The organism is Pseudomonas abieticivorans, assembly GCF_023509015.1.
In the GTDB taxonomy this organism is placed as follows: domain Bacteria; phylum Pseudomonadota; class Gammaproteobacteria; order Pseudomonadales; family Pseudomonadaceae; genus Aquipseudomonas; species Aquipseudomonas abieticivorans.
The window spans coordinates 3559235-3789920 of the sequence record NZ_CP094975.1 but is presented as its reverse complement, the minus strand read 5'-3'; the positions used below and the strand labels follow the sequence as shown (position 1 = coordinate 3789920).

Sequence of the window (230686 nt, the reverse complement as noted above, 5' to 3'; positions counted from 1 at the left end):
GGCCTGCCGGGCCTGAGCTTCATGAGCCGCTACATCAGCGGCGACAACGTCGAACTGGCCAACGGCAGCACCGGCAAGGAATGGGAGCGCAACAGCGAAATCAAATACGTGGTGCAAAGCGGCGCCCTGAAAAACGTCGCGGTACGCTTGCGTAATGCCACCTACCGCTCAAACTTCGCACGCGATGCGGATGAAGTGCGGCTGTTGGTCAGCTACAGCGTGGCTCTTTGGTAATCCCCCATAACAATAATTTCGGAGACTGACCCATGACCCCTACCCTGCGTACGTTGTTCATCGCTGCCGGCTGCCTGCTGTTGGCCGCGCCCTTGTTCGCCGCCGACGAGCCCAAGCGCCCCGAATGCATCGCCCCGGCCTCACCCGGCGGCGGTTTCGACCTGACCTGCAAGCTGGTACAAAGCGCGCTGATCAACGAAAAAATCCTCACCAAACCCATGCGCGTCACCTACATGCCTGGCGGCGTGGGCGCAGTGGCCTACAACGCCGTGGTTGCCCAGCGCCCGGCCGATGCCGGCACCTTGGTGGCCTGGTCCAGTGGCTCGCTGCTCAACCTGGCCCAAGGCAAGTTCGGCCGCTTCGACGAGAACGCCGTACGCTGGCTGGCCGCGGTCGGCACCAGCTACGGCGCCATCGCGGTCAAGAGTGACTCGCCCTACAAGAACCTCGACGACCTGGTACAGGCGCTGAAAAAAGACCCGAGCAAAGTGGTGATCGGCTCGGGCGGCACCGTTGGCAGCCAGGACTGGATGCAAACCGCCTTGATCGCCAAGGCCGCCGGCATCAACCCGCGTGACCTGCGCTACGTGGCCCTGGAAGGTGGTGGCGAAATCGCCACGGCATTGCTCGGCGGGCACATCCAGGTGGGCAGCACCGACATTTCCGACTCCATGCCGCACATCCAGAGCGGCGACATGCGCCTGCTGGCGGTGTTCGCCGACAAGCGCATCGACGAGCCGGAAATGAAAGACATCCCCACCGCCAAGGAACAGGGCTACGACATCGTCTGGCCGGTAGTGCGCGGCTTCTACGTGGGGCCGAAAGTGACCGACGAGGAATACAACTGGTGGAAGGCCGCCTTCGACAAAATGCTGGCCTCCGAGGACTTCGACAAGCTGCGTGACCAGCGCGAGTTGTTCCCCTTCGCCATGACTGGCCCGGAGCTGGACACCTACGTGAAGAAACAGGTGGCGGACTACAAGGTACTGGCCAAGGAATTCGGCCTGATCCAGTAAGCCCCATTTTGCGGAGAGCTTCCCCATGATCCTGCAACGACTGTTTGCCGGCGCCCTGCTGCTGGCCTGTGCCTGCCTCGCGGCCATGGCCTGGCCCTACCAGGCGGCGTTTTCCTACGAACCGGTGGGCCCGCGCGCCTATCCACTGCTGATGCTTGGGCTGATGAGCCTGGCGCTGCTGTACATGGTCTTTCGCCCGGCCCCCATCGTGCACAGCGACGACGAGCCGCCGCTGGACCGCGAAACCCTGACCAAGATCGGCATCTGCGTGGCGCTGCTGCTGGTGTTCGCCGGGCTGTTCGAGCCGCTGGGCTTCGTGCTCAGCAGCATCCTGATCGGCATTCCCATGGCCCGCCTGTACGGCGGCCGCTGGCTGCCCAGCATTGTGATCATCAGCCTGATGAGCGTCGGCCTTTATCTGCTGTTCGACAAGGTCATGGACGTTCCACTGCCCCTGGGCCTGCTCGACGTTCTGGAGAATTGAGATGGATACTTTAGGCTATCTGGGCCAGGGCTTCGGCGTCGCGCTGAGCCCCTACAACCTGGTCACCGCGCTGTGCGGCACCTTGATCGGCACCGTGGTCGGCCTGCTGCCGGGCCTGGGCCCGATCAACGGCGTGGCGCTGCTGATCCCCATCGCCTTCGCCCTGGGCCTGCCACCGGAGTCGGCACTGATCCTGCTGGCGGCGGTGTACCTGGGCTGCGAATACGGCGGGCGCATCAGTTCGATCCTGCTGAACATCCCGGGCGAGGCCTCCACCGTGATGACCACCCTGGACGGCTACCCCATGGCCCGCCAGGGCATGGCCGGCGTGGCGCTGTCGTTGTCGGCGTGGAGCTCGTTCATCGGCGCGTTCATCGCCACCTGCGGCATGGTGCTGTTTGCGCCGCTACTGGCCAAATGGGCGATCGCTTTCGGCCCGGCGGAATACTTCGTGTTGATGGTGTTCGCCATCGTCTGCCTGGGTGGCATGGCCGGCAACCGGCCGCTGAAAACCTTCGTGGCGGCGCTGATCGGGCTGTTTCTATCCAGCGTCGGCATCGACGCCAACAGCGGCGTGTACCGATTTACCGGTGACAGCATCCACATGGCCGACGGCATCCAGTTCGTGGTGCTGGTGCTGGGGCTGTTCTCCATCAGCGAAATCCTGCTGTTGCTGGAAAAAACCCATCGTGGCCAGGAGGCGGTAAAAGCCACCGGGCGCATGATGTTCAACTTCAAGGAAGCGGCCTCGGTGTTCGCGGTCAACATCCGCTGTGGGCTATTGGGCTTTATCATGGGCGTGTTGCCGGGTGCCGGCGCCACCCTGGCCAGCGCCGTGGCCTACATGACCGAAAAACGCATGGCGGGCGCCAGCGGCACTTTCGGCCAGGGCGACAAGCGCGGCCTGGCGGCGCCTGAAACGGCTATCGGCGCTTCGGCCTGCGGCGCCCTGGTGCCGATGCTGACCCTGGGCGTCCCCGGCTCCGGCACCACGGCGGTGATGATCGGCGCGCTGTCGCTGTACAACATCACCCCCGGCCCCCTGCTGTTTCAACAGCAACCGGACATCGTCTGGGGCCTGATCGCCTCGCTGTTCATCGCCAACATCATGCTGGTGATCCTTAACATCCCGATGATCCGCATCTTCACCCGTATCCTCGCCGTGCCGAACTGGGCGCTGGTGCCGGTGATCGCGATCATCACCGCGATCGGCGTTTACGCGGTGCACGCCACCACCTTCGACCTGTTCCTGATGATCGGCATCGGCATCTTCGGCTACATCCTGCGCAAGCTGGACTTCCCGCTGTCGCCGGTGTTGCTGGGGTTCATCCTGGGCGGGCTGATGGAACAGAACCTGCGCCGGGCGCTGTCGATTTCCAACGGCGAGTTGCAGATCCTCTGGTCCAGCCCGATCACCTTCGGGGTATGGGTGTTGACGGCGATCATGCTGCTGCTGCCGCTGGTTCGCATCTGGCGCAAGCGCGTGCTGGCGCGGCGAGTGGTGGCTGACGCGGTTTAAGCGCCCGCGCCTGGTTCGCAAATAAATCCGCCCCACCCTGTAGGGGCGGATTTATCCGCGAAAGCCTCAAATCAATCCATCGGCCTTGAGCAAGGTCTCCAGGCAATGCTCGTTGATGGCATAGAACGCCTTCAACGCCTCGATCTTCTCCAACAGCGGGGCCGGGTTCACCGGCCCCGCACGTTTCACCGCCAAAATCATTTTGTTCTTGTTGGTGTGTTCCAACGAGATGAACTCGAACACCTTGGTCTCGTAGCCACAGGCTTCCAGGTACAGCGCACGCAAGCTGTCGGTGACCATCTCGGCCTGCTGGCCCAAGTGCAGGCCGTATTGCAGCATCGGTTTGAGCAGGCCCGGGCTCTGGATCTGCAGGCGGATCTGCTTGTGGCAGCATGGCGAGCACATGATGATCGCAGCGCCCGTGCGAATGCCGGTATGGATGGCGTAGTCAGTGGCAATGTCGCAGGCATGCAAGGCAATCATCACGTCGATGGCGCTGGGCACCACCGTACGCACGTCGCCATGCTCGAACACCAGGCCCGGGTGCTCCAGATGCGCAGCGGCGTTGTTGCACAGGGTGACCATGTCTTCGCGCAGCTCCACGCCCTTGACCTGGGCTTCACGCTGCAGGCTGTTACTCAAGTAATCGTGGATGGCAAACGTCAGGTAGCCCTTGCCCGAACCAAAGTCAGCCACGCGCACCGCCTGGTCGGCCGGGATGGCTGCGCTGGCGAAGGCGTGGGAAAACACCTCGATGAACTTGTTGATCTGCTTCCATTTGCGCGACATGGCCGGGATCAGCTCATGCTGGGCATTGGTCACGCCCAGGTCCTTGAGGAACGGCCGGCTGAGTTCCAGGTAGCGCTTCTTCTCGCGGTCATGCCCGGCGGCCTGCACTTCGCGTACCTGCTGGGCCTTGTTACGGTGCAGCATGGGCTTGTTCTTTTTGCTGAACTCCAACTGCACCTCGTCGGTGAGGGTCAGCAGGTGAGCATTCTTGAACGAGCCCGGCAGCCACTCGGCGATTAGCGCCTGGGCCTCGGCCAGCGGAAAATTCTTGGTGATGTCGCGGGTTTTATAGCGGTAAACGAAGGTCAGGCACGGCTGATCCTTGACCAGCAACGGCTTGATGGTGACCCGCTGCAGGTCTGCCTCGCTGCCCACGTAACGCGCCAGCACCAACTTGACCACGGCGTTCTGCTGAAGGCCGGTGTCGAGCAGCGCGAGAAAATCGGCGTGGTGATCCGGTGCGGTTTGGCTGGCAAGGGTGGAGGCAGACATGACAAATGATCCTGGGGCGTGCCCAGTGGCACAGCAGTAAAAAAGTGATTGCGCACATTTTACGGATGAAGGCCGGCCGGGCACAGGGATATTTGAGGGGTTATTGCACCTGCTCGATATGGCGCTCCGAGTAAAAGAAGCTGTTCTTGTCACTGCCGGTCGTCAGGAAGAAGCCATAGTCCTGCAGGTACACGTAATGCCCCAACTGCTTGTACTTGTCCTCGCGGCTCATGCAATCCAACGTCTTGGCCCCGCCACTCAAGGCCGGGTTCAGTTCATTGGCTGCGCGCTCGCCGGTCACCTTACAGTCGGTCACCATTGGCTTATCGCCGTAACTGCCGACGATGCTGTTCAAGGTGGAGCCCTGGCGGGTGTAGGTCAGCTGCGAACCCACCGGCATGTTCCGCCAATCACCTTCCAGGCTCAATTGGGTCACGCTGGAGGTTTCCGACATGCTGGTGCCATAGCGGGTCGCTTCACTCAGCGACACCAGGCCGCGCCAGCTGATGCGGTTACCCTCATACCCCTTGCCACGCAGGGTGGTCGCCAACTGCCCGGTCGTTGCGTCGCGAGTGATGAACAACTCTTCGACCAATGGCGTGGTGCTGCCACGGCTGGTGGAGGTCCCCCCCATGCGCAGGTAGCTCAGCGTCTTGGCCGGCGCTGGCAGGCCAGACCTGGCGATGCTATCGAGCACCTGCGGGCTGACCGGGCGCAGGGCCATCGGCGCCGACACCTTGGGCCGAGGCGTATAGGCCGGTAACTGGGCCAATGCACCACGGCCTTCGCACACTTGATTGATCAACACGGCGTAATCAGCCGAGGCCTCATTGAACGGCTTGGCCTGCGGCGCAGCCTCGATTCGCCCGTCGGTCACCTGGTTGCTGGCGTTCACGTCGTAGCCGGCCAGCATGCGCCACTGTTTGCTCGAACAGTTCACTGCATAACGCTCGCGCTTCTGTGCGTAAGGGGCGTTGTAGGGCATGTCTGTGAGGATCTCGGGCTGATCGTACGCGCCCCAGAACTTAACCTCACGGCCATCGTCGGCCAGGCTGTTGCGGTCGATCATCACCCAGTTCTGGTGAGCGTCGGCCTTGACGATGCGCCAGTCAGGCTTGGCTGTCTGGGCGCAGGCCTGGGTAAACGAGGGATTTCGGTAAAGGGCCGCGGCGACATTGGCCTGCAAGCGATGCGGTTCATAGTAACTGCGGCCGTTGCCGCCCAGGTACAGGCGGCGCATGCCGTCCAGGTACATAATGTTGACCGACTGGGCACTGCACGTGGCCTCGAACTGCGCGCTGCGCGGTACCTTGTCGAGCGTGGTATCGCCGACCACGCCGAAGCTCAGGGTGTCGCCATCGCGGTACACGCTGTCCGGGGTCAGCGGTTGCGACAGCAGGCCCTCCAGCAACTGATCGACCTTTTGCGAGGGGGTGGCGCAACCGGCCAGGGTGGCGATCGAAATCGCCAGGATCATACGACGCACAGCAGTCTCCAGAAATCCATTCAGAAACACCTTTCTCGGCCGCAAAGGATTGTTCTTGAGCCCTCGGCCAAAGCGCCCCCGACCGCACCGGCGCGGCTGGATAAGTATTCGCAGGCACCGGCCTTATTTCACCCCCTTACAAATCACCTCTGGCCTGATGCCACTCAATCGGCTAAAAGATGCCAGCACATTACAAAAAATTCGCTTAAACCCTTTTAGGCTGGCCCGTTCCTCCCGTCGGGAACCCTTGCGAGCCACGAGACCATTTCATGAAGAAGCTGTGTTTGCTGGGCCTGCTCGTCGGCCTGGCCTGTCAACCGGTGCTGGCCGCCACACCACCTTCGCCGCTGAAAACCAAGGAAGCCTTCATCGCCGACCTGATGAAGAAGATGACCCTGCAAGAGAAGATCGGCCAACTGCGGCTGATTTCCATCGGGCCGGAAATGACCCACGAGCAGATCCGCAAGGAGATCGCCGCCGGCAACATCGGCGGTACCTTCAACTCGGTGACGCCTGCGGAAAACCGCCCGATGCAGGACGCGGCCATCAATGACAGCCGGCTCAAGATCCCGATGTTCTTCGCCTATGACGTGATCCATGGCCAGCGCACCTTGTTCCCGATCAGCCTGGCCCTGGCCTCGAGCTGGGACATGGACGCCATCGGCCTGAGCGCACGCACCGCGGCCGTCGAGGCCAGCGCCGACAGCATCGACATGACCTACGGGCCGATGGTCGACATCGCCCGCGACCCGCGCTGGGGCCGCACCAGCGAAGGCTTTGGCGAGGATACCTACCTGGTCTCGCGCATCGCCAAGGTGATGGTGCAGGGTTACCAGGGCAAGGACGTCGCGGCGCCCGACAGCATCATGGCCGCAGTCAAGCACTTCGCCCTGTATGGCGCGGTGGAAGGCGGGCGTGACTACAACATCGTCGACATGAGCCCGCAACGCATGTTCCAGGACTACCTGCCGCCCTACCGTGCCGCCGTGGACGCAGGCGCCGGCGGGGTGATGGTGGCACTGAACTCGGTGAACGGCGTGCCGGCCACCGCCAACACCTGGCTGATGCAGGACCTGCTGCGCAAAAGCTGGGGCTTCAAGGGCCTGACCGTCAGCGACCATGGCGCCATTCACGAGCTGATCAAGCACGGCGTGGCCCGCGATGACCGTGAAGCCGCCAAGCTGGCAATCAAGGCCGGCATCGACATGAGCATGAACGATCAGGTGTACGGCAAGGAGCTGCCAGGCTTGCTCAAGGATGGCGAGATCAGCCAGGCCGACATCGACAACGCCGTGCGCGAGGTACTGGCCACCAAGTACGACCTGGGCCTGTTCGCCGACCCATACCGGCGCATCGGCAAGGCCAGCAACGACCCGGCCGACGTAAATGCCGAGAGCCGCCTGCACCGCGACGCCGCCCGTGAAGTGGCGCGCAAGAGCCTGGTATTGCTGGAGAACCACAACAACACCCTGCCCTTGAAAAAACAGGGCACCATCGCCTTGGTCGGCCCCCTGGCCAACTCGCCAATCGACATGATGGGCAGCTGGTCGGCGGCTGGGCGCCCCGAACAGTCCATCACCCTGCTGCAGGGCCTGCGCAATGCCGTGGGCGACAAGGCCAAAATCGTCTACGCCAAGGGCGCGAACATCATCGACAACAAGGAGGCCGTGGCCTTCCTCAATCGGATCATTTTCGACCGCAAGGAAGTCGACATCGACCCACGCCCGGCCGAGCAGATCATTGCCGAAGCGGTGCAGGCCGCGCAGCAGGCCGACGTGATCGTGGCCGCGGTAGGCGAGGCGCGGGGCATGTCCCACGAGTCCGCCAGCCGCACCACCCTGGAAATCCCTGGCACCCAGCGCGACCTGATCAAGGCCCTGAAAGCCACCGGCAAGCCGTTGGTGTTGGTACTGATGAACGGCCGGCCGCTGTCCCTGGTACAAGAACAGCAACAAGCCGACGCCATGCTGGAAACCTGGTTCTCCGGCACCGAAGGCGGCAACGCGATCGCCGACGTGCTGTTCGGCGACTACAACCCGTCGGGCAAGCTGCCCATCAGCTTCCCGCGTTCGGTGGGGCAGATCCCGGTGTACTACAGCCACCTGACCATTGGCCGGCCGTTTACCGAAGGCAAGCCCGGTAACTACACCTCGCAGTATTTCGACGAGGAAACCGGCCCGCTGTATCCGTTTGGCTATGGCCTGAGCTACACCGACTTCAGCCTGTCGGACGTCACCCTGTCGGCGCAGACCATGAAGCGCAATGGCAGCGTGGATGCCAGCATCACCGTGAGCAACACCGGCAAGGTGGCGGGCAGTACCGTGGTGCAGCTCTACCTGCACGACGTGACGGCCTCCATGGCGCGGCCGGTCAAGGAGCTGAAGAACTTCCAGAACGTCACGCTCAAGCCTGGCGAATCGAAGGTGGTGCATTTCAGCATCAAGGAAGACGACCTCAAGTTCTACAACGCCCAGCTCAAGTACGCAGCCGAGGCCGGGGAGTTCGAGGTGCAGATCGGCCTGGACTCGCAGAACGTTAAGCAGCAGAGTTTCACCCTGCTGTAACGCAGGTACCGCAGTAGGAGCGGACTTATCCGCGAAAAACACACCGCGATATTCCAGACACACCGCGCAGTGAGCTTCGCGGATTAATCCGCTCCTACAGGAGGCCTGATGAATCGCCTACGCTGGCCCCTCCTTGCCCTGCTCATCGTCGGCGGCGCAGTGCTGGCAGCGCTTCTGGCCATGCGCCACGCCGAGCGCACGGCCATGATCGAGGAGGCCGCTCGCGCCCGCGAGCCGCTGGGGCTGTACGCCAATTCGCTGCATACCCTGATCGAACGCTTCCGCACCCTGCCGGCCGTGCTGGCCCTGGACCCGGAACTGATCGCTGCCCTGCACGGCCCGGTCAGCCCCGCCACTCAAGAGCGCCTCAACCGCAAGCTGCAGGCCATCAACGGCGCGGCCCGCTCCTCGACTCTCGAGCTTCTGGACCGCAACGGCCTGGCCATCGCCGCCAGCAACTGGCAACTGCCTACCAGCTACGTCGGCCAGAACTACGGCTTTCGGCCCTACTTCCTGCAAACCCGCACCCAGGGCAGCGGGCGCTTCTACGCGGTTGGGGTGACCAGCGGCATTCCGGGTTACTTCCTGTCCAGCGCTGTGACCAACGACCAAGGCGAGTTCCTGGGGGCCATGGTGGTCAAGCTGGAATTCCCGGAGCTGGAGCGCGAATGGCGCCAGGGCTCGGACACCCTGCTGGTCAGCGATGCCCGCGGCATTGTGTTCATTGCCAACCAACCCGGGTGGCGCTACCGCGAACTGCACCCGCTGAGCAACAACGACCGCGCCGAACTGACCTCTACCCGCCAATATGACCAACAGCCACTGACCCCTCTGGAACACCAAAGCCTGCAACGCTTTGACGATGACAGCGACCTGGTGCGCGTCAACACCCCCGACGGCTGGGCCGACTACTTGTGGGAATCCCAAGCCCTGGGCGACGACGGCTGGACCCTGCACCTGCTGCGCCGCCCATTGCTGGCAGCCGAAGACAGCCGCAATGCGGCGTTGGCCGCGGCCGGCCTGTGGTTGAGCGGGGCCCTGCTGTTGCTGTTGCTCAACCAACGCTGGCGCTTGGCCCGACTGCGCCAGCGCAGCCGTGAAGAACTGGAACGACTGGTGCAGGAGCGCACCGCCGAATTGCGCACCGCCCAGGAGGGCCTGGTGCAGTCTGCCAAGCTGGCCGCCCTGGGGCAGATGTCGGCGGCCTTGGCCCACGAAATCAACCAGCCCCTCACCGCCCAGCGCATGCAACTGGCCAGCCTGCGCCTGCTGTTGGACCATGGTCGTGTCGACGATGCCTACCAGGCCTTGGCGCCGTTGGAGCAGATGCTCAGCCGCATGGCAGCCCTCACCAGCCATTTAAAGACCTTCGCGCGCAAAAGCCCCGCTGGGTTACGTGAACGCCTGGACCTGGCATGCGTGGTCGACCAGGCACTGCTTCTACTGGAACCGCGCATCCACGCCGAACGGATCAGCACCGTGCTGCACCTGGCGCGCCCGGCCTGGGTGCGCGGCGACGCCATCCGCCTGGAACAAGTACTGATCAACCTACTGCGCAACGCCCTGGACGCCATGGCCAACCAGCCACTCAAACGCCTCGAGGTGCGCATCGATGCCGACCAAGGCAATTGGCGCTTGTCGGTGATCGACAGCGGTGGCGGCATTGACGACGCCCACCTGGCCGATCTGTTCGAACCGTTTTTCACCACCAAGCCCGTGGGTGACGGTTTAGGGCTGGGGCTTGCGATATCCTATGCCATCGTCACCGAACTGGGCGGGCGCCTGAGCGCCGCCAACCTGGCTGGCGGCGCCCATTTCAGCCTGGCCCTGCCAGCCGACACGGAGACAGCCTTTTGACCCCTGCCCTGAACTCGGTGATTGTGGTTGATGACGAGCCCAGTATCCGCAGCGCCGTCGAGCAGTGGCTGAGCCTGTCGGGCTTCACGGTGCAATTGTTCAGCCGCGCCGAGGACTGCCTGGCCGCCCTGCCCGCTCATTTTCCCGGGGTAATCCTCAGCGACGTGCGCATGCCCGGCATGGGTGGCCTGGAATTGCTGGCCCAACTGCAGGGCCGCGACCCCGACCTGCCGGTGATCCTGCTCACCGGCCACGGCGATGTGCCCATGGCAGTGCAGGCCATGCGCGCCGGTGCCTACGACTTCCTGGAAAAACCCTTCAGCCCCGAAGACTTGCTCGGCAGCATCGGCCGGGCTCTGGAAAAACGCCAGCTGGTGCTGGAAAACATGCGCCTGCACCAACGTGTAGATCTCAAGGACCGCCTCGACGCCAGCCTGCTGGGCGTGTCGCCGGGCATGGTGCAGTTGCGCCGGCAGGTGCTGGACCTGGCCCAACTGCCGGTCAACGTGCTGATCCGCGGCGAAACCGGCAGCGGCAAGGAGCGCGTCGCCCGTTGCCTGCATGACTTTGGCCCGCGAGCCGATCAGCAGTTTGTCGCACTCAATTGCGCGGCGATCCCCGAGCAGCTGTTCGAAGCCGAGCTGTTCGGCCATGAAAGCGGGGCGTTCACCGGTGCTCAAGGCAAGCGCATTGGCAAGCTGGAATATGCCGACGGCGGCACCCTGTTCCTCGATGAGGTCGAAAGCCTGCCGCTGGCCCAACAAGCCAAACTGCTGCGCGTGCTACAGGAACAGAAACTCGAGCGGTTGGGCTCCAACAAAAGCATCTCGGTGGACCTGCGCATCATCGCCGCGACCAAGCCCGACCTGCTGGACGAGGCCCGCGCCGGGCGCTTTCGCGAGGACCTGGCCTACCGCCTGACCGTCGCCCCGCTGCGCCTGCCGCCCTTGCGCGATCGCCGTGAAGACATCCCGCTACTGTTCGCGCATTTCGCCCGCGAGTGCGCCCAACGCCTGGGCCGCAAGGCGCCGCCGACGAGTGCCGGCCAACTGGCCAACTTGCTGACCCACGACTGGCCTGGCAACGTACGCGAACTGATCAACGCTGCCGAGCGCCACGCCTTGGGCCTGGGTGACATCGAGGCGCTGCCCGTCAGCGGCGGCTTGTCACTGGCCGCGCAGCAAGAGGCCTTCGAGGCGCAGTGCCTGCGCGCGGCACTGGCCCGGCACCAGGGTGACATCAAGGCAGTGCTTAACGAGTTGCAACTGCCGCGCCGCACCCTCAACGAGAAGATGCAACGCCACGGCTTGCAGCGCGACGCCTTCATCAAGGATGAGCGCGCATAGATAGGCGGATTTCCGCTTATGCCAACACATGGCTAAGCGAAAATCCGCTCATTTCTCAGAGCAACCCCCTCTAAAACAGGCCTTCAGTGCCTGGCACGGCTCCTGCTATAGCCCTTGCAGGCAGCGCTTGTGCGCGCTTCATAAAAACAATGAAAGGATCCGTCATGGATAACTCTCTTACTGCCGGGGCAGCCACTGCACCGGTCCAGGAAAAAACCACCGGCAGCCGGCTCAAGTCGATCTTCAGCGGCTCGGTCGGCAATATGGTCGAGTGGTACGACTGGTACGTGTACGCCGCGTTCTCGCTGTACTTTGCCCAGGTGTTCTTCCCTAAAAACGACCTGACCGCTCAATTGCTCAATACCGCCGCGATCTTCGCCGTGGGCTTTCTGATGCGCCCCATCGGTGGCTGGCTGATGGGCCTGTACGCCGACCGCAAGGGCCGCAAGGCAGCGCTGATGGCCTCGGTGTTGCTGATGTGCTTTGGCTCGCTGATCATCGCCCTCACCCCAGGTTATGAAACCATCGGCGTCGGCGCACCGATCCTGCTGGTGTTCGCGCGCCTGCTGCAGGGCTTGTCGGTGGGCGGTGAGTACGGCACCTCGGCCACCTACCTGAGCGAGATGGCAACCAAGGACAAACGCGGCTTCTTCTCAAGCTTCCAGTACGTGACGCTCATCTCCGGCCAACTCATCGCCCTGGCCGTGTTGATCGTGCTGCAAAACACCCTGACCGAAGCGCAGCTGCTGAGCTGGGGCTGGCGCGTGCCGTTCGTGATCGGCGCCCTGTGCGCAGTGGTCGCGCTGTACCTGCGCCGCGGCATGGAAGAAACCGAGTCGTTCAGCAAGAAAAAGGAAGCGCCCACGGAAAGCCTGATGCGCACCCTGATGCGCCACCCCAAGGAGCTGCTGACCGTGGTCGGCCTGACCATGGGCGGCACCCTGGCCTTCTACACCTACACCACCTACATGCAAAAATACCTGGTGAACACGGTGGGCATGAGCAAGGGCGATTCCACCACCATCTCCGCCGCCACGTTGTTTTTGTTCATGTGCCTGCAACCGGTGATCGGCGCGCTGTCGGACAAGATCGGCCGCCGCCCGATTTTGATCGCCTTCGGCGTGCTGGGCACGATCTGCACCGTGCCGATCCTCACCACCCTGCACACCATCCAGTCCTGGTGGGGGGCATTCTTCCTGATCATGGCGGCGCTGATCATTGTCAGCGGCTACACCTCGATCAACGCCGTGGTAAAGGCCGAGCTGTTCCCTACCGAGATCCGCGCCCTGGGCGTGGGCCTGCCGTACGCGCTGACCGTGTCGATCTTCGGCGGCACGGCTGAATTCATCGCGCTGTGGTTCAAGAGCATTGGCATGGAGACGGGGTACTACTGGTACGTGACGGCGTGCATTGCCTGTTCGTTGCTGGTGTATGTGTTCATGAAGGACACCCGCACGCATTCGCGCATCGAGACTGACTGAGCCCTTTTCGCGGATAAAACCGCTCCTACAGGTTGAACATGACCAACCGAATCTTCATTGTGTAGGAGCGGATTTATCCGCGAACCAGCCCGGAGTTTCACAATGCCCGACGACACCTATTACTACGAACCCGCCCAGGGCCACGGCCTGCCACACGACCCCTTCAACGCCATCGTCGGCCCACGGCCGATTGGCTGGATCTCGTCCCACGACGAAGCAGGCAAACTGAACCTGGCGCCCTACAGCTTCTTCAACGCCTTCAACTACATCCCGCCCATCATCGGTTTTGCCAGCGTTGGCCGCAAAGACAGCCTGAACAACATCGAGAAAACCGGCGAGTTCGCCTGGAACCTGGCCACCCGGCCCTTGGCCGAGCAGATGAACCAGAGCTGTGCGCCGGTGGCCCCCGAAGTGGACGAGTTTGTGCTGAGCGGCCTGACGCCGGTCGCCTCCAGGGTGATCAGCGTGCCACGGGTGCAGGAAAGCCCGGTGTCGTTCGAATGCAAGGTTACCCAGATCATTCAGCTACAACGCGCCGACCAACAGGTGGTGCCCACCTGGTTGATCCTGGGCGAGGTGGTGGCCGTGCACATCGCCAGGCACCTGCTCAAGGACGGCATCTACGACACCGCTGCCGGCGAGCCGATTTTGCGTGGCGGCGGCCCGGCCGACTACTTCCAGCTGGGCCCCGAGGCGTTGTTCAAGATGCACCGCCCCAAGGCTTGAAGCCTGTACGCCCAGGGTAGGAGCATCCGCGAAAAGAACGACGCGATTTACCAGACCAGCTCGCCGTCTTCGCTCACATCGGCAAGGCGCGCCAGCTCGGCAGTGGCTGCATCATCGGCTTCAAAGGCTTTGGCAAAGGTGGTGCCTTCCAGCACCTTGTGAAAGCGTGGTACGCCGCCAGCGCCCAGGCCTTTTATCGCGATGGCTGCACTGTAGCCGCCCTCGCCCGGCACTACGGCCGATACTGCTTCGTGTTGTGCAAACTCTCTACGTGCCATGTTGCGGTTCCCGGCCCATTGATCAAAGGCCGCCATTGTAAACCTCAACTGACCTTGAGGTGCCACGGTGTCGCGACGCCTTGGGTGGTCGCGTCGTTGAAGGTGTGCACGTCCAGGCTGTTGACCAGCCCCAGCGCCAGCAGGTCATCAAAAACCTGCATCACTGGCGAGGCAAACCACGCAGTCATGGCCTGCTGATCGGCCCAGAAGCCGGAGATCAGCCACAGGTCGGCGTCGCATTGCGAATGCTGCAAGGCAAAATGCAGGCAGCCGGCAGCCGTTCTCGAAGGTTCCAGCAAACGGTTGAGGTGCTCGCCCAACGCGGCGGAGCGACCGGCACGAGCGCGAATGAAGGTTGAATGACTGACCGTTGATGGCTGGGTCATGGTCTGCTCTCCCCTGTAATAGATAGCCCATCGCTACAGGAACAGAGATTACGGCCCAAGCGCAAAATCGGTTAGTCGATTCCTGCCGGGTGCTTGCCTGATCCTGTACACCTGCAGGATCAGGCAAGCACCCGGCAGCATTCGACTAGCGGCTGCGCTTGCCCAAACTTATGCTGTATCAAACCCTACACACCCATTTGGCCAAAGGAACACCCACCATGTCCGAAGCCGAGCCGTTACCCCTGGCCCTGGACCCTGCCCTGCAACTGCAGCAGGCGGACCTGGCCAACCTGATTCGCCGCCACGTGACCGAGCAAGGCACCGTCAGTTGCCCCATCAAGGACCTGCACCTGGTGCGTTACGAACAAAGCACTTTGCGCACGCACTCCTTCCCCACCCTGGTGCAACCGGCCTTATGCATCCAGGCCAATGGCAGCAAGAAGGTGTGCCTGGGTGATGAGGAATACACCTACGATGCCCTGAACTACATGGTGTTGTCGGTGGCCATGCCCATCAGCGGTGGCGTGGTCGAAGCATCGCCTGAGAGCCCAAGCCTGTCATTGCGACTGGACCTGGACCCGGCCGAGATCAACGCGCTGATCGCCGAGGCGGGGCCCATTGGTGTACCCACCCGGCCCACCGGCCGTGGCTTGTACGTGGAACGCATGGACCCGCACCTGCTCGACGCGGTGATCCGCCTGGTACGCTTACTGGACTCGCCAAAAGACATCGCCATGCTCGCGCCACTGGTACGTCGGGAAATTCTGTATCGGTTGTTGCGCAGCAAGCAGGGCCATCGCCTCTACGAAATCGCCGTGTGCAACACCCAGACCCACCGCGTCAGCCAGGCCATCAGTTGGCTCAATCAACATTTCCATCGGCCGCTGCGCATCGAGGACCTGGCCCGGGAAATCAACTTGAGCGCCTCCACCCTGCACCATCGGTTCAAGGCGGTAACGTCAATGAGCCCGTTGCAGTACCAGAAACAACTGCGCCTGCAGGAGGCCCGTCGGTTGATGCTGATCGAAGGGCTGGAAGCCGCCGCAGCCGGCTATCGCGTGGGCTATGAAAGCCCCTCGCAATTCAGCCGCGAATACAGCCGCCAGTTCGGCGCGCCACCGGTGCGGGACTTGGCGCGCCTGCGCATGGCCACGCCTTAAACGGCGCGTACCACGTGCTTGATTTCCTGGAAGGCCTGCAAGCCCCAGGGCCCTAGCTCGCGGCCCAGGCTGCTCTGCTTGTAGCCGCCCCAGGCGGTCTGCGGGAAGATCACCTGAGGCGCGTTGAGCCACACCAGGCCCGCCTGCAGGGCATTGGCCACGCGTTCGCCAGTGGCAGCATCGGCGCTGACCACGCTGGCCACCAGGCCATAGTCGCTGTCGTTAGCCAGCTCGATGGCCTGGGCCTCGTCAATGAAGGCGCGCACGCACAACACCGGGCCAAAGACCTCCTCGCGCCACAAGGCGCTGTCCAGCGGCACGTCGGTAAACACCGTGGGCTGCAGGTAATAGCCGACCGCAAGCTCGGCCGGGCGAGCGCCGCCGCACAGCAACTTGGCCCCCGCAGCCAGGCCCTTTTGCACATGCCCCAGCACACGCTGGTACTGCGCCAGGTTGACCAGCGCCCCCATCTCGGTGCCCGGCTCGAACGGGTCGCCCACCTTGACCGCTTCAGCCCGAGCCTTCAGGCGCTCGACGAAGCGTTCGTACAACGGTGCTGCCACCAACACGCGGCTGGTCGCGGAACACATTTGGCCTGCGTTGAAGTAGCCACCGCCGCACGCCAACTCGACGGCCAGGTCCAGGTCGGCGTCGGCCATCACCAGCAAGGACGACTTGCCGCCCAGCTCCAGGCTGACGCCCTTGATGCTCTCTGCCGCGCGTTGCATCACTTGCACGCCCACCGCATTGCTACCGGTGAATGACACCTTGGCGATGCCCGGGTGGCCCGACAATACCGTGCCGACTTCCACGCCCGTGCCACACACCAGGTTGAACACCCCTGCCGGCAGGCCGCTGCTGGCAATAATCGCGGCCAGCTCCAGCTCGGCCAAGGGCGTGACTTCCGACGGTTTGAGAACCACGCAGCACCCCGCCGCCAGGGCCGGGGCCAGTTTCCAGGCGGTGGTCACCATGGGGAAGTTCCACGGCACGATCAGCCCCACCACGCCGCACGGCTCGCGGCGCACACGGGCGGCAAAATCGGCCGTGGGCAATTCGATCGGCGCATCCTGGCGCGCATCCAGGCCTTCGGCCAGTTGGGCGTAGTAATCGAAGGTGCCGATCACGTCATCCACGTCGATCGCCGCCTCGCTCACCGGCTTGCCGTTGTTTGTCGCCTGCACCTGCACCAGGCGCTCACGCTGGGCTTCGACCCCGCGGGCAATCGCACGCAAGAACACCGCGCGCTCTGCACCGGTGGTGGTCGACCAGCGCGGGAATGCCTGTTGCGCCGCGCTCACGGCACGCTCGGCGGTCACGCCATCGGCGCCGGCCACGTGGGTAAGGACCTGTTCGCTGGCCGGGTTGGTCACGGTCAAGGCCTGCGGGCCGCTGGACCATTGGCTATCGATATAAATGCCTGGCAGGGTTGGGGGAAATTTCAGCATGCTTGCAGCTCACTCATCCAGACGGTTTGGTTGACTTCAATCAGCGTCGGCAACGAACGCCCGCGTGCTTCGCGCAGGGCTGCCTGCAAAGTGGCCGCACCACTGACGGCTTGGGCAAAACAGCCCATGGCCTTGGCGATGCCGATGAAGTCGGGGGTATGTATGTCCACGCCCACCGGCGTGATGTCGCGGTTGACCATGTACTTCTTGATCTCTTCGTAGCCGTGGTTATTCCACAGCAGCACGATCACCGGGATCTGTGCCTCTACGGCGCTGGCCAGTTCCGGCAAGGTGAACTGCAGGCCGCCGTCGCCGATCAGGCACACCACCGGGCCACGCGACTCGCGCTTGGCATGGCCGCCAAGCCAGGCCCCCATGGCCGCAGGCAAGGCATAACCGAGGGTGCCGTAACCGGTGGAGGCGTTGAACCAGCGGCGCGGGTGGTCCAGGTCCAGGGTCAGGTTGCCGCTGTAGACCGGCTGCGTGGAATCGCCCACCAACACGGCCTCGGGCAGCGCCTGCAATACAGTCTTGAGGAACACCGTCTGGCCCAACGTGGCCTCATCCCACTCGCCAGCCAGGGTGTCGCGCAAGGCCTGTGCGCGCCGTGCGCCCCAATCGGCCAGGCGGGGGGCCAGGCTGTGGCGGTCCAGTTCGGCCTCCAGCGCCTGGGCGGCAAGCTGGGCATCGGCCACCAGCGCCACGGCGGGCGCATAGTTGCGCACGGTCTGGTCCGGGTCGATGTCCACCCGCAGCAAGGTACCCGGGATCTGGAAGCCGCCCTTGAAGGTGATGTCGTAGTCGGTTTCGGCCAACTCCGTGCCGATCGCCAGCACCACGTCGGCCTCGCACACCAGTGCGCGGGTGGCGACCAGCGACTGGGTCGAGCCGATCAGCAAGGGGTGGGCCGAGGGCAACATGCCCTTGGCATTGATGGTCAACGCCACCGGCGCCTGCAGCCGTTCGGCCAGGCGCACGAGGCTGGCCGCGGCATCGATGGCACCACCCCCGGCGAGGATCAGCGGGCGTTTCGCCGCCGCCAACAGGCGCACCATGTGCTCCACCGCAGCGGGCGCGGGGCCGGCGCGGTTGACGCTGACGGGCTTGCAGGCCAACAGGTGATCGGCCGGCTCCACCAGCACGTCCAGTGGAATCTCGATGTGCACCGGCCGCGGCCGCGCGCCCTGGAACACCGCGAAGGCGCGGGCCAACACCATCGGCAAATCATCAGCTGACATCAGGGTATGGGAGAAAGCACACACGCCGGCCACCAGGCTGCCCTGGTTTGGCAATTCATGCAGCTTGCCGCGCCCGCCGCCCAACTGGTTGCGGCTTTGCACGCTGGAAATCACCAGCATCGGGATCGAATCGGCATAAGCCTGGCCCATGGCGGTGGTGATATTGGTCATGCCGGGGCCGGTGATGATGAAACACACGCCGGGCTTGCCACGGGTGCGGGCGTAACCGTCAGCCATGAAGCCAGCGCCTTGCTCGTGGCGCGGGGTAACGTGCGCGATGTTGGAGTCGGCCAGGCCGCGGTAGAGCTCCACGGTATGCACGCCAGGAATACCGAAAACTTGGTCTACAGCATAGCCTTCAAGGAGTTTTACCAATACTTCGCCACACGTCGCCATGATCCAATGCCTTTGTAATTCTGGTATCAGGCTGCATTGGAACCGTCGGGCGGTAACCTGCACAAACCAAAAATCGTCATACTAGGCATGTCTTCACGTCATGGCTTAAGCACGATGAAACGTCTCCCTCCCCTGCCCGCCCTGCACACCTTCGTGGTCACGGCCCAGTGCTGCAATTTCACCCGCGCGGCGCAGCAACTGCACATCACCCAAGGCGCCGTGAGCCGGCAGATCGCCGGGTTGGAAAGCCACCTGGGCTACCCGCTGTTCGTGCGCCAGGCGCGCGGCCTGAGCCTGACGCCCCAGGGCCGTGAGTTGTTCCCGAAAATGCAGCAGGTGTTTGCCCTGATCACAGAGGCAGTGGACGACCTGGAACAGGCCAGCGAGGCTATCCAGCTCAAGGCGCCGACCTGCGTGATGCGCTGGCTATGGCCACGCCTGATGCGCTGGCAGGCCGAGCGCCCGGATGTGCCGGTGGAGCTGACCACCACGGTGCAACACGGCGTGGACTTTCGCCGCGAGGACTTTGGCGCGGCGATCATCTACGGCCCACCACCCGGCACCGGGATGGTCGCGCGGCACCTGTTCGACGAGCAACTGACACCGGTGTGCGCACCGCAACTGCTCAAGGGCCCCACCCCGCTCAAATGCGTTGCCGACCTTGAGCACCACATGCTGCTGCATCCCACCCGCGAAGACACCGACTGGGAAACCTGGCTCAAGGCCGCCGGCGGCACCCTGGGCAATGTCAGCAAGGGCCAGCACTTCGAAACCCTGGACCTGGCCATGTCAGTGGCCACCCACGGCACGGGCGTGGCCATCGGTGACTGGGCCCTGATCGCCGAAGACCTGGCCAACGGCCAACTGGCCATGCCGTTCGACCTGAAAGTGCGTACCGGGTTGGGGTACTACCTGGTGTACCCGCAACGGGCCAAGGCGTCGGCGGGGTTGGTTGAGTTGTTTGATTGGTTGTTGGTGCAGGCGGGGGGGCGCTGAGGGGGGGAGGATGGGATGGGATTGGCTGGGCTTTGGATTCAAGTGATGCTGAGACCGGCCGCCCGCGCGGCCTATCGCAAGCAAGCTTGCTCCCACATTGGTTGCAACGTGCCGCATTCTGGTAGGGAGGCGTTGCCGGTTTTGGAGGTATCGCAGGCCCATTTGCGGTGCTTTAAAAGCGCTCAACGCCGCTCCCGCAGACATTGGCACGTTGCAGCCAATGTGGGAGCAAGCTTGCTTGCGAATAGGCCGCGCGGGCGGCCGGTCTCAGCAACAATTGAATCCCAAGCCAAACCCCGCCGCCGCCCCCCCAGCCACGCCCAAATCCCACACAAATGCCAAAGCAAAAAAAAGGGCGAATCTCTCGATTCGCCCTTTTTCATCTCAACGCAAGTTCAACGTGCTCCAGTTCTGACCCGGCATCAACTGCTGCCATTGCAATAGCCGGCTCACCTCCTGCCCCTTGGCCGCCAGTGCCTCGGCCCGTTCCAGTTTGGCGATGATCGATTCGATCACCACGCGGCTGGCGTCATGGTGGAATTGCCAGACCCCGTAGATACGCCCGGCGAACGATGGCTCGCTGCCCAGCAATGGGTCGACGCCCAGGCCCGAGCCCAGGCCGAACAGGTGCAAACCATGCAGGCGCTTGCCGGACAGGTCGCAGGGGCAGCCGGAGGGGTCGGAGTCCAGGCCGCCGGTGACTTTTTTCAAGGTGATCGCGGCGCCGTCGGCAAAGCGCATGGGCGGCAGTACGGCCTGGTAGCCGGTGCACTGGATCACCACGCTCGACTCCGCCAATGCCTGGCTGGCTCCTGCATGCTGCACGGGGTCGGCACCGTCGCTCTGGAACCGCCGGGCGCGCACCTTGGTATCGCCGACAAAACCGCGCTCCAGCACCTCACGACCCACGGCCAGGGCGCGGTAGCGCAGGCCGCCGGAGCGGTTGACCCGGCCGGACACCGGGCACACGTCATTGACCGGGTCGAACGCGTAGCCGTTGGCCATGGCCTGTTCAGCACTCTCATAGAACAACCGGATAGGCGAGCGGTGAATCAGCGTCACTTCATCCAGCCCGACATTCTCCAAGGCCCGCGCGACGTTCTCCAGCATCGAGAACGCGCTGTGGGAGCCGCCGACCACGGTAAATTTGCCACCGGCCTGCAGCGTGTCGGCAAAGTAGGCGCGCAAGGCCTTGGGGCTCATGCGCAGCAAGCGGTCGGCGCTGTGGATGCTATGCGGTGCAGGCAACTGCAAGCCCTGCATGGCCAAGGCATCGAGCAGGTGCTGGGGGTCCTGATGCCCCCCAAGGTTTAGCACCAGGCTTTGGCAATGGATGGCCAGGCGGCTGTTCTCATGTTCGACCCACACTTGGTAACCGTCACCGTCGCTGACCACTTCGGTAATGGTGGTGCTGCTCCACAACTGCACGCCCTTGAGGCGCAGGATGTGCTCGAACACCAGGTTGCTGGCCTCGATCAACAGTTCACCCACCTCACTGAGCAGCGGGGCCTCCTGGGCCTGATTGCGGATGTTCCAGTAGGCCGCCGACGCCTGCAATGGCGCGAACACCTCGGCCATTTCCGGCGAACGCAGGCAGTCGAGAAACACGTCGCCCACCGAGTTCGCGGTAATTTGATAATCGCCCAGGCGCCCCAGGCCCGGGGTTGGGCTGGCGTCCACGATGATCAAGCCGCGGCGGGCCAGGTCATGGATGGCACCGGTCTTCAGGGCATTGAACAGCATGCCCATTCCTGCAGGCCCCGCGCCGCCCAACACACAGCCGCAGGTCGTTTCCAGGCGTTGTTCATACATAAGGTGTTCCCCTGCATAGGTCGAGCGCACGGAGCGTCCGGGTGCATGTGGTGAGAAAAGGCAGGCGGCAGAAGTCGGTCCGATGCGGGTTGGCCAGGAAACACGGCTACCGCACAGACAGGGTCTGGGATTTCAAGGGGTCAAAGCGTTTTTTCGAAAACTGCGCAGTGCACAGTGCTGCAGAAGGGGTGACCGGTAGGGCCATTAGCCACTGGTGGAAGTCACGACCCCATCCTTTCAAAGTCGGGGCCGCGCGTCAAATACTAGTTACAAATTGTTTCAGTAGCTATATTGATAGATAAATAACTGATTTATATAAATAAAATATTAACTGCCAGTCATTTAGCTATATAAAACCGCTATCCAATCAGAAAAAGTTCAGTCCAATCACCACTTCATTTCGCCTTTGGCAACCTTGGCACTCAGTTCCAGCGACGCGGCTTCGCCCAAGCCCGGGAAGCGCTGGTTCATGGCCTTGATCAACGCCTGGCTGTCAGTCGCTTTGGCCGCCTCCTCATCAAATGCCTTGATGTAGGCCTGAGTAAACTGCACGGCTGCCAACGAATGCGCGGCGTCACCCAGATAGTGCCCTGGCACCACCACCGAGGGTTGCAGTTGCTCGATACGTTGCAGGGTTGCCAGCCAGTCACGATGTGATTGCGCGGTTTGGGTATCGGCCATCCAGACGTGAATGTTGTCGGCGACCACCACGCCGCCCACCACGGCCTTCAGGGATGGAATCCACACGAAGCTGCGGTCTGGCTGCGCACCGTCCAACCCCAGCACTTGGAGCTTATGGCCTTCCAAGGTCAGGCTGTTACCTTCCAGCACATTCGGGATGACAGTACGGGTGGGTTTATCAGCGCCCATTTTCGGCCCCCAGAACGCCAGCTTATCGGCGACCGTTGCCTTGATATGGGCGACAGTGGGCTTTGAGGCCAAGACCTTGGCCTGGGGGAACGCCTGGGTCAGGGTTTGCAAGCCGAAATAGTAGTCCGGGTCGCCATGGCTGATGTAAATGGTGGTGAGTTGCTTGCCGCTGGCCTTGATCAGCTCGACCACTGCCTGGGCCTGGCGCTGGCCGAATTGCGCGTCCACCAGAATGGCCTCGTGACGGCCGCTGACTAGCACCGAGCTGACGGGGAACACGGCGGCCGTGCCAGGGTTGTAAACCTGCAGGTGCAGCGGTTCATCAGCGAAGGCCCAGGCATTGCCCAAGCCTGCCGAGACGGCCAGAACCGCCAGCCACCGTTTGAATGTACGCATTGGATATTACCCGTCCTATAGGCCCGCATGGGGCGACAACGGACAGCTTAGTTGCGACTTTCATTACAAAAAATGCGATTATCCAGCATAGTTTGTTTCATATACCGGGCAAATCATGGATCGTTTGAACGCAATGCGGGTGTTTGTGAGCGTGGTGGAGCTGGGCAGCCAATCGGCGGCGGCGGAACACCTGCAACTGTCGCGCCCGGTGGTGTCACGCTACCTGGCCGAACTTGAGGACTGGATCGGCGCACGCCTGATGCACCGCACCACGCGCAAATTGAGCCTGACGGCCGCAGGCCTTGAAACCCTGCCCCGCTGCCAGCAGATGCTCGAGTTGAGTGGCGACCTGCAGGCCATCGGCCGCACACCCCGGGACACGCCCAAGGGCGAGTTGCGCGTCAGTGTCAGCACCTCGTTCGGCCAGGCGCAGTTGATCGATGCATTGACCGATTACATACGGCGCTACCCTGAGGTGAAGATCGACCTGCAGATGCTGGATCGCACGGTCAATCTGGTGGACGAGCGCATCGACCTGGCCATCCGAACCAGCAATGACCTGGACCCCAACCTGATCGCCCGCCAGCTCACGGTGTGCCGTTCGGTGATCTGCGCGGCGCCCGCTTATCTGCAAACCCACGGCACGCCGCTTCAGGTGCAGGACCTGGGCCTGCACAATTGCCTGACGCACGCCTACTTCGGCAAACACCTGTGGCATTTCGAGCAAGCCGATGGCCCCGTGTCAGTGGCGGTGCAGGGCAACCTGAGCGCCAACGACGCGGTGTCATTGCAAAAGGCTGCATTGGCCGGGGCCGGCGTGGCCATGCTGCCGACCTACCTGGCCGGCGCGCCGTTGCGTCGGGGCGAACTGCTTGCCTTGCTACCCCATGCCCGCCCGCGCGAGCTCAACCTGCACGCCGTGTATGCCTCACGCAAACACATGCCGGTGGCCCTGCGCAGCCTGCTGGACTTCCTGGCCGCACGCTTTACACCCGAGCCGTCGTGGGACCAGGGCCTGTTCGATAAGGTCTTATCCACACGCTGAATAACGCCGCGCCGATTGTCTGGTCGGCACTCCATTCGTCGCACAGTGTCCTATGCTTGGAACAGTACCTTTACGCCACAAGCTTGAGGTAAACGCGATGCACACAAAAACAAGAAACAAATGCGTGATCATGCTCGGTATCTTCGCCGTGTCCGCCCTGTACGCCACTGCGGCCTGGCGTGTGGAACAGGCCCGCAACGTGCGCCAGCTCGACGCCAGTTGCAGCACCACCATGTGTATCCCGCACAGCGCGACGCTCAACGCACTGCGTTGATACCGGTGGTTTGCCGGAAGGCCTTGGGGGTGACCCCGGCCAAACGGCGAAAGAAGCGCGAAAAATAGGCCGGGTCGGCAAAACCCAGGCTGTCCGACACCTGATTGATGGTCATGGTGGTGTAGGTGAGGCTGCGCTTGGCTTCCAAGAGCTGGCGCTGATGAATCACCTGCAATGCCGACTGCCCGGCCAGTTCCCGGCAGACGTTATTCAAGTGCGCCACTGAAATACCCACCTCATGAGCCAACTGCTCGACACTCCAGTGTTTGCGAAAGTGCGCTTCCACCAAACCATTGAAGCGGTTCAGGTAGTCGCGACCCCGCTCGGCAGTCTGCCCCGCTGCAGTTCGCCGGGTCATCTGGCGGCTGACCCACACCACGATCAGATTGATCAACGAATGCAGCACCAGGTCTCGGCCAGCGCTGTCGTTGGCGTATTCGCGCTGCAGTGCGCTGACGATGCCATTGAGGTAATCCCGATCCGCGCCAGCGGGGTAACAGGCCGGCGCGGCAAACACCTGGCTGGGCCCACCCAGCAGGTGCTGTAACTCGTTGACCAGGGGTGCCGCCAAGGTAATCACGTAGCCATCGATGTTTTCGGCAAAGCGAAAACCATGCACGAACAGCGCCGGCACCACTTGGATCGCCGAGTCGCTGATGACTCGCCTCTGCCCTTCCACCTCGATCTCGGCTTGGCCTTGATGCACGTATAGCAACTGGCACAGGTCGGCATGGCGGTGGGGTTTGATCTCCCAGTGGTGCAGGCGGCTGCGCTTGGGGATGGTTTCGCAATGCAGCAAGTCTGGCGTGGGCCAATCCTGGCCTTCGCCATACAGTTTGAACACGGGAATGGCGTTGATCGAGGGCTTTGACATGGTCCAAGGCCTACAGGGCTGATACTCGATAATCGCACCGATTGGCGAAAAGTACAGATAAAAGCATCTTTATTGCCTTCTAAACCCTACTTACGAAGCGAAAAATGCAGGCACTCCAATCATAAAAACACATTCACCGCAGGGCCTGGCCCTTCAGTGAAGCTTGCTGGGATAACAACAATGAAGACTCAAGTCGCGATTATCGGCGCCGGCCCCTCCGGCCTCCTGCTTGGCCAACTGTTGCACAAGGCCGGCATCTCCAACGTCATCCTCGAACGCCAAAGCCCTGACTATGTGCTCAGCCGCATCCGTGCCGGCGTGCTGGAGCAAGGTATGGTCGACCTGTTGCGCCAGGCTGGCGTGCATCAACGCATGGACGCCGAAGGCCTGGTGCATACAGGCTTTGAATTGGCGCTCAACGGCCGCCGGGCGCACATCGACCTGAAAACCCTGACCGGCGGCAAGACCGTGATGATCTACGGCCAGACCGAGGTCACTCGCGACTTGATGGCCGCCCGCGAAGCGGCCGGCGCTCAAACTATTTATGAAGCCAGCAACGCCCGCCCCCACGACATGAAGGGCGAGCAGCCCTACGTCACCTACGAGAAGGATGGCGTGGAGCATCGGCTGGACTGCGACTACATCGCAGGTTGCGATGGCTTCCACGGCGTGGCGCGGCAATCGATTCCGGCCGAGACGCTGAAGGTGTTCGAACGGGTGTACCCATTCGGCTGGCTGGGCATCCTCGCCGACACGCCGCCGGTCAACGAAGAACTGGTGTATGCCACCCACGAACGCGGCTTTGCCCTGTGCAGCATGCGCTCCAACACCCGCACCCGCTATTACGTGCAGGTAGGTGCCGAGGAGAAAGTCGAAGACTGGTCCGACGAGCGTTTCTGGAATGAACTGAAGGCCCGCCTGCCCCAGGACTTGGCCGATAAAATGGTCACTGGCCCCTCGATCGAGAAGAGCATCGCCCCCCTGCGCAGCTTCGTGGTGGAGCCCATGCAGTACGGCCGGATGTTCCTGGTCGGCGACGCCGCGCACATCGTTCCGCCCACCGGCGCCAAGGGCTTGAACCTGGCAGCCAGCGACGTGAGCACGCTGTTCAACATCCTGAAAAAAGTCTATGAAGAAGGCCGCACCGACCTGCTGGAGAAATATTCCGAAGTTTGCTTGCGCCGCGTATGGAAGGCCGAACGCTTCAGTTGGTGGATGACTTCGATGCTGCACAAATTCGATGACAACGACGCGTTCAGCCAGCGTATCCAGCAAACTGAACTGGATTATTTCGTGAGCTCCGAAGCTGGGCGCCAGACCATTGCCGAGAACTACGTCGGTCTCCCCTATGAAACAATCGAATAGAATCCATAGCTAGCTATCAAGTACACTGAGGGCACTTTCGACCCGCCTGCGCGGCGGGTCCAACTGCCCCTCAGGCCTGCCGCCGTGACCAATCTGAACGTGCCACAACCCGCCTTGCGCAGCGTACTGACCTGCCTGATGCTGTCGATTTTCCTCGGCGCATTGGACCAGACCATCGTCGCCGTCTCCATGCCCGCTATCTCCGCCCAGTTCAACGACGTCAACCTGCTGGCCTGGGTAATCTCCGGCTACATGGTGGCAATGACCGTGGCTGTGCCCATCTACGGCAAGTTCGGCGACCTGTATGGCCGCCGGCAAATGATTTTGATCGGCCTGGGGCTTTTTACCGGCGCCTCGGTATTCTGCGCCATGGCCCAGAGCATGGAGCAACTGGTGCTGGCGCGCATCCTCCAGGGCATCGGTGCCGGTGGCATGGTTTCGGTCAGCCAGGCGATCATCGGCGACTTCGTGCCACCGCGCGAACGTGGCCGCTACCAGGGCTACTTCAGCAGCATGTACGCGGTGGCCAGCGTTGCCGGGCCGGTGCTGGGCGGCTACATGACCGAATACCTGTCCTGGCGCTGGGTATTTTTGCTGAACATTCCCCTGGGCTTGGGCGCCTGGTTCTACACGCGCAAAACCCTGGCAGGGCTTGCCGTCAACAGGCGCACTCCGGTGATCGACTACCTGGGCACCGTGCTGATGATCCTGGGCCTGAGCTCGTTGCTGATGGGCATCACCCTGATTGGCCAGGGTCATGCCTGGCGCGACAGTTCGGTGTACTCGCTGTTGATCGTCGCGGTGCTGGCACTGACCCTGTTCGTGCTGCACGAGCGGCGCTTTCGCGAACCGCTGCTGCCCATGCACCTGTTTGCCATCCGCCCGGCGATCCTGTGCTGGTGCACGGTGTTCTTTACCAGTTTCCAGGCCATTTCGTTGTCAGTGCTGATCCCGCTGCGCTACCAGACGGTCACCGGCTCCGGCGCCGACAGTGCCGCCCTGCACCTGTTGCCGCTGGCCATCGGCCTGCCGCTGGGCGCGTTTTTTGGCGGGCGTACCACGGCCAGGACCGGGTACTTCAAACCGATCATCCTGACCGGTGCCGCACTTATCCCCCTGGCCATCCTGGGCATCGCCTTCACCCCGCCCCAGGCCTTCGTGTTGAGTTCGCTGTTCATGCTGTTGACCGGCGTCGCCGCAGGCTTGCAGTTCCCCACCTCATTGGTGGGTGCACAGAACTCGGTGCAGCAACGCGACATGGGCGTGGCCACCAGCACCACCAACCTGTTCCGCTCTCTGGGCGGGGCCATGGGGGTGGCGTGCATGTCGGCACTGCTGCTGGCGTTGCTGCAAGGCTTGCACCTGAACGCCGGCATGGGCCCGGAGGGCGCTTCGGGCAACGCCTTGCTCGACAGCCTGAACGCCGCACCCGGCCCCGCCCAGGATGCCTTGCGCGGGGAGCTGTTGCAGACGTTCAAGCACTTGCTGATGGGCAGTGCGCTGGTGTCGTTGCTGGGGTTGGCGGCGGCGTTGGCGATGCCGAACAATGTGTTGCGCGGGCGGTGAGCGAGCCGGCCGCCCGCGCGGCCTATCGCAAGCAAGCTTGCTCCCACATTATTTGTTGCATCGCACTGCATTCTGAAAGATAGGAGTTGCCCGCCTGGTTCCTATCGCAGTTACGCGAATAGGCCACGCGGGGGGCCACCGCTGCCCTCACCGGCTGTAATACCCCACCGCCACCACCCAATGCCCCACCTTGCGCAAGTAAGCGTGCTTGTCCTCGACCTTGCTGGTCACCGGGTTACGCCACCGGTAGGCATACTCCCCCGAATCCTGCTTGGCCATCAGGGCCAGGATCGGCTCGCCCACCGGTTTGCCGTCGGGGTCTTTGATGGTGGTGAAGTCGACATTTACCAGCCGCAGGTTGGTGCCGTGGGCGACATAGCGGTGGGTGTCGAGGTCGACGACGAACACGTACAAGTCGTCCTGCAGGTAACCGCCCTTCAAGCTGTTGATCGCCGTGAGCGTGCCCTTCTCGTCTTTTTGCAGGTCGCTGGCGGCTTTGTCCAGCAGTGCCTTGGCTTGTTCGGCAGACGCGCGCGGCAGGTAGTAGCCCACCGCGAGGATGCGTTCACCCACCCGCTGGAAGTACACGCGCTTGCGTTCGACCTTGCCATCCTTCCAATTCTGCCAGCGGTACTCGGCTTCCTGGATGCCATTGGCTTCAGGGGTTTTCAAGGCTTTTTCGAAAGCTTGGCGCAGGTCCGGCCCGAGTACTTCGGACACGTCGCGGCCAATCAGCGCGGCAGAAGGCCCGCCACTGGCAAGCATCACGCCCTTGGTGTCGACCACGAACACGTAGCGGTCGTCCTGGATGAATTGGCCTTGGCGGCTGAAGGCGGCAAACGCCTTGTCTCCGTTGTCGTGGTAATAAGCCAGGGCTTTTTCCAGCAGCGCCCTGGCCGCCTCGGCGTCCTGATCGTTATCCACCGTAGCGGCCGGGGCCAGTTGCGATACCGTCAGCAACAGCCACACCCACAATACCTTGCTGAACACTTGCCTCATGCGCACACCCTCTTGTTTTTGTTGGTTCACAAGAGCGTAGACGGCTTCAGCGTTTGCGCTGCCCCCAGGCCACGGCCAGGCCGCTGACACAGATGATGGCGATGCCGATCATGGCAATGCCATCCGGGGTGTGGTCGAAAATCAGGTAGCCATAGAGCCCGGCGAACAGGATCTGCCCGTAACTGAACGGCGCCAGCATCGCCGGCGGTGCATGGCGGAAGGCTTGCGTCAGCAGCAGGTGGCCGAGCATGCCGCAGGTGCCCAGGCCGATCATCAGCACGCCGTGACGCCAGTCCACGGCGGTCCAGAAAAACGGCAACAGGGCCGACATGATCAGGGTATTGAAGATGCCAGCGAGAAAGTTACTGGTGGTCGGGCTGTCGATTTCACTGAGCTTGCGGGTAAGCAGTTGATAGCAGCCAAAGCACAGCGCCGAACTGAGCGGCAGCAAAATGGCCGGGGTAAACAGGCTGCCACCGGGGCGCACGATGACCAACACCCCGATGAAACCCGCCGATACTGCCGCCCATTGGCTACGCGTGACGGTTTCCTTGAGCAGCGGCACCGACAACGCGGTCACCAGCAAGGGGGCGAGGAAGTTGACCGCGGTGGCTTCGGCCAAGGGGATGTAGCGCAGGCCCGTGGTGAAGAACAGGCTGGTGCCGATCAAAAACAGCGCCCGTATCAATTGCAGGCCCGGGCGCCGGGTGCGCACCACCGACGAGAGCCCGGCGCGGGGTACGAACACGATCAGCATCAACAGGGTGTGTACCAGGTAGCGCGCCCACACCACGATCACGATCGGGTAGATACCGGAAAGGTACTTGGACAAGGCGTCGTGGCTGGCAAACAGCAGCACCGACAGACAGATCAGCCCGATCCCGGTCAGTGGCTGTTGGGTTGCGTCGAGCAGGGTCTTGGGCGCCGCCATTCATTAATCCGCAACATTAAATGTGTAAACCACTTAGCCGACTAACTATCCAAACCGAAAATGCGGGTAGATAATGGCACGCTGCCTGCGCTGAATGGATTCTCTCTAACGGGGCTTCCAGACACAACTGGATTCACACACTCATTTGCGCAGTGCTGGGCTCAGGCGCAGCATATCGATCATCGCATCGACCCACAGCTCTGCGTCCTGGTGCAAGCCGAAGCTGTCGGGAACCAGCAACCATTGCCCCAGCAACCCATCGATATAGGCATGCAGCGCCACTGCGGCCCGCTGGGTGTCAAGGTTTTCCGGCAACTGGCCGCGTTTGATCGAATTGCGCAGCGTCAATTCGATCCGCACATTGCAATCCAGGCTTTCAGCCTTGCGCTGCTTGCGCAGGTCGCACATTTCATCGGTGAATTCGCATTTATGAAAAAGGATCTCATTGATGCGCCGGGTTTTTGGATCCAGCGAAATACGATGACACAATTCAATCAGCAACCGCCGCATACATCCCAGTGGGTCCAGTTCGTCTTCACTTTCACTGGCGCGGGCCAACTCGTCCAGCGGTTCGTGCAGCGTGTCGAACATCGCCTGCAACAGCTCGGCCTTGTTGCTGAAATGCCAGTAGATGGCGCCGCGGGTGACACCTGCCAATGCAGCAATGTCAGCCAGCGTGGTGCGCGATACGCCGCGCTCATAGAAAGCTTTTTCAGCCGCTTCAAGTATTTGGCTTCGGGTCTCCTGTGCTTCCTCTTTGGTACGACGGACCATGGCAGTAAAACCTCATCTGGGGTGGCACAAGCGGCATGCAGCCGTTGATACCGGTATCGGGGCGACCTTTGTTCTGCCTGCTCCCGCGCTACTGATTCAAGCCTTGGCCGAGGGTAAAGAGTCGGTCAAGGGTGTTTACAAACAACCGTGAATGTAAGTATATTCGTTAGTAAGCTACTTATCCAGTCGAAACATTTTTTTGCCGTTCCACTATTCTTGAGCCTCTTGTGTGCTCCTGACCGAGGATCTTCATGCAATTCAAGCCAGCTGTTACCGCTCTGGTTTCCGCCGTCGCCCTGGCAACCCTGCTCAGTGGCTGTAAAAAGGAAGAAGCGGCCCCGGTCGCACAAACTCCTCAGGTCGGCGTCGTAACCCTGCAACCCCAGGCCTACACCCTGACCACCGAACTGCCCGGCCGCACCACTGCGTACCGTGTGGCTGAAGTGCGTCCTCAAGTGAACGGCATCATCCTCAAGCGCCTGTTCAAGGAAGGCTCGGACGTGAAGGTCGGCGATCAGCTGTACCAGATCGACCCTTCGGTGTACGAAGCGACCTTGGCCAGTGCCCAGGCCAGCCAAGCATCCGCCAAGTCGTTGAGCGATCGCTATAAGCAGTTGGTCAGCGAACAAGCCGTAAGCCGTCAGGAATACGACAACGCACGCTCCACCCAACTGCAGGCCGACGCCACGCTCAAGAGCGCCCAGATCAACCTGCGCTACACCAAGGTACTGGCCCCGATCACCGGCCGCATCGGCCGTTCCGACGTGACCGAAGGCGCCTTGGTAACCAACGGCCAGACCGACGCCATGGCCACCATCCAGCAACTGGACCCGATCTACGTCGACGTGACCCAGTCCTCGGCCGAGATCCTCAAGCTGCGCAAGGAACTGGCCAGCGGTGCCCTGCAGAAGGCCGGCGACAACGCCGCCAAGGTCAAGCTGACGCTGGAAGACGGCAGCACCTATGGTGTGGACGGTAAGCTGGAATTCTCGGAAGTATCGGTCGACCAGACCACCGGTTCCGTGACCCTGCGCGCCGTGTTCCCCAACCCTGACCACACCCTGCTGCCCGGCATGTTCGTACACGCCCAACTGCAGGCCGGTGTAGCGGCCCAGGCCATCCTGGCGCCACAACAGGGCGTGACCCGTGACCTAAAGGGCGCCCCGACTGCACTGATCGTCAACGCCGACAATAAAGTCGAGCTGCGTGAGCTGAAGGCCAACCGCACCGTCGGTAGCCAATGGCTGGTGGAAGACGGCCTGAAGGCCGGTGATCGCGTCATCGTCGAAGGCCTGCAGTACGTCAAGCCCGGTGCCGAGGTCAAGGCAAGCGAATGGTCTGCCGACCAGGCTAAAAACCCTGCTCCGGCCAACCAAGCAGCTGCCGGCGGCAAAGGGGAGTAATCCATGTCAAAGTTCTTTATTGACCGCCCCATTTTCGCCTGGGTAATTGCCCTGGTGATCATGCTGGTCGGCGCTCTATCGATCTTCAGTTTGCCGATCAACCAATACCCGGCGATTGCACCGCCGGCCATTGCGATTTCGGTAACCTACCCAGGTGCGTCCGCACAGACCGTGCAGGACACCGTGGTACAGGTGATCGAACAGCAACTCAACGGTATCGACAACCTGCGTTACGTGGCCTCGGAAAGTAACTCCGACGGCAGCATGACCATCACCGCTACCTTCAACCAGGGGACCAACCCCGATATCGCCCAGGTACAGGTCCAGAACAAGCTGAACCTGGCCACCCCGCTGCTGCCCCAAGAAGTGCAGCAACAGGGTATCCGCGTAACCAAGGCGGTGAAGAACTTCCTGATGGTGGTGGGCCTGGTGTCCACCGACGGCAGCATGACCAAGGACGACCTGAGTAACTACATCGTCTCCAACATGCAGGACCCGATCTCCCGTACCGCCGGTGTGGGTGACTTCCAGGTGTTCGGTGCCCAGTACGCCATGCGCATCTGGCTGGACCCGGCCAAGCTGAACAAGTATCAGTTGACCCCGGGCGATGTCTCCACCGCGATTACCGCGCAGAACGTGCAAGTGTCTTCCGGACAGTTGGGCGGCTTGCCCGCCATCGCCGGCCAGGAGCTGAACGCTACCATCATCGGCAAGACCCGCCTGCAGACCGCCGAGCAATTTCGCGCGATCCTGCTGAAGGTCAACACCGACGGTTCGCAAGTGCGCATCGGCGACGTGGCAGAAGTGGGCCTGGGCGGTGAAAACTATAGCATCAACGCCCAGTTCAACGGTGCTCCGGCCTCGGGCCTGGCGATCAAGCTGGCCACCGGTGCCAACGCACTGGACACCGCAAAAGCCATTCGCCAGACCATTTCCGACCTGCAACCCTTCTTTCCGCCAGGCGTGAAAGCGGTGTTCCCGTATGACACCACGCCGGTGGTGACCACCTCGATCCACAACGTGGTCGAGACCCTGGTCGAAGCGGTGATCCTGGTGTTCCTGGTGATGTACCTGTTCCTGCAGAACTTCCGCGCCACCATCATCACCACGATGACGGTACCGGTGGTATTGCTGGGTACCTTCGGGATCCTCGCCGCCGCAGGCTTCACCATCAACACCTTGACCATGTTCGGCATGGTATTGGCTATCGGCTTGCTGGTAGACGATGCGATCGTGGTGGTGGAAAACGTCGAGCGGGTGATGGCCGAGGAAGGGCTGTCGCCCAAGGAGGCGACGAAAAAGTCCATGGGCCAGATCCAGGGCGCCCTGGTGGGTATCGCCATGGTGCTGTCGGCGGTACTGCTGCCGATGGCTTTCTTCAGCGGCTCCACCGGCGTGATCTATCGGCAGTTCTCGATCACTATCGTGTCGGCCATGGGCCTGTCGGTACTGGTTGCGTTGATCTTCACCCCGGCGCTGTGTTCGACCATGCTGTCGCCGATCAAGAAAGGCGAAGACCACCACAAGAAGGGTCGGTTCTTCAGCTGGTTCAACCGCACCTTCGACAGTGGCGTGCGCAACTACGAAGCCGGTGTTACCCACATCCTGCGTCGCAAGGCGCCGTACCTGCTGGCCTACGTGCTGATCGTGATCGGCATGGCCTGGCTGTTCACCCGCATTCCAACGGCGTTCCTGCCTGAAGAAGACCAGGGCGTGATCTTTGCCCAGGTGCAGACCCCACCCGGCTCCACCGCAGAACGCACGCAGAAAGTCATCGACGAAATGCGCGCCTACCTGCTCAAGGACGAATCGGCGGGCGTGGCCTCGGTGTTTACCGTGAACGGCTTCAACTTCGCCGGCCGCGGCCAAAGCTCGGGCCTGGCGTTCATCATGCTCAAGCCGTGGGACGAGCGTAACGCCGACAACACCGCTGCCGCGCTGGCTGCCCGTGCCCAACAGCACTTCTTCAGCTTCCGCGACGCCATGGTGTTTGCTTTCGTACCGCCTGCGGTGCTGGAGTTGGGTAACGCTACTGGCTTTGACATCTACATCCAGGACCGTGCAGGTCTGGGCCACGACAAGCTGATGGAAGCGCGCAACCAGTTCCTGGGCATGGCCGCGCAAAGCAAGATCCTCACGCAAACCCGGCCTAACGGCCTGAACGACGAGCCGCAGTTCCAACTCGAAATCGACGACGAACGCGCCAGTGCCCAGGGCGTGACCATTGCCAGCATCAACACCACCCTGTCGATTGCCTTGGGTGGCAGCTACGTCAACGACTTCATCGACCGTGGTCGGGTGAAGAAGGTGTACGTGGAAGGTGAAGCCAAGTCGCGCATGACCCCCGAAGACCTGAACAAGTGGTACGTGCGCAATAGCTCAGGGACCATGGTGCCGTTCTCCGCCTTCGCCAGCGGCAAGTGGATCTACGGTTCGCCCAAGCTTGCCCGTTACAACGGCGTGGAAGGCATGGAGATCCTCGGTTCCCCTGCCCCTGGCTACAGTACCGGTGACGCCATGGCCGAAGTCGAGCGCATCGCGGCCAAGCTGCCTAAAGGCGTGGGCATCTCCTGGACCGGCCTGTCGTACGAAGAGCGCCTGTCGGGCTCCCAGGCGCCAGCGCTGTACGCCATTTCGATGCTGATGGTGTTCCTGTGCCTGGCCGCCTTGTATGAAAGCTGGTCGATCCCGATCGCGGTCATGCTGGTGGTGCCGCTGGGTATCATCGGTGCGTTGCTGGCCACCAGCCTGCGCGGGTTGTCCAACGACGTGTACTTCCAGGTGGGCTTGCTGACGACCATCGGGTTGGCGGCGAAAAACGCCATCCTGATCGTCGAGTTCGCCAAGGAGCTGCATGAGCAGGGCCGAACGTATACGGAGGCGGCGATCGAAGCCTGCCGCATGCGTCTGCGCCCGATCATCATGACCTCGCTGGCGTTCATTCTGGGCGTGGTACCTTTGGCTATCTCCACGGGTGCCGGCTCGGGTAGCCAGCACGCCATCGGTACCGGCGTGATCGGCGGTATGCTGACTGCCACCACCCTGGCGATCTTCTGGGTACCGCTGTTCTTCGTGTCGGTGTCGACGCTGTTTGGCGACAAGCGCAAGAAGGACGAAGACCAGGATTCGACTGAAACTCCACGTAACGAGGCTGGGCAATGACCAAGTCCCTAGTGTCTATCGCGGTCGCCGTGGCGGTTCTGAGCGGCTGCTCGATGATCCCCGAGTACAAGCAGCCCGCGGCTCCCGTGGCCGCAGCCTACCCGCAAGGCCCGGCGTATTCGCCGGCCGAGGCGGCCAGCATGGCTGAAGCAGAACAAGGCTGGCGCCAGTTCTTTCATGACCAGGCGCTGCAACAGCTGATCCAGGCCTCCCTGGTGAACAACCGTGACCTCAAGGTCGCGGTGTTGAACATCGAAGCCTACCGCGCTCAGTACCGCATCCAGCGTGCCGACCTGTTCCCGGCGGTCAACGCCAATGCCACCGGCACCCGTTCGCGCACCCCAGCAGACCTGAGCTCTACCGGCCAGGCCCGCGTGGGTGGCGAGTACACCGCCAACCTGGGCGTCAGCTCCTACGAGCTGGACCTGTGGGGGCGCGTGCGCAGCCTCAGCGACCAGGCCCTGGAAACCTACCTGTCCAGTGAAGAAGCGCGTCGCTCCACCCAGATCAGTCTGGTGGCCAGCGTCGCCAATGCCTACTACACCTGGCAGGCCGACCAGGCTCAACTCAAGCTCAGCCAGGACACCCTGGGTGCGTTTGAAGAGAGCTACCGCCTGACCTCGCGCAGCAGCGAAGTGGGTGTGTCCTCGGCCCTGGACCTGGCCCAGTCGCGCACGTCGGTGGAAACCGCCCGTGTCGCCCTGGCCAAGTACCAGCGCCAGGTGGCACAGGATGAAAATGCCCTGGTCCTGCTGCTGGGCGGCCCCCTGCCAGCGAACCTGGCACAGGCCAAGCCACTGGACGCAGAACTGGTGTCCGAGCTACCCGCCGGGCTGCCGTCCGACTTGCTGCAACGTCGCCCGGACATCCTTGAGGCCGAACACGCCCTCAAGGCCTCCAATGCGAACATTGGCGCGGCGCGGGCAGCGTTCTTCCCGACCATCAGCCTGACCGCCAGCGCCGGCAGCGCCAGTTCCGACCTGGGCAACCTGTTCAAGGGTGGCCAGGGCGCCTGGAGCTTCGCGCCGTCGATCAGCCTGCCGATCTTCAATGCCGGCAGCCTGCGCGCCAGCCTGGATTACTCAAAAATCCAGAAAGAAATCAGCGTCGCCAACTACGAGAAGTCGATCCAGACCGCGTTCCAGGAAGTCTCCGACGGCCTTGCCGCGCGCAAGACCTATAAAGACCAATTGCAGGCGCAGAAAGACCTGGTGCAAGCCAACCAGGACTACTACCGCCTGGCAGAGCGCCGTTATCGCATCGGGGTGGACAGCAACCTGACCTTCCTCGACGCACAGCGCTCGCTGTTCAGTGCCCAGCAATCGGCCATTACCGATCGCCTGGCGCAGTTGGCCAGCGAGGTCAATCTGTACAAGGCGCTGGGCGGTGGCTGGGTCGAACAGACCGGCCAAGCTCAGGCCAAGGCTGACCAAGCACAAACGCCTAACGGCTGATGTGACTGCGACGCACGGGAAGCCCACCTTTTTGGTGGGCTTTTTTATGGGCGCGCGAAAAGCATTTTGTATTCGAGCATTGCAGAAAAGTAACGAACTGGTTAGTGTTCGTTTATCGCACAAAATCAAGTGCGACGAATTGATTCACCCCCCCGTGTACACGCACCATCGGCACAACACAGGAACGGCCTGCGCACACGGGCCAGTGTAAAACCAAAAACCAATAACAAAAGGTACCGCCACCATGTCACAACACCCCGCTCTCTCCGGCTGACTTCCTACCCGATGTTGAACCCCCGTTGATGACTGCGATTTTTCGCGGCGCGGTACCCGGCTGTCTTTGAGATTCCAGAGAGAACACAATAAAAATGAACACAAACAACCAACGCTCGCAACGCTTCGTACCCAGCCTTCTGACCCTTGCATTGGCCGGGGTGGCCATGCCTTCTTTCGCCGCCGAGTCGGGCTTTCTGGAAGATGCCAAGGTCAACCTGAACCTGCGCAACTTTTACTTCAACCGTAACTTCACCGACAGTGCCGCACCGCAAAGCACTGCGGCCGAATGGACACAGAGCTTCATCCTGGACGCCAAGTCTGGCTACACCCAAGGCCTGGTCGGTTTCGGCGTGGACGTGCTGGGCACCTTCTCGCAGAAACTCGACGGCGGTGGCGGCACCGGCGGTACTCAGTTGCTGCCGCTGGACAGCGACGGCAACCCGGCCGACAACTTCGGCCGCCTGGGCGTCGCGGCCAAAGCCAAGATCTCCAAAACCGAGCTTAAAATCGGCGAGTGGATGCCGGTGCTGCCGATCCTGCGTTCGGACGATGGCCGTTCGCTGCCGCAAACCTTCCAGGGTGGCCAGGTGACCTCGCAGGAAATCAGCGGCCTGACCCTGTACGGTGGCCAGTTCCGCCAAAACAGCCCGCGTAACGACGGCAGCATGAGCGACATGTCGATGACCGGCAAAGCCGCGTTCCTGTCCGACCGTTTCAACTTTGCAGGTGGCGAGTACACCTTCAACGACAAGCGCACCCTGGTTGGCGTGTGGAGCGCACAACTGGAAGACATCTACCACCAGCAATACGTGCAAGTGCTGCACTCCCAGCCGGTGGGCGCCTGGACCCTGGGTGCCAACCTGGGCTTCTTCCACGGCAGCGAAGACGGCAGCGCCCTGGCCGGCGACATGGAAAACCGGACCTACTCGGCCTTGCTCTCGGCCAAATATGGCGGCGGCACCTTTTTCGTCGGCCTGCAGAAGCTGACCGGCGACAGTGCCTGGATGCGCGTGAACGGCACCAGCGGCGGCACCCTGGCCAACGACAGCTACAACTCCAGCTACGACAACGCCCAGGAACGCTCCTGGCAAGTGCGCTACGACTATAACTTCGTGGCACTCGGGGTTCCCGGCCTGACCCTGATGAACCGCTACATCCATGGTGACAACGTGCACACTGGCGCCGTCACCAACGGTTCGGAATGGGGCCGCGAGTCGGAGCTGGCGTACACCTTCCAGGAAGGCACACTGAAAAACCTCAACCTGCGGTGGAGGAACTCGAGCATGCGTCGTGACTACGGCACCAGCCAGTTCGACGAGAACCGCGTGATCGTCAGCTACCCGATCAGCATCCTGTAAGACCTCGGCACAAAGGCCCATAAAAAAACGGCGATGATCACTCATCGCCGTTTTTCATTCCATCACGCAAACACTTATTCGCGCGACTCGACCCCCAACTCATCCCACACCGACTCTGCCAGGTGGAACGTGGCATTGGCCGCTGGGATGCCGCAGTAGATCGCGCTCTGCATCAGCACTTCCTTGATCTCTGCACGGGTCACGCCGTTGTTGGCGGCGGCACGCAGGTGCAGCTTGAGCTCGTCATTGCGGTTCATGCCGATCAGCATGGCGATGGTGATCAGGCTGCGGGTGTGGCGTGGTAGGCCCGGGCGGGTCCAGATGTCACCCCAGGCATGGCGGGTGATCATTTCCTGGAACTCACCGTTGAACTCGGTGATGTTGGTCAGGCTACGGTCCACGTGGGCATCGCCCAGTACCGCGCGGCGTACTTGCATGCCGGCGTCGTAACGGTCTTTCTCGTCCACAGGGTACTCCTCGAAATCAGTGTTTGCCGGCCAGCAAAAAGTCGATCACACGCTGGCTGAAGGGTGCGCCAACCTGCACGTTGGACAGGTGCGCGGCATGAAATTCGGCGTATTCAGCGCCTTTCACATGGTCACGGATAAAGTGCCCGCCTTCGGGCGGCGTGACCGCGTCTTGGGTGCCGGAAATAACCAGGGTGGGCGCCTTGATCTGCCCCAGTTGCTCACGGAAGTCGGCGTCGCGCACCGCCCCACAGTTCGCCGCATAGCCCTCGGGGGAGGTGGCGGCCAGCATATCGGTGATGCGCTTGGCCACGTCCGGGTGCTCGGCGGCGTACTCGGGGGTGAACCAGCGAGCAATGGAGGCATCACGCAGCGATACCATGGCGGCCTGCCGGTCACGTAGCACCATCTCGATGCGTGGGTTCCAGATTTCTGGCGTACCGATCTTGGCTGCCGTGTTGCACACGATCAGCTTTTGGATGCGATCGCTGGCATTGATGCCCAGCCACTGGCCGATCAGGCCGCCCATCGACAGGCCGCAGAAGTAAGCGCGGTCGATGTGCAACGCGTCCAGCAGCGCCAGCACGTCGCGGCCCAGCTGTTCGATGCTGTAGGGGCCTTCGGTGACCAGCGACTTGCCGTGGCCGCGAGTGTCATAGCGCAGCACTCGAAAGTGCTTGGTGAACGCGGCGATCTGGGTGTCCCACATGTGCAGGTCGGTGCCCAGGGAGTTGGACAGTACCAGCACAGGCGCATCGGCCGGGCCGTCCAGTTGATAATTCAGTTCACCATCGGCGAGTTGTACGAATCCCACAGCAGGTCTCCTTCAGGCACTTAAGCGGTTGTGTTCAGCCACGGCACGCTCGACCCAGGTGTTTGCCTGGCCCAGGTAGTGCGCGGGGTCGAGCAGACGGTCCAGCTCGTCTGCAGAAAGTTCGGCGGTCACCGCCGGGTCGTCGCCCAGCACTGCACGCAGGTGGCGTTTTTCGGCCACGGCGCGCTTGCAGCACTGTTCCAGCAAATGGTGTGCGGTGTCGCGGCCCAGGCGCTGCGCGAGCACGATGCTGACCGCCTCGGCCAACACCAGGCCCTGGGTCAGGTCGAGGTTCTTGAGCATGCGCGCCGCGTCCACTTCCAGGCCTTCGGAGAACAGCAGTGCCTGCTGTAACGCGCCAGACACCAGGCAGCAGATCTCGGGCAGGGTGTCCCATTCGGCATGCCAAAGGCCCAGGCTGCGCTCGTGCTCCTGGGGCATGGCGGCGAACATGGTGGCCACCAGGCCCGGCACGCGGGTCGCGGCGCCGATCAGCACCGCAGCGCCCACCGGGTTGCGCTTGTGCGGCATGGTCGAGGAGCCGCCCTTGCCGGGCGCCGAGGGCTCGAACACCTCGGCAGCTTCGGTCTGCATCAACAGGCTGATGTCGCGGCCCAGCTTGCCCAGGCTGCCGGCGATCAGGCCCAATGCCGAGGCGAACTCCACCAGGCGATCGCGCTGGGTGTGCCACGGCTGGTCAGGCAGGCTCAGGTTCAATTCGTCGGCCAGTGCCTCGGCGATAGGCATGGCCTTGTCGCCCAAGGCTGCCAAGGTGCCGGAGGCTCCGCCGAACTGCAGGCTCAGCAAACGCGGCTTGAGCTCTTGCAGGCGTTGCCGGCTGCGGGTGATCGCGCCCAGCCAACCGGCGATTTTCATGCCCAGGGTGACGGGGGTGGCGTGTTGCAACCAGGTGCGGCCGGCCAGTGGCGTGGTGGCATAGCGGTGTGCCTGGCGCGCCAGCGAATCACCCAGGGTGGCCAGGTCCGCGTCCAGCAGTTGCAGGGCCGCGCGCAGTTGCAGCACCAGGCCTGTGTCCATCACGTCTTGGCTGGTGGCGCCCAGGTGCACGTATCGCTCGGCTTCGGGCGACTGCGCGGCAATCTGCTTGCCGAGCATTTTTACCAAGGGGATGGCCGAGTTGCCGGCCGTGGCAATCGCCACGCCCAGGGCTTGGAAGTCATAGAGTTCAGCCTTGCAGGCCGCCTCGATCGGCGCCACGGCAGTGTGCGGCACCAGCCCAACGCGCGCCTCGGCACGGGCCAGGCCCGCTTCGAAATCGAGCATGCCTTGCACGCGGCCACTGTCGGAAAAGATCTCGCGCATGGCGCTGGAGGTGAAGTAGGCATCGAACAATTGATTGTTCGGTCGATCGCTCATAAGCCGTCCTTAAAGGGCGCGCACCGGGACCGGTGCACGCCATGCAAATCAATGATCGTGATGCAGGTACGCCGCCTGTTTGGGCAGGCGCAGGCTGAACAGGAAGGCAATCGCCATCATCACGGTGACATACCAGTAAAAGGCGTTTTCGTTGCCGCCGGCCTTGAAGGTCAGTGCGACGAACTCAGCCGAGCCGCCAAACAGTGCGTTGGCCACCGCGTAAGCCAGGCCCACGCCCAGTGCCCGCACCTGTGGCGGAAACATCTCGGCCTTCACCAGGCCGCTGATCGAGGTGTAGAAGCTGACGATGGCCAGGGCCAGGGTGATCAGCACAAACGCCAGGAACGGGCTGGTGACGGTTTTCAGCATCAGCAGGATCGGCAAGGTAAACAGCGTGCCCAGCGCGCCGAACCAGAGCATTGAGTTACGCCGGCCGATCTTGTCCGAGAGCATGCCGAACAGCGGCTGCATGCACATGTACAGGAACAGCACGGCGGTCATGACAAAGCTCGCGGTTTTCGCGCTCATGCCGGCGGTGTTCACCAGGTACTTCTGCATGTAGGTGGTAAAGGTGTAGAAAATCAGCGAGCCGCCGGCGGTGTAGCCCAGCACGGTGATGAACGCGGCCTTGTGGTCACGGAACAGCGCGGCGATGCTGCCGGCATCCTTGTCTGCGCGGCTTTCGACGCTGGTGGTTTCTTTCAATGTACGGCGCAGAAACAGCGAAATGATGGCGGCAATGGCGCCCACCACGAACGGGATGCGCCAGCCGTAGGCACGCAGTTCATCTTCGGTCAGCACTTGTTGCAGGATCACCACCACCAGCACGGCCAGCAGTTGGCCGCCGATCAGGGTCACGTATTGGAACGAGGCGAAAAAGCCGCGCTGGCCACGCAGCGCCACTTCGCTCATGTAGGTGGCAGTGGTGCCGTATTCGCCACCCACCGACAGGCCTTGGAACAGCCGCGCCAGCAACAGCAGCGCCGGCGCCCAGAGGCCGATCGAGGCATAGGTGGGCAGGCAGGCGATGACCAGGGAGCCCGCGCACATCATCAGCACCGAGATCATCATGGAGTTCTTGCGGCCATGTTTATCGGCGACCCGGCCAAACAGCCAGCCACCAATGGGTCGCATCAGAAAGCCTGCCGCGAACACTCCGGCGGTGTTGAGCAACTGCACGGTGGAGTCAGCGGACGGGAAGAAAGCAGGCGCAAAGTAGATTGCGCAGAAGGCATACACGTAAAAGTCGAACCATTCGACCAGGTTGCCCGAGGAGGCGCCGACGATGGCAAAAATTCTTTTGCTACGTTCTTCGCCGGTGTAGTGAGTTGTTGTCATGGTTTTATATCACTCGTTGAGGTTTCTACAGTCTAGACATATACCGTAACAACCTCCCTCGACAAAACAATTACCCAAAAGGCTACTGACCTTGCGTGGAGGTCAGCGGCCTTTCGGGCAAATGCCGATTGCTCTGCTTAAACGCGTTCGATCGCCAGCGCCAACCCTTGGCCAACGCCGACGCACATGGTGGCCAGGCCTTTCTTGCCGCCGGTTTTTTCCAACTGGTGCAAGGCGGTCAGGATCAGGCGTGCGCCGCTCATGCCCAACGGGTGGCCCAAGGCAATGGCGCCGCCGTTGGGGTTGACCTGCGGCGCGTCGTCGGCAATGCCAAGGTCACGCAGCACGGCCAGGCCTTGGCTGGCGAAGGCTTCGTTGAGTTCGATCACGTCGAAATCGCTGACGGCAATGCCCAGGCGCTCGGTGAGCTTGCGCACCGCTGGCACCGGGCCAATGCCCATCACGCGCGGCGCCACACCGGCGCTGGCCATGCCCAGTACGCGGGCACGGGCGGTCAGGCCGTGCTTCTTCACGGCTTCGGCCGAGGCCAGGATCAGCGCAGCGGCACCGTCGTTGACGCCCGAGGCGTTGCCTGCGGTAACGGTCTTGTCCGGGCCGTTGACCGGCTTGAGTTTGGCCAGGGCTTCAAGCGTGGTATCGGCACGCGGGTGCTCGTCCTGCTCGACCACTGTCTCGCCTTTCTTGTGGGCGATACGCACTGGTACGATTTCTTCGGCGAAGAAGCCGGCAGCCTGGGCCGCGGCGGTTTTTTGCTGGCTGCGCAGGGCGAAAGCATCCTGGTCGGCGCGCGACACCTTGTAGTCATCGGCAACGTTGTCGGCGGTTTGCGGCATGGCGTCCACGCCGTACTGGGCTTTCATCAGCGGGTTGATGAAACGCCAGCCGATGGTGGTGTCTTCAAGCTTCATGTTGCGCGAAAACGCCGCATCGGCCTTGCCCATCACGAACGGGGCGCGGGACATGGATTCCACGCCGCCGGCGATCGCCAGTTCCATTTCGCCGCTGGCGATGGCGCGGAAGGCAGTGCCCACCGCGTCCATGCCCGATGCGCACAAGCGATTCAAGGTGACGCCGGGGATGCTTTCCGGCAAGCCCGCCAGCAGCAGCGCCATGCGCGCCACGTTGCGGTTGTCTTCGCCGGCCTGGTTGGCGCAGCCGAGGAACACCTCGTCCACCGCCGTCCAGTCCACCGATGGGTTGCGCTCCATCAGGGCCTTGATCGGCGTTGCGGCCAGGTCATCGGCACGCACGGTGGACAGGCCACCGCCAAAACGGCCGATGGGGGTGCGAATCGCGTCGCAGATGAATACATCACGCATCATGCTTCTCCTGGTGCTTGGCCGTGATCGGCGGCGAATCGAATCGCCGGACTCGGAATAAAAAAGGCGCGAGGGACACGCCGGAAGAACAGCAGATTAAGCTGCTAATATTTGTCGCACAATCCGATTATCGACCTTTCGTTCGATTATCGAACTGATACTTGTCTTGCTAACGGTGGGCTGGCCTTCGCGGATGAATCCGCTCCTACAGGGTCTCTGTAGGAGCGGATTCATCCGCGAAAAGGTCACCACGGTGTATCAGGTCGCATCCGCGTGGCTGACCATTCCTTTGATCACAACGGCCGCCGTTGCCAAGCCCGCCGGGATCACCAACGCCGTCAACACTTGCTCGAAGTTCCAGCCCAGCCCCAGCAGGGTCGCGCCCATCCATGCCCCCAGGATCGCGCCGAAACGGCCGATACCGAGCATCCACGACACACCGGTCGCGCGACCTTGGGTAGGGTAGAAACGTGCCGCCAGCGACGGCATCGCCGATTGCGCGCCGTTCACGCACATGCCGGCAATCAGCACCAGAGTGGCAAGCACCGTGATATTGCCCAGGCTCTGCCCTACGGCGTAGGCAAACACCCCGGCCAGCAGGTAAAAGGTACCGATCACCTTGTGCGGGTTAAAGCGGTCCATGGCCCAGCCCACGCCCACGGCGCTGAGCACGCCGCCGAACTGGAACAGCGCGCCGATGAAGGCTGCCTGCTCCATGCTCGCGCCGCTGTCACGCATCAGCGTCGGCAACCAGCTGGTCAGCAGGTAAACGATCACCAGGCCCATGAAATAAGTCAGCCACAGCAGCAAGGTGCCGACGCTGTAGGTACCCGAGAAAATCACCGCGAACACGTTGCGCGCCTTCACGGTTTTCTGTTCCGGCACGCTGAAGCTGCCGGCAGAGGCGACGATGGCCGGATTGATCGGCGCCAGGGTCTTGCGCACCCGGTCGGTGCCGCGGTTGCGCACCACCAAGTAGCGCGCAGACTCGGGCAGCCACACCAACAACACAAAGGCCAGCACCAGCGGCAGCACGCCGCCGATCAGCAGCAGGCTGTGCCAACCGAATGCCGGGATCAGCTTGGCCGAGATAAAGCCACCGCCTGCCATGCCCAGGTTGAAGCCGCAGAACATGCTGGTCACCAGCAACGAGCGAAAGCGCTCCGGGGTGTACTCCGACAGCAGCGTGGTGGCGTTCGGCATACCGGCACCCAAGCCCAGGCCAGTCAGAAAGCGCAGCACCAGCAGTTGGTCGACGTTACCGCTGTAGGCCGAGGCCAGGCTGAACACACCGAACACCAAAACCGCGCCTACCAGCACCATTTTGCGCCCAAACCGGTCGGCCAGCGGGCCGGAGCCCAGGGCGCCGAAGACCATGCCGATCAGTGCGGCACTCATCACCGGGCCCAGGCTTGCACGGTCAATGCCCCAGTCCTGGGACAGCGCCGGGGCGATGAAGCCCATGGCAGCCGTGTCCAGGCCATCAAGGAAAACGATCAGGAAACACAGGATCACCACCCGCCACTGGTAACGCGACAAGGGTTGGGTGTTGATAAAGGACTGCACATCAAGGCAGTTCCCCACAGCAGCATCAGGACGGCTCATTATTTTTATCCACAAAAGATGCGCAGGCGCACAGGTGTCGGCCGCAGCCAGCACTTTTCAAACCATAGGCTTTATTCGGCGATCAGGCGCCGGGGGATCGGGTACAACAGACGTGCGGGGGCACGGAAGGGAATTGGCGCATAAGGGTTGCCTCTCGCTCTTTATTATTGGTGACCTGAGGAAAGCCTAGGTCAATGCGAGCGACATTAGGTTTAGCGACAAAAACCGTCAATTCGATAAACGCGTATCTGTGCGTTTATCGAACAGCAACAGGCGAGCGGCCTCAGGCGAACAGTTGCGCGCTCAAATCACGACTGGCCGCCAGCATGATCGGCAAGATGCGTTGCTCAAGTTCGGTGCGGCTGGCACGGCCGGCATGGGTGCTGACATTGAGCGCGGCCAGCACTTGGCCCGAGGCGTCATACACGGGTACCGCAATGGAACGCAGGCCCTGCTCCAGTTCCTGGTCGACAATGCACCAGCCCTGGCGGCGTACCAGTTGCAGGCATTCGAGCAGGGCGTCACGGGTGACGATGGTACGGCTAGTCTTGGGCTGCAGTTCAACGTGTTCCAGGTAGTCCTGCAAGGTCGCGTCGTCCAGCGCCGCCAGCAAAATCCGCCCCATGGACGTGCAATAGGCTGGCAACCGGCCGCCCACCGACAGGTCCACCGAGATCAGCCGCTGGGTGGTGGCCGAGCGGGCGATGTATAGAATGTCGTCCCCCTCCAGCGTCGCCATGTTGCAGGCCTCGTGCAGTTGCTCGCTCATGCGGTCCAGGTAAGGCTGGGCCGAAACCGCCAGGGGCGTGGACGACAGATAGGCGTGGCCCAGGGTCAGCACCTTGGGCAGCAACGAATAGGTACGCCCGTCCGTGGTGGCATAACCCAGCTTGATCAGGGTGTGCAGGCAGCGGCGCACGGCGGCACGGGGGATTTCGGTGCGATGGCTGATCTGCGCGATGGTCAGGTGACGCTTGCGCTCCTGAAACGCCTGCACCACGGCCAAGCCCCGGGCCAGCGACGTCATGAAGTCCGGATCGCCAGCGAACGCCTGGATGCGCTTGGCCGGCGACGCCACGATCGGCGGTGCCAGCGAGGTGAAAGAGTTGCGCAACTGGTCGTTCATGCCGGGTCCTTTTGGGGGTACATCTTCATTCATGGCAGCCACCGTCAAAATCGAATGAAAAAACTAGCTGGGGCGATTATCGAACCATTGGCCGATAATCGCAATTGACCAAGGCCGCGGATACTAATACCTTTTCACCTGCCACCATGTGGCTTCTTGGAGAGACTGGTCAGGTACCCACCAAAGAAGTCCCAGGCACGGCCTTGCCCCAGGCGAGGCCGTTTTTTTCCTGCTGCCCGACCTGCCCGCTATCGTCGGGAAACTTTCATGCCGTTGACCGTTCAAAGTATAAGAGCCTGACGGTCATTGCAGTAACAGGACACAACTGTCCCGTTGACGATGACCCCAGCCAACGTTGTAGAGTTATGCACAAGTATTGCTATACTGAAAATATCGACGAAGTGTTTGCGCCCAATGGCACGCACGTACATTGTCGAGGGTATGCGCAGGCCTTGCGCCCAGCCCGCCGCCTGTTGGCCCAAGCCTCAGCGTTTTCAAGCCAGCGGGTCCATAAACAAGACTGTTGCTACGACAGCTATGGGTTTCAGTACCGTAGCCGGTTGTGCCGAAGTGTCTGTTCGCCAATCGTTTATTACTGAAACACACTCAACACCATTAGGTAACAATGTGACGAAAGATGAACTGCGCGCGGAACTTGAGCGCCAGGAACAACGTTACAAGGACGTTTACGGCGGGGAAGTCACCACCTACGCCGCCCAGCCTGAACCCGAACGCAAGCCTTGGCGCAAACGTGCCAGCTTGCTCGACCAGGCCTTTCAACAAGAGCTGCAAAAAATCGAAAAGGACCTCCACAGCGAGGATTCCTGACGCGGGCTGCGGCCCGAGCCGGTCAAAACCTGCCTGCAATCCTTTCGGATCGGTCCGTCATAATAAATTTCATGCATCCGTATAAATGTGTGAATCGGCTGGTTTTGCCGGGTTATTTTCCGAGCAAGGCTCGAAAAATCGGCACCTTGGCTGTCAATACCTTGACCCTGGGGTTGCGCTACCACTGTCATCAAATATGTTGAAAAGTGTAACCGACCGGCAGCTAGTGCATCGATTTCCGGGGTTTTCTGGCATAATCGCGCCCCCTTATGACCGGGTCAGAAAACCTTCATGATTGATTTATTCCACGGAGTCGACGCCTGGGTACTGGTGAGCCTGTTTTTCGCGCTTGCCTTTGTCCTGGCCTTCGAGTTCATCAATGGCTTTCATGACACCGCCAACGCGGTGGCCACAGTCATTTACACCAAAGCCATGCCGCCCCACCTGGCCGTGTTTGCATCCGGTGCTTTCAACTTCCTGGGCGTGTTGTTTGGCGGTGTGGGTGTGGCCTATGCCATCGTTCACCTGCTGCCGGTCGAACTGCTGATCAACGTCAACACCGGCCACGGCCTGGCCATGGTGTTCTCGTTGCTGGCGGCTGCCATTGCCTGGAACCTGGGCACGTGGTACTTCGGCATTCCTTCGTCCAGTTCGCACACCCTGATCGGCTCGATCCTGGGCGTGGGCCTGGCCAACGCCATGTTGAACAACATCCCCTTGGGCGATGGCATCAACTGGCAGAAGGCGATCGACATCGGCGCCTCCCTGGTGGTTTCGCCCATCGTCGGTTTCGGCGTGGCAGCCCTGGTGCTGATCGGTCTGAAATGGTGGCGCCCGCAGTCGAACATGCACAAAACCCCCGAGCAGCGCAAAAAGACCGACGACAAGAAGCACCCGCCGTTCTGGAACCGCCTGGTCCTGGTGGTTTCGGCCATGGCCGTGAGCTTCGTGCACGGTTCCAACGATGGTCAAAAGGGTATCGGCCTGATCATGCTGGTGCTGATCGGCATCGTGCCGTCGCAGTTCGTGCTGGACCTGTCCAGCACGACCTACCAGATCGAGCGCACCCGCGATGCAACGCTGCACCTGAGCCAGTTCTACCAGCGCAATGCCGACAGCCTGGGCGAGTACCTGGCGCTGGGCAAGGCCAAGCAAGGCGACCTGCCGGACCAGTTCCGCTGCGAGCCGCAGCAGACCGAACCGACCATCGACGCGCTGCTGCATACCCTCAAGGGCGTGGCGGACTACCATTCGCTGCCACAGGAAAAACGCATCGAAGTGCGCCGCTACCTGCTGTGCCTGGATGACACGGCGCGCAAGGTCAGCAAGTTGCCGGTACTGGATTCGCGCGAAAAGGCGGACCTGGAAAAACTGCGTAAAGACCTGACCACCACCACCGAATACGCTCCGTTCTGGGTGATCTTGGCTGTAGCGTTGGCCTTGGGCCTGGGCACCATGATCGGCTGGAAGCGCGTGGTACTGACCATCGGTGAGAAGATCGGCAAGCAGGGCATGACCTATGCCCAGGGCATGTCGGCGCAAATCACCGCAGCGCTGTCCATTGGCATGGCCAACGTGTTCAGCCTGCCGGTATCCACCACTCACGTGCTGTCCTCCGGCGTGGCCGGCACCATGGTCGCCAACAAAAGCGGCCTGCAAGGCGGCACCATCAAGACCATCTTGCTGGCGTGGGTATTGACCCTGCCGGCATCGATGGCATTGGCGGCCGGGCTGTTCTGGCTCGCGTCCAAGGCCATTGGCTGATGGCCTGGCCGATGTGAAAAAGGCGCCTGCGGGCGCCTTTTTTTATACAGGGGGGCCTGCGGCCCTCAACGTTTCTTAGTGCCGCCCAGCAACGACCCCAACACCCCGCGCACCAACTGCCGGCCAAACTGGTTCGCCGCCTGGCGCATCGCCGACTTCAACGCCTGCCCTGCCGCCCCGCTCAAAAACTCACCGGCCTTGTCGCTGAAGCTCTCCCCCGCCGGCGCAGGGTCGGCCGCGGCCGCAGGGGCCTTGCGTGCCAGGAGCATTTCATAGGCCGATTCGCGATCGATCGGTTTGTCATACCGCCCGGCCAAGGGTGACGTGGCAATCAGTGCCGCCCGCTCGGCCTCGGTCAGTGGCCCGATCCGCGACTGCGGCGGTGCGATCAACACCCGCTGCACCATCGCCGGGGTGCCCTTGTCTTGCAGGGTGCCCACCAAGGCCTCGCCGATTCCCAGTTCTGTCAGCACCTGCAACGCACTGAACGCAGGGTTTGGCCGGAAACCATCGGCCACTGCTTTCAACGACTTCTGCTCCTTGGCCGTGAAAGCGCGCAAGCCATGCTGAATGCGCAACCCCAACTGGGCCAAGACATCGTCAGGCAGGTCGGCCGGCGACTGGGTGACGAAATATACGCCCACGCCTTTGGATCGGATCAGCCGCACCACCTGCTCAAGGCGGTCTTGCAAGGCCTTGGGCGTGCCGGCAAACAGCAGGTGCGCCTCATCGAAAAAGAGTGCAAGCAAGGGTTTGTCGGCGTCGCCGCGTTCGGGCAGTTGCTCGAACAGCTCGGCCAACAACCACAGCAAAAAGGTTGCATAAACCTTGGGCGCCTCGTGCACCAAGCGACTGGCGTCCAGCAGGTGGATGCGACCGCGACCGTCGGCCGTAGGCTGCAGGATGTCCTCGAGCTGCAAGGCTGGCTCGCCAAACAGCGCCTCGGCGCCCTGCTGTTCCAGGCTTGAGAGGCGGCGCAACAAGGCCTGGCTGGAGCCGGTGGTCATCAGCGCACTGTCATCGCCCAGGGCCTGGGGGTTTTCGCGCAAATAGTTGAGCAGGGCCTTGAGGTCTTTCAAGTCCAGCAACAGCAGCCCCTCGCGGTCGGCCACCTTGAAGGCGGCATACAGCGCCGACTGTTGGCTGTCGCTCAGTTCCAGCAGGCTGCCCAGCAACAACGGGCCCATCTCGCTGATGGTGGTGCGAAGGGGGTGGCCGCTTTGGCCGTGAATGTCCCACAGCGTCACCGGGTAAGCCCGCGGCGCATAGTTGAGCCAGGGCATGCCGGCGATCCGCTCGGCGATCTTGCCCTGAGGGTTGCCGGCCGCGCCCAGGCCGCACAGGTCACCCTTGATATCGGCGGCGAACACCGCCACGCCGGCATCGCTGAAGGCTTCGGCCAAGCGCTGCAAGGTCACGGTCTTGCCGGTGCCGGTGGCGCCGGCCACCAGGCCATGGCGGTTGGCCAGGCGCAAATCCTGGCCAATGGGCTGGCCTTGGGCATCGGCGCCAAACAGCAATTGCGCGGTATCAGGCATTTTTTCACCCCTGCTTAAAGCTTTGTGGAGTACGGGTCGATATGGATGTGTAAGGCATATAAAAACAAGCAAATAGATTGGAGAACACCGCTGTTGCCCACCGTTGACTTGCGGTACCTGCCCCCCCTGCTTTCCCCGATCTATAAGACCTTAGCGGATCTCGCCCGTCATGAATAAAAACCTCAAGTTCAGTCACAAAATACTGATCGCCGCGTCACTCATCGTGATGGCCGCCTTCGCCCTGTTTACCCTGTACAACGACTACCTGCAGCGCAATGCCATCCGTAAGGACCTGGAAAGTTACCTGCAGGAAATGGGCGATGTCACCTCCACCAGCATCAGCAACTGGTTCGACGGGCGCATCCTGCTGGTGCAGAACCTGGCGCAGAACATCGCCTTGAACCCCGAGCCAGCCAACATCACCAACCTGCTGGAACAACCGGCACTGCTCAACACCTTCATGGCCATTTACCTGGGCGACACCCAGGGCACCTTTTACAACCGCCCCGTCACCACCATGCCCGCAGGCTATGACCCGCGCGTGCGCCCCTGGTACAAAAGCGCCCAGGCCACCAGCGGGCCGGTGCTGACCGAGCCCTACATCGACATGGCCACCAACAAACTGGTGATTTCCATCGTTGCCGCCGCCAGCCAAGCCGGCAAGAACCTGGGCGTGGTCGGCGGCGACCTGAGCCTGGAGGTGATGGACAAAATAATCAGCTCCATTGACTTGGGCGGCATGGGCTACGCGTTCCTGGTCAACAGTGAAGGCCGGATCCTGGTGCATCCCAACAAGAACCTGGTGATGAAGACCCTGGCCGAAGTCACCCCGGACAATCCGCCGCGCATCGACCGCGCGCTGAGCGAAGTGGTGGTGGACGGCAAGACCCGCATCCTCACCTTTGCCCCGGTCAAGGGCCTGCCCTCGGTAAACTGGTACATCGGCCTGTCGGTGGATAAAGACAAAGCCTTCGCCATGCTCAGCCAGTTCCGCACCTCGGCGGTGATCGCCACGGTGGTGGCGGTGGTCATCATCATTGCCCTGCTGGGCTTGCTGATCGGCCTGTTGCTGGGCCCGCTGAACACCATGACCCGTGCCATGCAGGACATCGCCGACGGTGAAGGCGACCTGACCAAGCGCCTGACCATCCACAGCCAGGACGAATTCGGCATCCTGGGCAATGCCTTCAACCGTTTCGTGGAGCGCGTGCATGGCTCGATTCGCGAAGTGTCCTCGGCCACCGAGCAGGTCAATGAAGTCGCCCTGCGCGTGGTCAGTGCCTCGAACTCCTCGATGCTTAACTCTGACGAGCAGGCCAACCGCACCAACAGTGTCGCCGCCGCGATCAACCAACTGGGTGCCGCCGCCCAGGAAATCGCCCATAACGCGGCGCTGGCCTCGCAACAGGCCAGCAGTGCGCGGGAACTGGCCAGCGAAGGCCAGCAGGTGGTGGAACAGAGCATCCAGGCGATGAACCGCCTGTCCGGCCTGATCAGCACCTCCAGTGGTCACTTGGAGGCGCTTAACAGTAAAACCGTGAACATCGGGCAGATTCTCGAGGTCATCACCAGTATCTCCCAGCAAACCAACTTGCTGGCGCTGAACGCCGCCATCGAAGCGGCCCGTGCCGGTGAGGCCGGGCGCGGCTTCGCGGTCGTGGCCGATGAAGTGCGCAACCTGGCCCACCGCACCCAGGAATCGGCGCAGCAAGTGCAAACCATGATCGAGGAGCTGCAAGTGGGTGCCCGCGCCTCCGTCAGCACCATGGGCGAAAGCCAGCGCCACAGCCAGGACAGTGTGACCATCGCCAACCAGGCCGGGGAGCGCCTGGGCAGCGTTACCCTGCGCATCGGCGAAATCGACGGCATGAACCAGTCGGTGGCCACCGCCACGGAAGAGCAGACCGCCGTGGTCGATGCCATTAACATGGACATCAACGAGATCAACGCCCTCAACCAGGAAGGTATCGAGAACCTCAACGCCACCCTGCGTGCCTGCAGCGACCTGGAGCAACAGGCCGCCCGCCTCAAACAATTGGTAGGCAGCTTCCGTATCTGAAACGATAAAAGCTTTACATGACGCCCTCCCCTGGAGGGCGTTATTCATTGCCCGCCAGCCGCTCTGCGGCGCGCTGAATAACCGATCGAACAACTATCCTGCATGGAGGTCAACCTTATGGATGACGACTCGTGAGGAATGCTGATCGTGCATATCGCTGACATCACCATGTTCTACGCCCCCGCCAGTGGCGGCGTGAGAACCTATCTTGATGCCAAACATCGCCGACTGGGGTTAAACCCCGGCGTACGCCACAGCCTGCTGGTTCCGGGTGCCAACCTGAGCAACGAAAACGGCATCTACCAGGTGCCGGCACCGGCCGTGCCGTTTGGCAACGGCTATCGCTTCCCGCTGCGCCTGGCGCCCTGGCGAAAGGTGCTCAACGACCTGCAACCCGACCTGATCGAAGTGGGCGACCCCTACCTCACCGCCTGGGCCGCGCTGGATGCGCGGCGCCAGTTGGATGTGCCTGTGATCGGTTTCTATCACTCCGACCTGCCGTTGCTGGTGAGCAACCGCATGGGCAACTGGTTCACGCCCAATGTCGAAGCCTATGTCAGCAAACTGTATGGCAATTTCGACCGGGTATTGGCGCCCAGCCAAGTCATGGCGGACAAACTGCGCGGGCTGGGGATTCGCAACGTCCATGTGCAACGCCTGGGGGTGGATTTGAATACCTTCCACCCACAATGGCGTGATCCGGGCCTGCGTGAAGAGCTGGGCATCGCCGACGACACCCGGCTGCTGATATTCGCCGGGCGCGGCTCCAAGGAAAAGAACCTGCCAGTGTTGCTCGAATGCATGAAGCGCCTGGGCAGCAAGTACCATCTGTTGCTGGTGGGTTCGCACATGCCCACCAGCGTGCCGCGCAACGTCACAGTGGTGGACCACTTTTGCCCGGCCACCGAGGTCGCGCGGCTGCTGGCCAGCGCCGATGCGCTGTTGCACGGCGGCGATCAGGAAACCTTCGGCCTGGTCATCCTTGAAGCCATGGCCAGCGGCATTCCGGTGGTGGCGGTCGCCGCAGGCGCCTTCACCGAAATCGTTCACCCCGACTGCGGCCTGCTGTGCCAGCCCAATGACCCGCTGGCCATGGCCCATGCCGTGCGCGAGCTGTTCGGCGCTGATTGCCAGCAAATCGGCCGAACGGCCAGGGCCCATGTAGAGCACCATTACGCCTGGGACAGCGTGGTCAGCGGCCTGTTGGAACATTACCGAGCGGTATTGGGCCATGCGCCAATGCCGATGCGCGCCCATGGCTGAGGTCCTGGTCGTGCTACACGACGTTTCCCCGCAAACCTGGGAAGACTACCAGCCGTTCGTCGAGGCAGTGGACGCCCTGGGCGAAATCCCCATGACCTGGCTGGTGGTGCCCGACTTTCATCACCATAACGATCTGGACAACTTCCCGGCCTTCCGGCGCCTGTTGGCCCGGCGCCTGGAACTGGGCGACGAACTGGCGCTGCACGGCTATTACCATGCCGACGATGGCCCGATGCCCGTGTCGCCCCAGGACTTTTTCATGCGGCGCATTTATACCTGGGAGGGCGAGTTCTACCGGCTCAGTGCAGACCAGGCCCTGGCGCGGCTGGAGGCGGGCCTGGCCATGTTTCAACGGCACGACTGGCCGGTGGACGGCTTCGTCGCCCCCGCCTGGTTGATGAGCGAGGGTACGCGCCACGCGTTGCGGCAGTTGCCCCTGGCCTGGACCAGCGACCCGCAACACCTCTACACCCTACCCGACTTCACCCAGGTGGATGCGCCGGGTTTGGTATGGAGTGCCGGCAGCGCTTGGCGCCGCGGCTTGTCTAAAGTGCTCAGCGACTGGCGCACGCAACACTGGCACCAAGCCCCCTGCATTCGCCTGGGGTTGCACCCGGTGGACATGCGCCACGACTTTTCCCGCAACTATTGGCTCGACACCCTCAAGCAGTTGCTGGAAGAAGGCCGGCAGCCGCTGACCAAATCGGCTTGGCTGGCACGCCAGAAGGCGCACAGGTCGGCCGCGTGAAGCGTTACCTATGGCTGGCAGCTGGGCTGATCGCCGCGGTCAGCATTCCTCTGGTGCTGGGGGGCCGCGACACACTGGCACAACTGCAGCGCTTCCCCCTGCCGCTGTGGCTGTGCCTGTTGGGCATGATTGTGCTGTGCTGGGGCATCAATGCCCTGCGCCAGCGTTTGCTGCTGGGTGAAGACCGCCATCGGCTAAGTTACCGTCACAGCCTGGGCCTGGTCATGGCCAGCGAATTCGCCTATTGCGCCACCCCCGGTGGCAGTGGCGGCCCCTTGACCCTGCTGGCCTTGCTCGGTCGCCAAGGCGTGCGCCCGGCCAAAGCCAGCGCGGTGTTCGCCATGGACCAGCTCAGTGATTTGCTGTTTTTTCTCTGCGCCCTGATCGGTATTCTTTTCTATGCCCTGTTTCATCACCTGAACCGCAATGTGCAGGGCCTGCTGGGCTTCAGCGCCGTACTGCTGGTGGCGGCCTTGCTCGGGGTCATTGGGCTGGCGCGATACCACCGTTCGGTGATCCGCTTCAATGGCGCGGCGTTACGCCGCCTTGGCGTACAAGCACCCCGCAGACGTCGCTGGGCGCGCAAGCTGCTGCATTTTCTGGACGCCTTTGGCGATACCTTCCGGCTGCCTTGGCAACAACTGCTCCAGGTATTCGTGCTGACCTGCCTGCATTGGGGTCTGCGCTACAGCGTGTTGTACCTGGCGCTGCAGGGCCTTGGCGCCGACCTGCAATGGGCCTGGACGTTCCTGATCCAGATGCTCTCGCTGAGCGCCGGGCAGTTCAGCCTGATGCCCGGGGGCGCTGGGACCGCAGAGTTGACCTCGGCCGCCTTGCTGGCACCCATGGTCGGCAAAGGCACCGCTGCGGCCGCGATCCTGATCTGGCGGGCAGTCACCTATTACTTCTACCTGATTGCCGGCGGGCCGGTGTTCCTGATGCTGGTGGGCCGGCCGATGGTCAACCGAATGATGGGGATGCGGTGATAGCCCCTTCGCGGATAAGTCCGCTACAGGGTCGCGCCGTGCAGGAACGGATTCATCCGCAAAAAGAACACCGCGCGGGGTCAGGTGTTCCGAGGTTTTTTTCCAGGCCAACCTGAGTCTGCTCCAACAACTCGGCAGCTGCGGAAAAATCGGCCCCATCCTCTTCACCCAACGCATCGGGGTCGTATCGGCTCAAACAGCCTTCGCCCAGGGTAGGCGGGGCCTTGGAAGTGGCTTTATCGAGTGGATCAGACATAAACACCCCTCAAAAAAACGAGCCTCGACAGAGGCCCGCCTTGTCCATCAGTTGAACACCACCGTGCGGTTGCCGTGCACCAGCACGCGGTCTTCCAAGTGGTACCGCAAGCCGCGCGCCAGCACCATCTTCTCGACGTCACGACCGAAACGCACCATGTCTTCGATGCTGTCGGCGTGGTTAACCCGTACCACGTCCTGTTCGATGATTGGGCCGGCGTCGAGCTCTTCAGTCACGTAGTGACAGGTGGCGCCGATCAACTTCACGCCCCGCAGCGAAGCCTGGTGGTAAGGCTTGGCGCCCACGAACGAGGGCAGGAAGCTGTGGTGAATGTTAATGACCTTTTGCGCATACTCCTGGCACAACTGTGGCGGCAGGATTTGCATGTAGCGAGCCAGCACGACCACGTCGGCTTCGTGGTGGTTGACCAGGCGCGACACTTCGGCGAACGCCGGTTGTTTGTCTTGCGGGTTCACCGGCACGTGGTAATAAGGAATACCGTGCCACTCGACCATGCTGCGCAAGTCATCGTGGTTGGAGATGACACAGGCGATGTCGCAATCGAGTTCATCGCTGTGCCAGCGGTGCAGCAAGTCTGCCAGGCAATGGGACTCGCGGCTGGCCATCAACACCACGCGTTTTTTCTGTTCGGTGTCGGTGATGCGCCAGACCATGGAAAACTCTTCGGCGATCGGCGCGAACGCCTCGCGAAACGCCTCGATGCCGAACGGCAGTGTGTCGGCGCGAATTTCATGGCGCATGAAGAACCAACCACTCTGGTCGTCGGAGTGGTGGCTTGCTTCATTGATCCAGCCGTTATGGGAAGCCAGGAAATTACTGACTTTGGCAACGATGCCAACGCGGTCCGGGCAAGCGATAACCAGCCGAAAGGTGCGCATAGGGGAAACTCCAAGACTTCACAAAGGCCGCTATTCTAGCGGCTGCGCGGCAAAACTGCAGTACTGCGTGTTGCCGCACCTGGCCCCGCCATTCCCGACTGCTGTCACGCAATGACTGCAGCGCAATACCCCTGTACCACGCAAGGCTGTTGCCACCCTTCACGCAGAACTTATTACGCGTAAAAACCTCATGGCTTAAATTTAATCCAGCGCCTTATATTTGATGTTTACTTAAACAACACCTGTGACTATTATTGGACCACTGTTTCCCTGACACCGCATTCATAAGGTCCCTTTATGTCCCTGATCAACGAATACCGCGCCACCGAAGAAGCAATCAAAGAACTGCAAGCTCGCCTGAAAAACCTGTCGCAAGACGACAAACTGCAAACCGAGCTGGAATTCGAAGGCAAACTGCGCACCTTGATGGGCGAGTACTCGAAATCCCTGCGTGACATCATCGCGCTGCTGGATCCTGAAGCCAAACTGAACAAAGCCCCTCGTGGCGGTGCTGTTAAGCCTGCCGGCACCAAACGTGCTCGCAAAGTTAAACAGTACAAAAACCCGCACAACGGCGAAGTCATCGAAACCAAAGGTGGCAACCACAAGACGCTGAAAGAGTGGAAAGCCAAGTGGGGCGGCGACGTGGTTGAAGGCTGGGCAACTCTGCTCGGTTAATTGATCCGGCCCTGCCGATCAAGCCACACCCAAAAACGCCAGCTCGCTGGCGTTTTTTATTGCCTGGTCAATACCGCTATTGCATCCCGAGGCGTTGTGCCAAGTCACTCGCATAACGCTGCCACTGCGCCAGAATGTCGCGCTGCTGCGCCGTCGCGGTGGGCAGCAGCTCGGCAAGCGCCTGCCTGAAGCCGGCCAAGGTGTTCGGCGCGCCGTACTTGGCATCGCTCAAGCGTTGCTTGCAGAACGCCAGCCATTGCGCGTGCTCGGCGGCCGCCAAGGTATCGGGAAAGTTACGTGCACGGTATCGAAATAATAATTCCGGCAAACGTTCATCATCGAACATCCACGGCTCGCTCGCCAATTGCTGCGGGTCCAATGTGCGTACTTGCTCGCATAGCCGCCGGTCCCGGTCACCGATGAAACCGTCGTATAACTGCTGCTCGGGATCTTCGCTCGGGGTGAAGTCTTCCTGGGCATACAGCGCTGCAATCTTATCGGTCCAAAGCGCCTTTGATGCATTGAGCTGCGCTGCCCGTTGCTGACAATTATTCATGTTCAGATTCAGCCGCTGCTGATCTTCGGCACGCAAAACGCCGAGTGGTGCGACTACCGGGCAACGGTTGATGTGAATAATTTTAAGCGCCACGGGTAATTGATCTTCAGCCAACTCTTCGCGACGTGTGTATAACCGCTGGCGCAGTACCTGCGCGCCCTCGTTAATCAGGGGCTGCGGATCAAAATGCAGGTCCCAGACTATCAAAGCATTACGATTACGTGGGTGCCAGGCCAAGGGTAATACCACCCCCAGATAATTGCGTGCCGCCGAGAACCGCCCGCAAATATGCACCACCGGTTGCATCAGGCGAATCTGGTCGAGCACTTTCTGCTTACTGCGCAACTGATACAGCCAGTCATACAGGCGCGGCTGCTTTTCACGCAGCAAACGCGCCAGGGCAATCGTCGCCCGCACGTCGCTGAGCGCATCGTGGGCCTGGCCGTGGTCGATGCCATTGGCGGCCGTGAGCAGCTCAAGCTTCATGCTGACCTTGCCGTCCACCTCGGGCCACTGGATACCCTGCGGGCGCAAGGCATAGGCGGCGCGCACCACGTCAATCAGGTCCCAGCGGCTGTTGCCGCCCTGCCACTCGCGGGCATAGGGGTCGAAAAAGTTGCGGTACAGGCTGTAGCGCGTCACCTCATCATCGAACCGCAGGGTGTTGTAACCGGCACCGCACGTACCTGGCGCGGCCAGTTGGGCATGTACCCGCGTCATGAACTCGGCTTCGCACAGGCCTTTTTCAGCTAGCCTGTCTGGAGTGATGCCGGTGATCATGCTGGCCATGGGGTGCGGCAGGATATCGTCGCTGGGCCGGCAGTACAGGTTGACCGGGGCATCGATCTCGTTGAGTTCGGCATCGGTGCGAATACCGGCGACCTGCAAGGCCCGGTCAGCGCGCGGGTTGATGCCGGTGGTTTCGTAGTCGTACCAGAAAATGCTGGAATTCACGGCGGGGTCCTGTGCATAAAGTCGGCAAAGTCTAGGCCTTGATGTTACCTGCGACCAGCAAAGACTGTGTGCAGTCATTGCCAGGTTGCTTGAACCGCGCAGGGTGTCTAGCATCGGGGTCCGCTGATTCTCTCCATCATCTATAAGCTACGACAGGGAATGCACCATTGCCACCGCCCGTGGACACCCGCCATGCCATCGAAACCCCGGAAGGTATCGACCTGAGCCTGCGCCCGGCCGGCCTGGTGAGCCGCGTGCTGGCGTTCGCCATCGACCTGGGGGTGCGCGGGCTCATCCTGGGCATTCTGTTCATGGGGCTGGTTTACCTTGGCAAGCTGGGCCTGGGCCTGGGCGCGATCCTGTTGTTTCTGGTGAACTGGTGGTACATGGTGCTGTTCGAGGTGCTCAACCAAGGGCGCTCGCCGGGCAAGCAACTGATGGGCCTGGCCGTGGTACAGGATGACGGCACGCCCATCGGCTGGTCGGCCTCGCTGGTCCGCAACCTGCTGCGCTTCGTCGACATGCTGCCGTTGGGCTACTTCCTGGGCGCCATCAGTTGCCTGCAGCACCCGACGTTCAAACGCCTGGGCGACCTGGCCGCGGGTACGCTGGTGATTTACCTCGACCCGCCCCCCGTGCGCCCGCAATTGCCACAGGTCGAGCCGCTGGCCGCACCGGTGGCCCTGACCCTGACCGAACAGCGGGCATTGATGAGCTTTGCCGAGCGCCAGGGCGATCTGTCACCACAACGGGCGCGAGAGCTGGCGAGCATCGTCGCCCAGGCGCTGCAGGTGACGCCCGCCGAAGCGCCCGAACGAATCAACCGCATTGCCCGTGGCCTGTTGGGGCCTGCATGAAACAGAGCCAGTTCGAAAGCCGCTACCAGTTGCAATGGCTGCACTTTACCCAGCAGCTCGAACGGCTGGAGGGCAACCGCGCCGAGCGCGGTGCCTTGTCGACCTTTGCCGAGGATTACCGACGGCTTTGCCATCACTTGGCGCTGGCCCGCGAGCGCGGCTACAGCAGCCACCTGGTGGACAGCTTGCAGCATCTGGCCTTGCGCGGCCATCAGCAACTCTACCGCCGCCGCAGCCACCTGGGCGCCAGCGTGCTGCAGTTTGTATTGGCCGGGTTCCCCCGGTTGGTGCGCCGCGAATGGCGTTTCGTGTTGTGTGCGAGCCTGCTGTTTTTTGTCAGCCTGATCCTGACGGGGCTGTTGGTCTACCGCTTTCCCAACCTGATTTACAGCATCGTCGACCCGCAACAGGTGGCCGAGATGGAGTCGATGTACGACCCCGACCAGAGCCGCCTGGGCCCGGCGGCCGAGCGCCTGGCCGGGCAAGACTGGCTGATGTTCGGCTACTACATCATGAACAACATCGGCATTGCCTTCCAGACCTTCGCCAGCGGCCTGCTGTTCGGCCTGGGCAGCCTGTTTTTCCTACTGTTCAACGGCCTTATGATTGGCGCGGTGGCCGGCCACCTCAGCGAAATCGGCTATGGGCAAACGTTCTGGTCATTCGTGATCGGCCACGGGGCCTTTGAATTGACCGCCATTACCCTGTCGGGCAGCGCCGGCCTGCGCCTGGGCTGGGCGCTGGTGGCCCCGGGCCCGCTGCGGCGCGGCGAAGCACTGCGCCAGGCAGCACGGGCCAGCGTGCAACTGATCTACGGGGTGCTGCTGCTGTTGCTGATCGCGGCCTTCATTGAGGCGTACTGGTCGTCGAAAACCGCGTTCACGCCCCTCACCAAATACACCGTGGGTGGCGTGCTGTGGTTGCTGGTATTGGGTTACCTGGGCTTTGCCGGGAGGGCCCGCCATGCGCCTGACTGATACCACCCTGGCGATCCGCCCACGCTCACCGTGGGAAGCACTGGACCTGGGCGTGCTGCTGGCCCAACGGCACCGGCGCCTGTTGATGCTCAGCTGGGCCATCATCAGCCTGCCGGTTTTCGCGGCACTGAGCCTGGTGTTCTGGGATTCGCCGACGCTGGCCGTGGTGCTGTTCTGGTGGCTGAAGCCGTTGTTCGAGCGCCTGCCGTTGTACATCCTCTCCCAGGCCCTGTTCGAAGCGCCGCCGACCCTGGGCCAGGCGCTGCGCCAGTGGCCGCGCCTGCTCAAGGCGCAATGGTTGCCCAGCCTGCTGTGGCGACGTTTCAGCCTTAGCCGCAGTTTCAGCCTGCCAGTGCAACAGCTGGAGGGCTTGGCCGGCCCCGCACGGCAGCGGCGCCTGGCCATCCTGCGCCAGCGCAATGGCGGTGCCGCGCGTTGGCTGACCCTGGTCGGCTGCCACCTGGAGATGGCCTTGTGGGCCGGGCTGATGAGCCTGCTGTACCTACTGTTGCCGCAACAGATCGAAATCGACTGGAACTGGCACCAATTGATTGCCACCGCCGAAGACGACTGGTTGTGGCTTGGCCACCTGACCAACCTGTTCTATGCCTTGGTGTTAGTGCTGTGGGAACCGATCTACGTGGCGTGCGGCTTTACCCTGTACCTCAATCGCCGCACCCTGCTCGAAGCCTGGGACATTGAACTGGTGCTGCGCAGCCTGCGCGCCCGCCTGGGTGCCAGCGCCGTGTTGCTGCTGGCGCTGGGCCTGGGCTTGGGCGCCCTGCCCCCGCCCGTGCTGGCCGCAGACACCGCCCGCCTGGACAGTCCGCGCCTGCTCAACCAGGCCGTGACCAGCCAGGCCTCGCAACAGGATATCAAGGCGATCCTCGCCAAACCGCCATTCAGCAACCCACAAACCGTGACCCGCTGGCGCCTGGGCGACGAGACGGCGCCGGCCAAGCCCACGCCGGCCTCGGGTTTGCGCGACTGGTTCAACAGCACGCTCCTGAACCGCATCGCCCAAGCATTTGAGTTCCTGTTGTGGGGCGCCTTGATCGGATTAGTGGGGCTGGTGGCGTGGCACTATCGCCAATGGCTGCAGGCCTTCGTCGGCCGCCGCCCATCGCCTGCGAACAAACCAGGCGCCCCGCCCGAGCAACTGTTTGGCCTTGAAGTGCGCCCCGACAGCTTGCCGGCCGACATCGCCGCCAGCGCTGAACAGCTCTGGGCCAGCCAACCGCGCGAAGCCTTGGGCCTGCTGTACCGCGGCCTGCTCAGCCGGTTGTTGCGCGATTACCAGTTGCCGCTTAAAAGTGCCGACACCGAAGGCCAGATCCTGACCCACATCGACAGCCTTCGGCAGCCGCAGCTCAGCGCCTACAGCGCGCGCTTGACCCGCCACTGGCAAGACCTCGCCTATGGCCATCGCCTGCCCGCGCAGCGGCTGCGTGCCGAGCTGTGCCAGGGCTGGCGCGAGCTGTTCGACCCCAAGGCTCAACCATGACCCGGCGCGAACGCGGCCTGCTCGGCCTGTTGATCGCCCTGGCATTGGTGCTGCTGGGGTTGGCGCTTGCGCGCCACCTGCACCGCTACACCGAGACCATCGACCATGGCCAGGCCCCCGAAGCCCGCGCCAACCCCTACCTGGCCGCCCAGCAATACCTGCGCCAGCGCGGTCTTGTCGCAACGTTGGCGCCCAACTACGAAGCTCTGGCGCAATTGCCGTCGAACCACCGCAGCCTATTGCTGCTGGGCGATCGCAGCTACATGACACCCAACCAGGCGGGCCAGTTGCTCAGCTGGGTGCGGCGCGGCGGGCGGTTGCTGTTCGTCGCCGAGGCGCTCTGGGATGAGCACAAGGGCATGAGCGGCGACCTGCTGCTCGATCGCCTGCAATTGCACCAGTTGCTCAGCCGCGACCTGCCCCAGTTGCCCAAGGCTGCGGACGACGACTTCCCGCGCCTGACCAAGCTCTACCTGGAAAACGAGAAGGCCCCGGCCTACTTCGGCTTTGACCCGGCCTTCCACCTCGAAGACCCGACCAACAAGGCCCAGTCCTGGGCTAACAGCGCCAACGCCACGCACCTGATGCAACTGACCCTGGGCGACGGCCTGATCACCGTGGTCACCGACGCCGACCTGTGGACCAACGGCGCGATTGGCCGTTATGACAATGCCTGGTTGCTGTGGTACCTCAACCAGGGCACCGACGTGACCCTACTGTTCAATAGCGACCACGACAGCCTGTGGACCTTGTTGCAGCGCTATTACCCACAGGCCTTGCTGGCGCTGGCCCTGCTGGTAGCCATGGCGTTGTGGCGCCTGGGCCTGCGCGAAGGCCCGATACGCCAGCCTGAACCCTTGGCCCGTCGCCAGTTGCAGGAACACTTGCAGGCCAGCGCCAGCTTTCTGCTGCGCCATGCTGGCCAGGACGCCCTGTTGCGCAGCTTGCAGCAAGACGTGCTGCGCCGCGCGCGACGGCGCCATCCCGGTTTCGAAAAACTGCCGGTGGCCGAGCAGTGGCTGGTGCTGGCGCGCCTCACCCGCCAGCCCACCAGCGCCATTGGCCATGCCTTGCGCCCTCGCCCCCGACAACGCCTCAGTGCTGCCGATTTCAGCCGCCAGGTAGCCCACCTGCAAACCCTCAGGAATGCCCTATGATCCGGAGCGTTGCAGGTGTTAGATTGTTGTGTTAATTAAGTCATAGACCTATCTGAAGGGGGAGTGAAGGGCTGTATCAGCAGCCATCACCCAATCCTTGCAGACAGGAAAACAGCGTCTTTGGTCTATGACAGGGTGGTAAATGGAGCTTGTGTGGGGCACCAAGGAATTCGTGATTGCAGGACATCCTTACCAAGGGTTTCCGATTCTGTTGTGGGACTCGATGGAGAGCTGCACTCAAGCTAATCAGTTCTTTCGTCACTACCTCCTCCGTGGGGATATTGGCTCCAAAGAGTCTTGGCCGAGCACTGGACGAGCGCTGTACGATTTCTTCAGCTTCCTTCAGGCCCATGACCTTGATTGGCGGGACGTAGATCGCGGTGAGGCCAAAAGCCTTGTGGCTGCCTACCGAGACTACTGCCTCGTGACATGTGAGCTTGCAATCAACACCACCCGCCAGCGACTGACGTATATCTGCAAGTTCTACGAGTTCGCCTTGGAGAAAGGTTGGGTCAAACGCCTGCCGTTCAGTCACGAGGAGCGGACTGTCAAGCGCGAAACAAGCTTCCTTCAACATGTCGATGCTAGCGGTGGTAAAGCCCTGGTTAACGATGTGCTGCCTCGCAGGCACAAGTCGCTCCCTAAGTTTCTAAGCATGTCTCAGGCCAAGTCTCTTATGGCAGCAGCCGACAATCCGCATCATCGAATCATGATTCAGCTCGCCCTGCGCACAGGCCTGCGTCGTAACGAACTGGCTACGTTCCCAACGGCGTACGTTTTCGACCCGGATAAAGCCGGACGCACCGAGCGTAACCTGCGAATTCGTCTTGATCCTTTCGACGGCAGCGGGATGGAGACCAAGGGTAACAACGTCCGAAATATCCATATCAGCCGGAAATTCATGTCCGAACTCTACCGCTATGTGACCAAACTGCGCGGTGAGCGGGCGTCTCTGGGCAAAGGTCAAAAGGCTCTCCTCCTGAATCATCGTGGAAAGCCCTATGGAAGCAACGGCAAGAGTTTGAATCGAATCATCGTCGAGACGGGAGAGCGGGTTGGAATTGAAGTCCATGCGCACATGCTGCGTCACACATACGCTACCCACACCCTGGTAAGCCTTCAGCGCAACCCGCAGCAGGGAATTGATCCTTTGGTGTACCTACAACGCGCGCTTGGTCACAGTTCGATTCAAACCACGATGATCTATCTGCACCTAGTCAACGAAATGGCCGATGAGGCCGTGCTGGCATATGACGACGAGCTAAACGAAATGGCAGGAGAGGTCTGATGGGAAAGCGCAAGGTATTTTCCAAAACAGACCTAAGTGTCCCGCAGGTGGAGCACAGCATCGACAAGGTAGGGAATATCGTCATCCTCCCTGAGGCCATGCCACCAAAGAACACCGTGATCAAATTTGGGCGCAACTCTACGACCGCCAGGAATTTCGATTTCGCAAAATGGTACGGCTTGGGCATTGATGCCATCACCTACGTATGTCAGCGCCAGATCGAACGCTTTCTTGCAGGGCAAGATAATACCGTTTCAGCTACTACCGTAGCCTCCTACTGTACCTCTGGGCTGAAATTTTTCCTCGACTACTGCGTACTCCAGGCAATGGCTTATGAACGCGACCTAGCCCCGAACGATCTGAACCGAGATCTTATTGACGGCTTTTTAAGTCACCTCGCTCAAAGGGGTGTAGCGACTCTTACACAGAAAGGCTACTACTCACACACCAAGCCGGTGCTTCTCGCTCTCGGGCAGCGCGGCATCCTGCCGCTGGTTGCCTCTGGCGATGATGCCACCTTTCCACGCAACCCATTCCCGAACTTAGGCCGCAAGGCCAAGGGCGAGACACCTCTATCGAAGCGTGAACGGCAAGAATTTGCTACGGCATTACGGCAGGCAATCAAGCCAATTTGGGCCGATGATCCAGTCGTGACTGGAGAACTGCTGGTCTTCGCCTTTCTCATCATTGCTCTGCACACCGGGCGTAACACTACTCCTTTGCTAGAGATGGGCCGTGACTGCCTGCGACCGCATCCGAAGGACAACACCGTCTTCTTGGTGTTGTGGAAGCGACGTGGCTACAGATCCAGCAAGGTTGCTCTGCGAGCTGATGCGAAAGCAGAGCGGGTACTGGAATCCATGCCAAGCGTGAAATTCAACGTGGAGCGCCTCATTCGTAGAGTTATGGCTTTAACCGAGCCATTGGATTTTGAAGCGCCGGACGACCTAAAAGGTCGGGTGTGGTTGTACCGCAACAGCGCCACGCGCTCACTGGGCAGAGTTCTAGCGTTGCAGCAGAACGCCTTGGATCGAGGATCCAGACGTCTTGTAGCCTTATATGGGTTGAAGAACAGCGATGGAGAGCCTTTGCGGGTCAACATTTCTCGACTGCGCAAGACGTTTGCGAACCGCGTCTTCGAGTTAACAAACGGAGATCTTGCGACCACTGCCTCTGCGCTCGGTAACACGCCGCGAATAGCCGATCAAAACTATCTGGCGCCCGGTGAGGATGCCGCTCGAAACTGGCGATTCATGGGAGAGGTGCTGATTCAGGAATTGCTAACCGCAACCATCGGCGCCACCTATAAAGAAATTCCTCTTGGTCGCTGTGGCGACCCGCTGAATGGTCAGTACGCCCCAAAACGCGACGGCGCGACGTGCATGAATTTCATGAACTGTCTCCGCTGTAAGCACTACGCAGTGACTGCCGAGGATCTGTACAAGCTCTTCAGCTTCTACTTCCGCGTGCTAGCTGAACGCTCCCGCATGGATAAGCGTCGGTGGGCACGTGAATACGGCCACATTCCTCGGCTGATCGATCATTACATAGTCGCCGAAGGCCTACGGCGGAGCATATTCAAAGCGGCAGCAGTGGACGCCGCTCGTGAGCGTGCCCGCACCCAACCACACCCGTTCTGGTCAGTTGATCTAATCCACACCCTAGAGGTTTTCTCATGAGTGAAAACATCTCAGAAGCACTGCTATGGCCGACGATCACAGCTCAGCCTGGCGATGTGCGTGAGCTTTCTGACTCCGCGCGCGACAAGCTGATCGTCAGCGCAATCAAAGTCGATGGACACTGGGTCATTCGTAGTCGCTATGGGGACAGTATCTGGCAACTCGATGGTTTACCCAACAACGTTTCGCGCAGCAACCGAGAGATTGACTTCGACAGCTTGCCATTGACGTTTCGGCCCGTGATGAAGGCAATTCTTTACAGATATATCAGACGTGGTCGTCGTGAATCAGCCCTGCCCAAGGGCGCAATGATTCGCGGGCTAGTAGTCAACGCACGGCCATTCTTACGCCATTTAGAAACGCTGAAGATCGATCACCTTGGTGCAGTAACCCCTATGATCGCTGCGACCTATGTGAGTGCCTGCAGAAATCAAAAGCAGTCTCAGAAATCAGGCAAACCACTTTCTCAATCAACCCTACAGCGCCGCTACTCCACAGTTGAAGCGCTCTATGAACTCAGCCAATACACAGGCGACCGAATAGCACAGCACCCATGGCCTGAAACCTCCGCAAGAGCCATGGCTGGAAGGCTCGGAGACGTAGACGGAGGAAAAACGCCACTCATTCCTGACGCAGCGTTCTGCACTCTGTTCGAAAAGGCCTATCGAGAGCTAGAAGGCGGCAAGCGCTTGCTTGACCTGCGTGATGACCTAGAAGCTATTGCTGCACAGAGCAAAGTCCAAAAAACCTTCGATACGATAAGAAGCAAAAATCAGCACCTAAATCGCATGGGTTGGGAGGGAGGCCTGGGGACATTAAAAAAATCCCTGACAACCCTGCGAACGGCGTGCTACGTCATCCTGGCAAGCACTTCAGGCTGCCGTAATCACGAGCTGGCAAACTTGCAATCGGGAGCGCACCACCGCACCGAAGATGATGAGGGCACAATTTACCACTGGATGCGTTCTACATCCGAAAAGACCGATGAAGGACTTCACGACTGGATGATTCCAGAAGCTGCAGTGCGCGCCCTTCGGATCATGGAGCGCTGGTCTCTACCCTACCAGGCGATGATAACCAAAGAGATTGCCCTGCGACGTCGTCTCAACTCGCAGGATCCCCAAATCGCAGAGGCTTACAAACACCGCCATTCCCTTTTCTTGGGGGCTGAGTCTAAAAAAAACGGAACAGTCCGTACACTTTCCAATACCAGCTGGGGCGGGATCCTCAAAGCTTTCGCCAAAGACTGCGGGTTGGATTGGAAACTCGCCAGCCACCAATTTCGACGCAAATTCGCCAACTATGCCGCGCGTAGCCGCTTTGGCGACCTCCGTTACCTAAAGGAGCATTACGCTCACTGGTCGCTGGACATGACACTTGGTTACGCTATGGACGACAGCTGGGGACAGCATCTCGATCTTGATCTGTATGCGGAGATTCAAGATGAGCTTGAAGATATCAAGCTCGGAGTCGTGGACAACTGGATGGGTAATGAGCCCTTGGCTGGAGGATACGGACGCGCCATTAAGGGGTGGCAACGGGAGCCTGAAAATCTGCTGATTTTCAAAGATCGTGCCTCTATGCTGAAGTCCATCTCTGAGAGCACAGCTATCCGCAGCAATGGCCACGCTTGGTGTACGGCGGACAACGACGGATGCGTTGGTAATACCCTTGAACGAAGCCGCTGCGGTGGCTGTGATCATTCGGTGATCGCACACTCCCACGCTCCTATCTACCAACGACTTTACGATGATCTGAAAGGGTTGCTGTACTGCAAAGACATCGGTGAAGGAGGTCGCCAACGCGTTGAGCGCGACCTAAACCGCTGCCGAGACGTATTGGTACAGCTGGGCATGCCTCCGGAGGCACTGACGGCATGAAGAGCAAAGACAAAACAGCCAACTATAAGCCTGCGGTAGATCGAGAAAAGGATCTCAAACTGGCCATCTACCGTATCGAGAACGGACGCGCTCATAACAAGGAAACCAAAGTAACCATTGCTGCCGTTGCCCGCGAGGCCGGCGTGTCGACGGCGCTGATTCACAACCACTACCCGGCAGTTGCAGAGGCCATCCGGGAGAAGCAGGGTCGATCAAGCCGCGCCATGCGGGATGTCAAACATCAAGATCTGATTGCTGAGCGCCAAAAGTCCACAGGATATCGTCAGGAAATTGAGGAGCTCAAAGCCAAGCTCGCCAGCATTGCATCCATTAATGAGGTGCTGCTGGAGGAGAACAGTGTGCTTAAAGCCAAGCTCAAAGACCGGAGTGTAGTTGAGCTAGTTTCAGCCCAGCCGCGCAGGTAGCTCTCTGGCGCATGGGAGTCCTTCGACCTATGATCAAGGACAGATATGCTCCGGATCTTCGCCGCCTGCTCGACTAGTCGCATCCAACGATAGTGTGGGCGAAGCCAACCAGGCTCGAAAAATCATCTGGCTGTCCCCTGCGTAAGAGGAAGCCGCTGATCCCGACCTGGCGTGGCCCATCTCGATCACACCTCGGCGAGTCACCAATCATCACGACGCGCCCTTGACCACTAAACTCATTGCCAGGCTGCACGCCTAGCAGCCTACAGGTCTCCCGATAAATGATCGGATCGGGCTTCGTAACGCCGGCCTGATAGCTGAAAACGTATGCATCGAGGTCAGGGAGGATCTGTTTTATTGCCATACCGTACGGCATGGCCAAATTGGAACAGATAGCCACACTCAACCCAGCAGCCTGCAATATCGCGATCGCCTCTCGGGCATCTGGATAGGGTCGCATGCTCGCTATTTCTTCCTCCAGCGCTTGCTCAAGGAGATGTAGTTTGGCGGGCGTGAGATTGATACCAAAAACACACGCGGCCTCACCGAGTGAGAGCCCGTTGGTCATGAGCGTTCGAAGATCATCCACTTTAGGCACACGTCCCTGAGACCTACCTTCGCGGAGCAACTGACGATAAGGATGTGTTGGCCGAGTGATGTGAACGGTAGTTCCGAAGGCATCGAATATGGCAGCGGTGATCTTCATCGAATCTCCGTAACAGCAAATACCCACGCGATGGATAGTAAGCAGAGAAACACTATCGCTTAGGTTACGACAAGGCTCAGTGGGCAGTCGGATCGATTGATTCTTTCCACAGGAGAGAGTCTGGCTGAAGGTCGGGATCAACGAGCACATATCGGCTTCCACTTTCGGTGATCGCGATCAAATAACCATGCTCATGTTCAACCTCGCGAACACTGGACGTCCTGATATGTCGACCGCTTCGGAATCTGTCCTTCCAGTCGCGATACACGATACCTACCAAACAAAAACCCCACACCTCTGGCTGGTACAAAAAAGCGGTGACGCCACCAGTGAAGGTAAGCTGCGTCGCGTGCAGAACGAGGCTTGGCATCTCAAGCTCCGGAACGTCCATCACGTATCCCCCACAAACTGGCTTACAACCACATAGTGGTCGAAACCGTTGAAGCTTCTTAGCAGGGTGAACCCTTGCTGCTGATAGACATCCGTGACAGGGGGCGTCACGACCGTTTCGCCGTCCGCAATTTTCTGGGAATGGTCGGAATACAACGAGGCCGCGTACACCCGCCCGACAGCCGCAGCATTGACGAGGTAGCCATCTACTACGACCCCCCAATCGATTGCCTGAGCAGTTTTAAGCCGTGCTGAAATATCACGGGAAGTCTCCAAGACGTCCACCTTCTCATCTCCGTCCACCAGGTTATATTTCAATAATTTTCATCGGGTCAAATCCCGTCGATTCGCCGGGATATCCCTTGGGGTTCGATACAAGCCGACAACCGCCCAACGTCTGGTCAATCGCGTGATGGGTATGCCCAAAAATCCATACATCACTCCTGCTGACCAGTGAATGCCAGCTATTGGTGTAACTCGCGCTCAAATGCCCTTCCTCATTGTCTCCAGCCACCTCAGGAACTGGGCAATGGTGGCTGATGACGACCGTGCTCCCTTCGAAGGGAGCATCTAGCTGGGAGGACAGCCAATCACGAGCCAAATGATTGCGTGTAACCAGGTCATCTGGGCGCGATCTTCGGTAACCCGTGTCAGCCCTGATAGTCTTGAAATCGTTCATGGAGCTACGAGCAATCGCCATAGCCGTGCTCATGTCCCCGCTCGATGTATAGTCAGTCCAACAGGTCGCCCCCAGAAATCGGCACCCCTCGAACACAAAAATTTCTCGTTCAAGTACGTGTACATGGTTGTCTGACGCCGCCCGCATTTTTTCCAACGTGTAATCAAGATGGCCTGAATAGAACTCATGGTTGCCGACCACGTAGACGACGGGCACTGAGAACATCTCATTCGCCCATCGAACACCTCTTACCCCTTTATGAATGTCACCCGCGAGAATAACCAAGTCGACGTCTACAGGCGGAACATGGTAGGGCTCAAATTCGATATGCAGGTCAGACAGAATGAGTGCTTTCATCTTTTTTCGAAGTCGATTTAGCCTTTAATTGAATTTGCGCACTCCGCACACAGCGGAGAACGCCACGCCGTCCGCAAACCAGATTTGAAGCCGATTCGGGCGCTTTGATCATTCGTCATCATACGGCGGAGTGGCCGATAATTACAATATACGGCGTTTATTTGCCATGCATACCTATGGCTCTATCCTCACCTTTTAGGCATCTATGTCGCTAAAATTTGAGGTCGCTGCAGTCCTTAGAGCCCTCCGCCAGCTGCAGGGCGGTGGTTATGCGCGTCTTTCCGATACAACGGCACGTCGCACGATTGGCGAGCTGGAGCGCGGCCAGACCGGTGTGACCCTGGACAAGCTTGCAGAGCTTGCCCAGGCATTGGAGTTCGAACTGCCTGCGTTCGTGATCCTGTGTGTCAGCTTGCAGGAAAATGCTTCGATCAAATCAGTCATTGAATCGACGACAGCGTGCCTGGAAAAGTTTGGATCTTCAGGTGGGCTCGATCTGATGAGCAGTGAGATGGCAGAAGGTGTCTTACTGAAGCGATCGCGGGGCAAGCCCCGCAATGAAAAAGTGATATCGGAGATTCACCGGCTTCGAGCCGAAGGCAAAAACCCGTCCGAAGCAGCGAGGGAGCTAGGGATCCCCCGTACAACTGTCCGCCGCCATTGGAGTCCTTAGAGTGGGCTTGGCCCACTAATAGTGAAATGTCTGAGCATGCTGAAGCGCTTGCCCAGCGGGTAGTTGAATCGATGCGCTGTAGTCCAAACACCCTGCACCTGAGGATTTTGGGCGCTAGATATGGACGTGGCCCTAGGCACGCAGAACCCTTCAGTGACAGCGATCTAAGCTATCTAGGGCACCGTTCTGATATTGATGATGCGCAACGACGTAAACATCACCCAACGTTGTGACGACTAGCTCGTATCCCTCAACCCACGCGCGCTCAGCAATGCGGTCAGTTTGTACTAGAAGCCCATCTGGTTGCCCGACCTGACGGTCGCAGAACAGCAAGCCCGTCATGGTATTTGAGTGCTCCAGCGCGCAGGCTATATAGCCTGTAATACCTTCATCAGATACGGCGGCGCGAGCTACTTCGATGACCCTCGGCAGCTTATGAATAAGCAAGGTGCTAGGACTAGCCTCGATAGCTTTGGTGAAATGCATGCCATGCATCCTTCAGGAGCCAGGTTGAAACAATGTTGATTACGATCAGCTCAACCGGTAGGTCGCATGCAAGGCGCCTAACTCATTGAGCCCTCTCTGAAGCATCTGACTATAGCCAGCACGATCCTTGATGAATGGGGAAAAAAGGCTGTGACCCAACCACTCATCGAACCCGACTTGTGCGACGTTAGCTAATGCCATCCCGACCGACCTCACGTCTTCAAACTGGCCATGCTGTGGATCCTGAATGCCGAGGTCGTCATAAACATAATCTGTGGTGTCGACCAACTCCCCCCACCGCTGGAATGAACTGCGCCTGACCTGACAAGGAACGCAACGGCCACAGTGTCTGTAACCAAAACGCTGAAATCTTCCGCAGCTCGTAGATGCAACCGCATATTGGGTGAGAAGGCCCTGATTGGTGCACTCAGCGAGCATTTCTCCCTTGGTCTTAAGCGAATATGGATTCTGGATCTGGACGTTGATCTGCGCGGAATCGAAGATTTTCTGTAAGCGTCCTAGATATTCAGGGTGCGCCGTGCGCGTACTCAAGCTTCCAAACCGGGTGACTGTGAGCGGAGGATTGATCGCGATGAAACCGTTCTCACAAATATAAAGCGGGACATTATTGCCACGCTGGTACCGGTCAAGGGATGTTGCCACGGCCATCCCGAAGGCTAGGAAGATGATTGAGCGAGCGCGTTGTGAGGGTTCTTGGCTACCTGGAGATTTTGCAACATGATTAAGCCCGATTCTGGTAAGACCAAGGCCATCTGCAAACTGAGCTTGCTTTGCACCATCTCCGCGCACTATCTGGCTGACTGCATAGGGCCTTAACCCTTCGTTAACCAGATCGATCGCGCCGATCAAGCTGTCTAGGCCACCAGAAAGCAAAACAACAGAGTCTTCCTTTGGGTGCAGGGCTTGCATTTGGGCTGGAGGAGCAAAGCCACCAGGATAAAATGACAGTGTCCACCGATCAGTAGTGAGGAAGGCCAATGCAGATGCTAATGCTACGCTTTGTGTGTTCCAGAAGTCGGGATCCTGCACCGCAATCTCAAGGTCAATGACTCGCGTCCAACCATCAGCGCTGGTGGCGCGTATAGCTGTGAAGTCTGCCGCCACAACGGAAAGAGCGATGCTCAGAAAATCCCACGCCCGAGGCGAAATCTCCAAATGCCTCTTCTCAAGCAGGTACCGCGCGTAGCCACCTACACTGACCTCGCCTTTCTCAGCCTTACCGTAAATTACAACCTGCGTTGCCCGCTCACTAACTGGTACCCGAAAGCCAGCTGGGCCACATACAAATCTCATTCTACGTACCCCTCAAACACCTCAAAGGTATCCTGCAAAGCGCGGGTGACAACTTGTGAAATCCGCCCTGTCGTCAAGCGAGAGCCGGACGCCGCAATCTTGCGAAACGATGCGGACACACACTCCTTGATGTAGTCCTTGATTTCTCTCAGACGCCTCACAGCGACGGTCGCTGATGAAGCTTTTTCCTGAACGGCCTTCCCAAGGTCGAGCTCGTATCTGTGAAATACATCCATCGCAGTGAAGCGTTCGATTGCAAAAGCGCGCTGGTCTGCCGATAGGTTGAGCAAATCAGCATCCGGGTAGCGCACTAATACATCAGACAGAGATCCCCGGATGGACGCACGCTCCGCCTCCGCGTCTTGGGTGCCGTCGACCGGGCGCACTGCCTCCACCAGAGCGTCCATGACCTCTGAAGCTGAGCGACCACTCCACAGCACTGGATCAAGCGCGGTTGAACTCGCTTGAGCGGATGGATCAGCTAGGGATTCCAGAGTACTACTGAAAACCCCGGCGATAGCTGCTGTACCACCGAACCGGGCAGTAGTCGTTTTCGCCCCACCATATCCATTGCGGACGTATTCACGAAGGCTTCTGCGTAAGCTCCCGCGATCGCCGTTTCTCGCATAGTCTCCAAGCCCTCGACGCGCACCAATGAATCGAGCCGGAGGAGCAAGGGGGACGGGTGCGGCAGGAACTACTTCAGGAATGGGAGTATCGGCATCAATATCTCCATGCGGATCGTCCTCCTGGCCCGGAGAATCTTCATCCCCTGGCTCATCCAGTGGTGGCGAAGGAGGCCGTGGAGGCTCGGGCGGCAGTGGCGGCAGTGGCGGAGTCCAGGAAGGTACCATAGGCACCCCTTTACCTGGCCCATCGCTATTTTGTGACGTTCCCATCCAATTTCCTTATTGCCGCCTTCACAGGAGAGCTGACTTCGGCGCTCAGCCAATATTGATAAACAGATTTCGCCCATGGCTCGTCAGTCAGCTTTGGGACGATGCCAGCTTGAATCTGCGCCGGCGGACGCTCTTTCAGAAACGCAGCAAGGCGAAGTCCTTGTTGTCCATCTAGCTTCGCGACAACAAGGAGAGCCTCAAGAATGGCTGGCACCCCCCACTCCTGTTCAGTGCTAGCCCTGTCCAAGAGACGATCCATCAAAACTGTGATTTCGAGCGGCGCGATGGTCGCAAGTCTCTCTCTGAGCTGGTAGGCCATATCGGGCATTTCAAGTAATGCCGCCAGTAACTCGGCAGCCTCTGAGGAGAGGCGATCCTCATCAGTGATAATCGGCGCGTGCTCGCGACTTACGTAAATGGCGCCTCGCAGATCCTTATCGGCTAACGCCGGAGGTAACGCCAACCAATCCTTAACGAAAGGGTGCTCCCACGGTTGGGGAAGCGTAAGCGCTTTGCCCTGCTTCAAGCTCTCCTCCCATTCCTGAAGCATTGCTGGCTTGCCCTGCTTGTGAGAGGCGACCGCTTTCATCAACTCCTCATAGGCTTTGGGATTACCACTACGTTCAAAGAGCATCAACTTGACGAGCACAGCCTCATCGACTCCAACACCTTGAGCACGCGAGATGGTCATGCGGATGGCGAGAGCGTTCAGGAAGCGCTTGATCAACCGTGGGTTACCTTGGATTCCGGAGGCCGAGGTCATCACAGCCGCCAAACGTTCGGCGGTATCGAACTTGCCGATCAACTCAGTTGGGTAAGAATCGTAAAGCCCCTGCATGAAGGCTCTGTCGACACGGTTACCTTGCCATGTCGTCCTGAGCTGATCTCGAACCCGGATGCGTATCTGCTCAACAGTTGGCTTATCCAAAGTACTGTTCTCCAAAAACAGCATCATCATGTAAGCCCTTACTTCCTGCGTACCGAGAGGAGGAACACGGATGGGAACTTGGATCAGTTTGTCAAAATAGCTGGTGACCAAGACGTCGTCAGGGACACCACTGAAATGCCGGCGAACTGCGTGCTTGATCATCTCGTTATCAGCGGCGATGACGAATGCGGTATTACGCAGGAAAAGGAACAGTCGGATGGCCTCAAGCGTCGAAATCGTCGTTTCTGGGAGACAGCGATCCAGATCGTCGATCAGCACGACCAGCGTCACACCTAGCTCGTCGAGAATGGATTCGAAATTGTCTCTTAGAGCTTGAATTTCCCGTGGCGGCGATGATCGCGGTGGCTTTTCCCGGACAAGATCCTTGGCGAGCTTTGCAGCATCTTCGGCCTTATCGTGAATGTCGGAAACTACTGCTTGATCGACCCCACCTGACCAGACTCGGCCTGCCAAACTGAAAACTTCACCCATAAATCCAGGAGGAGGTACGCCGCTGGCCAACGCGAATGCTGCTCCACCAACCATTTTGGCCGCACGAAGCCAATTGACTCGTGCGATCAGCTCGCCGGCTTTCTCCAAACCTGTTTGACGCTTTAGCGCTTCCTCCTCAAGGCGGGTCGCAATAACGTCCATGAGCGCAGCCCTGGCGTCATCGTAGCCTTGGTAGAGCCATGCATTGAACTCAACGAATACGAAATCTTTTGATGGTTTCTCTTTCGGCTCAGGCGGGGTTCGAAGCGACGATTGGATCAGTTTGATCATCGAGGACTTACCGGCGCCCCAAGCCCCTGAGACACCGATTGAGATTGGCCGACCATCCGCCTGATAGATGATTTCGGCGACGGTGTCGGCCACTCCGGAGAAGTTTAGAAAATCCGTTTCTGTTTCATTATCAACCCACATATTTCCCTCCTTGGAATCTCACAGTGCCAAAATGACCTCCATGCTGCCTCAGAAAGCACAGCAGGACTGATCAAAGTTGACGGTGTCAAATCGACAGTATCTCAGAATGGGGAGAGACGCTATACAACGTCGGTCAGGGAACCTTCCTGGTCAGCACCCAACAGCACTACTCAGCATCCCAGAAGCTCTGGGCAAATCCTGCGTCATCGGACAAGACCAAGATCATTTTGCTTCGGTACGTCCCTCCATCTAAGCCCCGATACCGTATTTGAACAGAAAATTTGGCACCGCTCCTCCACGTAGCCTTTTCCCCGCCGAGCACGCCAAATGCATTGGATGCAGTCTTTCCGTTAGCTAGCACAGGAATGATTATGTTCGAAAAAAAACACCTCCTGGCATCGCTGGGCAATTGCGTGGATGTCGGATCGACTAATGCAGCCAGGACGTCCCGCTCCCTGGCTCTGAGCCTCACTTCGCAGGCCGGGCGATTTCCAGTGTTCTCAATCAATAGGTTCAGCGCAATCCCTTCAGAGCCTCCGGAGTGGGTAGTGACTCTGGCCGTCAAGATGGGACGGTTCGCTCGCTTCCACAAATTGACCGTCATGAATAGGGACGCAAGAGAAATGATGAGCGCACTGACGCCCACAGGGTTGGACAGCATCTCGTTGGAGATAGCCAAAGAATCCGACATTCAAGAATCCATCCATTCATACATCGGCTTGTCACAAAGCCATTTTGTGGGCGCTTTTTTTGAGTGGATCGCCCACTCTGCCAAGGCCTGCATGTTTAATTACACTCACTAGACCTGCCTGATTCTATTCGACTTGACCACCCAATTTCATTCGACCTGACCACTTTCCCATACTCAAATCCTCAGTACCCAAGTCAAGCCCGTGCTCATAGCAAGCTGAGCATCTCGGAAAAATGAAATCTAATAGCAACCTCAGGCAAGGTCTTGATAAGAATACGGGGTCAAATTGGATTCTGTTCAACTCATTACGACCAAGTCAGTTGCCGACCTGGAGTGCGACCATCTAAAGTTTCGGGCTGCTCTCACTGAAAGGCACGGGCGGTTTTGGCGGATTCGTGACATTCAGCGCAATTCGCCAATACCCGACGTCATGCCAGACGCCGTGCTTGAATCCAACTTCTGGATACGTACCGATGTGAGCGAAGCCAAGTGCTTCGTGTAGCCCCACGCTGCCATCGTTGGGTAGCGCGATCCCGGCATAGGCTGCGTGAAAGCCTTGCCTCTCCAGTGTCGGCAGCAATACGTCATAGAGAGCCCGGCCAACGCCGCTACGGTGTGCGTTTGGCGCTATATAGACCGTGACGTCGACCGACCAGCGATAGGCCTCACGAGCACGATGCTGACTGGCGTATGCATAGCCGATAACCTGGCCGTCTCGCTCCGCTACGAGGTAGGGGTAAGTCGGCAAAGTCGATTCAATCCGCTTGGCCATCTCTTCGACTGGAGGGGGCTCTAGCTCGAACGAAATCGCGGTACGCTCGACCATCGGTGCGTAGATTGCCTGGATGGCTTGCGCGTCCGAAAGCTGCGCAATCCTGACTGTGGTGATGTTGCTCATCCTTTATCCCCTTGGTGGCTCAAATCGATCTTTGGTTGACCCGTTTCGAGAGTGCCTCAGCGCTTTCCTTACGCTCGGAGTAGCGGTCTACCAGATACGTTTCCCGGCCCCGAACCATCAGCGTGAACTTCATCAGTTCCTCCATCACATCCACCACACGGTCGTAGTAGGCAGATGGCTTCATACGCCCTACGTCGTCGAACTCCAGGAAGGCCTTGGGTACTGACGACTGGTTTGGGATGGTGATCATCCGCATCCAGCGCCCGAGGATCCGCAGCTGGTTTACCGTGTTAAAGGACTGTGATCCACCGCAGACCTGCATTACGGCAAGGGTTTTACCCTGACTAGGTCGCACAGCCCCCATCGTGAGAGGAATCCAGTCGATTTGGGCTTTGAACACAGCAGACATTGCACCGTGACGCTCTGGCGAACACCAAACCTGTCCCTCCGACCATAGAACCAGATCCCGCAGCTCTTTTACCTTTGGATGGTCTTCCGGAGCGTCATCAGGGAGAGGCAGACCTGATGGGTCGAAGATCACGGCCTCGGCTCCTATTAGAGTCAGGATGCGTGCGGCCTCCTGAGTCAACAGCCTGCTGAAAGAGCGCTCACGGGTTGAACCATACAACAACAAAATACGCGGCTTGTGGGCCGGTTGATCGTGGCCCTGCAGCAGATCCAGTGTGGGGATATCAACCAGTGAAAGATCCAGATTTGGAAGATCCGGACTGCTCTCCGAGGAAAATTCGTCCATCACAGCTCACCTATACGATCTAGCTCGCGCTTCAGTTCCTGCGGCGTAAGCGTCGAATGATTCAGACTGAAGAACGCTTCGAAACGCTTTCTGATCTGGACGACGGTCGAGTCAAATGCGGCCTGTATGTCGCTGTCCGTTCCTTCAACATCGGAAGGGTCGGCAAGGCCCCAGTGGCTTTTGACAGCAGGCCCAAAATAGACCGGGCATGGCTCGCCCCCGGCCTTGTCACAGACGGTGATAACCACATCCGGTGGTGACTCCGAAAAGACCTCTGAGCCTTTGCTGTAGAGATCTGTGGTGTCGATGGCCAGCGCTTGTAGCGTGCTCACAGCGCGGGGATTCAGTTGTCCACTAGGGAAGCTACCTGAACTAACGGCAGTAAAACCATTCGGGGCCGAGTGGTTGAACAGCCCCTCCGAGAGAACGCTCCGACAGCTGTTGGCCGTGCACATAAACAGTACTTTCATGGGTATCTCCTAGACGGGAATGCTCAGCCGCAACGCCAGTGCCGCAAGCGTTAGCAGCAAGATAGGGAGGGTGAGGATGCTTCCGACTTTGAAGTAGTAGCCCCAGGTGATACGGATATTTTTCTGCGCCAGGACATGCAGCCACAGCAGCGTGGCCAGACTTCCGATTGGCGTAATTTTTGGGCCGAGATCGCAACCGATGACATTTGCGTAGATCATGGCCTCACGCACCAATCCGGTGGCGTCGCTACCCTGAATGGACAGAGCGCCGATAAGCACACTCGGCATGTTGTTCATGATCGAGGACAGCAGCGCAGCGGTGATGCCCGTGCCCAAGGTAGCGGCCCACAGTCCATGCTCGGCGAACGTGTTAAGCAACCCCGAGAGGGAGTCAGTCAGACCAGCATTGCGCAGGCCGTAGACCACCAGATACATGCCCAACGAGAACACTACGATCTGCCAGGGTGCGTGCTTGATGACTTTCCTCGTCGAGATGATGTGGCCTTTCCCTGCGATGACCAGCAGGATCACCGCACACACAGCAGCGACGGCGCTGATGGGGATGCCTAGCGGTTCCAGTGCGAACAGGCCAACCAGTAATAGGCCAAGCACCCACCAGCCAGCAATGAAAGTCGCCCGGTCACGAATCACAGCCTCTGGCGCCTCAAGCTGATTCGCGTCGTAGTGGGCGGGAATGTCCTTTCGATAAAACATCCAGAGCATGAACAGCGTCGCGGCCACTGCCACTAGGTTCACTGGCCACATGACTGAAGCGTACTCCCCGAAACCTACGCTGAAAAAGTCAGCCGAAACGATGTTGACCAGGTTCGACACCACCATGGGCAGACTGGCGGTATCGGCGATAAAGCCTGCGGCCATCACGAACGCCAGGGTCGATGCAGGCCTAAAGCGCAACGCCGTGAGCATCGCTATAACGATGGGAGTGAGGATCAGTGCTGCGCCGTCGTTGGCGAAAAGCGCCGAGACGGCTGCCCCGAGCAAGATCATCAAAGCAAACAGGCGCCCGCCTTTCCCACCGCCCCAGCGGGCGACATGAAGCGCTGCCCATTTGAAGAAGCCCGCTTCATCAAGCAGCAAACTGATGATGATTACGGCGATGAAAGTCGCGGTAGCGTTCCAGACGATGTGCCACACCACCGGCACATCCCCCAGACTCACGACGCCAGTCAGTAGTGCCAGAACGGCACCCACTGCCGCGCTCCAACCGACACCTAACCCCTTGGGTTGCCAGATAACAAGGACGAGCGTAACTACGAATATCGACGCAGCGATGAGCATGAGTATGTTCCAGATCAGGAGGTCAGCAGCAGGAGGCCTGGCGTACGGGCCGGTCTTCCATGGAAGCCAGCCGTCCTTGATGATCGTTAACCCAAGACAGGTGGGCCTGCGTAGTGACGTTCAAAACATCCAGCGCCCATTGTTCCAGCTCGGGATGCAGCCGGTAGTAAACCCACTGACCTTGCCTGCGATCCGCGAGTAACCCGCAAGCACGCAACTGTGCAAGGTGCCTGGAAACCTTCGACTGGTTATCGTCCAGTGCCCAGATCAACTCGCACACGCACAGCTCACCCTCTGCGGACAGCATGAGCATGATCCGAGCGCGGGTTTCGTCTCCCAGGCACTTGAAGAAGGTGTGTGGTGCAAGGTTCATAAGCAATCGACCTAGATATGTGGATAACCGAATATACAGATATAAACACATTCAGTTCGCTTTCACAAATGACTAGCGACTGGACTTGATGAGCTAGGTATCGGAGGTTGAGGTTCACTCCAAAGGCAGCGATACCGCGAGATCAGCACTCGCCAGCTTGCATGTGATCGACGATTTGGGGCCTAGTTGATTCCCCATGGACTCCCCATCTGACTCGGCTCCGGTGTAGGCGATCTGCCATACGTCGCTAAGTCCGCTTGCGATATGATGCCAAGCAGATATCAAGCAGGCAGCTTGGGAACGGTTGAAAGGCCGGGGCTGTATGGCTTTTATTTCACAACACAGGAACGTGTTCTATGCCAGTCGATGCACCTCCATTTGTCCCTCCACCACGACTGCCTGTAATTCCTCTTCCACCCACGTACCAAGGGCAGCAGGCATACCTTCCACCAGGTGCTAGTGAGTGGATGCCGCTGACAGCTGAGGCTTATCAAGTCCTGAAGGGCGTCGAGCCTGATGATGAAAATGTGATCAGCTCGAACAGGAATAGGCTTAGCGAGATGTTTTCGTCTGCTCTTCAGGTACCTAACTTAGGTTTTTTTGCTGGAAGCGGTACATCTCTAGGTAACCCAGGCGGGCCTAGCATGTGGAAGCTATGGCAAGACTCGATGTGTGACCCGCAGACCCATGCGCTGACAGCTGCCGGCCAGCAGGTTACTGAGCGTGTCCGTTACGCCGAGCGCGATAATCCGAACATTGAGCATTTCTTATCACAGTGCGACGCCTACCTGGCGTTCAATGACGACCCAGTCGTCGAAGAGTTTGTCGCACGCGTGAAGGAGCAAATCCTACACGCTTGCTCAACGTTCATTACTCTGCCCACTTCAGACATATCGGCATATCGTGAACTCCTCCAGAAGCTGGCTAGGAGAAGGGTTCGTGACCCGCGCCTGAAGGTGTTTACGACAAACTATGACATGTGTTTTGAAACGGCAGCGTCGGAACTGGGTATGGTCATTATTGACGGATTTTCCTACACCCGCAGACGCCGGTTTGACGGCAAACATTTCACGTACGACATCGTGCGCCGGGAGGCAGACAGCCACGAGTTTGCCGAAGGCATTTTTCAACTGCTGAAGCTACACGGATCAGTCAGCTGGAGCCGTGATGGTCATGAAATCTATGAGGACAGCCGACCGACGCCGGAAAACGCGTGCCTGATATATCCCGCAAAAGGAAAATACCAGCAAGCGTTTCTTCAACCCCACTTGGAGCTGCTTTCAAGATTTCTGGAGTTTTTACGTCAACCAAACAGCTGTCTGGTTGTGTCAGGATTCGGGTTTAACGATGACCACCTTTCAGAACCGATCTATTCTGCCTTGCAATCCAACCCTAGCCTGAAGCTGATTCTTTGCGACTACAGTGGCATCAGCCATGTCCACAATCGTGGGGATAATGGATCGAGCGCCTACTGGGGAAAATTCCGCGATCTCGCTCAGCGTGGTTTCGACGTCCATTTTGTTAGTGGTTCATTCAGCGATCTGGCCGCGCATATCCCCCACCTACGCACGGCTTCGCCAGCTGAGAATTTGGCGAACGCAGTCAAACGGATCGGTAGGTAATCATGTCCCCAGAAGGAATACTCCTTAGCACGCTTAAAATCGGGGTGGTCACCAGCGTGGCTGCGCAGTTGATCAAAATCAACTTGGCACATGCTGGAGAGAACAGCGGTCGATATCTCGGTCAAAATCGCTACGGCAAGGGCGAGGTAGGGGAACTGGTGCTCATCGAGGGTCAGCAGGCGGTGCTCTTAGGACGCATCACCGAGGTGAACCTACCTGATCGCGAGCGTACCGAGATTTCCCAAGACTTTGCTGGCACGCATGCTATTGACGCGATCGGCTTTATCCGACTGCTGGGGTCTGTTCACCCACACACCTTGAAAGTTACTGCGGGCGTGAGCTCCTACCCACGACTGGGCGACCGGGTCTACTCTGCACCTGGTTCGTTTATCTCCAAAATCCCGACCCTGATTTCGAGCGGGGTAAATGGAGAGCCCCCTCGCGTAGCGCTCGATCTTGGACACGTCTCTGGGGACGGCGGTTTCGCGATTGCTGTAACACCAGAAAAAATCTTTGGGCGCCACTGCGCGATCTTGGGCTCAACTGGCGGTGGGAAAAGCTGGACGACTTCAAAGCTCATCCAGGAGTGTCGTCGATATGCCTGCAAGATCGTGCTTGTGGACGCTACCGGGGAATACCGGTCACTGGAAGGGGAAGACACAACACATCACCATCTCGGAAACCCACTACATCGGACTCCTGCCTCCCTTGAGGTGGCCATTCCGCCCACATGCTTTAATGAGACGGATTTCATAGCCCTCTTTCAGCCTTCAGGTAAAACGCAGGGCCCGAAACTCAGAGAAGCCATCAAAAGCCTGAGGCTTGCGGCATTGGCTCCAGATATCTTCACGGGAGGGTACGTTCCGAAAGTAGGCCAACTCAAAGCTGATTTTCGTCGAGCGATGAATAGGGACGACAACGCCAACCGGGTAGGTAATCCGAATCTTCCCTTTGATCCAGGGATGCTGGTTCGGCAAATTGTCGAGGAATGCTGCTTCCCGACGGGGCATAACAACGACATGAGTAGATGGGGCGCTGCCAGTACAGAGCTATCCTACTGCTCCTCCCTCATGACACGAATCATGAGCGTTATGGATTCTCCTTCGCTGAGCAGTATATTTCGCCCAGCAGAAGGCCTTCCGAGCCTGGTTGAACATCTTGATGAATTTATTGCTGGGGAGAAGCGGCTATTCAGAATATGCCTCAGCTCGGTCGGCTATGAATTCAACGCGAGAGAAGTCATCGCCAACGCCATCGGCAGACTGTTGTTGGTTCGAGCACGTAACGAGTCTTTCAGGCAGCGCCCGTTGATCGTCATCTTGGACGAGGCTCACAATTTCCTAGGAAAAACCTTGGGGAGTGAGGACGACGTTCAGAACTTGGACGCGTTCGAACTCATCGCGAAAGAAGGACGAAAGTACGGACTCAACATCTGCCTGGTTACCCAACGACCGCGAGACATCACAGAAGGAGTGCTGAGTCAGATGGGTACGTTGCTGGTGCATCGGCTGACCAATGACCGTGACCGAGAAGTGGTCGAACGTGCCTGCGGAGAGCTGGATCGTTCAGCCGCCGCTTTCTTGCCCAATCTGAAGCAAGGTGAGGTGGCATTGGTAGGTGTAGATTTCCCAATTCCGGTGACTATTCAGATCGGGCGTCCCACCCAACCTCCAAAATCTGACGGGCCAAGCTTCCAAGGGCTATGGTGACCTCGTAATACTTGTCGCAGCAATGGCACTCTGAAGCCCTGTAAGGTGCTCCCGGTTCAATCTGTAGCAGCCTAAAGATCCATGATTTTTCCATGAAGTCGCCGAAGTACATGAGAGCTCACACGTGCAGATAACCATGGTACTAAGCGATGCCGCGCCTCAAAAACCTCAAAAAAAGATTAGATTAGGTAAGTGGTTGATTTATGGAAGATAAAACGCTTTTAACAGTTAGCAAGGCTCCGGAACATACGAGCGACTCTTCCCATGACATCCCCGGTGACGCCCCGGCGGCCAGCGCCCCCTCGGCCGAACACATTGCCCAGCAGCGCCATCGCGCAAGCCAACTGGCCCAGGCCTTGCGCCAGGAGCTGCAAAAGGCCTTGATCGGCCAGGTCAACGTCATCGACGACGTGCTCACGGCGCTGATCGCCGGCGGCCACGTGCTGCTCGAAGGCGTGCCAGGCCTGGGCAAGACCTTGCTGGTGCGGGCCCTGGCCCGGTGCTTTGGCGGGGACTTCGCGCGCATCCAGTTCACTCCTGACCTGATGCCCAGCGATGTCACCGGGCATGCGGTGTACGACCTGCAGACCGAGCAGTTCAAGCTGCGCAAGGGGCCGCTGTTCACCCACCTGCTGCTGGCCGACGAAATCAACCGGGCGCCAGCCAAGACCCAGGCCGCGCTGCTGGAAGCCATGCAAGAACGCCAGGTCACCCTGGAAGGTCGCGCCCTGCCCATCGCCCCGCCGTTCATGGTGCTGGCCACGCAAAACCCGCTGGAGCAGGAGGGTACTTACCCGCTGCCCGAGGCCGAGCTTGACCGGTTCATGCTCAAGTTGCGCATGGACTACCCCGACGCCGACCAGGAACTGAACATGGTGCGCCAGGTCAGCCGCTCGACCCGCGCCGACATGCTCGACGTGCAACCGCTGCGCACCCTGCTGCAGGCCAAGGACGTGGTCGCCCTGCAACGCATCGCCAGTGACCTGCCGATTGACGAACAGGTGCTCGACTACGCCGTGCGCCTGGCCCGTGCCACCCGCACCTGGCCGGGCCTGGCGCTGGGGGCCGGGCCTCGGGCTTCGATCGCCCTGGTGCGCGGCGGTCGCGCACGGGCGTTGCTGCGTGGCGGCGAGTTCGTGCTGCCCGACGACATCAAGGGTTGCGCCCTGGCCGTGCTGCGCCACCGGGTGCGGTTGTCACCGGAGCTGGACATCGAGGGGCTGTCGGTCGACCAGGTGCTGCGGCAACTGCTCGACCAGGTCGCGGCGCCGCGCCTGTGATCAAACCATCGCGGCTGTTGCTCGGCTGGCTCGGCGCACTGCTGGCGCTGTGCATCGTGCTGGGCAGTTGCAAGGCCCTGGGGCTTGCGGTGCCGGCCAGCCTGGACGCAATTGCCTACGGCATGCTGCTGGCGCTGGTCGCGGTCTGCCTGCTCGACGGCTGGCTGGTCAGCCGCCTGCCCTCGCCGCAAGTCACCCGGCAATTGCCCGGCAGCCTGGCCCTGGGCCGCTGGAGCGAGGTGCGCCTGGAGGTCAGCCATGCCCTGCGCAACCCGCTGACCCTGCGCGTGTTCGACCATGTCCCGGACGGCCTGAACCTGGACAGCCTGCCCCAGGCCATCGCCCTGCAACCCGGCCAGCTCAGCCAGTTGGGCTACCGGCTGCAACCGGTGCGCCGCGGCCACTATGCATTCAACCGCTGCGAAGTGCAGTTGCCCAGCCCGCTGGGGCTTTGGCAGCAGCGCCGCTACCTGGCGGTGCACAGCGCCACCCGGGTGTACCCCGACTTCGCCCGCCTGCACGGTGCCCAACTGCTGGCCGTGGACAACTGGCTCAGCCAACTGGGCATTCGCCAGCGTCAACGCCGTGGCCAGGGCCTGGAGTTCAATCAACTGCGCGAATTTCGCGAAGGCGACAGCCTGCGCCAGATCGACTGGAAAGCCACCGCCCGGCAACGCATGCCCATCGCCCGTGAGTACCAGGACGAGCGCGACCAGCAAATCATCTTCCTGCTCGATTGCGGGCGCCGCATGCGCAGCCAGGACGGCGAGCTGGCACATTTCGACCATGCGCTCAATGCCTGCCTGCTGCTCAGCTACGTGGCCCTGCGCCAAGGCGACGCGGTGGGCCTGGCGACCTTCGCTGGCAAGCAAACGCGCTTTCTTGCACCGGTAAAAGGCAACCCACAGCTCAACGCGCTGCTCAATGCCGTGTACGACCTGGACACCAGCCAGCGCCCGGCCGACTACACCGCGGCGGCCCGGCTGTTACTGGCCCGGCAGAAACGTCGCGCCCTGGTGGTGCTGGTGACCAACTTGCGCGATGAAGACGACGAAGAACTCCTCAGCGCGGTGCGCCAGTTGTCCACCCGGCACCGAGTGCTGGTGGCCAGCCTGCGCGAGGAAGTGCTCGACACCCTGCGCCAGGCGCCGGTGCACACCTGGCAGGACGCGCTGACATACTGCGGCAGCATCGACTACCTGAACGCGCGCAACAGCCTGCACGAAAAACTCGATGCCCACGGTGTGCCGGTGCTCGACGCCCGGCCGGGTGAGCTGGGTGCAGAGCTGGTGTCGCGCTACCTGGGCTGGAAGAAGGCGGGGGTTATTTGAGTATGCGGCGCCTGCTTCGCGGATAAATCTGCTACTGCAGGCGACGTCTAACGCTATGTAGGGGCATCCGCGAAGCAGACGCCACGGCCCATCAGGCCGAAGCACTCAACGGGTAGAAGCTGAAGTAATGGCGCAACGCATCCACCATCCCGCCGAACTCGGCCGGGGCCTTGAGCAGCATGAACCCGGAATCGTAATGCGAAGGCGTCACGTCTTCGTGGCACCACAGGCACGTCGCGGTCAGGTTCACGTGATGGACGCCACCTTCGCTGCCCGGGATCTTGAGTTGCAACTCGAAATCGGCGCCCACCAATAGCGGCAGGTCGCTGATCAGCATCAGCCCCTCTTCGCAGATATTGCCCAGGTAGCCCATGGGCTGGCCGGTGTAACGGTTGAACAGTTTCAGGTAGTACGGCAACTGGTGACGCTCGATACGGCGTTCGGTATACATGCTCACATCGCTTGAAAAGACCATTAAGTATGGTCGCACTAGTGCTGCCGGACTCAAAGAGCCTTCCGGTCAGTTTAGCCGGTAGCCGACGAACAGCCCATGAACATTAGCTCAGGCGCCTCACAACGGTGCAGGCCGTGGCTGGGCGGCGTCCGCCCCGCGGTAGTGCCCCAATTGCTGCAGCGTTTGCAGCCGCGCGCGGGCACGGTAGGCGTACTCGCTGTAAGGGTACTGGGCGATAATGAACTCATACGTCTGGGCCGCGTCCAGAAACAGCTTCTGGCGCTCCAGGCACTGGCCGCGCAGCATCGAGGTTTCCGGCTGGATGTAGGGCCGTGCACGGGCCTGGCGGTCGGCCCGGGACAATTCCAATATCACCCGGTCACAGTCGCCCTGGTCGTAGGCCAGGTAGGCGTTGTTCAAATGGTGGTCCATCGTATAGCGGGTGCAGCCGACGACACTGGCCGCCAGGGCCAAAACAAATAGGATGCGCATGGGGTTCTCCTGTCCTGTGCCCTGTATCGACCCACCTTGGGATTTCTTCAATCGGCTGCGACAATCGGGCCTGCCCGTGAGTATTGTGCAAGCAACTCCTTTCAAGGTAGTGCAGAGGAACAATGACTACAGCGCTTTTCAGGAGTAGCCTTTCGCTGCGCTTCAATTAAGGAGTCAGTGCATGTCCGTTCGCCGTACTAAAATCGTCGCCACCCTTGGCCCTGCCAGCAACTCGCCGGAAGTCATTGAACAACTGATTCTGGCCGGCCTGGATGTGGCTCGCCTGAACTTCTCCCACGGGACGCCCGATGAGCACAAGGCTCGCGCCAAGCTGATCCGTGACATCGCCGCGAAAAACGGCCGACACGTCGCGCTGCTGGGCGACCTGCAAGGGCCGAAGATCCGCATCGCGAAATTCGCCAACAAGCGCATCGAGCTCAATGTCGGTGACCGCTTCACCTTCTCCACCAGCCACCCGCTGACCGAAGGCACCCAGGAAATCGTTGGTATCGATTACCCGGACCTGGTCAAGGACTGCGGCGTGGGCGACGAGTTGCTGCTTGACGACGGCCGCGTGGTCATGCGCGTCGAAACGGCAACCGCAGACGCCCTGCACTGCTCCGTGCTGATCGGTGGCCCGTTGTCGGACCATAAAGGCATCAACCGCCGCGGCGGTGGCCTGACTGCGCCAGCCCTGACCGAAAAAGACAAGGCTGACATCAAGCTGGCCGCCGAAATGGACCTGGACTACCTGGCCGTTTCGTTCCCACGTGATGCCGCCGACATGGAATACGCCCGTCGCCTGCGTGACGAAGCCGGTGGTACCGCCTGGCTGGTCGCCAAGATCGAGCGCGCCGAAGCCGTGGCCAATGACGAAACCCTGGACGGCCTGATCCGCGCCAGCGATGCCGTCATGGTTGCCCGGGGTGACCTGGGTGTGGAAATCGGCGACGCCGAGCTGATCGGCATCCAGAAAAAAATCATCCAGCACGCACGCCGCAACAACAAGGCCGTGATCGTGGCGACCCAGATGATGGAGTCGATGATTCAGAACCCGATGCCAACCCGTGCAGAGGTTTCCGACGTCGCCAACGCCGTGCTGGACTACACCGACGCCGTCATGCTGTCGGCTGAAAGTGCCGCCGGTGCTTATCCGATCGAAGCTGTACAGGCCATGGCCCGCATCTGCCTGGGCGCCGAAAAGCACCCGACGACCAAAAAGTCGAGCCACCGCCTGCACACCACCTTCGACCGCTGCGACGAAAGCATCGCCCTGGCGGCGATGTACACCGCCAACCACTTCCCTGGTGTGAAGGCGATCATCGCGCTGACCGAAAGCGGCTACACCCCGCTGATCATGTCGCGCCTGCGCTCCTCGGTGCCGATCTACGCGTTCAGCCCGCACCGCGAAACCCAGGCCCGCGCCGCGATGTTCCGCGGCGTGTACCCGGTGGCGTTCGACCCGGCATCCTTGCCGGCCGACCAGGTCAGCCAGGCCGCCGTCGACGAGCTGCTCAAGCTTGGCGTGGTTCAGCAAGGCGACTGGGTCATCCTGACCAAGGGCGACAGCTACCACACCATCGGTGGTACCAACGGCATGAAGATCTTGCATGTCGGTGACCCGCTGGTCGGCTAAGCCGCGCTTGCTGTAACCAAAAGCCCCGCCGTGAAAACGGCGGGGCTTTTTTCATGGCGTATCGCCCGATTGCCAACAGGCCTTAGCCCGGCGACGTGTGGAACGGGTCGACCAGGCTAGCGTCTCATTCATCGCCAAAGGCTTGGCGATACCGGCACCCTAACGGCGTTCTACAAACATATCCGCCAACAGCTGGTTACGCGGCAGCCCCATCAGGTACAAGCGCCGGCTGAAATGTTCGACGCTGGCGGGCGAGCCGCACACCTGGGCAATGGTTTGGCGCGACTGCAAGCGCCAGGTGGCCAGCGCCGAGGGCGCTTGTTCGGGGCTCAACAGCTGGACGTGTATCTGTGGGTGGCACGCCGCCAATGCTCGCAGCGGTTCGGCCAGGTAGTGCTCGTGAGCCACATGGACCACCTGGATCGGCCCTTGATGCGCTTGGCGCAGGGCCTCGCGCAACACCCCCCACAAAGGCGCCAGGCCGGTGCCGGCAGCCAGTAGCCACAGTGGCCGTTGTTGCCAGTCGGGATCATAGTGCAAGGCCCCACCACTCAATTCACCCAGGCGCAGCGGGCTGCCGACCGTCAACTGGCGGGCCACGTCGCTGAACGCCCCGGGCTGCCGGCAGTCCAGGTGGAACTCGAGAAACTCATCCTCCTGGGGCAGGCTCGCCAACGAGTAGGGCCTGGCCACGCCACTGGCGGTCCATAGCACCAGGTGCTGCCCGACCTGATAGCGCAGCGGCCGCTCACTGGCCAGGCGCAGGCGCAATACCCCTGGGCTGAGCCAGTCACAGCCCAGCACCTGGGCGCCGACGCCATCCTTGCGCGGGTCGAACACCGCCACGGCCAGGTCAGCCACCACCCGGCACTGGCAGGCCAGGCGCCAGCCCTGTTCGCGTTTAGCCGGCTCCAGCGCGGTGGGGTTGAAATCCTCCGGCTCGCCTTGCAGGCACTGTACCAGGCAGGCATGGCAACTGCCCGCCCGGCAGCTGTAAGGCACGGCCAGCCCCTGGGCATTCAAGGCATCGAGCAGGTTGGTCTGCGCGGCCACCGACCAGCGCTGGCCAGCGACGATCAATTCAGGCATCAGTGCTTTCCCAGGCTGCAGCGCAGCGGTTACGCCCACTTCGCTTGGCCCGATACAGTGCCTGATCGGCGCGATGCAGGGCATCGTCCAGGTCGTCACCTTCATGCAGCAGGGTCATGCCGGCCGAGAGGCTCAGGTTGGCGACGCTCAAGCCCAGCGGCTCGGCATTGGCGAAGGCCAGGCGCAGGCGCTCGCAGCAGGCGCTGAGGCGGTCGGGGTTGCAGTCTGGCAGCAACAACACGAATTCTTCACCGCCATAGCGGGCCAATACGTCACCGTCACGCAGGCACGCACCGGCGACTGCGGCGAATGCTTGCAGCACCTGGTCACCGGCCGCGTGGCCATGCACGTCGTTGATCCGTTTGAAGTGGTCCAGGTCGATCAGGGCCAGCCCGTGACAGACCTGGGCGCCCATTTCGTTGAGCTCGCGCGAGGCCAGGCGCAGGAAATGACGGCGGTTGAACAGCCCCGTGAGTTCATCGGTGGCCACCAGGTCTTCAAGTTGGCGCATCATGCCGCGCAGCGTGTCCTGGTGCGCTTGCAAGGCGAAGCGGCGCTGGCGCATGCGGTGGCGCGAAGCCTGCACATAGCTGGCATACAGGCACAGCCACACCAGCACCACGAATAACGCGCACACCTGGATCGCCGCAAGCCCCGGGTCGGGCAGTTGCATGTAGTAGCCCTCCCACAGGTTCAGCCCGGCAAAACTGCAGAACACCAGCATCGCACAGCGAACAAAGGCCCGGCGGCTGAGGTGGAACAGGCCAAACAGCAGGATCAGCACGTACATCACCAAAAACGTGCCACGCGCCCCGTTAAGGTGGGCCACCAGCCAGGTTTGCCAGCCCAGCGCCAGCAGCACCTGGAACTCGGTGAGGCTGGGGTCGGCGAAAAGCTGGTTCCAACCTTTGAGAAAAACCCCCAGCAAAACCAACTGGCACACCACGACCAACCCGCTACTGACGATGGCAGTGTGCAGGGGCGCATGGAAATAATCGCTGAGGATCGCCACCCAAGTCAGCGCCAACACCAGTAGATAGGTGCTGGCGGCGAGGATAAAGCGCTTCACCAACAACTTTTGTAAGGCTTTCTCGGTCACTCGTTGACTCACCGTGCTCAAAAGGGATTCCTTCCCGTGTGGCACCGAAGGGCGCTATGGCCAGATGCCACTCTAGAGGCGCCCCGGCATTTTACCTAATCAAATCTACAAGTCTTGTATAAGTTTTCTACGACACCGGAACCACGACCGGCCTGTCGATTACCGCCCGCCTTTGACTTTTGGCGCGTATACGCACGCCTTGGGTGCGGTATACTGCCGCGCCTTTTTTGCGTCGGCCAATTGCGTCGGCGCGCCTTGAAAGGTCGTTTTGGCGGTCGCCCCGACCTGTCAAAATACCTTAACGAATGTTCCCGTCTTAAAGAGGAGCGCGCCGCATGACCGTGATCAAGCAAGACGACCTGATTCAGAGCGTCGCCGATGCCCTGCAGTTCATTTCCTACTACCACCCCGTTGATTTTATCCAGGCCATGCACGAAGCCTACCTGCGCGAAGAGTCGCCGGCAGCCCGTGACTCCATCGCCCAGATCCTGATCAACTCGCGCATGTGTGCCACCGGCCACCGCCCGATCTGCCAGGACACCGGCATCGTCACCGTGTTCGTGCGCGTGGGCATGGACGTGCGCTGGGACGGCGCGACCCTGAGCCTGGACGACATGATCAACGAAGGCGTGCGCCGCGCCTACAACCTGCCAGAGAACGTGCTGCGCGCCTCGATCCTGGCCGACCCGGCAGGTGCTCGCAAGAACACCAAGGACAACACCCCGGCGGTCATCCACTACTCCATCGTGCCCGGTAACACCGTAGAAGTGGACGTGGCGGCCAAGGGCGGCGGCTCTGAGAACAAATCGAAGATGGCCATGCTCAACCCGTCCGACTCGATCGTCGACTGGGTGCTGAAAACCGTGCCGACCATGGGCGCCGGCTGGTGCCCACCGGGCATGCTGGGCATCGGCATCGGCGGCACCGCCGAAAAAGCCGCGGTCATGGCCAAGGAAGTGTTGATGGAGTCCATCGACATTCACGAGCTCAAGGCCCGTGGCCCTCAGAACCGCATCGAAGAGATCCGCCTGGAGCTGTTCGACAAGGTCAACCAACTGGGCATCGGCGCCCAGGGCCTGGGTGGCCTGACCACCGTGCTCGACGTGAAGATCATGGACTACCCGACCCATGCCGCCTCCTTGCCGGTGTGCATGATCCCCAACTGCGCCGCCACCCGCCACGCGCACTTCGTGCTCGACGGTTCGGGCCCGGCAGAGTTGGAGGCACCGGACCTTGACGCCTACCCGGAAATCGTCTGGGAAGCCGGCCCGTCGGCGCGCCGCGTGAACCTGGACACCCTGACCCCGGAAGACGTGCAAAGCTGGGCGCCGGGCGAAACCGTGCTGCTCAACGGCAAGATGCTGACCGGCCGCGACGCCGCGCACAAGCGCATGGTCGAGATGCTCAACCGCGGTGAAACCCTGCCAGTGGACCTCAAAGGTCGCTTCATCTACTACGTCGGCCCGGTCGACCCGGTTCGCGAGGAAGTGGTTGGCCCAGCCGGCCCGACCACCGCCACGCGCATGGACAAGTTCACCCGCCAGATCCTCGATCAAACCGGCCTTTTGGGCATGATCGGCAAATCCGAGCGTGGCCCGATCGCTATCGAAGCGATCAAGGACTACAAGGCCGTGTACCTGATGGCCGTGGGCGGCGCCGCCTACCTGGTGGCGCAAGCCATCAAGAAGTCCCGCGTTGTGGCCTTCGAAGAGCTGGGCATGGAGGCGATCTACGAGTTCGAGGTCAAGGACATGCCGGTCACCGTGGCCGTAGACAGCAAAGGCGAGTCGGTGCACATCACCGGCCCCGCGATCTGGCAGCAGAAGATCGCTGAAAGCCTGGCGGTCGAGATCAAGTAAGCCTCGACTGTTGGTAAGGAGCCCGGCCTTTGTGCCGGGCTTTTTTACATCTTCTGTTCGTCAGAACTGGTATTTCTGCCAGTATCGCGACCGCCTGCTCAGTTGCTTAATGTCCAGACACCTTCACGCCGCGACCCATCACGGCCTGTTCAAATAAGGATATGGAACATGAACTTAGCACTGAGCAAAACCATCGCCAAGCTGCGCCGGAACCACCTGGCCGGCAACGCCCAAATCAATCAACTCGAAGACCTGGATGGCGAGGTAGTTGCACTGCTTGCACTGCCAGACGGCAAGCTGATGCTGGGCATCAACCTGGACGGCAGCTTCTGCATTGCCCGCCTCACCGCCGACCTGCAACTGGATACCAGCTTCCAGGAGGTGGGTTACTTCGAGGATGATTTCAACGATCACGCCTTCGGCTTTGCAGCGGTCACTCACCTTGCGCTGCGGGGGGAGACCTTATTGGTAACCGCTGCGCAATTTGACTTTTTCGACTGGATCGACCGCCCGGCGCTGGCCAGCTATACCTTGGAAGGCGAACCCGACCTGAGCTTCGGCGACCATGGCAAAGTGGTTGTCGAACTGCCGGACAGCACCGGTAAGAATCGCAAGCGCCTGCGCAGTAGCCTCACACCGGTTGGCAGCCCGCAGACCCTGGACGACGGCAAGATTCTGCTGTTTTTCCTGGAGGTCCGCGATACCAACCCGGACGGCAGCGCCCTGCTGATCCGCCTGAATGCCAACGGTAGTCTGGATGACAGCCTAAATGGCAGCGGCGTGGTGCACGTCACCTTTAACGAACGCGGGATAAACCCCAAGGGCGTGCTTACCCAAGGCCAAAAACTGTTGGTGTTCGGCGGCACGCAACCGGTCGACAGTACTGGCTATGCGCTGATCGCTCGCTATGACGCCAGCGGTCACCTGGACACAAGCTTCAACGACTCGGGCTTCGTCGCCGTAGGCATCGAGGGCCAGGTAGCACGCTTCAATTCGCTGTTGATCGACGAAGACGACACTTTGGTTGCCGTCGGTAACCAAGGTGCCCAGGTGCTCATGGCCAAGCGCTTGCCCGAGGGCGCTACCGACCCGGACTTCAACGGCGGCACTGCCCTGGCCTTCGCACTGCCAGAGCTTGATGGTGAAGGGTTCGATGTGGATCAGTTGTACGCCATGCGCGCCCACAACCGCTCGCTGGTGGTGGCCGGCACAGGCTCGCTGCGCAGCGGTCCGTTCCAGCGCAAGGGCGTGTTGCTGCGCCTGCTGCCCAACGGGCAACTGGACGGCACCTTCGCTGGCGGCCATGGCTACCGCATCGCCGACATTCGCTCCGAGTACTACGATTTGCTGATCGAACCGCAGGCCATCGTCACCGCCGGCTATTACGTCGATGACGCCTATCATGCCTGGGTGCAACGCTTTGGCATCGATGGCTGATTTCGTTCAGGCCGAACGCTCCACCAACGTCAACGGCGCATGGTTGCGCCGCTGACTCAGGTAGCGGGTGCAACTGACCCGCAAGAACGAGGCGAAATTAACCACCTCGCCACAGTGGTTCATCACCTCTTCGTACAACTTGGTGATCAACTGGTTGGTCGTCATGCCGTCGTCCTCGGCGATTTGCGCCAGGATGTCCCAGAACTGGTTCTCCAGCCGCAAGGTCGTGACCACGCCACAGATGCGCAACGAGCGCGAGCGCGATTCGTAGAGGATGGGATCGGCCTTTACATAAAGCTCGCACATGGTTGCAACCTCACAAAGTGATTGTGGTGCCCAGCAGGCCCAGGAACGCCGCCAGCCACGCGGGGTGTGCCGGCCAGGCGGGGGCCGTGGCGAGGTTACCCTGGACATGGGCCTGGGTGACCTCGATGTCGATGAACGTGCCACCCGCCAAACGCACTTCCGGTGCGCAAGCTGGGTAGGCGCTGCACTCGCGCCCCTCCAGCACACCGGCGGCTGCCAGCAGTTGCGCGCCATGGCACACCGCGGCGATCGGCTTGCCCGCCTGGTCGAAGGCCTGCACCAGTTCCAGCACCTTGGCGTTCAAACGCAGGTATTCCGGGGCTCGGCCACCGGGAACCACCAAGGCGTCGTAGTCACCTGCCTGCACCTTGGCGAAATCGAAGTTCAAGGCAAAATTGTGCCCGGGTTTCTCGCTGTAGGTCTGGTCGCCTTCGAAGTCATGGATGGCCGTGCGCACGCTCTGCCCGGCGGCCTTGTCCGGGCACACCGCGTGCACGGTGTGACCGATCATCTGCAGTGCCTGGAACGGCACCATCACTTCGTAGTCTTCGACGTAATCGCCGACCAGCATGAGGATCTTTTTCGCGGCCACTTTGCTTCTCCTGAGTACATGAACTGCGCAATGTACAAAGTAGACCTTGTAGTGCGCGGCGGGTAATAGTCAGCTACTACTTCCCGACCGCCGCGCACTCAGCCGCGCCGGTCCAGTGCGTTGACCACCAGGCGATCCACCCAGCCCCAGATGCGCTGCTGGACCCTGCGCCACAGCGGCCGGGCCTGCCATTCGCTAAGGCCTACCTCGGCGCTCTGCAAAAAGTCACGGGTGAAGCTCTGCTCCACTTGGCCGGTCAGCCGTGGGTCCAGCGCTTCAAGGTTGGCTTCCAGGTTGAAACGCAAATTCCAGTGGTCGAAGTTGCACGAGCCGATGCTGACCCAGTCGTCGATCAGCACCATTTTCAGGTGCAGGAAGCACGGCTGGTATTCGAAGATTTTCACCCCGCCCTTGAGCAGGCGCGGGTAGTAGCGGTGGCCGGCATAGCGCACCGAAGGGTGATCGGTACGCGGGCCGGTCAGCAGCAGGCGCACGTCGACCCCTCGGGCAGCCGCGCGGCGCAACGACCGGCGAACCTTCCAGGTCGGCAGAAAGTACGGTGTGGCCAGCCAGATGCGTTGCTGGCCGCTGTTCAGGGCACGCACCAGCGATTGCAGGATGTCGCGGTGCTGGCGAGCGTCGGCGTACGCCACTCGGCCCAGGCCCTCACCGCTCACCGGTACCGGCGGCAGGTGCGGCAGGCCAAAATGGGTGGCCGGGCGCCAAGCCGTGCGGCGCAGGTTGGCGCGCCATTGGCGGTCGAACAGCATCTGCCAATCGGCGATCAGTGGGCCCTGGATCTGCACCATCACTTCGTGCCATTCACTGCTGTCTTCGCCGGGCCGCCAGAATTCATCGGTGACCCCGGTGCCGCCCACCGCGCCCCACTGTTGATCCACCAGCAGGACCTTGCGGTGGTCGCGGTAAAGGTTACGCACCCCCCGGCGCCAGCGGATCACGTTATACAGGCGCAGCTCCACGCCAGCATCGATCAGCCGCTTGCGTAAGCTCAGGGTGAAAGCCGCCGAACCGAAGGCGTCGAACAAACAGCGCACGCTGACCCCTCGCTGCGCGGCGCGCACCAGGGTCACCACCATCGCCTCGGCGCAGGCACCGGCCTCGACCAGATAGAGTTCAAGATCGACCTGCTGCTCGGCCGCATCGATGGCCGCGAGCATGCGCGGGAAAAAAGCCGGGCCGTCGATCAGCAGCTCGAACTGATTATCGCTGCGCCACGGGAAAATAGGGCCGGCCATGTCAGCGCGCCGCAAAGATCAGCACCGCGCCTACCGGCACGGCAAGGCTGATGTTTTCAAGGCCCGCGAGTGTACGCAGGCTGGCGATTCCGGGCAGCAGGTCGAAATCCTCGGCGTGCACCACCAGTGGCTCCAGGGTCACCACCTGAAAGCGCCGGTCGTCCAGGCGGGTCACCAACAACTCGGCGTTGTAGCTGTGCTCCTTGCCGTGCAGCGCAACGTTCAGCGGCAGGCGCATTTCTACCTGGGCCCCGGGGGCCAGGTCATGGATGGGGCGCATGTCCAGTTGCGCGCGAATCAATGCGTCGGGGTACTGCGCCACCTGGAACAGTGCGTTGCGCATGCGCTCGTCGCGCAAGGGTATGCCGCTGTTGAGCGAGTCCATCTCGACCTGCAACTCGGCCACGCCCTGGTCGTCGACCTTGCCGTGCAACACCAGGAAGCGATGCACTTCGGCGATCTCGCCGTTCTTGGTGCTGACGAACGACAGCCGTGAAGATTCGTTGTCCAGGTGCCACGCTGCCTGGGCCGGCAGTGCAGCGATGGCGGCCAGCGACAGTAAGAGGCGCATCAAGCAGCGCATGTAATTCCCCGTTACGTATTTGCGGCAACCATAGCGGGTGTGGCAGTGGCAGGCAAATCGGCAGGCCTTTTGTTAGCCGCCCGAGATTAACCGACAGCCCTGGCGCGGGCCAATCCAGACCGCCGTACGCGTTTGCCCCAAGCCCCGAGCCACTACCCGGGCGCGAGCGGGATCGTCGCGCAGTTCGCTCAACGGCAGATACTGCTTCACATAACTGCGGCAGTACCCATCGGACTGCTCCATCACGTACCGGCACGAGCAGAACTCCTTGGCGCTGTAGGCGCTGAGGATGCCAGGGAAGGCCTGCAACTCACGGCGCTCTGCCCACGTCCAGGCCAGGGCTGACAACAACACGAGCAGCAATAGGCTGCGCCAGGGGTGGTTGCGAATCATGGCGCGCCCTCCCCGCCGAAGGCTGCCAAAACGCGCTTGAGCAGTTCGTTGTGCTGGTAGCTGGCGTCGCGGTCATCGCCATAGCGCACGACCACCAGCTTCTGCCCCGGCAGCACATACAACGCCTGGCCCCAATGGCCCAGGGCGGCGAAGGTGTCAGCCGGTGCAGCGGGCCAGGGCCTGGGTGCCGGACCCACGGGCACATTGAGCCACCATTGGCCACCTGCGGTGGCTTCGCCAGGGGCGGCGACTGCGTGTTCGAACGGCCTGAGGTTGAAGTCGACCCAGGCCTTGGGCAGCAGCTGCCGGTCTTGCCAGCGCCCGCCGCGCTGCATCAACAGGCCGACACGGCCCAGGTCGCGAGCGGTCATGTAAGCGTAGGACGAGGCGACGAACACCCCGCTGGTGTCGGTTTCCCACACTGCGCTGTCGATACCCAGGGGGGCGAACAAGACCCGCCACGGATAGTCATGGTAATCGTGGGGCCCGACCATGTTTTCCAGGGCCGCGGAAAGCAGATTGCTGTCGCCGCTGGAGTACCGGAACACCTGGCCTGGGGCGGCAAAACTTCGGGTGCTGGCGGTAAAACCGGCCATGTCATTGCGGCCACGGGTGTAGAGCATTGCCACCACCGAAGAGTTGAGCGGCGCGTATTCATAGTCCTCTTGCCAGTCGAGCCCAGAGGCCCAATGCAGCAGGTCTTGCACGCGCACCTCGGGGTGGTGATTCATGGGCTGAAAGTAGTGCGCCACCGGATCATCCAACTGGAAGCGGCCTTCGCCATAGGCCACGCCCAGCACCGTGGCCATCAGGCTTTTGCTGATCGACCACGTGGAATGAGCGGTGGTGGCAGTGATCGGCGCAGCGTAGTGCTCGTAAATGATCTGGCCGTCTTTTATCACCAACAAGGCATCAGTGCGCACACCCTGGCGAGTCACGTCATTGCGGGCGGGAAACGCATAGCCCTCCAACGCCTCGACCGCTGCGGTGCGCGGCGCTGGCGCCTGGGCCCAGTCGCGATCGGGCCAGGCTTGCGCCCAGGCGTTGAAACTGAACGACAGGGCGATGACAACTGCAATAAAACGAGCGGGCATGACAGCGTTCCGTGGCGACCAGCGGCGCAGTTTAACGCAACAATATGAAGTTTCCGTGAGTGCCCGGCTACGAGGTCCTGGCCAGCGTCGCCCAGGCCTTTTCCAACCGCTTGTCGCGGGCACCACCGGCCATCGCCAGCAACCCACGGTCGCGCTGCCACAGTTGCATCAAGTCCGAGGGCGTGCTCGCAAAGGCATTGTCCAGGTCGTTGCCCAGCGCCTTGAACTGCTCGAACAACCCGCCCAGCAGCACATGGCTGGGGGCAGCATCGGGGCATTGGCGGGTGGCTTCGGCACAGGCCGCGAGCATGCTGACCAAGCGCAACTGCAGGCCTTGCGGCCAGCCATGGTCCTGGCCAACGCCGTACAGCCAGGCACCCAGCGCACTGAGCACATACAGGTCTTCCAGGCTGCGGAAAGGTTTGACGTAGGCGTCCCAGCCGTCGCCGGCCAGGCGCTCGCACAGGGCATTGTCCAAGTGCAGCCGGGCATGGCTGATTTCCGGCATCAAGCCGATGGCCGGCAGCGGTTCCAGGCTGACCCCTGGCTCACCGGGGTAGACCACCACCAGGCTCAACCGCGCAGGCTCGCCCGGGGTTTCGCTGCGTGCCGCCACCAGCAGCCAATCGGCGGCATCCCCCGCCGTGACGAAATCCTTGCGCCCGGTCAGGCGCAAGTCGTGCAGGCGCGTCTGCAGGTCCGCCGGGCGCAGGCTGCGCTGCTCGGTGGCACAAATCGCCCCCAGGCTTGCGGGTGCGCTGGGCCACAACACCCGCAACGCCGCCTGGTAACCGACCAAAAAGGCCAGCCCCGGGGTGGCCACCTGGCGCCCGCCCAGCACCGCCAATTCGAACGGGCTGACCGTGCCCAATTGCTCCAGCAAGGCCGTGTAACTGTCCGCCAGGGACGGCGCCACCGGCAGTCGATCATGCGCATTCAGCATCTTGAGCCAAGACATGGGGCACTCCTTCAGGGCTGTCATACAAGCATCACCGAAGCGTAACGGTGATGACACTGGGGCTACCTAGGCTGAGATTGCACAACAAAGTCGACCGGCCGCAACCCCATGGCTGGCTTTTGGAGACTCGCAATGACTCAGATCGCCGTAACTTGCGACACACGCACCGATCGTCGCCTGCAAGCCGAACGCCTGATGGGGCCACAGGCCCTGCGCGAAGCCCAGATGCTGCGCTTCAGTGTGTTCAGCGGTGAATTCAACGCCAAGCTCAAAGGCGCCGAGTTCGGCCTGGACATGGACGACTACGACTCACACTGCCGCCACATCGGCGTACGCGACCTGGCCAGCGGCGAATTGGTCGCCACCACCCGCCTGCTCGACCACCAGGCCGCCCGTGGCCTTGGGCGCTTCTACAGTGAAGAAGAATTCAGCCTGCATGGCCTGGGCCACTTGCAGGGCCCAATCCTGGAAATCGGTCGCACTTGCGTCGCCCCTGCCTACCGCAACGGCGGCACCATCGCCGTGCTGTGGGGGGAATTGGCCGAAGTGCTCAACGAAGGCGGCTACAGCTACCTGATGGGCTGCGCCAGCATCCCCATGCAGGACGGTGGCATCCAGGCCCACGCGATCATGCAGCGCCTGCGCGAGCGCTACCTGTGCAACCAGCACCTGCGCGCCGAACCGAAAAACCCGCTGCCGGTGCTGGACCTGCCCGGCAATGTGATCGCCGAAATGCCGCCGTTGCTCAAGGCCTACATGCGCCTGGGCGCGAAGATCTGCGGCGAACCCTGCTGGGACGAAGACTTCCAGGTGGCCGACGTGTTCATCCTGCTCAAGCGCGACGACCTGTGCCCGCGCTACGCCCGCCACTTCAAGGCGGCCGTGTGATGAGGCGCGGGCGCGTGTACGCACGCATCGCCCGGGTGCTGCTGGTGGTCGGCCTGGGCTTGGGCATGGCAGCGCTGTTTACCCTGTACGAGCGCCTGCGCGTTCGCCACAGCATGGCTCGCCGGCAGCGTTGGTCACGGTTTTTCATGGCCCAGTTGAGCGCGGCCCTGCCGTTCAAGGTCAGCGTGCATGGCGCGCTACCGACGCAACCGACACTGTGGGTGAGCAACCACGTGTCCTGGACCGACATCCCGCTGCTGGGCATGCTCAGCCCGCTGTCGTTTTTGTCCAAGGCCGAGGTACGCACCTGGCCGGTCGCCGGCTGGCTGGCGCTGAAGGCCGGCACCCTGTTCATCCGTCGGGGCTCGGGCGACAGCCAGTTGATCCGCAAGCAAATGACCCAGCACCTTAGCCATGACTGCTCGCTGCTGATCTTTCCCGAAGGCACCACCACCGATGGCCGCGCCCTGCGCACCTTTCACGGCCGCCTGCTGGCCAGTGCGGTCGAGGCACAGGTCCCTTTGCAGCCGGTGGCGATTCGCTACCTGCGCGATGGCAAACCCGACCCGTTGGCGCCTTTTATTGGCGACGACGACCTGTTGTCGCATTTGCTGCGCTTGTTTGCCAATAACGTGGGTGAGGTGGAAATCCACCTGCTCGCGCCCATCGCCACGGCCGGGCAAGAGCGCGCGGCGCTGGCGTATCAGGCCCAGCAAGCGATTCAGGAAACCTTGTTCGGCGCCGAGCCGGCACACAGAGCCGCCGCGTAGGCGCGAATTTATCCGCGAAGCATATACCGCTGAGCTTGCAGATAAACCGCGGCGGCTTTTTCGCGGATAAATCCGCGACTACAGACGCAGTTGGGAGTGGGCGAAGGTTTGGAGGATGGGGTAAAACGCGCGAAAGTCTTCGGTCAACGGCTGATACAGCGCCCGTACCTCATCCATCGCCCCGGCCATGCCTTCGGGTTTGGACAAGCGCCGGGCGATGCCGTTGAACACCTGCTCCAGAATCTCGAAATCCTGATAAGAGCCCAGCCAGTCATCGGCAATCATGTACGGCGCTATCCGCGCCAGGCGCCCTGGCAACTCGGGCTCCTCGCGCAGCGCCTGGTAGACCCGCCCGGTGAAATGCCCCAGGGGCTGGTCGCAGTAGTCCTGCCAATGCCGCGCCAGGCAATGGTCGAAAAACACATCGACGATAATCCCCGCGTAGCGTCTGCGTTCAGCCGGGAAGCGCGCCAGCGCGCCCAGCACCAGCGGGTGGCTGTCGGTGTAAACGTCGATGCGCCGATGCAGTTGGATGGCCGCCTGCAAAGCAGGCGCGTAACGCCCTTCCAGGCGCCCTTTGACGAAATCGCCGTACAGGCTGCCCAGCAATTGCTCGGGTTGTTGACCACCCAGGTGGAGGTGCGCGAGATAGTTCATGAGCGCAGCTTAACACTTGGCAACAATATCGTTATAACTCGATATATCGATTTTTAATTTACTTAGCACGCAATCATATTTGTATATCGCGATTTTCAGATATATATTTCGCTCCATCGCGATATAGCGTTATACCTGACCGAGCATTGCCCCATGCCCCCTGATCTCGACGAAATAATAAAAGCCCTGGCCCACCCAGTACGGCGAGAAATCCTCAACTGGTTGAAAAACCCCGCGGTTGAATTCCCCGACCAGTTGCACAGCAGCGAGCACGGCGTGTGTGCCGGGCAGATCGACCAACGCTGCGGCCTGTCGCAGTCCACCGTATCGGCACACCTGGCCACCCTGCAACGGGCCGGGCTGATCAGCAGCCGCAAGGTGGGCCAATGGCACTTTTTCAAACGCAACGAAGAGGCCATCCAAGCCTTTCTCAAGCACATGAGCCATGAGCTCTGAACATGTTCAACCAGGGCGGCAATAGCCTCGCCCTGGCCCCCCCTGCTTACTGAACTGACGAGGATTTACGTGATGACCACGATTTTCGACCCGATCAAGCTTGGCGCGCTGCAACTGCCCAACCGCATCATCATGGCCCCGCTGACCCGCTGCCGCGCCGACGAAGGCCGCGTGCCCAACGCACTGATGGCCGAGTACTACGTGCAACGCGCCAGTGCCGGCCTGATCCTTACCGAAGCCACCTCGGTCACCCCGATGGGCGTGGGCTACCCCGACACCCCGGGCATCTGGTCCAACGACCAGGTGCGTGGCTGGACCAACATCACCAAGGCCGTGCACGCCGCAGGGGGCCGCATCGCCTTGCAACTGTGGCACGTGGGGCGCATCTCCCATGAAAGCTACCTGAACGGCGAAACCCCGGTCGCGCCAAGCGCCATCAAGCCGGCCGGCCACGTCAGCCTGGTGCGCCCGATCACCGAGTTCCCGACGCCACGCGCCCTGGAAACCGCTGAAATCGCCGACATCGTTGAGGCCTATCGCCAGGGCGCCGAGAACGCCAAGGTCGCAGGCTTCGATGGCGTTGAAGTGCACGGCGCCAACGGCTACCTGCTCGACCAGTTCCTGCAGAGCAGCACCAACCAGCGCACCGACCAATACGGTGGTTCACTGGAAAACCGTGCGCGGTTGATGCTGGAAGTGACCGATGCCGTGATCCAGGTGTGGGGCGCCGACCGCGTGGGCATGCACCTGGCACCGCGCGCCGACTCCCACGACATGGGCGACGCCAACCGCCTGGAAACTTTCAGCTACGTGGCCAGCGAATTGGGCAAGCGTGGCGTGGCGTATATCTGCGCCCGTGAAAAACAGGCCGACGACAGCATCGGCGCGGCGCTCAAGGCAGCTTTCGGCGGCGTCTATATCGCTAACGAACGCTTCACCAAGCAAAGCGCCAACGCACTGCTGGCCAGCGGCAACGCCGACGCGGTGGCGTTTGGTATTCCGTTTATCGCCAACCCTGATTTGCCAGCACGTTTGGCAGCCGATGCACCGCTCAATGAACCGCACCCAGAAACGTTCTACGGTTCGGGGCCAGTGGGTTACCTGGATTACCCGACGCTGTAAATGAAAAGCCCCGGCCTGACAGCCGGGGCTTTTGCGTTGGGGCCATCGGCTAGCGACGCGTATTGATCTGCTGCTGCAAATTCTGAATCTGGCTCTGCAGGGTGTTCAAGTTGCGCGTGGTCTGCCCGCGAAACGAATCGAACTCGGCTGTATTGGTGCCATTGGGCGTTGCCGGGCGGTTTTCCACTTCGCTTTTGAGCACCACCAAATCCTGTTCGATGCTTTCCAGGCGCACCCCCGGGTTCCCCTGTTTCTTCAGCGCCGCGATATCGGCGTCCATGGCCTTGAGCTGGGCATCCAGCTTGCCCTTGTCCGCCTGGTCACCTTTCAAGGCAGCGAGGTCGGCCGTCAGGCTTTTGACCTGAGCTTGCAGCTGTTCATTGGTGGCCTGCTGGGCGGCCGATTGCGCCAGTGCTTGCTCGATGCGTTTTTCCAGGCCGCTTTGAATGCCGGCCACGCCTTGCTCCTGTTGCTTGGTCTGATCCAGCAATTGCCCCTGCAATTGTTTGATCTGCTGCTTGAGCTCTTCGCTGCCACTGGTGGCGCTGGACTCGGTGGCCGTGACCTTGCCAGTGATCGCTTGCAGGCGCCCCGCCGCTTCTTCGCTGATGCGCGCAAAGCTCTCCTGGGTGGCGACCAATTGCTGCTCCATCAGCGAGATCTGCTGGAAGCTCCACCAACCCAACCCCGCCAATGCGATGAACAACGCCCCTACCAAGGCCCAAAGGCCGCCCGTGCTGGGGCCCTTGACCTTGATCACAGGGGTTGTGCGCGAGTACACCGTGGTGCGCTCGCGAGCAGCCGGGGCGGGCTCGAAATCGTCGTCATCACGCGCGTTGGCGGTCAGGCTGGGGACATTCTCGAAATCATCGTCACGAGCATCGTTACGCATGAACTGAACCCTTATGAATCAGAAATAATGGCCAAATAGAGTGCCCAATCGCGCCTCGGTTCACTCATTGGCGGCCGCGGTGCTCTTGCGCCTTCCACCAGCCGCAGAACTCATCCAATGCCGCCCACAGGCTGACCGTGGGAGCGTAATCCAAATGATGCCTGGCGCGGGCGATGTCCAACGTGAAATCCTTGTTCATGATATGCATCCCCAGGCGCGACAGGGTCGGTTGCGGCCGGCCGGGCCACAGCAAGCAGGCGAACTCGTTCAACGCGGCGGCGCTGTAGCCCAGGCCAAAGGAACGATAACGCGTGACCTGGGGCAGGTGCACCTGGCGCATCACGTAGTTGACCACGTCCCACACCGGCACCGGTGCACCGTTGCTGATGTTGTAGGCTTTGCCCAAGGCGGCCTCGCCCACGTGCAGGGCGCTGACCAGGGCATCGTTGAGGTTCTGGATGCTGGTGAAGTCGACCTTGTTCAAACCGTTGCCGATGATGGCCAGGCGATTTTTGTGCTGCATTTTCAACAGCCTCGGGAAAATGCTCATGTCACCGGCACCGGTGACCATGCGCGGGCGCAGCGCCAGCACTTGCAGGCCGAATTCGGCGGCGCCGAACACTTTTTGCTCGGCCATGAATTTGGTCTTGCTGTAGTGATCGAAAAAGCGCTTGGGCACTTGTTCCTCACGAATCCCCAGGTGCGACCGGCCATCGAAATAAATCGACGGCGAGGACAGGTGCACCAGGCGTCGCACATGCTCCTTGAGGCACGCCTCGACCACGTTTTCGGTGACCTCGACGTTACCCCGATAAAAGTCCTGGTAACGCCCCCATTGGCCCACGGCCCCGGCGCAATGCACCACCGCCTCGACGCCGATGCATAGGCGGCGCGCCAGGTCCGGGTCGGTCAGGTCGCCCTGGACGAACTGCGCGCCGCGCTTGACCAGGTGTTCGACACCTTCGGCGCGGCGCCCGTTGACGCGAACCTCAAGCCCTTGCTCCAGGGCATGGCGCGCAAAGCGCCCGCCGATGAAGCCGCTCGCGCCGGTGACCAGAATTTTCATTGACCGCTCCGCCTTGTTTCCAAAAGTTGCTCTTGCACCAGCCACTGCCGGGCTTGCCCCGCCAGGTGTTCGGTCAATTGTCCCAGCAATTGCCCGCCATTGCGCCAATGATGCCAATACAAAGGCACATCAATCGGATTTTCCGGCAACAGCTCTACCAGGCGCCCTTGGGCCAGTTGCTCGCGCACCTGCAACTCCGGCACCAGGCCCCAGCCCAAACCCGCCTCGGTGAGACGTATGAAACCCTCCGAGGAGGGACATAAATGATGCTGGAAAGCGCCATCCAGGCCCAACGACGACATGTAGCGATGCTGCAACAGGTCGTCCGGGCCAAAGACGATGGCCGGCGTGCGAGCCAGCCGTTCGATCACCTGGCCGTCGGCAAAGTGGCGCTGCATGAATGCCGGGCTTGCCAGCGCCCGGTAGCGCATAGCCCCCAGCAACTCGCTGCGCGCACCGGCCACCGGCCGTTCGGCGGCGCATAGGCAGGCCGCCACGTCACCGGCGCGCATGCGTTTGAGGCCGACGTCCTGATCCTCTACCACCAAATCGAGCAGCAACTGGCGTTGCGCGCAAAACTGGCCCACCGACGACGCCCACCAAGTGGCCAGGCTATCGGCATTCAAGGCAATGCGCAGGCGTTGCGGTACGCCCTCCTCGTCCAGCGCCGGCACCTGGCTTTGCAGGTCGCCCTCCAACAGGCGCACTTGCTGCACATGGTTGAGCAGGCGGCGGCCAATCTCGGTGGGCTCTGGCGGCGTGGCGCGCACCAGCACCGGTTGGCCGACCCGCGCCTCCAGCAACTTGATGCGCTGCGACACCGCCGACTGCGACAGCCCAAGCACCTGGGCAGCCCGTTCGAAACCGGCCTGCTCGACCACGGCCGCCAGGGCCGAGAGCAGTTTGTAATCGAACATCGATTTTCCTAATGAGCGATCAGCAATATTGGTTTTTCTTATACACCGCCACGCCTGACAATCCCAGCATTGCAAGGGAGAAACCTGACTATGTGGCAAAGCTATCTCAACGGCCTGCTGGTGGCCGCCGGGCTGATCATGGCGATCGGCACCCAGAACGCCTTCGTACTTGCGCAAAGCCTGCGCCGCGAACATCACCTGCCGGTGGCCCTGTTATGCGTGCTGTGTGATGCGCTGTTGGTCGCCGCAGGCGTGTTCGGCCTGGCCACCGTGCTGGCGCAGAACCCGACCTTGCTGGCGGTGGCGCGTTGGGGTGGCGTTATATTCCTGCTGTGGTACGGCAGCAAGGCACTGCGCCGCGCCTGCTCGAAACAAAGCCTGCAACAGGGCGATGGCAGCGGCCAACGCTCGCGCCGCGCAGTGCTGCTGAGCGCACTGGCGGTCACCTTGCTCAACCCCCACGTGTACCTGGACACGGTGTTGCTGATCGGTTCCCTCGGCGCCCAGCAAACCGAGCCCGGTGCCTACGTGGCCGGCGCCGCCAGCGCCTCGCTGCTGTGGTTCTTCACCCTGGCCCTGGGCGCCGCCTGGCTGGCCCCTTGGCTGGCGCGGCCGGCCACCTGGCGGCTGTTGGACCTGCTGGTGGCAGTGATGATGTTTGCCGTGGCCGCACAGCTGATTCGCGGCTGACGGCCCGCTCATCCGGGTAGCGCAAAGGCTCTGGAACCTCTTTCCCACACAGTTGTTGCGTGGTTATGGCCCTGCCCCGGTGCTATGATCCAAACCCTGCGCCGCAAAGAGTACAAACTCCCCGGCGTATATCTGGCCGCCCGTGATCGGCCTTGCGCAAACCGCAACAGACCTGATTAGGAGAATTACCATGGCTTTCGAATTGCCGCCGCTGCCCTACGCACACGATGCCCTGCAGCCGCACATCTCCAAGGAAACACTGGAATTTCACCACGACAAGCACCACAACACCTATGTCGTGAACCTGAACAACCTGGTGCCAGGCACCGAGTTCGAAGGCAAGACCCTGGAAGAAATCGTCAAGACTTCCTCGGGTGGCATCTTCAACAACGCCGCTCAGGTCTGGAACCACACCTTCTACTGGAACTGCCTGGCGCCAAACGCCGGCGGCCAACCGACCGGCGCACTGGCTGAAGCCATCAACGCCTCGTTCGGTTCGTTCGACAAGTTCAAGGAAGAGTTCAGCAAGACCTCCATCGGCACCTTCGGCTCCGGCTGGGGCTGGCTGGTGAAAAAGGCCGACGGCTCCCTGGCCCTGGCCAGCACCATCGGCGCCGGCAACCCGCTGACCAGCGGCGACACCCCGCTGCTGACCTGCGACGTCTGGGAACACGCCTACTACATCGACTACCGCAACGTGCGTCCGAAGTATGTAGAAGCGTTCTGGAACCTGGTGAACTGGAAATTCGTGGCTGAGCAATTCGAAGGCAAATCCTTCACTGCCTAAGCTGCAGCGTTTCTGAAGAAACCCGGCCTGGCCGGGTTTTTTTTCGCCTGCCCGATGGCATTTGCCCTCTTGCCCCCGGCGCAGAGCACGCTAAGATCAAGGATTGGGAAAAGTGCGCCACTGCGCTCAAGTTTCAGCGGTCAACGACCGACACAGTAAATGGGCGAAAACCTTCACCGTATTCATCTACACCACCCATACTGGATAAGCTCGATTCTTCCTTTGACTGCCGTTACGGGATTGCCAACAATGGTGGCACACTGACACTGCTCGCTGTGGAACAAGGAATAGCCCTTTGAAGCTGGAACTCAAAAACAGCTTGTCGGTCAAGTTGCTGCGGGTCGTGTTGTTGTCGGCGCTGATTGTGGGTGTCGTGCTCAGTTGCGCGCAAATCGTCTTCGACGTGCACAAAACCCGCCAGGCCATCTCCAGCGACGCCGAGCGTATCCTTGGCATGTTCCGCGACCCATCTACACAGGCGGTGTACAGCCTCGACCGGGAAATGGGCATGCAGGTGATCGAAGGCCTGTTTCAGGACGACGCCGTGCGCATGGCCTCCATCGGCCACCCCAACGAAACCATGCTGGCGGAAAAGTCCCGCGAGCCACTGCAACTGGCCACCCGCTGGCTGACCGACCCGATCCTGGGCGAGGAGCGCAGCTTCACCACGCAACTGGTGGGCCGCGGCCCCTACAGCGAATACTACGGCGACCTGAGCATTACCCTGGACACGGCCACCTATGGGCAGGCGTTCATTACCAGTTCGGTGATCATTTTCGTCTCCGGGGTGCTACGCGCCTTGGCCATGGGCCTGGTGTTGTACCTGGTCTATCACTGGCTGCTGACCAAGCCACTGTCGCAGATCATCAAGCATTTGGCTCAGATCAACCCAGACCGCCCCAGCCAGCACAAGCTGCCGCTGCTCAAGGGCCATGAAACCAACGAGCTGGGCCAGTGGATCAACACCGCCAACCAACTGCTCGAATCCATCGAACGCAACACCCACTTGCGTCATGAAGCCGAAAACAGCTTGCTGCGCATGGCCCAGTACGACTTTCTCACCGGCCTGCCCAACCGTCAGCAACTGCAGCAGCAACTGGACAAGATCCTGGTGGACGCTGGCCGCCTGCAGCGCCGCGTGGCCGTGTTGTGCGTGGGGCTGGACGACTTCAAAGGCATCAACGAACAGTTCAGCTACCAGATCGGCGACCAGTTGCTGCTGGCCCTGGCCGACCGTCTGCGCGCCCACAGCGGCCGGCTCGGCGCACTGGCCCGCCTGGGCGGCGACCAGTTCGCGCTGGTGCAGGCCGACATCGACCAGCCCTACCAGGCGGCGGAACTGGCGCAAAACATCCTCGATGACCTGGAAGCGGCCTTCGATCTGAACCCCCACGAGATTCGCCTGCGCGCCACCATCGGCATCACCCTGTTCCCCGAAGACGGCGACAGCACCGAGAAGCTGCTGCAAAAAGCCGAACAGACCATGACCCTTGCCAAGTCGCGCTCGCGCAATCGCTACCAGTTCTACATCGCCAGCGTCGACAGCGAGATGCGCAAGCGCCGCGAGATGGAAAAAGACCTGCGCGAAGCCTTGGCCCGCGACCAACTGTTCCTGGTGTACCAGCCGCAGATCAGCTACCGCGACCACCGCATCGTCGGCGTCGAAGCGTTGATCCGCTGGCAGCACCCGGAACTCGGCTTGATCCCGCCCGACCAGTTCATCCCCCTGGCCGAGCAGAATGGCAGCATCATCGCCATTGGCGAATGGGTGCTCGACCAGGCCTGCAAGCAACTGCGCGAATGGCTCGACCAAGGCTTCGACCTGCGCATGGCGGCCAACCTGTCCACCGTGCAACTGCACCACGCGGAGCTGCCACGGGTGGTCAACAACCTGCTGCAAATCTACCGCCTGCCGCCGCGCAGCCTGGAGCTGGAAGTTACCGAGACCGGCCTGATGGAAGACATCAGCACCGCCGCCCAGCACCTGCTGAGCCTGCGCCGCTCCGGCGCGCTGATCGCCATCGACGACTTCGGCACCGGTTATTCGTCGCTCAGCTACCTCAAGTCCCTGCCCCTGGACAAGATCAAGATCGACAAGAGCTTCGTGCAGGACCTGATCGATGACGATGACGACGCCACCATCGTGCGGGCGATCATTCAGCTGGGCAAAAGCCTGGGGATGCAGGTGATTGCCGAAGGCGTGGAAACCGCCGAGCAAGAGGCGTACGTGATTTCCGAAGGCTGCCACGAGGGCCAGGGTTACCACTACAGCAAACCGCTGCCAGCGCGAGAGTTGACGGCTTTCCTGAAGCAGGCGCAACGCAACCGTGCCGCCACCCTGCAGGGCTGAGCCATCGCGCCTTGCCCCGTGAAACATCTTGTAACCCCAGATGAAAGGTTTTTCATCTATTCCCTTTACAGAAAATGCAAATCTTTCGCATTATGTCGCTGCTTTGCGTGCACGACGCACGCCTGATCAACCTCTCGACGCAGGATTTCGCCATGATTCGTATGCCTCTGGCCACCGCCAGTCTGCTGGCCATTGCCATCTCTCTCGCTGGTTGCGGCGATGACAAGGACAAGGCGGCCAGTGCCCAGGCGCCGACCCCGGCACCCGCGGCCGCGGCCGCTGCAACCCCCGCCAACCCGAGCACCGGCGTGCTTGACCAGACCGCTGCCAAGGCCGTGGTCGGGCATTACGCCGAGATGGTATTCGCGGTGTACAGCGATGCCGAATCCACTGCCAAAACCCTGCGTACTGCGATCGATACGTTCCTGGCCAACCCGAACGACCAAACCCTGAAAGCCGCCCGCCAGGCCTGGGTTGCCGCGCGCGTGCCGTACCTGCAGAGCGAAGTGTTCCGCTTCGGCAACACCATCATCGACGACTGGGAAGGCCAAGTGAACGCCTGGCCTCTGGACGAAGGCCTGATCGACTACGTCGACAAGAGCTACGAGCCGGCCCTGGGTAACCCGGGCGCCAGCGCCAACATCATCGCCAACACCCAGATCCAGATCGGCGAAGACAAGGTCGACGTAAAAGACATCACCCCCGAGAAGCTCGCCAGCCTCAATGAACTGGGTGGCTCGGAGGCCAACGTCGCCACCGGTTACCATGCCATCGAATTCCTGCTGTGGGGCCAGGACCTCAACGGTACCGGCCCAGGCGCCGGCAACCGCCCAGCATCCGATTACGTCGAAGGCGCCGGTGCCACCGGTGGCCACAACGACCGCCGCCGGGCCTACCTCAAGGCCGTCACCGACCTGCTGGTCAGCGACCTGGAAGAGATGGTCGGCAACTGGAAGCCCAACGTGGCCGACAACTACCGCGCCACCCTGGAAGCGGAGCCCGTGGACAGCGGCCTGCGCAAGATGCTGTTCGGCATGGGCAGCCTGTCGCTGGGCGAACTGGCGGGCGAGCGCATGAAGGTATCGTTGGAGGCCAACTCGCCGGAAGACGAGCAGGACTGCTTCAGCGACAACACCCACAACTCGCACTTCTATGACGCCAAGGGCATCCGCAACGTTTACCTGGGCGAGTACACCCGCGTCGACGGCACCAAGATGACCGGCCCGAGCCTGTCCTCGCTGGTAGCAAAAGCCGACCCGGCCACCGACGAAACCCTGAAGGCTGATCTGGCCGCCACCGAAGCCAAGATCCAGGTCATGGTCGACCATGCCGCCAAAGGCGAGCACTACGACCAACTGATCGCTGCCGGCAACACCGCAGGCAACCAGATCGTGCGTGACGCCATCGCCTCCCTGGTCAAGCAGACCGGTGCGATCGAGCAGGCGGCAGGCAAGCTGGGCATTACCGACCTGAACCCGGACAATGCAGACCACGAGTTCTGATTGATCGGTACTAAAAAACGGCCTTCGGGCCGTTTTTTTTGCCAAGGCGTTTGCCCCTCCACAAACACACCGCGCCCCACCCAACTGCAACCAAATGTGACAAACGATAATTCCTCTTATTCAAACCCCCCTCCCCCTGATAAGCTTGCACGCCCGTTTTCACTTGCCTGTCGGGAACTTCGATGCTCTTGTCGCCTGTCCGTTACACAGCCCTGTTGCTGGCCGCGTGCCTGGCAGGCTGCGACGAGGCTCCGCGCTTTACCAAGGCCGAACCCGGCGAAGCGCAAAGTGCCGGCAGCGCGACGGTCAAGCGCAGTGACCAGAACGCCTTTGCCTTGCCCTCGGCCAACCTGTCGGCCGAGCGCCGGCTGGACTTCAGCGTGGGCAACAGCTTTTTCCGCAGCCCCTGGGTGATTGCACCGTCCACCACCACCGCGCGTGACGGCCTGGGCCCGCTGTTCAATACCAATGCGTGCCAGAACTGCCACGTAAAAGATGGCCGAGGTCATCCGCCTGAAGCCGATGCAAACAATGCGGTATCGATGCTGGTGCGCCTGTCCCTGCCCGATGCGCCGGCCTATGCCCGGGAAATCGAGCGGCTGGGCGTGGTACCGGAGCCTGTGTATGGCACGCAGTTGCAAGACATGGCCGTCCCCGGCGTAGCGCCCGAAGGCAAGGTGCGCGTCGACTACACCCCTGTGCCGGTAACGTTCGACGACGGCACCGTGGTGCAACTGCGCCAACCGCACTTGCAGATCACCCAGCTCGGCTACGGGCCGATGCACCCGGACACGCGGTTTTCCGCCCGTGTCGCGCCGCCCATGATCGGCCTGGGCCTGCTGGAAGCCATTGCCGAGGCAGACCTGCTGACCAACGCCGCGCAACAGGCCAAACAGTTCCCAGGTATCCAGGGCCGGCCCAACTACGTATGGGACGACGCCCAAGGCAAAACAGTGCTGGGCCGCTTTGGCTGGAAAGCCGGGCAACCGAACCTCAACCAGCAGAACGTGCATGCCTTCTCCGGTGACATGGGCCTGACCACAAGCCTGCTTGACCATGACGAGTGCACCGCCGCCCAGACCGCGTGCCTGGCGGCCCCCAACGGCAATGGCCCGAACGGTGAGCCTGAAGTCAGTGATAACATCCTGCGCCTGGTGACCTTCTACACCCGCAACCTGGGCGTGCCGGCCCGCCGTGACGTGAACGCAGCGCAAGTACTGGCCGGCAAGAACCTGTTCTACCAGGCCGGTTGCCAGGCGTGCCACACGCCGCAGTTCACCACCGCCGTCAATAGCACGGAGCCGGAACTGGCCAACCAGCTGATTCGCCCCTACAGCGACCTGTTGTTGCATGACATGGGCCCGGGGCTTGCGGATAATCGCAGCGAATTCAAGGCCGGTGGCCAGGACTGGCGCACCACGCCGCTGTGGGGGATCGGCCTGTCCGAAACCGTCAGCGGCCACAGCCAGTTCCTGCACGACGGCCGTGCCCGCAACCTGCTCGAAGCCGTGCTCTGGCACGGCGGCGAAGCCCAGGCGGCACAACGACAGGTACTAAGTTTTAACGCCGAGCAGCGCAATGCGTTGCTGGCCTTTTTGAATTCTTTATAGACCGGGGAGCCCTCCATGTTCCGTCCCAAGTTGCTGTTCACCAGCCTCGCTGCACTCGCCCTGGGCGCCTGCTCGCCGCAAGACCCGCAGGCGGTGACCAGCGCGGCCATCGCCAAGCAAGTCATCCTGCCGACCTACAGCCGCTGGGTTGAAGCCGATCGCCAGTTGGCGGTCAGCGCCCTGGCCTACTGCCAGGGCAAAGAAGACCTGGACACCGCCCGCGCCGACTTCCTGCACGCGCAACGCGCCTGGGCCGAACTGCAACCGCTGCTGATCGGCCCGCTGGCCGAGGGCAACCGTGCCTGGCAGGTGCAGTTCTGGCCTGACAAAAAGAACCTGGTCGGCCGCCAGGTCGAGCAACTGATCAGTGCCGATACCCCGGTAGACGCCGCCTCCCTGGCCAAGTCCAGCGTCGTGGTGCAAGGCCTGTCGGCCTACGAGTACATCCTGTTCGATCAGCGCGTGGGCCTGGCCGACGACACCCAGAAAGCCCGTTACTGCCCGCTGTTGACCGCCATTGGCGAACGGCAAAAAACCCTGGCCGAGGAGATCCTCAAGGCCTGGAACACCCAGGACGGCATGCTCGCGCAGATGACCAAGTTCCCCAACCAGCGTTACGCCGATTCCCACGAGGCCATTGCCGACCTGCTGCGTGCACAGGTCACCGCCCTGGACACCTTGAAGAAAAAGCTCGGCACGCCCATGGGTCGCCAGAGCAAGGGCATCGCCCAGCCGCTGCAGGCCGAAGCCTGGCGCAGCGAAGGTTCGCTCAAAAGCCTGGAGGCCAGCCTGACCGCTGCCGAAGCGGTCTGGGATGGCGTCGACAACAAGGGCCTGCGCGGCCTGTTGCCCAGCAGTCAGAAGCCCTTGGCCGACAAGATCGATGCCGCCTACGCCGCCTCGCTCAAACTGTTCGCCGCCAACCAGCGCACCCTCACCGACCTGTTGAGCGATGACGCCGGGCGCAAACAACTGGACGCCCTGTACGACAGCCTGAACGTGGTGCACCGCCTGCACGAGGGTGAACTGGCCAAGGCGCTGGGCATTCAACTGGGCTTCAACGCCAACGACGGTGACTGATCATGAGCTGGGCTGAGCGACTTCTAGGCGCACTGCACGTTTCCAACTGGACCCTGTTCAAGGCCCGAGGCCGCAGCCCGTTGCTGCTTTCGGCCCGCGACGATGCCGAGGGCCGGCACTACGCCGTCGGCTACCGGCTAGACGGCACGCAGGTATTCGCCACCGAGGTCGGCCAGCGCTGCCACGCCATCATCCACCACCCAACGCAAGCCATCGCCCTGTTCGTGGCGCGCCGGCCCGGCACCGAAAGCTACCTGCTGGACCTGCGCGACGGCCGCTTGCTGCAAACCATCGCCTCGCGCCCTAACCGGCACTTCTACGGCCACGCGGTCATTCATCACAGCGGTGAATGGCTGTACGCCACCGAGAATGACACCCGCGACCCCGGCCGCGGCCTGCTCGGGGTTTACCGCTTCGAGGGCGAGCAGCTCACCTGGACCGATGAGCTACCCACCCACGGCATCGGCCCCCACGAATTGGCCTGGTTGCCCGACGGCGAAACCCTGGTGGTGGCCAACGGCGGGATTCGTACCGAAGCCGAAAGCCGCGTGGAGATGAACCTCAACGCCATGGAGCCGAGCCTGGTGCTGATGCAGCGCGACGGTCGCCTGCTGAGCAAGGAAACCCTCGCCCAGCAGATGAACAGCGTGCGCCACCTGGCGATCGCCGACGACGGCACCGTGCTGGCCTGCCAGCAATTCATGGGGCCGAGCGATGAAACCGCCGAGTTGCTGGCGATCAAGCGGCCGGGGCAGGCGTTCGAACCCTTTGCGCTGGCCGAACAGCAGTTGCAGTCCATGGCCCACTACACTGCCAGCGTTGCCGTGCACAGCGAACTGCGCCTGGTGGCCCTGACGGCACCGCGGGCCAACCGCTTCTTCATCTGGGACATGGACAGCGGTGCCGTGCGCCTGGATGCGTCGATGCCCGATTGTGCCGGCGTGGGTGCGGTGGCCGACGGCTTCGTGGTGACCTCAGGGCAAGGCCGCTGCCGCTACTATGATTGCCGTAAGCCAGCGTTGGCCAGCCAGCCGCTGAACCTGCCCTCGGGCTTGTGGGACAACCATTTGTATCTGATTTGATGCCGCTTAATGGCACTTTAAAAACAACCGGGTAATATCCAGCAACACAGCACATTGGCATCGTTTTCGCTGCAGGAATAATGTGCTGACCTGCTTTTCATCTCACTTCCAAGGAACCGGAATATGCTGCGCCGCCGCATGCTGATCATGTTGGGTGTTGTCCTGTTGGTCGTGCTCGCCCTGGGGGGCTACAAGGCGTATTCCGTCTACCAGCAAATCCAGATGTTTTCCGCCCCCAAGCCTGCCGTCAACGTGGCGGTGGCGCCGGCGCGTGAACTCAGCTGGCAAAACCGCATCCCGGCGGTGGGCAGCCTGAAAGCGCTGCAAGGGATCAACCTGAGCCTGGAAGTGGCCGGCACGGTCAAGACGCTGCAGTTTGAATCCGGGCAGAAGGTCAAGGCCGGCCAGGTCTTGCTGCAACTGGACAGCGACGTCGAGACCGCGCTTCTGGGCACCGCCCAGGCCGACCTGGGCCTGGCCCAGGTCGACTTCGGTCGCGGCTCGCAACTGATCGGCAGCCAGGCCATTTCCAAGGGCGAATACGATCGCTTGAACGCCGTGTTCCTGAAAAACAAGGCCGTGGTCGCGCAACTCAAGGCCTCCCTGGCGAAGAAAACCATCGTCGCGCCGTTCAACGGCACCATCGGCATCCGCAAGGTCGACGTCGGCGACTACCTGGCCAGCGGCACGGTCATCGCCACTCTGCAAGACCTCAGCGGCCTGTACGTCGACTTCTTCCTGGCCGAGCAAGCCATCCCGCGCATCGCGCTGGGCCAGGCGGTGCAGGTCAGCGTGGCGGCGTATCCGGGCGAAACCTTCCAGGGTCGCGTCAGCGCGATCAACCCCAAGGTCGAGGACACCACGCGCAATGTGCAGGTGCGCGCCACCCTGGCCAACCCGGACAACAAACTGCTGCCCGGCATGTTCACTAACCTGCAAGTGCTGCTGCCCAACCCCAAGGTCGAGGTGGTGGTACCCGAAAGCGCGATTACCTACACCCTGTACGGCAATTCGCTGTACGTGGCCAGCGAGCAAAAAGCCAAGGATGGCAGCGTCGAGAAGGACGCCCAGGGCCAGCCCAAGTTGATTGCCGAGCGCCGCTTCATTGAAACCGGCGAGCGCCGCGATGGCGTGGTGGTGATCAGCAAGGGCCTGAAGGCCGACGAACAGGTGGTCACTGCCGGGCAACTGAAACTCACCAACGGCGCCCACATCGCCATCAGCCCTGACAAAACCCAGGACGAACAGCCCAGCCCGCCGCACGCCGACTGATCAAGGAAACGAACATGGCTTTTACTGACCCGTTCATCCGCCGACCGGTGCTCGCCTGCGTGATCAGCCTGCTGATCGTGTTGCTGGGGTTCCAGGCGTACAGCAAGCTGACCATCCGCCAATACCCGCAGATGGAAAACGCCCTGATCACGGTGACCACGGCTTACCCCGGGGCCAACGCCGAAACCATCCAGGGCTACATCACCCAACCTTTGCAGCAAAGCCTGGCCAGCGCCGAAGGCATCGACTACATGACCTCGGTCAGCCGGCAGAACTTCTCGGTGATCTCGATCTACGCGCGTATCGGCGCCGACAGCGACCGGCTGTTCACCGAGCTGTTGGCCAAGGCCAACGAGGTCAAGAACCAGCTGCCCCAGGACGCCGAAGACCCGGTGCTCAGCAAGGAGGCCGCCGACGCCTCGGCACTGATGTACATCAGCTTCTACAGCCAGCAATTGAACAACCCGCAGATCACCGACTACCTGTCGCGGGTGATCCAGCCCAAGCTGGCCACCCTGCCGGGCATGGCACAGGCCGAGATCCTCGGCAACCAGGTGTTCGCCATGCGCCTCTGGCTGGACCCGGTCAAGCTGGCCGGCTACGGCCTGAGCGCCAACGACGTGAGCGACGCGGTGCGCCGCTACAACTTCCTCTCGGCGGCAGGCGAGGTAAAGGGCGAATACATCGTCACCAGCATCAACGCCACCACGGAGCTGAAGTCCGCCGAAGGCTTTGCCGCCATACCGCTCAAGACCGATGGCGACAGCCGCGTGCTGCTGGGCGATGTGGCACGGGTGGAGATGGGTGCGGAAAACTACGACACCATCAGCTCCTTCAACGGCACGCCGTCGGTGTATATCGGCATCAAGGGCACGCCTGGTGCCAACCCGCTGGACGTGATCAAGGAAGTACGCAAGGTCATGCCCGAGCTTGAGGAGCAGCTACCGCCCAACCTCAAGGCGTCCATCGCCTACGACGCAACGCTATTCATCCAGGCGTCGATCAACGAGGTGGTCAAGACGCTGTTCGAAGCGGTACTGATCGTGATCGTGGTGGTGTTCCTGTTCCTCGGTGCGCTGCGCTCGGTACTGATCCCGGTGATCACCATCCCGCTGTCGATGATCGGCGTGCTGTTTTTCATGCAACTGATGGGCTACTCGATCAACCTGCTGACGTTGCTGGCGATGGTGTTGGCCATCGGCCTGGTGGTGGACGATGCCATCGTGGTGGTGGAAAACATCCACCGTCACATCGAAGAGGGCAAGACGCCGTTCGACGCAGCCATCGAGGGCGCGCGGGAGATCGCCATGCCAGTGATCTCGATGACCGTCACCCTGGCGGCCGTTTACGCGCCTATCGGCTTCCTGGAAGGCCTCACGGGGGCGTTGTTCAAGGAGTTCGCCCTGACGCTGGCAGGAGCGGTGATCATTTCCGGCATCGTCGCCCTGACCCTGTCGCCGATGATGTGCGCGGTGCTCTTGCGCCACGAGCAAAACCCTTCGGGCCTGGCCCACCGCCTGGACCTGATCTTCGATCGACTGAAGCGCCGCTATCAGAAAATCCTCCACGGCACGCTCAACACTCGGCCGGTGGTGGTGGTGTTCGCCTTGATCGTGCTGTGCCTGATTCCGGTGCTGCTCAAGTTCACCAAGTCGGAGCTGGCGCCCGATGAGGACCAGGGCATCATTTTCATGATGGCCACGGCGCCGCAGCCCACCAACCTCAACTACATGAACGCCTACACCGACGAGTTCCAGAACATCTTCAAGGAGTTCCCGGAGTACTACTCCTCGTTCCAGATCAACGGTTTCAACGGTGTGCAAACCGGTATCGGCGGCTTCCTGCTCAAGCCTTGGGACGAGCGTGGCAAAACCCAGATGCAGTTGTTGCCCCAGGTGCAGGCCAAGCTTTCGCAAATCAGCGGCCTGCAAATCTTCGGCTTCAACCTGCCGTCCTTGCCGGGCACCGGTGAAGGACTGCCGTTCGCCTTCGTGATCAACACCGCCAACGACTATGAGTCGCTGCTGGACGTGGCCCAGCGCATCAAGGCCCGCGCCGAGGCCAGCGGCAAGTTCGCCTTCCTGGACATTGACCTGGCGTTCGACAAGCCCGAGGTGGTGGTCGACATCGACCGCGCCAAGGCGGCGCAAATGGGTGTGTCGATGCAAGAGCTGGGGGGCACCCTGGCGACCCTGCTGGGTGAGTCGGAGATCAACCGCTTCACCATCGACGGGCGCAGCTACAAGGTCATTGCCCAGGTAGAGCGGGCCTACCGCGACAACCCCGAATGGCTGAACCAGTACTACGTGCGCAACAACCAGAACGAGCTTTTGCCATTGTCCACCTTGATCACCGTGACCGACCGCGCCAGGCCGCGCCAACTCAACCAGTTCCAGCAACTGAACTCGGCGATCATCCAGGGCTTTCCCATCGTCAGCATTGGCGAAGCAGTGGAAACCGTGCGCCAGATTGCCGCTCAGGAGGCACCGGCAGGCTTCGGCTTCGACTACGCCAGCAGCGCCCGTCAGTACGTGCAGGAAGGCAATGCGCTGTGGGTAACGTTCGGCCTGGCGCTGGCGATCATCTTCCTGGTACTGGCCGCGCAGTTCGAAAGCTTCCGCGACCCATTGGTGATCCTGGTCACGGTGCCATTGTCGATTTGCGGCGCGCTGATCCCGCTGTTCCTAGGGCTGTCGAGCATGAACATCTACACCCAGGTGGGGCTGGTGACGCTGATCGGGCTTATCAGCAAGCACGGCATTCTGATCGTCGAGTTCGCCAACCAACTGCGCCGCGACAAGGGCCTGAATGCCCGCGAGGCAGTGGAGCAAGCGGCGGCGATCCGCTTGCGGCCGGTGCTGATGACCACGGCGGCGATGGTGTTCGGCATGGTGCCGTTGATTTTCGCCACGGGCGCGGGGGCCGTGAGCCGGTTTGATATCGGCACGGTGATCGCGACGGGGATGTCGGTAGGTACGCTGTTTACCCTGTTTGTGCTGCCCTGCGTTTATACCTTGCTGGCCAAGCCTGACAAGGTGGCTTGAACGCACCTGCGCCACCATGCAAAAGGCCCCGTCTGGTAAACGGGGCCTTTCACGTTATTGCAGGGAGGGGTTTCAACCGTTTGACCTCACACCTTGTGCCATGCCGAACATGAACAGCAACAGATCATGATCGGGTTTGACCGCTACCTGGGCTTTGGGCATGCGCGGCAGGGGGCAATTAGCCCCATTCGCCGCACTGAGCACACCCGGCCGAGGTTGCTCCCACGCCGCCATGGCGATCGTGGCGACCCCCAGGGCAGCGATCAAAAACAAACCTCGTGCGATTTCTCGTTTCATTACTCTAAACCTTTGACAACGCTGCCAAACGCCGTTTTATAAAAGTAGAGTAGTTTCTTCCAATCCGCTTCACTGAACGACGAGTGGCGGCGCAACTGCTTCATGTCGTGTTGAGCCGCTTGCTGCGCGGTCATGCGCCGGCGGCACTTCTCCAGGTCCAGCAAAGCGATCTCACCGCGAGCATTGGCGCCCTCGCCGGTGACCCGCAAGAATACGTGCTTGATATAGATGCAGCTGTGCTGCCAGCGCCCGCGATGCATGCGCGCCAGGTTCTCGGCCAGATCCTTGAGCACCTGCTCGTAAAACGCCTCACCGTGGCGTGCTCGACCACCGGCCAATTCCCACTTTTCGATCTCTTCGAAACCGTCCAGCGACTTGGTCACCAGCAGTGCCCGCCACTTGTATTGCGGGTCGGGTTGCGCGCCGCAGAAGATCATCTCCGGTACGCGCACGTTCAGCGCCTTTAGCCCCGTCAGGGCGTCACGCTCACGCAACACGGTCGGCCGGCCGAACGGGTGCAACCAGCTGCGATAGATGTGACCGGTCTGGCGCTTGACGTAGACCAACTGCCCGTTAGCTTCATGAACTCGTTGCACGCCACTTTCGCCGCCACGACGGACATTGGGCTCTTCCACCCATTCGCCGCGCGTGCGCCAAAAGTAATCGAAACGTGATTCGGTGTTACCAGCAGAACCGGTCGTGATCTCGACAGCCATCCGGCGCGACTCCTTGAATAGATTTGGGAACTGAATGCGATAACTCCCAGCGCCGCTACCTTAGTAGGGCATTAGTCATCGCCAAGTCATACGAATGTGAAAATTATGTAAGAAATTTCTTCATGTGTTTCAGGTTTTTACAGAATAGCGGCAATAGCAAAGGGCCAGTCACGCCTACTATGAGGTAACCGGCCTGCTACGCGGGGAAAGGGATCAGATACGTTCCAGTTGCACCTGGAAGCAGCAACCATGGGGCTCCATGGACGTGAGGTCGACTTGCCAGCCCTGGTCGTCGCAAATCCGCTGAACCAACGACAAGCCCAAGCCCAGGCCCTCGCCGCGTTTTTCGTTGACCCGCACGAATGGCTGAAACACCGCCATGCGCTTCTCTTCAGGGATGCCCACGCCGCTGTCCTCGACCCTGAAACCGCCGCGCTCCAGGGTCAGGCGGATAAAGCCGCTGTCGGTGTAGTGCAAGGCATTGCGCAACAGGTTGCCCATCACCGCCATCAGGAAGGTGGCGTTGAAGCGCGTGTCGGTTTCCGGGCCCTTGTGCACGGATAGCACCAGGCCCTTCTGTTCGATCGGATCGCGCCACAGGCCCACCAGGCTGTCGGCCACTTGGCTCAAGGTCAGTTGCGCGGTCATTTCCGAGTCGTTGCGCTGGGCTCGGGCGAGCATCAGGAAGGTCTGCACCAGTTCGCGCATCTCTTCACAAGCGCGGGCGATACGCTCGACCTGGGCATGGGCCCGGGCATCCAGGTTAGGGTTATCCAGCAGCAGCTCGCACGAAGTCGCCAGCACCATCAAGGGTGTGCGCAACTCGTGGCTGACATCGCTGGTAAACAGACGCTCGCGGGTCAAGGCATCACGCAGTCGCCCCAGCGTGGCATCGAAGGCCACGGCCAACTCACCCACTTCATCGGCCGCATAGTCTGGCGCCAACGGCGGCGCCAGCCCCAGCAACTGGTCGCGATGACGCACCTGGCGAGCCAGCCGTACTACCGGCGCCATCACCCTGCGCGCCAAGACCCAGCCCAAAAACACCGCCAGCGCCAGGCTGAGCACGAACCCCACCAGCACCACGGCGAACAGCACGCGCTCGCGCTCTTCGAAATCGCTTTGGTCCTGCAGCAGCACATAGCGCCGGCCATCGACGATTTCGACCATGGCGTGGTACGACAGATCGCCGCGAAACACCTCGTGAAAACCTGGGTCCAGGTGGCGCAGGTCTTTGGGCAAGGCGTAGTCGCCGCGGCCATTGGAGTAGTAGAACAACTGGTCGGGCTCGGGCCGGTGGCTCCAGTCCTCGACGCTGTCCATCAACAGCAGGCGCTGCAAGTCACCGCTCAAGGCCTGCGGAAATCAGCTTCTCTTCGACCAGGTGAACCGTGGCGACAATCCCGATGGCAAAGGCCCCGGCCACCAGGGCACTCATCAATGCAAACGCGATGATGATGCGTTGAGCAAGGCTTTGCTTAAACTCCATCTCGGCCCTCGGCGAGGCGATAGCCGACACCGTGTACAGTCTGCAACAAGGGCTTGTCGAACGGCTTGTCGATCACTTGGCGCAATTGGTGAACATGGCTGCGCAAGCTGTCGCTGTCGGGGCAGTCATCGCCCCACAAGGCCTCTTCCAGCACTTCGCGACGCAGCACGTGAGGGCTTTTCTGCATCAGCACGGCCAGCAACTTGAGGCCCACGGGGTTGAGTTTGAGCAGCTTGCCATCGCGGGTCACTTCCAGCGTATCCAGGTCATAACTCAGGTCGCCCACCTGCAACGCGCGGCGGCCACCGCCCTGGGCACGGCGCAACACCGCCTCGATACGCGCGGTCAGTTCCGACAATGCGAAGGGCTTGACCAGGTAATCGTCCGCACCGGAGCGAAAGCCCTGCAGGCGGTCATCCAACTGGTCACGCGCGGTCAGCATGATGACCGGCGTCTCGCGGCGAGCGTCTTCGCGCAGGCGTTTGCACAAGGTGTAGCCATCGATACCCGGCAGCATGATGTCGAGCACGATCAGGTCATAGTGCTCGGTAGCCGCCAGGTGCAAGCCCGACAGGCCATCCTGGGCGCAATCGACGGTGTAGCCTTTCAGGCCCAGGTAATCGGCCAGGTTGGCCAGGATGTCGCGGTTGTCTTCAACCACTAGAATTCGCATGGGCACGTTCTCCGTCCACAAGTGTTGGCCCGTTGGGCTGGCGCAGCTTAAGCCCTGCGTGGGCCAAGGGCTAGGATAGTGTGCCACAGGGGTTGTTGGATTTTTGTCATGATGGACTACACAACACTCCCACTGCTTCTGATCTGCTCGGCTCTGGCTCTGGCTTTTGATCTGCTTTTGTTTTGATCTACCGCCCCTTTCCAGCCAGGCCGGAGCGAGGGAACCCGTAGCGCAGCGCAGGGCCCATGGAGGGGCAAGAATTTTTGGTTACTTTTTTTTCGACCCCCGACTGAAAAAAGTGACCCGGTGTAAGACCGGAACCGCCAGTTCGGCCAACGAGCAAATGGATAATGCGCCCGATCGCAAGAGCAAGAGCACATATCCTAGAGAGCGGTGTGAAATCGTCAGGCATAAAAAAACCCCGCCTAGGCGGGGTTCTTCATGCATCGGGGTAAGGCTGGCTTACATCATGCCGCCCATGCCACCCATGCCGCCCATGTCTGGCATACCGCCGCCAGCTGGAGCGTCATCCTTGATCTCGGCGATCATGGCTTCGGTGGTGATCATCAGGCTGGCGATCGAGGAAGCAGCTTGCAGTGCCGAACGGGTCACTTTGGCTGGGTCCAGGATACCCATTTCGATCATGTCGCCGTATTCGCCGGTAGCAGCGTTGTAACCGTAGTTACCCGAACCCTGCTTGACCTTGTCGACCACAACGCTTGGCTCGTCACCGGAGTTGGCAACGATCTGGCGCAGTGGCGCTTCAACAGCGCGACGCAGCAGGGCGATACCGACGTTCTGATCAGCGTTGTCGCCTTTCAGTTCGCTGATGGCCTGCAGGGCACGAACCAGTGCCACGCCACCGCCAGGTACCACGCCTTCTTCGACGGCTGCGCGGGTAGCGTGCAGGGCGTCTTCAACGCGGGCTTTCTTCTCTTTCATTTCTACTTCGGAACCAGCGCCAACCTTGATCACTGCAACGCCGCCAGACAGCTTGGCCAGGCGCTCTTGCAGCTTTTCACGGTCGTAGTCCGAGGAAGTCTCGGCAACCTGGGCACGGATCTGCGAAACGCGCGCCTGGATGTCCACTTCAACGCCAGCACCGTCGATGATGGTGGTGTTTTCTTTGGACAGGATCACGCGCTTGGCGTTACCCAGGTGCTCCAGGGTAGTGCTTTCCAGGCTCAGGCCGATCTCTTCGGAGATAACGGTACCGCCGGTCAGGACAGCGATGTCCTGCAGCATGGCCTTGCGACGGTCGCCGAAGCCTGGTGCCTTGACGGCAGCAACCTTGACGATGCCGCGCATGTTGTTCACGACCAGAGTCGCCAGGGCTTCGCCTTCAACGTCTTCAGCCACGATCAGCAGTGGGCGGCCGGCTTTGGCAACGGCTTCCAGCACTGGCAGCATTTCGCGGATGTTGGAGATCTTCTTGTCAACCAGCAGGATCAGCGGGCCGTCGAGCTCGGCGACCATGGTGTCTGGCTTGTTGACGAAGTAAGGGGACAGGTAGCCACGGTCGAACTGCATGCCTTCTACGACCGACAGTTCGTTTTCCAGGCCCGAGCCTTCTTCAACGGTGATCACGCCTTCTTTACCGACTTTTTCCATGGCTTCGGCAATGATGTCGCCGATGGAGTTGTCGGAGTTGGCCGAGATAGTACCCACCTGGGCAATAGCCTTGGTGTCTGCGCATGGCTTGGACAGAGCTTTCAGCTCTTTGACGATGGCGATGGTCGCCTTGTCGATGCCGCGTTTCAGGTCCATCGGGTTCATGCCGGCAGCGACGGCTTTCAGGCCTTCGTTGACGATCGACTGAGCCAGAACGGTAGCGGTGGTGGTGCCGTCGCCTGCGTCATCGTTGGCACGGGAGGCAACGTCTTTGACCAGCTGCGCGCCCATGTTTTCGAAGCGATCTTTCAGCTCGATTTCTTTGGCAACGGAAACGCCGTCCTTGGTGATGGTCGGAGCGCCGAAGCTCTTCTCGATGATCACGTTACGGCCTTTAGGGCCCAGGGTCGCTTTTACCGCGTCAGCCAGGACGTTTACGCCAGCCAGCATTTTCTTGCGGGCGGAATCGCCGAATTTAACTTCTTTAGCAGCCATGATCGTTTTCCTTGAATACTTTGTAGTAACGGGAGACCAGCGGGTATCAGCCTTCGAGGACGGCGAGAATTTCGTTCTCGCTCATCACCAGGAGGTCTTCGCCGTCAACTTTCACGGTGTTGCTGCCCGAGTAAGGGCCGAACACAACCTTGTCACCCACTTTTACGGCCAGCGCACGCACTTCACCGTTGTCCAGGACGCGGCCGGTACCGACGGCGATGATCTCACCGCTGTTGGCTTTCTCGGCAGCCGAACCTGGCAGAACGATACCGCCAGCGGTTTTCTTTTCTTCTTCGCTGCGACGGATAACGACGCGGTCATGCAGAGGACGAAGCTTCATTGTCGATCTCTCCTAATTATGGTTTTCAGCGGCCGGTACTGACCGGCAGTTTGATTCATCCGGCGGGGCCGGTCGCGGCTCGCAGTGCGAGACGCGGAATTTTGTCTGGCAGCATTGCCAGAAACCTTTCGGTGACCCATACATAAGGTCGCGCGGGCCGATTACAAGGCCGGGGCATTAATTTTTTTGCAAAAACACCGGCCAAAAAAAACGCGGCTCACCAGAGCCGCGTTCTTGACGGATGCGACTCAAGAGTCGCGATGCTCGAATTCACCCTCGATCACATTGGGCTCGCGCCCCACGCCTTGCGGTCGACCGGGCTGGGCCTGGGCATGGCGGGCCTGCAAATCGTCGGCAAAGGCACGTTGACGAATCGCCTGCTCCTCTGCGCGCTGGCGCAACTTGCGCGCCACCAACTTGCGAGTCACGGGCAACAGGCAGATCAGGCCGATCACGTCGCTGATAAAGCCAGGCAATACCATCAGCCCGCCACCGACGGCCAGCATCAGGCCCTGGAACATCTGCTCGGCCGGCAATTTGCCACGCTGCAAGCTGGCCCGGGCGCTGAGTGCGGTGGCAAGCCCTGCCACCCGCACCACCAGCACGCCAATGGCGGAACCGGCGATGATCAACAACAAGGCCGGGAAAAAGCCGATCGCGGTGCTGACCTGGAAAAACACATACAGCTCCAGTACCGGGAACAGCAGAAACAGGAATAGAAAAGCGCGCATCAATGGTTTCCTCTACGGAAGAATGCCTTCCAGTAAACCTTAGATGAAGTCGACACTTCGTGAATTCAAGCTTCTATTTGCTCGATGGTCGGCCATCGGTCGGCGTGGGCCAGTGAAACCAAGGCCTCGCGCACTTGCACAGGAGTGTTGCAAGGCTTTTCAAAGGCCAACCAATATAACGCCTGGCCAATGCGCAAGTGCAGGCCCTCGCTGTCCACACCGGCCATTTGCGCCGCCGCCTTGGCGGGCAAACCCGCCAGCTCCACGTAATGCGCGATGGCCTTGGCGTGGTCGGCGTTCATGTGCTCGACCATGCTCGCCTCGGCCTTGCCTGCGAAGGGGTTTGCCAGGGTGACGTCATCCAGCCAGTGGATGGCGCCGAAACCACCGATATAGCGGTGGCGCACCGGCTCCAGCACCCAGAAATCAAAGTCGTGGGCACTGTGGTAGTTCTGCGAATCGGGGAAAAAGCGGTAATAGCGCTGGGCTGCTGCCTCGACAGCCTGGGGATCGCTGAGCGGGCGAGCCTCGGCCAACACGGTCAGGCGCCCCACCGCTTGCACATCCTCGGCCTCGCGTTCGCCCACCAGCAAGGAGCACTTGGGGTCACGTTGCAGGTTATGAGTGTGCTGGGCGATACGGCTGATCAGGATCAGCGGGTTGCCCTGGGCGTCCAGGCAGTACGGCACCACGGAGCCGAAAGGGAAGCCGGGCATCGACTTGGAATGGGTGGACAGTACGCCACGGTACTCCTTGAGCAGGAGTTCGCGGGCTTGTCGCAAGGGTTTGTCACTCACCAGGGCACCATCGGAAGGCTGGGGGTCAAGTGACAAAGGTAATCATTATCGCCGGTTGACGCCAGCCGTGGTTCAGCGGCGCCCCCGGTTCATCTGCAAAGCCTTTTAGAACGTGACGCCAATACCTGCGGTATAGCGGCTGGTATTGAGGTCCTGATTATTGGTACCGGTGATCAGGTCCTTCTCATACTTCACGTTCAGCGACGCCCACTGGGTGACCTTGTAGCGCAGGCCCACTTCCGAATCCAGGCTGTAGTCGGCCACGCCACTGAGCGGCTTGCCCACTTCGCCGTTGGTGAAAAATTCGACCGTCTTGCCGATCAGGAAACGGTTGTAGGACCATTTCATCGCCACCGCGTAGAAGTTCTGCTTCTCGCCGTCGGCAAACTCATAGTCACTGCGGTTAAGCAGCGAGCCCAGGGAGAAGGCGCCCAGTTCGTCGTCCCAGAACTGGTAGCCAGGGCCCGTACCGAGGGTGCGTTGGCGGGAGAGATCCTCGACAAAGTCGCGCTTGTAGCTCACCCGCCCCTGCCAGAACCACTTGTCGGTGAGGAAGCGGTCCAGGGCGTATTGCGCGTTCCAGTTGTTGGTCGACACCACGTCGTCGGTGGCTTCGCGGTTGTACTCGCCGTCTGCCGTGTGGCGCCAGCGGCCGTTGCGCGCGGTGGTCTTGAAGGCGATGTTGTAGTCGTCGGTATTGGTGTCGGCGCGCTTGAAGTCCAGTGCCGCATCAATATTGCCCTTGATCGTGAAGTCTTCCACCAATGGCTTGGGCTTCATGATCTGCTGGATGCTGGCCAGCTCCACGGTCTTGGGTGCCTCGCCGTTCTGCAAGGTAACCTTGCCCTCATCGGCCGGCTTGAGCGCCTTGGCCTTTTCGCCGTTGTAGGCATCCTGCTTGACCAGCAGTTCCTGGTCGCTTTCCAGGGTTTTGACCTGCTTCCAGTCCAACGGGATCGAGCCGCCGTAGGGGGTATCCAGCATCAGCTTGCCGCCATCGAACACGGTGATCTTGCCGGTCAGGCGGTCACCGTTTTTCATCCAGACGGTATCGGCCAGGGCCACGGAAGATGAGCTGACAACAGCAAGGCACAGTAAGGTTCTAGACAACATAAGCGGATTCAAGGCTCGGTTCGCGAAAAAAATCGGGCATTATCCAGATGGAAAAGACCTGAGCAAGGACTGACCGACGAATGCCAGATGAGTTCCCCTCTCAATTGCAACAGTTTGGTGACAATAGCCCCGAAGACCCGGCCGCCAGCCGGCGCACGGCGCTGTATACCGCACTGGCCCAGGTGCCTGAGGGGCACGTGGTGACCTACGGGCAAATCGCCGAAATGGCAGGCCTGGGGCGGGCTGCGCGCTGGGTGGGGCGTACCTTGAGCCAGTTGCCCGAGGGCAGCACCCTACCCTGGCACCGAGTGATTGCTGCCGGTGGTCGGATAAGCTTGGCGTCCGGCACCGTTGGCGGCGAGGAACAACGCGCCCGGCTGCGCGCCGAAGGTATCCGAATCATGAATAATCGTGTGGATATAGGTCGCCATGGCTGGCGCCCGGAGTAGGCATGCGGTTAGAGTGCGCGCTTTGTTTTCGTAAACTGAGGCAGATTCCAGCCCATGCCCCGTAAAACCTGGCGCGCCGCGCTCGCCGCTTATGCCAGCCCCTCGACGCTTGTGCTGCTGTTGCTTGGCTTTGCTGCCGGCATGCCGTACATGCTGGTATTTTCAACTCTTTCCGTCTGGTTGCGCGAGGCCGGTGTCGCTCGCGAGACCATTGGCTACGCCAGCCTGATCGGCCTTGCCTACGCCTTCAAGTGGGTGTGGTCACCATTGCTCGACCAGTGGCGCCTGCCTGTGCTCGCTCGCCTGGGGCGCCGCCGCTCCTGGCTGGTACTGGCACAGACGTTGGTGATCGTCGGCCTGATCGGCATGAGTTTCTGCGACCCGCAAAAGCATCTGTCCTGGTTGATCGCGATTGCCGTGATGGTGGCCTTCGCCTCCGCCACTCAAGACATCGCTGTAGACGCCTATCGCCTGGAAATCGCCGAAGACAATAGCCAGGCGGCCCTGGCTGCCAGTTACATGGCCGGCTACCGGGTGGCAGCCCTACTGGCCACCGCCGGCGCGCTGTTTTTCGCCGAGGCCTTTGGCTCCACCGGTTACGCCTACCTGCACAAGGCCTGGGCGGGCACCTATTTGCTGTTCGGCGTGCTGATGGTCCCGGCGCTGATTACCACGCTGTTGATGCGTGAACCGGCCGTGCCGCTGCGCACGCAGCTGTCGGCCGGGCGCTACACCTTCACCCACCAACTGGTGTCGGTGTTCGTGTTGATCATCCTGTTGGTGTCAGTGCCGGCGATGTTCACCCAGCTGTACAACACCGATTTTGCCGCCGTGTTGTTCAACGGCGAGAGCGTGCTGGACTTGCTGCTGACCGACCGGGCGTTCCTGCGTGCGATCCTTTACATCATCCTGACCGCGCTATGCCTGTCGGCCATGGGCCGCCGGGGCCTGGCGCCGGTGCTGACGCCGGTCAACGATTTCGTGGTGCGCTACCGCTGGCAGGCCCTGCTGCTGCTGGGGCTGATCGCCACCTACCGGATGTCTGACACGGTGATGGGCGTGATGGCCAACGTGTTCTACATCGACCAGGGCTTCACCAAGGACCAGATCGCCAGCGTGAGCAAGGTCTTCGGCCTGATCATGACCCTGGCCGGTGCCGGCTTTGGCGGGCTGCTGATTGTGCGTTTCGGCATCCTGCCGATCCTGTTCATCGGCGGCGTAGCTTCGGCTGCGACCAATCTGTTGTTCCTGATGCTGGCCGACATGGGCCCGAACATCCAGATGCTGGTGGTGACCATTTCCCTGGACAACTTCAGCTCCGGCATGGCCACTTCGGCGTTCGTGGCCTACCTGTCGAGCCTCACCAACCTCAAGTTCTCGGCCACCCAATACGCCCTGCTCAGCTCGATCATGCTGCTGTTGCCGCGCCTGATTGGCGGGTATTCGGGGGTGATGGTGGAGAAGTTCGGCTACCACAACTTCTTCCTGATTACCGCGGTGCTGGGCGTGCCGACGTTGCTGCTGATTGCCTTGCATTGGCATCAGGAGAATCGGCGGGGCAGGCTTGAAGCCTTAGGCGCTTCGCAAGAGACCCAGTAACGGCGGCAACCGGCCGCGCGGGCGGCCGGTGGTGGCCTTTACTCAATCCTCAGGCCAAGCACACCCAACTTCACGCGCTCGCTTCAGACACAACCCTTACGACACGTTGCGGGAACGGGATATCGATCCCTTCGGCCCGCAGGCGGTCGCGGATTTCGCTGTTAAGCATGTTGGTCACGCCGCCAAAGTCCGGCGTGTTCACCCAGATACGCAGCGACACGGTGATCGAGCTGTCGCCCAAGGCAGACACCACGGCCTCGGGGGCCGGGGTGGCCAGCACGCGCGGGTCCTTGGCCAGGTCCAGCAGGATGCCACGGGCTTTTTGCAGGTCCGCGTCGTAGTCCACGCCGATGTCGTAGGTAATCTTGCGGGTCGGCTGGCGGTTGGTGTTAGTGATGATGCCGTTGGACAGGTTGCCGTTGGGCATGATCACGGTCTTGTTGTCACCCGTACGCAACACCGTATGGAAGATCATGATGTTGTCCACGGTACCCGCCACGCCTTGCGCCTCGATCCAGTCGCCGATGCGGAAAGGGCGAAACAGCAAAATCAGCACGCCACCGGCGAAGTTCGCCAGGCTGCCTTGCAACGCCAGGCCCACCGCCAAACTCGCGGCACCAATGGCGGCAACGAAGGAGGTGGTCTCGATACCGATCATCGAGGCGACACTGATGGCCAGTAAAATCTTCAGGATGACGTTGGCCAGGCTGCTGATGAAGCCTTGCAGCGCCAGGTCGGCGTTGCGCATGGCCAGCAGCTTGGCGATGTTGGCAGTGACCTTGTTGATCAGCCACCAACCGATGGCCAAGGTCGCGACCGCCAGCAACACCCGGCTGCCGTATTCCATGATCATCGGGATCCAGGCCTGGGAAGCTTTCACCAGGTGGTCGACTTCGTTGTTCAAATCCATATTGCTCTCCTAACGCCCAACGGCGAATGCAGTCCAGGGCGGCTGAAGCCAAAACGTTTCAGCCACACACAGGGCCTCGGACGCCTGCGGGGAACAGAGGTTCCCCGTGCAGGCGAGCCGGCCGGGGTCAGTCGCGGAAGTTGTTGAACTGCAGCGGCATGCCGAAGTCCTTGGCACGCAAGGCCGCGATGGCTTCTTGCAGGTCGTCGCGCTTCTTGCCAGTGACACGCACCTGCTCGCCCTGGATGGCGGCCTGAACCTTGAGCTTGGCGTCCTTGATGTGGGCGACGATCTTCTTCGCCAGCTCCTTGTCGATGCCTTCGCGCAGGGTGGCTTCCTGCTTCATCAGCTTGCCCGAGGCATAGGCGTCCTTGGCTTCCAGGCACTGCACGTCGATCTTGCGCTTGACCAGGCACAGCTTGAGGATTTCGATCATCGCTTCCAGCTGGAAATCGGCTTCGGCAGTCAGGGTGACGGTCAGCTCCTTGAATTCAAAGCTGCCTTTACCTTTCAAGTCGTAGCGGCGATCGAGTTCCTTGACCGCGTTTTCCACGGCGTTGGTGACTTCGTGTTTGTCCAGCTCGGACACTACGTCGAACGAGGGCATGTAAATTCTCCAGAAAATAAAGCGGCGTGGCTCGATACCGATGGAGCACGCCTGGCTTGACGGTTAAAATGCCGGGTCATTATAACGGTTGCCAGCATTGCGAAATGCCCTACATGCTCGTTCAGTTGCACACGAGCGGCGCGGGTCCTGTTTCTCCTTCACTGTGAGTCATTCATGCCGAACCCGAATTTGAGCATTGTGCTGGTCAACGACGACCCGCTAGCCTGTGAAACACTTCAGGCGCAACTGGCGCAAGCAGGCTACCTGGATATTCGCAGTACGCCCCATGACAAGGCGCTGAACATCCTCGAGCCGCTGCCCGCAAGCCTGCTGCTGGTGGCGGGCGATGCTGGCCTGGCGCTGGCCGCGCAGGTTCGCCAGTTCGATGAGATGAGCGACCACTATAGCTACATCCTGCTGATCAGCGACCGCCCGGCAGCCGAACTGCTCGACGAAACCGCCGACTTGGGCATCGACGAAGTGGTCGCGCCCAAGGCTCTGGACAGCCAATTGCTGCAACGGGTGTTCGCCGCCGACCGGCTGTGCAACATCGTGCAGCGCTTGCGCCAGGAAAACCGCCTGCTGCGCCAGAACATCGCCAGCCTTGAGCAGCGTAACCTGGTCGACTCCCTCACGGGCCTGGGCAACGCCCGCTACCTGCGCCAGAAGCTCACCGATAGCCTGCGCCAGGTACAGGCGCGCGGGGGGGCCATCTGCTACCTGCTGATCGGCATCGAACAGGCCGATGCCTTGCAGCGCGAACACGGCAGCGATTTTTACGACGAGCTGTTGCAGGGCATTGCCCGTCGCCTGCAGCAAATGGTGCGCCCTTTGGACGTGCTGGCCCGCCTGGACGACCAACATTTCGTGCTGCTGACCCTGCCCGCCGACCTGCAGGAGTGCGCGCCCAGCAGTTTCAAACGGTTGCACGATGGCCTCAACCTCAAGGGCTTCCAGACCCGCGCCGGCCTGATCGAGATCGCCGCCGGTATCAGCCTGGTCGGCCTGGACAGCAAGAGCCTGCCGATCGACCCGCAGGTGCTGTTCGACGAAGCCTGCGTGTTGCTCGATGAGTCCTACGCCACGCACCTGGTCAGCGCCAAGCGCCTGCCGGCCAAAGCCTGATGCTCGCGCCCACTTGGCACGTCCTGGGCGCTGGCAGCCTGGGCACCCTGTGGGCCTGCCGGCTGGCCCGCAGCGGCGTGCCGGTGCGCCTGATCCTGCGCGATGAGGCGCGCCTGCGGGCTTACTTGGCCGGGCCGGGCCTGACACTGGTCGAACAGGGCGTCAGCCACACCTACGCCATCGCCGCCGAAACCTTCGACAGCCAAACCCCGGTGGCACGCCTGCTGGTGGCCTGCAAGGCCTACGATGCCGAGCACGCCGTGGCACGGCTGGCCCCGCGCCTGAGCGCCAACGCCGAGCTGGTGTTGCTGCAGAACGGCCTGGGCAGCCAGGATGCGGTGGCGGCCATGCTGCCCCAGGCGCGCTGCATTTTCGCCTCCAGCACCGAAGGCGCCTTCCGCCCCCGGGACTGGCACGCGGTATTCGCCGGGCACGGTTTTACCTGGCTGGGCGACCCTGCGCGCCCACAACCGCCGCTGTGGCTGCACCAGCTGGATCAAGCCGGCATCCCCCACCAGTGGACACCCGACATCCTTACCCGCCTGTGGCGCAAGCTGGCACTCAACTGCGCGATCAACCCGCTGACCGTGCTTTACGATTGCCGTAACGGCGAGTTGCAGCAGCACGCCTGTGAAGTGGCCACCCTGTGCGCGGAGCTGGCCGAGCTGCTGGAGCATTGCGGGCAACCCGAAGCCGCGGTAGACCTGGCCTGCGAAGTGCAACGGGTGATCGCCGCCACCGCCGCCAACTTTTCTTCCATGCATCAGGACGTCAGCCACGGCCGGCGCAGCGAAATCGGCTACTTGCTGGGTTACGCCTGCGCGGCGGCGCAACGCCATAACCGCAGCCTGCCGCACTTGCGCCAACTGCAGGCGCGGTTGGTCGCGCACTTGCAAGGCAAAGGCCTGCCAAGCGTTTGATACACTGCGTGGGTGATGCCGTTTTCAACCCCAACAGGACTCTCGATGCCATTGCGCCAGCGCCTTGAAAATCTACCGGTCGGGCAAAAGCTGCTCGCCGCCCTCCTAGTGCTGCTGACCACCGTGCTGCTGGTCGCCAACCTGACCTTTATCAGCGCCGCCTACTGGATCTCCCAGGAAAGCATGGCGCCCCAGGCCCTGCAAACCATTGGCCGACTGGTCAGCAACCCCAGCCTGACCACCCAGGCACTGGACTCGCCGCTGGCCGCCGAGGCGCTGCTCAGCGAGTTGAACACCTATTCGCCGCTGCGCACGGCGGCGGTCTACGACGGCGAGGGCAAGCTGATCGCGCAATTGCAGCATGGCGAGCGCCTGAAGATCCCCGAGCGCTTTCGCAACCTGGAAAAATGGCGCGAAACAGAGTTTCGCAGCACCCAACTGATCCCCCTGTCGCGCCCTGGCCAGCCGTCCGGGCACTTGTTGCTGGTGGCCAGCAGCGAGCTGCCGATGGCGTTTTACACCGGCACCCTGACCGCGAGCCTGGGCATCCTGGTGTTCAGCGTACTGCTGTGGCTGATCATCGCCCGGCAAATCAAGCGCCTGATCACCCAGCCGATCTACCGCCTGGAACAACTGTCGCGCCAAGTGACCCGCGAAGAAAACTACGCCCTGCGCGCAGGCCCCGGCAACCACGATGAAATTGGCAGCCTGGCCGAAGCCTTCAACACCATGCTGTCGCGCATCGAAGCCCGCGAGCATCAGCTCAAGCGCGCCCGTGACGACTCCCAGGCCGCTTACGACCAGGCTCAGGGCCTGGCCGAAGAAACCCGCCACACCAACCGCAAGTTGGAGTTGGAGGTGCAGGTGCGCAGCAAGATCGAGAAAAAGCTCACCGGCTTTCAGAACTACCTCAACAGCATCATCGACTCCATGCCCTCGGCGCTGATTGCCCTGGACGAGCAGCTTTACGTGACCCAATGGAACCAGGAAGCCAGTGCGCTTTCCGGCACGCCATTGGACGAGGCGCTGAACCAGCCGATTTTCCTCGCCTTCGAGCCGCTCAAGCCGTTCCTGCCGCAGTTGAAGGTGACCGTGGAACGCCACGTAGTGGCTAAGATCGAGCGCGTGACCTGGGTGAAAGACGAAGTCGCCCACCATTACGCCCTCACCTTCTACCCGCTGATGGGCGGCGCCGGCCGGGGCGTGGTGATCCGTATCGACGACATCACCCAGCGCCTGTCGTTGGAAGACATGATGGTGCAGTCCGAGAAAATGCTCTCGGTGGGTGGCCTGGCCGCGGGCATGGCCCACGAAATCAACAACCCCCTGGGCGCGATACTGCACAACGTGCAAAACATTCGCCGGCGCCTGTCGCCGGACCTGCCGCGCAACGCCGAAGCCGCCCAAGAGGCCGCCATCGACCTGCAAACGGTGAACCGCTACCTGCAGATCCGCGAGATACCGCAGTTGCTTGACGGCATCCAGCAGGCCGGCGCACGGGCGGCGAAAATCGTCACCCACATGCTCAGCTTCAGCCGTCGCAGCAACCGGCAGATGGCGCCATGCGAACTGCCGGCGCTGATCGACCAGGCCGTGGATATCGCCGGCAACGACTTCGACCTGATCGACGGCTTCGACTTCAAGGGCCAGGCCATCGTGCGCCAGTTCGACCCGCAGTTGGGCCCGGTGCCGGGTACCGCCAACGAGCTGGAGCAGGTGTTGCTCAACCTGCTGAAAAACGCCGCCCAAGCCATCCATCAGCGCCCGGACGGTGGTGAGCCCGGGCGCATTACCCTGCGCACCCGGCTGAACCCCCCGTGGGCGGAAATCCAGGTAGAAGACAACGGCATCGGCATGCCCGAGTCGGTGCGCAAACGCACCTTCGAGCCGTTTTTCACCACCAAGGAAATCGGCCAGGGCACCGGCCTTGGGCTGTCGGTGTCGTACTTCATCATCACCAACAACCACAAGGGGCAGATGGAAGTGCACTCCACGCCAGGCCAAGGCACTTGCTTCACGCTGCGCCTGCCGTTGGCCCAGAGCAACCTGCCTTCCGCTACCCCCGCCACAACGGAGTTGTAAGACATGGGCTTTCGCTTGTCGAAGATCTACACACGCACTGGCGACAAAGGTGAAACCGGCCTTGGCGATGGCCGCCGCGTGGCCAAGGACCACCCGCGGGTCGAGGCCATTGGCGAAGTCGACACCCTCAACAGCCAGCTTGGCTTGCTGCTGGCCGGTTGCGCCGAGCAGCCCGGCCTGCAAGAGGTAATCGACGTCTTGGCGCCCTGCCAGCACCGCTTGTTCGACCTGGGCGGCGAATTGGCAATGCCGGCCTACCAGGCCCTGAACACTGCCGAGGTGGAGCGCCTGGAAGCGGCCATCGACGTGTGGAACGAAGAGCTGGGCCCGCTGGAAAACTTCATTTTGCCGGGCGGCTCCAGCCTGATCGCCCAGGCCCACGTGTGCCGTAGCCTGGCGCGCAGTGCCGAACGGCGCTGCCAGCATTTGAATGCGGTGGAGCCGCTGGAGGGCGTGGGGCTGGCGTATATCAACCGGCTGTCGGACTTACTGTTTGTGGCGGCGCGAGTGATTGCGCGCAGGCAGGGGGTGGCCGAGGTGTTGTGGCAGGCGGCTCTGAAGCCCTGAGAGCTTCGCGGATAAATCTGTTCCTACAGGTGCAAAACCTGTGCAGGAGCGGATCTATCCGCGAAAAGCCCTACTCGATTTCAGGCCAGAACGCCCGAATCCCGGCGACACCTTGCGCCCCCATGTCCCAGGCCCGCTGCCGATCGGCGGGCGACAGCCCACCCAGCAGAAACACCGGCTGGTTGAACCCTTCGATCAACCCCTGTGCCTGCGCCCAGCCCAGCGGCTGCGCATCGGGATGGGTTTGGGTGGGCTGCACCGGCGACAGCGTGACGAAATCCACGCCCATCTGTTTGGCCAGTGCCAGCTCCTCGGCGTTATGGCACGAGGCCGCCAACCAGCGCTCTTTCGGGAACGGTCGGCCCTTGCTGGCATATTTGCGCAACTGGGCGGCCGTGAGGTGCCAGCCGGCCGCCGGGAAGTCGCCCAGCCATTCCAGGGGGCCCTTGAGCATCAGTTGCGCCTTGCCGGCACACAGGCCCACGGCGTCTACCGCCAGGTCGCGGTACTGCGGGTCATAGCCGTTTGGCGCACGCAACTGGATCAGCTTGGCACCGTCGGCCACGGCTTTGCGAATGCCGCGCAGCAAGGGGCCGTTGTCCAGGTCTTCTGGCGTGATCAGGTACTCGGCGGGCAAACGCGCCGCCGCGACGATCGGCTGGTTGGCTTCGGGGAAGTCGTAGTCGGGCAACTCACGGGCGGTGACCCAAGCCAGCGGTTGGCCTTCGGCCCCGTGGGGCTGGCCGGTAAAGCCGCTGACTTCCCAGACATCCAGCAATACCTGCTTGTCGGCGTAGTCGTGCTGCACCTTGATCAGCGGGCGCGCAGCGCTTACGCCGATACCCAGTTCCTCGCGCAGCTCACGGGCCAGCGCGGCCTGCACGGCCTCGCCCTCCTCCACCTTGCCGCCGGGGAACTCCCACAGGCCACCCTGGTGCTGGTTATCGGCGCGCTTGGCGATCAGGATCTTGCCGTCGGCGCCACGGATCACCGCGGCCGCCACATGCACTCGTTTCACTATTCCTCCAGCCCAGCCTTTTGCCAGGCCTGGAAGGCCGGCCACTGGTAAATGGTTTCTACGTAGGCACTGGCCTGTGCAGTCAATTCGATCCGAAAGGTGCGCAGGCGCACGGCCACCGGGGCGAAGAAGGCGTCGGCCAGGCTGATTTCACCGAACAGCCACGGCCCTTTCACGGTGGCTGCGGCCTGGCATTCGGACCACAGCGCGAGCATGCGCTCGATCTCGGCCTGAGCATCGGCCGGCATCGGCGACAGGGGGGCGTCGTGCTGCAAATCCATCGACAGGTGGTTGCGCAGGGCAAAGAAGCCGCTGTGCATCTGCGCACAGGCCGAACGGGCCTGGGCACGGGCGGCGGTGTCTGCCGGCCACAAAGGCAGGCTTGGAAACTGCTCGGCCAGGTATTCGAAAATCGCCAGGGTGTCGGCGATGGCGCCGTGTTCACCCTTGAGCACCGGCACTTTGCCGCTGGGCGAATGCTCGAGCATGCGCTGCTTGCTATCGGGCTGGTTGAGCTTGATCAACTGCTCGGTGTAAGGGGCACCGGTCAGCTCCAGCGCCAGGGCCGCGCGCAGGGACCAGGAGGAGTAGCGTTTGTCGCCGATGATCAGTTGGTAGCTCATGTCCGAATCCTTGGTAGGGGGCTCTTCGCCGATGAATCCGCTCCTACGGGGTGGGCCGTGTAGGAGCGGATTTATCCGCGAACCATTCGACGCCGATCTTACGTGCGGTATTCGGCGTTGATTTTCACGTACTCGTGGGACAGGTCGGTGGTCCAGATAGTCTCGCTGCAGTCACCCCGGCCCAACTCGATGCGGATGGTGATTTCTTCACGGGCCATCACCGCCGAGCCTTGCTCTTCGGTGTAGCTGGCCGCGCGCCCGCCACGGCTGGCGATGCACACCTCGCCCAAGTACACGTCGATCTTGCTCACGTCCAACTGCGGCACGCCGGCACGGCCCACGGCCGCCAGGATACGGCCCCAATTGGGGTCCGAGGCGAACAGTGCGGTCTTGATCAGCGGCGAGTGCGCCACCGCGTAGCCCACGTCCAGGCATTCCTGGTGATTGCCGCCGCCGTTCACTTCGACCGTGACGAACTTGGTGGCGCCTTCGCCGTCGCGCACGATGGCCTGGGCCACTTCCATGCACACTTCGAACACGGCCTTCTTCAGCGCTTCGAACAACTCGCCGCGGGCCTCGGTCACTTCCGGCACATCGGCCTTGCCGGTGGCAATCAGCATGCAGCAGTCGTTGGTGGAGGTGTCACCGTCGATGGTGATGCGGTTGAACGACTTGTTGGCGCCGTCCAGCATCAGGTCCTTGAGCACCGCCGGTGCCACCTTGGCGTCGGTGGCGATGTAGCCGAGCATGGTGGCCATGTTCGGGCGGATCATGCCCGCGCCCTTGCTGATGCCGGTCACGGTAACGGTCACGCCGTTGAACTGGAACTGGCGGCTGGCGCCCTTGGGCAGCGTGTCGGTGGTCATGATGCCGGTGGCGGCTTCTGCCCAATGGTTTTCCGACAGGTCGTCGAGGGCCGCTTGCAGCGCGCCTTCGATTTTATCGACCGGCAGCGGTTCACCGATCACGCCGGTGGAGAACGGCAACACCGCGCTTGCGTCAACGCCGGTCAGCTTGGCCAGGCTCGCGCAGGTACGCTCGGCAGCCGCCAGGCCTTGCTCGCCGGTGCCAGCATTGGCATTGCCGGTGTTGGTCAGCAGGTAACGGATGGTGCCCTGCACGCGCGCCTTGGACAGGATCACGGGGGCGGCGCAGAACGCATTCAGGGTGAACACGCCAGCAACGCTGGAACCTTCGGCGCAGCGCATCACTACCACGTCCTTGCGGCCCGGGCGCTTGATGCCGGCAGAGGCGATACCGAGTTCAAAACCTGCCACCGGGTGCAACGTTGGCAAAGGACCAAGACCAACAGCCATGGGAACGCTCCTAGAATACAATGGTAAAACGCCGCGACGGCTGAAGCCGGTCGCGGCGTGGATGTTTCAGGTCAGTGTCGGATCGTTAGTTGATCTGACCGTGACAGTGCTTGAATTTCTTGCCCGAACCACACCAGCACAGCTCGTTGCGGCCCAGCTTCTGGTCGTTGCGCACCGGCGCTGACGCCAAGGCGAGGTCAGAACCCTCTTCCAGCAAGGCAACTTCGGGCTGATCAAGGCTGGGTGCATCGGCGTGCTCGAACTGCATGCGCGAGGCCAACTCTTCGGCTTCCTGACGCAGGCGCGCCTCTTCCTCGATCGGGTCTTCGCGACGCACTTGCACGTGGGACAGTACACGAATGGTGTCGCGCTTGATCGAGTCCAGCAGTTCCTGGAACAGGGTAAACGACTCGCGCTTGTATTCCTGCTTCGGGTTCTTCTGGGCGTAGCCACGCAGGTGGATACCGTGACGCAGGTGGTCCATGGTCGACAGGTGGTCTTTCCACAGGTCGTCCAGCACGCGCAGCAGGATCTGCTTCTCGAAGGTGCGCAGGGCATCGGCGCTGGCCTGCTCTTCCTTCTCGTTGTAGGTCGCCAGCAGCTCGGTCAGCAGTTTGTCGCGCAGGGTTTCTTCGTACAGGTGATCGTCTGCATCCAGCCATTGCTGAATCGGCAGCTTCACGCCGAAGTCGGTCTCGATGGCCGCTTCCAGGCCCTTCACATCCCATTGCTCTGGCAGCGACTGCGGCGGGATGTGCAGGCTGATGGTGCTGTTGAGCACTTCCTGACGGAAGTCGGCGATGGTGTCGCCGATGTTGTCGGCAGCCAGCAGGCTGTTACGCATGTGGTAGATCACTTTACGCTGCTCGTTGGCAACGTCGTCGAATTCCAGCAATTGCTTGCGGATATCGAAGTTGCGGCCTTCAACCTTGCGCTGGGCCTTCTCGATGGCGTTGGTCACCATGCGGTGCTCGATCGCCTCGCCGGACTGCATGCCCAGCGCCTTCATGAAGTTTTTCACCCGGTCAGAGGCGAAGATGCGCATCAGGCTGTCTTCCAGCGACAGGTAGAAACGGCTGGAACCGGTGTCGCCCTGACGGCCGGCACGGCCACGCAGCTGGTTGTCGATACGGCGAGATTCATGACGCTCGGAAGCGATCACGTGCAGGCCACCGGACTCGATCACTTGCTGATGGCGCTTCTGCCAGTCGGCCTTGATCTGCGCGATCTGCTCGGCGCTTGGGCTCTCCAGGGAGGCCACTTCGACTTCCCAGTTACCGCCCAGCAGGATGTCGGTACCACGGCCAGCCATGTTGGTGGCGATGGTCAACGCACCCGGACGACCGGCTTGCGCGATGATCTCGGCTTCCTTCTCGTGGAACTTGGCGTTGAGCACCTTGTGCTCGATGCCTTCCTTGTTGAGCAAGGCCGACATGTGCTCGGAGGTTTCGATGGTCGCCGTACCCACCAGGACAGGACGGCCCTGGGCCATGCTTTCCTTGATGTCGGTGACGATGGCCGCGTACTTCTCATCGGCAGTCAGGTACACCAGGTCGTTGAAGTCTTTACGCGCCAACGGCTTGTTCGGCGGGATGACCATCACCGACAGGGTGTAGATCTGGTGGAACTCGAACGCTTCGGTGTCTGCGGTACCGGTCATGCCGGACAGCTTGTTGTACAGACGGAAGTAGTTCTGGAACGTGGTCGAGGCCAGGGTCTGGCTTTCGGCCTGGATGTTCAGGTTCTCTTTCGCTTCGATGGCCTGGTGCAGGCCCTCGGACAGGCGACGGCCCGGCATGGTACGGCCGGTGTGTTCGTCGACCAGCAGGATCTGGCCGTCCTGCACGATGTACTCGACGTTGCGATGGAACAGCTTGTGCGCACGCAGGCCAGCGTAAACGTGGGTCAGCAGGCCCAGGTTGTGCGCCGAGTAGAGGCTCTCGCCTTCGGCCAGCAGGCCGACGCGGGTGAGCATCTCTTCGATGAACTGGTGACCGGCTTCGTTGAGCTCGACCTGGCGGGTCTTCTCGTCGACGGTGTAGTGGCCAGCCTTGGTGACTTCGCCTTCCACTTCTTCGATGTGCTGTTCAAGCTGCGGGATCAAACGGTTGATCTCGGTGTACAGCTTGGAGCTGTCCTCGGCCTGACCGGAAATGATCAGCGGGGTACGGGCTTCGTCGATGAGGATGGAGTCGACTTCGTCGATCACGGCAAAATTGAGTTCGCGCTGGAATTTCTCTTCCAGGCTGAACGCCATGTTGTCGCGCAGGTAATCGAAACCAAATTCGTTGTTGGTGCCGTAGGTGATGTCCGAGGCGTAAGCCAGGCGCTTTTCTTCAGGCGGCGCGAAAGGCGTGACGACGCCCACGGTCAACCCGAGGAATTCGTACAGCGGGCGCATCCAGTTGGCGTCTCGGCGGGCCAGGTAGTCGTTGACGGTGACCACGTGCACGCCCTTCCCGGACAATGCATTGAGGTACACGGCCAAGGTGGCGACCAGGGTCTTGCCTTCACCGGTACGCATCTCAGCGATCATGCCTTCGTGCAAGGTCATGCCGCCAATCAGCTGGACGTCGAAGTGGCGCATACCCATGACGCGCTTACCGGCTTCGCGGCACACCGCAAAAGCTTCAGGCAGAAGGTTGTCGAGGGTCTCGCCTTTTGCCAGGCGGGCCTTGAACTCTTCGGTCTTGGCGCGCAGCTGCTCGTCCGAGAGGGCCACCATTTGCTCTTCGAAGGCATTGACGACCTGGACCGTCTTGAGCATGCGCTTTACTTCACGCTCGTTCTTGCTTCCAAAAAGTTTCTTTAACAAAGGCGCAAACATATCGGCAGGATCTTCCACACATAGGGATGGAGGGCGGCCCCGTGAGTCGCCCGAGCAGCCCTCATGGCCGCATGCGAACGAGTATTCTACCCGGAAACGGTGGTGAGGAAAGTGGCGTTATTTCCACGATGCTGGCACAGCGCTTTGACGGGGCTTTTTTACAATAAGGCCTTTTTCGTCAACTTCAACCCACAAGGTGCATAACTTCATGAAACAAACCATCAAACCTTGGTCGCACGGCCGGGTACCAAGCTGCTTTCTGCTACCATGCAGGCCTCTCACAACCGGTACACCACCATGGCTTTCCGCCCGCCTGTAGCCCGGGCGCCCGCCGTCCTGCTGCGCGAAGCCAAGCCCCTCAAGGCCTTGTTCAGCCAGGCCCAGCGCCTGTCACACCTGCAACGCCTGCTGGAAAGCCAGTTGCAACCGGCTGCCCGGGCGCATTGCTACGTGGCCTCTTGGCGCGAAGGCAATCTGTTGCTAATCGTGACCGATGGCCATTGGGCCACGCGCTTGCGCTACCAGCAAAATCGCTTGCTGCGCCAGTTGCAGGCCCTGCAGGAATTCAACGGGCTCACGCGCATCCAGTTGAAGGTGCAGCCGCCCACGGTGCAAACCACCACGGGCGGGCATGGCGTGGATTTGTCGCCGGTAGCGGCAGAAAGCATTCAGGCCACGGCCGAGAGCATCACCGACCCCAACCTGCGTGCGGCGTTGGAGCGGTTGGCGGCACATGCCAACAAGCCCAAGCCTTAAGGCGCACCGGCGATGGCGTACCTGAGGGCCCCATGGCGGGCAGGCCCTGCTCGCACAAAAAGCCAATGCAAAATCCCGGGCACAAAAAAGGCCACCCGAAGGTGGCCTCAAGAACTAAAGCAGAGAGAGTTCGTACTTACACTGCCGCAACCGGACGCATGTAAGAGATCGGTGCCGTACTGGCATCTTCGAAAGTCACCACTTCCCAGGCATCTGTCTGCTCGATGAGCTTGCGCAGAAGCTGGTTGTTCAGTGCATGGCCAGACTTGAAGCCACGGAACTCACCAATCAGGCTATTGCCCAGCAGGTAGAGGTCGCCGATGGCGTCGAGGATCTTGTGTTTGACGAATTCGTCTTCATAGCGAAGGCCGTCTTCGTTCAACACGCCGTCCTTGTCGACCACGATAGCGTTTTCAACGCTGCCGCCGAGTGCGAGGTTGTGCTTGCGCAGGTACTCGATATCACTCATGAAACCAAAGGTACGGGCGCGGCTGACTTCTTTTACGAACGAAGTACTGGAAAAATCCACGCTGGCGCTTTGGGTGCGGTTACGGAACACCGGGTGATCGAAATCGATCTCGAAGCTCACCTTGAACCCTTCGAAAGGCACGAAAGTGGCGCGCTTGTCGCCGTCTTCCACTGTCACTTCTCGCAGGATGCGGATGAATTTCTTGGCTGCGTCCTGCTCTTCCAGGCCGGCAGATTGAATCAGGAATACGAAGGGTCCAGCGCTACCATCCATGATCGGGACTTCGGACGCGGAGAGCTCGACGTAGGCGTTATCGATGCCCAGGCCAGCCATGGCCGAGAGCAAGTGCTCCACCGTGTCTACCTTGGTATCGCCGTTGACCAGAGTGGTCGACATCGTGGTCTCGCCAACATTTTCCGCACGAGCGGGAATCTGGACCATAGGGTCCAGGTCGGCGCGGCAGAACACGATGCCGGTATCCACAGGTGCAGGCTTGAGGGTCAGGTAAACCTTCTCCCCGGAGTGCAGGCCTACACCGGTGGCACGGATAATATTCTTCAGGGTGCGTTGTTTAATCATGGCATTGGCCGCTTCAGCGCAAATTGCGAACTGGTATCAACAAAGGCTGGCGATAATAGCAGACCCGGCCTTTGCTGAACACCAATCACCTTCATAGCCCTGATAAATTCCATCAATCAGCCTGACGACGCAGGAATGCCGGGATGTCCAGGTAGTCCAAATCGTCTTGCGGGTTGAGTTTCGCAGCCTGCGCAGCACCGGCGTGGGCCTGGTTGCGCATCACGGTCGGGCGATCCAGGTCGCGGTAGTTCACCGACGGCAGCTCCTGACGAGCGGGAGCCTGGCTAGGCGCCTGCTGGGCAGAGGAAGCCTGCAAGGTATTGTCGATGATTTTTACCGGTTTCTCGATTTTTGCACCCAGGCCGGTGGCAACCACGGTCACGTGCAGTTCATCGCGCATGTCCGGATCGATAACGGTACCGACCTTGACCATGGCGTGATCCGACGCGAACGCCTCGATGATGCTACCCACGTCGGAGTACTCGCCCAGGGACAGGTCGGGACCTGCGGTGATGTTCACCAGGATACCGCGGGCACCCTGCAGGTTGACGTCTTCGAGCAGCGGGTTGCGGATGGCCGCCTCGGTCGCTTCACGCGCACGGTTCGGACCGCTGGCGCAGCCGGTACCCATCATTGCCATGCCCATCTCGCTCATGACAGTACGTACGTCGGCGAAGTCGACGTTGATCATGCCCGGGCGCTTGATGATGTCGGAGATACCGCGAACGGCACCGGCCAGTACATCGTCAGCCTTGGCGAAGGCCGACAGCAGGCTTGCATCCTTGCCCAGGATGGTCAGCAGCTTCTCGTTCGGGATGGTAATCAGAGAGTCGACGCTCTCCGACAGCGCGCGGATGCCTTCATCGGCGATCTGCATGCGCTTGCGACCTTCGAACGGGAACGGACGGGTCACCACGGCTACGGTGAGGATACCCATCTCTTTGGCCACTTCGGCAATGATCGGGGCCGCACCGGTACCGGTACCGCCACCCATGCCGGTGGTGATGAACACCATGTTGGTGCCCTGCAGCACTTCGGCGATGCGCTCGCGATCTTCCAGCGCGGCCTGACGACCGACCTCCGGATTGGCGCCAGCACCCAGGCCCTTGGTCACACCGGTACCCAGTTGCAGAATGGTGCGTGCACCGATGTTTTTCAGTGCTTGGGCATCAGTGTTGGCGCAGATGAATTCCACGCCTTCAATGTTGCTCTTGACCATATGATTGACGGCGTTGCCGCCGCCACCACCTACACCGATAACCTTGATTACCGGGCTTGCGGGGACGTTGTCTACGAGCTCGAACATTTTCCCTCTCCTTTCAGTTCTCTAGTTTTTTGCGCCTACTACTACCGCTTGTGAAACTTAGAAATTGCCTTGAACCCAACGTTTGAAGCGTTCCAGCACAGGTGCCTTGGGTTCATCGCCATAGCTGCTGCTGTTACTCATACCGTTGAGGGACACGCCGTCGTTCTGCTTTTGCAGCCCGTATACCAGCAAGCCCACGCCAGTTGAGTAGATCGGGTTGCGAACGACGTCCGCGAGCCCGTGAACCGAATGCGGTACGCCCAGGCGCACCGGCATGTGGAAAATTTCTTCGGCCAGTTCGATCGCGCCTTCCATCTTGGAAGTGCCACCGGTCAGCACGATGCCAGCCGGGATCAGGTCTTCGTAGCCACTGCGACGCAGTTCGGCCTGGATCAGGGTGAACAGCTCGTCATAACGCGGCTCGACCACTTCGGCCAGGGCCTGGCGGCTGAGCTCGCGCGGTGGGCGGTCACCCACGCTCGGCACCTTGATGGTTTCGCCGGCACCGGCCAGCTTGGCCAGGGCGCAGGCGTAGCGGATCTTGATCTCTTCGGCGTACTGGGTCGGCGTGCGCAGGGCCATGGCGATGTCGTTGGTCACCTGGTCGCCGGCAATCGGGATAACCGCGGTGTGACGGATCGCGCCTTCGGTGAAGATCGCGATGTCGGTGGTGCCGCCGCCGATGTCGACGATGCACACGCCCAGTTCTTTCTCGTCGTCGGTCAGCACCGAGTACGCAGACGCCAGTTGCTCGAGGATGATGTCGTCGATTTCCAGGCCACAGCGGCGCACGCACTTCTCGATGTTCTGCGCGGCGTTAACGGCGCAGGTCACCACGTGAACCTTGGCTTCCAGGCGCACGCCCGACATGCCCAAGGGTTCGCGAACGCCCTCCTGGTTGTCGATCACGTAGTCCTGCGGCAGGGTGTGCAGCACGCGCTGGTCGGCAGGGATGGCCACGGCCTGGGCGGCGTCGAGCACGCGCTCAAGGTCGGCAGCGCTGACTTCACGGTCGCGAATGGCGACGATGCCGTGGGAGTTCAGGCTGCGGATATGGTTGCCCGCCACGCCGACGAACGCCGAGTGAATGCGGCAACCAGCCATCAGTTGCGCCTCTTCCACCGCGCGCTGGATGGACTGCACGGTGGACTCGATGTTCACCACCACGCCCTTCTTCAGGCCGCGGGACGGATGGGTGCCGATACCGACGATTTCCAGGGTGCCATCGGCCGCGACCTCGCCCACCAGTGCCACCACCTTGGAGGTGCCGATATCCAGACCGACGATCATTTTGCCGCTTTGCACGTTTGCCATGGTCCTGCCTCTTCTTAATTCTTCGCGACGGCAGGTTGCGCCGCCGCCTGAGCTGCCGGGTCACGCCAGGTCACGGCCAGGCCGTTGGCGTAACGCAAGTCGATGCTCGCAATGTTCGTGATCTGGTCTTTGAGTGTCTTGTCGTAAATGGCCAGGAAACGGCGCATTTTATCGACCAGGTTGCCGCGCCCCAGCATCAGCTGGATGCCCGGGCCGGCACTGCCAGCCCCGGTGGTCAGGAACCAGCTACCGCGCTCGCGCAGTTCGAGCCTGGCGATGGAGAAGCCCATCGGCCGCAGCATCTGGCTCAGCACCTGGTATTGCTCCATGACTTTTTGCTGGGCACGCTGCGGCCCGAACAACTGCGGCAAGTGCTCGTAGTTGGCCAACTCGCGCGGCGCGAACGCCTGGCCCTGGTTGTTCAGCAATGCCTCGTCGCCCCAACGGGCCACCGGCAGTTGTTCTTCAAGGCGGATCACCACCTGGTCGGGCCACACGCGACGCACTTCGGCGTGAGCGATCCAGGGCATGGTCTCAAGCTCGGTGCGCATGCTGGCCAGGTCAATGGTGAAGAAGCTCGCCGCCACGTAAGGCGCGATGCGCTGCTGCACGGCCTGCTGGCTGATGTAGCTGAGGTCGCCCTGCACGGCGATCTTGGTGATCGGCCGGTCGGCATACGGCATCAGGTACACGGCGCCCTGATAGGTAGCGGCGCCCAGCACCAGCAGCAGGACGGGCCAGAACAGCTTCTTGAAGAAGCCGAAGTCGGCCTTGGACACGCGCGCCGACATCGGCTCTTTGGCCACCATTCGGCTGGCACCACGCGGCACCGGCTTGTTACGGCCGGGTGCGGGTTGCTGATGACGAAGCGTCGCGCCTTGCATGGGTTTAACCTCGCGCCTCTACGCTGGCCGCCAGGATCGCCAGCACCAACTGCTGGAAATCCAGGCCGGCAGCACGTGCCGCCATAGGGACAAGGCTGTGGTCGGTCATGCCGGGGGCCGTGTTGACCTCCAGCAGCCAGAAACGGCCTTGCTCGTCCTGCATCACATCCAGACGCCCCCAGCCGGTGATACCAATGGCGTCACAGGCGCGAGCGGTCAGGTCGATGAGTTCTGCTTCTTTCTCGGCGCTCAGCCCGCACGGGATTCGATACTGGGTATCGTTGGCCACGTACTTGGCGTCGTAGTCGTAGAAGGTGTGCGGGGTGCCCAGGGCAATGGGCGGCAAGACCTGGCCACGCAGGGTCGCGATGGTGAACTCGGGACCTTGAATCCACTGCTCTACCAGGACTTGCGAATCGTAGGTGCTGGCTGCTTTCCATGCGCCGATCAATTCCTCGACGCTGGTCACTTTGGCCATACCGATACTTGAACCTTCATGGCCCGGTTTGACGATCAAAGGGAAGCCCAGTTCCCTGCCCGCGCAAATACAATCGGCTTCGCTTTCCAGCACGGCGTGGTGCGGGGTGGAAATACCCAGGCTTTGCCACACTTGCTTGGTGCGCAGCTTGTCCATGGCCAGGGCCGAGGCCAGGATGCCACTGCCGGTGTACGGGATGCCCAGGCATTCGAGCAAGCCTTGCATGCTGCCGTCCTCACCGCCGCGACCGTGCAGGATGATGAACGCGCGGTCGATTTTCTCGGTGGTCAAACGGGTCAGGAAATCATCGCCCACGTCGATGCCAAATGCGTCAACGCCGCCGGCCTGCAGCGCTTCAAGCACCGCGCTGCCGGATTTCAGGGACACCTCGCGCTCGGCGCTCTTGCCGCCGAACAACACGGCCACGCGGCCGAAATCCTTCGGGGCGATGGTCGAGAACAGAGAGGAGTAGGCGCTAGCAGTCATTTCGATTTCCCCTCGCCAGCGGCCACGGCGCCAGCGAACAACGGACTTTTCAGTAATTGCGGGGCCAGCCCGCCAATGTCACCGGCACCCTGGCACAGCAGGATGTCACCGGGGCGCAGCAACGGCTTGACCAGCGGCGCCAGTTCCACGCCGCGCTCGATGTAGATCGGGTCCAGTTGGCCGCGCTGGCGAATGCTGTGGCACAGTTGACGGCTGTCGGCACCGGGGATCGGCTCTTCGCCGGCCGGGTAGACTTCCATCAGCAGCAGCACGTTGGCGTCGGCCAGCACCTGTACGAAGTCGTCGTACAGGTCGCGGGTACGGCTGAAGCGGTGCGGCTGATATACCATCACCAAACGGCGATCGGGCCAGCCGCCACGCACGGCGTTGATCACCGCGGCGACTTCGCGCGGGTGGTGGCCGTAGTCGTCGACCAACATCACGTTGCCGCCTTCCACCGGCAGCTCGCCGTACACCTGGAAGCGTCGGCCTACGCCCTGGAAGCCTGAAAGACCTTGCACGATGGCTTCGTCGCTGATGCCTTCGTCGCTGGCGATGGCGATGGTGGCCAAGGCGTTGAGCACGTTGTGGTTGCCGGGCATGTTCACCGACACGTTCAACGGCTCGCGGTCACGGCGCAGCACGGTGAAATAGGTTTGCATGCCGGCCTGGCGAATGTTGATCGCGCGCACGTCGGCTTCTTCGCTGACGCCGTAAGTCATGGTCGGGCGAGCGATCTGCGGGAGAATCTCGCGCACCACCGGGTCGTCCAGGCACACCACGGCCAAGCCATAGAACGGCAGGTTGTGGAGGAATTCGACGAAGGTTTTCTTCAACTTGTTGAAGTCGCCCTCGTAGGTGTCCATGTGGTCGGCGTCGATGTTGGTGACCACGGCCACCAGCGGCTGCAAGTGCAGGAAGCTGGCATCGCTCTCGTCGGCCTCGGCGATCAGGTAGCGGCTGGTACCCAACTGCGCATTGGTACCGGCAGCGTTCAAACGGCCACCGATGACGAACGTCGGGTCCAGGCCACCGGCGGCGAACACCGAAGCGATCAGGCTGGTGGTGGTGGTTTTGCCGTGGGTACCGGCCACGGCGATGCCGTGACGGTAGCGCATCAGCTCGGCGAGCATTTCGGCACGCGGTACTACTGGAATACGGCGCTCAAGGGCGGTCGCCACTTCCGGGTTGGAGGTGTTGACGGCGCTGGAGGTGACCAGCACGTCGGCACTGGCGGCGTTTTCCGCGCGGTGGCCGATGAAGATTTCGGCGCCGAAGGACTTCAGCCGCTCGGTGACAGGCGAGGCCTTGAGGTCGGAACCCGACACTTGGTAACCCAGGTTCAGCAGCACCTCGGCGATGCCGCACATGCCCACGCCGCCGATGCCGACGAAGTGGATACGGCGGATGCGGCGCATTTCCGGTTGCGGCATGGCTTTCTGATTTTCAACCATGGGCCACCTCCAGGCAGACTTCGACGACGGTGCGCGTGGCATCGGGTTTGGCCAGGCGACGGGCAGTGGTCGCCATGCTGTTGAGTTTTTCCGGGTGCATCAGTACCTCTTTCAGGCGGTCAGCCAACTGGGCTGCGCCGGTAGTCGCTTGCGGCATCAGGAAGGCAGCGCCTTCACGGGCCAGATAGTCGGCGTTTTGCGTCTGGTGGTCGTCGATCGCGTGCGGCAAGGGCACCAGCAACGATGGCAAGCCGGCCGCCGCCAGCTCGCTCACGGTCAGGGCGCCGGCGCGGCAGATCACCAGGTCGGCCCAGCCATAGGCTTGAGCCATGTCTTTGATGAACGGCGCGACCTGAGCTTCAATGCCCACGGTGCGATAGCGTTCGGCGGTGACATCCGCATGGTTCTTGCCCGTTTGATGGAACACTTCGGGGCGAAATTCTGCCGGGACCAAGGCCAAGGCCTCGGGTACCAGCTTGTTCAATGGCTCGGCGCCCAGGCTGCCACCGGTGATCAGCAACCGCGGCTTGCGCCCGGCCAGGCTTTGGCGCGGGGTTTCCAGGAACAGCTCGGTGCGCACCGGGTTGCCGGTGGTACGGCGCTTGGCCGAGGCACTGAAGGTATTCGGGAAAGCTTCGCAGACTCGGCTGGCCAACGGCACCAGCATCCGATTGGCGGTACCGGCCACGGCGTTCTGCTCGTGGACGATCACCGGCACCCCGGCAAGCTTCGCCGCCAGGCCGCCAGGGCCTGTGACGTAGCCACCGAAGCCGACCACGCACACCGGCTTGAGCTGACGAATGACCCGTCGCGCCTGGAACAACGCCTTGATCAGCACGAACGGCGCCTTGAGCAGGGACAATTTGCCCTTGCCGCGCAGCCCAGTGACGTTGATCAGGTGCAGTTTCAGCCCGGCCGCCGGCACCAGTTCGTTTTCGATGCCGCGCGGCGTGCCTAGCCAGTGCACGGTGTAACCACGGGCCTGGAATTCCTTGGCGCACGACAGCGCCGGAAATACATGCCCACCGGTACCACCGGCCATGATCAGGATGTTTTTATCGGCCATGGGGCGACTCCTCGGCGAAGTCACTCTCATTGAACTCGGTCTCTTCGCTGCCCAGGTGCGTGCGGCTCTCCCACTCGATGCGCAGCAACAAGCCAAGGCAGGCACAGCAGATCACCAGCGAACTGCCGCCGTAACTGAGGAACGGCAAGGTCAGGCCCTTGGTCGGCAACAAGCCGACGTTCACACCGATATTGATCAAAAACTGACCGATCCACAGGAACGACAGACCGTAGGCCATGTAGGCGGCGAAAAACTGTTTGGAGCGCTCGGCCCACATGCCGATGTACATGCCGCGGATACACACGAACACGAACAGCGCTACGGTGCACAGCGAACCGACCACGCCCAGTTCTTCGGCCAATACCGAGAACACGAAGTCGGTGTGCGCTTCAGGCAGGTAGAACTGCTTCTGCACGCTATTGCCCAGGCCGGCGCCCAACCAGCCACCGCGACCGAAGGCGATCAGCGCCTGGGTCAACTGGTAGCCGGAACCGAACTGGTCCGCCCAAGGGTCGGTGAAGGTGGTCAAACGCGCCATCCGGTAGGGTTGCGCCTGCACCAGGATAAACACCGCGGCCACCGCCAGCACCACCATCAGGCTGAAGCGGAACAGGCCCACGCCGCCGAGGAACAGCATGGCCGCCGCAGCGCCCATCATCACCACGGTGGCACCGAAGTCGGGCTCCATCAGCAAGAGCCCCGCCATGGGCAGCAGCACGATGAACGGCTTGAAGAAGCCCATCCAGCTCTCGCGCACTTCCTTCTGTTGGCGCACCAGGTAACCGGCCAGGAAGATCACCACGAACACCTTGGCCACTTCCGAGGGCTGCACGTTGAACGCGCTGAAGCCGATCCAGCGCATCGAACCGTTTACCTCGCGGCCAATGCCCGGTACCAGCACCAGTACCAGCAGGCCGAAGGCACCCATCAGCATGAACCAACCCAGGCGTTGCCAGGTGGCGATGGGGATCATCATGGTCACGCCGCAGGCGCCCAGGCCCAGCACCAGGTACACCAGGTGGCGAATCATCATGTACAGCGGGTTGCCGGAGTTCACCGCCGCCACTTCCGAGGAAGCCGAGGCGATCATCACCAGGCCCAGGCCCAGCAGCGCCAGGCAGCCGGCCAGCATCGGGAAGTCGACGTCGATGCCTCGACCACTGATGAGCGGCGATGGGTACGGCTTGATCACGCCAAGAATCATGACAAGCCCTCCACGGCTTGGGCGAACAGGCGCCCGCGCTCTTCGTAGTTCTTGAACATGTCCAGGCTCGCGCAGGCCGGCGACAGCAACACTGCGTCCCCCGGTTGGGCCAATTCGGCGCAACGAGCGACGGCGTCGTCCAGGTTGCTCACGCGCACCAGTGGCACGCTGTCACCCAGCACCTGGGCAATCAGTTCGGCGTCACGGCCGATCAGTACCACGGCGCGGCAATGGGCAGCGATCGGCGCCTTGAGGCCGGAAAAATCCGCGCCCTTGCCATCGCCACCGGCCACCAGCACCAACTTGCCGTCGATATCGGTACCCAGGCCTTCGATAGCGGCCAGGGCCGCGCCGACGTTGGTGGCCTTGGAGTCGTCGTAGTAGCTCACGCCATTGAGTTCACGCAGCCATTGGCAACGGTGGGCAAGCCCGGCAAAGGTGCGCAGCGTGGCCAGCATCGGCTCGAATGGCAGGCCCACGGCGTGGCCCAGGGCCAGGGCCGCAAGGGCATTGGCCTGGTTGTGCGCGCCACGGATTTTCAGTTCGCTGGCCGGCATCAGGTTCTGGAATTCGAAGGCCAGGTATTTCTCGCCGTTCTCTTCACGCAGGCCGAACGCCTTGAAGTCCGGCTTGTTCAGGCCGAAGCTCCAGCACGGCAGGCCTTCGCCCATCAACGGACGGGTCAAGGCGTCCTGGCGGTTGAACACCACTTGGCGGGCACCACGGAAGATCCGGTGCTTGGCCAGGTGGTAGGCCGGCAGGCCGCTGTAGCGGTCCATGTGGTCTTCGCTGATGTTCAACACGGTGGCCACTTCGGCGTTCAATTGGTCGGTGGTTTCCAGTTGGAAACTCGACAGCTCCATCACGTACAGCTCGACGTCGTCGCCGAGCAGGTCCAGCGCCGGGGTGCCGAGGTTGCCGCCCACGGCCACGCGCTTGCCGGCCGCAGCCGCCATGTCGCCGACCAGGGTGGTGACGGTGCTCTTGGCATTGGAACCGCTGATGGCCACGATCGGCGCCTTCGCGTGACGCGCGAACAGCTCGATATCACCGGAAAGCTTCACGCCACGAGCCGCTGCGGCTTGCAGCGCCGGGGTCGCCAGGGCCAAGCCGGGGCTGACGTACAGCTCGCTGGCACGGCACAAAAATTCCACGTCCAGCTCGCCACAGCGCACGTCGACGTGCGGGTAGTCACGGCGCAGTGTCGCCAGTTCCGGCGGATTCTCGCGCGTGTCGGCCACGGCAAAGGCAATGCCCTGGTGCGCGAGGAAGCGCACCAGGGACATGCCGCTCTTGCCGAGGCCGACAACGATGCGGAATTGGTCAGAAGCGATCAGAGACACTCGTTCTACCTCAGTTTCAGCGTGGCAAGGCCGATCAACACGAGAATCACGGTGATGATCCAGAAACGGACGATCACGCGTGGCTCGGGCCAGCCCTTGAGTTCAAAATGGTGGTGGATCGGTGCCATGCGGAAGACGCGGCGACCGGTCAGCTTGAAGGAAGCAACCTGAATGACCACTGAAAGGGTTTCCACCACGAAAATGCCGCCCATGATGAACAGCACGATTTCCTGGCGAACGATCACGGCGATGGTGCCCAGGGCTGCACCCAGCGCCAGCGCGCCAACGTCACCCATGAACACTTGCGCAGGGTAGGTGTTGAACCACAGGAAGCCCAGGCCGGCACCGATCAGCGCGCCGCAGAACACGATCAGCTCGCCCGCGCCCGGCACGTAGGGAATCAGCAGGTAGTCGGCGAACTTGATGTTGCCCGACAGGTAGCAAAAGATCCCCAGTGCGCCACCGACCATCACGGTCGGCAGGATGGCCAGGCCGTCCAGGCCGTCGGTCAGGTTGACCGCGTTGCTGGAGCCGACGATCACGAAATAGGTCAGCACGATGAAGCCGGCGCCCAATGGAATGCTGGCATCCTTGAGCATCGGGATGATCAGGGTGGTTTCCACCGCGCTTGGCGCGGTGACGTACAGGAACACCGCGGCGCCCAGGCCAAATACCGACTGCCAGAAATACTTCCAGCGGCTTGGCAGGCCGCGCGAGTTCTTCTCGATCACCTTGCGGTAGTCATCGACCCAGCCGATGCCACCGAACAGCAGGGTTACCAGCAACACGGTCCACACGTAGCGGTTGGACAGGTCCGCCCACAGCAGCGTGCTGATACCGATCGCGGACAAGATCAACGCGCCGCCCATGGTCGGGGTTCCGGACTTGGACAGGTGCGATTGCGGGCCGTCGTTACGCACGGCCTGGCCGATCTGGCGAATCTGCAGGGTACGGATCATCCATGGGCCCAGGCACAGGGCCAGTGACAACGCGGTCAATACACCCAGGATCCCGCGCAGGGTCAGGTATTGGAAGACCGCGAAGCCTTTGTAGAACTGTTGCAGATACTCAGCCAGCAGCAGCAGCATTAATGTTTCTCCCCGCTGGAACCGCACAAGGCCGCCACGACGTTTTCCATCGCAGCGCTGCGCGAACCCTTGATCAAAATAGTGGTGTTAGTGGCCTGCTCGGCGCCAAGGGCGGCGATCAGGTCAGCTTGAGTAGCGAAATGGCGGGCATTGGAACCGAACGCGGCCACTGCATGGGCCATCATCGGACCTACGGCATACAGGGCGTCGACCTTGCCCTTGGCGTATTCACCGACCTGCTGGTGACCCTCTTGCGCCCATTGCCCCAATTCGCCGATGTCTCCGAGCACCAGAACGGTGCGGCCGGAAAAGCCGGCGAGTATATCAATGGCAGCACACATTGAGGTGGGGTTTGCGTTATAGCTGTCGTCGATGACCCGCAGCCCGGATGTGGTCACTTGGGCAACGGTGCGCCCCTTGACCGGTTGCACGCTTTGCAGCCCTTCGACAATCCCGCCCAGCGCCAGGCCAAAGGCATGCGCGGCAGCGGCGGCAGCCAAGGCGTTCTGTACGTTGTGGGTACCCAGCAGGTTCAATTGGACCCGGCCGGAACCCTGCAGGCCGTGCAAGGTGAACGAGGGGCAGCCGCGCTCGTCGAACGCGATGTCGCTGGCATGAAAATCAGCAGCGCTGTTTTCCAGGGCGAACGTCATGACCCGGCGCTGGCCGGCGCGCGCCTTCCAGATGCCGAATGCCTTGTCGTCCAGGTTCAGCACGGCGGTGCCGTCAGCGTCCAGGCCTTCAAGAATCTCGCCCTTGGCTTCGACAATTTTTTCCGGGCCGCCGAACTCGCCGACATGGGCGGTACCGGCATTGTTGATCAATGCTACCTGCGGCTTGGTCAGGCCGACGGTGTAGGCGATTTCGCCGATGCGCGAGGCGCCCAGCTCGATGACCGCCGCCGTATGCTCGGCAGCGATCTCCAGTAGCGTCAGTGGCGCGCCCAGGTCGTTGTTCAGGTTGCCACGCGTGGCCAGCACCGGGCCTTGGGTACGCAGGATACCGGCCAGCAATTCCTTGACCGTGGTTTTGCCGCTGGAGCCGGTGATGGCCGCGACCGGGCGGGTAAACGCCGCACGGTTGAGCGCAGCCAGTTGGCCCAGGGCCACCCGGCAGTCGGCCACCACCAGTTGCGGCAAGCTGCTACCCGCCACCGCGTGCTCCACCAGGGCCGCCACCGCGCCTTTGGCAGCGACGTCATCCAGGTAGTTGTGGCCGTCGAAGTTCGGCCCGGTCAGGGCCACGAACAATTGCCCGGCGCCGATGGCGCGGCTGTCGATGCTGACACCGGTGAAACTGGCGTCGCTACCGTGCAGGTGGGCAGCCAAGGGCTTGATCAATTGCGTCAGGGACATGGGCTTAAGCATGGTCCACCTCCCATTGCGCCAGGGCCTTCTGGGCTTCGACCAGATCGGAGAAGTCGTGGCGCTGGCCGTTGATTTCCTGATAGTCCTCATGGCCCTTGCCGGCCAGGACAATGATGTCGTCGAGCGCTGCGGCGGCGATCAACTGGGCGATGGCCACGCCACGCCCAGGTACGAATTGCACGGCATCCACGGCGGTGAAGCCTGGGCGGATGTCGTCGAAAATGGCTTGCGGGTCTTCGCTGCGCGGATTGTCGTCGGTGACCAGCACGCGATCAGCCAGGCGCTCGGCCACTTCGGCCATCAACGGGCGCTTGCCGCGGTCACGATCACCGCCGCAGCCGAACAGGCACAGCAACTGCCCGGTGACATGCGGGCGCAGGGCTTGCAGGACTTTTTCCAACGCGTCGGGCGTGTGGGCGTAATCGACCACCACCAACGGCCGTGCACCGCCGCCCAGGCGCTGCATGCGGCCAACCGGCCCTTCCAGCTCCGGCACCACCGCCAGGATCTGTTCCAGCGAATAGTCCAGGGCCAGCAAAGCGCCAATGGCCGCCAGCACGTTGCTCAGGTTGAAGCGGCCCAACAGGCGGCTTTGCAGGGCATACTCGCCGTCGGCGGTCACCAGCGTGGCGCGCACGCCGTGGTCATCGAAACTGGCCTGGCGGCAGAACAGCGTGGCGCCGGTATCTTCAAGGCTGTAGGTGATCAGGCGAGAGGCCTGCTCACGGGTCGCCAGTTCGCGACCGAATTCGTCATCCAGGTTAATCACCCGGCTACCCAACCCCGGCCAGGCAAACAGCCGGGCCTTGGCTTCGGCGTAGGCTTTCATGCTGCCGTGGTAGTCCAAGTGGTCGCGGGACAGGTTGGTCAGTACCGCCACGTCATAGGCCAGGGCGGTCACTCGGCCCTGGTCCAGCGCGTGGGAGGACACTTCCATGGCCACGGCCTGGGCGCCGGCTTTTTTCAGTTGCGCCAAGGTAGCCTGCACGGCCACGGCATCGGGCGTGGTCAGCTTGCCACTCTCGATAGCGCCATAAAAACCAGCGCCCAAGGTGCCGATCAAACCGCACTTTCTGCCCAACAGGTCGAGCGCCTGGGCCACCAGCAGGCTGACGCTGGTCTTGCCGTTGGTGCCGGTCACGCCCACCAGGTCCAGTGAACGGCCTGGGTCGCCATAAAAGCGCCCGGCGATGTCGGACAATTGCTTGCTCAGGCCCTTGACCGGGATCATAGGGATGTCGGTCATCGGCAGCACGGTGGCGCCTTCGACTTCGTAAGCAATGGCTGCGGCGCCATGGGCAATGGCGTCGGCGATGTGCGCACGGCCATCGACACGGGCACCGGGCACGGCCAGGAACAGGTCGCCCGGGCTGACCGCGCGGCTGTCCAAGGCCAGGCCGCGTATAGTCAGGTCGCGGTCGATCTGGGCGAAAATCTTGCTCAAGGGAATCGCCATCAGCCGCGCCCTCCCTTGACCGGTGCCGTGGTTTGCGCCTGCTGTTGCGGCGTGCTCGGCAGGTTGTCGGGGGTCACGTTCATCAGGCGCAAGGTGCCGGACATCACTTTGCTGAACACCGGTGCCGAGACCAGGCCACCGAAGTAGCCGGCCTTGCTCGGCTCATCGATGACCACGACGATGGCGTAGCGTGGATCGCTCATCGGGCCGAAGCCTGCGAACAGCGAGCGGTAGGCGTTCTCGGTGTAGCCACGCGAGCCCACGGTCGCTTTACGCGCCGTACCGGACTTGCCGGCCACGTGGTAGCCCGGCACCCGCGCACGGTAGACGCCGCGCGGATCCTCGATCACCTGTTGCATCATGCCCTGCAGGGTTTTCGCCACTTGCTCGGGCATCACTTGCGTGGCCTGGGGCTTGTTGTCCGGGTCGGTCTTGAGAATGGTCAACGGCACGATGCGGCCGTTGTTGGCGATGGCCGAATAGGCGTGCACCAACTGCAACGCCGTCACCGACAGGCCGTAGCCGTAGGACAGGGTCGCAGTCTCGGCCTTTTTCCACTCGCGGTGGTTCGGCAGGTTGCCAACGCGCTCGCCCGGGAAGCCCAGGCCGGTGTACTGGCCCAGGCCCACGGCCGACATCGCCCGGTATACGGCTTCGCCACCGATGTCGAAGGCCACCTTGCTCATGCCCACGTTACTGGAATTGATCAGGATGCCGGTCAGGTCGAGGATCGGGCCTTCGGTCTTGGTCACGTCTTTAATGGTGTAGCGGCCGATCTGCAGGGTGCCGGGGTACACTTCGACCTTGTCGGTGGGTTTCCAGCGCCCGCTTTCCAGCGCCGCACTCATGGAAATCGGCTTCATGGTCGAACCGGGTTCAAACACGTCGATGATCGCGCGGTTGCGCATCGAGGCGGGGAACATGGTGCGACGGTTGTTAGGGTTATAGGTGGGCTGGTTGACCATGGCCAGCACTTCGCCGGTCTTCACATCCATGATCACCATGCTGCCGGCCTTGGCCTCGTTCTCGACGATGGCGTTGCGCAGCTCGCGGTTGGCCAGGTATTGCAGGCGCAGGTCAATAGACAAAGCCAAGGTCTTGCCGGCCTTGGCGTTTTTGGTGACTTGCACGTCCTTGATCAGCCGGCCGCGCCGGTCCTTGATCACCTGACGTTTGCCGGGCACCCCGGCCAGCCAGTCATCGTAGGCCAGCTCCACCCCTTCGCGACCGTGGTCGTCCAGGTCGGTAAAGCCGACCATGTGCGCGGTCACGTCACCGGCGGGGTAAAACCTGCGGAATTCTTCGATGCCATAAACACCTGGCACCTTGAGGTCGAGCACCGACTGGCCCTGCTCCGGGGTCAAGCCGCGCACCAGGTAGATGAACTCTTTGGTGGCCTGGGCTTCCAGGCGCTCGGTCAGTTGCTTGGGATCCTGGCCCAGGGCGGCGGCCAGCGCTGGCCACTTGTCTTTGCCGGCCTGCATTTCCTTGGGGTTGGCCCACAGGGTAGTCACCGGGGTACTGACGGCCAGGGGCTCGCCATTACGGTCGGTGATCAGGCCACGGTGCGCCGGGATCGGGATATGGCGCACGCTGCGCGCATCGCCTTGGCCTTTGAGGAAGTCATGGTCGATGACCTGCAGGTCGACGATACGCCAGGTGATCGCGCCCACCATGATGGCCAGCAAGCCGACCATCACGCGGAATCGCCATGGGTACATGGCCCCTTCGAGCTTCATCATGGCGCCACCATGCGGATTTCAGCGGCGTCGGGGATGCGCATCTTCAATTGATCGCTGGCCAAGGCCTCGATACGGCTATGGGCGGTCCAGGTGCTTTGCTCCAGGATCAACCGGCCCCACTCGGCCTGCGCCTTGTCGCGCTCGTTCAATTCACCGTACAGGGTGTTGAGCAACTGGCGGTTGAGGTGGGCGCTGTAGGAAACGCCAATCGCCGAAACGAGCACGGCGATAAAAAGCAGAAGCATCAGGAAGCTTCCGCCTGGCAATGGCTTGGCGTACAGCTTGCTCACCGCAACTTCTCCGCCACGCGCATGACCGCGCTACGCGAGCGCGGGTTGGCCTTGAGCTCGGCCTCGGAGGCGAACTGGGCCTTGCCGTGCACCTTGATGATCGGCTCGAAGGCTTGATGACGCACAGGCAGGTTGCGCGGCAGCTTATCGGCCTCGCCCTTGGCCAGCTTGCGCATGAACAGCTTGACGATGCGGTCTTCCAGCGAGTGGAAGCTGATGACCACCAGGCGGCCGCCGATTTCCAGGGATGCCAGGGCCGCTTCAAGGCCAGCCTCAAGGTCGGCAAGCTCGCTGTTGACGTGGATGCGCAGGCCCTGGAACGCGCGGGTGGCCGGGTTCTTGCCCTTTTCCCAGGCGGGGTTGGCCACCTTGAGCACTTCGGCCAGGTCGCCGGTGCGTTCGAACGGCTTGGTTTCGCGGCGGGCAACCACGGCGTTGGCCATGCGCCTGGCGAAACGCTCTTCACCGTACTCCTTGAACACCCGGGCGATTTCTTCGGCAGGCGCGGTGGCGATGAACTCGGCGGCACTGACACCGCGCGTCGGGTCCATGCGCATGTCCAGCGGGCCGTCGTTCATGAAGCTGAAACCGCGCTCCGGGTCGTCGAGCTGAGGCGAGGAAACGCCCAAGTCCAGCAACACGCCGTTGACCTTGCCGGCCAGGCCTTGCAACTGGATCTCGGAACCCATCTCGGCAAAGCTGCGCTGCACAATGACAAAGCGGCCGTCTTCGGCCGCCAGCGCTTGCCCGGTGGCAATCGCTTGAGGATCCTTGTCGAACCCCAACAACCGGCCATCCGGGCCCAGGTGCTTGAGGATCAGGCGGCTGTGGCCGCCGCGGCCGAAGGTGCCGTCCAGATAGCAGCCATCGGCGCGTATGGCGAGAGCCTCGACGGCTTCGTCAAGCAACACGGTGATGTGGTTAAAGCCGCTATCTATAGTCACAGAATCAAATCACGCAGTTCATCAGGCATGGCGCCCGGTTGTTGAATAGCTGCCAGGTCCGCTGCATTCACAGCGTTCCAGGCGTCCTCGTCCCACAGTTGGAACTTGTTCAACTGGCCCACCAACATCGCGCGCTTGTCCAGATTGGCGTATTCGCGCAACCGCGGCGGTACCAGAAAACGCCCACTGCCATCGAGTTCCAGATCAACCGCGTTGCCAATCAGCAACCTTTGCAGACGGCGGTTCTCTTCACGTAGCGATGGCAATGCGCGCAGCTTTGTTTCGATAATTTCCCACTCATCGAGCGGGTAGACGCAGAGGCAACGGTCGACGGCATCAATAGTGACGATCAGTTGCCCGGAGGAACGCGAATCCAGCTCGTCACGGTACCGGCTCGGCATAGCGAGACGACCCTTGGCATCGAGACTGATGGCATTAGCTCCGCGAAACACAGATCGCTACCCCAATTTTACCGTTTTCGGCTTAAAAAACCCACTTTGTGCCACTTTCCGCCACTTGCGCACACTATAGGAATGCGCCCGTACCACCGTCAAGGCGCGCTCGTAAGGAAAAGCCTTACAGATCGGAGATTTACGAGACAAAGAGAAGGCGGGGGGGCAATTTCCGGACGTAGCGAGGGAACAAAGCGAAGTAAACTCAAGGAGCTACGTCACAAAGTTAAAGTAATTTATTAAGTGTAAGATTTTTTCGGTATTACAAATCGCTTCGGCTATTGATTGAAGCGAGGGAGGGAGAGGTGGAGAGTCGATCTGTAAGCCGGGTTCTGTCGAGAACAGTCATTCCTCTACGATGGCCATCACTGGACACCTTTAGCAACCTACCCGGTTCCAACGCGGGCCGCGCCATATGGAACCCTATTTGGTCTTGCTCCGAGTGGGGTTTGCCTAGCCACGAACTGTTACCAGACGTGCGGTGCGCTCTTACCGCACCTTTTCACCCTTACCGGCGCTTGCGCGCTTAGGCGGTTATTTTCTGTGGCACTTTCCGTAGGCTCGCGCCTCCCAGGTGTTACCTGGCACTCTGCCCTATGGAGCCCGGACTTTCCTCCCCCCTCTTTTGCGGAACAAAAGAAGGCAGCGACTGTCCAATCGACTCTCCGCCGACAAGGTTACAGCTTTGAGCCCCAAGCCACAAGCTGCAAGCTGATTGCGCGCAGCCTCTAGCTTGCAGCTTATAGGTTTAGGCTTACGCCGGCTTCTGTTTTTCCAGGGCCACCTGGTACAGCACGTTCTTGCGCACACCGGTGATCTCGGCCGCCAAGGCCGCTGCGCGCTTGAGCGGCATCTCGGCCAACAACAGGTCGAGGATGCGCATCACCTCGCCACTCACTGCCTCTTCGTTTTCCGGCGCGGTCCAGCCCGCGACCAACACCACGCACTCGCCGCGCTGCTGGTTGCTGTCGCCTTCGACAAAGGCGCGCAGCTCGGCCAGGGGCAACCCCTTGAGCGTTTCGAAGGTCTTGGTCAGCTCACGCGCCAGCAACGCCGGCCGCTCGGGGCCAAATACCGCCTCCATGTCCTGCAGGCATTCGAGGATGCGGTGCGGGGCCTCATAAAAGATCAGCGTGCGCGGCTCTTCCTTAACCAACTCCAGTCGCGCGCGGCGGCCGACGGCCTTGGCGGGCAGGAAGCCTTCGAAAATGAAGCGGTCCGATGGCAAGCCGGCAGCCGACAGCGCCGCGATCAAGGCGCAGGCACCCGGCACCGGCACCACCGCCACGCCGGCGGCCCGGGCCTGACGCACCAGGTGGTAACCGGGGTCGGAGATCAGCGGCGTGCCCGCGTCGGAAATCAGCGCCACGCTTTCGCCAGCCAGCAGCTTGGTCAAAAAGCGCCCACCCTCATCGCGCTCATTGTGTTCGTGGCAGGCCGCCAACGGGGTCTGGATGCCAAAGTGCTGGAGCAGGCGGATCGAGTGGCGGGTGTCCTCGGCGGCAATCAGCGCCACGTCAGCCAGTACCTTGAGGGCCCGCGCACTCATGTCGTCCAGGTTACCGATGGGGGTCGCGACCACATAAAGTGTGCCAGCAGTGGAATTAGAAGCACCCGGAGCAGTCACAGCACACACCTTTGGTTGGCAAAACCGCCATTGTACAGCCTGGCGCCACGTCGTCACGGCGCAACATCTCAAGCACCGCCGAAAACTTTTGTACACAGCAAAACCTGCGTTTCACGCCAGTGAGTTCGCGCCCAGGCCAGCGCTTGGGTACAATCGCCGGTCAAACCGATTCAGATCAGGAAGATAGTCATGATTGCTTGCCTGCGGCTGTTCTCTGCCCTCTGCCTGGCCGTGCTGTTGGCGGCCTGCGCCAGCTCGCCTTCGTCCAGCCTGGGTGAACTGCCCCGCACCCCCGATGCCTCCATCGAGCAACTGCTTGAGCAGGCTGCCAGCGCCAGCACGCCGGAAAAAGCCTCGCAACTGCGCCTGAGCGCAGCCGACCAGGCTTACCAGCAGAAAGACACTGCCCGCGCCACGCAGATCCTTGCCCAAGTGCAACTCGGCGTGCTCAAGCCCGGCGCGCAGATCCAGGCCAGCACCCTGGCCGCGGAACTGGCCATGGCACGCAACCAACCCAAGGAAGCCCTGGCTGCCTTGAACCACCCAAGCCTGGAACACCTGGGCGAGCTGTCGGTGGAGCAACAGGTGCGCACCCATACCGTACGCGCCCGCGCCCTGGAAGCCGATAACCAGACCCTGGCCGCCGCGCGTGAGCGGGTGTTCATCGCCCCACTGATCAGTGGTGATGCCGCCAACGCCAACCACGAAGCGATCTGGGCCTTGGTGGCCAGCCTGCCGGTCGAGCAGTTGCAAGCCAGCGGCAACGACGACCTGGCCGGCTGGCAGAGCCTGGCCCTGGCAGTTAAAAGCGCCGGCACCCTGGACCAGCAAAAAACCGCGATCGATACCTGGCGTGCCCAGCACCCCGGCCACCCGGCCGCCAAGCAACTGCCTGGCGCCCTGGTCAAGCTCAAAGAGCTGGCCGACGTTCCGCTGACCAAGATCGCCCTGCTGCTGCCCCAACAAGGCCAACTGGCCTCGGTGGGCCGCGCCCTGCGCGACGGCTTCATGGCCGCCTATTACCAAGCCCAGCAAGCTGGCCAGAAACCACCTGCCATCGAAGTGTTCGACAGCTCGCGCGTCACTTCCATGGATGACTTCTATCGCCAGGCCCAGGCCGCCGGCGCGCAGTTGGTGGTCGGCCCGCTGGAAAAAACCCTGGTCAAGCAACTGACGTCGCACCCGCAATTGCCCATCACCACCCTGGCACTGAACTACAGCGACACTACCGCCGGCGGCCCGCCACAGCTGTTCCAGTTCGGCCTTGCCGCTGAAGACGAAGCTCGCGAAGTGTCCCGCCGCGCCCGCGCCGACGGCCTGCACACCGCCGTGGCCCTGGTGCCACGCGGCGAATGGGGCGACCGTGTGCTGGCCGCCTTCCGCCAGGACTTCGAAGCCAATGGCGGCCAACTGCTGGGCTCCGAGCGCGTCGACCAGCCGGTCGCGCTGGCGCAGCAGATTGCCCAACTGATGCAAGTGCGTGGGACCGGTCAGGGCGGCACACCGTCGCGCCGTCAGGACGTGAACTTCATCTTCCTGGCTTCCACCCCGCAACTGGCCCAGCAAATCAAGCCGACGCTCAACTATCAGTACGCCGGCGACGTGCCGGTCTACGCCACCTCCAACGTCTTCAGCGCCACTGGCGACCAGGCGCAGTACAACGACATGAACGGCATCCGCTTCTGCGAAACCCCATGGCTGCTGGACACCAGCAACGGCCTGCGCCAGCAAGTGGTCAAGCAGTGGCCCCAGGCCGGCGGCAGCTTGGGCCGCCTGTACGCCATGGGCGTGGACGCTTTCACCCTGGCACCGCGCCTGGGCCAGCTCAAGGCGCTGCCAGACAACCGCGTGCAAGGCCTGTCGGGCAACCTGAGCCTGAGCCAGGGCCAACGCGTGCAGCGCGAGCTGCCGTGGGCCCAGTTCAATGGCGGCCAAATCCAGCGCCTGCCGGACACCCCGCAGTAATGCCCGCCACTGCGCGCCAGCAGGCTGGGCGAGAGGCCGAGGCGCAAGCGCTCCGGCACCTTGAACAGCAGGGTTTGCACCTGCTGGCGCGCAACTGGTTATGTAAACACGGTGAGCTTGATCTGGTCATGCTTGACGGCGATACAGTAGTATTCGTCGAAGTCCGCTACCGACTGCACGCAGGTTGGGGCGGCGCGCTCGAAAGTGTCGATGCGCGCAAGCGTGAAAAGCTGGTCGTCGCCGCGCAGGTATTCCTGCAAAAGGAAGCGCGCTGGGCCGATCACCCCTGCCGTTTCGACGTGATTGCCCTGGAAGGCACCGCCGGCCAGGCACAGCGCCTGAACTGGCTACGCGACGCCTTCGATAGCTGAAGGGCACGCACGCACACTGCGACACACTCTATTTCAACGTTTTTGCTCTTTGCTTTGCGGGCTGCACATTCATGTGCCGGGAAGCCCCTGGGACGACTCAGGCAGCGCCCGACCAAGCCGCCCTAATTAAGGTCACATTGATGGACATGCAATCCCGAATTCGCCAGCTTTTTCAGGCCAGTATCGATACCAAGCAACAGGCGATGGAAGTCCTTGCACCGCACATCGAGCAAGCCAGCCAAGTGATGGTCAACGCCCTGCTCAACGAGGGCAAGATGTTGTCGTGTGGCAACGGCGGCTCGGCGGGCGATGCCCAGCACTTTTCCTCGGAACTGCTCAACCGTTTCGAACGCGAACGCCCGAGCCTGCCGGCCATCGCCTTGACCACCGACAGCTCGACCATCACCTCGATCGCCAACGACTACAGCTACAACGAAATCTTCTCCAAGCAGATCCGCGCCCTGGGCCAGCCCGGCGACGTGCTGCTGGCGATTTCCACCAGCGGCAACTCGGCCAACATCATTCAAGCGATCCAGGCCGCACATGATCGCGAAATGATTGTCGTAGCTCTGACCGGACGCGACGGCGGCGACATGGCCTCGCTGCTACTGCCCGAAGACGTCGAGATTCGCGTGCCGGCCAACGTCACCGCACGCATCCAGGAAGTCCACCTGCTGGCGATCCATTGCCTTTGCGATTTGATCGACAGCCAATTGTTCGGGAGTGAAGAATGACCCCTAATCGCCTTGGCCTGATGGCCCTGACGCTTTGCCTGAGCCTGAGCGGTTGCAGCTCGGTACTCACGGCTACCCGTGACACCCCGATCCAGGACGATCGCGGCACCCGTACCTTCGGCAGCAAGATCGATGACTCGCTGATCGAAACCAAGGTCGAGGTCAACGTGGCCAAGGCCAGCCCAGACCTGGACAACGGCTCGCACATCGTCGTCGCCAGCTTCAACGGCGTGGTACTGCTGGCCGGCCAAACCCCTCGTGCCGACCTCAAGAGCATGGCCGAACAGGCAGCAGGCTCGGTGCAGCGCGTGAAGAAGGTACACAACGAACTTCAAGTGCTGCCACCCTCCTCCATCCTGGCGCGCAATAACGACGCCTGGCTGACCACCAAGATCAAGACCCAGATGCTGACCGACAACGCCATCCCCGGTTCGCGCATCAAGATCATTACCGAGAACGGCATCGTCTACATGCTCGGCCTGGTCACCCAACAGGAAGCGGCCCGTGCTGCCAACCTGGTACAGGGCGTGGGCGGCGTGCAAAAGATCGTCAAGTTGTTCGAGTACATCGATTGATCGACCGAGCATGAAAAAGGCGACCCTCGGGTCGCCTTTTTTTATTTCACCACTTTCAGGCTTGGACGGCCTGCTGGCCGCGGTCGGCCACCCGGCGGGACATCATCGCCCGGCTGGCCTTCTTCAACCTCAAGCGCCTCTTCTTCAGCGCCTGGCGCTTCCATGTCGAAGACCATGCCCTGGCCATTCTCGCGCGCGTAAACGCCCAGGATCGCGCCTATGGGCACGTACAGGGTGTGCGCCACGCCGCCGAAGCGACCTTCGAAGCTGACCGCGTCGTTATCCATGTGCAAATGGCGAACGGCGCTGGGTGAAACATTGAGCACGATCTGGCCATCGCTGGCAAAACCCTTGGGGATCTGTACCGACCGATGCTCGGAATTGACCAGCATGTGTGGGGTGCAATCGTTGTCCACGATCCATTCGTAGAGCGCACGTACCATGTAGGGACGACTGGAGTTCATCAACGGCTCCTCAAAAACCTATCGCATTTCACGTTCAGCCGGCGAAAGGCTCTGTTGGAAGGCCTCGCGCGCAAACTGACGCTCCATATAGTCCAGCAGCGGCTTTGCAGGCCGCGGCAATTCGATACCCATGATCGGCAAACGCCAGAGTATGGGCAATAGACAACAGTCAACCAGACTTAGCTCCTCACTGAGGAAACAAGGCTTGTCGGCAAACAACGGCGAAACGCCGGTCAGGCTTTCGCGCAACTCTTTACGGGCCTGGGCACGCACGGCTTCCTTGGTACGCGTGTCGAGGATCTGGTCAACCAGCCCACACCAATCGCGCTGGATCCGGTGGATCAGCAAGCGGCTGTTGGCCCTGGCCACCGGGTACACCGGCAACAGGGGCGGATGCGGATAACGCTCATCCAGATATTCCATTACCACCGTTGATTCGTACAGAGCCAAATCACGATCCACCAACGTTGGCAGGCTGCCATAAGGGTTCACTTCGATCAGCTTCGGCGGCTGACGACCCGCCTCCACACTGATGATCTCGGCGCTGACACCCTTCTCGGCGAGTACCATGCGCACTCGGTGAGAATAGTGGTCGGCGGGGTCGGAGTAACAGGCCAACCGGTTGGTCACGCCCATGGCGGTCCTCCTCGCGTATAGAAATTAGTGAAGCACATAAGCGAACGCGCCCCCGGAACGCCCCCTGCAATAAACAGGGGTCGCCCGGGGGCGCGCGCAATAACCGCCCATCTTACAGCATGATCAGTGAACGTCCTTCCAGTACTCGCGCTTGAGCAGGTAGGCGAAGACGAACAAGAATGCCAGATAAAGCAGCACATAGGTACCGATACGCTGGCTCTGCAGTTTTACCGGGTTGGCGGAGTATGCGAGGAAGGTCACCAGGTTCTTGATCTTCTCGTCGAACTGCTCCTCGTTCAGGGTGCCGGTCTTGGGCACGATGGTCAGCTGGTCGCAGGCTTCGTGGGTCAAGGGCGACCCGGTCAGCGGGTCGTATTGCTTCTTCCCATCGGTTTCCACCTGCACCTGCTTGCAACCAATCACCTGACGCCCCTGCAGCCCGACCAGCACGTTGGGCATGCCAACGTTGGGGAACACTTTGTTGTTCACGCCCCAGGGCCGCGCCGGATCCTCGTAGAAGGCCCGCAGGTAGGAATACAGCCAATCGGTACCGCGCACCCGCGCCACCAGGGTCAGGTCAGGTGGCGCCGCGCCGAACCAGGCCTTGGCGTCGGCCGACTGCATGCCAATGGCCATGTGGTCGCCGATCTTCGCACCGGTGAAGATCAGTTTTTCCAGCATCAGGTCATGGGGGATACCCAGGTCGTCGGCCACCCGCTCGTAACGCTGGAACTTGGCGCTGTGGCAGCCCATGCAATAGTTGGTGAAGGTCCGCGCACCATCCTGCAGGGCAGCCTTGTCGGCAAGGTCGATATCGACTTTATCCAACTCAGGGCCACTCTCGGCGGCAAAGGCAATGGCAGGCATCAGTGCGAGCAGGAACACCGCAAATAATTTTTTCATCAGCCAGTCACCCTTTCCGGTACCGGTTTGGTCTTCTCGAGCCGGGTGTAGAACGGCATCAGCAGGAAGTAGGCGAAATACAGCACGGTGCACACTTGCGACACCAGCGTTCGCTCAGGGGTAGGCGCCTGCACGCCGAGGTAGCCAAGGATTACGAACGACACGCAAAACAGCGTGAGCCACAGCCGACTCAGCCAGCCCTTGTAGCGCATCGACTTGACCGGGCTTCTGTCCAGCCACGGCAGCACGAACAGCACGGCAATCGCCGCCCCCATGGCCATCACCCCGAACAGCTTGTCGGGCACCGCGCGCAAGATCGCGTAGAACGGCGTGAAGTACCATACCGGGGCAATGTGTTCGGGGGTCTTGAAGGCGTTGGCTTGCTCGAAGTTGGGCTTCTCGAGGAAATAGCCGCCCATCTCGGGGAAGAAAAACACCACCGAGCAGAACACGAACAGAAACACCACCACGCCGACGATATCCTTCACCGTGTAGTAGGGGTGGAAGGCGATGCCATCCAGCGGTACGCCATTTTCATCCTTGAGCTTCTTGATCTCGATGCCGTCGGGGTTGTTCGAGCCCACCTCGTGCAAAGCCAGCACGTGCAGCACCACCAGGCCCAGGATCACGATGGGCAAGGCGATCACGTGCAGCGCGAAAAAGCGGTTCAAGGTGATACCGGAAATCAGGTAGTCGCCCCGAATCCACTGGGTCAGGTCGTTACCAATCACCGGGATGGCGCCGAACAGCGAAATAATCACCTGGGCCCCCCAATAGGACATTTGCCCCCACGGCAGCAAGTACCCCATGAAGGCCTCGGCCATCAGCGCCAGGTAGATCAGCATGCCGAAGATCCATACCAGCTCGCGCGGCTTCTTGTACGAGCCGTAGAGCAGGCCGCGGAACATGTGCAGGTACACCACGATAAAAAACGCTGATGCGCCGGTGGAGTGCAGCAAGCGCAGTATCCAGCCGTATTCGACGTCCCGCATGATGCCCTCGACCGAGGCGAACGCCTCTTCGGCCGATGGCGTGTAGCTCATGGTCAGCCACACCCCCGTGACGATCTGATTGACCAGCACCAGCAGCGCGAGGGAGCCAAAGAAGTAGAAGAAGTTGAAGTTCTTCGGGGCATAGTACTTGCTGAGGTGGTCTTCCCACATCTTGGTGGCAGGAAAGCGCGCATCCACCCAATCCATGAATTTACTCATCACTTTTTCTCCTGATCGACGCCAAGGACGACAATGGCGTCCGACTCGTAAGAGTGAGGAGGCACAGGCAGGTTGAGAGGCGCTGGCTGTGACTTGTACACGCGACCGGCAAGATCGTAGTGGGAACCGTGGCAAGGGCAGAAATAGCCGCCGACCCAATCCTTGCCCAGGTCTGCCGGGGCCACTTCCGGGCGGAAGGTGGGCGAGCAGCCCAGGTGCGTGCAGATACCAATCAAGATCACCAGCTCAGGCTTGATCGAGCGCAGCTTGTGATCGACGTATTCAGGCTGGACGGAATTCTTGGACTCGGGATCGGAGAGCTGGCCCTCGATCTTGGTCAGGTTGGAGAGGATCAATTCGGTACGGCGCACGATGAAGATGGGCTGCCCACGCCATTCGGCAATCATCTGCTGGCCCGGCTCGACCTTGCTGATGTTGACCTTGACCGGGGCCCCTGCTGCCTTGGCCTTGGCGCTGGGAAACCACGACCCCACAAATGGGACCGCAGCCCCTACCGCTCCTGCTGCGCCGACCACTGAGGTGGCAGCTACGAGGAAGCGACGCCGGCCTGCATTCACGCCGTCATTGCTCATTCAGTCCTCTCCCATCAGCTTTTTTTTGGCCTGTTTCGACAGGCATCGCATTGTTGTAACTGAATTGCCGGGCACTTCGTGCGCCACCGGAAAACTGCCGAATGGTAATGAAAAGCCCATACATTCACAAGGGGATTACCCCACGAAAACCGCTGCATCCCTTATAGCCCATGGGCTGCGAGCGTGCGACACATCGTCACGGAGCAACGCGGCAACGCCTTCCTAAGGAATAGCACCCCGTAGTCTAGACGACATAAAAAAAGCCCGATTCCAAAAAGGAACCGGGCTTCTTTTGAGCGTATTCGCGAGGGGCGAATTAACGCTTCGAGTACTGCGGACGCTTACGCGCTTTACGCAGACCGACTTTCTTACGTTCAACTTCACGGGCATCGCGAGTCACGAAGCCAGCTTTGCGCAGAGCGCCACGCAGGGTTTCGTCGTACTGCATCAGTGCACGGGTGATACCGTGACGGATCGCACCGGCCTGACCGCTGACACCACCACCGATAACGGTGACGTAGATGTCGAACTTCTCAGTGGTCTCGGTCAGTTCCAGCGGCTGACGAACTACCATGCGGGCAGTTTCGCGGCCGAAGAACGATTCCAGGGTGCGGTTGTTGATGGAGATGTTACCAGTACCCGGACGCAGGAAAACGCGTGCGGTTGCAGTCTTGCGACGGCCAGTGCCGTAATTTTGAGTCGCCGACATAATGAACTATTCCGTTAAATCTTCAGTTCTTGGGGCTGCTGAGCAGTATGAGGGTGAGCAGCGCCCGCATAGACTTTCAGCTTACGGTACATGTCGCGACCCAGCGGGTTCTTAGGCAGCATGCCTTTGACCGCGGTCTCGATCACGCGCTCAGGGGCCTTGGCGATCAGCTTTTCAAAGTTGATCGACTTGATGCCGCCCGGGAAACCGGAGTGGGAGTAGTACATTTTGTCAGTGGTCTTGGCGCCAGTCACACGGATCTGCTCGGCGTTGATGACGACGATGTAGTCGCCGGTGTCAACGTGAGGGGTGTATTCTGGTTTGTGCTTGCCACGCAGACGGCTCGCGATTTCAGTAGCCAGACGACCCAGGGTCTGACCAGCAGCATCAACGACGAACCACTCGCGTTTTACTGTTTCCGGTTTAGCAGTAAAAGTTTTCATTCTTTATAGCCTCGAAGGCCGCCCAGCAAAAATAGACGGCAGATCTTACTGAATAGTGCGTACTTTGACAAGTCAAAGGCAGCCGGATACAGACGCTTTCGGGGGCTCGGGTCAGCGCGTCAGATATACGGCAAGATTCTTCGGCAAGCGGCGCATCACTTCCACTGCACAGAGAGGGGGCGAATTATCCAGATTGCGAAAAAAATATCAACCTGCTTTTATGATTCCTTTTGCGTTGAGGAGAAACAGGATGGATTATCGCCAACTGGGCCGCACCGACCTGAACGTCAGCGCCCTGTGCCTGGGCACCATGACCTGGGGCGAGCAGAACACCGAGGCAGAGGCCTTCGCCCAGATCGAACGGGCCAAGGGCGCCGGCATCAACTTCATCGACACGGCGGAAATGTACCCCGTGCCCCCTCGTCCGGAAACCTACGCCAGCACCGAAAAAATCATCGGTAACTGGTTCAAGAGCCGCGGCGATCGTGCCGACTGGATCCTGGCCAGCAAGATCGCCGGCCCCGGCAACGGCATCAGCCACATCCGCGACGGCGAACTGCGCCACAACCGCAAGCACATCGTGCAAGCGCTAGACGCCAGCCTCAAGCGCCTGCAAACCGACTGGATCGACCTGTACCAACTGCACTGGCCCGAGCGCAGCACCAACTTCTTCGGCAAGCTGGGCTACCAGCACTCCCAGGATCAGTTGATCACGCCACTGGAAGAAACCCTGGAAGTGCTGGGCGAGCAAGTCAAGGCCGGCAAGATCCGCCACGTGGGCCTGTCCAACGAAACCCCGTGGGGCACCATGAAGTTTCTGCAACTGGCCGAAAGCCGCGGCTGGCCTCGCCCGGTGTCGATCCAAAACCCCTACAACCTGCTTAACCGCAGCTTCGAAGTGGGCCTGGCCGAGATCGCCATTCGCGAACAGTGCGGCCTGCTGGCCTACTCGCCCCTGGCCTTTGGCATGCTGTCGGGCAAATTTGAAGACGGCGCCAGGCCCGCCAATGCGCGCTTGACCCTGTTCAGCCGCTTCAGCCGCTACTCCAACCCGCAAAGCGTGGCCGCCACCAGCCGCTACGTGGCCCTGGCACGCGAACACGGCCTGGACCCTTCGCAGATGGCCCTGGCGTTTGTCACCCAGCAGCCGTTCGTCACCAGCAACATCATCGGTGCCACCTCGCTCCAGCAATTGGAAGCCAACCTGGGCAGCTTCGACTTGAAGTTATCCGATGAAGTGTTGGCAGGCATCGAGGCCATTCACCAAGGCCAGCCCAACCCTGCGCCTTGATCCCTGTTAGCGCGGCCAACATTGGCCGCGCGCCCCTCCCTCGCACGCACGTGCAGCGCAATACTGGACACAACGGTCAAAAAATAAGACGATCCAGCCGTAGCTTGACCACTATCCCATATAAGAATAATCAACATGATGTTTACCCCCAACACGCCGGCCCTGCGCCGCGTCAGCATCCTGGGTATCGATAAAGTCTTCGCCTCGACCCTGATGCATGCCAAAGACTTTTTCCACTTGGCCAGCCTGCGCGCCGGCAAGCACCTGGGCCAAGGCCTGCAACCGATCTTCGACACCCGCATCGTCAGCCCCGACGGGCGCCCCATCCGTAGCTTCAGCGGTGTGATGCTGCCGGTCGACGGCCCACTGGAAGACGCCGACATCATCGTGCTGCCGGCCTTCTGGGACGACTTCGACACCCTGTGCATCCGCTACCCGCAAGTGCTGCCCTGGCTACGCGCCCAGCATGCTCGTGGCGCCGTATTGTGCGCCGAGGCCAGCGGGGTGTTCTGGCTGGCCGAGGCGGGCCTGCTGAACGGCAAGGAGGCCACCACTTACTGGCGCTTCTTCGACCAGTTCGCCGCGCGCTTCCCCAGCGTCATCCTCAACCAGGACAAGCACCTAACCGACGCCGACAACCTGTACTGCGCCGCCGGCACCACCTCGGCGTGCGACTTGTATATCTACCTGATCGAGCGCTTCTGCGGCGCCAGCGTGGCCCAGGCAGTATCGCGTGACATTCTCTACGAGGTGCAACGCAACTACACCCCGGGGCGCATGGGTTTTGGCGGGCAGAAGCTGCACCAGGACCTGATCATCTTGCAGATCCAGCAGTGGCTCGAGGAGCATTTCGCCGACAAGTTTCGCTTCGAGGACGTGGCTCGCGAGCATGGCATGAGCATCCGTAACTTTATGCGGCGCTTCCAGGCAGCCACCGGCGACAAGCCGCTGCATTACCTACAGCGTTTGCGCATCGAGACCGCCAAGGGCCTGCTCTCGGGCTCGCGCAAGAGTATCAAGACCATCAGCTATGAAGTGGGGTACGACGACGCGAGCTTCTTCGCCCGGCTGTTCCGCCAGCACACGGAGTTGTCACCGAACCAGTATCGGCAGCAGTTTTTGCAAGAGGCTTGAGCGGCGTAACACCGCCGCCTACGCCGATACAATTTGCCTGACATACCGCGGTGTGCTTTTCGCGGATAAATCCGCTCCTACAGAAGGAATGCGATCGTCTGTAGGAGCGGATTCATCCGCGAAGCAGCCAACACAACTTGCCTGGCATACCGCGGTGTTCTTTTCGCGGATGAATCCGCTCCTACAGAAGGAATGCGATCGTTTGTAGGAGCGGATTCATCCGCGAAGCAACCGACACAACTTGCCTGGCATACCGCGGTGTTCTTTTCGCGGATGAATCCGCCCCTACAGAAGGAATGCGATCGTCTGTAGGAGCGGATTCATCCGCGAAGCAGCCGACACAATTTGCCTGACATACTGCGGTGTTCTTCGCGGATAAATCCGCTCCTACAGGCAGCTCTCAGGGCTTGTGGGCGCGCGACAGGAACTCATGGCTCTGCATTTCCAGTAACCGGCTCAGGGTGCGCTGGAACTCGAAGTTCAGCCGCCCACCGGTGTACAGGTCCTTGAGCTCCACTTCGGCCGAGATGATCAGCTTCACGTTGCGGTCGTAAAACTCGTCGACCATGTTGATGAACCGGCGCGCGATGTCGTCGGTGGTCACGCTCATCTGCTCCACGCCGCTCAACAACACCGCATGGTAGATCTTGCCCAGCTCGATGTAGTCGTTCTGGCTGCGCGGGCCGTCGCACAGTTCGCGGAAGTCGAACCAGGCCACGTCGTCGCAGGTTTTCAGCGCACGGATCTCGCGATTCTCGATCATCAGCACGTCGTTCTCGACCGCCTGGGTGCACTCGGGGGTCAGCGCCTTGAAGCTCTTGCGCAGGCTTTGCGCGGCGGCTTCGTTCAGCGGGAAGTGGAACAGTTCGGCCTGCTCCAGGTGACGCAGGCGGTAGTCCACGCCACTGTCGACGTTGACGATCTCGGTGTTCTGCTTGATCAGCGCAATGGCCGGCAGGAAGCGCGCGCGCTGCAGGCCGTCCTTGTACAGGCCGTCTGGCACGATGTTGGAGGTTGCCACCAAGGTCACGCCGTTCTTGAACAGCTCCTCCATCAGCGTGCCCAGGATCATGGCGTCGGTGATGTCGGAGACGAAGAATTCGTCGAAGCAGATCACCCGCGACTCGTCGGAGAAGCGTTTGGCGATCACCGTCAGCGGGTTTTTCTCACCCTTGAGGGTGCGCATTTCTTCGTGCACACGCTTCATGAAGCGGTGGAAGTGCGTGCGGGTCTTTTCCTTGAACGGCAGCGCTTCGAAGAAGGTGTCTACCAGGTAGGTTTTGCCACGGCCCACGCCACCCCAGAAGTACAGGCCCTTGACCGGCGTCTGTTCCTTCTTGCCGAACAGCTTGCCGAACACGCCCGGCTTACTGTTGTGCGCGGCGATCAGATCGTCGTACAGGCGCTGCAAATGGCGTACCGCCGTTTCCTGCGCCGCGTCATGAAAGAATTCGGGGCGTTTGAGATCTGCTTGGTATCGTTCTAGGGGCGTCATATTCGTTAGCAAGGCAACAAAAACGGGCCGTCACTGTAACGACGACCCTGGGTTATGGCAATTAGACTTGCGACAGTTGGTCGCATTAGTCCTGTTGAGGTTGCAACGCCAGCTTCAACGCCTCGATGGCCGCGTCACGGGCAGGCGCATCGGCGAACTCAGGGCTGTCGCCCACGCAGGCATCCGCCAGCCATACCGTGAAGCCATTGCCTTCGCTACGCACATCCAGCGCCGCACCACTTTGCAGTTGCTTGGTGGCCGCGCCCGCAGCCTTGCCATCGGCAAAGTTGCGCGACAGCAACAGTTGCTCACCATCAGCGGCCAGCAGGCGGAAGCGGAAGCTGCCGTCGTCTTCACGAAAGCTGACAAAGCGCGCGGCCTTGGCGGTTTTCTTCTTGGCAGCGCTGCTCACCTGTACTTGCTCGCGGAACGAACGCAGGCCCACGGCTTCGCGCAGTTCGTTGAGGAACGGCGTGGCCACCTTACGAGCCTTCTGGGCACCTACCTGCAGCAAGTCTTCCAGGTCTGCAGGGCGCGCGATCAACTGGTGGTAACGCTCGCGCTTCTCGGCAAGCTCGGTGTCCAGCAGCTGGAACAAGCGCTGCTTGGCCTCACCCCAGCCAATACCCTGCAGCAGTTCGCCGCGAAACTCTTCGGCCTGGGCCTTGGTGGCGAACGCCTGGTACAGGGTGAACAAGTGCGAGGTGCCTGGGTCTTTCGCTTCGCCCGGGGCACGGGAGTCGGTGACGATGCGCGAGATCGCCTCCTTCATGTCCTTGGCACTGGTGAACAGCGGGATGGTGTTGTCGTAGCTCTTGGACATCTTGCGCCCATCCAGGCCCGGCAACGTGGCCACCGACTCTTCGATCAGCGCTTCGGGCATCACGAAGAATTCCTTGCCCTGGCCGAACAGATGGTTGAAGCGCTGGCCAATGTCACGCGCCATTTCCACGTGCTGGATCTGGTCGCGACCGACCGGCACCTTGTGCGCGTTGAACATCAGGATGTCGGCGGCCATCAGCACCGGGTAGCTGTACAGGCCCATGGTGATGCCGGCATCCGGGTCTTCGCCGGTCTCGACGTTCTTGTCCACCGAGGCCTTGTAGGCGTGGGCGCGGTTGAGCAGGCCCTTGGCAGCAACGCAGGTCAGCAACCAGGTCAGCTCGGGGATTTCCGGAATGTCGGACTGGCGGTAGAAGGTCACCCGGTTCACATCCAGGCCGGCGGCCAGCCAGGTCGCGGCGATTTCCAGGCGCGAACGCTGGATACGCAGCGGATCGTCGCACTTGATCAAGGCGTGGTAGTCCGCCAGGAAGTAGAACGAATCGGCATCGCTGTGCTGGCTGGCAACGATGGCCGGGCGGATGGCGCCGGCGTAGTTACCCAGGTGCGGCGTGCCGGTGGTGGTGATACCGGTCAGGATACGAGTGGTCATGGCTAGATTCTTATCGGCTGCAATCAGTTCGAAAGGCGCGGCAGGACCAAATCTTTCAGGTCAGTCAGCTTGCCGTGAAAAAAGTGTCCGCATTCTGCCACTTTCAGCAGCTCATGGGGGCGCTGCAGTGCGTCGGACCATTCGTAAACCAGTGCAGGGTCGACCACCTCGTCGGTTTCGGGCTGGATCACCGTGAGCACACCACCCAGTGGCAGGCTATTCTCACCCCCGAGGCGCATCACGGCCGGGGCCACCATGAACAGTTTTTCAGCGCCCTGCCCGGCCGCTTCCAGGCGACCGCCCAGGCTGGCCGCGACAAAACCGCCAAAGGAGAAACCCAGCAACGTCAAAGGCATTTCGGGATGTTGCGCGCGCAGCCAGGCCGCAGCGGCCTGCGCATCATCCACTTCACCGCTGCCCATGTCGTGGCTGCCGGCACTGGCGCCCACGCCACGGTAGTTGAAACGCAGGGTGATCAGGCCCGCGTCACGGGCGGTGCGCTGCAGGGTCGAGATCACCTTGTTGAGCATGGTGCCGCCTTGCACGGGGTTGGGGTGGCAGATCAGGGCGACGCCGCGGGCATCGGCTACATCCAGATAAAGGGCTTCGAGTTGGCCGACTGGGCCATCGATGAAAACCGGGGTTTCGCGGATCAGCAAGGGTGAACTCCGTGACCTCAAAAAGGGTCGACTCGTCTAGTCGAAAGATTCTGTCTGAAATATTTGCGATTGCTCGCGGTATACAGCGCAGGTTAGAGCCGTTAACGTAAAGCAAAGCCGTTTATAGAGGAAGGACTCGTGGAACACTCGCTCTTAGTTTGGTTGTTGCCGACAATTGCCCTGGTCGTGGGCGTGGTCGTAGGTTTCCTTGTCGCTCGCCTCGTCCCGAACGCCGCCCCCAGCAGCACCCAGCGCCAGCTGGACGACATTCAGGAACGCTTCGACAGCTACCAGAATGACGTGGTCACCCACTTCAACACCACCGCCAACCTGGTCAAGAAAATGACCGCAAGCTACCAGGAAGTGCAGGACCACCTCGCCGAGGGCGCCAACCAGCTGGCCCTGGACGAACTGACCCGCCAACGCCTGATCGCCGCCCTGCACGCAGACCCGGCCGGCCCACGCGAACGCCTGACGCCACCGCGCGACAGCGAGCCACCACGCGACTACGCGCCCAAGACCCCGAATTCGCCGGGGATGCTCGATGAGCATTATGGGTTGAAGCGCAAGTAATGATCGTTGTTTGAAAAAGGGCCTTCGGGCCCTTTTTTTTTGCGCCAATGGTAGGCCCCGCCAGGGCTGCCTACACGCAACCATAAAAAAACCCGCCACTCTCACGAGCAGCGGGTTCTTTTCACAACCACCAACCGTTAGATCGCGCCACGCTTGCGCAGCACGTCCAGCACCTGTTTCACGCTGTCCTCCAGCGACAAGCTCTGGGTGTCGATCACCAGGTCCGCGTTCAACGGCACATCGTACGGGAAGGACTTACTCGAGATATTTTCATTAACTAAAATATTTGCCTCCTGAGCACCTATACATTCCATTCAATGCGCGACATCAAACTCCAACCATTCCAGCCAACGAACCACTCAAAAAGACTGACAAGGATAGGCAGGTTACCACAGGAATATATTTGCAGGAAAAATCACACATACTGCTTATTTTATGGGAACTATCCTACCCCACACCTCGAAACGACTGACATAATCCAAAAAAATAAAACAGGAATATGAGCTTACAGATCAAGGAGAACTGTATGACTCAACAACCACCACCCATCGAACTTGCAGAAACCATCATTACACCGGAGCCCGCCCCCCGAAATACCAAACAAAAATATAGACACTACTCTAGGAGGCCAAGATATTACTCGAGGCCCGTTGCGCTTGCCGTTCCCTGCAGTGTTAAGCATTACTCCTCCCAGCCACTCGCAATTTAGCGCTGCAAAACACCTCACAAAAAGCGCCGGCCCAATGCTATACATATTTGCACAATATCAAAAGCAACTAACTGAGTTAAATTTAACCTTTGAAAGTGACATAAAGCGATTTCCCGACACTGTACTAACCGAGCTTGCAAGCCCCTTCCCAGAAAACCAGATAAATAACAGCGTCAACGGACTTAATACGCAAAAGGAACTTCTAAATAACGCCATACAATCCTATAAAACCCAACTCCAAGAGGCACACTCTCGAGCTAATATTTTTTTCGGCAGCGATCCCATTCAAAAAAGCTGGCCAGATCATGTAAAGTTAGCATTCGCTAGCAACCAACGACCTATAGACTTCGAAACAGCTCGCGCTTTATCCTTGAATGCGGCATACGCTGCAAAAACCTATACTAGTTACATTGAATACCTGACGTCGAAATTAACGGCAACTGAATCCGCAATTCAACTGGCCGAGATCGAGGAAGCCGCACGACAGGTTGCACAACAGCAGGCCGAAGAAGCCGCACGACAAGCTGCACAACAGCAGGCCGAAGAAGCCGCACGACAAGCTGCACAACAGCAGGCCGAAGAAGCCGCACGACAAGCTGCACAACAGCAGGCCGAAGAAGCCGCACGACAAGCTGCACAACAGCAGGCCGAAGAAGCCGCACGACAAGCTGCACAACAGCAGGCCGAAGAAGCCGCACGACAAGCTGCACAACAGCAGGCCGAAGAAGCCGCACGACAAGCTGCACAACAGCAGGCCGAAGAAGCCGCACGACAAGCTGCACAACAGCAGGCCGAAGAAGCCGCACGACAAGCTGCACAACAGCAGGCCGAAGAAGCCGCACGACAAGCTGCACAACAGCAGGCCGAAGAAGCCGCACGACAAGCTGCACAACAGCAGGCCGAAGAAGCCGCACGACAAGCTGCACAACAGCAGGCCGAAGAAGCCGCACGACAAGCTGCACAACAGCAGGCCGAAGAAGCCGCACGACAAGCTGCACAACAGCAGGCCGAAGAAGCCGCACGACAGAAGCAAAAAACCACTACCGAACAGGAAGGAAGCAACCAACCAGCAGAGCTGGGGTTTCGGCAAATTGCTCTGCAAAAAGAAGCACAACGAGCTCACCTAAGAACGGTGGCAGCTCTTCCGCAGAATAGCTATCGGTTTACACGTACATCAATCGGCTCGGCGACGTTTAGCGTATCAGCACACCCCGGGGTTATTTCAAACGAGGCGGCGACATTAGCGTTACGACTCGCTGTCCGAACCGCAATTGCAGGGCTGGCAGTCGGAACTGGGGCGCTAGCTTCCCCCCTCGTCATCCTTGGCGCGGTCGTCGGCGTTGTAGCCCTTGCTTGGCCTGCCGCCTTAGCTAAAGAAGACACTCATGTATCCGTGGCTTTACCACTAGCTGATTTTTTACCAATGTCCGGAAGTGACTTACTAGAAAAAGCAAAAACGAATGAAACGATACAACTTCCTTACACCCTAATACCAGAAAAAACACAAACACAAACACGCTTACTCGTTATACGCCCTACGGACCAGTTAATTGCTCCAGCAGTGAAGATAGTAACCGCCAAGCCTGACCCAACAAAAATCTCGTACAGCGTTGCACTAGAGTCTCCACCGAGAACTTTTACTTGGAGCCCAGCCGACGCACCGGGAGCCGATGCTATATCTCCAAGCCCACTACCTATTGAGGCAATCCTAGACACCAGTATTCTCGGAAGTAATGGTGAAATTGAAAATCCGCTTATTATGCCTTTTCCGGAAATTTCTATAGCGGACTTTCTTTCCACAATCATAGTATTTCCCTCCGAGTCTGGCATAGAACCACTTTTACTGGTATTTTCCAAGCATCCTATTCAAGCGGGCGAGGTAGGCCCATATCGTGAGCTAGCAGCTAGAAGCATCAGGGATGGTTTCGACATTGACCACATAGCTGCAAGAAGAGCGGTAGAGAGCTTTCTGAGATCAAAATTCCCAGATTACTCATCTAAAAAGATCAAGAAAATACTGGACTACGCGCCCGCCATGGCTATCCCTAGAGAAATTCATCAGAAATTTAGTGAAACCTATGGGGGAAGGAATTCAAAAGAAAGAATCGCGCTAGATGCTTCCAATTTGGAAAATGCCGTCAACAGCAATATAAACGCCCTAAAGCCTGCCTTACTCGATTATGGCATGCGCGAAATCGAAATCGAGATAGCAAGAGAAAACCTCCACCGCCTAGCCAAAACTCAAGGACTATACTGATGAAAGCTGAAAAATTAAGAACCTTGGTAGAGTCACTTGGTCTTACCTATGAAACCATTACAAAAAATGAAATTATCGCAACGACTCCAATCCAGGGCATTTTTCCAGAAAGCGAAATTGATTTTTTAGAGGCCGAGCCTGGCCTTGAGTTAAACTTCAACTCAGAAACCAAACAACTGAAAAAAATCTTTGTCACCATCAAATCGGCATTACCGAACGACACCCCCTACACAGAAGAACTCCTACCTGACCTTAGAGCCCTTAAAGATCAAGAAGGCACTCGAAGAACACTCGGAGAGCCACTGGACCAACACGGACCCGAACAATTGCCTGAACCCGTAGGGAAAAATGGTGGCTGGGACTCTTTTACTTATCAAGTGACAGAAGCACGTCATGTCACACTCATCGTGCAGTACGATGCAGAACTTCAGGTCGAAACACTCGTTTTCAAAGAACTGCCCAGTATCTAGCGCTTCTCGCCAAGAGCGCCAACATAAAAAACCCGCCACTCTCACGAGCAGCGGGTTCTTTTCACAACCACCAACCGTTAGATCGCGCCACGCTTGCGCAGCACGTCCAGCACCTGTTTCACGCTGTCTTCCAGCGACAAGCTCTGGGTGTCGATCACCAGGTCCGCGTTCAACGGCACATCGTACGGGAAGGACTCACCCGGGATGTTGTCGCCATTGGCCGCGTACAAGCCTTGTGGGTCGCGTTCGCGGCACACCTGGGGCGAGGCCTGCACGTAGACGGTGATCAAGCGCTCGGTGCCGATCAGGGCCTTGGCCTGTTCGCGGCCTTCGGCGTCCGGGGCCACGAAGGCGGCCAGGGTCAGCAGGCCGGCTTCGTTGAACTGACGGGCGACGTGAGCCGCGCGGCGCCAGTTTTCGGTGCGCCCGGCGCGGTCTTGCGGCAAGCCCTTGTTCAGGTCATGGCGCAGGTTCTGGCCATCCAGCACGAACACCGCACGGCCCATGTCGAACAGCTTGCGCTCCACCGCGTAGGCCAGGGTGCTTTTGCCAGCGCCCGACAGGCCGCTGAACAACACGGTGGCCGGTTGCTGGCCGAAGCGCTGGGCACGTTCCTCGGTGGCTACGTGGGCCAACTTGCCGTGGTGCGTGGCGTTGCCATGGGCCAATGGCTGGGCGACGATCATGCCGGCGCCGACGGTGCCGTTGGTCAGGCGATCGATGATGATGAATGCGCCGGTGGTGCGGTTGCTTTCATAGCCATCCAGGGCGATGGAAGCGTCCAGGGCGATCTTCACCTTGCCGATTTCGTTCAACTGCAACGAGCTGGCCGGGCCTTCCTGCAGGGTGTTGACGTCGACTTTGTGCACGATGCTGGCGATGGAGCCCGGCACGTAGCTGGTGGCGCGCTTGATGTCGTACTTCTTGCCCGGCAGCATCGGCTCTTCGGCCATCCACACCAGCATGGCTTCGAAGCTGTCGGTCACCGGCGGCACATTGTCGGCATGCACCAACAGGTCGCCACGGGAGATGTCGATTTCGTCTTCCATGGTCAGGGTCACGGCCTGGCCCGGGCCTGCGTGCTCCAGTTCACCTTCGAAGGTGACGATGGATTTTACGCGGCTGCTTTTGCCCGACGGCAGCACGACGATTTCATCGCCCTTGTGCACCACGCCGCTGGCCAGGGTGCCGGCAAAACCACGGAAGTTCAGGTTCGGCCGGTTCACGTACTGCACCGGGAAGCGCAGGTCGGTGAGGTTGCGGTCGGCCGCCACTTCCACGGTCTCCAGGATTTCCATCAGCGACTGGCCGGTGTACCACGGCGAGCGCTCGCTGCGGTTAACCACGTTGTCGCCTTTAAGGGCCGACATCGGCACGAAGTGCAGGCTGGAAGGCTTGAGTTTCAGGCCTTCGGCAAACTTCAGGTAGTCGGCCTTGATCTCTTCGAACACACCCTCGTCGAACCCCTTGAGGTCCATCTTGTTGATGGCGACGACGATGTGCTTGATGCCCAGCAAGGAGGCGATGAAGCTGTGGCGGCGGGTCTGGGTTTGCACGCCATAGCGGGCATCGACCAGGATGATCGCCAGGTCACAGGTGGACGCGCCGGTGGCCATGTTGCGGGTGTACTGCTCGTGGCCCGGGGTGTCGGCAATGATGAACTTGCGCTTGGCCGTGGAGAAGTAGCGGTACGCCACGTCAATGGTGATGCCCTGCTCGCGCTCGGCCTGCAGGCCATCGACCAGCAATGCCAAGTCGATGTCGTCACCGGTGGTGCCGACTTTCTTGGAGTCGCGGGTAATGGCTTCCAGATGGTCTTCGTAGATCATCTTGGAGTCGTGCAGCAGGCGCCCGATCAGGGTGCTCTTGCCGTCGTCGACGTTACCGCAGGTCAGAAAGCGCAACAGCTCTTTTCGCTCGTGCTGGCCCAGGTAAGCGAGAATATCTTCGCTAATCAAATCGGATTGGTGCGACATGGTCTGACCCTAACTTAGAAGTAACCCTGACGTTTTTTGTCTTCCATGGAGCCGGCGCCATCGTGGTCGATGACACGGCCCTGGCGCTCGGAAGTTCGCGTCAGGAGCATTTCCTGAATGATGTCGGTGAGGCTTTCGGCCTCCGACTCCACCGCGCCCGTCAACGGGTAGCAGCCAAGGGTACGGAAACGCACTTTTTTCTTGACGATGCGGGCTTTCTCTTCGTCGCTCAGGTGCTCGAGGATACGGTCGTCGTCGATCATGATCAGCGTGCCGTTCTTCTCGATCACTTCGCGCTCGGCGGCGAAGTACAACGGGACGATCGGGATGCCTTCCAGGTAGATGTACTGCCAGATGTCCAGCTCGGTCCAGTTCGACAAAGGGAACACGCGAATGGATTCGCCCTTGTTGACCTTGCCGTTGTACACGTTCCACAGCTCAGGGCGCTGGTTTTTAGGGTCCCAGCGGTGCTTGCTGTCACGGAACGAGTAAACCCGTTCTTTGGCGCGCGATTTCTCTTCGTCGCGGCGCGCACCACCGAAAGCGGCGTCGAAACCATGCTTGTCGAGCGCCTGCTTGAGGCCCTCGGTCTTCATGATGTCGGTGTGCTTGGCGCTGCCGTGGGTGAAGGGGTTGATGCCCTGCGCCACGCCGTCGGGGTTGACGTGCACCAGCAGGTCCAGGCCCAGTTCCTCGACCATGCGATCGCGGAATGTGTACATCTCCTGGAACTTCCACTGGGTGTCCACGTGCATCACGGGGAACGGCAGCTTGCCGGGGAAGAACGCCTTGCGTGCCAGGTGCAGCATCACGGCGGAGTCTTTACCGATGGAGTAGAGCATCACCGGGTTATCGAACTCGGCGGCCACCTCACGGATGATGTGGATGCTCTCCGCCTCCAACTGTTTCAAATGCGTCAGTTTGTCGACCATGGCTACTCACGGAAATACATTCGTTATTGACGGCCTTCGGGCCGTGTTCGAGCCGAATACTCTATCACAGCGACCACTTCTATCTAATTGGCTACTTAGATCGAAGCAATCTAAGAATATACCCGCAAGTTTGCCCCCCCATCAGATCGGATTGGGGCAATCGATGAACAGGTGCTCCAGCGCATAGCGCCGCGCCAGGTAATCGCCCAGGGCTTGCACGCCATAACGTTCGGTGGCGTGGTGACCGGCGGCGATGAAGCTGATGTCGTTCTCCCGCGCACTGTGAAAGGTCTGCTCCGAGGCCTCGCCACTCAGGTAGAGGTCCACGCCCGCCTCGATGGCCTGGTCGATGTAGCCTTGGCCGCCACCGGTGCACCAGCCCACCCGTCGGATCATCTCGCTGCCTTCGATCAGCAACGGTTCGCGGCCCATCACTTCTTGCACGCGGCGGGCAAAGTCGCGGGCGCTCACAGGCTCGGCCAACGAGCCAACCAGGCCAACGATGCGCGGGTTGGCCGGGGCCAGCGGGCCCTCCACGGTAATGTCCAACTGGCGAGCCAACTGCACGTTATTGCCCACCTCCGGGTGCAGGTCCAACGGCAGGTGGTAGGCCAGCAGGCTGATGTCGTGCTTGAGCAAGGTTTTCAAGCGGCGTTGCTTCATGCCGGTGACGCAAGGGTTTTCACCCTTCCAGAAATAGCCGTGATGCACCAGCACCAGGTCGGCCTTGGCCTCCACCGCCGCGTCCAGCAGGGCCTGGCTTGCGGTCACGCCACTGACAATGCGCAGCACCTGCGGGCGGCCTTCCACCTGCAGGCCGTTGGGGCAATAATCCTGGATTTTGGCGCTGCCCAGGTAACGGTCGGCCTCTTCTACCAGGGTGCTGAGTGCAACGGCCATAAAAGACTCCTAAATAGGCAGTTCAGAGCGGCGCAACCGCTCGTATAATGGCGCCCATTATGGGCCTCCCCTCCCCCTTGTGGAATGCTCAAGCTCCCTTGCAACCCCTCAGGATCCCGCTCAATGTTCAAGGCATTGCGTTTTTTTGGCTGGCCGCTACTCACGGGCATACTCATTGCCCTGCTGATTATCCAGCGCTTTCCCCAATGGGTCGGCCTGCCCAGCCAGGACGTCAACCTGCAACAGGTCGCGCAGAATTCGGCCAACGTGATCCAGGGGCCGGTGTCGTATGCCGACGCCGTGACCATCGCCGCCCCGGCCGTGGCCAACCTGTACACCACCAAAGTGGTCAACAAGACCAGCCATCCGCTGTTCGAAGACCCGCAATTTCGTCGTTTCTTTGGTGACAACCTGCCCAAGCAGAAGCGCTGGGAGTCGAGCCTGGGCTCGGCGGTAATCATGAGCCCCGAGGGTTACCTGCTGACCAACAACCACGTCACCAGTGGCGCCGACCAGATCGTGGTAGCGCTCAAGGACGGGCGTGAAACCTTGGCCCGAGTGATCGGCAACGACCCTGAAACCGACCTCGCGGTGTTGAAGATCGACCTCAAGAACTTGCCGTCGATCACCATTGGCCGCTCCGACAACATCCGCATCGGCGACGTGGCCCTGGCCATCGGCAACCCGTTTGGCGTCGGCCAGACCGTGACCATGGGCATCATCAGCGCCACCGGCCGCAACCAACTGGGCCTGAACACCTATGAAGACTTCATCCAGACCGATGCGGCGATCAACCCGGGCAACTCCGGTGGCGCGCTGGTCGATGCCAACGGCAACCTGACCGGCATCAACACGGCGATCTTCTCCAAGTCCGGTGGCTCCCAGGGCATCGGCTTCGCGATCCCGATCAAGTTGGCGCTGGAAGTGATGAAATCGATCATCGAGCACGGCCAGGTGATCCGCGGCTGGCTGGGTATTGAAGTACAGCCATTGACACAAGAACTGGCAGAAAGCTTTGGTCTCAAGGACCGCCCTGGCATCGTGGTGGCGGGTATTTTCCGCGACGGCCCGGCGCAAAAGGCCGGCTTGCAGTTGGGCGACGTGATCCTGGCCATCGACGGTGAGCCGGCCGGTGACGGTCGTAAATCCATGAACCAGGTGGCGCGCACCAAGCCCAATGACAAGATTGCCATCGACATCATGCGTAACGGCAAGGAAATGAAGCTCTCGGCCGAGGTCGGGCTACGGCCGCCGCCGGCGCCGGCGGCGACCGAGGAAGTGCAGTAATAAAAAAACCCGGATCAAATGATCCGGGTTTTTTTATGGCCACACGCGGCCCACTGCAGGAGCGGGTTTATCCGCGAAAACAACGACACGGTGTATCAGTGAAACCCCTGCGTGCTTTTCGCGGATGCTCCTACACAAGCCCGGCGAGTGACTTACAACGCGTCGATCAACGCCTGATTTTGCTCCGGCGTGCCAATCGAGATACGCAGGAACTGATCGATCCGTGCTTGCTTGAAGTGCCGCACGATCACGCCCTGTTCACGCACCTTGGCAGCAATACCGGCTGCGTCACGCTCAGGGTGGCGGGCGAAGATGAAGTTGGCAGCCGACGGCAACACTTCAAAACCACGCGCTTGCAACTGCGCCACCAGCTTCTGGCGACTGTCGATGACCCACTGGCAAGTCTGCTCGAAATACTCGCGATCCTGGAACGCCGCCGCCGCGCCGGCCGCTGCCACGCGGTCGATGGGGTAGGAGTTGAAACTGTTCTTGATACGCTCCAGCGCCTCGATCAGGTCCGGGTGACCCACGGCCAAACCCACGCGCAGCCCGGCCAGGGAGCGCGACTTGGACAGCGTCTGGGTGACCAACAGGTTGGGGTAACGATCGACCAGGCTGATGGCGGTTTCGCCGCCAAAATCGATGTAGGCCTCGTCCACCACTACCACCGAGTCAGGGCTGGCCTTGAGCAGTTGCTCCACGGCATCCAGCGCCAGCAGGCAACCGGTGGGCGCGTTGGGGTTGGGGAATATGATGCCGCCGTTGGGCCGCGCGTAGTCGCCGATGCGAATCTGGAACTGCTCGTCCAGCGGCACCGCCACGTGGTCGATGCCGTACAGGCCGCAATAAACCGGATAGAAGCTGTAGCTGATGTCTGGAAACAGCAACGGCAAGTCGTGCTGGAACAGGCCGTGGAAAATGTGCGCCAGTACCTCGTCCGAACCGTTACCCAGAAATACCTGGGCCGTCTTGATGCCGTAGTAGTCGGCCACCGCGTGCTTAAGCACGTCGCTGTTGGGGTCCGGGTACAGGCGCAGGTCGTCGGTGAGTTCGGCGCGCATGGCTTCCAGCGCCTTGGGCGACGGGCCGTAGGGGTTTTCGTTGGTGTTGAGCTTAGTGATCTTGGTCAGCTTGGGCTGCTCACCCGGCACGTACGGCACCAGGCTCTTGACGAAAGGACTCCAGAACTTGCTCATGCTCATTTTCCCTGATCTTGATCGAGAATGCGGTATTCGGCGCTACGGGCGTGGGCGCTGAGCGACTCGCCGCGGGCCAGGATCGATGCGGTCTTGCCCAGTTGCGAAGCACCCTGCTGCGAACAGAAGATGATCGAGGAGCGCTTCTGGAAGTCATAAACCCCCAGCGGCGAGGAGAACCGCGCGGTGCCAGAGGTCGGCAGCACGTGGTTGGGGCCCGCGCAATAGTCGCCCAGGGCTTCGGAGGTGTGGCGTCCCATGAAGATCGCGCCGGCGTGACGGATCTTCGGCAGCCACGCTTGCGGGTCGGCGACCGACAGTTCAAGGTGCTCCGGAGCAATGCGGTTGGCCACTTCGATCGCCTGTTCCATGTCGCGCACGTGAATCAACGCGCCACGGCCGTTGATCGAGGTCTGGATGATCTCGGCACGGTCCATGGTGGGCAGCAGCTTGTCGATGCTGGCGGCCACCTTATCGAGGAACGCGGCATCGGGGCTGACCAGGATGGCCTGGGCGTCTTCGTCGTGCTCCGCCTGGGAGAACAGGTCCATGGCGATCCAGTCCGGGTCGGTCTGGCCATCGCACACCACGAGGATTTCCGAAGGGCCGGCGATCATATCGATGCCCACCTGGCCAAACACGTGGCGCTTGGCAGTGGCGACGTAGATGTTGCCCGGCCCTACCACCTTGTCTACCTGCGGCACGCTTTCGGTGCCATAGGCCAGCGCGGCCACTGCCTGGGCGCCACCGATGGTGAACACCCGGTCGACGCCGGCGATGCAGGCGGCGGCCAGCACCAACTCATTGACCTCGCCACGCGGGGTAGGCACCACCATGACCACTTCGGTCACGCCGGCCACCTTGGCGGGGATCGCGTTCATCAGTACCGACGAAGGGTACGACGCCTTGCCACCTGGCACGTACAGGCCAGCGCGGTCCAGCGGGGTCACTTTCTGGCCCAGCACGGTGCCGTCGGCCTCGGTGTAGCTCCAGGAATCCTGCTTTTGCTTCTCGTGATAGCTGCGCACGCGCTCGGCGGCGGTTTCCAGGGCTTCGCGCTGGGGCGCAGTAATGCGCGTCAGAGCCAGTTCCAGGCGCTCGCGCGGCAAGATCAGCTCGGCCATCGAAGCCACGTTCATGCTGTCGAAACGGTTGGTGAACTCCACCACGGCCGCATCGCCACGCTCGCGCACGGCCTTGATGATGTCCAGCACCCGCTGGTTGACCGAATCGTCGGATACGCTTTCCCAGCTCAGCAGATGATCCAGATGGCGCGCGAAGTCCGGATCAGTGGCGTCGAGTCGGGCAATTGCAGTGGACGTGGTCATAGCGGGGCCTCAATAGTTGGCAAGTGCTGAAAATAGCAAATCTCAGGCGCCGCTAGACTACCAAGCCATCCGCGTGGGCACCTGAGAATTCTGGCTATGACACGGATAGATGGGCGCGGCTCAAGGCCGCGCATGTGGATCAGCCGCGGTGTCGCGACTCCACAGCCTTGCGCAGGGTATCGATCAGCGCCTGGATGCGGGCGTGCTGCATCTTCATCGATGCCTTGTTCACCACCAGCCGCGAGCTGATCGTTGCGATCAGTTCCTGGGGTTCCAGGCCGTTGGCACGCAGCGTGTTGCCGGTGTCGACCACGTCGATGATCTTGTCGGCCAGGCCGATCAGCGGCGCCAGCTCCATCGAACCGTACAGTTTGATGATGTCGACCTGGCGGCCTTGTTCGGCGTAGTAACGCTTGGCCACATTGACGAACTTGGTGGCAACGCGCAGGCGCCCCTTGGGCTCCACCGCGCCAATGGCACCGGCGGTCATCAGCTTGCACTTGGCAATCTGCAGGTCCAGGGGCTCGTACAGGCCTTGGCCGGTGTATTCCATCAGCACGTCCTTGCCGGCCACGCCGAGGTCGGCCGCGCCATGCTCGACATAGGTCGGCACGTCGGTGGCACGCACGATCAGCAGGCGCACATCGTCCTGGGTCGTGGGGATGATCAGCTTGCGGCTTTTATCCGGATTCTCGGTCGGCACGATGCCCGCCTCTGCCAGCAATGGCAGGGTGTCGTCGAGAATGCGGCCCTTGGACAGCGCGATGGTCAACATGGAAAACGTCTTTCCTTCATTCAGGATTGTGCCGGGTCGCAAACGGCGCCCGGCCACTGCCGACCCCAAAGGGCTCGACTGGACAGATTCATGGGGCGCGTCCCTGCGCCCGAAAACAGACTAGCCCGGTACGCGACGGATCTTGGCGCCCAGCATCTGCAGTTTTTCCTCGATGCACTCATAACCACGGTCTATGTGGTAGATGCGATCGATCAGCGTATCACCTTCGGCGATCAGCGCCGAAATCACCAAGCTGGCAGAGGCGCGCAGGTCGGTGGCCATCACTGGCGCGCCCTTAAGCTTCTCGGTACCGGTGACGATAGCGGTGTTGCCTTCGACCTGGATGTGCGCGCCCATGCGGTGCATTTCGTACACGTGCATGAAGCGGTTTTCGAAGATCGTCTCGATGACCGCGCCGGTGCCTTCGGCGATGGCGTTGAGCGAGACGAACTGCGCCTGCATGTCGGTCGGGAATGCCGGGTACGGCGCGGTGCGCACGTTCACAGCCTTCGGACGCTTGCCGTGCATGTTCAGCTCGATCCAGTCTTCACCGGTGGTGATCTCGGCGCCCGCTTCCTTGAGTTTTTCCAGTACGGCTTCAAGGATGGTCGGATCGGTGTCCTTGACCTTGACGCGGCCACCGGTAGCAGCGGCAGCGACCAGGTAGGTACCGGTCTCGATACGGTCAGGCATCACTTTGTAAGTGGCCGAACCCAGGCGCTTCACGCCGTCGATGGTGATGGTGTCGGTGCCAGCGCCGGAAATCTTGGCGCCCATGGCGATCAGGAAGTTGGCAAGGTCGACTACTTCCGGCTCGCGTGCGGCGTTTTGCAGCACGCTGCGACCGTTGGCCAGGGCCGCGGCCATCATGATGTTCTCGGTACCGGTTACGCTAACGGTATCAAAGAAGAAGTTAGCGCCACGCAGGCCGCCTTCCGGCGCCTTGGCCTTGATGTAGCCGCCTTCGACGTCGATCACCGCGCCCATGGCTTCAAGGCCGCGGATGTGCAGGTCGACCGGGCGCGAACCGATGGCGCAACCGCCAGGCAGCGCGACTTCGGCTTCGCCGAAACGGGCAACCATCGGGCCCAGCACCAGGATCGAAGCGCGCATGGTTTTCACCAGCTCGTACGGGGCGATCAGGGTCTTGATGGTGCGCGGGTCGATCTCGACGCTCAGCTTCTCGTCGATCACCGGCTCAATGCCCATGCGGCCGAACAGCTCGATCATCGTGGTGATGTCGTGCAGGTGCGGCAGGTTGGCAACCGTGACCGGGCCATCGCACAGCAGGGTGGCGGCCAGGATCGGCAGGGCGGAGTTCTTTGCCCCGGAAATACGGATTTCGCCATCAAGACGAACGCCGCCAGTAATAATCAGTTTGTCCATAAGAATCTCGACGCCTTTAGGCTCAGGTGCGCTCAGCCCAGGCTGCGCTGCTGAAGAATTTCATAGTGACGGCATGGATGCTGCCGTCGACGATCCAGGGGTTCAGATGAGCATAGATCTGCTGCTGACGCTTGACCGGGCTCAATGCGGCCAGCTCGTCACTGATCACGTTCAGCTGGAAGTTGCAGCCTTCGCCTTCAACTTCGACCTGGACATTTTCCAGCTGTGCTTCAAGAAAGCTCTTAACTTCTACGGCCTGCATTATCAACCTCGATCGGCGCCCTGTGCGCGCGGGTCGGCCATGATACAAAAAAAGCCCCTCGTCTGCGAACCCCTGATGGGGGAACTCGGACGGAGGGGCTCTTCACTGAACGACAACGCTCACGTCGCCGCCAACAACTCGGTCATCTGGCAGACCTCGGCGATCTGCCGCATGTCCCGGGGCAAGGCCTGGAACGACAGCGATTTGCCCGCGGCCATGGCATCACGCAAAAAGGCCAGCAGCAGCGAAAGCCCGACGCTGCTGGACTTCTCTACGCCCGAGCAATCCAGCACCAACGCCTTGGCGTCACTGGCCTTGATCAGGGCCTGGCCCTGCTTGCGCAAGGCCGAACCGCTGCGATAGTCGAGCACGCCGCTGAGCAACAACTCACCGGCCGCGCCTGCGCGTACCGAGGCCTCACTCATTGGCTCTTGCTCTGGGTAGCTTCTTTGGCCTTGGCCACTTCTCCATCCCAACCATTGATGGTCTTGTCCAGGTCATTGCCGTTGCGCTGCATGGCGTCGGCGAACTGGTCACGGAACAGCTTGCCGATGTTGATGCCGTTGACGATCACGTTACGCACTTTCCACTCGCCATTGACCTTGTTCAAGGTGTACGACACCGGGTAGACCGCGCCGCCGCTGCCCTTGACGACCATGTCGACGCTGGTGCGGTCGCCCGATTCATCCTTGGCCGGCGATACGGTAATACCTTGGTTGTTGTACTCGAGCAAGGCGTTGCCATAGAACTTCATCAGGCTGCGCTTGAAGTTCTCTTCGAACGTCTTGATCTGGGCAGGCGATGCGCTGCGCGAGTACTTCACGGTCATGATGCTTTTGGCGATGCCTTCAGCGTCCACCACCGGGCCAACAATGCCGTTCAAGGCATCATAAAAGGCATTGGGGTTGGTTTTGTACTCTTCCTTGTTTGCTGCCAGGTCAGCCAGCAACTCTTTGGTGGTGCGATCTACCACGTCATGAGCGGTCTGGTCGGCGGCGTTGGCCCATAGGGGCACAACAGCCAGAAGGACCAGCAGGCCTCGGCGCAGAATGGACATCATGGAGTAGCTCCTCATTTGGCGTCTTTGCTAACGGTGTTAAGCAGGAATTTGCCAATCAGATCTTCCAGCACCAGCGATGACTGAGTGTCGTGGATGGTGCCACCGTCCTTCAACACGGTGTCTTCACCGCCCACGCTCAACCCGATGTACTTCTCGCCCAGAAGGCCCGCGGTGAGGATAGACGCAGTGGAGTCGGTCGGCAGATTGTTCACGCTCTTGTCCACTTGCATCGTCACCCGCCCGGTGAAGTTATCGCGGTCCAGATCGATTGCCGTGACCTTGCCGACAGTCACGCCAGCCATGGTCACCTTGGCTCTGACAGTCAAACCGGCGAGATTGTCGAAATAAGCATAAAGTTTGTAGGTATCGGCGGTCGGGCTGGCCGCCAGGCCGCTGACGCGCAAGGCCAGCAGCAGCAAAGCCAGGATCCCGGCCAGCAGAAACAGGCCGACACCGATTTCCATCGTTCGGTTTTGCATCAGAAATCTCCAAACATCAAAGCGGTCAGAATAAAGTCAAGGCCCAGTACCGCCAGCGAGGCGTACACCACGGTCTTGGTGGTGGCACGGCTGATCCCTTCTGATGTGGGCTCGCAGTCATACCCCTGAAACACAGCAATCCATGTGACAACAAAAGCGAACACAATGCTTTTAATCACGCCGTTGAGTACATCATCGGTGAAATTCACGCTGTTCTGCATGTTCGCCCAGAACGAGCCGTCGTAAACGCCCAGCCAGTTGACCGCCACCCACGAGCCACCCCAGATACCGACCACGCTGAAGATCATGGCCAGCACCGGCAGCGAGATGAAACCGGCCCACAGGCGCGGGGCAACGATGTACTTGAGCGGGTCGACGCCGATCATTTCCAGGCTGGACAACTGTTCGGTGGACTTCATGTTGCCGATTTCGGCGGTCAACGCCGACCCTGCGCGCCCGGCAAACAGCAGCGCGGTAACCACCGGGCCCAGTTCGCGCAGCAGCGTCAGGGCAACCATCTGCCCCACGGCCTGCTCGGAGCCATACTTGGCCAGGATGCTGAAGCCTTGCAGCGCCAGCACCATGCCGATGAACATGCCCGAGACCACGATGATCAACAGCGACATTACCCCTACGGAGTAAAGCTGCTTGACCAGCAGTTGAAAGCTGCCTTTAACCCCGCCACGCCCAAACAAGGCATGCATGAGCAAAAAGCCCGAGCGGCCCAACACGGCCACCATATCGATGGCCGCGCGGCCGAACAGGCGCACGCGCTCCAGTATTGATTTTCTGCGCATCAGCGCTTCCCCAGTAAATCGGCGCGGTAATCCGTCGCTGGAAAGTGGAACGGCACCGGACCGTCCGGATCGCCCTTCATGAACTGGCGCACCCGCGGGTCATCCGATGCCATCAGCTCCTCGGGCGAACCCTGCCCCAATACCTGGCCGTCACCGACGACATACAGATAGTCGGCAATGCTGGCGGTTTCCGAGAGGTCATGGGACACCACGATGCTGGTAATGCCCAATGCATCGTTGAGCAGGCGGATCAGGCGCACCAGCACGCCCATGGCGATCGGGTCCTGGCCCACGAAAGGCTCGTCATACATGAGGATCTGCGGGTCCATGGCAATGGCCCGAGCCAGTGCCACGCGCCGCTTCATGCCACCGGACAGTTCGTCGGGCATCAGCTCCACCGCGCCACGCAAGCCCACGGCTTGCAGCTTCATCAGCACGATGTCGCGGATCATTTCCTCGGGCAGGTCGGTGTGCACGCGCAATGGGAAGGCGACGTTCTCGAACACATCGAGATCGGTAAACAGCGCGCCGCTCTGGAACAGCACGCCCATGTGCTTGCGCGCGTCGAACAGGTCACTGCGCGACAGCGCCGGCAGGTTTTGCCCGTTGACCCAGACTTCACCCTTGCTAGGGCGCAACTGGGCCCCCATCAAGCGCAACAGCGTCGTCTTGCCGCAACCGGAAGGCCCCATGATACCGGTGACCTTGCCCCGTGGAATGCGGATATCGACGTTATCAAAGATGTTGCGCGCGCCCCGCTTGAAGGAAACACCCTTCAAATCGATGGCGTAGTCGTTATCGGCACTCATCTAAACTCCTTTCGATGCAGCCTTTCACTCTGACGCACGCGCATTCCACGAAGGCACGCAAGGCGAGTGGGCCGAACAAGCGGCGAACTATATCACTGCTCGCACACCCGCCCCAAGGCTGTTGCACCGCTTGTTCAGGACTGTGACAGCATCGTTGTACGATCAAGCGTGAGGGTTTGCTTCATTACGGCTATAATCGCCGCCTTTTCATCAGGCAACACGATTTCAGACATGAGCCAATCCAGCGACCTGATCCAATCCGCGCAACGCACTATCCGCTTCGAAATCGAGGCGGTAGAGGGCTTGCTCGCCCATATCGACGCCGATTTCGTGCGTGCCTGCGAGATGATCCTGGCAAGCTCGGGCCGCGTCGTGGTGGTGGGCATGGGTAAATCAGGCCACATCGGCAACAAAATCGCCGCGACACTGGCGAGTACCGGCACCACTTCGTTCTTCGTGCACCCGGCCGAAGCCAGCCACGGCGACATGGGCATGATCACCCGCGACGACATCATCGTCGCACTGTCCAACTCCGGCTCTACCGCCGAGATCGTCACCCTGCTGCCGCTGATCAAGCGCCTGGGCATCAAAATGATCAGCCTGACCGGCAACCCGGACTCGCCGCTGGCAAAAGCCGCCGACGTCAACTTAGATTGCAGCGTAGCTCAAGAAGCTTGCCCGCTGAACCTGGCCCCCACCTCCTCCACCACTGCAGCCCTGGTGATGGGTGATGCCCTGGCCATCGCGCTGCTGGAAGCCCGCGGCTTCACGGCCGAGGACTTTGCGTTTTCCCACCCCGGCGGTGCACTGGGCCGACGCCTGCTGCTGAAAGTGGAAAACGTGATGCACACGGGTGACGAACTGCCCCAGGTGCAGCGCGGCACGCCGCTGAAAAACGCCCTGATGGAAATGACCCGCAAGGGCCTGGGCATGACCGCGGTACTGGAAACCGACGGCCGCCTGGCCGGGATCTTCACCGACGGCGACCTGCGCCGCACCCTGGACCGCGACCTGGACCTGCGCCAGGCAACCATCGACGAAGTCATGACCGTGCACGGCAAGACCGCCCGCCCGGACATGCTCGCCGCCGAAGCCCTTAAAATCATGGAAGACCACAAGATAGGCGCCCTGATCGTGGTCGACGAGCAGGATCGCCCGATCGGCGCGTTCAACCTCGGCGACCTGCTGCGCGCTGGAGTCATGTAAATGAACGACGAACTGTTGCAACGCGGCAAGGCCATCAAGCTGGCGATCTTCGACGTAGACGGCGTGCTGACCGACGGCCGCCTGTATTTCCTGGAAGATGGCAGCGAATTCAAGACGTTCAACACCCTGGACGGTCAAGGCATCAAGATGTTGATCAACTCCGGCGTGGCCACCGCGATCATCAGCGGGCGCAAGACCCCGGTAGTGGAACGCCGCGCCAAGAACCTGGGCATCGCCCACCTGTACCAAGGCCGCGAAGACAAATTAGTGGTCCTGGACGAGCTTCTTGGCCAACTCGGCCTAAGCTATGACCAGGTGGCCTACCTGGGCGACGACCTGCCCGACCTGCCGGTGATCCGCCGCGTGGGCCTGGGCATGGCCGTGGCCAACGCTGCCGGCTTTGTTCGCGAGCACGCCGATGGCGTCACGCTGGCGCGCGGCGGCGAAGGCGCGGCCCGAGAATTCTGCGAGTTGATCCTTCGCGCCCAAGGCAACCTCGATGCGGCCCTCGCCGCTTATTTGTAGAGCACCCCATGTCGAGCAGAAAATTACGCAACATCGTGTTGCTGTTGGTCGTGGCGGCGATTTTCGCCGCGGTCGGCTACTGGAACATCAGCCCGGAAACCTTCCTCGACCAGCCCAAGACGGCCGTCGACGAAACCGCGATCGATTATTATGCAACCAATGCCCACAGCAAGCAGTTCATGCCCGATGGCAAGCTGCAATATGACATGACCAGCGACAAGGTCGAGCATTTGCAAGCCAGCCAGGTCACCCTGCTGACCAACCCGGACGTCAACCTGTACCGTGGCGCAGCCTTCCCGTGGCACGTCACCAGCAAGCGCGGCGAGGTCAACCCGGACGGCACCCAGGTGGAACTGATCGACTCGGTGCGCGTGGCGCGGGTCGACGAAAAGAACCGCCAGACGATTATTACCACTACTCGCATGACTGTATTCCCTCAGAAGCAATATGCGCAGACCGATCAAGCCGTTAGAATTGACGGCGCCGGTGGCGTCACGACAGGCGTGGGAATGAAAGCGTATTTGCAAGACAGCCGGATGAACCTGCTGTCCAACGTAAGAGGACTGTATGAGGCTCGTTAAAACCCTTCCTTATTTGCTCAGCCTGGGCGCAGCACTGGGAAGCGCGAGCGCCTGGGCACTGCCGACTGACCGCGATCAGCCTATTCATATTCAGTCCGATGACGCACAGATCGATGACAAGCAAGGCGTCGCGACCTACAAGGGCAATGTGATCATTACCCAGGGCACGATGAAAATCACTGGCAACACCGTGACCATCACCCGCAACGCACAGGGCGACGTCGACGTGTTCACCTCGGTCGGCAACCTGGCCTATTACGAGCAGAAGCCGGCGATCGACAAACCGATCGTGCAGGCCTACGGCGTGACCATCCAGTACTTTTCGGCGCAAAACCGCATCGTGCTGATCGACAAGGCCAAGGTCATCAACGACGGCAACACCTCCGAAGGCGAAAAAATCGTCTACGACACCGTCAAGCAAGTGGTAAACGCCGGCCGTGCCAACGGCACCAAGGTCACCGCCCCACGTCCGCGGATCGACATGGTTATCCAGCCGAAAAGCAAAACCGATGAGCAGAAAAAATAATGGCAACCCTGAAAGCCCAGCACCTGGCCAAGGCTTATAAAAGCCGGCAAGTGGTGCGTGACGTCAGCCTGTCCATTGAAAGTGGCCAGATCGTAGGTTTGCTGGGCCCCAACGGCGCCGGCAAGACCACCTGCTTCTACATGATCGTGGGCCTGGTGCAGGCCGACCAGGGCCGCGTGCTGATCGACGACCTGGACGTGAGCCACCAGCCGATGCACGGCCGCGCCCGTTCCGGTATCGGCTACCTGCCGCAAGAAGCCTCGATCTTTCGCAAGCTTTCGGTGGCCGACAACATCATGGCCATCCTGGAAACGCGCAAGGAGCTGGACAAGGCCGGGCGCGTCAAGGAACTGGAAAGCCTGCTGCAGGAGTTCCACATCACCCACATCCGCGACAACCTGGGCATGAGCCTGTCCGGTGGTGAGCGTCGCCGTGTGGAAATCGCCCGGGCACTGGCCACCGCGCCCAAGTTCATCCTGCTCGACGAACCCTTCGCCGGTGTCGACCCTATTTCCGTGGGCGACATCAAGCAGATCATCCACCACCTGAAGGCCAAGGGCATTGGCGTTCTGATCACCGACCACAACGTCCGTGAAACCCTGGATATCTGCGAAACCGCTTACATCGTCAACGATGGCCAACTGATCGCCGAAGGCGATGCCGAGACCATCCTGGCCAACGATCTGGTTAAAGAAGTCTACCTCGGCCACGAATTCCGCCTGTAAAGGGTGGCATTTGGGCTGGGGCGCCTTTGAGGAGGCCGGCTTTTGAAAATCGCAAGGTTTTTAATTACCGCCTCGCTCTAGGCAAACACTGCAACTTCAGGCATATAATTTGCTTATGACAACAGCCGAGCGCCTGGGTTAACCCAGGTGTTGTGTAGTGGATGGCGCATCGCGCCGGCGAACAAGGTGTTAAGCCCCTGCCATGAAACCATCGCTAGTCCTGAGAATGGGCCAGCAACTGACGATGACACCGCAGTTGCAACAGGCCATACGCCTCCTCCAGCTATCCACCCTGGACCTTCAACAGGAAATCCAGGAAGCGCTGGAATCCAATCCCATGCTCGAACGCCAGGAAGAAGGCGAAGACTTCGACAACAGCGACCCGCTGGCCGATAACATCGAGCAGAAAACCACGCCTGAAATTCAGGAACCCAGCTTTCAGGAAACCACCGCACCGACGGTCGACAACCTGGAAGACGGCGAGTGGAACGACCGCATTCCCAATGAGCTACCTGTCGACACGGCCTGGGAAGACATCTACCAGACCAGCGCCAGCAGCCTGCCCAGCAACGATGACGACGAGTGGGACTTCACCACCCGCACCTCCGCCGGCGAGAGCTTGCAGAGCCATCTGCTGTGGCAATTGAACCTGGCGCCGATGTCCGATACCGACCGGCTGATCGCCGTGACGCTGATCGACTGCATCAACAACCAGGGCTACCTGGACGAGACGTTGCAGGAGATCTGCGACTCGTTCGACCCGGAACTGGACATCGAGCTCGACGAAATCGAGGCCGTACTGCACCGCATCCAGCAATTCGAGCCCGCTGGCATCGGCGCCCGCGATCTGAGCGAGTGCCTGTTGCTGCAACTGCGCCAATTGCCTGCCAAGACCCGCTGGCTGGCCGAGGCCCAGCGCCTGGTCACCGACTTCATCGACCTGCTGGGCAGCCGCGACTACGGTCAGCTGATGCGCCGCATGAAGATCAAGGAAGACGAGCTGCGCCAGGTGATCGAGCTGGTGCAAAGCCTGAACCCGCGCCCCGGCTCGCAGATCGAGTCCAGCGAGGCCGAGTACGTGGTGCCCGACGTGATCGTGCGCAAGGACAACGACCGCTGGCTGGTAGAGCTGAACCAGGAGTCGGTGCCACGCCTGCGGGTCAACCCGCAGTACGCAGGCTTTGTGCGCCGCGCCGACACCAGCGCCGACAACACCTTCATGCGCAATCAGTTGCAGGAGGCGCGCTGGTTCATCAAGAGCCTGCAGAGCCGCAACGAAACCCTGATGAAGGTGGCCACGCAAATCGTCGAGCACCAGCGCGGCTTCCTCGACTACGGCGACGAGGCAATGAAACCGCTGGTGCTGCATGACATCGCCGAAGCGGTGGGCATGCACGAATCGACGATTTCCCGGGTGACCACGCAAAAGTACATGCATACCCCGCGTGGTATTTATGAGCTGAAATATTTTTTCTCAAGCCACGTGAGCACCTCCGAGGGCGGCGAATGCTCGTCCACGGCGATCCGCGCGATCATCAAAAAACTGGTGGCTGCCGAAAATCAGAAAAAGCCGTTGAGTGACAGCAAGATCGCTGGTTTACTGGAGGCACAAGGCATCCAGGTAGCCCGTCGCACCGTCGCCAAGTACCGCGAGTCCCTCGGGATCGCACCGTCTAGCGAACGCAAGCGATTGATGTAGCCCCGCAGCGCGCAAGCGCTGCCCGGTGGGCACCTGAGGTGTGGCAGCGTTCCTGCGGCAGGTGTTCCACCTGCCTCTTTATGCAATAGCAATAAGGAGATGCGGTATGCAAGTCAACATCAGTGGACATCAACTGGATGTGACCGAACCCTTGCGCACTTATATCAGCGAGAAGCTCGCCCGATTGGAGCGCCATTTCGACAAGATCACCAATGTGCAAGTGACGATGACGGTGGAGAAACTCCTGCAGAAAATCGAAGCCACCTTGCACGTTCCCGGTGGTGAAGTGGTCGCCAACGCCGAACATAGCGACATGTATGCGGCCATCGACCTGCTCACCGACAAGCTTGACCGCCAACTCAAAAAACATAAGGAAAAACAGCAGAGCGTGCTGCAAGGCGCGAATGCTCGCTGACACTCCCCACCCATGATCCGACTTGAAAACATCCTGACCCCTGGCCGTTCACTCGTGAACGTGCCAGGCGGCAGTAAAAAGAAAGTGCTCGAACAAATTGCCAACCTCATTGCCCGGGAAATACCCGAGCTTGGGATGCAAGACGTCTACGAAGCCCTGATTGCCCGTGAGAAACTCGGTTCCACCGGTTTCGGCAACGGCATCGCCATACCCCATTGTCGTCTGGCTGGCTGCGAATCGCCGGTCAGCGCCCTGCTGCACCTCGACGCCCCCATCGACTTCGATGCCATCGACGGCGCCCCGGTAGACCTGCTGTTCGTACTGCTGGTCCCGCAAGCGGCCACCGATGCGCACCTGGAACTGCTACGGCAAATCGCCAGCATGTTGGACCAGAAGGACGTACGGGACAAACTTCGCTCGGCAGCCAGCAACGAAGCCTTGTACAAGGTCGTGCTGGACGTTCAAAACGGTCACTAAGCATGCGCCTGATCATCGTCAGCGGCCGCTCCGGCTCCGGTAAAAGCACAGCCTTGGATGTACTCGAGGACAACGGCTACTACTGCATCGACAACCTGCCTGCCGGGTTGCTGCCGGAACTGGCCGAGCGCGCGTTGATCCATACCGAACTGGCGCAACCGCTGGTGGCCGTGTCTATCGATGCGCGCAACCTGCCCAGCCACCTGACCCGCTTCCCCGAGTTGCTCGAGGAAGTGCGCGGTCGGCACATCCAGTGCGACGTGCTGTACCTGGACGCCGACGAAGAAACCCTGCTCAAACGCTTTTCCGAAACCCGCCGGCGCCATCCACTGAGCAGCGCCAACCGCTCGTTGGCCGAAGCCATTCGGGTCGAAACCTCGCTACTGGGGCCGATTGCGGACCTGGCCGACCTGAAAATCAATACCACGCACCTGAACCTGTATCAGCTGCGCGACGCCATCAAGCTGCGCCTGCTCAACCAACCTGAGCCGGGCACTGCGTTCCTGGTCGAGTCGTTCGGTTTCAAGCGCGGCATGCCGGTGGATGCCGACCTGGTGTTCGACGTACGTTGCCTGCCCAACCCGTACTGGAAGCCAGAACTGCGCGACCATTCAGGCCTGGACCAACCGGTGATTGAATACCTGGCTGCCCAGCCGGACGTCGAAGAAATGTATCAGGACATCAGCAGTTATCTGCTTAAATGGCTGCCGCGCTTTGCCGCCAGCAACCGCGCCTACGTGACCATCGCCATTGGCTGCACGGGCGGCCACCACCGCTCGGTGTACCTCACCGAGCGCTTGGGCCAGGCGCTCCAACAAACGCTCAAGAATGTTCAGGTTCGCCACCGCGACCTTAGCTGAAAGGACCCCCACCGCGATGCCTGCACGTGAAATCGAAATCATCAACAAGCTTGGCTTGCACGCCCGGGCAGCCGCCAAATTCGTCGGCGTGGCTGGCCGCTTTCCCGATTGCCAGGTGCGTATCGGCCGCAGCCCGGACAGCCTGGTAGACGGCAAAAGCATTATGGGCGTGATGATGCTGGCGGCGGGCAAAGGCACCCAGGTGCACCTGAGTACTGCGGGGGCCGAAGAGGCCGAAGCGATGGCAGCGATTGTCGAGTTGATCAATAACCGCTTCGACGAAGGCGAATAAAACATCGCCCTCGCCCCAACCCTCTCCCGCAGGGAGGGGGGCTGGGGTGAGGGCCACGGCAACCCCGCCCCATCATGACAGCGCCGTATCCATCACCATCATAAGGCAAAAGCCCACGCACAACCCCAGGCTCGCCAACTTGTGATGCCCGTTGCTGCGCGACTCGGGGATGATCTCATGGGTCACCACCAGTAGCATTGCCCCCGCCGCCACGGCCAAGCCCAAGGGCAACAACAGTTCAGCCAAGCCCACCAGCCAGGCACAGAGCACGGCGAACACCGGCTCCACCAGCCCTGATGCCGCACCTACCAGGAACGCCTTGAACCGCGACATGCCGGCGCCAGCCAGTATCAGCGCGATCACCAGACCCTCTGGCACATCCTGCAGGGCAATGCCCATGGCCAGGCTGTCGGCGTCGGGCATGCCGCCGCCGGCCGATACGCCGATGGCCATGCCTTCGGGAATATTGTGGGCAATGATCGCGAACACGAAAATCCATATGCGTGCTGGGATCGGCGGTTGTTGCGGGGTGCCCACCAACACTTGCGGCGACACCCCGGCCACCTGGCGGTCCACCAGGTACAGGCAGAACGCCCCGAACATGATGCCAAAGCTGATCAGGCTACCGGCGCCCCAGCGGGAAAACCCAATGGTTTGCGCGGCATCCAAGCCTGGGATGATCAGCGAGAACGCCGTGGCCGCCAGCATCACGCCTGCGCCGAAACCCAACAGGGTGTCGGCCACGGCCACCGGCATGCCACGGATCACCAGCACCGGTACCGCGCCAAGCGCGGTGCCCAGTGCTGCGATGGCACCACCCTCCAGTGCACGCAACAGTCGTGGGTCCAGGTCCAGCCAGGCCAACGCCTGTATGGCCAGCAACGAAAGCCCGGCCAGCGTCAATACGCTGCCCAGGGCCAGGCGCAACAAGCGCCCGCTACCAATGGAAAACGCCTGAGCCCCCACTATTTGACGACTCACGCCACGGCAGCCCGGTAACGCCGCTCAACCTCGGCCCAGTTGACCACGTTATAAAACGCCCCGATGTATTCCGGGCGCCGGTTCTGGTATTGCAAGTAGTAGGCGTGTTCCCACACGTCCAGGCCGAGGATCGGCGTGTTGCCGTTCATCAGCGGGCTGTCCTGGTTGCCACTGCTCTCCACCACCAACTTTTTTTGCGGGGTTACGCTAAGCCACGCCCAACCGCTGCCGAAACGGGTCAACGCAGCCTTGGTGAAGGCCTCCTTGAACGCCTCGAAGCCACCCAGTTGCTCGTCGATGGCCTTGGCCACCGAGCCCTGTGCCGGGCCACCACCCTGGGCCGACATCACCTCCCAGAACAACGAATGGTTGGCGTGCCCGCCGCCCTGGTTGATCACTGCCGGCTGCAGCTTTTCGGGCAGTTGCTTGACGCTGGCCACCAGCTTCTCGATCGGCCACTCGGCGTACTCGGTGCCATCAACCGCCGCATTGAGGTTATTGATGTACGTTTGGTGGTGCTTGCTGTGGTGGATCTCCATGGTCTTGGCGTCGATGTGCGGTTCCAGCGCGTCATAGGCGTAAGGCAGGGCAGGCAAGGTATAAGGCATGGTCAATGAACTCCGTAGTGAACCATTTGCGTGGATGTTCCCTGGCTGAACAGCAGGCGCGAGGTGCGCGGGTATTCGCCGTATTCACCAATAAAGCTCAACAGCTCGGCGTAGGTCTTGCTGCTATGGCGCAGCGCGGCCTCGCGCAAGGCCTGCGGCAGGCGCCGGTCTTGCGCGGCCTGCAACAGGTATTGATGAATGGCGCACAAGTACTCGGCGCTCTCCTCCGGCTGCATCAGGCGCAGATGCAGGTCGGCCAGGTTGTGATGGCTGATGACGCAGGCCGCCACGGCTTCGTCGACGTCCGCCCAGCGCTCGAACAACACCTGCGCCAGGGCCAGCGCCTGCAAATACAGCTCGCGGGCGTCAATCAAGTCGCCGGCGTTGAAACAGCGGTTGGCCATCTCGATGGTGCGTTTCCAGTGCTGCATGTTTGCCTCCAAAGCCGTAAGGCTGTCAGATGCCGCCTGCGGTGAGCTTTTCCGGGTCCAGCAGCACTTGCAGCTGGGTACGTGAAAGCTCGGTGTTTTCAAGAGCCACGTCGATGATCGGCCGGCCTTCCTTGTAGGCCTGCTTGGCAATCTCGGCGGCTTTTTGGTAGCCAATGATGGGGTTGAGCGCAGTCACCAGGATCGGGTTGCGCGACAACGCTTCCTGCAATTTGGCCTGGTTGACCTTGAAGGTGGCGATCGCCTTGTCCGCCAATAAGCGGCTGGCATTGGCCATCAGCTCGATGCTGCCAAGCAGGTTTTGGGCGATGATCGGCAACATCACGTTCAGCTCGAAATTGCCCGACTGCCCCGCCACCACGATGGTCGCGTCGTTGCCGATCACCTGGGCTGCAACCATGGCAGTGGCTTCCGGGATCACCGGGTTGACCTTGCCGGGCATGATCGAGGAGCCCGGCTGCAGGCCTTCCAGCTCGATCTCACCGAGGCCGGCCAGGGGGCCGGAGTTCATCCAACGCAGGTCGTTGGCGATTTTCATCAGCGACACGGCGGTGGCCTTCAGTTGCCCAGACACCGACACGGCGGTGTCTTGCGAACCAATCAACGCAAACAGGTTGGCGCCCGGAGTGAATTCGACACCGGTGATTTGGCTCAACTGCCGGCTGAAGCGCGCGGCAAATTCAGGGTGGGCGTTGATCCCGGTCCCCACGGCTGTACCGCCCTGGGCCAAGGACTGCAGGGCCGGCAGCAGGTTTTGCAGGTGGCCGACATTGGCCTTCAGTTGCGCCGCCCAGCCGTTGAGCACCTGGCTCATGCGCACCGGCATGGCATCCATCAGGTGGGTGCGGCCGGTCTTGATGTAGGGGTGCACCTGCTCGGCCTTGGCCTCGATCACCTGCACCAGGTGCTGCAATGCTGGCAACAGGTGCTCGTGCAGGGCCAATGCGGCGCTGACGTGGATGGTGGTGGGGATGATGTCGTTGCTGCTCTGGCCACAGTTGACGTGATCGTTGGGGTTGATGGCCTCGCCCGACTGGCGGCTGGCCAGGGTCGCGATCACTTCGTTGGCGTTCATGTTGGAACTGGTGCCGGAGCCGGTCTGGTAGATGTCCACCGGAAAGTGTTGGATAAAGTCACCGGCCAGCAGTTGCTCGGTGGCGGCGACGATGGCCTGCCCTTGCGCTGCGCTGATCTGCCCAAGCTCGACGTTGGCCTTGGCGGCCGCAGCCTTGGCCAGCACCAGCGCGCGAATGAACTGGCGCGGCATCGGCTGGTGGCTGATGGGGAAGTTGTTCACCGCGCGTTGAGTCTGGGCACCGTACAGCGCCGCCTCCGGCACTTGCAGTTCGCCCATGCTGTCACGCTCGATACGGGTATTACTCATCGGAATATCCTTGCAGCAGTTCAGTGAGAGAAATCGATGGCAGCAGCTCGCACACCGCAAGCTCGCGGCCATGCTGGTGCCATTGGTGAAGCTGTTCGGGGGTGCGCGCGGCCTGGCGCATCTCGCGCAAGGGGCGATAGGCTTGGTCCAGGCACTGGCAGCGCCAATGCCAAGGCAATGCCGGATCGGTGGCGGTATTGAGCAGCAAACGGAACGAGGTGCGCGCCACCGTCCAGTCGCAAGTGGGCGTGAATCGCGCCAGGTAGCGGCCTTCGGCCAAGTAATGTTCGATCAGGCGCGGCTCGTCGGGTGACAACGCACACCGTATCTGGCGGCTCAACCAACGCCAGTTTTCCAGATAAGGCAGCTCTTGCACGGCAGGCTTCATCGACGCACCTATTTCGATAATGATATTTATTATTAAATGGAAACGAGAATCAAAACAAGAGCACGGACTTGTAGGAGCGGATTTATCCGCGAAAAAAAACGCCGCAGTGTGTCTAAAGCACCGTGGCGTTTTTTTGCGGACAAACCGGGGCGCCGGACTGCCGCTCCCTACAGGGTGACCAGGGCGACGATCAACTACCCGCCACGGTCATCTTCTCGATCAATACCGAGCCGGTGCGCACGTTGCTGCGCAGTTCCAGATCGTTGCCCACCGCGACGATCTGCTTGAACATGTCCTTCATGTTGCCGGCAATGGTCACTTCCTGGACCGGGAATTGGATTTCGCCATTTTCTACCCAGAAGCCTGCAGCACCGCGCGAATAGTCGCCGGTGACCATGTTCAGGCCTTGGCCCATCAGCTCGGTCACCAGCAGGCCGCGCCCCATGCGGCGCAGCAATGCGGCCTGGTCTTCGTCGCCATGGGTGACGAACAGGTTGTGCACGCCGCCCGAGTTGGCGGTGCTCGGCATGCCCAGCTTGCGGCCCGAATAGGTACCCAGCACGTAGGACACCAACCGGCCGTTTTCGACGAACGGTTTGGCATAGGTGGCCAGGCCGTCACCGTCGAACGACGCACTGCCCATGGCGCGCATCAGATGCGGGCGCTCATCCAGGGTCAACCACTCGGGGAACAGGGTCTGGCCCATGGCGCCTTCCAAAAACGAGGACTTGCGGTACAGGTTGCCGCCAGACACCGCCGACAGGAAACTGCCAAACAGACCACCAGCCAGTTCCGCGCTGAACAGCACCGGTACTTCGCAGGTCGGTACCGGGCGTGCGCCCAGGCGGCTGGCAGCGCGCATCGCGGCGCGTTGGCCAATAACGCGAGCATCGGTCAGCAGGTCGCCCTGACGGTTAACGTCGTACCAGTAATCGCGCTGCATCTGGCCTTCGGCCTCGGCGATCATCACGCAACTCAGGCTGTGGCGGGTGGACGCATAACCACCGACGAAACCGTTGCTGTTGCCATAGATACGGCAGCCCTGGTGACTGCTCAGGGTAGTGCCGTCGGCGTTCTTGATCCGTTTGTCAGCGTCAAAGGCGGCGGCTTCGCACTCCAGGGCCAGTTCGATGGCCCGCTCCGGGCTGATGTCCCAGGCGTGGTACAGGTCGAAATCCGGCTGCTCGGTGGCCATCAGCGCAGCGTCGGCCAGGCCCGAAGCCTCGTCTTCGGAAGTATGCTTGGCAATGGCCAAGGCCGCGGCCACTGTTTCACGAATGGCGTCGGGGCCGGTGGCCGAGGTGCTGGCCGAGCCTTTTCGCTGGCCCACGTACAAGGTGATGCCAAAGCCCTGGTCGCGGTTGAACTCCACCGTCTCCACTTCACGCTGGCGCACCGAGGTGGACAGGCCCTGCTCCAGGGACACTGCCACTTCACAGGCGCTAGCGCCCTGGCGGCGGGCTTCGGCGATAATCTGCTCGACCTGTTCCTGCAGTGCCGGCAAGGCCTGCGGACCCACGGTTTGGACTTCGCTCATAGTGTTCTCCACTCAAAATCTGCTTTGCGCGGGGGTCAAGCTACGACCGGGCCGGACAAGCGGCCCCCGACTGGTTATCATGGCGGCGTTTATTAGCGGACTGCCCCCATGGTTGATTCTTACGACGACTCCCTCGACGAGGGAAAAAGCAAAACTCAGGTCAAGCGCGAGATGAATGCGCTGGTCGATCTGGGCGAGCGCCTGACAACGCTCAAGGCCGATATCGTGGCCAAACTGCCCCTGACCGACGCCTTGCGCAAAGCGCTGGCCGACGCGCCCAAGCACACCCGCGAACATTGCCCGCAAACGGCATATCCTGTTCATCGGCAAGCTGATGCGCGATCAGGACACAACGGCGATTCTGGTGTTGCTCGACCAACTCGATGCCTCCACTCGCCAGTACAACGAACGTTTCCATAACCTGGAGCGTTGGCGCGATCGCCTGGTCAGTGGCACCGACGAGGTGCTGGAAAAATTCGTCGGTGAATACCCCGACGCCGACCGCCAGCACTTGCGCCAGTTGATCCGTCAGGCTCAACACGAAACCGCGCAAAACAAGCCACCAGCGGCCACTCGCAAAATCTTCAAGTACATCCGCGAGCTGGACGAGACTCAGCGCGGCCTGAGATAGATGAAAGCAGCCTCGAGCTGCACGCTGCAAGCTGACCAACGTCTGCTTGCAGCGTGCAGCTTATAGCTCGCCGCTGCCGTCAGGCTCCTGTACCGCCCACGGTAATCGCATCGATCTTCAGCGTCGGCTGGCCCACGCCTACCGGCACCGACTGGCCATCCTTGCCGCACGTGCCTACCCCACTGTCCAGGCTCAGGTCGTTACCGACCATGGACACTCGGCTCATGGCTTCAGGGCCATTGCCGATCAGTGTGGCGCCCTTGACCGGCACGGTGATCTTGCCGTCTTCGATCAGGTAGGCTTCGCTGGTGGAAAACACGAACTTGCCGCTGGTGATGTCGACCTGACCACCGCCCAGGTTGGCGCAGTAGATACCCTTTTTCACCGACGCGATGATTTCCGCCGGGTCGCTTTCGCCTGCGCGCATGTAGGTGTTGGTCATGCGCGGCATCGGCAAATGCGCGTAAGACTCGCGGCGGCCGTTGCCGGTGCGGGCCACGCCCATCAGACGCGCGTTGAGCTTGTCTTGCATGTAGCCCTTGAGCACGCCGTTCTCGATCAGCGTGGTGCACTCGGTGGGCGTGCCTTCATCGTCCACGCTCAGCGAGCCACGGCGGCCGGCCAGGGTGCCGTCATCGACGATGGTGCACAGGCTGGAGGCAACCATTTCGCCCATGCGGCCGCTGTAGGCCGAACTGCCCTTGCGGTTGAAGTCGCCTTCCAGGCCATGGCCCACGGCTTCGTGCAGCAATACGCCGGACCAACCGGAACCGAGCACGACTGGCAAGGTGCCGGCCGGCGCCGGAATCGCTTCCAGGTTCACCAGCGCCTGGCGCAGTGCTTCGCGGGCATACCCCATGGCACGGTCGTCGCTGAGGAAGTAACGGTAGTCGGTACGCCCGCCACCGCCGTGGCCACCGCGCTCGCGACGGCCGTTCTGCTCGACGATCACGCTGACGTTGAAACGCACCAGCGGCCGCACATCGGCGGCCAGGCTGCCATCGGCGGCCGCGACCAAAATGCGTTCCCACACTCCGGCCATGCTCACGGTGACCTGCTGGATACGCGGGTCAAGCAGGCGCGTGGCGGCGTCGACGCGCTTTAGCAGGTCGACTTTCTCGGCGCGGGTCAGCACGTCCAGCGGGTTGTCCGGGCCGTACAACTGGGCCACGTCCTGGCTGGTAAACGCCTGCACGCGGCCGTTCTGCCCGGCGCGGGAGATGGAGCGGGCGGCGCGGGCCGCCTGGATCAGCGCGTCCTCGGTGATGGCGTTGCTGTAGGCAAAGCCAGTTTTCTCGCCGGATTGGGCACGCACGCCCACGCCTTGGTCAAGGTTGAAACTGCCTTCCTTGACGATGCCGTCTTCCAAGGCCCAGGACTCGGAAATCTGCCCCTGGAAATACAGGTCGGCAGCGTCGATGCCCGGGCCTGCCAACTCGCCCAGCACCGATTGCAGGCTGTCCAGGGTCAGGCCGCCGGGGGCCAGCAGGTGTTCGCTGACGGTGGATAACATCTCGCTCATATTCACTCCGCGATATACGCAGGCCGCTGTGCGCCCTGCGAGAAAAAGCGCCGGTGGCTGACCACTGGCATGCGCGCCCGGATGGACGCCTGTTCGCTGCTGTCCCGTTCGGCCAGCAGCACGGCTTCGCCTTGATCCTGTTCGGCGATGATACGCCCCCACGGATCGACGATGGCCGCGTGACCATAGGTTTCACGCGGCCCTGGATGAATGCCGCCTTGGGCGGCGGCCAGTACATAGCATTGGGTTTCGATGGCACGGGCGCGGATCAGTACCTCCCAGTGCGCGGCGCCTGTCACGGCGGTAAAGGCCGAAGGCGCGGTAATCAATTCGGCGCCAGCCTGGCGCAACTCGCTGTACAGCTCCGGAAAACGCAGGTCGTAACACACCGTCAGGCCCAGGCGCCCCACCGGGGTATCGGCCACTACCACGTGCTTGCCATGAGCATAGTCGTCGGACTCGCGATAGCGCCCACGGGCATCGGCCACGTCCACGTCAAACAGGTGCAGCTTGTCGTAGCGCGCCACCGTCTCGCCCGTATCGCTGACCAGCAGCGAGCAGGCATGTACCTTGGCATCAGGCTGGCCTTGGGGCGGCAACGGCAAAGTACCGGCCACAATCCATAACTTGAGGTCGCGGGCGGTCTGTTTCAACCACGGCAGGATCGGCCCGTGACCAGCGGCTTCGGCGCGGCCCAATTCGGCGGCGTCGCGGCGCCCCAGGGCGGCGAAGTTTTCCGGCAGCACGGCAAGCTTGGCACCGCCCTCGGCGGCTTGCTCCAGCAAGGCGCGGGCCCGGACCAGATTGGCCGCCACGTCGCTCTGGCTGACCATTTGAATCACCGCAAAGGACATTTCACGCTCCTGAGCACACGCTGTCAGCCCTTGAAGGGCTTGTCGAAAGTTATCTTAGGCTCTTTCCACGGGCCTTTGACGCTGTACTGCACACTGGCGAAGCGTGACACCCGGTCGCCGATCAACTTGTCGACCAGAAACAGTGCCCCGCCCACGGCCGGGAAGCCGACGATCAGCGCGGCGATCGGCAGGTTGTTGGTGACCGGCAAGGTGACCCGCAACTTGGCGTCGACTTGGTCGGCAACCATGTCCAGGGTACCGTTGAGTTCGAAATTGCTCGATGGGCCGTTCATGGTGATTGGCTCGCGGGTCACGTACACGCCGTTGCTGGCCACCAGCAGGCCCTTGACCTGATCGTAGCCCAGGCCTTTGCCAAACAGGTCGGAGAAGTCCAGGCGCAGGCGCCGGCCGATGGAGTTGAAGTTCAACAGGCCAAACACCCGCAGCGCCTGCGCGCCACCCACTTCGACGAACTGCCCGCGGTTGAGGGTGGCGTCCAGGGAGCCTGAGAAACGCTTGAGCGCGATCCAGGCGGGCGAACCCGGCCAGTTGCCATCCACGTTGAGGTGGAAGTCTTCACTGGTCACGTTCGGGGCAAAACCCCATGCCTTGAGCACGTCACCCAGGTTCTTGCCCTCCAAGCGGCCTTTGTACCAACTGTTGGTGGCCCCTGGCGCGCCCTCCCAACCGGCGCTGCCCTGCAACTGGATGCCCTTGAGGCCTAAATCGAGGTTGTTCAGGGCGATGCCCTTGGCGGTCGGCCGCACTTTGAGCGACCAGCCGCCAATCAGGTCGCTGCCCTGGTACAGCTTGAGAATGGTCACGTCCACCGCCGGGATCTTGCGCGGGTCGACGTCGGCCAACGGGTCGGGCGCGTTCTCGATGACCGCGGCGTTGGGGTCGGCCGGCGGCAGGTGCACTTCACGCAGGTTGACGGTGATGGGCACGCCTTTGGCGTCGGGCAGGCCGGCCGTACCTTTGACCTGCTGGCTGTCGACGGCCAGGGTCCAGGCCGTCGCCGAACGGCTCAACAGCAGGTTGGCCTGGTCCAGGGTCAAGCCAAAGCCCTTCACCTGGCCGACCTTCAGGTCGATGCTGTTGAGCAGTTGCTTGGCGCTGCCGCCCGGGTCATCGCCGGCGTACTTGTCTACCTGTTGCTTCCAGGGGTCCAGGTCAAGGCTGTCGAGCTTGCCGCGCACCCGCAGGCCCTTGCCGTCGGGCAACTGCACCGCGCCCTGGCCCAGCACCAGGTCGCCACGGCCATCGGCCAGGTTATTGCCAGGCGCGGCATAGGCCAGGCTGGCAAGGTCGGCGTAGGTCACGTCAATGCGTTTTTCCGCGCCCTGCAGGTTCATCTTGAAGGTGGTGGCGCGGCTGTCGCCGGCAGCCTTGCCAAACGGTGCCGGCAAGTCCACGGCCAAGCCCTTGAGGTCGGAGTTGATGCTCAACTGGCTGGTGCCACCCAGGCTCACCTGCAGGTCGTAGGGGATGTCGCCGCTGGCGGGCAAGGTTTGCTTGACCTGCAACCAGTCGGTCAGGCGTTGCAAGGCGATCTGGCCCTTGGCGGTGATGCGGGTCAACGGCGTGCCGGGCTTGCCCTCGGCGAAGATCTGCGCGGTTACCGGGCGGTCGAAGGCCTGGGCACTGATGCCCTGCCCACTCAAGCCCTTGTCGTAGTCGAAGCGGAAGTCACCCTTGAGCTTGCTCAGGTCCAGCGCCGGCTCCTTGAGTTTCAAGGTGGCGTCGGCGGTCTTGAAGTCCACCACCACCTTGGGTTGCTGGCCGTGCACCAGCGGGATATCGAGCTTGAGCTTGCCGCCCAGCGGGCCTGCGCCTTCCCAGCCGGCAAAGATTGGCCCGGTGCCGATGGGCGCGTCCTGGAGGATCTTGATGCCATCACCCAGGGTGCCGTCGAAGTTGCCGTCCACGTACAGGTGCGAGTGTTCGCCTGCGGGCACGTGGGGCACGGTGACCTCGACATCACGCACCTGGGTGTTGAGGATCTGGCCTTTGCTGGCCTCGATGCGCACGCCGCCGTCCTGGATAAACACGTCGCCATCCACGCCGGTCAGGTGCGGCCAGCCGGGCTGGAACGCCAGCTGCGCGTCACGCACCTTGAAAAACAGGCTGATGCTGCGCGAATGATCAGGCGCATCGTGGGCCAACGAGCCCTGGTACTGGAAATAGCCTTCGTCGACCTTGCCTTGCAAAATCGCCGTGCGCAGCCATTCATCCACCGCCGGGCTCAGCACTGCAGGCAAATACTTGGGGGTATAGCGGCCATCGCCGTTGACCAGGCCCACGCGCAAGTCCATATAGGGCTCCACGGCGTGATCGAACGGCAGGCGGATCAGGAAGTCGCCGGCCACCTGGCCTTCGTCACCCAGCACCTTGAGGTACGGCGCGACCAGCGTGAAGCCCTGCGCGTCGAGCTTCCAGGTCAGCCGGGCGTTGGCAGTCTTGTAGTACCAGGGCTTGGCGAAGATCGGGTCCAGGTGCAGCATGAAATCGTTGGTGGCCAGGCGCAGCTCGCCCTGCCCCAGGTCGCCGCTGATGGCACCGCTCACGCTGCCGGCGGCAGGCGCGCCGTGGTAGGCATTGAAGCCGACCTTGTCGAGGTTGCCGGCAAAGGCGAAACGCTGATCACCCTGGGCCTGCGGGCGGTAGTCAAGGGTCACGTTGCGCACCCCGCCAGTCACTTTCAAACCATCTACCACGGCGGCTACTTTGTCCGGCAGCGGCACCCAGGCGTCGATCAGCCCGGTGATCGGGGTCAGGTCCAGGTGGTCGGCTTGCAGTTTCCAGCCTTGCGCGGTGCTGTCGGTGGCATCCTGCTCGCTCACCTGGGCGCGGGTTTCCCAACGGGTCTTGCCCAGGGTCATGGCCAGGGCGTTGACGCTCACGTCATAGCCACCGGCGTTACGCTGGAACCAGGCATTGAGCGCCAGGTCGTTGACCGTGCTCAACTTACGGTCCGCATAGGCGCCACGCACGGTGGGCGCGTTCAGGCGCACGGCGGCACTTTGCAGGGTGCCCTTGTTCCAGTCCACCCAGGCTTCGCCGCCGGCCTTGAGCTCGTCGAGTTTCCAGCGTTGGGTCAGTTGCGGCGGCAGCCATTTCGACCAGTCGCTTTGCGGCAGGCTGATGTAAGCCTGGGCCTGGCCATCACGCCACTGGCTGGCACGCAGCTTGGTGCGCAGGTTCAGGGCCAGCGGTTGGCCGTCGGGCAGGGTCAGGCGCAGGTCCAGGCGCTGGCGGGTAGCCCCGGTCTGCAAGCTCAGGCCCACATAGGTCAGGGTCAGCGGGGCACGGTCGAAGGGTTCCAGGGTCAGTTGGCTGTCGAGCACCGACAGCTTGGCCACCTGTTGCAAGCGCTTGAGTATCTGCTCCGGGTCGGCGGGCGCATCGGTTTGCACCGGCAGGCCCTTGAGGGTCCACTTGCCGTCCTCGCCCTCTTCCACGCTCAGTTGCAGGCCGCTGAGTTCCAGGTGGGCAATGCGTACTTGGCGTTGTTTAAGGCTGGCCCAGAGGTCGGGCACCAGGCGCACCTGGTCCAGGCGCAGCGCCGAGGCGCCCTCGCCGATCATCACGTCGTGGGCCAGCAGGATCGGCGCCAGGCCGCTCCAACGCCCTTCCAACTGGCCGATGCTCAGGGGCATGCCCAGCGCGTCGCTAGCCTTGGCCTCGACGTCGGCGCGGTACTGATCCACCAGGGGCACCAGTTGCCGGCCCAGGCTTACATACAACGCTACCAGCACCAGCAACAAGGCGCAGAGGCCCAGGCCCCAGCGAGTGAGCGCGGCTAGAAAACGCGTCAAACGCTCCATGTCGATAACTTCCCAGCGTATGCCGCGTTGGCCCTGGCAGTGTGCCGTTCAGGGGTAATGAAATTCAGAGCAACACCACATCATATTGTTCCTGGGAATACATGGACTCAACCTGGAACCGAATGGTTCGCCCGATAAAGGCTTCAAGCTCTGCCACGTTACCCGATTCTTCGTCCAGCAGGCGGTCGACCACCTTTTGATTGGCCAGCACTCTATAGCCTTCGGCCTGGTAGGCGCGCGCTTCACGGAGGATTTCGCGGAAGATTTCGTAGCAAATGGTTTCCGGGGTCTTCAGCTTGCCGCGGCCCTGGCAGCCGGCACACGGCTCGCACAGCACCTGTTCGAGGCTTTCGCGGGTGCGCTTGCGGGTCATCTGCACCAGGCCCAACTCGGTGATGCCGATGATGTTGGTCTTGGCGTGATCGCGCTCCAGCTGTTTTTCCAGGGTACGCAGTACCTGGCGCTGGTGCTCTTCATCTTCCATGTCGATGAAGTCGATGATGATGATGCCGCCGATGTTGCGCAGGCGCAGTTGGCGGGCAATGGCCGTGGCCGCTTCCAGGTTGGTCTTGAAGATGGTTTCTTCAAGGTTGCGGTGGCCCACGAACGCACCGGTGTTGACGTCGATGGTGGTCATGGCTTCGGCCGGGTCCACCACCAGGTAGCCACCGGACTTGAGCGGCACCTTGCGTTCCAGCGCGCGCTGGATCTCGTCTTCCACGCCATACAGGTCGAAGATCGGCCGCTCGCCCGGGTAATGCTCCAGGCGATCGGCGATTTCCGGCATCAGTTCGGCAACGAACTGCGTGGTGCGCTGGAAGGTTTCGCGCGAATCGATGCGGATCTTCTCGATCTTGGGGCTGACCAAGTCGCGCAAGGTGCGCAGCGCCAGGCCCAGGTCTTCGTAGATTTCGGTGGGCGCGCCCACGGTCTTGATCTGTGCGCCGATCTGATCCCACAGGCGCCGCAGGTAGCGGATGTCCATGAGGATCTCATCGGCCCCGGCACCTTCGGCGGCGGTGCGCAGGATGAAGCCACCGGCCTCCTTGATGCCCTCTTTGGCCACGCAGTCGCTGACCACCTGCTTGAGCCGCTCACGCTCGCCTTCGTCTTCGATCTTCAGCGAAATGCCGACGTGGCTGGTGCGCGGCATGTACACCAGGTAGCGCGAGGGTATCGACAACTGGGTGGTCAGGCGCGCGCCCTTGGAACCGATCGGGTCCTTGGTCACCTGCACCACCAGGCTCTGGCCTTCGTGCACCAGGGCACTGATGGTTTCCACCGCCGAGCCCTCGCGCAGGGAAATTTCCGAAGCATGAATGAACGCCGCGCGCTCAAGGCCGATGTCGATGAACGCCGCCTGCATGCCTGGCAGCACCCGCACCACCTTGCCTTTGTAGATGTTGCCGACGATACCGCGACGCTGGGTCCGTTCGACGTGGACCTCTTGCAGGACACCGTTTTCAACCACCGCCACGCGCGATTCCATCGGCGTGATGTTGATCAGGATCTCTTCACTCATGGCAGGGTCTCGTCAAAGGTGGTCTTGTAATAATGGCCCATCGAAACACATTGCGCGACGAACGGTCAGGCCCTTGCAGGCAAGTACCGGCTCAGCGCGCCTTGAGGCTCTGCCAACAGGGTATGCCGAAACGGCCCAGCAGTTCTGCGGTTTCGCACAATGGCAGGCCCACCACCGCAGAATAACTGCCCGCAAGGCTCTCGACGAAGATAGCAGCAAGGCCCTGGATGGCGTAACTACCGGCCTTGTCCTGGGGCTCGCCGCTGGCCCAGTAGGCGCGCGCTTCTTCGCCAAGAATGGGGCGAAAGCGCACTAGGCTGCTGACACTGCGCACTTCACAGCGTTGGCCGTCGACCAGAGCGATGGCGGTCAGCACCTGGTGTTCACGGCCCGAAAGCGCGGCGAGCATGCCCAGGGCATCGGCCTCGTCCAACGGCTTGCCGAGGATCTGGCCATCCAGAATGACGGCTGTATCGGCCCCCAACACCACCAGCGGCGCAGCCGATTCGGTGGCGCTGAGCAAGGCCAGGCCAGCCTCGGCCTTGCCGCGCGCCAGGCGCTCGACGTAGGCCTGGGGCAACTCGCCTGGGTGCGGGGTTTCATCGATGGAGGCGCTGATGGCGGTGAACGAGACGCCGATCTGGGTCAACAGTTCACGCCGACGAGGGGAGCCAGAGGCCAGGTAGAGCGGGTTCATCAAGACTTCTCCCTGTCGATAGCCGAAGATCGGGCACCGGCCCGACCTCGACTCAATTGATACTCAGGCGGCGGCGCAGACCACGCAAGGCATAGCTGACCCACGGCCAGAGCAAGGCGCTCATCAGCGCAGGGAGCAACAAGGCCAGGGTGGGTTGGCGGTTGCCGGTGAGCGCGCTGAGCCACAACTGGGCCAGTTGGGCCAGGCCGAAAACCACCAGAATCACCAGGCATTGCTGCCACATGGGGAACATGCGCATGCGCTGGGCCAGGGACATGATCAAAAAAGTGATCAGCGTGAGGATCATCGCGTTCTGGCCCAGCAACGTGCCGTACAGCACGTCTTCGGCCAGGCCCAGCACGAACGCGGTGGTCATGCCCACTTTGTGCGGCAACGCCAACGACCAGAAGGCCAGCAACAGCGCCAGCCACAGCGGGCGCAGGATTTCCATGAACTGCGGCAGCGGCGATACGCTCAGCAGCAGGCCGATGACGAAAGTGAACCAGACGAACCAGCCGTTCTTTTCGCGGGTGCCTACCATCAGTGTCTCTCCGCGGCAGGGGCCGGCGCACTGCTGTGCCGGCCGGTTGCCGGTTTAGGCGCGGCGGCTGGCGTGGCAACGGGTGCCACGGTGGCAGCCGGGGCGGCATTGGTGTGGCCGGCAGGCGCGGCATTGGTGTGCCCGGCGGGCGCCGCGGCAGGCATGGCGGCCGCCGGGAAGCCAGCCGGTGCCACCGGCACCACCGAAGGCAGCACGCCGCCCTGGCGGTCAGCCGCTTCCTGGGCTTCGGCAGCCTCGGTGGCACGTTGCTCGGGAGAACGGCTATCGGAGAACACCAGCAACAGGTAACGGCTGCGGTTCAGCGCAGCCGTAGGTACGGCGCGCACGATGGCGAACGGCTGACCGGAGTCGTGAATCACTTCCTTCACCGTGGCCACCGGGTAGCCGGCCGGGAACCGCTGGCCCAAGCCGGAGCTCACCAACAGGTCGCCCTCCTTGATGTCGGCGGTGTCAGCCACATGGCGCAGTTCCAGGCGTTCCGGGTTACCGGTACCACTGGCAATGGCGCGCAGGCCGTTGCGGTTGACCTGCACCGGAATGCTGTGGGTGGTGTCGGTGAGCAGCAGCACGCGTGCGGTGTACGGCATCAGCTCGACCACCTGGCCCATCAGCCCGCGGGCGTCGAGCACCGGCTGGCCAAGGAACACGCCGTCGCGCTCACCCTTGTTGATCAGGATGCGGTGCGAGAACGGGTTGGGGTCCATGCCGATCAGCTCGGCCACTTCGACTTTCTCGTTGACCAGCGCCGAGGAGTTGAGCAACTCGCGCAGGCGCACGTTCTGCTCGGTCAAGGCAGCCAGCTTTTGCAGGCGGCCCTGAAGCAGCAAGGCTTCGGTCTTGAGTTTTTCGTTTTCGGCGACAAGCTCGGTGCGGCTGCCAAACTGGCTGGCAACGCCTTGGTACAGGCGCTGTGGCAGATCGGTCACCCAATAGGATTCCATCAGCACCAGCGACATCTGGCTGCGCACGGGCTTGAGCAACGTGAAGCGGGCATCGACGACCATCAGCGCGACCGATAGCACGACCAGCACCAGCAGGCGCACGCCCAATGAGGGGCCCTTGGCGAAAAGCGGTTTAATAGGCCGCTCCTCCCAGGCAAATGTTCAAGTGGTCATTCATACGGCTTCAAACCGGCCTGGTTCAGATTGACGGAAAACAATGACAGGCCCAAGGCCCACAGCGCAAGCTGCAGACCGGGCCGCCAGTAGGACAGCTTGCCAGCTTATTCGCTGGAGAGCAGGTCCATTGTGTGTTTGTCCATCATTTCCAGGGCACGGCCACCGCCGCGCGCCACGCAGGTCAGCGGGTCTTCGGCAACGATCACCGGCAGGCCGGTTTCCTGGGCCAGCAGCTTGTCCAGGTCACGCAGCAGTGCGCCACCACCGGTCAGCACCAGGCCACGCTCGGCGATGTCGGAAGCCAGTTCCGGAGGCGATTGCTCCAGTGCGCTTTTCACCGCCTGAACGATGGTGGCCAGCGACTCTTGCAGCGCCTCCAGCACTTCATTGGAGTTCAGGGTGAAGGCACGTGGCACGCCTTCGGCCAGGTTACGGCCGCGCACGTCGACTTCACGTACTTCGCCACCTGGGTAGGCGGTGCCGATTTCCTGCTTGATGCGCTCGGCCGTCGACTCGCCGATCAGGCTGCCGTAGTTGCGGCGCACGTAGGTCACGATCGCTTCGTCGAAGCGGTCGCCGCCCACACGAACGGATTCGGCATACACCACACCGTTCAGGGAGATCAGGGCGATTTCAGTGGTACCACCACCGATGTCGACCACCATCGAACCGCGGGCTTCTTCAACCGGCAGGCCGGCACCGATGGCGGCGGCCATTGGCTCTTCGATCAGGAACACTTCGCGTGCACCGGCACCAAGGGCCGACTCACGGATGGCCCGGCGCTCCACCTGGGTGGATTTGCATGGCACGCAGATCAGTACCCGCGGGCTTGGCTGCAGGAAGCTGTTCTCGTGAACCTTGTTGATGAAGTACTGCAGCATCTTCTCGCAGACGCTGAAGTCGGCGATCACGCCGTCTTTCATCGGACGAATGGCGGCGATGTTGCCCGGAGTACGGCCCAGCATGCGCTTCGCTTCGGTACCGACCGCGACGACACTTTTCTGATTTCCGTGGGTCCGAATGGCCACAACCGATGGTTCATTCAGGACGATACCGCGCTCACGCACGTAAATAAGGGTGTTGGCAGTGCCCAGGTCGATGGAAAGATCGCTGGAAAACATGCCACGCAGTTTCTTGAACATGGGAAAGTGACCCTAGGCAACGCGTGGGTAAAAAAGTGCGGCAAACTCTAACAACGGCGGGGATTTTGGGCAAGGCGCCAATATGGTAAATTGGCAGTTTTTCCGAGCAGGCCCTCACACAATTGCGGCCATATGACCGTAGAATTGGCGTTCTGTTCCGACAATCTAACACACGGGCTCCTGCATATCGCTTTTCCGTGCTGTTTTCCACTGGAGATCCCCATGGCGCTTGAACGCTGTGACGTGGAAAAAATCGCTCACCTGGCCCGCCTGGGCCTGGTTGAAGCCGATATTCCGCGCACCACCGATGCACTCAACAGCATTCTTGGGCTGGTCGACCTGATGCAGGCGGTCGACACCACCGGCATCGAGCCGCTGGCCCACCCACTGGAAGCCAGTCAGCGCCTGCGCGCCGACCAGGTCACCGAGCGCAATAATCGCGAGGCTTACCAAGCCATCGCGCCAGCGGTCGAGAACGGCCTGTACCTGGTACCCAAAGTCATCGAGTAAGGGAATAGAGCCTGCCATGCATCAATTGACCCTGGCCGAGATCGCCCGTGGCCTCGCCGACAAGAAATTCAGCTCCGAGGAGCTGACCCGCACCCTGCTGGCGCGCATTGCCCAGTTGGACCCGCAGCTCAACAGCTTCATCAGCGTGACCGAGGACCTGGCCATTGCCCAGGCCCAGGCCGCCGACACCCGCCGCGCCGCCGGCGAAACCGGTGCCCTGCTGGGCGCGCCGCTGGCCCACAAAGACCTGTTCTGCACCCAGGGCGTACGCACCAGTTGTGGCTCGAAGATGCTCGACAACTTCAAGGCCCCGTACGACGCCACCGTGGTCGCCCGCCTGGCCGCTGCCGGCGCGGTGACCCTGGGCAAGACCAACATGGACGAGTTCGCCATGGGCTCGGGTAACGAAAGCAGCTACTACGGCGCGGTGAAAAACCCGTGGAACACCGAGCACGTTCCGGGCGGTTCGTCCGGTGGTTCAGCTGCCGCAGTGGCCGCGCGCCTGCTGCCAGTTGCGACAGGTACCGACACCGGCGGCTCGATCCGACAGCCGGCAGCTTTCACCAACCTCACGGGCCTTAAACCGACGTACGGTCGCGTTTCGCGCTGGGGCATGATCGCTTACGCCTCCAGTCTCGACCAGGCCGGCGCCTTCGCCCGCTCTGCCGAAGACTGCGCGCTGCTGCTGCAAGGCATGGCCGGTTTCGACGCCAAGGACTCCACCAGCATCGATGAACCGGTGCCCGACTACAGCGCCAGCCTTAACGGTTCATTGGAAGGCCTGCGTATCGGCCTGCCCAAGGAATACTTTGGCCCAGGCCTGGACCCGCGCATCGCCGACCTGATCCAGGCCAGCGTCAAGGAGCTGGAAAAGCTCGGCGCGGTGATCAAGGAAATCAGCCTGCCGAACATGCAGCACGCGATTCCCGCGTACTACGTGATCGCCCCGGCCGAGGCCTCGTCCAACCTCTCGCGCTTCGACGGCGTGCGCTTCGGCTACCGCTGCGAGAACCCGGCCGACCTCACCGACCTGTACAAGCGCTCGCGCGCCGAAGGCTTCGGCATCGAAGTGCAGCGCCGCATCCTGGTGGGTGCTTACGCGCTGTCGGCTGGCTACTACGACGCCTATTACTTGCAGGCGCAGAAAATCCGCCGCCTGATCAAGAACGACTTCATGGCCGCCTTCCAAGAGGTCGACGTGATTCTGGGCCCGACCACGCCGAACCCGGCCTGGAAGATCGGCGCGAAAAACGCTGACCCGGTCGCCGAATACCTGGAAGACGTGTACACCATCACCGCCAACCTCGCGGGCCTGCCCGGCATTTCGATGCCCGCCGGTTTCGCCGGCGGCCTGCCGGTGGGCGTGCAGTTGTTGGCACCGTATTTCCAGGAAGGCCGCTTGCTCAACGTCGCGCACCGCTACCAGCAGGTCACCGACTGGCACACGCGTTCGCCTGAAGGCTTCTAAGGAGAAAACACATGCAATGGGAAGTCGTCATCGGGCTGGAGATTCACACCCAGCTCAGCACCCAGTCGAAGATTTTCTCCGGCAGTGCCACCACGTTCGGCTCCGAGCCGAACACCCAGGCCAGCCTGGTCGACCTGGGCATGCCTGGCGTGTTGCCAGTGCTGAACCAAGAAGCGGTGCGCATGGCGGTCATGTTTGGCCTGGCCATTGACGCCGAAATCGGCCAGCACAACGTGTTCGCCCGCAAAAACTACTTCTACCCCGACCTGCCCAAGGGTTACCAGATCAGCCAGATGGAGCTGCCGATCGTCGGTAAGGGCCACCTGGACATCACCCTGGAAGACGGCACCGTCAAGCGCATCGGGGTCACCCGTGCGCACCTGGAAGAAGACGCTGGCAAAAGCCTGCACGAAGACTTCAGTGGCAGCACCGGCATCGACTTGAACCGCGCCGGTACCCCGCTGCTGGAAATCGTCTCCGAGCCTGACATGCGTAGCGCCAAAGAGGCGGTGGCCTACGTCAAGGCGATGCACTCGCTGGTGCGTTACCTGGGGATCTGCGACGGCAACATGGCCGAGGGCTCGCTGCGTTGCGACTGCAACGTATCGGTCCGCCCCAAGGGCCAGGTCGAGTTTGGCACCCGCTGCGAGATCAAGAACGTCAACTCGTTCCGCTTCATCGAGAAGGCGATCAACAGCGAAATCGCTCGCCAGATCGAACTGATCGAGGACGGCGGCAAGGTCATCCAGCAAACCCGCCTGTACGACCCGAGCAAGGACGAGACCCGCGCCATGCGCAGCAAGGAGGAAGCCAACGACTACCGTTACTTCCCCGATCCAGACCTGCTGCCGGTGGTGATCGAGAGCGCCTTCCTGGACGCTACCCGCGCCACCCTGCCGGAGCTGCCGCCGCAGAAGCGCGAGCGCTTCCAGAGCCAGTTCGGCCTGTCGCTGTACGACGCCAGCGTGCTGGCTTCCAGCCGCGAGCAGGCGGATTACTTCGAACAGGTGGTGGCCATTGGCGGCGACGCCAAGCTGGCGGCCAACTGGGTGATGGTTGAACTGGGCAGCCTGCTGAACAAGCAAGGCCTGGAAATCGACCAATCGCCGGTCAGCGCCGAGCAACTGGGCGGCATGCTGCTGCGCATCAAAGACAACACCATCTCCGGCAAGATCGCCAAGATGGTCTTTGAAGCCATGGCCAACGGCGAAGGCAGCGCGGACCAGGTGATCGAAGCCCGCGGCCTGAAGCAAGTGACCGACAGCGGCGCCATCGAGAAGGTGCTGGACGAGATGCTCGCGGCCAACGCCGAGCAGGTCGAGCAATACCGCGCTGCCGATGAGGCCAAGCGCGGCAAGATGTTCGGCTTCTTCGTCGGCCAGGCCATGAAAGCCTCCAAAGGCAAGGCCAACCCGCAACAGGTGAACGAATTGCTGAAAAGCAAACTCGAAGGCTAGCCCGCTCCGTTGTGGGAGCATGGCTTGCCAGCGATGGCGTACGCAAGAACGCTATCGCGCGCAAGCTCTGCTCCCACGGGTCGGGCCCACACCATCACGGAGAACCCTGAATGCGGCGCCTGGCTTTACCCTTTGCCTTCCTCACCCTACTCGCCGGCTGTGCCAGCCATGACATCGACCCACGTGGCTACGATGAAACCGGCAGTGCCAGCTACTACGGCGCCAAACACCAAGGCAAGCGCACCGCCAGCGGTGAACGCTTCGACCAACACGCCCTGACCGCCGCCCACCGCCGCTTGCCCTTTGGCACTCGGGTACTGGTCACCAACATGGACAATGGCCGTAAAGTCGCGGTGCGCATCAACGACCGTGGCCCACATACCCGCGGCCGCCTGATCGATGTTTCCCGCGAGGCGGCCGAACAACTGGGCATGCTCGGTAGCGGAACGGCGCGAGTCCGGGTACAAAGTCTGACCGATTAACGCCCCTCTGCGGAGCTGCAACCATTTTTGACCTCGCCTCACTCCCCACTCTCAGCCTGCTGCAGTTGGCGGCCGGCCTGTTGCTGCTGATCGGCGGCGCCGAATTGCTGGTGCGTGCCGCCGTGCGCCTGGCGGCAAGCCTGAAGGTACGCCCGGTGATCATCGGCCTGAGTGTCGTGGCCTTCGGCAGCAGCGCGCCGCAAATGGCCGTCAGCCTGCAGGCCGCCTTCACCGGCGCACCGGACATCTCGGTAGGCAGCGTATTTGGCAGCAACATCTTTAATATCCTGGTGACCCTGGGCCTGTGCGCACTGATTATTCCGCTGCGGGTGTCACGGCAACTGGTGCGCCTGGACATCCCACTGATGATCGGCGCCAGCGTGCTGGTATTTTTGCTGTGCCTGAACGAAGAGCTGGGCCGCCTCGAAGGCCTACTGTTGCTGATTGCCCTGTTGGTTTACCTAGGGCTGCTGCGCCGCCAGTCGCGCCAGCATGGGCGCACCTACCTCAGCACCGACCACCTGCCCGCCGGCGGCCCGCTGCCATGGGCGCGCAGCGCGCTGATGATGGTCCCGGGGCTGGCCATGCTGATTTTCGGCGGCCATCTGGTGCTGGACGCCGCCACCGAAGTGGCGCTGGACTTCGGCCTGTCCGACCGCATCATCGGTCTGACCATCGTCGCCGTCAGCACCTCGCTGCCCGAACTGTTCACCTCGCTGATCGCCGCCCTGCGCGGCGAGCGCGACATTGCCGTGGGCAACGTGATCGGCAGCAACCTGTTCAACCTGCTGGGGGTGCTGGGCGTCACCGCAGTCATCGCCCCCACCCCGCTGTCCATCTCGCCCAACGCGCTGGACTTCGACCTGCCGGTGATGCTCGGCGTGGCCGCGCTGTGCCTGCCGATGTTTTATTCGGGCTACCGCATCACCCGCGCCGAAGGCCTGGTGCTGCTGGGCTTGTACACCGCCTACGGGCTGCACGTGGTCACTTTCACTACCGGTATGCCCCTGGCCGCCCGGCTCGAGCACCTGATGCTGTTTTACATCCTGCCGCTGTTGGCGTTGTTCGTGCTGCTGAGCACGTGGCGCGCCTGGCGACGACAACACTGAAAGGAGATGAGTGATGAGTGAGCACGACAAGAAAGCCGGCGTCGAAATGCGCCGCCAGGTCATGGGCGATGTCTTCGTCGATCGCGCCCTGAACAACGCTACCGAGTTCACCCAGCCGTTGCAGGACTTCGTCAACGATCACGCCTGGGGCGGCGTATGGAACCGCGGCGGGCTGGACCTGAAAACCCGCAGCCTGATCACCTTGGCCTGCCTGACCTCGCTCAAATGCTCGCAAGAGCTCAAGGGCCACGTGCGCGGCGCCTTGAACAATGGCTGTACGGTGGAGGAGATTCGCGAGGCGTTGCTGCATTGCGCCGTGTATGCCGGCGTACCTGCTGCCATCGATGCCTTCCGCTCGGCGCAAGAAGTCATCGAGGGCAGCGGCAAGCCATAAGCTGCGAGCTGCTTTTCAGCGCTTGTTCTTGATCAGGTAAGTGGCACCCAGCACGGCCATCCACACTGGAATCAACAGCACCGAGATACGGATGCCCGGGGTCATGTACATCACCACCAGGATGCCAGCCAAAAACAGCAGGCAGAGGTAGTTGGTGGCCGGGTAGCCCCAGCTCTGGAACAGGGTGGTTTGCCCGGCAATGCGCTTGGCCTTGCGGAACTTCAAGTGGGTGATGCTGATGATGCCCCAGTTGATCACCAGTGCCGACACCACCAGGGCCATCAGCAATTCGAAGGCCTCACCGGGCATCACGTAGTTGATCACCACGCACAGGCCGGTGGCCAACGCAGAGATCCCCAGCGCTGCCAGGGGCACGCCACGGCGGTTGACCTTGAGCATCGACTTGGGCGCATCGCCCTGGGCGGCCAGGCCGAACAGCATGCGGCTGTTGCAGTACACACAACTGTTGTACACCGACAGCGCGGCCGTCAGCACCACGGCGTTCAGCAAGGTCGCCACCAGGTTGCTGTCCAGCGCGTGGAAGATCATCACGAACGGGCTACCGCCCAATGCGACTTTCTGCCAAGGGTACAGCGACAGCAGGATGGCCAACGCGCCCACGTAAAACAACAGGATCCGGTAGATGACCTGGTTGGTCGCCTTGGGGATGCTGGTTTGCGGGTTATCGGCTTCGGCAGCGGTAATGCCCACCAGCTCCAAGCCCCCGAACGAGAACATGATCACGGCCATGGCCAGCAGCAAGCCGCTCACGCCATGGGGGAAAAAGCCGCCGTACTGCCACAGGTTGGCCACGCTTGCGTCCGGGCCGCCGTTGCCACTGGCCAGCAGCCAGGCACCGAAGGCGATCATGCTGACGATGGCTGCCACCTTGATCAGCGAAAACCAGAACTCCATTTCGCCATAGACCTTCACCTGGGTCAGGTTGATCAAGTTGATCAACACGAAAAACACGGCAGCCGACACCCAGGTCGGCACGCCTGGCCACCAGTACTGGATGTAGATGCCGACCGCGGTCAGTTCGGCCATGCCCACCAGCACATACAGCACCCAGTAGTTCCAACCCGACATGAAGCCGGCGAAGTTGCTCCAGTAGCTGTTGGCAAAATGGCTGAAGGTACCGGCCACCGGCTCCTCGACCACCATCTCGCCCAGCTGGCGCATGATGAAAAAGGCGATCAGGCCGGCAATGGCGTAACCGAGGATGACCGAAGGCCCGGCCATGTTGATGGTCTGGGCAATGCCCAGGAACAACCCGGTACCGATGGCTCCGCCCAGGGCGATCAGCTGGATATGCCGATTCTTCAGGCCGCGGTGCAGGCCCTCGACGGCAGTGTTTTGGTCCATGGAGCTTCCTTAAGCGTGGAACGGCGACAATAGATGGCGCACAGGATCTAGATCCAGCCGCCCCACTGCAATAGGAAAATACCGATATTGGTGGTAATCGCTGCACCTATCGTCGTAATCACGATGATCGCTGCCGCCAATTGGTGGTTGCCATTGGCCGCTCGGGCCATCACGTAACTGGCGGCCGCGGTCGGGCTGCCGATGTACAAAAACAGAATACCCAACTCGGCGCCGCGAAACCCGCAGAAAAACCCACCGGCCGTGCCGATGATCGGCAACCAGACCATCTTCACCAGGCTGGCGTCCACCGCCAGCTTGCCGCTCTCGCGCAGCACCGCCAGCGACAGCGTGCCGCCGATACAGATGAGTGCCAGCGGCAGGGTCATCTGCGCCAGGTAATCGCCCGACATCAGCAGCCAGTTGGGCAAACCGACCTGCAGATAGGCCATGGGCGTGGCCAGCAACACGCTGATGATCAGCGGGTTGAGCAGGATGCTCTTGAACACGCTCCAAGGGTCGGACTTGATGTTCGGACTGTAGATGGCCAGCACGATGGTCGACAGGGTGTTGTAGAGCAGAATCACCAGGCCGGCGAGGATCGCCCCCAGCGAGATGCCATAGTCGCCGTACATGCTGCCCGCCAACGCCAGGCCGACCACGCCGTTGTTACCGCGAAAGGCACCCTGGGTATAGATGCCGCGATCCTCTGGCGGGCAACGCCAGATGGCCATGCCCCAGGCAAAGGCGAAACAGACCAGGGTGGCGACCGTGAAGTAGGCCAACAGCCCAGGCTTCATCGCTGCCCCCAGGTCCGCGTGATAGATGCCCAGGAACAGCAGGCACGGCATGCACACGTTGAACACCAGTGCCGAGGCGATCTGGATGAAGTTGTCGTTGATCCAGTCGATGCGCTTGAGGAATATGCCCAAAAACAGCATGGCAAATACCGGGGCGGTGATGTTCAGGGTTTGCAGAAAGATCGCCAGCATGCCGGGGGAACCTGTTGCCTGTGGTCAGGAAGGGGCAATGATAGCGTTATACACAACCCCCTGTAGGAGCGGATTTATCCGCGAAACACACACCGCGATCATTCGGCTGAACCGCAGCGACCTTTTCGCGGAAGAATCCACTCCTACACGGGTACCTGTCAGGTGATGGGCGCCGGGTTGAACAACACGATATCGTTATGCAACCGGTGCTTCTCGGCCCAGGTCTCTTTTTTGCCGCTGGCCACGTCCAGGTAGTAGTGAAACAGCTCCCAGCCCAACTCCTCGATCGTCGCCCGCCCGGTGGCGATGCGCCCGGCGTCGATATCGATCAGGTCCGGCCAGCGCTGGGCCAGCTCGGTCCGGGTCGAGACTTTCACTACCGGCGCCATCGCCAGGCCGTAAGGGGTGCCGCGGCCGGTGGTGAACACGTGCAGGTTCATGCCGGCGGCCAATTGCAAGGTGCCGCAGACAAAATCGCTGGCCGGGGTGGCGCAGAAGATCAAGCCTTTGTGCTGCACCCGCTCGCCCGGCCCCACCACGCCATTGATGGCGCTGCTGCCTGACTTGACGATCGAACCCAAGGATTTCTCGACGATGTTCGACAACCCGCCCTTCTTGTTGCCTGGCGTGGTATTGGCGCTACGGTCCGCCTCACCCTTGGCCAGGTAACGGTCGTACCAGTCCATTTCGTGCACCAGCGCCTCGGCCACTTTCTGGTCCTGGGCGCGGGAGGTCAGTAGGTAAATGGCGTCACGCACCTCGGTCACTTCCGAGAACATCACCGTGGCACCGGCGCGCAACAGCAGGTCGCTGGCGTAGCCCAGGGCCGGGTTGGCGGTGATGCCGGAAAATGCGTCGCTGCCGCCGCACTGCATGCCCAGGATCAACTCGCTGGCCGGCACGGTTTCGCGGCGGCGCAGGTCGAGTTTTTTCAAGCGCACTTCGGCCAGTTCCATGATCTGCTCGATCATTTCGACAAAACCGTGGCTGGAATCCTGCAGGCGGTACAGCCAAGGCTCACTGAGGTCGACCGACAGGTCGCCGTCGTGCATCACCTGGCCGGCCTGCAACTTCTCGCAGCCCAGGCTGATGACCAAGGCTTCGCCACCCAGGTTGGGGTTGCGCGCCAGGTTGCGCACGGTACGGATCGGGATATAGGCGTCGGTGGCGGTGATCGCCACGCCGCAGCCATAGCTGTGGGTCAGCGCGACCACGTCGTCGACGTTAGGGTATTTGGGCAGCAGCTCTTCGCGGATGCGTTTCACCGCATGGTCCAGCACCCCGGTCACGCACTGTACGGTGGTGGTGATACCAAGGATGTTGCGCGTGCCGACGGTACCATCGACGTTCCTGAAGCCCTCGAAGGTGTAACCCGTAAGCGGCGGCAAGGCGGCCGGCACCGCGTCGGACATCGGCAACTTATCCAGTTGCGGCGCGGTGGGCATGCGCAGCAGGTCTTCCTTGACCCAACTGCCACGGGGGATCGGCTGCAGGGCATAACCGATGACCTGGCCGTAGCGAATGATTTCGCCGCCCACGGGGATGTCCACCAGGTTGACCTTGTGGCTCTGCGGCACGTGATCGATGGTGACCAGGCCGCCGGGCAATTCGGTGCCGGCCGGTACACCCTGGTCGTTGACGATCACGACCACGTTATCCAGCGGGTTGAGCTGAATGACCCGAGGCGAGTCAGCGTGTTGAATCAACTGCATGGGGTGTTCCTCAGGAATTGGCGTGGGAGAGCTGGTTAGCCGTGCCGTCGGACTTGCGGCCCTTGGCCGGTGGTTCCTTGAGCTCCACACGCTTGATGTCGCCTACGATCACCAGATAGCTGATCACCGCCACCAGCGCATTGGCGCCGACGAACACCAGGGCCCATTTGAACGAACCGGTGGTGCTGATGATGTAGCCGATCACGATCGGCGTGGTGATGGAGGCGATATTACCGAACATGTTGAACAGCCCGCCGCTCAAACCGGCGATCTGCTTGGGTGAAGTATCCGAGACCACGGCCCAGCCCAGGGCGCCGACGCCCTTGCCGAAGAAGGCCAGGGCCATGAAGCCCACTACCATCCATTCCAGGTCCACGTAGTTGCAGGCCACGATGGTGGTCGACAGCAACAGGCCGCCAATGATCGGCGCCTTGCGGGAAAAGGTCAGGGAGTGGCCACGGCGCAGCAGCCAGTCGGAAATGATCCCGCCCAATACCCCGCCGATAAACCCGCAGATCGCCGGCAACGAGGCGATGAAGCCAGCCTTGAGGATCGTCATGCCGCGCTCCTGCACCAGGTACACCGGGAACCAGGTCAGGAAAAAATAAGTGATGCCGTTGATGCAGTATTGGCCCAGGTACACGCCGAGCATCATGCGGTTGGTCAGCAACTGGCGCACGTAGTCCCATTTCGGACCATCGGTGCGTTTGCCCGGGCCTTTGTCCTGGTCCATGTCGACCATGCCGCCGTTCTGGGCGATGTAGTCGAACTCGGCGGCGTTGATCATCGGGTGCTGACGCGGGCTGTAGATGGTTTTCAGCCAGATCAGCGAGAACAGGATGCCCACCCCGCCCATGACCATGAACACGTGTTGCCAGCCGTAGGTGAAGACGATCCAGCCCATCAGCGGTGCGAACAGCACGGTGGCGAAGTATTGCGCAGAGTTGAAAATGGCCGAGGCGGTGCCACGTTCCGCAGTGGGGAACCAGGCCGCGACGATGCGCGCGTTGCCCGGGAACGAAGGCGCTTCGGCCAACCCCACCAGAAAGCGCAGCATGAACAGCGCGACCACGGCGGTAGAGACGCCGAACTCACCGACATAGCCTTGCAGCACGGTGAACAGCGACCAGGTGAAGATGCTCAGCGCGTAGACTTTCTTGGAGCCGAAGCGGTCCAGCAGCCAGCCGCCAGGGATTTGCCCTGCCACATAGGCCCAACCGAACGCAGAGAAGATGAAACCGAGGGTCACGGCGTCGATGCCGAGACTTTTTTGCAAACTGGAGCCAGCGATGGCAATGGTTGCACGGTCGGCATAGTTGATCGTGGTCACCAAAAAGAGCATGAGCAGGATCAAGTAGCGGACGCGAGTCTGCTTGAGCGCTTGCATGTAGATGTACTCCCACTCGTTATTTTTATGCGGGTAATGCAGTCAACACTGTAACGGGGGCGGCGTCAGGCAGGCGCCACCCCCGGATTCTGCAGCAGGGCTTATTGCGGGCCTTGCTTGTCCATCAGCGCGGCGAGCATTTCGTACTCTTCGCGGGTCAGGTCGGTCAGCGGGGTGCGCACCGGGCCTGCGTCGTAGCCAGCGATTTTGGCGCCCGCCTTGACGATGCTCACGGCGTAGCCTGCCTTGCGGTTACGGATGTCCAGGTACGGCAGGAAGAAGTCGTCGATGATCTTGCCGACGGTCTCGTGATCGTCGCGCGCGATGGCGTGGTAGAAGTCCATCGCGGTTTTCGGGATGAAGTTGAACACCGCCGACGAGTACACCGGCACGCCCAGGGCCTTGTAGGCCGCCGCGTACACTTCAGCGGTCGGCAGGCCGCCCAGGTAGCTGAAACGGTCGCCCAGGCGACGGCGGATGGACACCATCAGTTCGATGTCGCCCAGGCCATCCTTGTAACCGATCAGGTTAGGGCAGCGCTCGGCCAGTTGTTCCAGTTGCACGGCGTTCAGGCGGCAGACGTTACGGTTGTAGACGATCACGCCGATCTTCACCGATTTGCACACGGCTTCGACGTGGGCGGCCACGCCGTCCTGGCTGGCTTCGGTCAGGTAGTGCGGCAGCAGCAACAGGCCTTTGGCGCCCAGGCGCTCGGCTTCTTGCGCGTATTCGATGGCCTGGCGAGTGGCACCGCCCACGCCTGCCAGGATCGGCACGCTGGTGGCGCAGGTGTCGACCGCCGTCTTGATCACTTCGCTGTATTCGCT

213 protein-coding genes, 1 other RNA gene and 3 pseudogenes (2 of these 217 cut by a window edge) are annotated in these 230686 nt (G+C 61.3%); 90 read left to right on the top strand and 127 right to left on the bottom strand.

Annotated features, from left to right (window positions below; translation table 11 throughout):
- The 4 genes in view from L9B60_RS17365 to L9B60_RS17350 are tightly spaced (at most 32 nt apart) and all read left to right on the top strand, a layout consistent with a single transcriptional unit that may run on beyond the window.
- Positions 1-234, top strand: partial view of an OprD family porin gene (locus tag L9B60_RS17365; RefSeq protein ID WP_249671987.1) — the 3' end only. Its footprint begins 1056 nt before the window's first position; only the last 234 of its 1290 coding nucleotides appear in the window; its start codon lies beyond the left edge, outside the window; it ends in the stop codon at positions 232-234.
- A 32-nt stretch (positions 235-266) separates the two neighbouring features.
- The gene (locus L9B60_RS17360; RefSeq protein WP_249671986.1) at positions 267-1250 is read left to right on the top strand and encodes a Bug family tripartite tricarboxylate transporter substrate binding protein; all 984 of its coding nucleotides are present in this window, start codon (positions 267-269) and stop codon (positions 1248-1250) included.
- A gap of 25 nt (positions 1251-1275) precedes the next feature.
- Positions 1276-1734 (top strand): tripartite tricarboxylate transporter TctB family protein, encoded by a 459-nt coding sequence (locus tag L9B60_RS17355; protein ID WP_249671985.1) that lies wholly within the window; start codon positions 1276-1278, stop codon positions 1732-1734.
- 1 nt (position 1735) lies between these two features.
- Positions 1736-3253: a tripartite tricarboxylate transporter permease gene (locus L9B60_RS17350; RefSeq protein ID WP_249671984.1), complete on the top strand. Its 1518-nt coding sequence runs from the start codon at positions 1736-1738 to the stop codon at positions 3251-3253.
- 66 nt (positions 3254-3319) lie between these two features.
- Here L9B60_RS17350 and L9B60_RS17345 read toward each other — a convergent pair whose 3' ends face one another.
- Both L9B60_RS17345 and L9B60_RS17340 read right to left on the bottom strand, forming a co-directional pair.
- On the bottom strand, positions 3320-4534 hold the full coding sequence (locus L9B60_RS17345) for a class I SAM-dependent methyltransferase (protein WP_249671983.1): 1215 nt from the start codon (positions 4532-4534) through the stop codon (positions 3320-3322).
- Positions 4535-4634: 100 nt separating this feature from the next.
- A complete protein-coding gene (locus L9B60_RS17340) occupies positions 4635-6020 on the bottom strand; it encodes a hypothetical protein (RefSeq protein ID WP_249671982.1) in 1386 nt (461 codons plus the stop codon).
- 269 nt (positions 6021-6289) lie between these two features.
- Here L9B60_RS17340 and bglX point away from each other — a divergent pair, with 269 nt between their 5' ends.
- From bglX to L9B60_RS17315, 5 genes are all read left to right on the top strand, one after another.
- Positions 6290-8584 carry a beta-glucosidase BglX gene (bglX, locus tag L9B60_RS17335; RefSeq protein WP_249671981.1) on the top strand — a complete coding sequence of 765 codons (2295 nt, stop codon included), beginning with the start codon at positions 6290-6292 and terminating at the stop codon, positions 8582-8584.
- Between the two features lie 108 nt (positions 8585-8692).
- The gene (locus tag L9B60_RS17330) at positions 8693-10441 is read left to right on the top strand and encodes a sensor histidine kinase (protein ID WP_249671980.1); all 1749 of its coding nucleotides are present in this window, start codon (positions 8693-8695) and stop codon (positions 10439-10441) included.
- Complete coding sequence (locus L9B60_RS17325) at positions 10438-11787, top strand: sigma-54-dependent transcriptional regulator (RefSeq protein WP_249671979.1); 1350 nt, start codon at positions 10438-10440, stop codon at positions 11785-11787. Before L9B60_RS17330 ends, L9B60_RS17325 begins: the two co-directional genes overlap by 4 nt.
- A 164-nt stretch (positions 11788-11951) precedes the next feature.
- On the top strand, positions 11952-13268 hold the full coding sequence (locus L9B60_RS17320; protein ID WP_249671978.1) for an MFS transporter: 1317 nt from the start codon (positions 11952-11954) through the stop codon (positions 13266-13268).
- Between the two features lie 102 nt (positions 13269-13370).
- Positions 13371-13994 carry a flavin reductase family protein gene (locus L9B60_RS17315; protein ID WP_249671977.1) on the top strand — a complete coding sequence of 208 codons (624 nt, stop codon included), beginning with the start codon at positions 13371-13373 and terminating at the stop codon, positions 13992-13994.
- Positions 13995-14041: 47 nt separating this feature from the next.
- Here the strand turns inward: L9B60_RS17315 and L9B60_RS17310 are convergent, their stop codons facing one another.
- Together L9B60_RS17310 and L9B60_RS17305 are read right to left on the bottom strand one after the other, a co-directional pair.
- Positions 14042-14272, bottom strand: a complete 231-nt coding sequence (locus L9B60_RS17310) for a hypothetical protein (protein ID WP_249671976.1) — start codon at positions 14270-14272, stop codon at positions 14042-14044.
- Between the two features lie 44 nt (positions 14273-14316).
- Positions 14317-14658 carry an antibiotic biosynthesis monooxygenase family protein gene (locus L9B60_RS17305; protein ID WP_249671975.1) on the bottom strand — a complete coding sequence of 114 codons (342 nt, stop codon included), beginning with the start codon at positions 14656-14658 and terminating at the stop codon, positions 14317-14319.
- 218 nt (positions 14659-14876) lie between these two features.
- On the opposite strand from L9B60_RS17305, the gene L9B60_RS17300 reads away from it, so the two are divergent.
- Positions 14877-15818, top strand: coding sequence for an AraC family transcriptional regulator (locus L9B60_RS17300; protein WP_249671974.1), 942 nt, complete (start codon positions 14877-14879; stop codon positions 15816-15818).
- On the opposite strand, the gene L9B60_RS17295 is transcribed toward L9B60_RS17300, so the two are convergent.
- Both L9B60_RS17295 and L9B60_RS17290 read right to left on the bottom strand, forming a co-directional pair.
- Positions 15815-17263: an aldehyde dehydrogenase family protein gene (locus L9B60_RS17295; RefSeq protein WP_249679764.1), complete on the bottom strand. Its 1449-nt coding sequence runs from the start codon at positions 17261-17263 to the stop codon at positions 15815-15817. The genes L9B60_RS17300 and L9B60_RS17295 overlap by 4 nt on opposite strands.
- Positions 17260-18900 (bottom strand): 5-guanidino-2-oxopentanoate decarboxylase, encoded by a 1641-nt coding sequence (locus tag L9B60_RS17290; RefSeq protein ID WP_249671973.1) that lies wholly within the window; start codon positions 18898-18900, stop codon positions 17260-17262. The genes L9B60_RS17295 and L9B60_RS17290 overlap by 4 nt, the downstream gene beginning before the upstream one ends.
- A gap of 114 nt (positions 18901-19014) precedes the next feature.
- On the opposite strand from L9B60_RS17290, the gene L9B60_RS17285 reads away from it, so the two are divergent.
- On the top strand, positions 19015-19896 hold the full coding sequence (locus L9B60_RS17285) for a LysR substrate-binding domain-containing protein (protein ID WP_249671972.1): 882 nt from the start codon (positions 19015-19017) through the stop codon (positions 19894-19896).
- Positions 19897-20280: 384 nt separating this feature from the next.
- On the opposite strand, the gene L9B60_RS17280 is transcribed toward L9B60_RS17285, so the two are convergent.
- Together L9B60_RS17280 and L9B60_RS17275 are read right to left on the bottom strand one after the other, a co-directional pair.
- Positions 20281-21708, bottom strand: coding sequence for a pyridine nucleotide-disulfide oxidoreductase (locus L9B60_RS17280; RefSeq protein ID WP_249671971.1), 1428 nt, complete (start codon positions 21706-21708; stop codon positions 20281-20283).
- A gap of 387 nt (positions 21709-22095) precedes the next feature.
- Positions 22096-22974 (bottom strand): MBL fold metallo-hydrolase, encoded by an 879-nt coding sequence (locus L9B60_RS17275; protein ID WP_249671970.1) that lies wholly within the window; start codon positions 22972-22974, stop codon positions 22096-22098.
- A 115-nt stretch (positions 22975-23089) separates the two neighbouring features.
- Here L9B60_RS17275 and L9B60_RS17270 point away from each other — a divergent pair, with 115 nt between their 5' ends.
- Positions 23090-24019, top strand: coding sequence for a LysR family transcriptional regulator (locus L9B60_RS17270; protein WP_249671969.1), 930 nt, complete (start codon positions 23090-23092; stop codon positions 24017-24019).
- A gap of 124 nt (positions 24020-24143) precedes the next feature.
- On the top strand, positions 24144-24293 hold the full coding sequence (locus tag L9B60_RS17265) for a hypothetical protein (RefSeq protein WP_249680233.1): 150 nt from the start codon (positions 24144-24146) through the stop codon (positions 24291-24293).
- Here the strand turns inward: L9B60_RS17265 and L9B60_RS17260 are convergent.
- Entirely contained in the window at positions 24277-25167 is an 891-nt protein-coding gene (locus L9B60_RS17260) for a helix-turn-helix domain-containing protein (RefSeq protein ID WP_249671968.1), read from the bottom strand. The two genes, L9B60_RS17265 and L9B60_RS17260, sit on opposite strands and share 17 nt — an antisense overlap.
- Before the next feature lie 180 nt (positions 25168-25347).
- Here L9B60_RS17260 and pobA point away from each other — a divergent pair, with 180 nt between their 5' ends.
- Both pobA and L9B60_RS17250 read left to right on the top strand, forming a co-directional pair.
- Positions 25348-26532: a 4-hydroxybenzoate 3-monooxygenase gene (pobA, locus tag L9B60_RS17255; protein ID WP_249671967.1), complete on the top strand. Its 1185-nt coding sequence runs from the start codon at positions 25348-25350 to the stop codon at positions 26530-26532.
- Positions 26533-26616: 84 nt separating this feature from the next.
- A complete protein-coding gene (locus L9B60_RS17250) occupies positions 26617-28098 on the top strand; it encodes an MDR family MFS transporter (RefSeq protein WP_249671966.1) in 1482 nt (493 codons plus the stop codon).
- Positions 28099-28245: 147 nt separating this feature from the next.
- Here L9B60_RS17250 and L9B60_RS17245 read toward each other — a convergent pair whose 3' ends face one another.
- The 3 genes from L9B60_RS17245 to L9B60_RS17235 all read right to left on the bottom strand — a co-directional run bounded on the left by L9B60_RS17245 (position 28246) and on the right by L9B60_RS17235 (position 30802).
- A complete protein-coding gene (locus L9B60_RS17245; RefSeq protein WP_249671965.1) occupies positions 28246-29097 on the bottom strand; it encodes a cache domain-containing protein in 852 nt (283 codons plus the stop codon).
- Positions 29098-29143: 46 nt separating this feature from the next.
- Positions 29144-30028, bottom strand: coding sequence for a DMT family transporter (locus L9B60_RS17240; RefSeq protein WP_249671964.1), 885 nt, complete (start codon positions 30026-30028; stop codon positions 29144-29146).
- 141 nt (positions 30029-30169) lie between these two features.
- Positions 30170-30802 (bottom strand): TetR family transcriptional regulator, encoded by a 633-nt coding sequence (locus L9B60_RS17235; RefSeq protein WP_249671963.1) that lies wholly within the window; start codon positions 30800-30802, stop codon positions 30170-30172.
- A 251-nt stretch (positions 30803-31053) separates the two neighbouring features.
- On the opposite strand from L9B60_RS17235, the gene L9B60_RS17230 reads away from it, so the two are divergent.
- The 4 genes from L9B60_RS17230 to L9B60_RS17215 all read left to right on the top strand — a co-directional run bounded on the left by L9B60_RS17230 (position 31054) and on the right by L9B60_RS17215 (position 38455).
- Positions 31054-32205 (top strand): efflux RND transporter periplasmic adaptor subunit, encoded by a 1152-nt coding sequence (locus L9B60_RS17230; RefSeq protein ID WP_249671962.1) that lies wholly within the window; start codon positions 31054-31056, stop codon positions 32203-32205.
- A gap of 3 nt (positions 32206-32208) precedes the next feature.
- Positions 32209-35367, top strand: a complete 3159-nt coding sequence (locus tag L9B60_RS17225; protein ID WP_249671961.1) for an efflux RND transporter permease subunit — start codon at positions 32209-32211, stop codon at positions 35365-35367.
- Entirely contained in the window at positions 35364-36821 is a 1458-nt protein-coding gene (gene adeC / locus L9B60_RS17220) for an AdeC/AdeK/OprM family multidrug efflux complex outer membrane factor (protein WP_249671960.1), read from the top strand. Before L9B60_RS17225 ends, adeC begins: the two co-directional genes overlap by 4 nt.
- A gap of 368 nt (positions 36822-37189) precedes the next feature.
- Complete coding sequence (locus L9B60_RS17215) at positions 37190-38455, top strand: OprD family porin (RefSeq protein ID WP_249671959.1); 1266 nt, start codon at positions 37190-37192, stop codon at positions 38453-38455.
- 74 nt (positions 38456-38529) lie between these two features.
- Here L9B60_RS17215 and pcaC read toward each other — a convergent pair whose 3' ends face one another.
- The 7 genes from pcaC to pcaR form a co-directional block, all read right to left on the bottom strand.
- Entirely contained in the window at positions 38530-38922 is a 393-nt protein-coding gene (gene pcaC, locus L9B60_RS17210) for a 4-carboxymuconolactone decarboxylase (protein WP_249671958.1), read from the bottom strand.
- Between the two features lie 16 nt (positions 38923-38938).
- Positions 38939-39736 carry a 3-oxoadipate enol-lactonase gene (pcaD, locus tag L9B60_RS17205; RefSeq protein WP_249671957.1) on the bottom strand — a complete coding sequence of 266 codons (798 nt, stop codon included), beginning with the start codon at positions 39734-39736 and terminating at the stop codon, positions 38939-38941.
- 12 nt (positions 39737-39748) lie between these two features.
- Entirely contained in the window at positions 39749-41113 is a 1365-nt protein-coding gene (locus L9B60_RS17200; protein ID WP_249671956.1) for a 3-carboxy-cis,cis-muconate cycloisomerase, read from the bottom strand.
- Between the two features lie 48 nt (positions 41114-41161).
- Positions 41162-42451 (bottom strand): MFS family transporter, encoded by a 1290-nt coding sequence (locus L9B60_RS17195; RefSeq protein ID WP_249671955.1) that lies wholly within the window; start codon positions 42449-42451, stop codon positions 41162-41164.
- A gap of 137 nt (positions 42452-42588) precedes the next feature.
- Complete coding sequence (gene pcaF, locus L9B60_RS17190; RefSeq protein ID WP_249671954.1) at positions 42589-43794, bottom strand: 3-oxoadipyl-CoA thiolase; 1206 nt, start codon at positions 43792-43794, stop codon at positions 42589-42591.
- A gap of 255 nt (positions 43795-44049) precedes the next feature.
- Positions 44050-45396, bottom strand: a complete 1347-nt coding sequence (pcaK, locus tag L9B60_RS17185) for a 4-hydroxybenzoate transporter PcaK (protein WP_249671953.1) — start codon at positions 45394-45396, stop codon at positions 44050-44052.
- A 283-nt stretch (positions 45397-45679) separates the two neighbouring features.
- Entirely contained in the window at positions 45680-46522 is an 843-nt protein-coding gene (pcaR, locus tag L9B60_RS17180; protein ID WP_249671952.1) for a pca regulon transcriptional regulator PcaR, read from the bottom strand.
- Positions 46523-47149: 627 nt separating this feature from the next.
- Here pcaR and L9B60_RS17175 point away from each other — a divergent pair.
- A complete protein-coding gene (locus L9B60_RS17175) occupies positions 47150-47350 on the top strand; it encodes a hypothetical protein (protein WP_249679763.1) in 201 nt (66 codons plus the stop codon).
- Positions 47351-47641: 291 nt separating this feature from the next.
- Positions 47642-49114, top strand: a complete 1473-nt coding sequence (locus tag L9B60_RS17170) for an inorganic phosphate transporter (protein WP_249671951.1) — start codon at positions 47642-47644, stop codon at positions 49112-49114.
- Positions 49115-49179: 65 nt separating this feature from the next.
- On the opposite strand, the gene L9B60_RS17165 is transcribed toward L9B60_RS17170, so the two are convergent.
- A complete protein-coding gene (locus L9B60_RS17165) occupies positions 49180-50652 on the bottom strand; it encodes a helicase HerA-like domain-containing protein (protein WP_249671950.1) in 1473 nt (490 codons plus the stop codon).
- A 169-nt stretch (positions 50653-50821) separates the two neighbouring features.
- Between L9B60_RS17165 and L9B60_RS17160 the strand changes: the two genes are divergently transcribed.
- The 4 genes from L9B60_RS17160 to gpgF all read left to right on the top strand — a co-directional run bounded on the left by L9B60_RS17160 (position 50822) and on the right by gpgF (position 55708).
- Positions 50822-52711 (top strand): methyl-accepting chemotaxis protein, encoded by a 1890-nt coding sequence (locus L9B60_RS17160; RefSeq protein WP_249671949.1) that lies wholly within the window; start codon positions 50822-50824, stop codon positions 52709-52711.
- A 138-nt stretch (positions 52712-52849) separates the two neighbouring features.
- A complete protein-coding gene (gene gpgS / locus L9B60_RS17155) occupies positions 52850-53974 on the top strand; it encodes an N-acetylglucosaminyl phosphatidylglycerol synthase (protein WP_249671948.1) in 1125 nt (374 codons plus the stop codon).
- The gene (gene gpgD / locus L9B60_RS17150) at positions 53967-54722 is read left to right on the top strand and encodes an N-acetylglucosaminyl phosphatidylglycerol deacetylase (protein ID WP_249671947.1); all 756 of its coding nucleotides are present in this window, start codon (positions 53967-53969) and stop codon (positions 54720-54722) included. The genes gpgS and gpgD overlap by 8 nt, the downstream gene beginning before the upstream one ends.
- Positions 54719-55708 (top strand): glucosaminyl phosphatidylglycerol flippase, encoded by a 990-nt coding sequence (gpgF, locus tag L9B60_RS17145; protein WP_249671946.1) that lies wholly within the window; start codon positions 54719-54721, stop codon positions 55706-55708. The genes gpgD and gpgF overlap by 4 nt, the downstream gene beginning before the upstream one ends.
- Positions 55709-55760: 52 nt before the next feature.
- Here gpgF and L9B60_RS17140 read toward each other — a convergent pair whose 3' ends face one another.
- Positions 55761-55964 carry a hypothetical protein gene (locus L9B60_RS17140; protein ID WP_249671945.1) on the bottom strand — a complete coding sequence of 68 codons (204 nt, stop codon included), beginning with the start codon at positions 55962-55964 and terminating at the stop codon, positions 55761-55763.
- A 47-nt stretch (positions 55965-56011) separates the two neighbouring features.
- Positions 56012-56863, bottom strand: coding sequence for a formyltetrahydrofolate deformylase (gene purU / locus L9B60_RS17135; RefSeq protein WP_249671944.1), 852 nt, complete (start codon positions 56861-56863; stop codon positions 56012-56014).
- A 297-nt stretch (positions 56864-57160) separates the two neighbouring features.
- On the opposite strand from purU, the gene mvaT reads away from it, so the two are divergent.
- Positions 57161-57541, top strand: coding sequence for a histone-like nucleoid-structuring protein MvaT (gene mvaT, locus L9B60_RS17130; RefSeq protein ID WP_249671943.1), 381 nt, complete (start codon positions 57161-57163; stop codon positions 57539-57541).
- A gap of 76 nt (positions 57542-57617) precedes the next feature.
- Here mvaT and sbcB read toward each other — a convergent pair whose 3' ends face one another.
- The gene (sbcB, locus tag L9B60_RS17125; protein ID WP_249671942.1) at positions 57618-59051 is read right to left on the bottom strand and encodes an exodeoxyribonuclease I; all 1434 of its coding nucleotides are present in this window, start codon (positions 59049-59051) and stop codon (positions 57618-57620) included.
- Between the two features lie 167 nt (positions 59052-59218).
- Between sbcB and L9B60_RS17120 the strand changes: the two genes are divergently transcribed.
- The 8 genes from L9B60_RS17120 to L9B60_RS17085 all read left to right on the top strand — a co-directional run bounded on the left by L9B60_RS17120 (position 59219) and on the right by L9B60_RS17085 (position 68818).
- A complete protein-coding gene (locus L9B60_RS17120) occupies positions 59219-59908 on the top strand; it encodes an RDD family protein (protein WP_249671941.1) in 690 nt (229 codons plus the stop codon).
- Positions 59905-60885, top strand: a complete 981-nt coding sequence (locus L9B60_RS17115) for a stage II sporulation protein M (protein ID WP_249671940.1) — start codon at positions 59905-59907, stop codon at positions 60883-60885. The genes L9B60_RS17120 and L9B60_RS17115 overlap by 4 nt, the downstream gene beginning before the upstream one ends.
- On the top strand, positions 60872-62389 hold the full coding sequence (locus L9B60_RS17110) for a DUF4129 domain-containing protein (protein ID WP_249671939.1): 1518 nt from the start codon (positions 60872-60874) through the stop codon (positions 62387-62389). The genes L9B60_RS17115 and L9B60_RS17110 overlap by 14 nt, the downstream gene beginning before the upstream one ends.
- Positions 62386-63546, top strand: coding sequence for a DUF4350 domain-containing protein (locus tag L9B60_RS17105; protein WP_249671938.1), 1161 nt, complete (start codon positions 62386-62388; stop codon positions 63544-63546). Before L9B60_RS17110 ends, L9B60_RS17105 begins: the two co-directional genes overlap by 4 nt.
- Before the next feature lie 142 nt (positions 63547-63688).
- Positions 63689-64834, top strand: a complete 1146-nt coding sequence (locus L9B60_RS17100; protein ID WP_249671937.1) for a tyrosine-type recombinase/integrase — start codon at positions 63689-63691, stop codon at positions 64832-64834.
- Positions 64834-66513: a hypothetical protein gene (locus tag L9B60_RS17095; protein WP_249671936.1), complete on the top strand. Its 1680-nt coding sequence runs from the start codon at positions 64834-64836 to the stop codon at positions 66511-66513. Before L9B60_RS17100 ends, L9B60_RS17095 begins: the two co-directional genes overlap by 1 nt.
- Entirely contained in the window at positions 66510-68393 is a 1884-nt protein-coding gene (locus L9B60_RS17090; RefSeq protein WP_249671935.1) for a site-specific integrase, read from the top strand. Before L9B60_RS17095 ends, L9B60_RS17090 begins: the two co-directional genes overlap by 4 nt.
- Positions 68390-68818: a TetR family transcriptional regulator gene (locus L9B60_RS17085; protein ID WP_249671934.1), complete on the top strand. Its 429-nt coding sequence runs from the start codon at positions 68390-68392 to the stop codon at positions 68816-68818. Before L9B60_RS17090 ends, L9B60_RS17085 begins: the two co-directional genes overlap by 4 nt.
- Before the next feature lie 73 nt (positions 68819-68891).
- Here L9B60_RS17085 and L9B60_RS17080 read toward each other — a convergent pair whose 3' ends face one another.
- The 3 genes from L9B60_RS17080 to L9B60_RS17070 all read right to left on the bottom strand — a co-directional run bounded on the left by L9B60_RS17080 (position 68892) and on the right by L9B60_RS17070 (position 70950).
- Positions 68892-69524, bottom strand: coding sequence for an HAD family hydrolase (locus tag L9B60_RS17080; RefSeq protein WP_249671933.1), 633 nt, complete (start codon positions 69522-69524; stop codon positions 68892-68894).
- Positions 69525-69914: 390 nt separating this feature from the next.
- On the bottom strand, positions 69915-70232 hold the full coding sequence (locus tag L9B60_RS17075; RefSeq protein WP_249671932.1) for a hypothetical protein: 318 nt from the start codon (positions 70230-70232) through the stop codon (positions 69915-69917).
- Complete coding sequence (locus L9B60_RS17070) at positions 70222-70950, bottom strand: metallophosphoesterase (protein ID WP_249671931.1); 729 nt, start codon at positions 70948-70950, stop codon at positions 70222-70224. Before L9B60_RS17070 ends, L9B60_RS17075 begins: the two co-directional genes overlap by 11 nt.
- A 205-nt stretch (positions 70951-71155) precedes the next feature.
- Between L9B60_RS17070 and L9B60_RS17065 the strand changes: the two genes are divergently transcribed.
- Complete coding sequence (locus tag L9B60_RS17065; RefSeq protein WP_249671930.1) at positions 71156-71623, top strand: helix-turn-helix domain-containing protein; 468 nt, start codon at positions 71156-71158, stop codon at positions 71621-71623.
- 150 nt (positions 71624-71773) lie between these two features.
- On the opposite strand, the gene L9B60_RS17060 is transcribed toward L9B60_RS17065, so the two are convergent.
- From L9B60_RS17060 to L9B60_RS30785, 5 genes are all read right to left on the bottom strand, one after another.
- Positions 71774-72109: a hypothetical protein gene (locus tag L9B60_RS17060; RefSeq protein ID WP_249671929.1), complete on the bottom strand. Its 336-nt coding sequence runs from the start codon at positions 72107-72109 to the stop codon at positions 71774-71776.
- A gap of 45 nt (positions 72110-72154) precedes the next feature.
- Positions 72155-73285, bottom strand: a complete 1131-nt coding sequence (qatC, locus tag L9B60_RS17055; RefSeq protein WP_249671927.1) for a Qat anti-phage system QueC-like protein QatC — start codon at positions 73283-73285, stop codon at positions 72155-72157.
- Positions 73286-73419: 134 nt separating this feature from the next.
- Positions 73420-74277 carry a Qat anti-phage system associated protein QatB gene (gene qatB / locus L9B60_RS30545; RefSeq protein WP_349631963.1) on the bottom strand — a complete coding sequence of 286 codons (858 nt, stop codon included), beginning with the start codon at positions 74275-74277 and terminating at the stop codon, positions 73420-73422.
- A gap of 25 nt (positions 74278-74302) precedes the next feature.
- A complete protein-coding gene (locus tag L9B60_RS17045; RefSeq protein ID WP_249671926.1) occupies positions 74303-76174 on the bottom strand; it encodes a KAP family P-loop NTPase fold protein in 1872 nt (623 codons plus the stop codon).
- Between the two features lie 166 nt (positions 76175-76340).
- Positions 76341-76778: a DUF8453 domain-containing protein gene (locus L9B60_RS30785; RefSeq protein ID WP_498371220.1), complete on the bottom strand. Its 438-nt coding sequence runs from the start codon at positions 76776-76778 to the stop codon at positions 76341-76343.
- Here L9B60_RS30785 and L9B60_RS17040 point away from each other — a divergent pair.
- Complete coding sequence (locus L9B60_RS17040) at positions 76723-76977, top strand: hypothetical protein (protein ID WP_249671925.1); 255 nt, start codon at positions 76723-76725, stop codon at positions 76975-76977. The genes L9B60_RS30785 and L9B60_RS17040 overlap by 56 nt on opposite strands.
- A gap of 231 nt (positions 76978-77208) precedes the next feature.
- Here the strand turns inward: L9B60_RS17040 and L9B60_RS17035 are convergent, their stop codons facing one another.
- The 5 genes from L9B60_RS17035 to L9B60_RS17015 are packed head-to-tail and all read right to left on the bottom strand — an operon-like array spanning position 77209 to position 80659.
- Positions 77209-77763 (bottom strand): arsinothricin resistance N-acetyltransferase ArsN1 family B, encoded by a 555-nt coding sequence (locus L9B60_RS17035; protein WP_249671924.1) that lies wholly within the window; start codon positions 77761-77763, stop codon positions 77209-77211.
- Positions 77764-77782: 19 nt separating this feature from the next.
- The gene (arsH, locus tag L9B60_RS17030) at positions 77783-78517 is read right to left on the bottom strand and encodes an arsenical resistance protein ArsH (RefSeq protein ID WP_249671923.1); all 735 of its coding nucleotides are present in this window, start codon (positions 78515-78517) and stop codon (positions 77783-77785) included.
- Entirely contained in the window at positions 78517-78987 is a 471-nt protein-coding gene (locus L9B60_RS17025; RefSeq protein ID WP_145159347.1) for an arsenate reductase ArsC, read from the bottom strand. The genes arsH and L9B60_RS17025 overlap by 1 nt, the downstream gene beginning before the upstream one ends.
- Positions 78988-78996: 9 nt before the next feature.
- Positions 78997-80286: an arsenic transporter gene (locus L9B60_RS17020; protein WP_249671922.1), complete on the bottom strand. Its 1290-nt coding sequence runs from the start codon at positions 80284-80286 to the stop codon at positions 78997-78999.
- 22 nt (positions 80287-80308) lie between these two features.
- A complete protein-coding gene (locus tag L9B60_RS17015) occupies positions 80309-80659 on the bottom strand; it encodes a metalloregulator ArsR/SmtB family transcription factor (RefSeq protein WP_145159349.1) in 351 nt (116 codons plus the stop codon).
- A 467-nt stretch (positions 80660-81126) separates the two neighbouring features.
- On the opposite strand from L9B60_RS17015, the gene L9B60_RS17010 reads away from it, so the two are divergent.
- The 4 genes from L9B60_RS17010 to L9B60_RS16995 all read left to right on the top strand — a co-directional run bounded on the left by L9B60_RS17010 (position 81127) and on the right by L9B60_RS16995 (position 86601).
- A complete protein-coding gene (locus tag L9B60_RS17010) occupies positions 81127-82281 on the top strand; it encodes an SIR2 family protein (RefSeq protein ID WP_019741364.1) in 1155 nt (384 codons plus the stop codon).
- Between the two features lie 2 nt (positions 82282-82283).
- On the top strand, positions 82284-83990 hold the full coding sequence (locus L9B60_RS17005) for an ATP-binding protein (RefSeq protein WP_249671921.1): 1707 nt from the start codon (positions 82284-82286) through the stop codon (positions 83988-83990).
- Positions 83991-84193: 203 nt separating this feature from the next.
- Positions 84194-85270, top strand: coding sequence for an AAA family ATPase (locus L9B60_RS17000; RefSeq protein WP_249671920.1), 1077 nt, complete (start codon positions 84194-84196; stop codon positions 85268-85270).
- Entirely contained in the window at positions 85270-86601 is a 1332-nt protein-coding gene (locus tag L9B60_RS16995; RefSeq protein WP_249679762.1) for a DUF58 domain-containing protein, read from the top strand. The genes L9B60_RS17000 and L9B60_RS16995 overlap by 1 nt, the downstream gene beginning before the upstream one ends.
- A gap of 91 nt (positions 86602-86692) precedes the next feature.
- On the opposite strand, the gene L9B60_RS16990 is transcribed toward L9B60_RS16995, so the two are convergent.
- Together L9B60_RS16990 and L9B60_RS16985 are read right to left on the bottom strand one after the other, a co-directional pair.
- The gene (locus L9B60_RS16990) at positions 86693-87052 is read right to left on the bottom strand and encodes a PilZ domain-containing protein (protein ID WP_249671919.1); all 360 of its coding nucleotides are present in this window, start codon (positions 87050-87052) and stop codon (positions 86693-86695) included.
- A 120-nt stretch (positions 87053-87172) separates the two neighbouring features.
- Entirely contained in the window at positions 87173-87547 is a 375-nt protein-coding gene (locus tag L9B60_RS16985; protein WP_249671918.1) for a tetratricopeptide repeat protein, read from the bottom strand.
- Between the two features lie 181 nt (positions 87548-87728).
- Between L9B60_RS16985 and pyk the strand changes: the two genes are divergently transcribed.
- Positions 87729-89183 (top strand): pyruvate kinase, encoded by a 1455-nt coding sequence (pyk, locus tag L9B60_RS16980; RefSeq protein WP_249671917.1) that lies wholly within the window; start codon positions 87729-87731, stop codon positions 89181-89183.
- Between the two features lie 159 nt (positions 89184-89342).
- Here pyk and L9B60_RS16975 read toward each other — a convergent pair whose 3' ends face one another.
- Together L9B60_RS16975 and L9B60_RS16970 are read right to left on the bottom strand one after the other, a co-directional pair.
- Complete coding sequence (locus L9B60_RS16975) at positions 89343-90272, bottom strand: iron-sulfur-binding ferredoxin reductase (protein WP_249671916.1); 930 nt, start codon at positions 90270-90272, stop codon at positions 89343-89345.
- Positions 90265-91371, bottom strand: coding sequence for a GGDEF domain-containing protein (locus tag L9B60_RS16970; protein WP_249679761.1), 1107 nt, complete (start codon positions 91369-91371; stop codon positions 90265-90267). Before L9B60_RS16970 ends, L9B60_RS16975 begins: the two co-directional genes overlap by 8 nt.
- A 335-nt stretch (positions 91372-91706) precedes the next feature.
- Between L9B60_RS16970 and L9B60_RS16965 the strand changes: the two genes are divergently transcribed.
- Together L9B60_RS16965 and L9B60_RS16960 are read left to right on the top strand one after the other, a co-directional pair.
- A complete protein-coding gene (locus L9B60_RS16965; RefSeq protein ID WP_249671915.1) occupies positions 91707-93230 on the top strand; it encodes a fumarate hydratase in 1524 nt (507 codons plus the stop codon).
- 168 nt (positions 93231-93398) lie between these two features.
- Entirely contained in the window at positions 93399-94667 is a 1269-nt protein-coding gene (locus L9B60_RS16960) for a hypothetical protein (RefSeq protein WP_249671914.1), read from the top strand.
- Between the two features lie 6 nt (positions 94668-94673).
- Here L9B60_RS16960 and L9B60_RS16955 read toward each other — a convergent pair whose 3' ends face one another.
- The 7 genes from L9B60_RS16955 to L9B60_RS16925 form a co-directional block, all read right to left on the bottom strand.
- A complete protein-coding gene (locus L9B60_RS16955) occupies positions 94674-94973 on the bottom strand; it encodes a ribbon-helix-helix domain-containing protein (protein ID WP_249671913.1) in 300 nt (99 codons plus the stop codon).
- A gap of 10 nt (positions 94974-94983) precedes the next feature.
- On the bottom strand, positions 94984-95544 hold the full coding sequence (locus tag L9B60_RS16950; protein ID WP_249679760.1) for a DJ-1/PfpI family protein: 561 nt from the start codon (positions 95542-95544) through the stop codon (positions 94984-94986).
- 119 nt (positions 95545-95663) lie between these two features.
- A complete protein-coding gene (locus L9B60_RS16945; protein WP_249671912.1) occupies positions 95664-96821 on the bottom strand; it encodes a phospholipase D-like domain-containing protein in 1158 nt (385 codons plus the stop codon).
- Position 96822: 1 nt separating this feature from the next.
- A complete protein-coding gene (locus L9B60_RS16940) occupies positions 96823-97404 on the bottom strand; it encodes a YceI family protein (RefSeq protein WP_249671911.1) in 582 nt (193 codons plus the stop codon).
- A 72-nt stretch (positions 97405-97476) separates the two neighbouring features.
- A complete protein-coding gene (locus L9B60_RS16935; protein ID WP_249671910.1) occupies positions 97477-97797 on the bottom strand; it encodes an amidase in 321 nt (106 codons plus the stop codon).
- The gene (locus tag L9B60_RS16930) at positions 97794-98891 is read right to left on the bottom strand and encodes a serine hydrolase domain-containing protein (protein ID WP_249671909.1); all 1098 of its coding nucleotides are present in this window, start codon (positions 98889-98891) and stop codon (positions 97794-97796) included. Before L9B60_RS16930 ends, L9B60_RS16935 begins: the two co-directional genes overlap by 4 nt.
- A 67-nt stretch (positions 98892-98958) precedes the next feature.
- Positions 98959-99849, bottom strand: coding sequence for an acyl-CoA dehydrogenase middle domain-containing protein (locus tag L9B60_RS16925; RefSeq protein WP_249671908.1), 891 nt, complete (start codon positions 99847-99849; stop codon positions 98959-98961).
- A gap of 132 nt (positions 99850-99981) precedes the next feature.
- On the opposite strand from L9B60_RS16925, the gene olsB reads away from it, so the two are divergent.
- Both olsB and L9B60_RS16915 read left to right on the top strand, forming a co-directional pair.
- Positions 99982-100737, top strand: a complete 756-nt coding sequence (olsB, locus tag L9B60_RS16920) for an L-ornithine N(alpha)-acyltransferase (RefSeq protein ID WP_249671907.1) — start codon at positions 99982-99984, stop codon at positions 100735-100737.
- Positions 100737-101507: a lysophospholipid acyltransferase family protein gene (locus L9B60_RS16915; protein ID WP_249671906.1), complete on the top strand. Its 771-nt coding sequence runs from the start codon at positions 100737-100739 to the stop codon at positions 101505-101507. The genes olsB and L9B60_RS16915 overlap by 1 nt, the downstream gene beginning before the upstream one ends.
- Before the next feature lie 78 nt (positions 101508-101585).
- Here the strand turns inward: L9B60_RS16915 and L9B60_RS16910 are convergent, their stop codons facing one another.
- Positions 101586-102164, bottom strand: coding sequence for an acyl carrier protein phosphodiesterase (locus L9B60_RS16910; protein ID WP_249671905.1), 579 nt, complete (start codon positions 102162-102164; stop codon positions 101586-101588).
- 153 nt (positions 102165-102317) lie between these two features.
- On the opposite strand from L9B60_RS16910, the gene L9B60_RS16905 reads away from it, so the two are divergent.
- A complete protein-coding gene (locus tag L9B60_RS16905) occupies positions 102318-102620 on the top strand; it encodes an ArsR/SmtB family transcription factor (RefSeq protein WP_249671904.1) in 303 nt (100 codons plus the stop codon).
- Between the two features lie 72 nt (positions 102621-102692).
- Positions 102693-103742 carry an alkene reductase gene (locus L9B60_RS16900; protein WP_249671903.1) on the top strand — a complete coding sequence of 350 codons (1050 nt, stop codon included), beginning with the start codon at positions 102693-102695 and terminating at the stop codon, positions 103740-103742.
- A 49-nt stretch (positions 103743-103791) separates the two neighbouring features.
- On the opposite strand, the gene L9B60_RS16895 is transcribed toward L9B60_RS16900, so the two are convergent.
- The 3 genes from L9B60_RS16895 to L9B60_RS16885 all read right to left on the bottom strand — a co-directional run bounded on the left by L9B60_RS16895 (position 103792) and on the right by L9B60_RS16885 (position 106617).
- Entirely contained in the window at positions 103792-104634 is an 843-nt protein-coding gene (locus L9B60_RS16895) for an ATPase (protein WP_249671902.1), read from the bottom strand.
- A 64-nt stretch (positions 104635-104698) separates the two neighbouring features.
- Entirely contained in the window at positions 104699-105700 is a 1002-nt protein-coding gene (locus L9B60_RS16890) for an NAD-dependent epimerase/dehydratase family protein (RefSeq protein ID WP_249671901.1), read from the bottom strand.
- Entirely contained in the window at positions 105697-106617 is a 921-nt protein-coding gene (locus L9B60_RS16885; protein WP_249671900.1) for a LysR family transcriptional regulator ArgP, read from the bottom strand. The genes L9B60_RS16890 and L9B60_RS16885 overlap by 4 nt, the downstream gene beginning before the upstream one ends.
- A 90-nt stretch (positions 106618-106707) precedes the next feature.
- Between L9B60_RS16885 and L9B60_RS16880 the strand changes: the two genes are divergently transcribed.
- The 9 genes from L9B60_RS16880 to L9B60_RS16840 all read left to right on the top strand — a co-directional run bounded on the left by L9B60_RS16880 (position 106708) and on the right by L9B60_RS16840 (position 120034).
- Positions 106708-107307: a LysE/ArgO family amino acid transporter gene (locus L9B60_RS16880; RefSeq protein WP_249671899.1), complete on the top strand. Its 600-nt coding sequence runs from the start codon at positions 106708-106710 to the stop codon at positions 107305-107307.
- A gap of 190 nt (positions 107308-107497) precedes the next feature.
- On the top strand, positions 107498-108094 hold the full coding sequence (locus L9B60_RS16875; protein ID WP_249671898.1) for a superoxide dismutase: 597 nt from the start codon (positions 107498-107500) through the stop codon (positions 108092-108094).
- A gap of 295 nt (positions 108095-108389) precedes the next feature.
- Positions 108390-110444, top strand: coding sequence for a putative bifunctional diguanylate cyclase/phosphodiesterase (locus tag L9B60_RS16870; RefSeq protein ID WP_249671897.1), 2055 nt, complete (start codon positions 108390-108392; stop codon positions 110442-110444).
- 152 nt (positions 110445-110596) lie between these two features.
- Positions 110597-111946: an imelysin family protein gene (locus L9B60_RS16865; protein WP_249671896.1), complete on the top strand. Its 1350-nt coding sequence runs from the start codon at positions 110597-110599 to the stop codon at positions 111944-111946.
- A 182-nt stretch (positions 111947-112128) separates the two neighbouring features.
- On the top strand, positions 112129-113556 hold the full coding sequence (locus L9B60_RS16860; protein ID WP_249671895.1) for a di-heme oxidoreductase family protein: 1428 nt from the start codon (positions 112129-112131) through the stop codon (positions 113554-113556).
- Between the two features lie 15 nt (positions 113557-113571).
- Positions 113572-114636: an imelysin family protein gene (locus tag L9B60_RS16855; RefSeq protein WP_249671894.1), complete on the top strand. Its 1065-nt coding sequence runs from the start codon at positions 113572-113574 to the stop codon at positions 114634-114636.
- A 2-nt stretch (positions 114637-114638) separates the two neighbouring features.
- Positions 114639-115718, top strand: coding sequence for a DUF1513 domain-containing protein (locus L9B60_RS16850; protein ID WP_249671893.1), 1080 nt, complete (start codon positions 114639-114641; stop codon positions 115716-115718).
- A 123-nt stretch (positions 115719-115841) separates the two neighbouring features.
- On the top strand, positions 115842-116990 hold the full coding sequence (locus L9B60_RS16845) for an efflux RND transporter periplasmic adaptor subunit (protein WP_249671892.1): 1149 nt from the start codon (positions 115842-115844) through the stop codon (positions 116988-116990).
- 14 nt (positions 116991-117004) lie between these two features.
- Positions 117005-120034 carry a multidrug efflux RND transporter permease subunit gene (locus L9B60_RS16840; protein WP_249671891.1) on the top strand — a complete coding sequence of 1010 codons (3030 nt, stop codon included), beginning with the start codon at positions 117005-117007 and terminating at the stop codon, positions 120032-120034.
- A gap of 72 nt (positions 120035-120106) precedes the next feature.
- Here L9B60_RS16840 and L9B60_RS16835 read toward each other — a convergent pair whose 3' ends face one another.
- The 9 genes and pseudogenes from L9B60_RS16835 to L9B60_RS16795 all read right to left on the bottom strand — a co-directional run bounded on the left by L9B60_RS16835 (position 120107) and on the right by L9B60_RS16795 (position 128296).
- The gene (locus L9B60_RS16835; protein ID WP_249671890.1) at positions 120107-120331 is read right to left on the bottom strand and encodes a hypothetical protein; all 225 of its coding nucleotides are present in this window, start codon (positions 120329-120331) and stop codon (positions 120107-120109) included.
- The gene (locus L9B60_RS16830) at positions 120331-121047 is read right to left on the bottom strand and encodes a lipopolysaccharide kinase InaA family protein (RefSeq protein ID WP_249671889.1); all 717 of its coding nucleotides are present in this window, start codon (positions 121045-121047) and stop codon (positions 120331-120333) included. Before L9B60_RS16830 ends, L9B60_RS16835 begins: the two co-directional genes overlap by 1 nt.
- 213 nt (positions 121048-121260) lie before the next feature.
- A pseudogene (locus L9B60_RS16825) lies at positions 121261-122536 on the bottom strand (sensor histidine kinase).
- Positions 122526-123209 carry a two-component system response regulator ColR gene (colR, locus tag L9B60_RS16820; protein ID WP_249671887.1) on the bottom strand — a complete coding sequence of 228 codons (684 nt, stop codon included), beginning with the start codon at positions 123207-123209 and terminating at the stop codon, positions 122526-122528. The pseudogene L9B60_RS16825 and the gene colR overlap by 11 nt, the downstream one beginning before the upstream one ends.
- A 462-nt stretch (positions 123210-123671) precedes the next feature.
- On the bottom strand, positions 123672-125315 hold the full coding sequence (gene groL, locus L9B60_RS16815; RefSeq protein ID WP_249671886.1) for a chaperonin GroEL: 1644 nt from the start codon (positions 125313-125315) through the stop codon (positions 123672-123674).
- A 46-nt stretch (positions 125316-125361) separates the two neighbouring features.
- The gene (locus L9B60_RS16810) at positions 125362-125655 is read right to left on the bottom strand and encodes a co-chaperone GroES (RefSeq protein WP_249671885.1); all 294 of its coding nucleotides are present in this window, start codon (positions 125653-125655) and stop codon (positions 125362-125364) included.
- A 248-nt stretch (positions 125656-125903) separates the two neighbouring features.
- Positions 125904-126386: an FxsA family protein gene (locus L9B60_RS16805; protein ID WP_249671884.1), complete on the bottom strand. Its 483-nt coding sequence runs from the start codon at positions 126384-126386 to the stop codon at positions 125904-125906.
- Between the two features lie 65 nt (positions 126387-126451).
- Positions 126452-127183 carry a HugZ family pyridoxamine 5'-phosphate oxidase gene (locus L9B60_RS16800; RefSeq protein ID WP_249671883.1) on the bottom strand — a complete coding sequence of 244 codons (732 nt, stop codon included), beginning with the start codon at positions 127181-127183 and terminating at the stop codon, positions 126452-126454.
- Positions 127184-127288: 105 nt separating this feature from the next.
- Positions 127289-128296 (bottom strand): DUF481 domain-containing protein, encoded by a 1008-nt coding sequence (locus tag L9B60_RS16795; protein ID WP_249671881.1) that lies wholly within the window; start codon positions 128294-128296, stop codon positions 127289-127291.
- Between the two features lie 80 nt (positions 128297-128376).
- Here L9B60_RS16795 and L9B60_RS16790 point away from each other — a divergent pair, with 80 nt between their 5' ends.
- Complete coding sequence (locus L9B60_RS16790) at positions 128377-128745, top strand: MGMT family protein (RefSeq protein WP_249671879.1); 369 nt, start codon at positions 128377-128379, stop codon at positions 128743-128745.
- A 54-nt stretch (positions 128746-128799) separates the two neighbouring features.
- Entirely contained in the window at positions 128800-130344 is a 1545-nt protein-coding gene (locus L9B60_RS16785) for an AmpG family muropeptide MFS transporter (RefSeq protein ID WP_249671877.1), read from the top strand.
- Positions 130345-130414: 70 nt separating this feature from the next.
- On the opposite strand, the gene L9B60_RS16780 is transcribed toward L9B60_RS16785, so the two are convergent.
- Together L9B60_RS16780 and L9B60_RS16775 are read right to left on the bottom strand one after the other, a co-directional pair.
- Positions 130415-131254 (bottom strand): mechanosensitive ion channel family protein, encoded by an 840-nt coding sequence (locus L9B60_RS16780; RefSeq protein WP_249671876.1) that lies wholly within the window; start codon positions 131252-131254, stop codon positions 130415-130417.
- 127 nt (positions 131255-131381) lie between these two features.
- Positions 131382-131861 carry a YajQ family cyclic di-GMP-binding protein gene (locus L9B60_RS16775; protein WP_249671875.1) on the bottom strand — a complete coding sequence of 160 codons (480 nt, stop codon included), beginning with the start codon at positions 131859-131861 and terminating at the stop codon, positions 131382-131384.
- Between the two features lie 174 nt (positions 131862-132035).
- Here L9B60_RS16775 and L9B60_RS16770 point away from each other — a divergent pair, with 174 nt between their 5' ends.
- Genes L9B60_RS16770 through L9B60_RS16755 form a run of 4 tightly spaced genes read left to right on the top strand, consistent with a single transcriptional unit; the run spans position 132036 to position 136555 of the window.
- Positions 132036-132986: a GGDEF domain-containing protein gene (locus L9B60_RS16770; protein ID WP_249671873.1), complete on the top strand. Its 951-nt coding sequence runs from the start codon at positions 132036-132038 to the stop codon at positions 132984-132986.
- Complete coding sequence (locus L9B60_RS16765) at positions 132986-133906, top strand: putative 2-dehydropantoate 2-reductase (RefSeq protein WP_249671867.1); 921 nt, start codon at positions 132986-132988, stop codon at positions 133904-133906. Before L9B60_RS16770 ends, L9B60_RS16765 begins: the two co-directional genes overlap by 1 nt.
- Before the next feature lie 45 nt (positions 133907-133951).
- Complete coding sequence (locus L9B60_RS16760) at positions 133952-135988, top strand: sensor histidine kinase (RefSeq protein ID WP_249671866.1); 2037 nt, start codon at positions 133952-133954, stop codon at positions 135986-135988.
- Between the two features lie 3 nt (positions 135989-135991).
- Entirely contained in the window at positions 135992-136555 is a 564-nt protein-coding gene (locus L9B60_RS16755; protein WP_249671865.1) for a cob(I)yrinic acid a,c-diamide adenosyltransferase, read from the top strand.
- A gap of 70 nt (positions 136556-136625) precedes the next feature.
- Here the strand turns inward: L9B60_RS16755 and L9B60_RS16750 are convergent, their stop codons facing one another.
- The 4 genes from L9B60_RS16750 to secA all read right to left on the bottom strand — a co-directional run bounded on the left by L9B60_RS16750 (position 136626) and on the right by secA (position 142339).
- Entirely contained in the window at positions 136626-137573 is a 948-nt protein-coding gene (locus tag L9B60_RS16750) for a Nudix family hydrolase (protein ID WP_249671863.1), read from the bottom strand.
- Entirely contained in the window at positions 137573-138196 is a 624-nt protein-coding gene (locus L9B60_RS16745; RefSeq protein ID WP_249671862.1) for a glutathione S-transferase family protein, read from the bottom strand. Before L9B60_RS16745 ends, L9B60_RS16750 begins: the two co-directional genes overlap by 1 nt.
- Positions 138197-138294: 98 nt before the next feature.
- Positions 138295-139512: a bifunctional glutamate N-acetyltransferase/amino-acid acetyltransferase ArgJ gene (gene argJ / locus L9B60_RS16740; RefSeq protein WP_249671861.1), complete on the bottom strand. Its 1218-nt coding sequence runs from the start codon at positions 139510-139512 to the stop codon at positions 138295-138297.
- Positions 139513-139597: 85 nt separating this feature from the next.
- Positions 139598-142339, bottom strand: a complete 2742-nt coding sequence (gene secA / locus L9B60_RS16735; RefSeq protein ID WP_249671860.1) for a preprotein translocase subunit SecA — start codon at positions 142337-142339, stop codon at positions 139598-139600.
- A 297-nt stretch (positions 142340-142636) separates the two neighbouring features.
- On the opposite strand from secA, the gene L9B60_RS16730 reads away from it, so the two are divergent.
- Complete coding sequence (locus tag L9B60_RS16730; RefSeq protein WP_249671855.1) at positions 142637-143095, top strand: DUF721 domain-containing protein; 459 nt, start codon at positions 142637-142639, stop codon at positions 143093-143095.
- Positions 143096-143231: 136 nt separating this feature from the next.
- On the opposite strand, the gene lpxC is transcribed toward L9B60_RS16730, so the two are convergent.
- The 18 genes from lpxC to rsmI all read right to left on the bottom strand — a co-directional run bounded on the left by lpxC (position 143232) and on the right by rsmI (position 162644).
- Positions 143232-144143 (bottom strand): UDP-3-O-acyl-N-acetylglucosamine deacetylase, encoded by a 912-nt coding sequence (gene lpxC, locus L9B60_RS16725; RefSeq protein WP_249671854.1) that lies wholly within the window; start codon positions 144141-144143, stop codon positions 143232-143234.
- 112 nt (positions 144144-144255) lie between these two features.
- Positions 144256-145449: a cell division protein FtsZ gene (ftsZ, locus tag L9B60_RS16720; RefSeq protein ID WP_249671853.1), complete on the bottom strand. Its 1194-nt coding sequence runs from the start codon at positions 145447-145449 to the stop codon at positions 144256-144258.
- Between the two features lie 57 nt (positions 145450-145506).
- Positions 145507-146763, bottom strand: coding sequence for a cell division protein FtsA (gene ftsA, locus L9B60_RS16715; protein WP_249671851.1), 1257 nt, complete (start codon positions 146761-146763; stop codon positions 145507-145509).
- A 14-nt stretch (positions 146764-146777) separates the two neighbouring features.
- Entirely contained in the window at positions 146778-147647 is an 870-nt protein-coding gene (locus L9B60_RS16710; RefSeq protein ID WP_249671850.1) for a cell division protein FtsQ/DivIB, read from the bottom strand.
- A 4-nt stretch (positions 147648-147651) separates the two neighbouring features.
- The gene (locus L9B60_RS16705; protein WP_249671849.1) at positions 147652-148611 is read right to left on the bottom strand and encodes a D-alanine--D-alanine ligase; all 960 of its coding nucleotides are present in this window, start codon (positions 148609-148611) and stop codon (positions 147652-147654) included.
- Positions 148608-150065, bottom strand: a complete 1458-nt coding sequence (gene murC / locus L9B60_RS16700; RefSeq protein ID WP_249671848.1) for a UDP-N-acetylmuramate--L-alanine ligase — start codon at positions 150063-150065, stop codon at positions 148608-148610. The genes L9B60_RS16705 and murC overlap by 4 nt, the downstream gene beginning before the upstream one ends.
- Positions 150058-151131, bottom strand: coding sequence for an undecaprenyldiphospho-muramoylpentapeptide beta-N-acetylglucosaminyltransferase (gene murG / locus L9B60_RS16695; RefSeq protein WP_249671842.1), 1074 nt, complete (start codon positions 151129-151131; stop codon positions 150058-150060). Before murG ends, murC begins: the two co-directional genes overlap by 8 nt.
- Positions 151121-152332, bottom strand: a complete 1212-nt coding sequence (ftsW, locus tag L9B60_RS16690) for a putative lipid II flippase FtsW (RefSeq protein ID WP_249679759.1) — start codon at positions 152330-152332, stop codon at positions 151121-151123. The genes murG and ftsW overlap by 11 nt, the downstream gene beginning before the upstream one ends.
- Positions 152332-153678: a UDP-N-acetylmuramoyl-L-alanine--D-glutamate ligase gene (gene murD / locus L9B60_RS16685; protein ID WP_249671841.1), complete on the bottom strand. Its 1347-nt coding sequence runs from the start codon at positions 153676-153678 to the stop codon at positions 152332-152334. The genes ftsW and murD overlap by 1 nt, the downstream gene beginning before the upstream one ends.
- Before the next feature lie 5 nt (positions 153679-153683).
- A complete protein-coding gene (gene mraY / locus L9B60_RS16680) occupies positions 153684-154766 on the bottom strand; it encodes a phospho-N-acetylmuramoyl-pentapeptide-transferase (RefSeq protein WP_249671840.1) in 1083 nt (360 codons plus the stop codon).
- Positions 154766-156133, bottom strand: coding sequence for a UDP-N-acetylmuramoyl-tripeptide--D-alanyl-D-alanine ligase (locus L9B60_RS16675; protein ID WP_249671839.1), 1368 nt, complete (start codon positions 156131-156133; stop codon positions 154766-154768). Before L9B60_RS16675 ends, mraY begins: the two co-directional genes overlap by 1 nt.
- Complete coding sequence (locus L9B60_RS16670) at positions 156126-157589, bottom strand: UDP-N-acetylmuramoyl-L-alanyl-D-glutamate--2,6-diaminopimelate ligase (RefSeq protein WP_249671838.1); 1464 nt, start codon at positions 157587-157589, stop codon at positions 156126-156128. Before L9B60_RS16670 ends, L9B60_RS16675 begins: the two co-directional genes overlap by 8 nt.
- Complete coding sequence (locus L9B60_RS16665) at positions 157589-159331, bottom strand: peptidoglycan D,D-transpeptidase FtsI family protein (RefSeq protein ID WP_438865987.1); 1743 nt, start codon at positions 159329-159331, stop codon at positions 157589-157591. The genes L9B60_RS16670 and L9B60_RS16665 overlap by 1 nt, the downstream gene beginning before the upstream one ends.
- On the bottom strand, positions 159328-159621 hold the full coding sequence (ftsL, locus tag L9B60_RS16660; protein ID WP_249671836.1) for a cell division protein FtsL: 294 nt from the start codon (positions 159619-159621) through the stop codon (positions 159328-159330). Before ftsL ends, L9B60_RS16665 begins: the two co-directional genes overlap by 4 nt.
- On the bottom strand, positions 159618-160565 hold the full coding sequence (gene rsmH / locus L9B60_RS16655; protein ID WP_438865986.1) for a 16S rRNA (cytosine(1402)-N(4))-methyltransferase RsmH: 948 nt from the start codon (positions 160563-160565) through the stop codon (positions 159618-159620). Before rsmH ends, ftsL begins: the two co-directional genes overlap by 4 nt.
- The gene (mraZ, locus tag L9B60_RS16650; protein WP_249671826.1) at positions 160562-161017 is read right to left on the bottom strand and encodes a division/cell wall cluster transcriptional repressor MraZ; all 456 of its coding nucleotides are present in this window, start codon (positions 161015-161017) and stop codon (positions 160562-160564) included. Before mraZ ends, rsmH begins: the two co-directional genes overlap by 4 nt.
- A gap of 305 nt (positions 161018-161322) precedes the next feature.
- Positions 161323-161682: RNase P RNA component class A (gene rnpB / locus L9B60_RS16645), an RNA gene on the bottom strand.
- 89 nt (positions 161683-161771) lie between these two features.
- Positions 161772-162644: a 16S rRNA (cytidine(1402)-2'-O)-methyltransferase gene (gene rsmI, locus L9B60_RS16640; protein ID WP_283780517.1), complete on the bottom strand. Its 873-nt coding sequence runs from the start codon at positions 162642-162644 to the stop codon at positions 161772-161774.
- 189 nt (positions 162645-162833) lie between these two features.
- Here rsmI and L9B60_RS16635 point away from each other — a divergent pair, with 189 nt between their 5' ends.
- From L9B60_RS16635 to L9B60_RS16620, 4 genes are all read left to right on the top strand, one after another.
- Positions 162834-164609: a penicillin-binding protein activator gene (locus L9B60_RS16635; RefSeq protein ID WP_249671818.1), complete on the top strand. Its 1776-nt coding sequence runs from the start codon at positions 162834-162836 to the stop codon at positions 164607-164609.
- The gene (locus tag L9B60_RS16630; RefSeq protein WP_249671813.1) at positions 164609-164980 is read left to right on the top strand and encodes a YraN family protein; all 372 of its coding nucleotides are present in this window, start codon (positions 164609-164611) and stop codon (positions 164978-164980) included. The genes L9B60_RS16635 and L9B60_RS16630 overlap by 1 nt, the downstream gene beginning before the upstream one ends.
- A 140-nt stretch (positions 164981-165120) precedes the next feature.
- Positions 165121-165714, top strand: a complete 594-nt coding sequence (locus L9B60_RS16625) for a phosphoheptose isomerase (protein WP_249671809.1) — start codon at positions 165121-165123, stop codon at positions 165712-165714.
- The gene (locus L9B60_RS16620; RefSeq protein ID WP_249671804.1) at positions 165711-166289 is read left to right on the top strand and encodes a BON domain-containing protein; all 579 of its coding nucleotides are present in this window, start codon (positions 165711-165713) and stop codon (positions 166287-166289) included. The genes L9B60_RS16625 and L9B60_RS16620 overlap by 4 nt, the downstream gene beginning before the upstream one ends.
- A gap of 41 nt (positions 166290-166330) precedes the next feature.
- Here the strand turns inward: L9B60_RS16620 and L9B60_RS16615 are convergent, their stop codons facing one another.
- The 7 genes from L9B60_RS16615 to rplM form a co-directional block, all read right to left on the bottom strand.
- A complete protein-coding gene (locus L9B60_RS16615) occupies positions 166331-166753 on the bottom strand; it encodes a ClpXP protease specificity-enhancing factor (RefSeq protein WP_249671797.1) in 423 nt (140 codons plus the stop codon).
- A gap of 18 nt (positions 166754-166771) precedes the next feature.
- On the bottom strand, positions 166772-167389 hold the full coding sequence (locus L9B60_RS16610; RefSeq protein ID WP_249671793.1) for a glutathione S-transferase N-terminal domain-containing protein: 618 nt from the start codon (positions 167387-167389) through the stop codon (positions 166772-166774).
- 123 nt (positions 167390-167512) lie between these two features.
- Positions 167513-168292, bottom strand: a complete 780-nt coding sequence (locus L9B60_RS16605) for a cytochrome c1 (protein ID WP_249671791.1) — start codon at positions 168290-168292, stop codon at positions 167513-167515.
- Positions 168292-169503, bottom strand: a complete 1212-nt coding sequence (locus L9B60_RS16600) for a cytochrome b (protein WP_249671790.1) — start codon at positions 169501-169503, stop codon at positions 168292-168294. The genes L9B60_RS16605 and L9B60_RS16600 overlap by 1 nt, the downstream gene beginning before the upstream one ends.
- A complete protein-coding gene (gene petA, locus L9B60_RS16595; protein ID WP_249671788.1) occupies positions 169503-170096 on the bottom strand; it encodes a ubiquinol-cytochrome c reductase iron-sulfur subunit in 594 nt (197 codons plus the stop codon). Before petA ends, L9B60_RS16600 begins: the two co-directional genes overlap by 1 nt.
- A 316-nt stretch (positions 170097-170412) precedes the next feature.
- Positions 170413-170805 carry a 30S ribosomal protein S9 gene (rpsI, locus tag L9B60_RS16590; RefSeq protein WP_249671783.1) on the bottom strand — a complete coding sequence of 131 codons (393 nt, stop codon included), beginning with the start codon at positions 170803-170805 and terminating at the stop codon, positions 170413-170415.
- A gap of 14 nt (positions 170806-170819) precedes the next feature.
- Complete coding sequence (rplM, locus tag L9B60_RS16585) at positions 170820-171248, bottom strand: 50S ribosomal protein L13 (protein ID WP_249671775.1); 429 nt, start codon at positions 171246-171248, stop codon at positions 170820-170822.
- Between the two features lie 250 nt (positions 171249-171498).
- Here rplM and L9B60_RS16580 point away from each other — a divergent pair, with 250 nt between their 5' ends.
- Positions 171499-172539, top strand: coding sequence for an NADP(H)-dependent aldo-keto reductase (locus L9B60_RS16580; protein WP_249671770.1), 1041 nt, complete (start codon positions 171499-171501; stop codon positions 172537-172539).
- A 237-nt stretch (positions 172540-172776) separates the two neighbouring features.
- On the top strand, positions 172777-173673 hold the full coding sequence (locus L9B60_RS16575) for a GlxA family transcriptional regulator (protein WP_249679755.1): 897 nt from the start codon (positions 172777-172779) through the stop codon (positions 173671-173673).
- Between the two features lie 400 nt (positions 173674-174073).
- Here the strand turns inward: L9B60_RS16575 and zapE are convergent, their stop codons facing one another.
- The 3 genes from zapE to L9B60_RS16560 form a co-directional block, all read right to left on the bottom strand.
- Positions 174074-175168 (bottom strand): cell division protein ZapE, encoded by a 1095-nt coding sequence (gene zapE, locus L9B60_RS16570; RefSeq protein ID WP_249671763.1) that lies wholly within the window; start codon positions 175166-175168, stop codon positions 174074-174076.
- A gap of 85 nt (positions 175169-175253) precedes the next feature.
- Entirely contained in the window at positions 175254-176603 is a 1350-nt protein-coding gene (locus L9B60_RS16565; RefSeq protein ID WP_249671756.1) for a tryptophan--tRNA ligase, read from the bottom strand.
- A gap of 23 nt (positions 176604-176626) precedes the next feature.
- The gene (locus L9B60_RS16560) at positions 176627-177262 is read right to left on the bottom strand and encodes an alpha/beta hydrolase (RefSeq protein ID WP_249671755.1); all 636 of its coding nucleotides are present in this window, start codon (positions 177260-177262) and stop codon (positions 176627-176629) included.
- Positions 177263-177400: 138 nt separating this feature from the next.
- Here L9B60_RS16560 and L9B60_RS16555 point away from each other — a divergent pair, with 138 nt between their 5' ends.
- Positions 177401-177835 (top strand): Z-ring associated ZapG family protein, encoded by a 435-nt coding sequence (locus L9B60_RS16555; RefSeq protein ID WP_249671753.1) that lies wholly within the window; start codon positions 177401-177403, stop codon positions 177833-177835.
- A 137-nt stretch (positions 177836-177972) separates the two neighbouring features.
- On the opposite strand, the pseudogene L9B60_RS30735 reads toward L9B60_RS16555, so the two are convergent.
- Positions 177973-178107, bottom strand: a pseudogene (locus L9B60_RS30735) (hypothetical protein); the annotation flags it as partial.
- A 378-nt stretch (positions 178108-178485) separates the two neighbouring features.
- Between L9B60_RS30735 and L9B60_RS16550 the strand changes: the two are divergent.
- Positions 178486-180801 carry an S-type pyocin domain-containing protein gene (locus tag L9B60_RS16550; RefSeq protein ID WP_249671752.1) on the top strand — a complete coding sequence of 772 codons (2316 nt, stop codon included), beginning with the start codon at positions 178486-178488 and terminating at the stop codon, positions 180799-180801.
- On the top strand, positions 180801-181271 hold the full coding sequence (locus L9B60_RS16545; RefSeq protein WP_249671751.1) for a DUF6392 family protein: 471 nt from the start codon (positions 180801-180803) through the stop codon (positions 181269-181271). Before L9B60_RS16550 ends, L9B60_RS16545 begins: the two co-directional genes overlap by 1 nt.
- Positions 181272-181348: 77 nt before the next feature.
- On the opposite strand, the gene cysN is transcribed toward L9B60_RS16545, so the two are convergent.
- From cysN to L9B60_RS16530, 3 genes are all read right to left on the bottom strand, one after another.
- Complete coding sequence (gene cysN / locus L9B60_RS16540) at positions 181349-183247, bottom strand: sulfate adenylyltransferase subunit CysN (RefSeq protein ID WP_249671749.1); 1899 nt, start codon at positions 183245-183247, stop codon at positions 181349-181351.
- Between the two features lie 14 nt (positions 183248-183261).
- The gene (gene cysD / locus L9B60_RS16535; protein ID WP_249671747.1) at positions 183262-184179 is read right to left on the bottom strand and encodes a sulfate adenylyltransferase subunit CysD; all 918 of its coding nucleotides are present in this window, start codon (positions 184177-184179) and stop codon (positions 183262-183264) included.
- Positions 184180-184320: 141 nt separating this feature from the next.
- The gene (locus L9B60_RS16530) at positions 184321-185079 is read right to left on the bottom strand and encodes a Nif3-like dinuclear metal center hexameric protein (protein WP_249671743.1); all 759 of its coding nucleotides are present in this window, start codon (positions 185077-185079) and stop codon (positions 184321-184323) included.
- Between the two features lie 123 nt (positions 185080-185202).
- On the opposite strand from L9B60_RS16530, the gene algW reads away from it, so the two are divergent.
- Entirely contained in the window at positions 185203-186366 is a 1164-nt protein-coding gene (gene algW / locus L9B60_RS16525; protein ID WP_249671741.1) for a Do family serine endopeptidase AlgW, read from the top strand.
- Between the two features lie 152 nt (positions 186367-186518).
- Here algW and hisC read toward each other — a convergent pair whose 3' ends face one another.
- The 10 genes from hisC to L9B60_RS16475 all read right to left on the bottom strand — a co-directional run bounded on the left by hisC (position 186519) and on the right by L9B60_RS16475 (position 194458).
- Positions 186519-187562 carry a histidinol-phosphate transaminase gene (hisC, locus tag L9B60_RS16520; RefSeq protein ID WP_249671740.1) on the bottom strand — a complete coding sequence of 348 codons (1044 nt, stop codon included), beginning with the start codon at positions 187560-187562 and terminating at the stop codon, positions 186519-186521.
- 2 nt (positions 187563-187564) lie between these two features.
- On the bottom strand, positions 187565-188890 hold the full coding sequence (gene hisD, locus L9B60_RS16515; protein WP_249671738.1) for a histidinol dehydrogenase: 1326 nt from the start codon (positions 188888-188890) through the stop codon (positions 187565-187567).
- 139 nt (positions 188891-189029) lie between these two features.
- Positions 189030-189665: an ATP phosphoribosyltransferase gene (gene hisG / locus L9B60_RS16510; RefSeq protein ID WP_249671737.1), complete on the bottom strand. Its 636-nt coding sequence runs from the start codon at positions 189663-189665 to the stop codon at positions 189030-189032.
- Positions 189666-189785: 120 nt separating this feature from the next.
- Positions 189786-191051 (bottom strand): UDP-N-acetylglucosamine 1-carboxyvinyltransferase, encoded by a 1266-nt coding sequence (murA, locus tag L9B60_RS16505; RefSeq protein WP_249671731.1) that lies wholly within the window; start codon positions 191049-191051, stop codon positions 189786-189788.
- 22 nt (positions 191052-191073) lie between these two features.
- Positions 191074-191313, bottom strand: a complete 240-nt coding sequence (locus L9B60_RS16500; RefSeq protein WP_249671724.1) for a BolA family protein — start codon at positions 191311-191313, stop codon at positions 191074-191076.
- A 119-nt stretch (positions 191314-191432) separates the two neighbouring features.
- On the bottom strand, positions 191433-191738 hold the full coding sequence (locus tag L9B60_RS16495) for an STAS domain-containing protein (protein ID WP_249671722.1): 306 nt from the start codon (positions 191736-191738) through the stop codon (positions 191433-191435).
- A complete protein-coding gene (locus tag L9B60_RS16490; RefSeq protein WP_249671721.1) occupies positions 191735-192373 on the bottom strand; it encodes an MlaC/ttg2D family ABC transporter substrate-binding protein in 639 nt (212 codons plus the stop codon). Before L9B60_RS16490 ends, L9B60_RS16495 begins: the two co-directional genes overlap by 4 nt.
- Before the next feature lie 11 nt (positions 192374-192384).
- Positions 192385-192852, bottom strand: a complete 468-nt coding sequence (mlaD, locus tag L9B60_RS16485; RefSeq protein ID WP_249671719.1) for an outer membrane lipid asymmetry maintenance protein MlaD — start codon at positions 192850-192852, stop codon at positions 192385-192387.
- Positions 192852-193649 carry a lipid asymmetry maintenance ABC transporter permease subunit MlaE gene (mlaE, locus tag L9B60_RS16480; RefSeq protein WP_249671717.1) on the bottom strand — a complete coding sequence of 266 codons (798 nt, stop codon included), beginning with the start codon at positions 193647-193649 and terminating at the stop codon, positions 192852-192854. Before mlaE ends, mlaD begins: the two co-directional genes overlap by 1 nt.
- Positions 193649-194458, bottom strand: coding sequence for an ATP-binding cassette domain-containing protein (locus L9B60_RS16475; protein ID WP_249671716.1), 810 nt, complete (start codon positions 194456-194458; stop codon positions 193649-193651). The genes mlaE and L9B60_RS16475 overlap by 1 nt, the downstream gene beginning before the upstream one ends.
- A gap of 231 nt (positions 194459-194689) precedes the next feature.
- Here L9B60_RS16475 and L9B60_RS16470 point away from each other — a divergent pair, with 231 nt between their 5' ends.
- The 10 genes from L9B60_RS16470 to L9B60_RS16425 all read left to right on the top strand — a co-directional run bounded on the left by L9B60_RS16470 (position 194690) and on the right by L9B60_RS16425 (position 201764).
- On the top strand, positions 194690-195664 hold the full coding sequence (locus L9B60_RS16470) for a KpsF/GutQ family sugar-phosphate isomerase (RefSeq protein ID WP_249671715.1): 975 nt from the start codon (positions 194690-194692) through the stop codon (positions 195662-195664).
- Entirely contained in the window at positions 195665-196189 is a 525-nt protein-coding gene (locus tag L9B60_RS16465) for a KdsC family phosphatase (protein ID WP_249671713.1), read from the top strand.
- Positions 196190-196197: 8 nt separating this feature from the next.
- Positions 196198-196770, top strand: coding sequence for an LPS export ABC transporter periplasmic protein LptC (gene lptC, locus L9B60_RS16460; RefSeq protein ID WP_249671711.1), 573 nt, complete (start codon positions 196198-196200; stop codon positions 196768-196770).
- Entirely contained in the window at positions 196757-197296 is a 540-nt protein-coding gene (gene lptA, locus L9B60_RS16455; RefSeq protein WP_249671709.1) for a lipopolysaccharide transport periplasmic protein LptA, read from the top strand. Before lptC ends, lptA begins: the two co-directional genes overlap by 14 nt.
- Positions 197296-198021, top strand: coding sequence for an LPS export ABC transporter ATP-binding protein (gene lptB, locus L9B60_RS16450; protein ID WP_249671707.1), 726 nt, complete (start codon positions 197296-197298; stop codon positions 198019-198021). Before lptA ends, lptB begins: the two co-directional genes overlap by 1 nt.
- A gap of 202 nt (positions 198022-198223) precedes the next feature.
- Positions 198224-199720 carry an RNA polymerase factor sigma-54 gene (locus L9B60_RS16445; RefSeq protein ID WP_249671705.1) on the top strand — a complete coding sequence of 499 codons (1497 nt, stop codon included), beginning with the start codon at positions 198224-198226 and terminating at the stop codon, positions 199718-199720.
- A gap of 106 nt (positions 199721-199826) precedes the next feature.
- The gene (hpf, locus tag L9B60_RS16440) at positions 199827-200135 is read left to right on the top strand and encodes a ribosome hibernation-promoting factor, HPF/YfiA family (RefSeq protein WP_249671703.1); all 309 of its coding nucleotides are present in this window, start codon (positions 199827-199829) and stop codon (positions 200133-200135) included.
- A gap of 12 nt (positions 200136-200147) precedes the next feature.
- On the top strand, positions 200148-200612 hold the full coding sequence (gene ptsN / locus L9B60_RS16435; RefSeq protein ID WP_249671701.1) for a PTS IIA-like nitrogen regulatory protein PtsN: 465 nt from the start codon (positions 200148-200150) through the stop codon (positions 200610-200612).
- 2 nt (positions 200613-200614) lie between these two features.
- Positions 200615-201472: an RNase adapter RapZ gene (gene rapZ, locus L9B60_RS16430; protein ID WP_249671700.1), complete on the top strand. Its 858-nt coding sequence runs from the start codon at positions 200615-200617 to the stop codon at positions 201470-201472.
- Between the two features lie 16 nt (positions 201473-201488).
- Positions 201489-201764, top strand: a complete 276-nt coding sequence (locus tag L9B60_RS16425) for an HPr family phosphocarrier protein (RefSeq protein WP_249671699.1) — start codon at positions 201489-201491, stop codon at positions 201762-201764.
- 72 nt (positions 201765-201836) lie between these two features.
- Here L9B60_RS16425 and L9B60_RS16420 read toward each other — a convergent pair whose 3' ends face one another.
- The 6 genes from L9B60_RS16420 to pmbA form a co-directional block, all read right to left on the bottom strand.
- Positions 201837-202730 (bottom strand): ZIP family metal transporter, encoded by an 894-nt coding sequence (locus tag L9B60_RS16420; RefSeq protein ID WP_249679754.1) that lies wholly within the window; start codon positions 202728-202730, stop codon positions 201837-201839.
- Between the two features lie 11 nt (positions 202731-202741).
- Positions 202742-203353 carry a superoxide dismutase gene (locus L9B60_RS16415; RefSeq protein ID WP_249671698.1) on the bottom strand — a complete coding sequence of 204 codons (612 nt, stop codon included), beginning with the start codon at positions 203351-203353 and terminating at the stop codon, positions 202742-202744.
- A gap of 2 nt (positions 203354-203355) precedes the next feature.
- Entirely contained in the window at positions 203356-203784 is a 429-nt protein-coding gene (locus L9B60_RS16410; protein ID WP_249671697.1) for a DUF2753 family protein, read from the bottom strand.
- Positions 203785-203809: 25 nt separating this feature from the next.
- Positions 203810-205186: a class II fumarate hydratase gene (locus L9B60_RS16405; protein ID WP_249671696.1), complete on the bottom strand. Its 1377-nt coding sequence runs from the start codon at positions 205184-205186 to the stop codon at positions 203810-203812.
- Positions 205179-205574, bottom strand: a complete 396-nt coding sequence (locus L9B60_RS16400) for a FagA protein (protein WP_249671695.1) — start codon at positions 205572-205574, stop codon at positions 205179-205181. Before L9B60_RS16400 ends, L9B60_RS16405 begins: the two co-directional genes overlap by 8 nt.
- 190 nt (positions 205575-205764) lie before the next feature.
- Complete coding sequence (pmbA, locus tag L9B60_RS16395) at positions 205765-207111, bottom strand: metalloprotease PmbA (RefSeq protein WP_249671694.1); 1347 nt, start codon at positions 207109-207111, stop codon at positions 205765-205767.
- Between the two features lie 108 nt (positions 207112-207219).
- Between pmbA and yjgA the strand changes: the two are divergent.
- A pseudogene (yjgA, locus tag L9B60_RS16390) lies at positions 207220-207742 on the top strand (ribosome biogenesis factor YjgA).
- A 79-nt stretch (positions 207743-207821) separates the two neighbouring features.
- Here yjgA and tldD read toward each other — a convergent pair.
- The 8 genes from tldD to mreB form a co-directional block, all read right to left on the bottom strand.
- Positions 207822-209264, bottom strand: a complete 1443-nt coding sequence (gene tldD, locus L9B60_RS16385; RefSeq protein ID WP_249671693.1) for a metalloprotease TldD — start codon at positions 209262-209264, stop codon at positions 207822-207824.
- Positions 209265-209266: 2 nt separating this feature from the next.
- Positions 209267-210118 (bottom strand): carbon-nitrogen hydrolase family protein, encoded by an 852-nt coding sequence (locus L9B60_RS16380; RefSeq protein ID WP_249671692.1) that lies wholly within the window; start codon positions 210116-210118, stop codon positions 209267-209269.
- 23 nt (positions 210119-210141) lie between these two features.
- Entirely contained in the window at positions 210142-213945 is a 3804-nt protein-coding gene (locus L9B60_RS16375) for a YhdP family protein (protein WP_249671691.1), read from the bottom strand.
- A gap of 64 nt (positions 213946-214009) precedes the next feature.
- Positions 214010-215467: a ribonuclease G gene (gene rng / locus L9B60_RS16370; protein ID WP_249671690.1), complete on the bottom strand. Its 1458-nt coding sequence runs from the start codon at positions 215465-215467 to the stop codon at positions 214010-214012.
- Positions 215468-215558: 91 nt separating this feature from the next.
- Positions 215559-216164 (bottom strand): Maf family protein, encoded by a 606-nt coding sequence (locus L9B60_RS16365; RefSeq protein WP_249671689.1) that lies wholly within the window; start codon positions 216162-216164, stop codon positions 215559-215561.
- Between the two features lie 52 nt (positions 216165-216216).
- A complete protein-coding gene (gene mreD / locus L9B60_RS16360) occupies positions 216217-216705 on the bottom strand; it encodes a rod shape-determining protein MreD (protein WP_249671688.1) in 489 nt (162 codons plus the stop codon).
- Positions 216705-217775, bottom strand: coding sequence for a rod shape-determining protein MreC (gene mreC, locus L9B60_RS16355; RefSeq protein ID WP_249671687.1), 1071 nt, complete (start codon positions 217773-217775; stop codon positions 216705-216707). Before mreC ends, mreD begins: the two co-directional genes overlap by 1 nt.
- Before the next feature lie 173 nt (positions 217776-217948).
- Positions 217949-218986 carry a rod shape-determining protein MreB gene (gene mreB / locus L9B60_RS16350; RefSeq protein ID WP_008371426.1) on the bottom strand — a complete coding sequence of 346 codons (1038 nt, stop codon included), beginning with the start codon at positions 218984-218986 and terminating at the stop codon, positions 217949-217951.
- A 222-nt stretch (positions 218987-219208) separates the two neighbouring features.
- Between mreB and gatC the strand changes: the two genes are divergently transcribed.
- From gatC to L9B60_RS16320, 6 genes are all read left to right on the top strand, one after another.
- Positions 219209-219496, top strand: coding sequence for an Asp-tRNA(Asn)/Glu-tRNA(Gln) amidotransferase subunit GatC (gene gatC / locus L9B60_RS16345; RefSeq protein ID WP_249671686.1), 288 nt, complete (start codon positions 219209-219211; stop codon positions 219494-219496).
- 16 nt (positions 219497-219512) lie between these two features.
- Positions 219513-220964, top strand: a complete 1452-nt coding sequence (gene gatA, locus L9B60_RS16340; RefSeq protein WP_249671685.1) for an Asp-tRNA(Asn)/Glu-tRNA(Gln) amidotransferase subunit GatA — start codon at positions 219513-219515, stop codon at positions 220962-220964.
- An 11-nt stretch (positions 220965-220975) separates the two neighbouring features.
- Entirely contained in the window at positions 220976-222421 is a 1446-nt protein-coding gene (gatB, locus tag L9B60_RS16335) for an Asp-tRNA(Asn)/Glu-tRNA(Gln) amidotransferase subunit GatB (RefSeq protein ID WP_249671684.1), read from the top strand.
- A 110-nt stretch (positions 222422-222531) separates the two neighbouring features.
- Positions 222532-222903 (top strand): septal ring lytic transglycosylase RlpA family protein, encoded by a 372-nt coding sequence (locus tag L9B60_RS16330; protein ID WP_249671683.1) that lies wholly within the window; start codon positions 222532-222534, stop codon positions 222901-222903.
- A gap of 56 nt (positions 222904-222959) precedes the next feature.
- Entirely contained in the window at positions 222960-224012 is a 1053-nt protein-coding gene (locus tag L9B60_RS16325) for a calcium/sodium antiporter (RefSeq protein ID WP_249679753.1), read from the top strand.
- 13 nt (positions 224013-224025) lie between these two features.
- Complete coding sequence (locus L9B60_RS16320) at positions 224026-224406, top strand: carboxymuconolactone decarboxylase family protein (protein WP_249671682.1); 381 nt, start codon at positions 224026-224028, stop codon at positions 224404-224406.
- A 15-nt stretch (positions 224407-224421) separates the two neighbouring features.
- Here the strand turns inward: L9B60_RS16320 and L9B60_RS16315 are convergent, their stop codons facing one another.
- The 5 genes from L9B60_RS16315 to kdgD all read right to left on the bottom strand — a co-directional run.
- Positions 224422-225771 (bottom strand): amino acid permease, encoded by a 1350-nt coding sequence (locus L9B60_RS16315; RefSeq protein ID WP_249671681.1) that lies wholly within the window; start codon positions 225769-225771, stop codon positions 224422-224424.
- 47 nt (positions 225772-225818) lie between these two features.
- Positions 225819-226760: an AEC family transporter gene (locus tag L9B60_RS16310; RefSeq protein ID WP_249671680.1), complete on the bottom strand. Its 942-nt coding sequence runs from the start codon at positions 226758-226760 to the stop codon at positions 225819-225821.
- Between the two features lie 158 nt (positions 226761-226918).
- Positions 226919-228472: a galactarate dehydratase gene (gene garD / locus L9B60_RS16305; protein ID WP_249671679.1), complete on the bottom strand. Its 1554-nt coding sequence runs from the start codon at positions 228470-228472 to the stop codon at positions 226919-226921.
- Between the two features lie 10 nt (positions 228473-228482).
- Positions 228483-229859: an MFS transporter gene (locus L9B60_RS16300; protein ID WP_249671678.1), complete on the bottom strand. Its 1377-nt coding sequence runs from the start codon at positions 229857-229859 to the stop codon at positions 228483-228485.
- 101 nt (positions 229860-229960) lie between these two features.
- Positions 229961-230686, bottom strand: partial view of a 5-dehydro-4-deoxyglucarate dehydratase gene (gene kdgD, locus L9B60_RS16295; RefSeq protein ID WP_249671677.1) — the 3' portion only. 186 nt of this gene lie beyond the right edge of the window; the window shows 726 of its 912 coding nt (coding positions 187-912); its start codon lies off the right edge, out of view — the gene reads right to left on this strand; it ends in the stop codon at positions 229961-229963.

Coding starts and splice junctions, on each gene's coding strand:
- L9B60_RS17360 (WP_249671986.1), top strand. CDS start 267: ATGACCCCTACCCTGCGTACGTTGTTCATCGCTGCCGGCTGCCTGCTG.
- L9B60_RS17355 (WP_249671985.1), top strand. CDS start 1,276: ATGATCCTGCAACGACTGTTTGCCGGCGCCCTGCTGCTGGCCTGTGCC.
- L9B60_RS17350 (WP_249671984.1), top strand. CDS start 1,736: ATGGATACTTTAGGCTATCTGGGCCAGGGCTTCGGCGTCGCGCTGAGC.
- L9B60_RS17345 (WP_249671983.1), bottom strand. CDS start 4,534: ATGTCTGCCTCCACCCTTGCCAGCCAAACCGCACCGGATCACCACGCC.
- bglX (WP_249671981.1), top strand. CDS start 6,290: ATGAAGAAGCTGTGTTTGCTGGGCCTGCTCGTCGGCCTGGCCTGTCAA.
- L9B60_RS17330 (WP_249671980.1), top strand. CDS start 8,693: ATGAATCGCCTACGCTGGCCCCTCCTTGCCCTGCTCATCGTCGGCGGC.
- L9B60_RS17320 (WP_249671978.1), top strand. CDS start 11,952: ATGGATAACTCTCTTACTGCCGGGGCAGCCACTGCACCGGTCCAGGAA.
- L9B60_RS17315 (WP_249671977.1), top strand. CDS start 13,371: ATGCCCGACGACACCTATTACTACGAACCCGCCCAGGGCCACGGCCTG.
- L9B60_RS17310 (WP_249671976.1), bottom strand. CDS start 14,272: ATGGCACGTAGAGAGTTTGCACAACACGAAGCAGTATCGGCCGTAGTG.
- L9B60_RS17305 (WP_249671975.1), bottom strand. CDS start 14,658: ATGACCCAGCCATCAACGGTCAGTCATTCAACCTTCATTCGCGCTCGT.
- L9B60_RS17300 (WP_249671974.1), top strand. CDS start 14,877: ATGTCCGAAGCCGAGCCGTTACCCCTGGCCCTGGACCCTGCCCTGCAA.
- L9B60_RS17290 (WP_249671973.1), bottom strand. CDS start 18,900: ATGGCGACGTGTGGCGAAGTATTGGTAAAACTCCTTGAAGGCTATGCT.
- L9B60_RS17285 (WP_249671972.1), top strand. CDS start 19,015: ATGAAACGTCTCCCTCCCCTGCCCGCCCTGCACACCTTCGTGGTCACG.
- L9B60_RS17280 (WP_249671971.1), bottom strand. CDS start 21,708: ATGTATGAACAACGCCTGGAAACGACCTGCGGCTGTGTGTTGGGCGGC.
- L9B60_RS17275 (WP_249671970.1), bottom strand. CDS start 22,974: ATGCGTACATTCAAACGGTGGCTGGCGGTTCTGGCCGTCTCGGCAGGC.
- L9B60_RS17270 (WP_249671969.1), top strand. CDS start 23,090: ATGGATCGTTTGAACGCAATGCGGGTGTTTGTGAGCGTGGTGGAGCTG.
- L9B60_RS17260 (WP_249671968.1), bottom strand. CDS start 25,167: ATGTCAAAGCCCTCGATCAACGCCATTCCCGTGTTCAAACTGTATGGC.
- pobA (WP_249671967.1), top strand. CDS start 25,348: ATGAAGACTCAAGTCGCGATTATCGGCGCCGGCCCCTCCGGCCTCCTG.
- L9B60_RS17245 (WP_249671965.1), bottom strand. CDS start 29,097: ATGAGGCAAGTGTTCAGCAAGGTATTGTGGGTGTGGCTGTTGCTGACG.
- L9B60_RS17240 (WP_249671964.1), bottom strand. CDS start 30,028: ATGGCGGCGCCCAAGACCCTGCTCGACGCAACCCAACAGCCACTGACC.
- L9B60_RS17235 (WP_249671963.1), bottom strand. CDS start 30,802: ATGGTCCGTCGTACCAAAGAGGAAGCACAGGAGACCCGAAGCCAAATA.
- L9B60_RS17230 (WP_249671962.1), top strand. CDS start 31,054: ATGCAATTCAAGCCAGCTGTTACCGCTCTGGTTTCCGCCGTCGCCCTG.
- L9B60_RS17225 (WP_249671961.1), top strand. CDS start 32,209: ATGTCAAAGTTCTTTATTGACCGCCCCATTTTCGCCTGGGTAATTGCC.
- adeC (WP_249671960.1), top strand. CDS start 35,364: ATGACCAAGTCCCTAGTGTCTATCGCGGTCGCCGTGGCGGTTCTGAGC.
- L9B60_RS17215 (WP_249671959.1), top strand. CDS start 37,190: ATGAACACAAACAACCAACGCTCGCAACGCTTCGTACCCAGCCTTCTG.
- L9B60_RS17200 (WP_249671956.1), bottom strand. CDS start 41,113: ATGAGCGATCGACCGAACAATCAATTGTTCGATGCCTACTTCACCTCC.
- L9B60_RS17195 (WP_249671955.1), bottom strand. CDS start 42,451: ATGACAACAACTCACTACACCGGCGAAGAACGTAGCAAAAGAATTTTT.
- pcaF (WP_249671954.1), bottom strand. CDS start 43,794: ATGATGCGTGATGTATTCATCTGCGACGCGATTCGCACCCCCATCGGC.
- pcaK (WP_249671953.1), bottom strand. CDS start 45,396: ATGAGCCGTCCTGATGCTGCTGTGGGGAACTGCCTTGATGTGCAGTCC.
- pcaR (WP_249671952.1), bottom strand. CDS start 46,522: ATGAACGACCAGTTGCGCAACTCTTTCACCTCGCTGGCACCGCCGATC.
- L9B60_RS17170 (WP_249671951.1), top strand. CDS start 47,642: ATGATTGATTTATTCCACGGAGTCGACGCCTGGGTACTGGTGAGCCTG.
- L9B60_RS17165 (WP_249671950.1), bottom strand. CDS start 50,652: ATGCCTGATACCGCGCAATTGCTGTTTGGCGCCGATGCCCAAGGCCAG.
- L9B60_RS17160 (WP_249671949.1), top strand. CDS start 50,822: ATGAATAAAAACCTCAAGTTCAGTCACAAAATACTGATCGCCGCGTCA.
- gpgS (WP_249671948.1), top strand. CDS start 52,850: ATGCTGATCGTGCATATCGCTGACATCACCATGTTCTACGCCCCCGCC.
- gpgD (WP_249671947.1), top strand. CDS start 53,967: ATGGCTGAGGTCCTGGTCGTGCTACACGACGTTTCCCCGCAAACCTGG.
- L9B60_RS17140 (WP_249671945.1), bottom strand. CDS start 55,964: ATGTCTGATCCACTCGATAAAGCCACTTCCAAGGCCCCGCCTACCCTG.
- purU (WP_249671944.1), bottom strand. CDS start 56,863: ATGCGCACCTTTCGGCTGGTTATCGCTTGCCCGGACCGCGTTGGCATC.
- mvaT (WP_249671943.1), top strand. CDS start 57,161: ATGTCCCTGATCAACGAATACCGCGCCACCGAAGAAGCAATCAAAGAA.
- L9B60_RS17115 (WP_249671940.1), top strand. CDS start 59,905: ATGAAACAGAGCCAGTTCGAAAGCCGCTACCAGTTGCAATGGCTGCAC.
- L9B60_RS17110 (WP_249671939.1), top strand. CDS start 60,872: ATGCGCCTGACTGATACCACCCTGGCGATCCGCCCACGCTCACCGTGG.
- L9B60_RS17105 (WP_249671938.1), top strand. CDS start 62,386: ATGACCCGGCGCGAACGCGGCCTGCTCGGCCTGTTGATCGCCCTGGCA.
- L9B60_RS17100 (WP_249671937.1), top strand. CDS start 63,689: ATGGAGCTTGTGTGGGGCACCAAGGAATTCGTGATTGCAGGACATCCT.
- L9B60_RS17095 (WP_249671936.1), top strand. CDS start 64,834: ATGGGAAAGCGCAAGGTATTTTCCAAAACAGACCTAAGTGTCCCGCAG.
- L9B60_RS17090 (WP_249671935.1), top strand. CDS start 66,510: ATGAGTGAAAACATCTCAGAAGCACTGCTATGGCCGACGATCACAGCT.
- L9B60_RS17085 (WP_249671934.1), top strand. CDS start 68,390: ATGAAGAGCAAAGACAAAACAGCCAACTATAAGCCTGCGGTAGATCGA.
- L9B60_RS17080 (WP_249671933.1), bottom strand. CDS start 69,524: ATGAAGATCACCGCTGCCATATTCGATGCCTTCGGAACTACCGTTCAC.
- L9B60_RS17070 (WP_249671931.1), bottom strand. CDS start 70,950: ATGAAAGCACTCATTCTGTCTGACCTGCATATCGAATTTGAGCCCTAC.
- L9B60_RS17065 (WP_249671930.1), top strand. CDS start 71,156: ATGTCGCTAAAATTTGAGGTCGCTGCAGTCCTTAGAGCCCTCCGCCAG.
- L9B60_RS17060 (WP_249671929.1), bottom strand. CDS start 72,109: ATGCATTTCACCAAAGCTATCGAGGCTAGTCCTAGCACCTTGCTTATT.
- qatB (WP_349631963.1), bottom strand. CDS start 74,277: ATGGTACCTTCCTGGACTCCGCCACTGCCGCCACTGCCGCCCGAGCCT.
- L9B60_RS17045 (WP_249671926.1), bottom strand. CDS start 76,174: ATGTGGGTTGATAATGAAACAGAAACGGATTTTCTAAACTTCTCCGGA.
- L9B60_RS30785 (WP_498371220.1), bottom strand. CDS start 76,778: ATGACGGTCAATTTGTGGAAGCGAGCGAACCGTCCCATCTTGACGGCC.
- L9B60_RS17035 (WP_249671924.1), bottom strand. CDS start 77,763: ATGAGCAACATCACCACAGTCAGGATTGCGCAGCTTTCGGACGCGCAA.
- arsH (WP_249671923.1), bottom strand. CDS start 78,517: ATGGACGAATTTTCCTCGGAGAGCAGTCCGGATCTTCCAAATCTGGAT.
- L9B60_RS17025 (WP_145159347.1), bottom strand. CDS start 78,987: ATGAAAGTACTGTTTATGTGCACGGCCAACAGCTGTCGGAGCGTTCTC.
- L9B60_RS17020 (WP_249671922.1), bottom strand. CDS start 80,286: ATGCTCATCGCTGCGTCGATATTCGTAGTTACGCTCGTCCTTGTTATC.
- L9B60_RS17015 (WP_145159349.1), bottom strand. CDS start 80,659: ATGAACCTTGCACCACACACCTTCTTCAAGTGCCTGGGAGACGAAACC.
- L9B60_RS17010 (WP_019741364.1), top strand. CDS start 81,127: ATGCCGCTGACAGCTGAGGCTTATCAAGTCCTGAAGGGCGTCGAGCCT.
- L9B60_RS17005 (WP_249671921.1), top strand. CDS start 82,284: ATGTCCCCAGAAGGAATACTCCTTAGCACGCTTAAAATCGGGGTGGTC.
- L9B60_RS17000 (WP_249671920.1), top strand. CDS start 84,194: ATGGAAGATAAAACGCTTTTAACAGTTAGCAAGGCTCCGGAACATACG.
- L9B60_RS16990 (WP_249671919.1), bottom strand. CDS start 87,052: ATGTATACCGAACGCCGTATCGAGCGTCACCAGTTGCCGTACTACCTG.
- L9B60_RS16985 (WP_249671918.1), bottom strand. CDS start 87,547: ATGCGCATCCTATTTGTTTTGGCCCTGGCGGCCAGTGTCGTCGGCTGC.
- pyk (WP_249671917.1), top strand. CDS start 87,729: ATGTCCGTTCGCCGTACTAAAATCGTCGCCACCCTTGGCCCTGCCAGC.
- L9B60_RS16975 (WP_249671916.1), bottom strand. CDS start 90,272: ATGCCTGAATTGATCGTCGCTGGCCAGCGCTGGTCGGTGGCCGCGCAG.
- L9B60_RS16965 (WP_249671915.1), top strand. CDS start 91,707: ATGACCGTGATCAAGCAAGACGACCTGATTCAGAGCGTCGCCGATGCC.
- L9B60_RS16960 (WP_249671914.1), top strand. CDS start 93,399: ATGAACTTAGCACTGAGCAAAACCATCGCCAAGCTGCGCCGGAACCAC.
- L9B60_RS16955 (WP_249671913.1), bottom strand. CDS start 94,973: ATGTGCGAGCTTTATGTAAAGGCCGATCCCATCCTCTACGAATCGCGC.
- L9B60_RS16950 (WP_249679760.1), bottom strand. CDS start 95,544: ATGCTGGTCGGCGATTACGTCGAAGACTACGAAGTGATGGTGCCGTTC.
- L9B60_RS16945 (WP_249671912.1), bottom strand. CDS start 96,821: ATGGCCGGCCCTATTTTCCCGTGGCGCAGCGATAATCAGTTCGAGCTG.
- L9B60_RS16940 (WP_249671911.1), bottom strand. CDS start 97,404: ATGCGCTGCTTGATGCGCCTCTTACTGTCGCTGGCCGCCATCGCTGCA.
- L9B60_RS16935 (WP_249671910.1), bottom strand. CDS start 97,797: ATGATTCGCAACCACCCCTGGCGCAGCCTATTGCTGCTCGTGTTGTTG.
- L9B60_RS16930 (WP_249671909.1), bottom strand. CDS start 98,891: ATGCCCGCTCGTTTTATTGCAGTTGTCATCGCCCTGTCGTTCAGTTTC.
- L9B60_RS16925 (WP_249671908.1), bottom strand. CDS start 99,849: ATGTCTTGGCTCAAGATGCTGAATGCGCATGATCGACTGCCGGTGGCG.
- olsB (WP_249671907.1), top strand. CDS start 99,982: ATGACTCAGATCGCCGTAACTTGCGACACACGCACCGATCGTCGCCTG.
- L9B60_RS16915 (WP_249671906.1), top strand. CDS start 100,737: ATGAGGCGCGGGCGCGTGTACGCACGCATCGCCCGGGTGCTGCTGGTG.
- L9B60_RS16910 (WP_249671905.1), bottom strand. CDS start 102,164: ATGAACTATCTCGCGCACCTCCACCTGGGTGGTCAACAACCCGAGCAA.
- L9B60_RS16905 (WP_249671904.1), top strand. CDS start 102,318: ATGCCCCCTGATCTCGACGAAATAATAAAAGCCCTGGCCCACCCAGTA.
- L9B60_RS16900 (WP_249671903.1), top strand. CDS start 102,693: ATGACCACGATTTTCGACCCGATCAAGCTTGGCGCGCTGCAACTGCCC.
- L9B60_RS16895 (WP_249671902.1), bottom strand. CDS start 104,634: ATGCGTAACGATGCTCGTGACGATGATTTCGAGAATGTCCCCAGCCTG.
- L9B60_RS16890 (WP_249671901.1), bottom strand. CDS start 105,700: ATGAAAATTCTGGTCACCGGCGCGAGCGGCTTCATCGGCGGGCGCTTT.
- L9B60_RS16885 (WP_249671900.1), bottom strand. CDS start 106,617: ATGTTCGATTACAAACTGCTCTCGGCCCTGGCGGCCGTGGTCGAGCAG.
- L9B60_RS16880 (WP_249671899.1), top strand. CDS start 106,708: ATGTGGCAAAGCTATCTCAACGGCCTGCTGGTGGCCGCCGGGCTGATC.
- L9B60_RS16875 (WP_249671898.1), top strand. CDS start 107,498: ATGGCTTTCGAATTGCCGCCGCTGCCCTACGCACACGATGCCCTGCAG.
- L9B60_RS16865 (WP_249671896.1), top strand. CDS start 110,597: ATGATTCGTATGCCTCTGGCCACCGCCAGTCTGCTGGCCATTGCCATC.
- L9B60_RS16860 (WP_249671895.1), top strand. CDS start 112,129: ATGCTCTTGTCGCCTGTCCGTTACACAGCCCTGTTGCTGGCCGCGTGC.
- L9B60_RS16855 (WP_249671894.1), top strand. CDS start 113,572: ATGTTCCGTCCCAAGTTGCTGTTCACCAGCCTCGCTGCACTCGCCCTG.
- L9B60_RS16850 (WP_249671893.1), top strand. CDS start 114,639: ATGAGCTGGGCTGAGCGACTTCTAGGCGCACTGCACGTTTCCAACTGG.
- L9B60_RS16845 (WP_249671892.1), top strand. CDS start 115,842: ATGCTGCGCCGCCGCATGCTGATCATGTTGGGTGTTGTCCTGTTGGTC.
- L9B60_RS16840 (WP_249671891.1), top strand. CDS start 117,005: ATGGCTTTTACTGACCCGTTCATCCGCCGACCGGTGCTCGCCTGCGTG.
- L9B60_RS16835 (WP_249671890.1), bottom strand. CDS start 120,331: ATGAAACGAGAAATCGCACGAGGTTTGTTTTTGATCGCTGCCCTGGGG.
- L9B60_RS16830 (WP_249671889.1), bottom strand. CDS start 121,047: ATGGCTGTCGAGATCACGACCGGTTCTGCTGGTAACACCGAATCACGT.
- colR (WP_249671887.1), bottom strand. CDS start 123,209: ATGCGAATTCTAGTGGTTGAAGACAACCGCGACATCCTGGCCAACCTG.
- groL (WP_249671886.1), bottom strand. CDS start 125,315: ATGGCTGCTAAAGAAGTTAAATTCGGCGATTCCGCCCGCAAGAAAATG.
- L9B60_RS16810 (WP_249671885.1), bottom strand. CDS start 125,655: ATGAAGCTTCGTCCTCTGCATGACCGCGTCGTTATCCGTCGCAGCGAA.
- L9B60_RS16805 (WP_249671884.1), bottom strand. CDS start 126,386: ATGCGCGCTTTTCTATTCCTGTTTCTGCTGTTCCCGGTACTGGAGCTG.
- L9B60_RS16795 (WP_249671881.1), bottom strand. CDS start 128,296: ATGTTGTCTAGAACCTTACTGTGCCTTGCTGTTGTCAGCTCATCTTCC.
- L9B60_RS16790 (WP_249671879.1), top strand. CDS start 128,377: ATGCCAGATGAGTTCCCCTCTCAATTGCAACAGTTTGGTGACAATAGC.
- L9B60_RS16785 (WP_249671877.1), top strand. CDS start 128,800: ATGCCCCGTAAAACCTGGCGCGCCGCGCTCGCCGCTTATGCCAGCCCC.
- L9B60_RS16780 (WP_249671876.1), bottom strand. CDS start 131,254: ATGGATTTGAACAACGAAGTCGACCACCTGGTGAAAGCTTCCCAGGCC.
- L9B60_RS16775 (WP_249671875.1), bottom strand. CDS start 131,861: ATGCCCTCGTTCGACGTAGTGTCCGAGCTGGACAAACACGAAGTCACC.
- L9B60_RS16770 (WP_249671873.1), top strand. CDS start 132,036: ATGCCGAACCCGAATTTGAGCATTGTGCTGGTCAACGACGACCCGCTA.
- L9B60_RS16765 (WP_249671867.1), top strand. CDS start 132,986: ATGCTCGCGCCCACTTGGCACGTCCTGGGCGCTGGCAGCCTGGGCACC.
- L9B60_RS16760 (WP_249671866.1), top strand. CDS start 133,952: ATGCCATTGCGCCAGCGCCTTGAAAATCTACCGGTCGGGCAAAAGCTG.
- L9B60_RS16755 (WP_249671865.1), top strand. CDS start 135,992: ATGGGCTTTCGCTTGTCGAAGATCTACACACGCACTGGCGACAAAGGT.
- L9B60_RS16745 (WP_249671862.1), bottom strand. CDS start 138,196: ATGAGCTACCAACTGATCATCGGCGACAAACGCTACTCCTCCTGGTCC.
- argJ (WP_249671861.1), bottom strand. CDS start 139,512: ATGGCTGTTGGTCTTGGTCCTTTGCCAACGTTGCACCCGGTGGCAGGT.
- secA (WP_249671860.1), bottom strand. CDS start 142,339: ATGTTTGCGCCTTTGTTAAAGAAACTTTTTGGAAGCAAGAACGAGCGT.
- L9B60_RS16730 (WP_249671855.1), top strand. CDS start 142,637: ATGGCTTTCCGCCCGCCTGTAGCCCGGGCGCCCGCCGTCCTGCTGCGC.
- lpxC (WP_249671854.1), bottom strand. CDS start 144,143: ATGATTAAACAACGCACCCTGAAGAATATTATCCGTGCCACCGGTGTA.
- ftsZ (WP_249671853.1), bottom strand. CDS start 145,449: ATGTTCGAGCTCGTAGACAACGTCCCCGCAAGCCCGGTAATCAAGGTT.
- ftsA (WP_249671851.1), bottom strand. CDS start 146,763: ATGGCAAACGTGCAAAGCGGCAAAATGATCGTCGGTCTGGATATCGGC.
- L9B60_RS16710 (WP_249671850.1), bottom strand. CDS start 147,647: ATGCAAGGCGCGACGCTTCGTCATCAGCAACCCGCACCCGGCCGTAAC.
- L9B60_RS16705 (WP_249671849.1), bottom strand. CDS start 148,611: ATGACTGCTAGCGCCTACTCCTCTCTGTTCTCGACCATCGCCCCGAAG.
- murC (WP_249671848.1), bottom strand. CDS start 150,065: ATGGTTGAAAATCAGAAAGCCATGCCGCAACCGGAAATGCGCCGCATC.
- murG (WP_249671842.1), bottom strand. CDS start 151,131: ATGGCCGATAAAAACATCCTGATCATGGCCGGTGGTACCGGTGGGCAT.
- mraY (WP_249671840.1), bottom strand. CDS start 154,766: ATGCTGCTGCTGCTGGCTGAGTATCTGCAACAGTTCTACAAAGGCTTC.
- L9B60_RS16675 (WP_249671839.1), bottom strand. CDS start 156,133: ATGCTTAAGCCCATGTCCCTGACGCAATTGATCAAGCCCTTGGCTGCC.
- L9B60_RS16670 (WP_249671838.1), bottom strand. CDS start 157,589: ATGGCGATTCCCTTGAGCAAGATTTTCGCCCAGATCGACCGCGACCTG.
- L9B60_RS16665 (WP_438865987.1), bottom strand. CDS start 159,331: ATGATGAAGCTCGAAGGGGCCATGTACCCATGGCGATTCCGCGTGATG.
- L9B60_RS16635 (WP_249671818.1), top strand. CDS start 162,834: ATGATTGCTTGCCTGCGGCTGTTCTCTGCCCTCTGCCTGGCCGTGCTG.
- L9B60_RS16630 (WP_249671813.1), top strand. CDS start 164,609: ATGCCCGCCACTGCGCGCCAGCAGGCTGGGCGAGAGGCCGAGGCGCAA.
- L9B60_RS16625 (WP_249671809.1), top strand. CDS start 165,121: ATGGACATGCAATCCCGAATTCGCCAGCTTTTTCAGGCCAGTATCGAT.
- L9B60_RS16620 (WP_249671804.1), top strand. CDS start 165,711: ATGACCCCTAATCGCCTTGGCCTGATGGCCCTGACGCTTTGCCTGAGC.
- L9B60_RS16615 (WP_249671797.1), bottom strand. CDS start 166,753: ATGAACTCCAGTCGTCCCTACATGGTACGTGCGCTCTACGAATGGATC.
- L9B60_RS16610 (WP_249671793.1), bottom strand. CDS start 167,389: ATGGGCGTGACCAACCGGTTGGCCTGTTACTCCGACCCCGCCGACCAC.
- L9B60_RS16605 (WP_249671791.1), bottom strand. CDS start 168,292: ATGAAAAAATTATTTGCGGTGTTCCTGCTCGCACTGATGCCTGCCATT.
- L9B60_RS16600 (WP_249671790.1), bottom strand. CDS start 169,503: ATGAGTAAATTCATGGATTGGGTGGATGCGCGCTTTCCTGCCACCAAG.
- petA (WP_249671788.1), bottom strand. CDS start 170,096: ATGAGCAATGACGGCGTGAATGCAGGCCGGCGTCGCTTCCTCGTAGCT.
- rpsI (WP_249671783.1), bottom strand. CDS start 170,805: ATGTCGGCGACTCAAAATTACGGCACTGGCCGTCGCAAGACTGCAACC.
- rplM (WP_249671775.1), bottom strand. CDS start 171,248: ATGAAAACTTTTACTGCTAAACCGGAAACAGTAAAACGCGAGTGGTTC.
- L9B60_RS16580 (WP_249671770.1), top strand. CDS start 171,499: ATGGATTATCGCCAACTGGGCCGCACCGACCTGAACGTCAGCGCCCTG.
- zapE (WP_249671763.1), bottom strand. CDS start 175,168: ATGACGCCCCTAGAACGATACCAAGCAGATCTCAAACGCCCCGAATTC.
- L9B60_RS16565 (WP_249671756.1), bottom strand. CDS start 176,603: ATGACCACTCGTATCCTGACCGGTATCACCACCACCGGCACGCCGCAC.
- L9B60_RS16545 (WP_249671751.1), top strand. CDS start 180,801: ATGAAAGCTGAAAAATTAAGAACCTTGGTAGAGTCACTTGGTCTTACC.
- cysN (WP_249671749.1), bottom strand. CDS start 183,247: ATGTCGCACCAATCCGATTTGATTAGCGAAGATATTCTCGCTTACCTG.
- cysD (WP_249671747.1), bottom strand. CDS start 184,179: ATGGTCGACAAACTGACGCATTTGAAACAGTTGGAGGCGGAGAGCATC.
- L9B60_RS16530 (WP_249671743.1), bottom strand. CDS start 185,079: ATGGCCGTTGCACTCAGCACCCTGGTAGAAGAGGCCGACCGTTACCTG.
- algW (WP_249671741.1), top strand. CDS start 185,203: ATGTTCAAGGCATTGCGTTTTTTTGGCTGGCCGCTACTCACGGGCATA.
- hisC (WP_249671740.1), bottom strand. CDS start 187,562: ATGAGCAAGTTCTGGAGTCCTTTCGTCAAGAGCCTGGTGCCGTACGTG.
- hisD (WP_249671738.1), bottom strand. CDS start 188,890: ATGACCACGTCCACTGCAATTGCCCGACTCGACGCCACTGATCCGGAC.
- hisG (WP_249671737.1), bottom strand. CDS start 189,665: ATGTTGACCATCGCGCTGTCCAAGGGCCGCATTCTCGACGACACCCTG.
- murA (WP_249671731.1), bottom strand. CDS start 191,051: ATGGACAAACTGATTATTACTGGCGGCGTTCGTCTTGATGGCGAAATC.
- L9B60_RS16500 (WP_249671724.1), bottom strand. CDS start 191,313: ATGCAGGCCGTAGAAGTTAAGAGCTTTCTTGAAGCACAGCTGGAAAAT.
- L9B60_RS16495 (WP_249671722.1), bottom strand. CDS start 191,738: ATGAGTGAGGCCTCGGTACGCGCAGGCGCGGCCGGTGAGTTGTTGCTC.
- L9B60_RS16490 (WP_249671721.1), bottom strand. CDS start 192,373: ATGATGTCCATTCTGCGCCGAGGCCTGCTGGTCCTTCTGGCTGTTGTG.
- mlaD (WP_249671719.1), bottom strand. CDS start 192,852: ATGCAAAACCGAACGATGGAAATCGGTGTCGGCCTGTTTCTGCTGGCC.
- mlaE (WP_249671717.1), bottom strand. CDS start 193,649: ATGCGCAGAAAATCAATACTGGAGCGCGTGCGCCTGTTCGGCCGCGCG.
- L9B60_RS16475 (WP_249671716.1), bottom strand. CDS start 194,458: ATGAGTGCCGATAACGACTACGCCATCGATTTGAAGGGTGTTTCCTTC.
- L9B60_RS16470 (WP_249671715.1), top strand. CDS start 194,690: ATGAGCCAATCCAGCGACCTGATCCAATCCGCGCAACGCACTATCCGC.
- L9B60_RS16465 (WP_249671713.1), top strand. CDS start 195,665: ATGAACGACGAACTGTTGCAACGCGGCAAGGCCATCAAGCTGGCGATC.
- lptC (WP_249671711.1), top strand. CDS start 196,198: ATGTCGAGCAGAAAATTACGCAACATCGTGTTGCTGTTGGTCGTGGCG.
- lptA (WP_249671709.1), top strand. CDS start 196,757: ATGAGGCTCGTTAAAACCCTTCCTTATTTGCTCAGCCTGGGCGCAGCA.
- lptB (WP_249671707.1), top strand. CDS start 197,296: ATGGCAACCCTGAAAGCCCAGCACCTGGCCAAGGCTTATAAAAGCCGG.
- L9B60_RS16445 (WP_249671705.1), top strand. CDS start 198,224: ATGAAACCATCGCTAGTCCTGAGAATGGGCCAGCAACTGACGATGACA.
- hpf (WP_249671703.1), top strand. CDS start 199,827: ATGCAAGTCAACATCAGTGGACATCAACTGGATGTGACCGAACCCTTG.
- ptsN (WP_249671701.1), top strand. CDS start 200,148: ATGATCCGACTTGAAAACATCCTGACCCCTGGCCGTTCACTCGTGAAC.
- rapZ (WP_249671700.1), top strand. CDS start 200,615: ATGCGCCTGATCATCGTCAGCGGCCGCTCCGGCTCCGGTAAAAGCACA.
- L9B60_RS16425 (WP_249671699.1), top strand. CDS start 201,489: ATGCCTGCACGTGAAATCGAAATCATCAACAAGCTTGGCTTGCACGCC.
- L9B60_RS16415 (WP_249671698.1), bottom strand. CDS start 203,353: ATGCCTTATACCTTGCCTGCCCTGCCTTACGCCTATGACGCGCTGGAA.
- L9B60_RS16410 (WP_249671697.1), bottom strand. CDS start 203,784: ATGCAGCACTGGAAACGCACCATCGAGATGGCCAACCGCTGTTTCAAC.
- L9B60_RS16405 (WP_249671696.1), bottom strand. CDS start 205,186: ATGAGTAATACCCGTATCGAGCGTGACAGCATGGGCGAACTGCAAGTG.
- L9B60_RS16400 (WP_249671695.1), bottom strand. CDS start 205,574: ATGAAGCCTGCCGTGCAAGAGCTGCCTTATCTGGAAAACTGGCGTTGG.
- pmbA (WP_249671694.1), bottom strand. CDS start 207,111: ATGAGCGAAGTCCAAACCGTGGGTCCGCAGGCCTTGCCGGCACTGCAG.
- tldD (WP_249671693.1), bottom strand. CDS start 209,264: ATGAGCGAGATGTTATCCACCGTCAGCGAACACCTGCTGGCCCCCGGC.
- L9B60_RS16380 (WP_249671692.1), bottom strand. CDS start 210,118: ATGTCCTTTGCGGTGATTCAAATGGTCAGCCAGAGCGACGTGGCGGCC.
- L9B60_RS16375 (WP_249671691.1), bottom strand. CDS start 213,945: ATGGAGCGTTTGACGCGTTTTCTAGCCGCGCTCACTCGCTGGGGCCTG.
- rng (WP_249671690.1), bottom strand. CDS start 215,467: ATGAGTGAAGAGATCCTGATCAACATCACGCCGATGGAATCGCGCGTG.
- L9B60_RS16365 (WP_249671689.1), bottom strand. CDS start 216,164: ATGAACCCGCTCTACCTGGCCTCTGGCTCCCCTCGTCGGCGTGAACTG.
- mreD (WP_249671688.1), bottom strand. CDS start 216,705: ATGGTAGGCACCCGCGAAAAGAACGGCTGGTTCGTCTGGTTCACTTTC.
- mreB (WP_008371426.1), bottom strand. CDS start 218,986: ATGTTCAAGAAACTGCGTGGCATGTTTTCCAGCGATCTTTCCATCGAC.
- gatC (WP_249671686.1), top strand. CDS start 219,209: ATGGCGCTTGAACGCTGTGACGTGGAAAAAATCGCTCACCTGGCCCGC.
- gatA (WP_249671685.1), top strand. CDS start 219,513: ATGCATCAATTGACCCTGGCCGAGATCGCCCGTGGCCTCGCCGACAAG.
- gatB (WP_249671684.1), top strand. CDS start 220,976: ATGCAATGGGAAGTCGTCATCGGGCTGGAGATTCACACCCAGCTCAGC.
- L9B60_RS16330 (WP_249671683.1), top strand. CDS start 222,532: ATGCGGCGCCTGGCTTTACCCTTTGCCTTCCTCACCCTACTCGCCGGC.
- L9B60_RS16320 (WP_249671682.1), top strand. CDS start 224,026: ATGAGTGAGCACGACAAGAAAGCCGGCGTCGAAATGCGCCGCCAGGTC.
- L9B60_RS16315 (WP_249671681.1), bottom strand. CDS start 225,771: ATGGACCAAAACACTGCCGTCGAGGGCCTGCACCGCGGCCTGAAGAAT.
- L9B60_RS16310 (WP_249671680.1), bottom strand. CDS start 226,760: ATGCTGGCGATCTTTCTGCAAACCCTGAACATCACCGCCCCGGTATTT.
- garD (WP_249671679.1), bottom strand. CDS start 228,472: ATGCAGTTGATTCAACACGCTGACTCGCCTCGGGTCATTCAGCTCAAC.
- L9B60_RS16300 (WP_249671678.1), bottom strand. CDS start 229,859: ATGCAAGCGCTCAAGCAGACTCGCGTCCGCTACTTGATCCTGCTCATG.